This window comes from Actinokineospora sp. NPDC051303 (assembly GCF_055586285.1).
Window position 1 is genome coordinate 1 of the sequence record NZ_JBVJIN010000008.1, and the last position, 197011, is coordinate 197011.

Consider the following 197011-nt stretch of genomic DNA (forward strand, 5'->3'; position numbering starts at 1 on the left):
AAGTACAACACCGGTACGAGCGGCGCCGCGGCCGCACCGCCAGGAACCACCCCGATCACGACTGACACGCACCGGTACTTCGATACAGGCCCTAGACCGCGTCAGCGCGTGTAGATGGCGGCGATGTGGTCCGCGTGGGTCTTGAGGATGGCGTCGCGGCGGAGTTTGAGGCTGGGGGTGACCTCGCCCGCCGCTTCGGTGAAGTCGCGGGGGAGGACGACGAACTCACGGATGGCCTCGGCGCGGGAGACGGCGGAGTTGGCCGCGTCGACGGCGGTTTGGATTTCCGCGCGCAGGTCCGGGTCGGTCGTCAGGTCTTGGGCGGTCTTGCCGTGCTCGGCCGCCCAGGTGGGCAGGAAGTCCTGGTCCAGGGTGATCAGGGCGGCGACGAACGGCTGCCGGTCGCCGACCACGAGGCACTGGCTGACCAGCGGGTGTTTGCGGACCCGGTCCTCCAGCGCCGCGGGGACGACGTTCTTGCCGCCCGCGGTCACGATGATCTCCTTGCGGCGGCCGGTGATCCGCAGGAAGCCGTCCTCGTCCAGGGAACCGAGGTCGCCGGTGCGCAGCCAGCCGTCCCGCAGCGCCTCCTCGGTCGCGGCGGGGTCGCGCCAGTAGCCGCGAAAGACCATGTCGCCGCGCAGTTCGATCTCGCCATCGGCGCCGACGCGGACGGCGGCGCCCGCGACCGGGCGGCCGACCGTGCCGATCCGGAAGTCCTCCCGGGTGTTCACGCTGACCGCCGCCGAGGTCTCGGTCAGGCCGTAGCCCTCGTAAACCGGGATGCCGACGCCGCGGAAGAAGTGCGCCAGGTGCTCGCCCAGCGGAGCGCCGCCGGAAAGCGCCGCGACGCACCGGCCGCCCAGAACGTCGCGCAGCTTCGCGTAGACCAGTCTGCTCGCCACCGCCTGCTTGGCCCGCAGCGCCACCGACGGCCCCGACCCGGCCGCCGCCTCGCTGTACGCCACGGCCACCGCCTCGGCCGCGGCGAAGACCGAGCCGCGGCCCTCGCCGTGCGCGCGCTGCTTGGCGGCGTTGTAGACCTTCTCGAACACGCGCGGCACCGCGACCACGAACGTCGGCCGGAAGCCCGCCAGGTCCGCGACCAGGGTCCGCATGGTCGGCAGGTGGCCGAGCGTGGTGCGGGTGTAGACGCAGGTCAGGGCGATCGAACGGGCGAGGATGTGGGCCAGCGGCAGGAACACCAGCATCGAGTTGCCCGGCCGCATCAGGTGCGGGAACGCGGCGAGGTTGGCGCGGACTCCGGCGAGCAGGTTGCGGTGGGTCAGCTCGACGCCCTTGGGGCGGCCCGTGGTGCCGGAGGTGTAGACCAGCGTCGCCAGGTCCGACGAGCGCACCGCGAGCCTGCGCGTGTGCGCGGCCTCGTCGTCCAGCTCCGCGCCCAGGGCCGCCAGCTCATCGATCGCCGACGCCGTGTCGCTGGGCACGTCCAACTGCCACACCTTCACGACCTCGGCCAGCCGGTCGACCACGCTGTCCACGACGGCCCGCGACGCGGCGTCGGCGACCACGACGGCCTTCGCGCCGGAGTCGGCGAGAATCCACGCCACCTGCTCGGCCGAGGACGTCTCGTACACCGGCACGGTGACGCAGCCCGCCGCCCAGATCGCGAAGTCGACCAGCGTCCACTCGTAGCGGGTCGCGGCCAGCAGCGCGACCCGGTCGCCGGGTTCGAGGCCGCTGGCGATCAGGCCCTTGGCCACCGCGAGCACGTGCGCGGCGAAGTCCTTGGTGGTGACGTCGATCCACGAGCCGTCGACCTGGCGGCGGAACGCGATGGCGTCGGCGAACCGCTCCGCGTTGGCCCACACCATGTCGGTGAGGCTTTCCTGCTCGGCTACCGTCGCGCTTGCCGCGACACTGACCACGCGCACGCGAACCTCCGTGCTCTAAACCGCGTCTTACCCACCAGTTGACCAACGAAACTAGACCTGTGTCGACCCCGGGGCGGACACGGCCCCCGGCGGCCGTGTCATGCTGCTCGGGTGCCGGAAGTCGACGTCTTCGACGAGACCTTCATCGTCGTGCCGCCCGCGGTGGTCGCCGCCGCGTTCGCCGACCCGTCGGCCTGGCGGGAGTACTGGCCGGACCTGGTGCCCAAGGTCTACGCCGACCGCGGTGACGAGGGCCTGCGCTGGACCGTGCGCGGCGCCCTGGTCGGCACCATGGAGGTCTGGCTGGAGCCGGTGCTCGACGGCACGGTCGTGCACTACTTCCTGCGCGCCGACCCGCCGGAGCCGCTGCCCGCGAAGGCCATGGCCCGCGAGCGCACCCGCCGCCAGCTCGCGGCGAAGGCGCTGGCGCTGCGGCTCAAGGCCGTCTTGGAGGACGGGAGAGCGCCCGGCTGCACCCCTACCCGGGCGTAACCTGACAGCCGTGCGGGTTCATGTGGTCTCCGACGTGCACGGCAACTCCGAGGCGCTGGCACGGTCTGGCGAGGGGGCGGACGCGCTGGTCGTCCTCGGCGACCTGATCGACTTCGTGGACTACCACGACCACGGCGGCGGCATCATGGGCCAGGTGTTCGGCGCGGAGAAGGTGAGCGTGTTCGCCCGGCTGCGCCGCGAGCGGCTGCACACCGCGGCCGCCGAGTACGCCAAGCGGCTCTGGTCCGGCCTGGACAACGCCGCCGACGTGGTCGAAGACGCGGTGCGCGAGCAGTACAAGCGGCTGTTCGCGGCGATGACCGCGCCCACCTACGCCACGCCCGGCAACGTCGACGTGCCCCGCCTGTGGGCGGAGTTCGCGGGCGACGGAGTCCGCGTGCTCGACGGGGAGGCCGCCGAGATCGGCGGGCTGCGGTTCGGGTTCGTCGGCGGCGCGCTGCTGCCGCCGGGCGCCGGGCCGCGCCGGGGCGGGGTGTTCCGGCCGTACCTGCGCACCGCGGCGGACTTCGACGCCGCGACCGCGGCGCTGGGGCCAGTCGACGTGCTGTGCAGCCACATCCCGCCGGACGTGCCGGAGCTGACCTACGACGTGCTGGCCCGCCGTGTCGAGGTCGGGTCGGCCGGGCTGCTGCGCGCCATCCGCGAGCACGCGCCGCGGTGGTCGGTGTTCGGCCACGTGCACCAGCCGCTGGCGCCGCGCATGCGGGTCGGGCGCACCGAGTGCGCGAACGTGGGACATTTTCAGCGCACCGGGTGGCCCTACGTCCTGCGCTGGTGACACGGCCCGCGCTGGTGCCTGCTCCAGCCGGGCGAGCGGGTAGCCTCCGAGCATGGCCGACGAGTCCACCCAGTCCATCGTCGTCGACGCGCCCCCGGAACGGATCATGGCGGTGATCGCGGACTTCCCGGCGTACCCAGACTGGGCCAAGGCGTTCACCTCGGCCGAAGTGACCTCCCGCGACGCGCGCGGCCGCGGCGAAGAGGTGACCTTCAACCTCGACGCGGGACCGTTCAAGGACACCTACACGCTGCGCTACGAATGGGCCGACGACGGCCTCGCCGTCGACTGGACGCTGGTCAAGGGCCAGATGCAGCGCGCGCAGCAGGGTCGCTACGCGCTTACCCCGGAGGGCGGGGGCACCAAGGTGACCTACACGCTGTCCGTGCAGCTGGTGGTGCCGATGATTGGCCTGTTCCGGCGCAAGGCCGAGAAAGTGATCATGGACACCGCGCTCAAGGAGCTCAAGCGCCGCGTCGAGCAGGGCTGAGGCGGAGAGGTCCCGGACCGTGCGGATCCTCCTGTTCACCGGCAAGGGCGGGGTCGGCAAGACCACCCTCGCCGCGGCCACGGCCGCGCGCTTGGCCGCGTTCGGCCGCAAGGCGCTGGTGGTGTCTACCGATCCAGCGCACTCCCTGGCTGACGCGTTCGGCCTGCCCCTGGGCTCGGAGCCAGCCGAGGTCGACACCTCGCTGTACGCCGCGCACATCGACGCGCGCGGCCTGGTCGACCGGCACTGGCCGACCCTGCGCGAGCACCTGCGCAAGCTGGTGGCGGGCATCGGGCTCGACGCGCTCGACGCCGAGGAGCTGACCGTCCTGCCGGGCGTGGACGAACTGCTCGCGCTGACCGAGGTCGCGCGGCTGGCCGAGACCGGGCCCTGGGACGTCGTGGTCGTCGACTGCGGCCCCACTGCGGAAACCCTGCGCCTGCTCGCCCTGCCCGAGGCCGTCGCGAACTACCTCGACCGGATGCGCGCCGCCCGGCTGGTCGCCGAGGTGCGCGCCGCCGCCGACACCATGGGCGCCCTCGCCGCGCACCTGGCGGGCCTGCGCGCCCTGCTCACCGACGCCGACACGACCACCGTGCGGCTCGTGCTCACCCCCGAACGGCTCGCCGTCGCCGAGACCCGCCGCACCCTGGCCGCCCTCACGCTGCGCGGCGTGCACGTGGACGCCCTGGTGGCCAACCGCGTCGTGCCCCGCGCCCGCCGCTGGCAGGGACCCGCTGCGGCGTGGCTGCGGACCCGACGAGCCGAGCAGGACGCGGTGCTCGCCGAACTGGACGCGTCCACGCCGCTGACCGTCCACCGGATCGAGCACCGCGCCGCCGAGCCGGTCGGCTCCGCCGCGCTGCTCGCCGTCGCCGACGAGCTGTACGCCGACACCGACCCCGTCGACGTCGGCAGGCCGCCCGGCGCGCCGCTGCTGTCGGTCACCGAGGACGGGGCCGACTACCTGCTCGCCATCGCGCTCCCCCTGCCCGACGGCAGCGACCCCGATCTCGCCCGAGTGGGTGACGATCTGGCCGTCACGGTCGACGGGACGCGCAGACTGGTGGCCCTGCCGCTGATGCTGCGGCGCCACACCGTGACCGACGCCGAGGCCGACAGCGCGGGCCTGCTGCTGCGCTTCACCCCCGGCGAGGAGGACCGCCCGTGACCACCGCCCAGGACCCGGGGACCCGGCTCGCCGAGGAACTCGTGCTGCTGCTCGCCGCCGTCGCCGAGCGGGCCGGGCCGTGGCTGGACCGGGTCGCCGGAAGCAGCCACGCCGAGCACGAGCAGGCCGAGCCCGGCGCGTGCCAGTCCTGCGCGACGTGCGCGTTCCTCGCGCTGCTGCGCGGCGAGTCGAACGACCTGGCTGCCAAGAGCATCGACCGCCTCGCCGACATCGTCGCCCTCCTGCGCGCCGTCCTCGCCGACCGCTGGGAGCCCGGCGAACCGCACATGCCCGGATTCCGGCCCGAGCCGCCGCCCTCGGCCCGCGTGCAGCACATCACCGTCCGCCGCAGGGAAAGCCCGGTGACACCTCGGTGATCACGATCGGTGTCGACATCGGCGGCACCAGCGTTCGGGCGGGGGTGGTCGACGCCCACGGGTCCGTGCTGGACACCGCCCGCGGCTCGACCCCGCCCGGGGAGACCGAGCTGGAAGACGTCATCTGCGCGGTGGTCGGCGAGTTGCGGTCCCGGCACCGGGTGCGCGCTGTCGGCCTCGCCGTCGCCGGTTTCGTCGGCGCCGACCGCCAAACCGTCATGTTCGCCCCCCACCTGCCCTGGCGCGACGCCCGAGTCGCCGACCGGATCACCGCCCGGATCGGCCTGCCGGTGGTCCTGGAACACGACGCGAACGCCGCCGCCATCGCCGAACACCGCTTCGGCGCGCTGCGCGGCGCCCAGGTGGGTCTGCTGGTCGCCCTGGGCACCGGCATCGGCGCCGCCCTCCTGCGCGGCGGCGAAGTCTTCCGCGGCGCCCACGGCGTCGCCCTCGAACTCGGCCACGTGCGGCTGGTGCCCGGCGGCAGGCCCTGCGAATGCGGCAAATCCGGCTGCTGGGAGCGCTACTGCAGCGGCACCGCCCTCGGCGCCACCGCCATCGGCCTGCTGGCTAGGCACAAGGGCAGGTCGACCGTCCTCGCCCGCGAAGCCGAACGAGACCCCGGCGCCATCACCGGCCGCATGGTCGCCGCGGCCGCCCGCGACGGCGACCCGGTAGCCCGCCTGGCCATGTCCGAACTGGCCAAGTGGCTCGCTGAAGGCCTGGCCCTCATCGCCGACGCCTTCGACCCAGAACTGGTCGTCCTGGGCGGCGGCGTCTCCGAGTCCGCCCCGTTGTTCCTGGACGAGGCCCGAGAACGCTTCCAAACCCTCATCACCGGCGCGGGCCACCGCCCCCTGGCCCGCCTCCGCACCGCCCACCTCGGCGACGACGCCGGGATGGTCGGCGCCGCAACCCTGGCAGCCACCCTGACCTGACCCCGCTTGCCCGGGGAGCACCTCACCAGAGCCGTCGGCGCACGATTGTTTCCAGGCCAGCGGCCCTGATTTGTGGCGGGCCCGCTGCTTCGATCCATGCCAGGGCTGGCTGCTCTGGTCGGTGCCAGGCTGGTGGTTCTGATCGGTGTCAGGCCCGCTGCTTCGTTCCAGGCCAGGGCTGGCTGTTCTGATCGGTGCCAGGCTGGTGGTTCTGATCTGTGCCGGGCCCGCTGTTTTGACCCATGCCAGGGCTGGCTGCCCTGATCCGTGTCAAGCCCGCTGCTCGATCCATGCCAAGGTTGGCAGCCCTGATCGGTGCCAGGCTGGCGGCCCCGATTCATGCCTGGGTCAGCGGCTCCGACCCATGTCAGGGCCCGTGGCCTGATCCATGCTGTGTCCCTGCCGCGACTATCGCTCATGATCGCGAGTTATCCACAGGCAAGATCGTTCCAGCCCCGATTGTCGGCCTGGCCCGATAGACTGGAGCGGGGTCAGCCCCCAGGGTGGGTGGGGTTTGTTGGTGGGGGCTGGGGGGCGGCGAAAAGGGCTGTGGGTTGTGTTTGTGGGCACCGGGCTTGTCTGAGCGCCGCGACATGCCTGCCGAGTGCTCGATTGGGTGCGGTGGTTTCTTCGGGGAGTGAAGGAAGGTCCCTGAACTTGCCACGGTTGTGGAGCTGAAGGCGTCCCACTTCGTCATTTCGTGGCGGGGGACTTGCTTTGTGGGCCCCGAAGAAGCCGCCGCACCCAATCGGGCCAACCGGTGCGACTATCGCCTGGCAAAACGCCGTCACCCAGCCGGGGTGCCGAAATCCTGTGCCCAGTACGCCTGTTTCTTGCTGTTGAGCGACCGCCCGACTCCGATATCGGTCAGCGCGCAGTCGAGCATGTTGACTCGGTGCGCTGGGCTGTTCATCCACGCTGCGACCACGGCTCGTGGCGTGGTCTGCGCGTAGGCGATGTTCTCGGCCCACTTCTGCGCTGGGTATCCCGCCGCCGAAATGCGTTGGCCGGGGTCTTCGCCGTGCACGCCGTTGTGGCTAAAATGATCGTGCGCGGCCATCTGGTCGGCGTGCCATTTGGCCGCGCTCATCAGCGCCGGATTGGCGGTGAGCGCGCCGCAGCCGACCGCGGCGCGGTGCTTGTTCGTGAGGTTGATGACCTGCTGCTCGTAACTGGGCTGCGCCTGCGCGGCGCCCGCGCCGAGCACGATGCCAACCAGCGCGGAAGCCGCGACCGAGATCATTTTACGGGTAGGCTGTCGCATTGTTCCTCCATGGTCATGAATGGGGCAACAATGATGTACCCGGGTGTGGAGCGCCGTTTTCGCCGAATCTGAATCATCCGCTGATCGAGCGAAAGCCACTAATACCTAAAGTGACCATGTGCGGCCAGTGAGTGAACCGCGCTGGCAATGCGGTCAACGGGCCGCGCGGCCCGTCACTGCCGGTCAGACCTGCGCGCCGTCGTCGCCGTCCGGGTACTCGTGCGGATGCCTGCGGGCGCGCAGCAGGAGCAGGCCGATGCCCGAGGCCAGCGACAGCAGCGCGATCGGGGTGGCGATCCGCGCGCCGAGGCCGATGACGCTGGGCAGGATCAGCAGGACGACGCCCGCGACCAGCAGCGCGATCGCCACGATCGTCGCGGGCCGCAGGCGGGGCAGCGGCGGCGGCTCCGGGGGCTCGTAGTGCTCGTCGGAGTTGTCGTCGGCCCAGTCGATCTCGGTGTCGTGGCCGCGCCACGCCGTCGGCGGCGGGCCAGCGGGCTCGGCGGGCTGGTCGGCCTCGTCCGAGCGGGACGACTCGGTGCGGTCGCGTTTGACCTCGGCGTCGGACGGCAGGCTCCGGCCGACGCCCTCGCGTTCGAGGCCCGCGACGATCTGCGCGAAGGCGGCGTCCACATCCTCGGGACCGTCGCCGGGGCGGCCTTTCACACCCGATCACCTGCCCGTTCGGCACGCACCCGCCGTACGAACTCGACACTCCGGTCGAAGATGACCGGCGCGTCGTGGTCCAGGGTGGCCACGTGGTAGCTGTTCTCCAGCACGACCTCGGTGACGTCGGCGCTGGAGACCCCGGCCAGCACGATGGCCGAGTTCTCCGGCTCGACGACGTGGTCCACCGCCGAGTGCAGCACCAGCACCGGTTGCGTGACCTTCGCGAGGTCCCGGCGCACCGTCTCCCACAGCTTGGCCAGGCTCGCGAGCGCGCGCAACGGGGTCCGCGCGTACGCATGCTCACTCACCCCGGTCTTGGCGATGTCGTCGCTGATCGGGGCCACCGACGCCACCACCCGCGACAGCAGCGGGACGAACCTCACTTCCTTGCGCAGCGTCATCACCGACGGGTTCACCAGCACCAGACCCGCGATCTCGTCCCCGTGCTCCTGGGCGAGCCGCAGGCACAGCGCCCCGCCCATCGACAGGCCGAACACGAACACCGTCTCGCAGCGCTCCCGCAGCTCGGCCAGGCTCGCCTCGACCTGGCCGTACCACTGCGGCCAGGCTGTGCGGTTCATCTCCCGCCAGGTGGTCCCGTGGCCGGGCAGCAGCGGCACCCGCACGCTGAAACCCTGGTCGACCAGGTGGTCCGCCCAGGGGCGCATGCTGAACGGCGAGCCGGTGAAGCCGTGGCTGAGCAGCACACCGACCTCGGTGGACCCGTCGTGCGCGTAGCTTTCCGCGCCTGCGATTGCGGGCACCGGACGCCTCCTATGATCAGCACCGGCGAGCATGGGTTGTGGCCATCGTCGCACGAACTCAAGCCGTCGTGCGGCGGGTCTTCGCCCCTTGTTTCGTCGTTGTGTACCCGAATGACTTCGGCATCTCGCTACGGTCGCGCGGTGTTACGTGTCGCGCGTGGCGTTGTGCGCGGCCATCGCGGGTTCGTAGGCTCGGGTGCGGATCACGGACGAACGGGGAGCGCTGGTCGAGTGCTGTATTGGCTGATGAAGAGGGTCCTGCTTGGGCCGCTCCTGCACGTGTTCTTCCGGCCCAAGATCGAGGGCCTGGAGAACATCCCGGCCGAGGGCGGCGCGCTGCTCGCCAGCAACCACTTGGCGGTGTCCGACTCGTTCTTCCTGCCGCTGATGGTGCCGAGGCGGATGACGTTCCCGGCGAAGCTGGAGTACTTCACCGCGCCCGGCCTCAAGGGCAAGCTCAAGAAGTGGTTCTTCACCGGCGTCGGGCAGATCCCGATCGACCGCTCCAGCGGGTCCGCCGCGCAGGCCGCCCTCGACACCGGTGTGCGGCTGCTGAGCGAGGGGCGCCTGATGGGCATCTACCCCGAGGGCACCCGCTCTCCGGACGGGCGGCTCTACAAAGGCAAGACCGGCGTGGCCCGGCTCGCGCTGGAGGCGCGGGTCCCGGTGATCCCGGTCGCCATGTTCGGCACCGACAAGGCCAACCCCATCGGCTCGAAGATGTGGAAGCCGTACCCGATCCGGATCAAGGTCGGCAAGCCGCTGGACTTCTCCCGCTACGAGGGCCTGTCCGGCGACCGGTTCGTCGAGCGCTCCATCACCGACGAGATCATGTACGCCCTGATGGAACTGTCCGGACAGGAGTACGTCGACATCTACGCGGCCAAGGCCAAGGAGCAGGCCGACGAGCAGGGCGCGCTGTCGCTGGAGGAGCGGCGCTCGGCCCGGGAGATCGACCGCATCCCGGACTCCGAGGCGGGCTGACCTAGGCTTGCTCGGTGCGTTTCTTCTACGACACCGAGTTCATCGAGGACGGGCTGACCATCGACCTGGTGTCGATCGGTGTCGTCGACGAGGACGGCCGCGAGTTCTACGCCGTGTCCACCGAGTTCGACCCGGCCAAGGCCGGGCCGTGGGTCCGCGCCAACGTCCTGGGCAAGCTGCCGTCCCCGGCCGACAAAGCCTGGTGCGACCGCGCCGAGATGCGGCGGCGGCTGCTGGAGTTCCTGACCCCGCCGCACGCCCGCGACAAGATCGAGTTGTGGGCGTGGTTCGCGGCTTACGACCATGTGGCGCTTGGGCAGCTCTGGGGTGCGATGCCCGCCTTGCCTCGGGTGATTCCGCGGTTCACCCGGGAGTTGCGTCAGCGGTGGGAGGACGCGGGGAAGCCGGTTCTGCCGCCGCCGCCGGATGACGCCCATGATGCTCTGGCTGATGCTCGCCACAATCTTGTGCGGTGGCGGGTTATTGATGCTGAGTGGCGTAAGCGGGTTGCTCGCTGAGCCCGCTGGTTGTCTTTGGGGTCTGCTCGATGGGGTGGAGTGGTTTCTTCGGGGCCCCTACGAAGGAAGATCGCCGTGTGAAAGACGGGTGGGAAGCCTTCGGCCTCACACGTGCGGAGCCAGCTTAGCGATCTTCCTTCTCCCCCGAAGAAACCACTCCACCCCATCGAGCACCTGGCAGCGTTAGGTGCGGTTGGCAGGTGGGCGGGTTCGCTGGTCCGCTCTACGGGGGCTGGCAACTTTGGGTTTCTGCTGGTAGGTGCTCGGGTGCGTCGCCTTCGTTGGGGGCTTGGTGGGTCGGATTGGGCGATCTCTGGGGGTCCCCCTTGCTACACCGATTCAGTTGCTGGCACCCTGGCGGTGGGCGGTAGTGACGCCGCTCACGGTCGCGAGGTGTTGGAGGATCGTTCATGCGGGTCGGCGTACTCACCGGTGGCGGTGACTGTCCAGGTCTCAACGCGGTGATCCGGGCGGTGGTCCGCAAGGGCGTGGAGGGGCACGGTTGGGAGATCGTCGGGTTCCGCAATGGCTGGAAGGGGCCGTTGGAGGGGATTTCCCGGCCGGTTGGGCTTGACGACGTCGAGGACATCCTCACCCGGGGTGGCACCATCCTTGGCTCGTCGCGCACCAACCCCTACCAGGTCGAAGGCGGTGCGGAGCGGATCAAGGCCGTGCTCGCCGAGCAGGGGATCGACGCCCTCATCGCGATCGGTGGTGAGGACACGCTGGGGGTGGCCAAGCGGCTCACCGATGACGGTGTCGGGGTCGTGGGAGTGCCCAAGACGATCGACAACGACCTTGGCGCCACCGACTACACCTTCGGCTTCGACACCGCCGTGCACATCGCGACCGAGGCCATCGACCGGCTGCGCACCACGGCCGAGTCCCACCACCGCGCTCTTGTCGTGGAGGTGATGGGCAGGCATGCCGGGTGGATCGCGCTGCACTCCGGGCTCGCGGGCGGAGCCAACGTGATCCTGGTGCCCGAACGCGAGTTCAGCGTCGACAAGGTGATCGAATGGGTGCAGCGCCGCTTCGAGCGGCAGTACGCCCCGATCATCGTCGTCGCCGAGGGCGCGCTGCCCGAAGGTGGCGCCGAAGTCCTCGCCAGCGGCGAGAAGGACGCCTTCGGGCACGTCCGGCTCGGCGGCATCGGCACCTGGCTCGCGGAAGAGATCGCGGAGAAGACCGGCAAGGAGTCCCGCGCCGTCGTCCTGGGCCACACCCAACGCGGCGGCGTGCCCACCGCCTACGACCGCGTGCTCGCCACCCGCTTCGGCCTCCACGCGGTAGACGCGGTCGCCGACAGCGACTTCGGCGTCATGGTCGCCCTCCGCGGCACCGACATCGTCCGGGTGAAACTGGCCGAGGCCACCGCGGAACTCAAGACCGTCCCCCTGGAGCGCTACGCCGAGGCCGAGGTGTTCTTCGGCTGACACCGCCTGCCACGCGGATCACCGGCTTACAGTTCGCCGGTGATCCGCAGGCCGCCGGTCTCGGTGACTCTGGTCTCCTGATAGTCGCGGTGCTCCTTGGCCGCTGTCTCACCCCAGTCGACCTGCTTGTCCGGGTCCGTGCTCTCACTGGCCGTCGCGACGGTGTCGTTGGCCGCCCGCGGGCCCGCGTACTTGATGGTCTCCTTGACCACCTCCGTCGCAAGTCGGACACCCAACTTCTCGGCGATTTTCTTCGGTCCCAGGCCGAGTACCCTGGCCGCCTCCGGTCGCACTCCGCGCCGCCACGCGATGTCGACCGCGTGGATGCCGCGGTTGAGGTACTTGGTGGCCTTGGTCAGCAGTTCGCCGAGCTTGCCGAGGTGTTTGCCGAGTCGCCCGAACGCGTCGACCAGTGCGCGCACAAGTTTGGTGGCCGCCATGGTGTTCTTGATGATCAGTGGAAACCCTTCTGCGGCCATTGCCACGGGGTAGGCGGGCGGGGCGTATCGGCACAGGATGGAGACCAGCTTCGCGAGCACGTCAGCGATCAGCCCGCGAACAAAGCCGCGCACCGCGTTGAGAAGCGCCTTGCTCAGGTCGACCGCGAACGCCACGCCGGTCGCCGCGTCGGACAGCGCGACGTAGACGTTGAGCTGGTCCTGCGCCCACGCGCGGTACTGGTCGGCGGCAGGCCCTTCCCAACTCGCGCAGTTTCCGTTCAGACTGTCAGTGAGGTCCTCCGCTGTGGCTTGGACTTGCTTGCTGATCTGCTCCCAGGTCTTGACTGTCAGTTCGAGTTCGTTCTGGTTGCCCGCCAACTGGTCAAGAATCCAGGTGAGCGGTGGGATGTGCTCCATCAGCCAGCCGAAGCCCATGCTGAGCACGGAACCCAGCGGATCCTGCACCACACCCTTGATGTCGAACGAGCCCGCGGCGAAATCGGCGAGTCCGCCTGCCCAGTCGCCTGAGGCGATCGTCTCGACGCCGCCGACGACGTCTTGGAGCAGCCCCGCGCCCTCCAGAAATGCCTTGGCAGGCGTCTTCTCCGCCGTCGTTTCTGCCCTGGCCTCACGGACGATGTCGTTTTCCGTCATTGGTTTCCCTTGAACAGAGCGGTTATCGACTCTTCGGTGACCCGATGGCTCTTGGCCCAGTCCTTCACTGCCGCCGCGTGGCGGTCGCCTGCGGCCCTGGCTTCGGAAAGGGCATTGGTGGCGGACTCCATGACGTTGTTGCATACCCAACTAAGTGGAATTCCGAACAGGCCCCAGGATTCGCTGGCCATTCGGTTGTGCGCCGCGTCGAGCGCGGTTCCCAGAAGGTCGGCAGTGGCTTCGACCTTTGTCGCGTGCGCGTCGATCTCGTCCGGGCTGACATCAAAGCCTCCGCTGTCGGTCATTCTCGTCCCTTCTTTGATCAGCGGAAGAAATCGCCACTGGAGTAGTAGTCGTCGTCATCGGGTGCCTGGTCCGAGCGGGCTCGGGTGGGTCGAGGCCGTGGCGGCGGGGTGGGCGCGGGGTCGTCTGGAAGGAAACGGGACGCGAAGCTGTCCTGGTCTCCTAGCCGGTCGCCACCTCGCACGTACTCGTCCGGCGCGGGCTCGGGGAACATCTCGCGCATCTGCGCGACGATCGAGGACATGGTTTCCGGCGTCGCCTGGACGGACGGCACGCCTTCGCGCATCGCGTCGGCCAATTTGCTCTGCGCCGCCTGGACGGTGCGCAGGATGTCTTGTCCCAGCGACGGGTCCGAGCGTGCGGACGAGCCGATCTCCAGCGCGGTGAGGTTCCCCATGTGGTTCACGGTCACCGTGATCTGGCCGTCGCGGCTGCGCTCGGTGACCGACACCGCCGCCATCTCGTCCCGCACCGCCAGCGCCTGCCGGTGCATCGCGTTGACCCGCTCCTCGATACCGTCCAGCACCTCATACGGATCGACCATGCGTCCTCCTTCGGATCAGCGGTTCGCGGGGGAGACTGTCGCATAGGCTGTCCGTCGACGTGGGCGGTTCCGGGTGGATGCGGTGGGGGACATGCGGAAGTTGAAGGTGGCGAGCCATGTGGGCGTGTTCGCCTCGGGTGTGGTGATTCTCGGGTTGTGGGTGTTCAGCCCCTCGGATTCCTATGACAGTGGAATCCAGTTGGCTTTCGCCGGGCTAGTCATGGTCGTCGTGGGGCTCATCGGGCTCATGATGCGGCTCGCGGCGCGTGACGAGGACATTTTCGCCGGGCCGCTGCGGCTGTTTGCCACGATTTGCGGGGCAGTGGCAGGCGGTCTGATGCTCACCCACACCGACGAGGCGTGGGAGAGCACATCGACGGATCCGGTGCCGATGGCGCCGACCGACCAGATCGTCACCTATATCGAGGCGATCGCCATGCTGGTCTTCGCCACCTGGGGCGTCTACCACATGATCCGCGCTGCCCCCGCGCGTCGGGCGGCCGAGGCCCGGGACAAGGCATGGCCGGTGACGGCCGAGGTCGCCGATCGGGTGCGCCGGAGCCGGGGCACAGTGGTCTTCCTGCGATGGGTCATGCCCTTGCCACCGATCGTCGCCGCGCTAGTCGCCGGGTTCGCCGACGATGACCGGTTTGAGATCAAGTTGCTGTTCACGCCCGGTCTGTTGCTCCTGGTCTGCGCGGTCTATTTCACTCGCGTCCGTTTCGCCCCCGCCGGGTGGCCGATCGGCGCGGTATTGGCAGGCGCGATCGGGGGCCTGCACACGGGTGTGTACCTGGTTCTCTGGACAAAGTGGGACCCGAGGACCGAGGCTCTCGTCTTCTTGGGCTGTTCGGTAGTCGGTGGGTTCGGTTGTCGCCGGCTTGCCGCGCGCGGTCGGGATCGAGTGCTCAAGCCCTACACCCGCGACCTGGTGGACTCGCCGATCGAGGTGCCGTTCACGTCCTCGCAGGACCGGCGGGTCACGCTGAGCGTCAGCACCAAAGCGCTTTCGCTGAGTCGCGACCGCTTCGTCCCCGCCGATCGGTTCTGCTCGGTCTTCTCGCTCGCGGAAATCACCTCGGTCGAGACGATGACTGTCACCGCCACGCACACCCGCCCAGTTCCCGGAGTTTTCAACCAGAACATGACCATCCACAGTGGACCAGCTGTGCGGGTGGGGCTGCCGGACGGCGGTGAGTGGATCTTCCCTACCGAGCAGGGGCCGGACGTGGTCCACATCATCGAGACCAGGATGCGGGCTTTCGCTGCCACGTAAGGTGCCCGCATGGACGAACTGCTCTGGGCCGGGGCGGACGCCCAGGCGCGTGCCCTGCGGGCGGGTGAGGTCACCGCGCCTGATCTGACCGAGGCCGTGCTGGACCGTGCGGAACGGCTCAATCCGACGCTCAACGTGTTTCGGGTGCTCTACGCGGAGTCCGCGCGGGCGGCGGCGCGGGACGCGCAGCGGCGGATCGAGGCGGGGGAGCGCACCCCGGTGCTGGGGGTGCCGGTCGCGGTCAAGGACGACCTGGACGTGCGTGGTGACGTGACCACGCTCGGCGGCAGGCCGCAGTTTCCGCCCGCCGAGAACGACAGCGCGGCCATCGCCCGGTTGCGGGCGGCGGGTGCGGTGCTTGTCGGCCGCACGTTGACGCCTGAGCGGTGTCTGTGGCCGTTCACCGAGTCCCTCACCTATGGCGCGACGCGGAATCCGTGGAACCTCGACCGCACCCCGGCAGGCTCGTCCGGCGGGTCGGCCGCGGCGATCGCGGCGGGGGTGGTCGGGGCGGCCACCGGGTCCGATGGCGGCGGCTCGATCCGGATGCCCGCCAGCGCCACCGGTGTGTTCGGGCTCAAGACGACCCGGGCGCTGGTGTCCCTGGCTCCGGCGGCCGAGGGCTGGCACGGGTTGGGCGGCGTCGGCCCGCTGGGCAGGCGGGTCGCCGACGCGGCGGCCATGCTCGACGTCCTGGCTGAGGACGGTGGCGACTACCGCGAGGCCGTCGACGTGGACCCGGGGCCGCTGCGGATCGCGCTGTCCTGGGGAACACCGCTGGGGAAGCCGCCGATGAACGCCGTCTGGCGGCGCGCCGTGCTCGACACCGCGGACCGGCTGCGCGCCCTCGGCCACACCGTCGCCGTGGTCGACCCACCGTTGGGCGCCCGGCCGTCACCGCAGTTCGTGGTCCGCTACCTGCGCGGCGTCGCCGACGACGTCGCCGCCCTTCCGCACCCGGAATGGCTGGAGCCGCGCACCCGCCGAATCGCCGCCCTCGGCCGCCGCGTGCCCGACAGCGTGCTGCGCTGGGCGCGGGCGGCCGAGGCCGGGCTGCACGAGCGCATGGCAGGCTTCTTCACCGACCACGACGTGATCTTGCAGCCGTCGTGGACCCACACCCCCACCGCGATCGGCCGCTTCCACAACGCGGGCGCCGTCCGCACCCTCGCCGAGGTCTCCGCCCGCATCCCGTACTTCCCGACCTGGAACGTGCTCGGCCTCCCCGTCGCCGCCGTGCCGGTGGGCCGCGACCCCAAGGGAATGCCGATCGGCGTCCAACTCGTCGGCCCCGCCCACTCCGAACGACGCCTGGTGTCACTGTCGGCCCAATACGAACGCGCGCACCCGTGGGCCCACCACCGCCCCAGTCTCTGAACGGAAACGCCCCTTGATCGAGGACCGCCTCCGCCGCCGCTTCGGCGACGCCGTGCTGCCCTGGGTGGCGGCGCTGCCGAACCTGCTGAGCCGCCTGGCGGCGGCCTGGGACCTGGAGCTGGGCGAGGTGTTCCCCGAAGGAGCGTCAGCGGTGACCATGCGCGTCCGCCGCGCCGGGAAACCCGCGGTGCTGAAGGTGTCCCCGGACCCGGTCTTCGCCGAGGAACAGGCCGAGGTGCTGCGCGCGTTCGCCCCCAGCGGCCGGGTCCCGGAAGTCCTCGCCGCCGACACCGCCGCGGGCGCGCTGCTGCTGGAACTGATCCCCGGCACGGTCGGCTGGCCCACCCCCACCCGCTTCGGCGCCCTACTCCGCGACCTGCACGCAGCCGTCCCCGCCCCCCAACACCACCGCGACCTACGCGCCGCGACCGCCGAGTTCCTCCCCCGCTTCCCGCCCACCGGCCCAGTCACCGCCGACGACATGACCCGAGCAACCCACATCCTTGCCGACCTGCTCGACACCCAGGGCCCACCAGTCCTCCTCCACGGCGACCTGCACCGGGAGAACCTCCTCGACGCAGGCGCCCCCTGCGGCCTAGTCGTCCTAGACCCCAAAGCCTGCCTCGGCGAACCCGAGTTCGACGCCGTCGACTACGTCCTCTCCGCCCCCAACATCCCCACCCGCCGCGACGCCCTCCTGGCCACCACCACCCTCAACCCTGACCGCCTGGACGGCTGGTGCCGCGCCATGGCCCCCTTGGTAGCCGTCAGCTTCTTCCGCCGAGGCCTCCCACTGGCCCCTGTCCTCACCTACGCCCGCACTTGATCCCCGCGAAAATCCCCCACCCGTGATCGCAAGTTATCCACAGGCAAGATCGTTCTGGCCTGTTTTGTCGGCCTGGCTTGATAGACTGGAGCGGGGTCAGCCCCCAGGGTGGGTGGGGCTTTGTTGTGGGGCTGTGGGGCGGCAAAACAAGAGCAGTCGCGGGCGTGGTTGGGTGGCCTTTGTGTGTGGGCCAGCCCGCTAGCCCACCTGCTGGACCGGCCTTTCTGTAAGCCCCCTCTGCTGCCAGGCTGCCTTCCTGCCAGGCTGCTCTGCTGTCAGCCCGGCCTCCTGCCCAGGCCGTGTCAGGCCGCTCTGCGGCCAGCCCGGCTTTCTTGCCAGCCCCGCCTTCCTGCCACCCGTCCCCCACGAAGCCGCACCCGAGCCTGCCCAGTGCTCGATGGGGTGGAGTGGTTTCTTTGGGGGTGAAGGAAGATCCCTAAACTCGCCGTGGTCGTGGGGCCGAAGGCTCCCCACCCGTCTTTCCCACGACGGGATCTTCCTTCGTAGGGGCCCCAAAGAAACCACTCCACCCCATCGAGCAGCCCCCGAAGCCAGCCACCCACGGAACCCCACCAGCCCCGCCCCCGCAAAACCCAAAGCTGGCAGACAGTCGGAAGTGGACACTAGGTTGGGAGGCATGGCGGGTAAGACCCCAGCGGTAGAACTCGAAGTCGGAGACCACACCGTGCGGATCTCCAACCCGGACCGGGTCTACTTCCCGGCTCGCGGGGAGACCAAGCTCGACCTCGTCCAGTACTACCTCAGTGTCGGCGACGGCATAGTCCGTGCACTCCGGGACCGCCCGTGCATGCTGCACCGCTTCCCGGACGGCGTCAGCGGCGAGAAGGTGCACCAGAAGCGTGTCCCCCACGGCGCCCCTCCCTGGTTGGAGACAGTGCGCGTGCACTTTCCGCGTTATAACCGGCACGCCGACGAACTCGCGGTCACCAAGCTCGCCGATGTCGTCTGGGCGGTGCAGATGTCCACTGTGGAGTTTCATCCGTGGAACTCGCGGCGGGCGGACACCGAGCGGCCCGATGAGTGGCGGATCGATCTCGACCCGATGCCCGAGTGCGGTTACGGCACGGTGCGGCGGGTCGCGCGGGTGGCGCGTGAGGTGCTTGACGAGTTGGGCGCGATTGGGTGGCCGAAGACGTCGGGGGGCAAGGGGCTGCACATCTACGTTCGGATCAAGCCGGAGTGGGGGTTCGCCGACGTGCGGCGGGCCGCGCTGGCGTTCGCGCGGGAGGTCGAGCGGCGGGCGCCGGACGAGGTGACCACGACGTGGTGGCGCAAGGACCGTGATCCGCGGGCGCTGTTCGTGGACTACAACCAGAACGCGCGCGACCACACCATCGCCAGCGCCTACTCGGTGCGCGGGGTGCCGGAGGGGACTGTGTCCACGCCAATCACCTGGGCGGAGATAGACGATCTTGACCCGCGTGACCTCACCATCGCCACCGTGCCCGCCCGCTTCGCCGAGCTTGGCGACCTGCACGCGGGCATCGATGACGCCGTCTTCTCGCTGGAACCCTTGCTGGAGTGGGCTGACCGGGACGGCGCCGAGCCGCCTGAGCCGTAGCGTTCGGCCGCTGCGATGACGGTCAACGCGGGGGCGTGGTGCTGCTCCGGGAGGGGATCAAGCGCGGCGCGGGCGCTCACCCCACCGCGGGGTCCGCGGGCACGCGGGTTGCCGGAACCCGGCTTACCACCTGCTCGGCAAGCCGCAGCGCGCCGACGTCGAGGTAAGCGGCGAAGGTGCCCAGCCAGTGCTCCGCGGCGTAGCCGAAGCCGAACACGTACCGCCACCCGGCCGCGCGGTGCGCCGCTTCCGCTGAGCGGGCGGTGGGCACGTAGCGGTGGTCCTCGGGCAGCGCCTCCGCGATGCCCCGCCACGCCCACGTCCGGGACAGAGCCAGGCCCGCCAGGTGCGAGCCGTGCGGGTCGGTCGGGTCGTCCACCGGGACCGGGGCGCGCAGCACGGCCCAGCGGGGCGCGGCCAGGTCGGGGAGGAACGCGTCGAGCCAGTCGGCGAACTCGCGCCGGGACAGGACCCGGCGCAGCAGGTCCGCCTCGGCCAGGGCGGGGGACAGGAAGTCGGCCGCGCTGGGCTCGAAGCCGCCGTAGTCCTGGTCGGCGGAGTAGAAGCGCAGCGCCGCCGCCTCGCACGCGGCGGCCAGGTCGGTGTCGCCCACGGTCCGGGCGGCGTCGATGCCCAGCGACAGCGCGAACGCCGAGTTGGTGTGCGTGCCCACCCGCACCGGCCAGCGGGCCATGCCGAGCCAGGTCAGCCACCGGCCGCGCACGACCTTGACCAGCGGCCGCAGGGCGTGCGCCCAGCGCAGGCCCTGCGGCCACGCGCGCAACTCGGCGTCGAGCAGCAGCAGCCACGCCCAGCCGTACGGGCGCTCCCAGAAGGCGCCCTCCGGCCCGCAGAAGAACTCCGCCTCGACCTCGGCGGCCTCCGGCGTGATCAGCTCGTCCAGGCCCGCGCGCGCCGCCGGGGCGCCGTCGAGGTCCGGGAACAGGCGCAGCAGCCGCACGGCGAGCCACGTCTGGTGCACGCAGGAGTGCCAGTCGAACGAGCCCGCGAAGATCGGGTGGCGCACCCGCTGCGGCACCAGATCGTCCGGTGAGTCGATCAGGTGCATCCAGTGGATCGGGTAGTCGCGCTGGATGTTGTCCACGGCGGTCGCCAACAGCCGTTCGGCTATGTCGGGGGTCACAGTCGGCATCCTGCCGTCTGCAATTGCCGGCGCCCAAGCGCGTACCACCTGTCAGGCACTGGGTCCACGTCGTGGGACGGGTGTCCCGGGTGCCGGTGGACTAGCCGCATCTCTTACGCTATGGGGGTGAACTGGACTGTGGATGTGCCGGTGGACACGCTGCCCGAGCTTCCACCGTTGCCTCCTGCGCTGCGCGCCCGACTCGACGACGCCCTGTCCCGCCCCGCTGCCCAGCAGCCGGAGTGGCCGGACGGCGAGCAGGTGCGCAAGGTGCGCACCCTGCTCGAAAGCGTGCCGCCGATCACCGTGCCCGCCGAGATCGACCGCCTGGGGCAGCGGCTGGCCGAGGTCGCCCGCGGCGAGGCGTTCCTGCTGCAGGGCGGCGACTGCGCCGAGACCTTTGTCGACAACACCGAGCCGCACATCCGCGGCAACATCCGCACCCTGCTGCAGATGGCCGTCGTGCTCACCTACGGCGCGAGCCTTCCGGTCGTCAAGGTCGGCCGCATCGCGGGCCAATACGCCAAGCCCCGGTCGAACAAGACCGACGCGCTCGGCCTGCCCGTCTACCGGGGCGACATCGTCAACTCGCTGGTCGCCACCCCCGAGGCCCGCGTTCCCGACCCGGGCCGGATGCTGCGCGCCTACGCCAACGCGGGCGCGGCGATGAACCTGCTGCGCGCCCTCACCGGCGCGGGCATGGCCGACCTGACCAAGGTCCACGACTGGAACCGCGACTTCGTGCGCACCTCGCCCGCTGGCGAGCGGTACGAGGCGCTGGCCACCGAGATCGACCGCGGCCTGCGGTTCATGCAGGCGTGCGGCGTCGAGGACAGCTCCCTGCACACCGTCGAGGTCTTCGCCAGCCACGAGGCCCTGCTGCTCGACTACGAGCGGGCCCTGCTGCGGCTGGACTCCTCCGGCCCGGAGCCCAAGCTCTACGACCTGTCCGCGCACTTCCTGTGGATCGGCGAGCGCACCCGCCAGCTCGACGGCGCGCACATCGCCTTCGCCGAGCTGCTGTCGAACCCGATCGGCCTCAAGATCGGCCCGACGACCACGCCCGAGATGGCCGTGGAGTACGTCCACCGGCTCGACCCGCGCAACGAGGCGGGCAGGCTCACGCTGATCAGCCGGATGGGCAACAGCAAGGTCCGCGAGGTGCTGCCCGCGATCGTGGAGAAGGTGACCGCCTCCGGGCACCAGGTCATCTGGCAGTGCGACCCGATGCACGGCAACACCCACGAGTCCTCGACCGGCTACAAGACCCGTCACTTCGACCGCATCGTGGACGAGGTGCAGGGCTTCTTCGAGGTCCACCGCAGGCTCGGCACCCACCCGGGCGGCATCCACGTCGAGCTGACCGGCGAGGACGTCACCGAGTGCCTCGGCGGCGCCCAGGAGATCTCCGACGCCGACCTGGCTGGCCGCTACGAGACCGCGTGCGACCCGCGGCTGAACACCCAGCAGTCGCTGGAGCTCGCTTTCCTGGTCGCCGAGATGCTGCGCTCGTAGATCCCTCTTACGCGGAACCGGCGAGTCCCCTCGGGGGCTCGCCGGTTCTGTCTTATCCGGTGGTCCTTGTCTTTTCCGGTCAGAAGGAGAACAGGGAGGTGAACACCGAGACCTTGGTGCCCTTGGCGACCCGGGTGTTCGCGGCCGGGTTCTGGGTGAAGATCTTGCCGCTGGGGTTGGCGAACGGCTGCAACTCGATGGTCAGGCCCAGCGGCTGCAGCAGCGCCTGCGCCTCGGGGACGGTCTTGTCGTTGAGGTCCGGGACGGTGACGGCCGTGGACACCACGACGGCGACGCGCTTGCTCGCCTTCGCGTCGATCTTGGTGGTCCCCGGCGGGTCGGTGCGGATCACCCGGCCGCCGTCGAGGTCGGCGGAGAACTCGGGCGCGCCGTCGTAGGGCTCGAACCCGGCGTCGCGCAACGCCTGGAACGCCTCGTCACGGGTGCGGCCGCGCACGTCGGGCACGGTCTTGGGCCCGGGGCCCTTGCTCAGCACCACGACGACCCGTTGCCCGATGTCGAGCTTCGTGCCCGCGACCGGGTCGAGCCGGACGACCTTGCCCTCGGGGATCTTCTCGTCGTAGACGTCGTTGCCGTCGTCGAAGTGCGGCTGAAGCTGCGCGGCGATGATCGCGCGTTCCGCCTCGTCCTGGCTGGCGCCGGTCTGCACATCGGGCACGATCGGTTTGCCCGCCGAGACGACCACCTTGACCTGGTCGCCGCGCAGTGCCTTCGCGCCCATGCCCGGGTCGGTGCTGATCACCAGCCCGGCCTCGACCGAGTTGTCCCGCATGGTGGTGATCTGCGGGGCCAGGTCGGCCGCGCGCAGCAGTTCCTCCGCGGTCGTGGCGTCCTTGCCCGCCACCGCCGGGATCTCGGTGTAGCGGCCGCTGGAGAACCACCAGACCCCTGTGCCGAGCAGCCCGAGGACCAGCAGGCCGACGATGACCAGCACCAGTGGCCGCCACCCGCGGCGGCGCGGGCCTGGCGGCCCGGCCTGCGGTCCGGTCGGCGGCTGGTTGGGGGGCAGCGGGAAGTATCCCGATGGCAGCGGGCGCGGTCCGGTCGGCTGCTGCCGGGCGGCGGCGTCGGCAACGGAATCCAGGTCGGTGCGCAGCATCGCGCGGGTGCCCTGCGGGCCCGTCGCGCTGAACCCGGTGGGCGCGGGCCGCACCACGGTCGCGGACTGCGGTCCGGAGACCGCCGCCGCCGTGGGCAGGCCGGACATCCGCACCCGGATCGTCGCCTCCGGGTCCTCGGGCGGCGCGACCGGGCTCATGCCCGTCTCGGTCGGCTCGTCGCCGGGGCGGACCACGTCGGTCGGCTCCTCGGCGGACGCGGCCCGGGGGGCGGCGGGCGCGGTGACGGCCGCCGCGGGCGGAGCCGTGACGGGCGCGGGCGGCACGGCGGTGGGCGCGGGCGCGGCCGCGTGTGGCGGGGTGGCGGTGGGCGCGGCGGGCGGGTGGTGGGGAGCTGCCGCGGCGGGCGGGGGTGTGGGGGCGGAGGGCTGGGGCGCGGGCTCGTCCGGCGGCGCGGGCGTGGGCACCGGCACGCGCATCCGGGGCAGCGACAGCGTCGCCCGGACCCGCTGCAACTCGGCGAGGAACGCCGCGCCGTCCTCGGGCCGGACCGCAGGGTCGCGCCGGGTCGCGCGGACGACCAGCTCATCGAGCAGCGGCGGGATGCCCGCCACCTTCGAGCCGGGCGCGGGCACGTCGTCGTTGACGTGCCGGTAAGCGACCGAGAGAGCGCTGTCGCCGTAGTACGGCGGGGCTCCGGTCAGCGCCTCGTAGAGCACGATGCCCGCGGAGTAGACGTCGCCCTGCGAGGTGGCCGCGCCGGTGGTGACCTGCTCGGGCGAGAGGTAGGACACGGTGCCGAGGATGACGCTGCTTTTCGTGGTGCCCGGGCTCTCCACGGCCCGGACCAGCCCGAAGTCGGCGACCTTGACGATGCCGCCCGCGCCGATCAGCACGTTCTCCGGCTTGATGTCGCGGTGGATGAGGCCAGCGCGGTGCGCGGCGGCCAGCGCGGACAGCACCGGCTCCATGATCGCCACCGCCAGCGGCGCGGGCAGGGTGCCGCGCTCGGCCAGCAGGTCACGCAGCGTGCCGCCGCTGACCAGCTCCATCACCAGGTAGACGTGCGCGCCGTCGAGGCCCTGGTCGTGCACGGCCACCACGTTCGGGTGGTGGATCTTCGCCGCGGACCGCGCCTCCCGCTCGAAGCGCTCCACGAACGTCTTGTCGTCGGCGAACCGGGAGTCCATCACCTTGATCGCGACCGGCCGGTCGAGCCGGGTGTCGAGCCCGCGGTACACCGCTGACATGCCGCCCCGCGCGAGCGGCGCGTCCACGCGGTACCGCTGCTCAAGCAGCGCGCCGATGAGACTCGGACCCTTGTCCTCCACAGTGCTGGATCGTACGGAGGGTCACGGCCGCGTGTGGGTGCCCCCGGGAATCTGGGGGCAGAGGGGCTTGTGCGTGGCGGGCGGAGGACTGCTTCGCGCGCGCGGGTGTGGCATCGTTGTGTCCTGTGAGTTCCATTCCCGCGGCCGCCGACGTGCTCGACCCCGAGGTGCCGGTGCTGTCGCTGCCCGATGTGGCCGACCGTCTCAACCAGCCCATCACGCGCGTGCACCAGGCGCTGCGCGACCATCATCTGCTGGCCATCAGGCGCAAGGGCGTGCTGATGGTGCCCGCCGACTTCCTCGACGAGAACGGCATCGTCAAGGGCCTTTCCGGCACGATCACGGTGCTCAACGACTCCGGGTTCAGCCCGGACGAGATGATGCGCTGGCTGTTCACCGCCGACGAGACCCTGCCCGGCACGCCGGTCGACGCGCTGCGCGGCGACCGCGGCCGGGAGGTCAAGCGGCGGGCCCAGGCTCTCGCCTTCTGAGCCCGCCGAACCGGGCGGCCACGCACCGGGCGGCGCCCGGTAACGCCACCGACAGCCGTCGCGCGCCGGAGACCATGGCGCGGCGGTTCAGCACGTCGTAGTCGGCGGCGGCGATCTCGTCCAAGATGCCGCCGTAGAGCCGGGTAGCCGTGTCCACGCACGGCCGCGCCACCGGGTCCAGCAGGGCTATCCCCGGCTCGGCTAACCGGTAGACCGACCGCGCGTGCGCGACCAGGTGCGCGATGGCGCGTCGGACGGCTGGGTCGCGCGTGCCGGTCTCTCTTGCCCGCGCCAGCCGCTCGCGGTCGACCCCGAAGGCGGCCAGTTCGTCGGCGGGCAGGTAGACCCGGCCGCGGTCGAGGTCTTCGCCGACGTCGCGCAGGAAGTTCGTGAGCTGGTAAGCCGTGCCCAGCGCGCTCGCGTACGGGGCCGCCTCGGCGCGGGGGACGACGGTGCCGAGCACGGGCAGCAGCATCAGCCCGATGACGCCCGCGGAGCCGTGCGTGTAGCGGGCGAGGGCGGCGAAGTCCGGGTAGTCGGTGACGGTCAGATCCATCCGCATCGACGCCAGGAAGTCGGCGAACAGCGCCGGGTCCAGGTCGTGGCGGCGTACGGTGTCGGTGAGCGCGCGAAGCACCGGGTCGCTTACCGGTTCGCCGGTAAGCGCGCTCTTGAGCGCTATGTCCAACTCGGTTAGCGCTGTCGCGGGATCTGGGCCGGGGGTGTCCACGATCTCGTCCGCCACCCGCGCGAACGCGTAGAGGGCGTGGATCGAGGGGCGGCGGGTCGGCGGCAGCAGCCGCGTGGCCAGGAAGTAGGTGCGCCCGTACCGGGCGTTGATCCGTCGGCACTCCGCGTAGGCGGCGGCCAGGTGCGGGGTGGTCGAGTCGGCGCGCATCGGTCGCGATCGTCGCACGCGCCACCGCGGGCGCCCCGCTGGACGGGGCGGCGCTGTGTCAGCGCTTACAGCCCACCCACTGGCCCGCCGGGCAGTCGCCATCGGACGACCGGTAGCCCGCGACCAGCTCGTTGAGCAGGCCGTGCGCCGACACCGCGTCGCCAGCGGCGGTGACCAGGTCGACCCGGCACACCGACTGGGTGCTGCCCAGGCACGCCCGAAGCTGCCCGTCGGCGTGCTCGGCCCAGAACTTGCTGGACACCACGCCGTATTTCCACACCTTCGGCATGCCCCCGCCCCCGTAGCCGATCGAGTAGACGACGTGCGAGCCCTCGGTCGTGCGGTTCTTCGCGTCGGCGGGCTTGGCCCCGGCCCGCGCGCTGAGCTGGGCCAGGTCCGGGGCGTCGGCGAGGACCACGGTCGCCCACTCGACGCTGTAGGGGTGGTTGCCGGGCACGGAGTTCGCCCGCTCGAAGAACTGGACCCACTCCGGGGTGTTGACCGTGCAGGTCGCGTTGCCGGGCTGGCCCGGCGGGATCGGCCCGGCCTGGGTCTCGCACGCGCCCAGCGGCGCGCCGTCGCCCTGCCAGGTCCCGCGCACCGACACCTTCACCGCGACCTTGCTGGTGTTGGTGAACTGCACGACGATCGAGCAACTCGCCGCCCCGCAGCCCTCGAAGGTGTGCGTGCCTTCCTCGACGGTGGTCAGCACGTCGACCGGCGCGGTTAGCTCACCGGCCTGCCTGGTGACGTCCTGGTAGAACCTCGCCACCTCCGGCGACGCGTCGCCGACCGTCGCGATCAGGTTCTTCACCGCTGTCGGGCCGGTGGTGCCCGCGCGGTCCTGCTCGATCTTCACCACGCCGTGGGGAGCGTTCTCGGCCAGGTAAACCGCGCCGCTCTCCGTGGCTATCTTGATGGCTCGCGCGCCGTTGACGTCTACGCGCTCGGCATCGGACAGCGCCTGCTTACCGCCCTCGCTCAGGCTTTCTCGCAGGTCTTGGGACAGCGACTCGGGGGAGAACACCTCGGCGAAGTCGACGCCGATCAGGCCACCGGGAACCTTGACCCACCGGTCAGCCACCGCGGTGCCCTTGTCCTGGGGGCTGCCGACCCCCGACAGCGCGGCCCAGAAGTCGGCGCCCGCCTTGAGGTAGATGGACCGGTCGATGGCGACCACGGTCGCGGGCTTGCCGCCGAGGGTGACCGAGCCGGTGACCTCGCCGCTGGCCGCGGCCGCGACGTCAAAGGTGACCTCGTCGTCCGAGGCCGAGTCCATCGTGCCCTGGTAGCGGACCAAGCTTGCCTCGCCCAGGTCGAGCAGCGACTGGGCGACCGTCTCGGCGGCCGTGAGCGGCGGGATCGCGGCCGCGACCGGGCTGCCGCTGACCGCGGTGCTGCACGCGGTGGCCAGCAGCGCCACGCCCGCCACCATGGCCCCCGCTCGGCCGCGTTTCACGTCCGGCCGCCGTGCACGCCGCTGTCGCCGCATTCGCCGCTCCCCGCCTCGCCGTCGCCGCCCACCCGGTGCCGGGCTAGGAGGGAAACACTCCGCCTGTCCCCGGTCGGGTGAATTATCACCGTAAGGGTCACAGTCCCCCAGAGGTAACTCACAGTCCGCTGACGGATTCGCCCCGCCGCCGGACCTTGCCCTCACTCGGAAGACGGCCCACGATCCGCTGCGCGGCGAGCCTGCCCGAGATCACCACCGGCGGGATGCCCACCCCCGGCGTCGTCCCGCTGCCCGCCAGCACCACGTTGTCCACCCCCGGGACCAGGTTCCTCGGCCGGAACGGGCCGGTCTGGGCGAAGGTGTGCGCCACGGAGAACGGCGTGCCCTCGGCCAGCCCCGCCGCGGCCCAGTCGGCGGGCGTCACCAGCCGCTGCGTCTCGATCGACGCGTCGAACCCGGTCAGCCCGCGCGCCTCCAGCACGCGCACGATCTCGTCGCGGTAGATTGGCCCGATGCGCGCCCAGTCGACCGGGCCGGTGCGCAGGTTCGGGACCGGGGCCAGCACCGAGACTTGCTGGCGCCCAGCGGGAGCCAGCGTCGGGTCGGTCGCGGTCGGGCGGGTGACCAGCAGCGACGGGTCGCGCATGAGCACGCCCTCGCGGGTGAGTTCGTCGAACGTGGCGTCCCAGGCGTCGCCGAAGTAGATCGTGTGGTGGCCCAGGTCCGGCCAGGTTTCGCTGGTGCCGGTGTGCAGCACGACAGCGGACGGCGAGAAGCGCAAGGGAAGCAGCCTGCGCGGCGACACTCCGAGCAGCCGGTAAGCGGCCGGGAGGTCCGCGGTCAGCACTACCGCGTCGCACTCGACGCGTTCACCGGCGGTCGTGCGCACGGCCCGCGCCCGGGACCCGACGCGCTCCAGCCACGCCGCGCTCGTGCCGTACCGGAACCGCACCCCGGCCCGGCCCGCCGCGGCGGCCATCGCCTCGGCCACCGCGCCGACCCCGCCGCGCGGGAAGCTCACCCCGGCGACGGTGTCCATGTAGGCGATCACCGCGTAGGCGGCCAGCGCGCGGTTCGGCGCGACGCCCGCGTACAGCGACTGGAACGAGAACAGCCTGCGCAGCCGCTCGTCCGACAGCCGCCGGGCCACCGCTGGCCCGAGCCTACCGAACCCGCCGAGCGCGGCCAGCTTCGCCAGGTCCGCGCCGAGCAGGTCGAACGGCGAGTCGAAGTTCGCCCCGATGAACTGGTCGCGCTGCACCCGGTACAGCGCCGTCAGCCACTTCCGCAGTTTCCGGTACCCCGCCGCGTCCGCCGGACCCGCGACCCGGCGCACCTCGGCCTCCATCGCCTCGGCGTCGCTGTGCACCGCGATAGTGCTGCCGTCGGCGAAACGCGCCCGGTAGGCGGGGTGCAGATCGACCAACTCGACCTCGGCGGCCAGCGACGCGCCCACCGCGGCCATCGCCTCGTCGATCAGCTCCGGCATGGTCAGCACGGTCGCGCCCGTGTCGACCGAGTAGTCGCCCAGCTTCTCCCGCCGAGCCCGCCCACCCGGCCCGTCCGCGGACTCCAGCACGGTCACCGCGCGCCCAGCCCCCGCCAGGTGCAGCGCCGCGGACAGCCCGGACAGCCCGGCCCCGACGATCACCACGTGATCCGTGCGGCCGGGAATGGTTCGCCGCTCGCCCATCGCTAGCTGGCCCTCCGCCTCGCCTCGAACGTCCCGTTCGGGCCGTTGATTGTCCCGGAATCCGCCGCGCGGCCGGTGTCGGCTATCCACATAGGCCGAAGTTGTCCACAGGTTCCGCGCCCCTCTATACCCGCCTGACCTGCGCCGATAGACTGGAGCAGGGCTCGGCCCCCAGGGCGGGTGGGGTTTGTCGTGTGGGTGGCGGCGGGTGCTGAAAGTGCTGTGCCAGCGTTGTGTTTCGGGCTGTCTTGGGACCGCTTCGGGTGGGCTGGGAGGGCTGCCCGGGGTGGGGTTTCGGGGCGGGACAGGCGGGTGGCGGCTGCCGTTGAGGAGAGTGGCGACCGCTGTGGCCGGAAGCGGGCCTTGACCGACCGGGTTGGTCGGGCTCCTCCGTGGGCTTGGTGCCCGGCAGGGGTGGGGTCGGGTGCTCCTGAGTCAGCGCGGATCTTCTGCTCGGGCCGCGACGACGGCGTCCGGAAGCCGCCCTCGGCTGATCGGCTGGGCCGGGGGTGCGGGCGGCGCACTAGCTGGTCCTCCTGGTCGCGGTGACCGCGAGGCCGTCGAGCACCGCGCTTGCGGGGTCGGCCAAGTCGACCGACCGCAGGGCGCTCATCGCCGAGTCGGCCAGGTCCGCGATGCGGGTCTCCACCTCGGCGACCGCGCCCACCTCGACCAGCAGGCCGCGCACCCGCTCCACGGTGTCGACGTCGAGCGCGTCGTCGCCCAGCGCGGCGCGCATGACCTTCGCGTCCGCGTGCCTGCCCGCCGCGTCCGCGCGCCGCAGCCCGACCGACATGAGCAGGGTGCGCTTGCCTTCGCGCAGGTCGTCGCCAGCGGGCTTGCCGGTGACGTCGGTGTCGCCGAACATGCCCAGCAGGTCGTCGCGGAGCTGGAACGCGACCCCGATGTCCGCGCCGAAGCCGCGCAGCGCGGCGATCACGTGCTCGGGCGCGCCCGCCAGCGCCGCCCCCATGTGCAGCGGCCGCTCCACGGTGTACGCGGCGGTCTTCATCCTGGCCACGCTCAGCGCCGCCGCGGCGGACTCGTCTCCCTTGGCCTGGGTGAGCACGTCGAGGTACTGCCCGGCCAGCATCTCCGCGCGCATCGCCTGCCACGGCGCCAGCGCGCGGGCCTGCCGCGCCTGCTCAAGGCCAGCCCCGGAGAACATGTCGTCCGCCCAGGCCAGCGCCAGGTCGCCGAGCAGGATCGCGGCGGCGGCGCCGAAGCGCTCCGGCTCCCCGAGCCAGCGCAGCGCCCGGTGCCGCGCGGCGAACTCCACATGCACGGTCGGCTTGCCCCGGCGCATCGCGGAGGCGTCCATCAGGTCGTCGTGCACCAGCGCGCACGCCTGGATCAGCTCCAGCGCGCTCACCGCGCGCAGCACGGCGTGCGCCTGCTCGCCCGTGCCCGCGCCGCCCGCGCCCCGCCACGCCCACCAGGCGAAGGTGGGGCGCAGCCGTTTGCCGCCGCCGAGGACGAACGAGGCCAGCGACTCCACCGCGGACCCGAACGACGGCGCGGCCTCGGCCATCCCCGCGTGCCGTTCGGCGAGGTAGTCGGCGAGGGCGCGCTCGACGTGAGCGGCCAGGGCGTCATCGATCGAGCCGATGGGGTCGCTGGAGTTGTCGATCACCGGGGTTAACCGCGCTGCGTGCACCCCGCTATCGTCCGCTGTCAGACCCTCGTGCGCCGCGTCGGGGGGCGGCAATGTGACCAGGGCCTGCGGTTGCCCAGGGGCTGGGAGAGCTATCCCGGCAAGCGGACGCTTCGCTACCCTTTGGGCCATGAAGACCGTGGTGGAGCGGATCGGTACCGGCAGGCCCGTGTTCTCGGTCGAGTTCATGCCGCCCAGGGACGAGGCGGACGAGCAGCGGCTCTGGAACGCGATCCGGGAGCTGGAGGGCCTCGACCCGGCGTTCGTCTCGATCACCTACGGCGCGGGCGGCTCCAGCCGCGACCGCACGATCCGCACCACCGGCCGCGTCGCCCGCGAGACGACGCTGGTGTCCATGGCGCACCTCACCGCCGTCGACCACTCCGTCGCCGAGCTGCGCAACGTCATCGGCTGGTACGCGGCGCTGGGGGTGAAGAACATCCTCGCGCTGCGCGGCGACCCGCCCGGCGACCCCAACGGCGAGTGGGTGCCGCACCCGCAGGGCGTCAACTACGCCGACGAGCTGGTCCGCCTGGTGCGCGAGCTGGGCGACTTCTGCGTCGGCGTCGCCGCGTTCCCCTACGGTCACCCGCGCTCGCCCGACCTGGACTTCGACACCGACAACCTGATCCGCAAGCTCCGCGCGGGCGCGGACTTCGCCATCGCGCAGCTGTTCTTCGAGCCGGAGGACTTCCTGCGCCTGCGCGACCGGGTGGCCGCCCGGGGGCACGAGACGCACCTGCTGCCAGGTGTCATCCCGCTGACCACGCCGAAGATCCTGGCGAAGAAGGTGGAGTTGTCCGGATCCCAGGTGCCGCCGCGCATCGCCGCCCGGCTCGACCCGCTGGTCGACGACCCGGACGCGTTCCGCGCCGAGGGCATCGACCTGGTCACCGAGATGAGCCAGCGCCTGCTGGCCGAGGGCGTCCCGGGCGTGCACTTCTACACGTTCAACCGGTCGAAGGCGACCAAAGAGGTCGTCGGCAGGCTCGGTCTGGTTCCCAGCCGCGCCTGATCCGTCCGGCGGGGTGTGGCGCGTGCCGCACGCGCTTGTCTTTCGCCGAGTCGGCCCCTGAGTATCGGCGTTCATGCGGCTGCGCGCGGTGACGATGACGGCGGCGCTGCTCTGCGCCGTGCCCACGCTTACCGCCGACGCGGAAAGCGCACCCGTCGAGCCCACCGGCCACACGGTGACGCTCCTTACCGGCGACCGTGTGCTCGTGCCGGAGGGCGCTGAGCCCGCCGTTATGCCTGCCAGCGGCCGGGAAGACGTCACCTTCCGCGTCCACAAGACAGACGGCCACCTGCACGTCGTCCCCCTCGACGCGCTTTCCCTGCTCGCCGAGGGCAGGCTCGACTCGCGCCTGTTCGACGTCACCGGCCTGCTCGACGCCGGTTACGACGACCGCCGCGCCGACCTCCCGCTCATCCAGACCGGCCCGCCGACCCGCGCGGCGGGCGTCCGCGCGGGTCGCGACCTACCCGCCGCAGACGCCCGCGCGCTTTCCGCGGACAAGACAGCGCTGTCCGAGTCTTGGCGCTCTCTGATCGGCGAAAACGGCACTCTGTGGCTCGACGGTAAGCGGCAAGCGCTGCTGGACCGCAGCACGGCCCAGATCGGCGCCCCCGCAGCCTGGCAGGCCGGACTGGACGGCGCCGGGGTGACGGTCGCCGTCCTCGACACCGGCGTCGACCAAACCCACCCCGACCTGACGGGCCGAGAGGTCGGCGAACGCGACTTCACCGGCTCGCCAGACGCGGTGGACCGCTTCGGCCACGGCACCCACGTCGCCTCCACCATCGCGGGAACCGGCGCGAAGTACCGGGGAGTCGCCCCCGGCGCGGCGCTGCTCGACGCCAAGGTCCTTGACGACTTCGGCAGGGGCCAGGAGTCGTGGGTCATCGCCGGAATGCAGTGGGCGGTCGACCAGGGCGCCGACATCGTGAACCTGAGCCTCGGCGGCACCGACACCCCGGCGGTCGACCCGGTGGAGACAGCGGTGAACCGCCTGTCCGCCGAGAAGGGAACCCTGTTCGTCGTCGCGGCGGGCAACGCGGGACCGAGCACCCGGTCGGTGGCGTCACCGGGCAGCGCGGACGCCGCGCTTACCGTCGGCTCGGTAGGACGCGATGACTCACTGTCGTCGTTCTCTAGCCGCGGTCCACGCCTCGGCGATAGCGCGATCAAGCCGGATATCACCGCGCCCGGATCGGGCATCGTGGCGGCCAAGGCGGCCCAGGGCCAGATCGGCGACCCCGTCGAACCCGGATATGTCAGCCTGTCCGGCACTTCCATGGCCACCCCGCACGTCGCGGGCGCGGCGGCCCTGCTCGCCCAGCGACGCCCGGACGCGACCGGCGCGCAACTCAAGGCGGCGCTTACCGCGTCCGCGAAACCGACCCCGGGCCTCGACGCGTTCGCCCAGGGCTCCGGCCGCGTCGACGTGCCCCGGGCGCTGGCGCAGACGCTGACCACCGAGCCCACGTCAGTGAGTCTCGGCGCCCAACTCTGGCCGCACAACGACGACCAGCCCGTCACCAAGGACATCACTTACCGCAACGCGGCAGACCTACCGGTGACCCTCGACCTGACAACGGAAGTTCTAAGTCCGGACGGTAAGCCCGCTCCCACCGGCATGTTCACCCTGTCCGCGTCCCGGATAACGGTCCCCGCTAACGGCACCGCGACAGTCCAGGTCACCGTCGACACCCGCCAAGGCTCCCTCGACGGCGCCTACTCCGGCGCCGTAGTCGCGGACGGCGTCCGCACCGCACTCGCCGTTGAACGCGAGCCGGAAAGCTACGAACTGGAGATCACCCACCTCGGCCCGGACGGCGCGCCGACTCCCGAAGTCGCCACCCTGATCTTCGGACTGGACTTCGGCGGCGTGGTGTCCGGTCAGGACACTGACGGCGTGCGGACCCTGCGGCTGCGCAAGGGCCGCTACGGCATCGACAGCGTGTTCGCCCAGCGGGCCGCAGGCACGGTGCAGCATGTGCCCTACCCCGCGTTCGACCTGACCGAGAACACCTCGGTGACTGTGGACGCCCGCCAAGCCGAGCCGATCACCATCACCCCACCCGACCAGACGGCGCCCCTGACCCAGGCCGCCACCGGCTACCGCGTCGACCTCCCCGCCCACGCGTTCAGCGTCGCCCTGATCACCAACCGCCTGGAACGCGTGCGCACCGCCCATCTTGGTCCGGACGCGCCCGCTCTGACTTGGTCGGTCAACACTGTCTGGGACAACGAAACCGCCCACTACGCTCTTGCCTGGTTCCAGGAAAGCCGAATCCCCACCGGCTTCACCCGCGTCGTCCGCCAAGAGGACGTCGCCACCCTCCACACCTCCATCGGCGCCCACGCCCCCGGCACCACCCCCATGCGCCTGTCCAGCGCCGCGTCCCCCACGGGCCGCCGCGCGGACGTGTCCATCGGCCGTGTGGCCCGCCAAGGCGAACTCACGGAGTATCTGAGCACGGAAAACGTCCTCTGGTCCCCGGTCCTGCTCCTGGCAGCGGCCCCCGGCGGCCCCCGCCTGAACGCCACCTTCGCCGCCGAGCCCCTGCGCCCGCGCCCCGGCCGCACCTACGAGCACGTGGTCAACGTCGGCATCTTCGGCCCCGCCCTCCCCCGCAGCGAGGCCCCCTGGGTGGCCCGCACCCGAGACCACCTCAACGTCACCATCGGCCTCTTCGGCGACGGCGGCGGAAACGCTGGCTTCTCCTCGGTGACGACAGCCACCACGGTCTTGCACCGCAACGGCGCGTTGGTCGGCGAACGTCCCTTCGCGGGCAGCGGCCTGTTCAAGGTTCCCCCCGGCCCCGCCGACTACCACCTCACCACAGAAGCGACCCGAAACCCCCTGTTCGACGTCACCACCCACGTGAAGGCGGCTTGGACCTTTCACGCCGACCCAGCCCAAGAGCGGGTCCCGCTGTCGGTAGTCCGCTTCCACGCCCTCTTGGACGCGGAGAACACGGTCTCGGTAGACCGCTACCTCTTAGGCGTGACACTGGAACGCGAAGACGGCTTCCCCGGCGTAGCCCGGTCTTTGACGGTGGAGGTCTCTTACGACGAGGGCACTACCTGGCAGCCGACAGAGCTGATCGGCGGCTCCATCATCGTCCTCAACCACCCACCGGCCGCCGATTCGGTATCGCTGCGCGCCTCGGCGGAGGACACGCGGGGCGGAACGGTAGAGCAGACGATCATCCGGGCGTACAAACTCGGCAAACACTAGTCGCGGCGCACAATCTGCATATTTGGGCCGAGATTTTCTACGCCGCTGAGCTTCTGGCTGCGAGGAACAACAAACCGGATGGTGCGATCGGCTAGCGGGCTGAGATCGAGCGTGTGATAATTGTTGCTGAAAACAACAATCTCTCGGAGTCCTGGGAAGAAATTTGCGATCCGATCGAACGCTCGTGGGTCCAGATAGCCAATCCATAGCGACGTGATTTGGGGTAAGCATTTTCCGCTGGATGAAGAGAATTTTCCAATTTTCGGAAGGGTTAGTCTCCGGAGGTTGGGTAGATCATCCAGTGCTTGATAGTCGATGGTACCGGCAGGGCTGCCAAGGGAAAGTGATTCAATTTGATCAAGTTCTCGAACGAAACTTACCTCGTCCCAAGGCTGGTATTGATACAGGTCGAGATGGCGTAGCTCTGTCATGCTATGGAGAGTTTGCAGGTTGGTGTACTTTTCTGCGAACCCGAAGATGACGGCTGTGAGCTCTGGATGTTCGATAAGGGGAGTCAGGGGGATTACTTCCTTGCCGAAGCTGCTGTAGATACTTTTCAGGTGCGGAACTTGCGCAAGTGTCTTTAGATCTATTTGTCCATCGAGAATAGAAATGTGCAGTTTGGTCAAGTTTTGCAGATTTTTCACATGTGGGATCAGTCGAGGTGATGTGACTTCCAGTAGACCGTTTTCGAGCGGAGCATCGTGGAGCACCTCTGCTGCGTAGCGTTCTGGATCGAAGTACTCCCATGCCCGGATGAGTTCCTGTTGCACCACGCGTCGTGGGTCGCACGCGTAGTTGGCCAGTCGAGTGAGCGCTTCCGAGTTTCCGGTCAGCGCTGCGGCGCGGACCGTCGCCGCAGCGGACGCCTCCGAAAGTTCCTCCAGAGAGGTGGGCAAGTATCGCAAAACCCGGTGGCCTATCGAGGCGAGCGATGCCGTTTCCCTGAGTCCTCGTGGTGGAACCAGGTGGTCGTGGATCAACTGGTCGACTCGTTGATGCACCTCGGGATCGAGTTCGTCCACCGTCTCCAAGCATGCCGCTGCCAGCAGGCGCAACCGGCGGGAGTGGCGTGAGTCCCGCTCCGCGCGATCCAGGATCTCGGTGATGAGTTCGTCGGCCTGTCGCCGCTTGGCGTGGCCGCACGCCATCACAATGGTCTCCCGCCACGTGTCCAGATGCGCGTGGCTGACCAGCGTCTCGATATGCCCCTGCTCGGTCGCCTCGCTGCCCGCCAGGTATTCTTGGAACGTGCGGTGAACGAAGTCGACCTTTCCCGGCACTGGTTGGCGAAGTATTCCACTGCGTTCCAGCAAGTGCCGCAGGATATCCTCGGCCGACGCCTCCACATTAGGCATCGCGGGAATCTTCCTGGTTACGTGCTCCAGCGTCTTGGCCGCACTCATCTCGATGCGGTTGGCGAGCGTAAGACGCCAGGCAATATCCCGCAGCAAGACGCGTTTCTGCGACACGTCCAGCAGGCCCGAAATCCCGCGTTTGGCGTCCCGGATATCCAGCAGCATGGCCAGGGCGCGCTCGTAGAGTTCCATCCGGCTGCGCGGCAGTTCGGACGCGTGGTCAAGATTGAGCGCGCACAACATCGCGCACAGCAGGGGGTTCGCGGCTAGCGTCCGCAGGTGTGGGCGGTTCGCCAGTTGGTTGAGCAGCCTGCGCTGGGCTTCGGGGAGGTCGCCAGGGGACTGGGCCTGCTCGGCCGCGTCATGCCAGCGCTCGATGAACCGGCGGATATCCTCCGCGTTCATCGGGTCCAAGGTCACCGCGTCGAAATCCTCGGCTGCCAGCCACTTCTCGTCCGTCGCCGCCGGTCGAGCGGTCACCACCACCCGCACCTTGGGGAAGGCGGTCACCAGGTCCCGCAACCAGGTGTGCACCTCCCGCCGCCTGTTCGCGGGAACCTCGTCAACACCGTCGACCAGCACCAGGGCTTTGCCCTCGGCCAACCGCCGATGCGCCCAGCCCGCTGGCATCTCACTGCCGCGCATCGTCCACGCGTGCAGGACGAACTGCTCCGGCCGAGGCAGCGGCCCGCTGGCGAAACTCCGGAGCCGGATCGGGAACGGGACACACCCGTTCCACTCGACCAGGTGATCCGCGAACTCCGACCGGGCGGCCGTCACCGCCAGCCAGTCCAGCAGGGTTGTCTTCCCCGACCCCGCTTCCCCGCGCACCAGAGTCCGGCCACCCCGCCCGATCGCCGCTTCGGCCCGGACCGAACCGGTGATCTCGGTGCCGCGGAACCAGTGCTGATCGGGCAGGTCCAGAGCGAACCGCCGCCGGTTCACCGTCCCGGACACGCTCAGGCTCAGGTACGCCACGCTCAGCGCCAGCCTCGGCTGCTCATGCGCGCTCAACCCGAGCAGTTCGAGCCGGTCGAGGCTGACCGCGATGTGCCGCAAGTACGCGGCGGTGAACTCGGCATCGTGGCCGGTGCCGCGTGGGGCGTGCAGGGTGGTCTTCGGGGTTCGGGCGAGCAGTTCGTCCAACTGCCGTGACTGGCCGGACAACCGGCTCAGGGTTTCGGCGAGCGCACGAGACTGGAACGTGGGCAGGTACTGGACAACCTGCGTCAGATACCGGCACCCTTGGTCAAGAGCCACTTCGTAAAGCCGCGTCGCCGACTCGGAAAGGCCCGCTACCCGGGTCTGGTCAGGGCAAGACTCTCGAACCCACTTGGCCAGCTTCTCCGCGTCCGCGTCCACCGCGAACAACGCGTCGTCCGACAGGTCCACCGAGTCCAAAGCGTCGCTGGCCGCGTCGAGCGCCGCCGCCCGCTCGTTGTCCGGCAGGGACTTGAACCGCGTCGCCAGCAGGGGGTCGAGCTTCTCCGTCACCTGGAGCCCGATGTTCTCGACGAAGTGCTCCAGCTTGCGGATCTGCAGCGGGCTCCCCAACTCCGCTGCCGCGAGTTCGGACAGCGATGAGACCCTTTCCTTCTTGGCCCGGTGTTTGCGCAACCACGCCGTCGCCGCCTTGGTCGCGACCGTCTGACCGAACTTCACCGCTTCGAGACCGCTGATGGGCACTCCCGGACGCTCGTGGTGGGCGACCAGGGTACTGGGTACGGATCAGAAATGGCTGTTCGGGCGCGGCTCGTTCAGGGTGCGGAGGCTGCGTTTGTGGCTGTACAGGGCCAATGCCAGCACCAGCAGCGCGACCCCGACCGCGGACGCGCCGACGATCGTCACCCACTTCGTCCACGACACGCCCGACTGGTCGGAGTACTCGACGGTGGCGTTGAACTCGGTGACAGTGCCGGGCTTCGGTTTCCAGCTGATGGTGCCGTTGTCGTTGACGCCGTTGGTGCGCTTGACGGTGCCCGGCAGCGTCACCTTGATCTGCACGTCCGCGCGGTCCTTCGGCACCTCGCTCAGGTCGACCGAGCCCGCCATCGTCACCAGGTTGCCCGCGCGGCGGAAGCTCACCCGGTACTGCTTGCCGACGGTGATCGCGTCGCTGAGCAAGGTCACCTCGGGGAAGGTGAGACCCTGCAACGAGATCGTCTGCCCGACGTAGCCGTCCGCGGTGTAGACCTGGGTGCGCACCTTGCCGCGCAGCTCGGGCGGGATGGTCAGCGCCGGGCCGCTGTCCTCCTGCTTGATGGCGACCGTGGCGACGACGAGCTGGCCGGAGACCGTGTCGTTGTCCGACACCACGAGCGCGGCTTGCACCCGCACGCAGCCCGACAGGGTCAGCAGCGCGAGCGAACACAGTGCGAGAAACGCCGCCCACCTGCGGAAACGGTGGATCGGCTTGCGGGTGGCCTGGTGCACCGGGCCATCCTGCCGGCTGGGTCCGGATTTGCTTGCGTTCGGCGGCAATTCGCTTGCCGCGTCTGGGTGGACGTTCGGTAGCGTGCGGGGTATGGCGTCCTCCCCGCACGGCGGCGTGCACAAGATCAGCGATTCCTACGTCGACGATCTCGCTGCGGCGGACCCGCTGCTCGCGACGTATCTCGGCGTGCCGGGGCATGATCGGCGGCTGCCCGACTACTCACCCGATGGGGTGGCTGATCGCGGGGTGCTCGCCGCGGACGCGCTGGCCGCCGTCGAGCGCGTCGAGCCGGTGGACGTCGCGGAGGCCAACGCGAAGGCGGTGTTCGTCGAGCGCGTGGGGTTGCAGACCGAGCTGTACGACGCGGGCGTCTACCTCTCCCAGCTCAACGTGATCACCAGCCCGCCGCAGGACCTGCGGCAGGTGTTCGACCTGATGCCCACCGACACCCCGGGCGACTGGGCGACCATCGCCGCCCGCATGGCCGCCGTCCCGGACTGCCTCGCCGGGTACCAGGCGTCGCTGCGCGCCGCGGCCGACCGCGGCGACGTCGCCGCCCTGCGGCAGGTCACCAAGGTCGCCGAGCAGTGCCGCACCTGGGCGGGCGTCGACGGCGGCTCGTCGTTCTTCACCACCCTCGCCGATTCCGCCACCGCGGACGGCGGCCTCCGCGCCGACCTCGACGCGGGCGCCCGCGCCGCCGCCGAGGCGTACGCGGACCTGGCCAAGTTCCTCACCGAGGAACTGGCCGCCCAGGCGCCCACGGAAGACGCCGTCGGCGAGGCCCGCTACCGGCTCTGGTCGCGCGAGTTCACCGGAGCCCGCCTGGACCTACACGAGGCGTACGAGTGGGGCTGGGCCGAGTTCTCCCGCCTGGAAGCCGAGATGAAGGAGGTCGCGAACCGCATCTCGCCCGGGGCCACCATCGCCGAGGCCGCGGCGGTGCTGGACAACGACCCCCGGTACCGCGTCCAGGGCAAGAAGGCGCTGGAGGAGTGGATGCAGCGCCTGTCCGACCAGGCCCTCACCGACCTGCGCGGCGTCCACTTCGAGATCCCCGACCCGCTGATGCGCCTGGAATGCAAGATCGCCCCACCCGGCGGCGGCGTCGGCGCCTACTACACCGGCCCCACCGACGACTGGAGCAGGCCCGGCCGCATGTGGTGGTCCGTCCCCGCCGACCGCGAAGACTTCTCCACCTGGCGCGAGGTGAGCACGGTCTACCACGAGGGCGTCCCCGGCCATCACCTGCAGATCGCCACCGCCGTCCTGCAGGCCGCGAGCCTCAACAAGTTCCAGCGCCTCCTGGCCTGGGTCCCCGCCTACGGCGAAGGCTGGGCCCTCTACGCCGAACGCCTCATGCGCGAGTTCGGCTACCTCTCCGACGACGGCGACCTCCTGGGCATGCTCGACGCCCACCTCTTCCGCGCCGCCCGCGTGATCATCGACATCGGCATGCACCTCAAGCTGGAGATCCCCCGGGGCTCCGGTTTCCACGAGGGCGAGCACTGGACCCCCGACCTCGGCCTGGAGTTCCTCCTCACCCGCACCATCACCGACCCGGCCCACGTCCACGACGAGATCGACCGCTACCTGGGCTGGCCCGGCCAGGCCCCCACCTACAAACTGGGCGAACGCCTGTGGCTCGCGGCCCGGGAAGACGTGCGACTCCGTCAGGGCGCCGCTTTCGACCTCAAAACCTTCCACCAGCAGGCCCTGGAAATGGGTGCCATGGGCCTGGACACCTTGCGGGAGCGCCTGGCGACCTTCTGACCGGCGGCCCGACACAGGGGCCGAATCGCCAGAACGCCGCTACGACAGGGGAAGGTCGCGGCCCAATACGCCGAACGGACGGGGGTCGCCTGCGAAGCGGTAATCGCGGAGGACGTCGGTGAAACCGAGTCGCCGGTAGAGGCGCCAGGCGCGGGACGGGCCTTCCGGGGTGGACAGCAGGACCCGCGCGTTGCCCGCGCCCGCCAGCAGGCGTCGCACCAGTTCTTCGCCGATGCCCTGGCCCTGGGTGTCGGGGCGGACGTGGAGTTCGGTCAGCTCGAAGTAGTCCGCCATCCAGGAGTCGGCGACCGCGGGGCCGCTGTGCTCGGTCACCCCGCGCCGCACCTGCTCGTGCCACCACTGGCCGGGGGCGCCCTCGTAGCCGTAGGCGACGCCCGCCATCTGGTCTTCCTCGTCGAAGGCGATCACGCAGCGCCAGCCGGTGCGCAGCATGTGGGCCAGCCACATGGGGGCGCGCTGCTCGGCGGTGCCCTTGGGGTAGCGCATCGCGGTGACGTAGAGGGACAGGGCTTCGCGCAGCCGGATCCGCAACTCGTCGGCCGTCGGCTCGGCGAAGCGGGCGACCTGGGGTGAGGGAGCGGCGGTCACGAGGAGGGATCATCCTCCTCGCCGGAGACATCCGCAGCCACGCCCCCGGTCAGCGTCACCAGATCGGCGTAGGTCGTGGGGAACACCGACTTGGGGTGCCCGGCCGCGGCCCAGACCACCTCGTAGTGGCGCAGGCGCCGGTCGACCAGGGTGCGCAGCGGCGCGGGGTGGCCGACCGGACCGACGCCGCCGATGGCGTGGCCGGTGTGCCTGCGCACGAACGCCGGGTCGGCGCGGCGCACCTCGTCGGCGCCGACGAGGTCGGCCAGCCGCCGGGGGTCGGCGCGGTGCGCGCCGGAGGTGAGCGCGAGCAGGGGGCGGTCGTCGTCGCCGTGGCGGGCGGCGAAGACCAGGCTGTTGGCGATCGCGCCCACCGCGACGCCGAGCGCTTCGGCGGCCAGGGCCGCGGTGCGCACGTTGTCATCGAGGATGCGGATGCCGTCGGCGGACGCGTGCAGCCCGGCCGCGCGCAGAGCGGCCGCCGTCTCGGCCACGGCGGGGTGTTCGAGTGTGCTCATGCGGCCACCTCACAAGTTCGGCGGCCTTCTTCGCGGGCGCACTGTGCTGATGATTCGCTCGCAAGCTCGCTCATGCGGCCACCTCACAGGTTCGGCGGCTTTCCTCGCGGGCGGACTGTGCTGATGTTTCGCTCGCGACCTCACGAGATCGGTGGTCTCGGGCGCCTACGCCCTGTGTGGACTGTTCGCTCACCGCTCCATCCCACCACTGCCCGCGAGTTGTCCACAGGTCACCCCCTATCCCGCTTGAACCCCCGCTCACCACGGGTTACGCTGGCGAGAGTCGAACACCAGTTCGACAATGCCCGGTGGTGGGGCGGGGGAAGCGCCTCACCACCGGGTGCCGCCGGCTTCCCCACGGCGCGTGCGTCACCTGTGACGTCCCGATCGCGAGGAGGCCCCGATGACCAGCACCCTGGACTTCCCCGTCACCCCCGCCCCACCGGCGTCCGCCGTGTCCCTGCTCAACCAGGCCGAGCAGGGGCTCGTCGCCGCCGCCCGCGAGGCCGACCCGGCCCAGCGGTTCGCCGAGTCCTACCTGTGCGCGCTGCGGGCCGCGGCCGCGCTGCTGGCCCTGCGCGGGCGTCCGCACCGCGGGCGGGCCAAGCCCACGAGCGTGTGGACGCTGATGTCCACGGTGGCGCCCGAGATGCGCGAGTGGGCTGCGTTCTTCGCCTCCTGCTCGGCGACGCGCGCCGCCGTGCAGGCGGGCATCACCAACCGGGTGGGCCCGCGCGCCGCCGACGATCTGTGCAGGCAGACCGGGCAGTTCATCGGTCTGGTCCATCGCGCCGTCCACGGCAGCAGGCGATGACGCCTCTGATCGATGCCGACCGACTACTCGACGTGCTGGAAACGGAGGGCATGCTGCTTGCCGAGTCGGCGGAGAACGCCGACCACGGCCGTCCGGTCCCCGGCTGCCCGGGGCTGACGCTGGGGGAGACGGTGCGCCACGTGGGCAGCGTCTACCGGATGGTCGTGTCCTGGATTCGGGATGGAGACCGCTCGACCAGGTGGCAGCGCCAACCGGTCGACGGTGAGTCCGTGGAGGACTACCTGCGCGACGGTCTCCGCTCCCTGCTCGGCGAGCTGGCGGCGCACGGCCCCGACGAGCCGTGCGCCACCTGGCATCCGCTGGAGCAGCGCTACGGCTTCTGGCGTCGCCGCATGGCGCACGAGAGCACGGTGCACCGGGTCGACGTCCAGGCCGCGGCGGCCGGGTTCGTCGTCCCCGTGCCCGAGGACGTCGCGGTCGACGGCGTGGACGAGGTGCTGACCGCGTGGTTCACCCACCGGCTCGCCACCCTGGGCGTCTCGGGGACCCGCGAGGCGACGGTGGCCGTGCGCGCCGCGGGCCGCACCTGGCTCGCGGAGGTGACCACGGAGCGCACCTTCGCCGAGCAGGTGTCCGAGGCCCCCGTCACCGACGCCGTGGTCGGCGCGCCGCCGCAGGAGCTGTACCTGTGGCTGTGGGGGCGCAGGGCGGTGTTCGACGCGACCGTCACCCGTTCGGGCGATCTGGACGCGCTGGCCCAACTCTGGGCGCTGTTACGCCTGGCCACCCGCTGAGCCGACGGCGCACCCGGCCCGTCCGTCCGTTGTGGACGGTCGGGGTCGGGTGCGGCGATGGCGGGTTCACGCACGCGCGGAAGGTGGAGAGGCTGACCGCGGGCAAACAGGACTACGGTGTCTGGTATGCCCACCCGGCTGGCGAGCCTCGTGATCGACGCAAGCGACCCGGCGACCTCCGCCCAGTTCTGGTACATCATGCTGGGCGGCACGGCCACGCCGGAAAGAGACGGCAGCCACCGGCTCGTAGCCCCTGACGTGGGCGGATGCGGCATCGACCTGGTGTTCGTCCCGGCGGCCGGACGCAAGACGGGCAAGAACCGCATCCACATCGATCTCGCCACGGAGAGCCCGCACGAGTACCAGGTGCTCACCTCCCTGGCGGTCGACGTCGGCGCCCGCGAGGTCAACGTCGGCCAGGGCCCCGGCGTTCCCTGGACGGTTTTCCGCGACCCCGAGGGCAACGAGTTCTGCATCCTCGAACCCGGCGACCTCTACAACCACACCGGCCCGCTGGCCGCGCTGGTGGTCGACTCCGCCGACCCGCCCGCCATGGCCGAGTTCTGGACCGCGGCCACCGGCTGGCCCCGCCTGCACGCCGACGAGAACGCCGCCGCCCTCCGCTCGACCGAGACCAGCGGCCCGTGGATCGAGTTCCTGCGCGTCCCCGAACCCAAACGCGGCGTGAACCGCCTTCGTTTCGACATCGCCCCCGACCCGGACGACGCCGACAGCCCCGTCACCCGCCTCTTGGACCTCGGCGCGGCCCGACCGCACTCCTTTCCGTCGACCGGCCCCGGCACCGTCCTGCTGGACCCCGAGGGCAACGAGTTCCGCGTCCTCCCCGCCCGCGTCCGCACCTGACCGTTCCCGTCCAGCGGTTTGTCCGACCTTCGGCAGCCTGCCGCGCCTCGCCACCGTGCGTGGCGCCCCTCCCGACTGCCCGCACCCGCGTCAGTCGCGCACTCCCACGGCTGGGCGCCCCACTCATCGCGAACGGGTCGGTGTCGGGCTGAGTTTCCTCGATGCCCAGGGAAGAGGCTCGGTGAATGCCTTCGCGGCGCGCGCTGGGTGTACTAGCGTCCGGCCATGCCTACCCGCATGGTCAGCGTCGTGATCGATGCCATCGACCCGCCTGCCCTGGCCCAGTTCTGGGCTGATCTTCTCGGCTGGCGGATCAGCTTCGCCGACGCCGACGAGGTCGACGTCGCGGCGCCCGCCGAGGACGGGTGGGCCATGGACCTGGTGTTCGTGCCGGTGCCGGAGCCCAAGACGGTCAAGAACCGGCTGCACCTGGACTTGTCCAGCACCTCGCTCGCCGATCAAGACGCCCTGGTGAACCGCGCCCGCACCCTCGGCGCGACCCCCGTCGACCTCGGTCAGGGCGATGTCCCGTGGGCCGTGCTGGCCGACCCGGAGGGCAACGAGTTCTGCGTCCTCGAACCCAGACCGGAGTACGCGGACACCGGTTCCATCGCCGCCATCGTCGTCGACGCCCATGACCCCGCCGCCCTGGCGACGTTCTGGGCCGCCGCCACCGGCTGGCTCATCGTCCGCGACGACCTGTCCCTGGCGTCGCTGCGGTCCATGGACGGCCACGGCCCCTGGCTGGAGTTCCTCCGCCTGGACGACGAGAAGACCGTCAAGAACCGCATCCACCTCGACGTCGCCGCCCACCAGGGCGAGGACCAGGCCGCCGAGGTCGCCCGCCTGCGCGCGCTCGGCGCCGTCCCCCGGGACATCGGCCAAGGCGACGTCCCGTGGGCAGTCCTCGCCGACCCGGAGGGCAACGAGTTCTGCGTCCTCACCTCCCGCTGACACACCCAACCAGCCGGTCGAGTATTCGGCCCGCAAAGCTGCGCCCCGGCCCCATGGTCCTGGAGCCGCACACCGCCGCCGCGTCTCCGCGTTCACCGTCTCCGCCCGCACCGTCTCCGCGTTCATCGGGACGACGTGCAGGGGACCGCGTTCACCGGAACCGCGTTCACCAGGACCGCGTTCACCGGATCCCCTGCACCAGATCCCCCTGCACCGGGACCGTGCGCACCGGGACCGTGTGCACGGGACCGCGCACACCGAAACCGCGTTCGTTGGACGCGTGCACCGGGACCGCGTTTACCAGATCCCCGTTCACCAGGACCGCACACCGAAACCGCGCTCATCGGGACGGCGTGCAGGGGGACCGCGTTCACCGAGACCGCGTTCGCCGGAACCGCGCGCACCCGTCGCCGTGTTACCGCCGCGTTTGTCGCAAAGGCATCACGGGAATCGTGATCACGACGCGTTGTCGGGAACGGGGAAGGTTTCCCGTCTCGTGGCTGAGTCCCCCTTCCGGCGGCGGTGGCCGCTTTCGCTGCCGCACGACGTGGTGCGGCCAGACGTGGCAGTCTCACCGGCACATTGTCCATAATGGAGTGATTAGGCTCGTAGTCGTAGTCCTTTCGGTGTGGCGCGGAATCCGGCGTCGCGAAGAACGTCGGCGAGGGTTGAGGTCAGGGCTATCTCGCCGTCGGCTTTCTGCACGGACAACCCGCTCAGTCTGCCGTCGCGCACGGCTCGCGACAGCGCCTCGGCGGCCGAGCGCAGCACCTTGTCGTCGTCGGTGAACGACAGCAGGGTTCGCCCGCCCCGCTCGACGTACAGCGCGGGCACACCGTCGACCAGGACCGCCAGGGCGCCCGCCTTCCGCCCGGGGCGGTGCTTTCCCTCACCCACGGGCTCCGGCCAGTCCAGCGCCGCGCCGTAGGGCTGCGCCGGGTCGGCGGCGGCGAGCACCACGCCGGGTAAGTCCACAGTGGACATGTCTGGACTGTCCGAACGAGACAGCGCTCGCATCCGGTCGACGGCTCCCCGCGCGGCGAACTGGGACGCGCCGAGCCCTTCGACCACATACCCGCGGATAAGCTGCCCGGACTCCTCCATGGCCCGCAGCACCTTGTAGATCCCGCTGAACCCGCCCGTGACCCGCTCGGTGTCCAGCGCGCCCCGGGTCAGGACCCCGTGCCGCTCAAGGAAAGCCTCCGCCCGGGCGTGCGCCCGCCGGGTGAGGTCTTCCTCGCGCGGCACGACCAGCGACCACCGCCCGCCCACGGTCGGCGGCCCGGTGCGGCTCGGCATCGTGGGTCTGGCCGTCCGCAGCCGGGCGTAGCGACCGCGTGGCGCCGTTCGACGGGGCTTGTGCGCGGCTCCCTTCCCGGACACCAGGGCCCGCAGCGGCGCGATCGTGTCGTTGGTGACCAGCCCGCCCCACACCAGATCCCACAGCGCCGCGATCACATCCGGGTCGCTGGGCGATTCGGCCCCGCCGTCAAGCAGCACCGCGCCCGCGCGGTCGGCGACCTGCCGGAAGAACAGCGCCCCACCGTCCAACGCGGACAGCACGGCGCCGTGCAGCGGTGTGTCCGGCACGGCCTCCTCGACGTCCGGCAGCAGCAGATCCGCCACGTCCGACGGCGCCAGCGCGACCCAGCCGTCGCCGCCCGCCAGCGCGCCGGTGCCGCACCAGGTCACCTCGCCCGCCGCGGTCAGCTCATCGAGCAGCGCGGGCGAGTACCCCGGCAACCGCGACGGCAGCACCAACGACTCCAGCGCGCTCGCGGGCAGCGGCGCCCCCGCCAACTGCTCCACCACCGACAGCACGTCGTCGGCCGTCGGCGCCGTGCGCAACCGCCGCCCGATCCCGTGCCACGTCGGGAGAAAACGCCCCAACGCGGCGGGCTCGACCGGCTCGACCTCGGCCCGCAGCCGAGCCAGCGAGGTACGCCGCAGCCGCCGCAGCACTTCGGCGTCGCAGTACTCGGTGTGCGTGCCGCCTGGCCGCAACTCGCCGCGCACCAGCCGCCCGGTCCCGGCCAGCCGTTCGAGCACGCCCGTCACCACCGACACCCCCAACCCGAACCGCTTCGCCGCATCGACCGCGGGGAACGGCCCATGGGTGCGGGCATATCGCGCCAAGAGGTCGCCCACCGGGTCCGCCACTGGCTCGGTGAACGCTTCCGGCACCCCGACTGGCAGCGCCGTGCCCAACGCGTCGCGCACGCGCCCGGCGTCCTCGATCGCGATGTACCGCTCGTCGCCCGCGATCCGCACCCGCAGCGCCCGCCGCGCGGACTCCAGTTCCGCCAGCCACTCCGGCCGGACGCCACGCGCAGCGGCTTCCTCGGCGGACAGGTCGCCCAGGAAGCGCAACAGGTCGGCGGCGTCCTCGGCGTGCCGGGCGTGCCGCCGCGGATCAAGCCGTTGCAGCGACCGCTCGACCTCGTCAAGGACATCGGTGTCGAGCAGCTCGCGGATGGCCTCCGACCCCAGCAGTTCGGCGAGCAACGCGCTGTCCAGCGACAGCGCCGCCGCCCGCCGCTCGGCCAGCGGAACGTCGACCCCGTAAAGGAACATCCCGACGTAGCCGAACAGCAGGCTCCGCGCGAACGGTGACGCGGCGGGCGTCTCCACCTCGACCATCCGCACCCGCCGCGCCCGCACGTCCGACATCAGCTCACGCAGCCCCGCCACGTCGTAGACGTCCTGCAGGCACTCCCGCATCGCTTCCAGCACGACCGGGAACCGCTCGTACTTCGACGCCACCGACAGCAGTTGCGCCGACCGCTGCCGCTGCTGCCACAGCGGAGTCCGCCGCCGGGGATCGCGCCGGGGCAGCAGCAGCGACCGCGCGGCGCACTCGCGGAAGCGGGACGCGAACAGCGCCGACCCGCCCACTTCGGCGACGATGATCTGCTCCACCTCGTCCGGGTCGAGCAGCACGTCTTCTGCCCCGGCCACGACTTCCTGCCCGGCGTCGTCCACCGCGTCCGGCAGCCGGACGACGATCCCGTCGTCGGAGTGCGCGATCTGCGCGTCGACCCCGCGCCGCTCCCGCAGCCGGGCCCCGATCGCCAACGCCCAGGGCGCGTTCACCTGCGCGCCGAACGGCGAGTGCACCACCAGCCGCCAGTCGCCCAACTCGTCACGGAACCGCTCGACCACGATCGTGCGGTCGTCGGGCACGTGCCGGGTCGCTTCGCGTTGCTCGGCCAGGTAGGTCAGCAGATTGTCGCTCGCCCACTGGTCCAACCCGGCCCGCGCCGTCCGTTCGCGCGCGGCCACCGCGTCCACACTGGACAGTTCGCGCAGGAACTTGCCCAGTGCCCGGCCGAGTTCGAGCGGCCGCCCCGGCGCGTCGCCCTTCCAGAACGGCATCCGGGCAGGCTCACCCGGCGCGGGCGTGACGATCACCCGGTCGTGGGTGATGTCCTGCACGCGCCACGACGACGTGCCGAGCAGGAACGTGTCGCCGACCCGGGACTCGTAGACCATTTCCTCGTCCAGCTCGCCGACCCGTGACCCAGACCCCCGTTCGTCGGGCGGGGTCATCACGGTGAATAGCCCGCGGTCGGGAATCGTGCCGCCCGAGGTGACCGCCAGTCGCTGCGCTCCCGGCCGACCGCGGAGTTCGCCGCTTATTCGATCCCAGGTGATCCGCGGCCGCAGTTCGCCGAACTCCTCGCTGGGATACCGCCCGGCGAGCATGTCCAGCACCGAGTGCAGCGCGGAGTCCGGCAGCGACGCGTACGGGGCCGCCCGCCGCACCACCGCCGCCAACTCCTCGACCGTCCACGGTTCCAGCGCCACCATCGCCACGATGTGCTGGGCCAGCACGTCCAGCGGGTTGCGCGGATACCGCACCGCCTCGATCGCGCCCTGGGCCATCCGCTCGGCGACCACCGCGCAGGAGACGAGGTCGCCGCGGAACTTCGGGAACATCACCCCGCGTGAGACCGCGCCGACCTGGTGCCCGGCCCGGCCGACGCGTTGCAGCCCGGAGGCCACCGTCGGCGGCGCCTCGATCTGCACCACCAAGTCGACCGCGCCCATGTCGATGCCCAGTTCCAACGAGGACGTGGCCACCACACACGGCAGCCGACCGGATTTCAGGTCTTCCTCGACCAGCGTCCGCTGCTCGCGCGACATGGACCCGTGGTGCGCCCGCGCCACCACCGGCTCGGCCCCGGCGGCCAGCCCGGACTGCCCGATCGCCTCGGCGGGAAAGCGCGCGAGGACTTGGGCTTCCTCGCTCGCCAGCTCGTTGAGCCGCGAGGTCATCCGCTCGGCCAGCCGCCGTGAGTTGGCGAACACGATCGTGGACCGGTGCTCGCGCACCAGGTCCAGCACGCGCCGCTCCACCATCGGCCAGATCGACGGACGCATGGGCGCCTCCGGCGAATCCGGGTCGATCGGCTCGGCCGGGGCCTCGGTCAGGCTCGCCATGTCCTCGACCGGGACCTCGACGCGCACCTCCACCGTCTTGCCGATCTTCGGCTGCACCAGGGTCACCGGCCGACCGCCGCCGAGGAACGCGCTCACTTCTTCCACCGGCCGCACGGTCGCCGAGAGCCCGATGCGCTGCGCGGGCCGCTCCAGCACCGCGTCCAACCGCTCCAGCGACAGCGCCAGGTGCGACCCGCGCTTCACGGCCGCCACCGCGTGTACCTCGTCCACGATCACCGTCTCGACACCGCGCAGCGACTCGCGGGCTGCCGAAGTCAGCAGCAGGAACAACGACTCCGGGGTGGTGACCAGGACGTCCGGCGGGGTCCTGGCGAACGAGCGCCGCTCGTCGGCCGGGGTGTCGCCGGTGCGCATGCCCACCGTGATGCTCGGCTCGGGCAGGTCGAGCCGGTGGGCGGCTTGCCGGATGCCCGCCAGCGGGGCCCGCAGGTTGCGCTGGACGTCCACCGCGAGCGCCTTGAGCGGTGAGACATAGAGCACACGGCAGCGCCGCTTCGGATCGGCGGGCACGCCCTCCTTGGCCAACCGGTCGAGCGCCCAGAGGAACGCAGCGAGCGTCTTGCCCGAACCGGTGGGCGCGACTACGAGGGCGTGCTCGCCCGCCGCCGCGGCCCGCCACGCGCCTGCCTGGGCGCTGGTGGGCTCGGCGAACGCCCCGGCGAACCACTGCCTGGTTGCCGGGGTGAACAGGTCGAGCACGTCGGTGGACATACGGCCATGGTGGCCCACCCCGCCGACATTCGCCGGAAGTTATCCACAGGGCAAAAGTTATCCACAGGCGCGAGCGAGGTGGGTGGACGAGTGGCCTCCGTGTCCGTTTGACTACGAAAGGTCGCGGTCGATGAGAGAGGGGAGGCGGCCGGATGAGTCTGTGGGAGTTCATCGCGCAGCGCTGGGATCGGCTGCTGCCCGAAGCGGCCCTGCACGCCAGCGCGGTGATCCAGTGCACGCTCATCGCCGCGGTGGCGGGCGTGGCGCTGGGGGTCGCGGTCTATCGGAGCCCAGCCGGGTCCGCGCTGGCGACGGCGCTGACCAGCGCGATCCTGACCGTCCCGTCGTTCGCCCTGCTGGGCCTGCTGATTCCGGTGCTCGGGCTGGGCGTGCCGCCGACCGTCGTGGCGCTGGTGCTCTACGCGCTGCTTCCGATCGTGCGCAACACGATCGTCGGCCTCGCCGGGGTCGACCCCGCGATCACCGACGCGGCACGGGGAATCGGGATGAACCGGCTGCGGGTGCTGACCAGAGTGGAGCTTCGGCTGGCCTGGCCCGCGATCCTGGCGGGCATCCGGGTCAGCACGCAGATGCTGATGGGCATCGCGGCCATCGCGGCGTACGCGAAGGGGCCGGGCCTCGGCACGGAGATCTTCTCCGGACTGGCGCGCGCGGGCAGCGCCAACGCGACCAACCAGGCGCTCGCGGGGACGATCGGCATCGTGGTGCTCGCGCTCGTCGTGGACGGCCTCTACGTCCTCGTCGCCCGACTCACCGTCTCAAGGGGGATTCGTGACTGAGCACATCGGAGTCGAGATCCGGCTCGACCACGTCACCAAGCGCTATCCCGGCCAGGACGCCCCGGCGGTGGACGAGGTCAGCATGACCCTGCCCGCGGGGCAAATCACGGTCTTGGTCGGACCGTCCGGCTGCGGCAAGACGACGACCATGAAGATGATCAACCGGTTGATCGAGCCGTCTTCCGGGACCATCACCATGGGCGGCGAGGACGTGCTCTCGATGGACCCGGACAAGCTGCGCAGGCGCATCGGGTACGCGATCCAGCAGGCCGGTTTGTTCCCGCACCTGACCGTCGCGCAGAACATCGGCGTCGTGCCCGGCCTGCTCGGTTGGGACAAGAGCCGCGTCGCCGACCGCGTGCGGGAGATGCTGGACCTCGTCGGACTCGACGCCGACTTCGCGACCCGCTTTCCGCGCAGTCTTTCCGGCGGGCAGCAGCAGCGGGTCGGGGTGGCGCGCGCGCTCGCCGCCGATCCGCCGGTGCTGCTGATGGACGAGCCCTTCGGCGCGGTTGACCCGATCACCCGGGGCAACCTGCAGGACGAGTTGCTCAACCTCCAGTCCGAACTGGGCAAGACGATCGTGTTCGTCACCCACGACTTCGACGAGGCGGTCAAACTCGGCGACCGGATCGCCGTGCTCGGGCCGCGTTCGCGGGTGTTGCAGTACGACACACCCGAGGCGATCCTGGCCAATCCCGCCGACGACACGGTGGCGGGATTCGTCGGCGCGGGCGCCTCGCTCAAGCAGCTCACCCTGTTGCGGGTGCGCGATGTCGAGTTCGACCGGGACAGCGCGGTGACCGCGACCGCGGAGGATTCGGTCGCCGAGCTGCGCGGGCGGATGACGGCTCGGGGCGCCCAGTGGGCGCTGGTGCTCGACCGGCGCAACCGGCCGTCGCGGTGGGTGCACGCGCGCGATCTCGCCACCGCCGCTTCTCTTACCGCTGTCGGAAAGCCGGTAGGCGACTCGGTGTCCCTGAAGAGCACCTTGCAGGACGCGCTGGAGGCGATCCTGACCGAGGGCGGCAACGCGGCGGTCACCGGTTCGCGCGGCGAATACCTGGGCACGATCGGCCTGGAGACGGTGACCACGGTGATCGCGCGGCTGCGGGACGAGCACGCGGAGGTCGAGTCGTGACCGCCGCGGTGCGGGCCGGGGCGGGCCGGGCGGAGCGGCTGCGCCTGGTCGGGCAGCCGGTCGCCGTGCTGCTGCTCGTCGGCGGCGTGCTGCTGTGGGCGGCCACGCGCGATCTCGACTCCATCGAGAAGGTCAACCTGGCACCCGCGAAGATCGTCCGCGACACCTGGGACCACCTGGTGATCTCGGTCGTGGTGACTGCGCTGGTAGTCGTGGTGGCTGTGCCGCTGGGTATCGCGGTCACCCGGCGGTGGGCGCGGTGGGCGGCGCCGATCGTGCTCGGCGTGGCCACGATCGGGCAAGCCGCGCCCTCCGTGGGCGTTCTGGTGTTGTTCTTCCTGTGGACGGAATGGGAAGGGCTGTGGGCGGCGGTGCTGCCGATCGCGCTGTACTCGCTGCTTCCCGTGCTGCGCAACACTGTCGTCGGCATCCGCGGTGTCGATCCGGCCCTTGTCGAGGCGGGCCGGGGCATCGGGATGTCGGCGGGAGCGGTGCTGCGGCGGATCGAGTTGCCGCTCGCCGTGCCGCTCATCCTCGCGGGCCTGCGGACATCGCTGGTGCTCGCGGTCGGCACGGCCACGCTGGCCGCGTTCGTCAACGGCGGCGGGCTCGGCCTGCTGATCGACACCGGCTACAAGCTCAACCGGTCCACCGTCCTGATCACCGGCGCGGTCCTCGCGGTGGGCTTGGCCCTGCTGGTCGACTGGCTCGGCGCGCTCGCCGAACGCCGTCTCGGACCGAAGGGACTGCGATGAAAGGGGTGCGGACCCGGCTCGCCGCCCTGGCCGCCGTGTGCGGTCTGCTCGCGGGATGCGGGCTGGACAGCAGCATCGCGCTGCCGCTGGACGTCCTGCCCGGATCGATCGCGGCCCGGCCCGACCTGACCGACGTGCGGATCGTGGTGGGGTCGAAGGACTTCACCGAGCAGATCGTCCTGGGGCACATCACCGAGTTCGCTCTCGCCGCCGCGGGAGCGGACGTGGTCGACCTGACCAACATCCAGGGCTCCAACAGCGCCCGCCAGGCGCTGCTGACCGGCGACATCGACGTGCAGTGGGAGTACACCGGCACGGCCTGGGTCAGCTATCTCGGCCAGACCAAGCCGATCCCCGACGAGCGCCTGCAATTCGAGGCGGTCCGCGACCTCGACCGCGCCAACGGCCTGGAGTGGCTGGACTTCGCCGCGTTGAACAACACCTACGCGTTCGGGATGCGCCGCGAAGTCGCCGAGCGACTGGGCATCACCACGATCTCGCAGCTCGCCGAAGCGGTCACCCGGGACCCGGCGCTGGGAGTGTTCTGTGTGGAGACCGAGTTCGTCAGCCGCGACGACGGCTTTCCCGGAGTGCAGCAGGCGTACGGGTTCCGCGCCGCGCCCGCCAACATGAAAATCTTCGGCGCGGGCGCGATTTACCAGGCGCTGGCGAACGGGGCGTGCACCTTCGGTGAGATCACGTCCACGGACGGTCGCACGCTCGCGCTGGACCTGACCGTGCTGGCGGACGACCGCAAGTTTTTCCCGCAGTACAACGCGGCTCCGGTAGTGCGCACCGATTTCCTCGCCGCGCACCCCGGTGTGCGCGACGTGCTCGCGCCGCTCGCCGAGCGCCTGGACAACGGCACCATGCAGCGGCTGAGCGCCCAAGTGGACGTTTACGGCGCCGACCCGGTCGAGGTCGCGCGGGACTGGCTTGTCCAGGAGGGATTCATCAGACTGCCCTGATCTGCGACGATCGCCGCGCCCGGGAAACCGGCGCGGCGTGGTGACCTCGGCCATGCGCGGATCTGGGAGACCGGGCCCACCGCGCGTGCCGCGCATGGGAACATCTGGCACAGCAACCTGGGGGTCAAGCGCGTTCCGGGTCGGGGATGAGGGGAGAGCAGTGAACGTCCTGTCGGTCGATCTCGGCACGTCCAACACGGTCGCCGTGCTGTCCGCGCACGGCCGCCCGCCTCGGGTGGTGGACGTCGACGGATCGTCGATGATGCCGTCGGCGGTGTTCGCGGGGGAGGACGGCAACCTGGTCGTCGGCCGCGACGCCGAGCGGCGCGCCCGCCTGGACCCCGCCCGGTTCGAGCCCAATCCCAAGCGCCGCGTCGACGAGGGCACCCTGCTGCTCGGCGACACCGTTGTCCCGGTCACCGACGCCCTCGCGGGCGTGCTGCGCCGCGTCGCCGACGAGACCTCGCGCCAGCTCGGCAACAAGAAGCCGGACGAGGTGCGCCTCACCCACCCCGCCCAGTGGGGGCCGGTTCGCCGCAACGTGCTGCTCTCGGCCGCCCGGCAGGCGGGCATGGGCTCCAACCTGGTGCTCGTGCCCGAGCCGGTCGCCGCCGCCGCGCACTTCGCGTCCTTCCCCGGGCAGACCCTGGCCTCCGGCCAGGCGCTCGCCGTCTACGACCTGGGCGCGGGCACCTTCGACGTCGCGATCGTCGGGGCCACCCAGAAGGGCTTCGTGGTCCTGGCCGAGGCGGGCCTGCCCGACCTCGGCGGCCTCGACGTCGACCAGGCGCTGCTCGAACACGTCGGCCGCCAGATCTCGCACCGCGACCCGGCGGGCTGGCAGCGGCTGCTGCGCCCGGAGTCCACCGGCGACCGCCGCGCCCAGCGCGCGCTCCGCGAGGACGTCAAGGCGTCCAAGGAAGCCCTCTCCCGGCACCCGCAGACCGAGGTCCCCCTGCCGGAGCCGTTTGACGACGTCCTGGTCACCCGGGTCGAGCTGGAGGCGCTGATCCGCCCCGGCATGCTGCGCAGCGTCGAGCTGCTGGCCGCCACGATCCGCTCCACCGGCATGACCCCGGACCGGCTGGTGGGCATCTACCTGGTCGGCGGCTCCAGCCGGATCCCGCTGGTGGCGACGCTGATCGCCGAGCAGCTGCGGGTCGTGCCGACGAGCCTGGACCAGCCCGAGACCGCGGTCGCCCTGGGCGCGCACCACGTGCCGCAAGAGGGCATCACCATGCGCACGGGCGACATGAGCAGCACCATCGACGCCGTCCAGCGCACCCGCGCCATGGTGCCGCCCCGCACCGGCGGCTTCGCCCCGCAGGGCCCGCAGTCCGGGGCGATCCCGGCCCAGCAGGGTCCCCCCGGTCCGCCGTCCGGCGCGATCCCCGCGCAGCAGCAGTACCCCGCGGGCGGCCCCCAGCGGCAGGCGCCGGGCCCGCCGTCCCGGCCGACCCCCGCGCAGGCCGGTCCGCCGTCGGGCCCCACGCCCGCGCAGCGGCTGCCGCAGTTCCCGAACCAGGGTCCCGCCGCCCAGCCCCGGTCCACCTCGAACAAGGCCTGGTACATCGCCACCGCCGTGGTCGCCGTGCTGGTGATCGGCATCGTCAGCGTCATCATCGCCACCTCCGGCGACTCCGCCGCCGTGGCCGACTGCGACGGGCAGACTCCCGACCAGCAGGGCATGACGCAGTGCATGCGCGACATCGCGGGCGTGGTGGCCCAGGAGGGCGAGTGCAAGAAGGGCGCGAGCGTCGGTGGCTTCGACACCCCGTCCCTGCCTGGCATCCAGGCGTCCACCTGCACGAGCAAGGACGACTGGACCGTCATCTACTACCAGGTGGGCGCGGCCGACCAGGTTCCGCAGTTCATGGACGCGCTGACCTCCACCGTGAAGGAGCAGGAAAAGGCCACCTGGACCGGGGGAAGCCTCAGTGGCGAGTACCGACTGCTGGACATCGGCGGTGTCGGCCTGCTCGCCTTCAGCGTGGACGACAGCCCGCTCATCGGCTTCATGGTCAAGTTCGGCGGCTCCAACGCGGGCACGGACGAAGCCAAGAGCTACTTCGAGGACTACGTGAAGCCGAAGGCGACGTCCTGAGGACCGCGCTCACCACCCCCGTCGTCGGCGCGCGGCCCCGCGCGTGACCGCCATCAGCGGATAGGAAGATAAGGCGATGCGCGTCCTGTCGGTCGATCTCGGCACGTCCAACACCGTCGCGGTCCTGTCCGCCCACGGGCGCCCGCCCCGGGTCATCGAGGTCGACGGGTCCGCCACGATGCCCTCGGCGGTGTTCGCGGGCGAGGACGGCAAGCTCGTCGTCGGCCGGGACGCCGAGCGGCGGGCACGGCTGGACCCGTCGCGGTTCGAGCCGAATCCGAAGCGGCGGGTCGACGACGGCACGCTGCTGCTCGGCGACGCGGTCGTCCCGGTCACTGAAGCGTTTGCCGCGGTTTTGCGCCGGGTGGTCGAAGAGACCTCCCGCCAACTCAGCGGCTCTATGCCTGACGAGATCCGTCTTACCCACCCCGCCCAGTGGGGTCCTGTTCGCCGGAATGTCCTGCTGTCCGCGGCTCGGCTAGCGGGCATGAGCTCGAACCTGGTGCTCGTGCCCGAGCCGGTCGCCGCCGCCGCGCACTTCGCCTCGCTCGGCCACCCGCTCGGGCCCGGCCAGGCGCTCGCCGTCTACGACCTGGGCGCGGGCACCTTCGACGTCGCGATCGTCGCGGCCACCCAGGCCGGGTTCGCCGTGCTCGCCGAGGACGGCCTGCACGACCTCGGCGGCATGGACGTCGACCAGGCCCTGCTTGAGCACGTCGGCCGCTCGGTCTCGCACCGCGACCCGGCGGGCTGGCAGCGGCTGCTGCGCCCGGAGTCCACCGGCGACCGGCGGGCGCGCCGCGCGTTGCAGGAGGACGTGAAGGCCGCCAAGGAAGCGCTGTCGCGGCACCCGCAGACCGAGGTGCCGATGCCGGAGCCGTTTGACGACGTCCTGGTCACCCGCGCCGAGTTGGAGGCGCTGATCCGGCCGAGCATGCTGCGCAGCGTCGAACTGCTCGCGAGCACCATCCGGGCGACCGGCACGACCCCGGACCGGCTGGTGGGCATCTACCTGGTCGGTGGTTCGAGCCGGATTCCGCTGGTGGCGACGTTGATCGCGGAGCAGTTGCGGGTCGTGCCGATCAGCCTGGACCAGCCCGAGACCGCCGTCGCCCTCGGCGCGCACCAGGTGACCCAAGAGGGCATCAGCCTGCGCACGGCCACCGTCGCCTCGGCCCCCAACCAGGCTCAGGCCAGCGGCGGCGTCCCCAACCAGGCTCCGCCTACCGGCGGTTTCCCGAGCCAGGCTCCGCCCACCGGTGGTTTCCCCACCCCGCCGCCGGGCTTTTCGCCGTATCAGCAGCCCAGGCAGCAGCAACCGGCGCCGCAGACCAACTTCCCGACGCCGCCGCGCCCGGAGCAGGCGGCCAAGCCCGCACGGTCGAAGGCGCCGCTCGTGGTCGCCGCGATCGTGGTCGTGGCCCTGGCGGCGGTCGGCGGGTTCTTCCTGATCAAACCGGGCGACGATCTGCCGACGGCCGCCGACTGCCGGACCGAGGGAGCCAAGGACGGCCAGGGTTTCACCGCGTGCCTGCGCCAGCTCGCTGGCGACGTCGCGGACGGCCAGTGCGCGCCCGGCGACGGCCCGGCCGACGTCACCTGCTCGCTGCCGGAGTCCTACCGCGTCGACTACGCCCAGGTCGGCTCGCAGGACGAGGCCCGGGAGATCCTCGAAGCCGAGCTGGGCGCGATGACCGAAGGCGACCACGTCCTCGCCGACTGGCGGGGCAACGGGCTCGACGGCTCTTACCGGGCGGGCGTTAACGGCGACAGCGGCGTGCTGGTCTTCACGGTCAAGGACCGGCCGCTGGTCGGCTGGCTCTCGCGGACCCGCGACGGGGTCAGCCCCGACGCGCTGGCGGACTTCTTCGCCGCGAACGTCCAGCCGGGGACCTGAGCCAACCGGGGGGCCTGAGTCAGCGCTTCCGGTTCCGCAGCGCTCGCAGGCCGACGACGATCGCGGCGACGCAGGCCCCGATCGCGCCGATCGTCAGCCAGAGGTCTTCCGCGGGGGTGGGCGGGTCGATCGCGAGCAGCAGCACACCGTGATTCTGCCTGTCCGTAGACTCGGCGTCGATGCGCATCACCGCTTTCCGAGCCCTGCTCGCCGAGGAGTTCGGCGCCTCCCGCGCCGACACCATCGCCCGTGACCACGTCTTCGCCGCTCTGGGCGGCCGCACTGTCGACCAAGCGCTTGAGGCGGGCCTGCCCACGAAAGAGATCTGGCAGGCCGTCTGCGAGGCGTTCGAGATCCCGGCCGAGCGCCGCTGACCGCCGCCCCGACACGCCAGCGGGCCAGTATCCCAGATCGAACAGATGTTCGCTATTGTTCATCCCCAATGGCTCCGTTCATCCACAGACCGGCGGCGCCTACTGAGAATCGTCGGCCCTTGCCCGTAGCGTCGGCCCCGTGAGCACGAAGCAGACTAAAGTCAACCGAGGTGGATCGAAGATGGCACCAGCACCCGACCGGGACAAGGCGCTCGAACTCGCCCTGGCCCAGATCGACAAGAACTTCGGCAAAGGCTCGGTGATGCGGCTCGGCGACGAGGGCCGAGCCCCCATCGCCGTCATCCCCACCGGTGCGATCGCCCTCGATGTCGCGCTCGGCATCGGCGGCCTGCCGCGCGGGCGAGTGATCGAGATCTACGGCCCGGAGTCCTCCGGTAAGACGACCGTCGCCCTGCACGCCGTGGCCAACGCGCAGCGCGCGGGCGGGATCGCCGCGTTCATCGACGCGGAGCACGCGCTCGACCCCGACTACGCCAAGAACCTCGGGGTCGACACCGACGCCCTGCTGGTCTCCCAGCCGGACACCGGCGAGCAGGCGCTGGAGATCGCGGACATGCTGGTCCGCTCCGGCGCGCTGGACATCCTGGTCATCGACTCGGTGGCGGCGCTCGTGCCGCGCGCGGAGATCGAGGGCGAGATGGGCGACAGCCACGTCGGCCTCCAGGCCCGGCTGATGAGCCAGGCGCTGCGCAAGATGACCGGCGCGATGAGCAACTCGGGCACCACCGCGATCTTCATCAACCAGCTCCGCGAGAAGATCGGCGTGATGTTCGGCAGCCCGGAGACGACGACCGGCGGCAAGGCGCTGAAGTTCTACGCCTCGGTCCGCCTCGACGTCCGCCGCATCGAGACCCTCAAGGACGGCGGCGAGCCGGTCGGCAACCGCACCCGGGTCAAGGTCGTGAAGAACAAGGTCGCGCCGCCGTTCAAGCAGGCCGAGTTCGACATCCTCTACGGCAAGGGCATCAGCCGCGAGGGCTCGCTGATCGACATGGGCGTCGAGCAGGGCATCCTGCGCAAGTCCGGGGCCTGGTACACCTACGAGGGCGACCAGTTGGGCCAGGGCAAGGAGAACGCCCGCAAGTTCCTGCTGGAGAACCCGGACGTCGCCAACGAGATCGAGAAGCGGATCAAGGACAAGCTCGGCATCGGAGCCAAGCTCGACGCCGACGAGACCGCTCCGGCTCCCGTCGAGTTCTAATGTCCGACCGCAGGTACGCACGCAGAACCCGGGGGTCGGGCGACGATGCCGACTCGTCCCCCGGGGGATCGCCCGCGGCCCGCGCCGTCGACCCCGACGACCCGGCGGCCAAGGCCCGCGACATCTGCTACCGGCTGCTCGCCGCCCGCGACCGGACCCGGTTGGAGCTGGAGCAGGCTTTGCGCCGCAAGGAGATCCCCGACGACGTCGCCCAGTCGGTCCTCGCGAAGTTCGACAAGGCGGGGCTGGTCGATGACGAGGCGTTCGCCGAGACCTGGGTCCGGTCCCGGCACACCCACCGCGGCCTCGGCCGCCGCGCCATCGCCATGGAGTTACGCCGCAAGGGCGTGGACGACGCCGTCGTGGCCGAGGCCGTCGCGGCGGTCGACGCCGACGCCGAGGCCGACCGCGCCGCCGAGTTGGTCCGGGCCAAGCTCGGCGGCCTGCGCGGGGTGGACGACCAGGTGAAGATCCGCCGCTTGGTCGCCATGCTCGCCCGCCGCGGCTACTCGGAAGGTTTGGCCTTCCGCGTCGTCCGCACCGAACTGGCCGCGGCGGGGGCTGATACCGCCACCCTGGACGCCCTCCCCGACTGACCAGCCCGCACACGGGAGCGGGCGGTGCTGCCGGGGCGGTCGGCACGAGCGGCCGGCCGTGCCTCGTGGGAGGGCGAGGGGGCTGAAACCTGCGCAGGGCTCTGGAAGCCGGGTGCGGAAGCAGGGGGCCGAGCACGGACCCCGGGCTGGGCAGTGTGGCCCACCTACGCCCGGAAGAGGCTTGAGGACCGGGTGCCCGTCCGTGACGGTCGCGGCTGGCGGGCGGCGGTTCCGCCTGCGCTCGGGGAGTGGTTCGAGGACGCTCCGAGCCTCGTTGCGGGTCTGCCCGGCGCGCCCACACATCGCGCGGCGTTGAACGGAGGCAGCGCCATGGCCCCGGTCAGCGCCGCGTCGATGGTCTGCTGGAGGGCCGGGGCGCAGAAGCCCGCCGGGTCCCCGGCTCGGTCCGCGCGCGGCCGAACCGGGGGCAGGTGAGGGGCGGTCCAGTTCGCTGCCGAGAGTCGTGTTGGCGCGGCGGAACGGCGAGGCGCCCAGCGGAGTGCTTCCGCGCTGGGGCGGCGCGGGCGGCAGGCGACCGCCCAGGGCATCCGCTTGACCGCGCCCGGGCCTCACTTGATCGGTACCGGAGGGCGGTGGCGCCCGTTCCTGGCCGTCCGCCCCGGACTGAAGTGCCCCTCATTTTTGGTCGTCGCGTCACCCGGCATAGCGCGCTCCGCGACCGGTCGCAGTGGTGAGTGTCACAGTAGATCGAACACCGCTGTAATTGTTGCGGCGCAAGGGTTTTAACCAGATCCGATGTGCATGGACGCGGATCTTGTGTGGGTGAGATCACACGCCTTGGTGCTGATCTGTAGTGGGTCGATCACCCAGTGACGTACCACTTGTGGTACTTGTCACATCTGCCGTTGCAGGGCACAGTCGGCGACGAGCGGCGTCCGGTCCTTCACGAAGGCGTACGGACACGGCGCGGCGAACGGACCGGTGTAACGGAGGTGCGAGATGTCGGGTACGGAGATCAGCGAGCTGCGGCGGACCATCGGCCAGTTGCGGCACTGCGTCGGCGCGCTGCGCGCGCGGTATGGCGACATTCCGGCGGTGCGCAGGCTCGACAACGACATCGAACGGATCGACATCGACGCGGGGGACTTCTCCGCAGCCTCGGCCGCGCCGGTGCCGCGCGGGCCGAGGGAGTCCGAGGTCGTGGTCATTCCGGACACCCCGTACGACCCGGCGCTCTGGCAGGGGGCCGACGACGAGGGAGTCGGCGGCTACCAGCGTTAGCAGGCTCACCCACTTCTCAACGACGAGGACACGATGACCTCAGGTGTCAGCGCCCCCGACCGGGCCAAGATCGCCGCGCGCACCCTGCGGACCGACCGGTGGTGGCTCCCGCCCCTGCTCACCAACCTCGGGTTACTGGCCTTCGTGGTCTACGCGACCATCCGGTCGTTCATGGGGAAGTGGTACTGGGTCGCCGAGTACGGCTACCTGACGCCGTTCTACTCACCGTGTCTGAGTGACTCGTGCCTGCCGGGATCCAGCCACTTCGGCACTCCGCTGCCGGAGCTGCCGGGCTGGATCCCGCTGGGCTTCGTCGCCCTGCCGTTCCTGCTCGGCTTCCGCCTGACCTGCTACTACTACCGCAAGGCCTACTACCGCTCGGTCTGGCAGTCGCCGCCCGCGTGCGCGGTGGCCGAGCCGCACGGCAGCTACTCGGGAGAGACCCGGCTGCCGCTGATCGTGCAGAACGCGCACCGCTACTTCTTCTACGTCGCGCTGGTCGTCTCGGTGGTCAACACCTACGACGCGGTCGTGGCCTTCACCCACGGGCTCGGCCTGGGCAACCTCATCCTGCTCGGCAATGTGATCCTGCTCTGGGCCTACACGCTGTCCTGCCACTCGTGCAGGCACATCGCGGGCGGGCGGCTCAAGCACTTCTCCCAGCACCCGGTGCGCTACCGCGCCTGGACGCTGATCTCCAAGCTGAACGTCCGCCACATGCAGCTCGCCTGGACGACGCTGGGCACCCTGGTGCTCACCGACCTCTACGTGATGCTCGTCGCCAGCGACGCCATTTCCGACCTGCGGTTCTTCTAGACCGCCAGCCCTGAGAGCGAGAGGAAGAAATGACCGAGGTCGAGCGCCACTCCTACGACGTGGTGGTCATCGGAGCGGGCGGCGCGGGGCTGCGCGCGGTGATCGAGGCGCGCCAGCGCGGGCTGCGGGTAGCGGTGGTGTGCAAGTCGCTGTTCGGCAAGGCGCACACCGTGATGGCCGAGGGCGGGTGCGCCGCGTCGATGGGCAACGCCAACGCCAATGACAACTGGCAGGTCCACTTCCGCGACACCATGCGCGGCGGGAAGTTCCTCAACAACTGGCGCATGGCCGAGTTGCACGCCAAGGAGGCCCCGGACCGGGTCTGGGAGCTGGAGACCTACGGCGCGCTGTTCGACCGCACCGCCGACGGCCGGATCAGCCAGCGCAACTTCGGCGGCCACACCTACCCGCGCCTCGCGCACGTCGGCGACCGCACCGGGCTGGAACTGATCCGCACCATGCAGCAGAAGATCGTCTCGTTGCAGCAGGAGGACTTCGCCGAGACCGGCGACTACGAGGCGCGGATCAAGGTCTTCGCCGAGTGCGCGGTCACCGAGCTGATCAAGGACGGCGACCGGATCGCGGGCGCGTTCGGGTACTGGCGCGAGTCGGGCCGGTTCGTGCTGTTCGAGACCCCGGCCGTCGTCCTGGCGACCGGGGGCATCGGCAAGTCGTTCAAGGTGACCTCGAACTCGTGGGAGTACACCGGCGACGGGCACGCGCTGGCGCTGCGCGCGGGCGCGACGCTGATCAACATGGAGTTCGTCCAGTTCCACCCGACCGGCATGGTCTGGCCGCCCAGCGTGAAGGGAATCCTGGTCACCGAGGGCGTGCGGGGCGACGGCGGGGTGCTGAAGAACTCCGACGGCAAACGGTTCATGTTCGAGTACATCCCCGAGGTGTTCAAGGGCCAGTACGCCGACGGCGAGCAGGAAGCCGACCGCTGGTACGCCGACCAGGAGAACAATCGCCGCACGCCCGACCTGCTGCCCCGCGACGAGGTGGCGCGGGCGATCAACTCCGAGGTGAAGGCGGGTCGGGGGTCGCCGCACGGCGGGGTGTTCCTCGACATCGCGAGCAGGCTGCCCGCCGAGGAGATCCGCAGGCGGCTGCCGTCGATGTACCACCAGTTCAAGGAACTGGCCGACGTCGACATCACGGCCGAGCCGATGGAGGTCGGCCCGACCTGCCACTACGTCATGGGCGGCGTCGAGGTCGACCCGGACACCGCCTCGTCGGTCGTGCCCGGGTTGTTCGCCGCGGGCGAATGCTCGGGCGGGATGCACGGGTCGAACCGGCTCGGCGGCAACTCCCTGTCCGATCTGCTGGTCTTCGGCAGGCGGGCCGGGCTGGGCGCGGCGTCCTATGTGGAGTCCCTGTCGAGCAGGCCGACGGTCGACCAGTCCGCTGTGGACGCCGCGGCGGCGATGGCGCTGGCGCCGTTCGACCCCGCTGTCGGCGGCGTGGAGGAAAACCCGTACACGCTGCAGAACGAGTTGCAGCAGACCATGAACGACCTGGTCGGCATCATCCGCAAGGCCGACGAGGTGGAGCGGGCGCTGGAGACCCTCGCGCGGATCAAGGCGCGCATCCCCAATGTCGCCGTCGAAGGCCATCGCCAGTTCAATCCGGGCTGGCACCTGGCGATCGACCTGCGCAACATGGTGCTGGTCAGTGAATGCGTCGCCAAGGCGGCGCTGACCAGGACCGAGAGCCGCGGCGGCCACACCCGCGACGACTACCCGCAGATGGATTCCCAGTGGCGCAACACGTTGCTGGTGTGTTCGGCCACCGGCGAGCAGGTGGTGCCGGACGTGCTGATCGAGCGCAAGGAGCAGGAGCCAATGCGGCCGGACCTGCTGGAGCTGTTCGAGCTGCCCGAGTTGGCGAAGTACTACACCGACGGCGAACTTGCCGCGCACCCGGGAAGGACGGCCTGAGGTGGCCTACAAGGCGAAGTTCAAGGTCTGGCGCGGCGACGCGGAAGCCGGGGATTTGCAGGACTTCCTGGTCGAGGTGAACGAGGGCGAGGTCGTCCTTGACATCATCCACCGCCTCCAGGCCACCGAGGCGCCCGACTTGGCGGTCCGCTGGAACTGCAAGGCGGGCAAGTGCGGCTCGTGCTCCGCGGAGATCAACGGCAAGCCGAGGCTGCTGTGTATGACTCGGATGTCGACGTTTACCGAGGACGAGGTAGTCACGGTCACCCCGATGCGGACCTTCCCGGTAATCCGCGATCTGGTGACCGACGTGTCTTTCAACTACACCAAGGCGCGGGAGATCCCGTCGTTCACGCCGCCGCCCGGACTCGCCCCCGGCGAGTACCGGATGCAGCAGGTCGACGTGGAGCGCTCGCAGGAGTTCCGCAAGTGCATCGAGTGCTTCCTGTGCCAGAACACCTGCCATGTGGTGCGCGACCACGAGGACAACAAGGAAGCCTTCGCGGGCCCGCGCTACCTGATGCGGGTCGCGGAGTTGGAGATGCACCCGCTGGACGTGGCCGACCGGGTGCCCGCCGCCCAGGACGAGCACGGCTTGGGCTACTGCAACATCACCAAGTGCTGCACGGAGGTGTGCCCGGAGCACATCAAGATCACCGACAACGCGCTCATCCCGATGAAGGAACGCGTCGCCGACCGCAAATATGACCCGATCGTGTGGTTGGGCTCGAAGCTGTTCAAGCGCTCGAAAGCTTGACCCCGAAGATGACGGTGGCCGGTCCTCGCGAGGACCGGCCACCGTCATCTTCGGGGAAAACGGAGTCAGCCGCCGCCGGTTCCGGCGGTGGTGACGTCGTTGGCGGGCAGGGTCGCGGCCTCGCCGTCGACCACCGCGACCTTCTTGCCCTGGCTGAGCCTGCGCTCGACGTAGATCGCGAGCCTGCTGAGCGCGTAGTTGATCAGGATGAAGATGAGGGCGATGATCAGGTAGACCTGGATCGGGTTGTCCAGGTTCTGGATGATGATCGCGGCGGTCCGCACGGTTTCCTCGTAGCTGATGACGAAGCCCAGCGAGGTGTCCTTGAGGACCACGACCAACTGGCTGATCAGCGCGGGCAGCATCGCTCGGAACGCCTGGGGCAGCAGCACCAGCGCCAGCACCTGCGAGCGCCGCATGCCCAGCGACTCGGCCGCCTCGCGCTGGCCCCTGGGCAGCGAGTTCACGCCCGCGCGCACGATCTCGGCGATGATCACCGAGTTGTACGCGGTGAGGCCGATGACCAGGAACCACAGCACCGGCAGGTTCACGCCCAACTGAGGGAGCACCCGGGCCGCGAAGAAGATCATGATGACCACGGGGATGCCGCGGAACAGCTCGATGAACCCGACTATCAGCCACCGGTAGGACTTGCCCGCGGTGATCCGGATGACGGCCAGCAGCGTGCCGATGACCAACGAGAACGCCACCGCCAGCCCCGCCGCGACCAGGGTGTTGGCCAGCGCGTTGCCGAGCAGCGTCCACACCTGCTGGAACTGCTCGTCGGCGGGATTGATCAGCGGCGACCACTTGTCTTCCGCGAACTGGTCTTGCCGGTCCAGCCGCAGACCCACCAGGACGAGCACGGCGAGGACGAGGACTCCGGCGAACAGGCTGCTGATCAGCACCCGGCGCTTGCTGCGCGGCCCGGGAGCGTCGTAGAGGACGGACGTGGTCATCGAGCCACCTCACAAGATCGGTGGCTCCGCTTGCCCACGCACTGAGACAGTGATTCGCTCGCAAGCTCGCTCATCGAGCCACCTCACAAGATCGGTGGCTCCGCTTGCCCACACACTGAGACAGTGATTCGCTCCCAGGCTCGCTCATCGCGCGATCGCCACCTTCCGCTCCAGCCAGCCGAGCAGCAGCCCGCCCGGAATCGTGATCACCAGGTAGCCGAGCATCACGCCGATCAGCACCGGCAGCGCCGCCTCGCCCCGCGCCGAGCTGAGCGTGTCGCCGACCGCGAACAGGTCGCCGCCGACGCCGAAGGCGCCCGCGATGGCCGAGTTCTTGATCATGGCGATGATCACGCTGCCGAGCGGTGGGACGACGGTGCGCAGCGCTTGGGGGAGCACCACGGTGGACAGCGACTGGCCGAAGGTCAGCCCGACCGCGCGGGCGGCCTCCGCCTGACCCGGGGGCACCGAGTTGATGCCACTGCGAACAGCCTCACACACGAACGCCGAGGTGTAGAGCACCAAGCCCGTGATTCCGAACCAGAGATACGACCCGTTGATCCCGATCTCGGGCAACCCGAAGGCGCAGAAGAACAGCACCACCGTCAGCGGGCAGTTGCGGAACACGTTCACCCAGGAGGTGCCGATCCAGCGCAGCGGCGGGACCGGCGACACCCGGAAGCCCGCGATGACGGTGCCCAGGATGAGCGACCCGACCGCGGCGAGCGCGCAGATCCGCAGGGTTTGCAGGAATCCGTCGCGGTACAGCGAGAAGTTGTCGAAGATGACGTCCACGTGGTCTCCGAGCCCGGTTAGAGCGTGGGGCGCCTGCCGACTCGGCAAGCGCCCCAGGCTTGGATCACTCGATCAGCTGCAAGCGGCCGCTGTGGGAAGGGCCGGGGTGTCCTTCGCGACCTTGCCCGCGGTGTCCTTCCACGCCTTCTCGTAACTGCCGTCGGCGGCCGCGTCCTTGAGCGTCTGGTTGATGAACTCGCAGAACTTGACGTCGCCCTTCTTCACGCCGATGCCGTAGGGCTCCTTGGTGAAGGGCTTGCCGACCAGCTTGAACGCGCCCTTGGAGTCGTCGATCAGGCCGAGCAGGATCACGTTGTCGGTGGTGACGGCCTGCACCTGGCCGGTGCGCAGCGCGTCGGCGCACTTGGAGTACACGTCGAACAGGACCAGGTTGGTCGGGTCGACGTACTCCTTGATCTTCTCGGCGGGCGTGGAGCCGGTGACCGAGCAGACCTTGGCGTTAGCCGCCTTGAGCGCCTCCGGGCCGGTGATGGCCGAGTCGTCGCTCTTGACCATCAGGTCCTGGCCCGCCTCGTAGTACGGGCCCGCGAAGGAGATGCGCTCCTTGCGCTTGTCGTTGATCGTGTAGGTGGCGACGACGAAGTCGACCCTGCCCTGTTCGATGTACTCCTCGCGGAACTTCGACGGGGCTTCCTCCCACGTGATCTTGTCGGCGGGGATGCCCAGCTTCGCCGCGATGAGCTTCGCGATCTCGACGTCGAACCCGACCGGCTTGTTGTCCAGGCCCTTGAGGCCGAACAGCGGCTGGTCGAACTTGGTGCCGATCTTGACCGTGCCCGCGTCCTTGAGCTTGGCCATCGTCGTGCCTGCCTCGAAGTTCGCCTGGGTGTTGACCGGCGGGTTGCCCGCACCAGTGCTCGACTCACCGCACGCGGCCATCGAAAGGGCGAGCGCGGCGGTCACGGCGCCGACCATGAGGCCCCGGAGTCGCATGTGTGCTCCTTCATGTCGTCGGCTGCGGTTCAGCCGATCTGGTGTTTCCGATCTGATGTTTCTCAGTGCGTCAGGATCTTGCCAAGGAAGTCCTTCGCCCGCCCGGACTTGGGCGCGGTGAAGAACTCGTCCGGGGTGCTGTCCTCGACTATCTCGCCGTCGGACATGAAGACGACCCGGTTCGCGGCCCTGCGGGCGAAGCCCATCTCGTGGGTGACGACCAGCATGGTCATGCCCTCGCTGGCGAGGGTGGTCATGACGTCGAGGACCTCCTGGACCATCTCCGGGTCCAGCGCCGAGGTGGGCTCGTCGAACAGCATCACCTTGGGCCGCATGGCCAGCGCGCGGGCGATCGCGGCGCGCTGCTGCTGGCCGCCGGAGAGCTGCGCCGGGTACTTGTCCGCCTGGTTGGCGATGCCGACGCGCTCCAGCAGTTCCATCGCGGTCTTGCGCGCCTCCGCCACCGGCTGCTTGCGCACCTTCACCGGGGCCAGCAGCACGTTTTCCGCGATCGTCTTGTGCGCGAACAGGTTGAACGACTGGAAAACCATGCCGACCTCGGCGCGCAGCCGGGCCAGCTCCTTGCCCTCGGCGGGCAGCGGCTTCCCGTCGATCTCGATGACGCCGGAGTCGATCGGCTCCAGGCGGTTGATCGCCCGGCACAGCGTGGACTTGCCCGACCCCGACGGGCCGAGAACGACGACGACCTGCCCCTTCGGGACCTCAAGGTTGACATCCTTGAGGACGTGCAACTGGCCGAAGTACTTGTCCACCGCCTCCATCCGGATCATCGGCGGAGCGGTGTCAGAGGCGGTCATCGGGTCCTCCACGAGCGCTTGCGTCACAGGTTGGCGGCGATTCGGCTGGCACGCGATGGCGGAAACCTACTCCGGCTCACGCCGATGTCCATGCCGCTTGAGCAACACTTAGGGTCTCAACTCTGTCACACAGGCGCAGGTGAAGCGGAGGGACACGCGTGCGAGTGCTGCTCGTGGAAGACGACGACCGGGTCGCCGACGCGCTGACCCCGGCTCTGGTGCGCCGCGGTCTGGTCGTCAAACGGCTCGCCGGTGGCGCGGGCGTGCTCGACCTGGTCTCCGAGGTCGACGTGGTGCTGCTCGACCTCGGGTTGCCCGACGTGGACGGGATCGTCCTGTGTCGACAGATCCGGGCCGCCAGCGACGTCGCGGTCATCGTGGTCTCGGCGCGCGGGGAGGTGGACGACCGGATTCTGGGTCTGCGCGCGGGCGCGGACGACTACCTGGTGAAGCCGTACGACGTGGACGAGCTGGTGGCGCGCGTGCACGCGGTGCGCCGCCGCCGCGCGGACCGCGGCGGGCCGACCGGGGTGGCCGAGTTGGGCGGCGTGCGGGTCGACTTCGACCGGTACGAGGTCACTGTGGACGGTGCGCCGGTCGCGCTGTCGCGCAAGGAGTTCCAGGTGTTCGCGTTGATCGTCGGCGCGCGGGGGTCGGTGTGCGCGCGGGAGCAGATCCTCGCCGAGGTCTGGGGACGCGCCGGCGCGGCGGAGAACCGGTCGCTCGACGTTCACGTGGCCACGCTGCGCACCAAACTCGGCAGGCCCGCGCTCATCGAGACCGTGCGCGGGGTCGGCTACCGCTTGTCGGGGCAACCAGGCAGACTCGGCTGAGGGGCGGCACCGGGGGAGGGCGGCATGCGGGCACGGCTGTTGGGGATGGTCTGGTTCCTCGTCGCGCTGCTCGTGTTCGGCCTCGGCGTCCCGCTGGCGCTGTCGGTCGCGGGCACCGAGCAGCAGCGGCTGTTCCTCGACCGGCTCACCGACATGACCCGGTTCGCCTCCCTGGCGCAGCGCCCGCTGATCGACGGGCTGCCCGAGTCGCTGCGCGAGGAGTTGCGGGCCTACACGAGCCTCTATGGCGTGGACGTGCTGATCGTTGACCAAGAGCGGGTCCCTGCGGTGGGGTCGAGCCGCGCGGGCGAGCCAGCGGCGATCGACCTGAACCGCGAGGACGTCAGCGACCGGGTGCAGGCCGCCCTCGCCGGGCGCCGCCCCGAGCCGGGGCCGCTGCTGCTGCCCTGGAACGACCGCCCGCTGGTGCTCGCGGGTCCGGTGCTGGTCGACGGCGAGGTGCGGGGCGCGGTGGTGACCGTCTCGCCCACCGACCGCAGCCGCACCCGGATCCTGTGGTGGTGGCTGCTCATCGGCGCGGGCGGGGTGCTGGCGTTCGCGCTGGCGCTGATGCTGGCCGTGCCGGTGATCCAGTGGATTCTGCGCCCGGTGCGCAGGCTGGACGAGGCGACCGGCGCGCTCGTCACCGCCGTCGTCAGCGGCCGCGACGCCGAACCGGTCGGCGAGGAACGCGGGCCGCCGGAACTGCGCAAGCTCAGCCGCTCGTTCGACCGGATGGCCGCCAGCGTCGGCGACACCCTCGCCGCGCAGCGCGCCTTCGTCGCCGACGCGTCCCACCAGCTGCGCAACCCGCTGACCGCGCTCAAGCTCCGCCTGGTCAACCTGGAAGGCCACGTCGACAGCGAGGCCGAGGTCCACCGGGTCGCCGCCGCGGCAGAGGCTGACCGGCTCAACCGCATCCTGGACGAGCTGCTGTCCATGGCCCGCGCGGAGAACACGGGCGGCGACCTGGTCCCCATCGACGTGGACGACGTGGTCGCCGAACGCGTCACCGACTGGCGCGTGGTGGCCGACTCGCGGGAGATAGCGCTGAGCACCATCGGCGGCGCGGGTGAGACAAAGGCGCTCGTGCCCGCGCGTGGCCTGGACGGCATCCTCGACGCGCTGCTGGACAACGCCCTCAAGTTCACCGGCCGGGGCAGCGCCGTCGAGGTCTCGGTCTCGGCCGAGGACAAGCGGGTGCGGCTCTCGGTCCGCGATCACGGGCCGGGGCTGCGCGCGGACGAGCTGGAACGGGCCACCGACCGGTTCTGGCGCAGCCCCACCCACCAGAACGTCCCCGGCTCCGGCCTGGGCCTGGCCATCGTGAGCCGAATCGTGGCACGCGCGGGCGGCGACCTGCGGCTGGACCTGCCCGAGGGCGGCGGCCTACGCGTCACGGTAGAACTGCCTGCGGCTTCTTAGATCTTGTGGTCCTGGTAGTAGCGGGCCGCTCCTGGATGCAAGAGCACAGGGTCCGTCTCGATCGCGGAATGGACGTCGATCGATAGCGCTGCCGGGTTGGTCTTGGCCAACTCGGGGCGCGCGTCGAAGAGGCCCTGGACAAGCGCGTAAGCCAAGTCGTCGGACATCTTGTCGGTGACGAGCAGGAAGTTCGGCACAGCCAGCGTGTTCACCGGGCCGCCGGGAAGGCGGTAGGTGGACGCGGGAATGGACGCGGAGTTGTAGACCGGGTAGCGGCTGCGCAGCGGCGGCAGGTCGTCGGCCAGGTCGAGCAGCCGGATCGGCAGCACGTCGGCCAGATCGGTGATCCCCCGGGTCGGGAGGCCGCCGGACCAGAAGAACGCGTCGATCTTCGCCAGCTTGAACGCCTCGATCGACGCGGTGAGCCCCAGGTGCTCCAAGGTCAGCGTGCCCGGCTCCGACAGCCCGCTGATGGCGAGCACGCGCTTGGCGATGAACGCGACCCCAGACTCCGGCGACCCGATGCCCACCCGCATCCCGCGCAGATCGGCCAGGTTCCGGATCGGGCCGTCGCGGCGCACGACGACGTGCAGGTAGTCGTCGTAGATACGGGCGAGCGCGCGGGGCTGGCGCTCTCCGTTCGTCGGCTGCGCGGCCACGTCGGCCGCGCTGAACGCGATATCCGCGTCCCCGGTAAGCAGCTTGTTGACGTTGTCCGGCGAGCCGCCGGTCTCCAGCACCTCCGGCCGGTCGATGGCCAACTGCTCCTGCCACTTCGTGGCCAGCGACTGCGAGAGGTTGTTGTAGACGCCCGAGGCGACCCCGGCGGCGATGCGCAGCCGCACGCCTTCGAACTGGCTGTCGCAGCCCGTCAGCAGCCCGCTCACGGCGAGCAGCGCGAGCAGCACTCCGCCGAGCCGGTCGAACCGTCGGGTGCGCGCCATTCGCTGATGGTGCCAGACCACGGGGGACCGATTCAGGGGAAAACGATCGTTGGATGGTCACCGATGGGTATCGGGACTCCCCGCCGTGGGCGGGCGGGCCCGGCGTACCCTCGGTAACCGAGATGAGCGCGCGCACCTACCAAGTCCGCACCTACGGGTGCCAGATGAACGTCCACGACTCCGAGCGGCTGTCCGGCCTGCTGGAAGACGCGGGCTACGTCGCCGCGCCCTCGGGCGAGCAGGCCGACGTCGTCGTGTTCAACACCTGCGCCGTGCGGGAGAACGCGGACAACAAGCTCTACGGCAACCTGGGCCACCTCGCGCCTGCCAAGACCGCCAACCCGGACATGCAGATCGCCGTCGGCGGCTGCCTCGCGCAGAAGGACCGCGGCGAGATCGTCAAGCGCGCTCCCTGGGTCGACGTGGTCTTCGGCACGCACAACATCGGCTCGCTGCCCGCGCTGCTCGACCGCGCCCGGCACAACCGGCGCGCCGAGGTGGAGATCCTGGAGTCGCTGGAGGTCTTCCCCTCCACGCTGCCCGCCCGGCGCGACTCGGCGCACTCGGGCTGGGTGTCGATCTCGGTGGGCTGCAACAACACCTGCACGTTCTGCATCGTCCCCGCGCTGCGCGGCAAGGAGAAGGACCGCCGCCCCGGCGACGTGCTCGCCGAGGTCGCCGCGCTGGCCGCCGAGGGCGTGCTGGAGGTGACCCTGCTCGGCCAGAACGTCAACTCCTACGGCGTCGAGTTCGGCGACCGCTACGCCTTCGGCAAGCTGCTGCGCGCCTGCGGCGACATCGAGGGCCTGGAGCGGGTCCGGTTCACCTCCCCGCACCCCAAGGACTTCACCGACGACGTCATCGCCGCCATGGCCGAGACGCCCAACGTGTGCCACCAGCTGCACATGCCGTTGCAGTCGGGGTCCGACCGGCTGCTCAAGGAAATGCGCCGCTCGTACCGGTCCGCGCGGTACCTGTCGATCATCGACAGCGTGCGGGCCGCCATGCCCGACGCGGCGATCACCACCGACATCATCGTCGGCTTCCCCGGCGAGACCGAGGACGACTTCCAGGCCACCCTCGACGTCGTGCGGCAGGCCCGCTTCACCGGCGCGTTCACCTTCCAGTACTCCAAGCGCCCGGGCACCCCGGCGGCGGCCATGGACGGCCAGCTGCCCAAGGAGGTCGTCCAGGAGCGCTACGACCGGCTCGTGGAGCTGCAGAACAGCATCGCCTGGGAGCTGAACAAGGAGCAGGTCGGCCGCACCGTCGAGGTCGTCGTGGCCACCGGCGAGGGCCGCAAGGACGCCGACACCCACCGGATGAGCGGCCGCGCCCGCGACAACCGACTCGTCCACTTCGCCCCCGGCGACAACGACATCCGCCCCGGCGACGTGGTCGAAACGGTCGTCACCTACGCCGCCCCGCACCACCTGGTCGCCGACGGCCCCGTCCGCACCCACCGCCGCACCCGCGCGGGCGACCACTTCGCCGCGGGCATCCGCCCCAAGACCCCGGGCATCGGCCTCGGCCTGCCCGCCTTCGGCGCCCCACCCCCGCTGCCCGCCCCAACCGGAGGATGTGCGGTCGGATGAGCGACCCCGACGACAACCTCGCCATCCTCCGCGACGAGATCGACGCCGTCGAACGCGCCACCTCCCGCAAAGTGGAACTGGGCGGCCGGGCGGTGGTCCTGGCGGTCGCGGTGTTCGCCCTGATCGTGGGCTACCTGCTGCCCTGGATGGGCAGCGCCGCAGGTTGGCAGGTCCTCCTCGGCGCGGGCGAAGCCGCCGGAAAAGCGGGCGCGGTCCCCCGCCTGTTCGCCGCGACCGCCCTGCTGTTCGGCATCGCGGCCTCCACCCTCACCATCCTCACCCGCCGCTGGGCACTGGCCTGGATCTCCGCCCTGGGCGGCTGGTTCGCCACCGTCGACGGTCTGCTGGCCATCTGGTCCCGACAGTCCTCGGCAGGGTTGACCTCCCCGGGCCCCGGGATCGGCATGGTCCTGTCCGAGATCGCCATGGTCGTCCTAGCGGTCCTCTGGTTCCGCACAGCCTGGTCCCGCACCTGACCCATTCGGTGCCCTGGGCCTCCGGCTTGGTTCCGAATCTTTGCGGTAACGGACGTACTCGTTCTGCCGCCGGAACCCCACACTCTCGTATAGATCGTAGGACCGGTGCGGATTGCCGTGCCCGTGAACAGCCGCGCAGTCGTCGCACCCTGCTCGCGAAGGCTTCGCACCCCACCCAGCAGCAGGACCCGGCCGATTCCTAGGCGTCGTTGGTCCGTCCGGACACTCAACTCTTCGACCTCGCCCACAGTGTGGTGGTGACTGCGGATGGAGCAGAGGGCGACGCCGACCATGTCCTGCTCGTTCCATGCCGCTATCCAGCATGCCGGGTCAGCGGTGTCGGCGAAGTCCTGGAAAGTCCATTTTTGAGTGAAACTGGTATCCGCATACGAATCGGCGACCGTCCTCCAGGCGGCACGGTAGTGGCTTGCCTCGATCGGCCCCGTCCGTATCCCGGCCGGTGGTTCGCTGCTCGGCTCGGGCAACTGCTGGAGATCGCCCAGCTTCAGCTCGACCAGGCTGAAGACACGTCGGTAGTCGGCTGCGAGCAGGAGCGCCGTGGCATCCTGTTCGGAGGCCATGGCGTTCGCGCCGAGCACTGCCGTGCGGGCCGTTCCATGCTGTTTGACGAGCTGGCGGATCCGCTCTTCGGCCCAGCTCAGCAAACCCGAAGCCCACCGGAAGGACTTGTCCTTGCGCGTCACCCGACATGGTCGGATGATCTCGATCTTTGAGTAAGGTCCGCCACGCTATTCATGCCGCGGTCATCCGTGGCCGTTCAACGAGCCTGCCGCGTTCGAAGCCAGCATCCGCCGCGCACCCTCCCGGACGATCTCGTTGATCAAGCAGGAGCCGCTGGTCGTGCCTCATCGTTCACCGCGCCGAGCACGCACGTGCCTTCCCGACCGGTCGGTCTTGTCCGGTGACCTCATCGATCAATCACCCGGGAAGGCACGTCCTCCCGAGGCGATCCACAGGTCATGAGCATTGCACCCTCCCGGGAGAGTGGGGGGTGTGACGCGCGCGAGGGCGCGCTGACGCTTCGACGTGGTGGGTGCGGTTTGTGGGCGGGGTTGCCACGAGCTGATGGAGGTTATGACGTCACCGGACACGGCTGAGGCCACCTTCCCTGGGGAAGGTGGCCTCAGTGGAACCGGGTGGTCAGCGCGAGGCGACCGCCTGCTCGGCGGCGGCCAGCCACTCGCGCCACTGGGCGGCTTGGGCTTCGGCCTGTTCGGCGCGGCGCTTGTCGCCAGCGGCGCGGGCCTTGGCCGCTTGAGCCTCGAACTGGGCGACGCGCTCGCGGAACTGCGCGGCGCGGGCCTCGGCCTCGGGGTCGGTGCGGCGCCACTGGGCGTCGGCGGCGGTGCGGACCTTCTCCTCCACCGCGCGCAACCGGCCCTCAAGCTCGCGGATGCGCTCCCGCGGGACCTTGCCGATCTCTTCCCAGCGCTCCTGAATCCGGTGCAGGTGCGCTCGCGCGGCGTCCAGATCGCCCTGGGGGTTGATCTTCTCGGCCTCGGCGAGCAATTCTTCCTTCTTCTTCGCGTTCTCGGCGAACTCGGCGTCGCGCTCGTCGAACACCGCGGAGCGGCGGCTGAAGAACGCGTCCTGCGCGGCCCGGAACCGCTGCCACAGGGTGTCGTCGGCGTCCTTGGGCGCGCGCCCGGCCGACTTCCACTCCAGCATCAGCTCCTTGTAGCGGGCCGCGGTGGGACCCCAGTCGTCGGACTCGGAAAGCCGCTCGGCCTCCTCGACCAACTCCTGCTTGCGGCTCTTGGCCGTGGCCCGCTGCCGGTCCAGGTCCGCGAAGTGCGACCCACGCCTGCGGTTGAACGTGTCCCGCGCCTTGGAGAACCGCCGCCACAGCTGCTCGTCGGTCTTGCGGTCGACACCCTTGATCGTCTTCCACTCGTCCAGGATCGCGCGCAGCCGGTCACCGGCGACCTTCCACTGCGTCGACTCCTCGGCCAGCTTTTCCGCCTCATCGACCAGCTGCTGCTTGCGCGCCACCGACCCGGCCCTGGCCTCCTCGCGCGCGTGCTTGGCCTTGTCGAGCGCCACCGCGGCGTGCGCGAGCACGTAGTCGATGCGCGCCTCCAGCGCGGCCAGGTCGCCCACCACGTTGGCCTCGGCGAGGCTGTCCTTGATGTGCTTGGCGTTGGTCGCCGCCTGCTTGGGGTCGCCGGAGCCCGAGGTCAGCCGCGCCTCCAGCAGCTCGACCTCGGTGCGGATGTCGTCAAACCGGCGCGCGAAGTGGGCCAGTCCCTCGGCGGGCTCGCCTGCCTGCCACGACCCGACGACCCGCTCACCGTCGGCGGTCCGCACGTAGACCGCGCCATCGGCGTCGACCCGACCCCACCGGCCCGGGTCCGACAGCGCCACCGCCACCGGCGGCGGCGCCCCCTCCGGCGCGGCGGCGGGCGGCGCGACCGCGGCCGGGCTCACCGCGGCCGGACCGGGCGGCGGGACGCTCACCCGCGCGGTGTCCGCGGGCGTCGCGTCGGGAATGGCCGCCGGGCCCGCGTCATCACCCGATCCGATGGTGGGACTGTCGGTCGCGAGCGCCTCACCAGGCGACGGGGCGGCAGGCGCGGTGTCCGCCGCCAGGGTCTCGGTCGCCGCCGCGTCGGTGCGAGAGCGTGGCGCTTCGGCCTGGTCCACGGCGGGCTCAGCCACGCCGTCGCCGCTGTGCTCCGTCACTGCCTTGGCGCTCTCGTCCTTGTCCGTCATGGCCGGCTCCTCCTGCCTGCATGCCCGCGTCACCACGGGCGCCCCGCTCGCGCGGGGCCCAGCACTGTGCGTACAGCCCTCGGGCCGTGCGGCTTCTGGTACCCGCGCGCATTCAAACAGGTCAGAAGCCGCCTCGGTACTCCGAGGGCCGCGATGGTCATCATGGTGCCGTAAATAGCGCCATCCGTGGGTCGGGAAAACCAAGATTGTTCGACGGACAGTAATCTCGGCCCGGTGATCTCCCGTGTCGCGGTGCTGCCACACCCACCGCTGCTGGTGCCGGAACTCGTGGGCGGCGACGACCCGGATGCCGCCGAGGTGCGCGCCGCGTGCCTGGCCGCGGCGGCCTCGCTGACCGCGAGCGCCGACCACTGGTTCGTGGTCGGCGCGGGCGAGCGGGACGCCCTGATCGAGCCGCCCGCGGCGGGCACCTTCCTCGGCTTCGGCGTCGACGTGCGGGTGACCCTCGGCCCCGACACCGACACCGCCGCGGATCCGGCGCTGCCGCTGCCCGCGCTCGTCGCCGGGTGGCTGCGCGGCCGGACGGCCGCCCGGCACGCGACAGTCCATGTCGTCCCGGCGGACCTGCCGCAGCCGGACTGCGCCGCTCTGGGCGGGCGTATCGCGGCCGAGTTGGCGGGCGAAGCCCCTGTCGGCCTGCTCGTGCTCGGCGACGGCTCGCACCGGCACGGCGAGCGCTCGGTCGGCAGGCCCGACGACCGCGCCGCCGCGTTCGACGGCCGGGTCGCCGAAGCGCTGGCCGCCGCCGACCTCGACGGACTGCTCGGCCTCGACGCGCGACTCGCGGCCGAACTCGGCGCGGCGGGCCGCGCGCCGTGGCAGGTGCTGGCGGGAGCCGTCCGCGCGGACGGCCGCCGGTGGCGCTGCGCGGGGGCGCGGCTGCTCGTGCCGTTCGGCGTGGCGTACCACGTCGCCGAGTGGGAACCGGCGCCCGCGTGAGCCGCCCGGTCGCCGTGGTCGGGCCGACCGCCACCGGCAAATCCGACCTCGGCGTCGCCCTGGCCGAGCGGCTCGGCGGCGAGGTGGTCAACGCCGACGCCATGCAGCTCTACCGGGGGATGGACATCGGCACCGCGAAGATCACGGAGGCCGAGCGGCGCGGCGTGCCGCACCACCTGCTCGACGTCCTGGACGTCCGCGACACCGCCTCGGTCGCCGCCTACCAGCGGCACGCGCGCCAGGTCATCGAAGACCTCATCGCCCGAGGCCGGACGCCGGTCCTCGTCGGCGGATCGGGACTGTACGTCCAGGCCGTCGTGGACGAACTGGAGTTCCCCGGCACCGACCCGGCCGTGCGCGCCCGCTTGGAGGCCGAACTGGCCGAGGTCGGCGCGGGCCCGCTGCACGAGCGCCTGGCCAGGCTGGACCCGGTGGCCGCCGAGTCGGTCCTGGTCGGCAATGGCCGCCGCATCGTGCGGGCACTGGAGGTCATCGAGCTGACCGGCAGGCCGTTCTCGGCGACCATGCCCCGGCCCGGCCCGGCCCGCTACGGGATGACGCTGATCGGCCTCGACCGCGACCCCGCCGAGCTGGACGCCCGGGTCGACCTCCGGGTGGAGCGCATGTTCGCGGCAGGTCTGGTGGACGAGGTCCGGGTCCTGGCCGACCAGGGCCTGCGCGAGGGCCGGACCGCTTCCCGGGCGCTGGGCTACCAGCAGGTGCTCGCCGCCCTCGACGGCGACCACGACTTCGCCGCGGCCGCCGCCGAGACCGCCCGCGCCACCCGCCGCTTCGTCCGCAGGCAGCGCTCCTGGTTCCGCCGCGACCGCCGCGTGACCTGGCTCGACGCGGCCCGCGAGGATGTGGTCGACGCGGCTCTCGCTCTCGCTGGCTCGTAGGGCCTGCCCTCAAAGCCGGAGCAAGGCGGCGCGCTTCGACCGGGTGCCGCGCTGGGGCCGGAAGCAGGCGTTGGTGTTCGCGAGGTGCGACGCCGAATTGCCTTGTCCTCCGCACGGCATGGTCACCTGGCGCGCTGAGACCCCACCCCGGTCGGAGGGCACCCCGCCGGCCAGGCGCTCTCGGCGGCGCGCAGGAAGTCAGCCCTGGGGTGCTGGGAACGGCTGCCTGCAGCGTCGGGGCGGAGCGGCCGTAGCCTGGGGTTGTGGCGATCGCGTTTCTCAAGGGGCATGGCACGGAGAACGACTTCGTGGTGCTGCCCGACCCGGACGGTGACCTGGATCTGACCGACGGGCGGGTTCGCGCGCTGTGCGACCGGCGTCGGGGCCTCGGCGCGGACGGGGTGCTGCGGGTCGTGCGGAGCAAAGCGCTGCCCGACGCGCCCGCCGATCTCGACGGCGACGTGTGGTTCATGGACTACCGGAACGCTGACGGCTCCATCGCGGAGATGTGCGGCAACGGGGTCCGGGTCTTCGCCCGGTACCTGTCCGACACCGGATTGGTCGAGGCGACGGAGTTCCCGGTAGGCACCCGAGCCGGGGCGCGGCCCGTCACCGTGCGTCCGGACGGTTCGGTCACCGTGGACATGGGCCAGGTGCGCCGCACCGGCCGTTCCACGGCGACCGTGGCGGGCGCGGTGTTCGACGGCCTCGGCGTGGATGTCGGCAACCCGCACCTGGCCTGCGTCGTGGCCGGGGGATCGATCGACGCCATCGACCTGACCGAGCAGCCCGCCTACGACCCCGCCTTCTTCCCGCACGGCGTCAACATCGAGTTCATCGAACTCGTCGCTCCCGCCGAGATCCGCATGCGCGTCCACGAACGCGGCGTCGGCGAGACCCGCTCCTGCGGCACCGGCACCGTCGCCGCCGTCGCGGGCGCGCTCGACAGCCAGGGCGCGACTACCGGGGAAGCGATCGTCCACATCCCCGGCGGCAGCGTGCACGTCGCCATCGGCCCGGACACCAGCACCTTGACCGGCCCAGCCGTGTTCGTCGCACGCGGCGAACTCGACCAGGACTGGTGGCACGCCCACGCCTGACCGTCGCCGCGACTCACCGCGTTTCGCGAAGATCCACGGCCCCGAACAGGCGACAACCGATCGACGCCCCACAACAGCCTTGGGCGAGCAGCCCGCCACGGTCCCGCACCGGCGCTTCGGGCGGTTGTCCCCCTGTGATTGCCAAGCCGCGGTGCCGAACTGGGCGATCGTGTCGCCCGCCCAGAGCTTGCGGAAGCCGGGATGGGAGAGCAGTGCTGTGGTCACCTTTCGAGGATCACCCAGTGATTGGAATCTGTCAATCAGTTTGTCCACAGGCTTAGGCTGAAGGGGTGAGCGAAGCCCGAGGGGACGGTCGTCCTGCTACCCCGGTGGAGTTGGAGGCGCTGGGATCCGCGATCCGGCTGCGGATCATCCGATTGACGCACCAGAGACCCCTGACCAACAAGGAGATCGCCCAGCGCCTGGGGAAAGACCCCGCGACGACGCTGCATCACGTGCGCAAGCTGGTCGCGGCCGGATTCCTGGTCGCGGAACCGGAACGCCGGGGCAATCGGGGCGCGAAGGAGATCCCGTATCGCTCGACCGGGTTGTCCTGGGGACTGGACTACCGGCGCGGCGAACGGATCGAGTTCGCCGAGGCGATGCTGCAGGCCTACCTGAGCGACGTCTCCGCGGCGGGCCTGTCGAAGGTGAACCAGTCTCGCCTGGTCGTGCAGGTGGACGAGGCGAGCCGGGTGGAGCTGCTCGACCGCATGGGCGCGCTGCTCGACGAGTACGCCCGGCGGCCGCCGCGACCGGATGCCGAGCGCACCGCCATCTACCTCGCGTGGTATCCGGGGGAATAACTGGGTCGAATAGATCGCTGCAACGTGCGACGATGGCAGCACCGGACACCGAAGGGGTGCCGAGTATTTCGCAACGACACGAAGGACGGGTTCACCAGGTGACAGAGGAATACACTCAGCAGGTTTTCCACGGCGCGATGACCGATCCGGCTGAGCTCTCCCTCGGTGAACTTGAGCTGGAAGAGCGGTCGTACCTACGCCGCGTGGCGGGTCTGTCCACTGAACTCCAGGACATCACCGAGGTCGAGTACCGCCAGCTGCGGCTGGAGCGGGTCGTCCTGGTCGGGGTGTGGACCGAGGGAACGGCGCTGGAGTCCGAGGCGTCGCTCACCGAGCTGGCGCGGCTGGCCGAGACGGCGGGCTCCGAGGTCCTGGAGGGCCTCGTGCAGCGGCGGGACCGGCCCGATCCAGCGACCTACATCGGTTCCGGCAAGGTGAACGAGCTGCTGGACATCGTGCGCGCGACCGGCGCCGACACGGTCATCTGCGACGGCGAGCTGTCGCCTTCGCAGTTGCAGCAGCTGGAGGCGCGGCTCAAGGTCAAGGTCATCGACCGGACCGCGCTGATCCTGGACATCTTCGCCCAGCACGCGCGGTCAAGGGAGGGCAAGTCCCAGGTCGAGCTGGCGCAGTTGCAGTACCTGCTGCCCCGCCTGCGCGGTTGGGGCGAGACGCTTTCCCGGCAGGCCGGTGGCCGGGCGGGCGGCGGCAACGGCGGCGTGGGTCTGCGCGGTCCCGGTGAGACCAAGCTGGAGACCGACCGCAGGCGCATCCGCGCGAAGATCTCCAAGCTCCGCAAGGAGATCAAGGCGATGGGCACGGTCCGCGACACCAAGCGCGGCCGCCGGGTGACCAACGCGGTGCCCAGTGTCGCGATCGCTGGCTACACCAACGCCGGGAAGTCGAGCCTGCTCAACGCGCTGACGGGCGCGGGCGTGCTGGTCGAGGACGCGCTGTTCGCGACCTTGGACGCCACCACCCGCCGCAGCGAGACGCTGGAGGGCCACACCTACACCCTCACCGACACGGTCGGGTTCGTCCGGCACCTGCCGCACCAGCTGGTCGAGGCGTTCCGGTCCACCTTGGACGAGGTGGCCGACGCGGACCTGGTGGTGCACGTGGTGGACGGCGCAGATCCGATGCCGGAGTGGCAGGTCACGGCCGTGCGCGAGGTGCTCAACGAGATCGGCCACCGCCGCGACGTGCGGATGCCGCCCGAGCTGGTGGTGGTCAACAAGGTGGACGCGGCGAGCGAGCTCGCGCTGGCCCGGCTACGCCATCTGCTGCCGGGCGCGGTGTTCGTCTCCGCGCACACCGGAGCGGGCATCGAGGCGCTGCGCGAGCGGATCGGGGAGCTGCTGCCCCGGCCCGAGCAGGAGGTCGACGTGCTCGTGCCCTACGCGCGCGGCGAGCTGGTCGCCCGCGTGCACCGCGAGGGCGAGGTCCTGACCGAGGCGCACACCGAGGTGGGCACGCAGATGCGGGCGCGGGTCAACCCCGACCTGGCGGGCGTGCTGGAGGTCTTCGCCGTCAACGGCACCTCCGCCTGATCCGACGACGACGCACGGCCCCGGTGGGATCTCGGTCTCACCGGGGCCGTTGTCGCACTTGTGGGTGAACGCGCGGGGCTGGGACACGTCTGCCTTCATGACGGCCTTCGTGCGGCTACCGTGGGTGGAGAAGACGGAGGAAGGAAGGTGCCAGTGCGAGCGTTGGCGACCGCGGCGCTCGTCGTCGGGCTGAGTCTGGTCGGTGCGGCCGGGGCGGCGGCGCAGCCGCAAGCGCCTTCCGACGCGTGTGCGACGGCCGACAAGCGGCTCGGTGAGCTGTCCGGGCTGGTCGCGGACGGGGAGCGCTGGTACGCGGTCAACGACGGCGGCACCAAGTCCAGCGTCTACGTCCTGACCAAGGACTGCGCGGTCGAGAAGGTGATCAGCGGTCCCACCGACCCGTTCGACGTCGAAGACCTCGCGCGCGGCGCGGACGGCACGTTCTGGCTCGCCGACACTGGCGACAACGACAAGAAGCGTGCCACGGTCGCTCTTATCGCGCTCACGCCGTCCGGTAAGACGACTCTCTTCCGATTGACCTATCCGGACGGTCCGCACGACACCGAAGCGTTGCTGCTCGACAAGAACGGCACGCCGCACCTGGTGACCAAGAACCCGTTCGGCCGGGCCGACGTGTACCGGCCGGTCGCCGGTCTGGTGGCCCCGGGGCCGACCGCGTTGGAGAACGTCGCGTCGATCCAGTTCTCCAGCACGGACACGCAAGGCGGCCCGATCAGCTCGGCGATCGGGTCCGTTGTGGTCACCGGCGGCTCGGTAAGCGCGGACGGCAAAGTCGTCGCTCTGCGCACCTACACCGACGCCTACCTCTACTCGGCTCCCGACGGCGACATCGTCGCGGCGCTGAAGCGGGAGGCCGTGCGCGTGCCGCTGCCCAACGAGCCGCAGGGCGAGGCGGTCGCGCTGGAGCCGGACGGCACGCTGGTCTCCGCGTCCGAGGGGGCCGGGGCGCCGATTCGCGTGGTCAAGGGGGCTGCGGCGCTGCTGGCGCCCGCCGCGGCCGAAGAGGACACACGCGACGGCGGCGGGCGGCCCGGGGGTGCGGCCTCGCCTGCCGCCGCGGACGACGCTGGCGGCCTATCCACGCTCCCCGCGATCGGATTCACCGTCGCCGCGGTAGGTGTGGTGCTGCTGGTCATGCACCGCCGCGCGACCAGGAGATCCTGACCCGGCCGCGCGGCGCGCCCGCGGTCAGAGCCTGCGTAGGACCGCCACGACCTTGCCCAGGATGGTGGCCTCGTCGCCGGGGATCGGCTCGTAGGCGTCGTTGTGCGGCAGCAGCCACACGTGCCCGTCGCGGCGCTTGAACGTCTTCACCGTGGCCTCGCCATCGATCATCGCTGCGACGATCTCGCCGTTGTCCGCCGTAGGCTGCTGGCGCACGACGACCCAGTCGTCGTTGGCGATGGCCGCGTCGATCATCGAGTCGCCCGCGACCTTGAGCATGAACAGCGAGCCCTCGCCGACCAGCTCCTTGGGCAGCGGGAACACTTCCTCCACCGCCTGCTCGGCCAGGATCGGCCCACCGGCGGCGATCCGGCCGAGGACCGGGACGTAGGTCGGCTGGGGCCCCTGGTCGACCTGCTCGATGAGCACCGGGGCGATCTGCTCGCCGCGCAGCTGGGCGGGCGTGGCGTCGACCGGGAGCACGCCGATGGCGCGCGGGCGGTTCGGGTCGCGCCGCAGATAGCCCTTCTCCTCCAGCGCGCGCAGCTGGTAGGCGACCGACGACGTGGACGTCAGGCCGACCGCCTCGCCGATCTCCCGGACGCTGGGCGGGTAGCCGAAACGCTGCACCCAGGAGCGGATGACCTCCAGCACCTGGCGCTGGCGCAGCGGCAACTCGGCGCCGTCGGGCGTCTGGTCCAGGTCGGGGAAACTGCGCACGTTGCCGCTCGCCAAGGGCTTCCTCTTCGGCGCCCCCGGGGGCTTCCGACCACTCGTGCCTGCCACTGCACTGCCTCCCTGCGGTACCGGAGCGCGATCGCGCCCGGTGGTGGATCCACTTCGATCTTCTCCGACTTCGACGGTAGTCCGCCGACCTGCGCAGATCAAACACCTGTTCGAGCGACACGCCGATGGGGTATCGATTTTTGTCGCCGCCTAGTGGTACACATTCGCACGAGCGTTCGATCGAACGGGAGTTCGAGGAGGTTGCGATGGCGGCGGTGCTGGCATCCGAGTCGGCCGAGCGGGCCACGAGCCGGTCTTCGCACGTGGCCGCCCTCGTGCGGCCGATTCTTCGCCCGGCTCGGCGGGAGGGACAAGGGCGGCTCCGGCCGCCCACGCGCAGGCGGGCGCCGAACGCGGCGCACGTCGTCGCCGCGCCAGCCTGCGCGCCGCGGCTGGCGCCGCTCTCGGCCGCGGTGCTGGTCGCGATCGCCGCGGTCGTCGCGGTGGCCGTGTACGGGCTCGGGCTGTTCGCGGGGGCCATGACCGGCGGCGCGGAGGTCCCGCGAACCACGACGGTGGTCCGGGTCGGGCCGGGGGAGAGCCTGTCCGAGGTCGCCGAGCGGATGGCGCCGGGCAGCGATGTGGCCGCGGTGGTCGAGCGCATCCGCGAACTGAACTCGTTAGACGGCGGCGCCGTCCGGGTGGGACAGCCGCTGACGGTGCCGTTCTCCCGGTAGCGCGCCTCGTCGTCGGGTTGGTGCGGCTGGCGACTGGTGTGGCTTGGGCGTGCTCGGTGGCCGCCTTTGTGGATGGCGCGGCCAGAGCGCCTTCGGTTTGTCGCGGCGCGGTTGAGTCGGGTGGCGTCCTTGGCCGGGCAGGCGGGTCGGGTGTTCGTTCACGCTCGGGATGGAGTCGCGCTGGGCGGTGGGTGGCGTCCATGGCCGGTCGAGCGGGTGGTGGACGTCCGGGTGGCCTTCATGGGTGATGCGACAGCGGCGCTTGCCGGGGCAGATGGAGCCGGTGGGCGGCGCTTGGGTGAAGACGGCGGTGTGTCCACAGTGGCGAGCGTGTCTCGGGCGGTCTTAGGGCGAAAGTGACCCCTGGGGCGGGAGTGACACGTCAGGGGAGCGGTTGGGTCGCCTGCGGCGTTGGCGGCGGAGGGGGCTTCCGTGTGCTTGCCCTGTGTGGACTTCGCCGCTCTTGAGAGCTGTACGGCCTTCGGGATGCGGTCGCCAGGTGTCTCGGGATGGTCGTCGGTGGACGGGCGGGACTCGGCGGCTTGCCGGTGGACCGGTGTTGTTGATCACTGGTCCACGGGTGGCTCTCGGGCGTGGGCGGCTGGCGGGTGTGTGGCGGCGCCGCCGTGGGCATCCCTGGCCGGAGGAGAGTCTGAGCGGCGGTTAGGTCACCCGGGCGAGTGAAAGACGCCGTTCATCTGGCGGTCAGAATCGCTGCGTGCGGCGGTGACCACGAAGCGTTTTCAGGGTGTGTCGCGAGTCGTGTCGGCTTGCGTTCATGTGGGGTCCCGGCATACGGTCGACCCCAACATCTTGTGGTTACATCGCTGTAGTTACTCCACAGGTTGGGGTGGGTTGTCCACCTGTTGTCCACGCGTTATCCACATGTCGATCACCATGCGTGGTCGCGTGGGCTAGTGGGGCGATGTGCCGCCCAAGATGACGAGCAGAGAGAGGTGGAGTCGGTGCGCTGTCCGTTTTGTCGCAACTCCGACTCGCGGGTCGTGGACTCGCGGGAGGTCGACGACGGACAGGTGATTCGCCGCAGGCGCTCCTGCTCGCAATGCAGCCGCAGGTTCACCACGGTCGAGGAAGCGATCCTCGCCGTGGTCAAGCGCTCCGGGGTGACCGAGCCGTTCAGCCGGGACAAGGTCGTGCGCGGCGTCCAGCGGGCCTGTCAGGGGCGACCGGTCAACGAGGACCAGCTCCAGCAGCTGGCGCAGAAGGTCGAGGAGACCATTCGCGCCAGCGGGAGCGCCGAGGTGCCCAGCCACGAGGTCGGGCTGGCCATCCTCGGCCCGCTGCGGGAGCTCGACGGGGTCGCCTACCTGCGGTTCGCCAGTGTGTACCGGTCGTTCTCCTCGGTCGAGGACTTCGAGAAGGAGATCGCCGACCTGCGGGCCGCCATGGCGGACCAGGCGGCGCAACAGGATGAGCAGTAGACGGCAGACACGACGGCGCGCGGCGTCGTCCCATCCCCGCGGCGGGGATCGGAAACAGCAGCTTCGGCCGCATCGGACGGGGAGCCCGGACGTGGCCACACCAGGACAGGCCAGTGACGAGGGAGAGGGAACGGTCATGACGGAGACCGTCGGGATCCAGGCGGCGGAGCGCAACGGCTCGCCGAGGGGTCGGCTGCGGGTGCGGCGGATCTACACCACCGAGGGGGTGCACCCCTACGACGAGGTGACCTGGGAGCACCGCGACGTGGTGATGACCAACTGGCGCGACGGCTCGGTGAACTTCGAGCAGCGCGGTGTGGAGTTCCCCGATTTCTGGTCGGTCAACGCGACGAACATCGTGACCAGCAAGTACTTCCGGGGCGCTGTGGGCACCGCGGTGCGTGAGCACTCGCTGCGCCAGCTCATCGACCGGGTGGTGAAGTCCTATGTGGCCGCGGGCGTGGAGCACCAGTACTTCGCCACGCCCGGCGACGCGGAGATCTTCGAGCACGAGCTGACCTGGATGCTGCTGCACCAGGTGTTCAGCTTCAACTCGCCGGTGTGGTTCAACGTGGGCACGTCGTCGCCGCAGCAGGTGTCGGCGTGCTTCATCCTCGCGGTGGACGACACGATGGACTCGATCCTCAACTGGTACAAGGAAGAGGGGCTGATCTTCAAGGGCGGTTCCGGCGCGGGCCTGAACCTGTCGCGGATCCGTTCGTCGAAGGAGCTGCTGTCCTCGGGTGGCACGGCGTCGGGCCCGGTGTCGTTCATGCGCGGGGCGGACGCGTCGGCGGGGACGATCAAGTCCGGCGGGGCGACGCGCCGGGCGGCGAAGATGGTGGTCCTCGACGTCGACCACCCCGACGTGGAGGAGTTCATCGAGACGAAGGCCCGTGAGGAGGAGAAGATCCGGGTTCTGCGGGACGCGGGCTTCGACATGGACCTCGGCGGGTCGGACATCACGTCGGTGCAGTACCAGAACGCGAACAACTCGGTGCGGGTGTCGGACGAGTTCATGCGCGCGGTGGAGTCCGGCGAGCGGTTCGGGCTGCGGTCGCGCACGACCGGCGAGGTCATCGAGCAGGTCGAGGCCAAGGACCTGTTCCGCAAGCTGGCGAAGGCGGCGTGGGAGTGCGCCGACCCGGGCATCCAGTACGACGACACGATCAACGACTGGCACACGTGCCCGGAGTCGGGGCGGATCACCGCGTCCAACCCGTGCAGCGAGTACATGCACCTGGACAACTCCAGCTGCAACCTGGCGTCGTTGAACCTGATGAAGTTCCTGGGCGAGGACGGCAGGTTCGACGCGGAGACGTTCGCGAAGGCCGTCGAGATCATCATCACCGCGATGGACATCTCGATCTGCTTCGCCGACTTCCCGACCGAGCCGATCGCGGAGACCACGCGCAAGTTCCGCCAGCTGGGCATCGGGTACGCGAACCTGGGCGCGCTGCTGATGGCCACCGGCCACGCCTACGACTCCGAGGGCGGCCGGGCGCTGGCCGCGTCGATCACCTCGCTCATGACCGGCACCGCCTACCGCCGCTCCGCTGAGCTGGCGGGCGTCGTCGGCCCGTTCGAGGGCTACGCCCGCAACGCCGAGGCGCAGCAGCGCGTCATGCGCAAGCACGCCGCGGCGAACGACCTGGTCCGCACCTACCACGCCAACGACGCGGCCGTGCAGAAGGTGGCGACCCGCGAGTGGCAGGCCGCGCTGGCCATCGGCGCGCACAACGGCTGGCGCAACGCGCAGGCCAGCGTGCTCGCCCCCACCGGCACCATCGGCCTGATGATGGACTGCGACACGACCGGGATCGAGCCGGACCTGGCGCTGGTGAAGTTCAAGAAGCTGGTCGGCGGCGGTTCGATGCAGATCGTGAACCAGACCGTGCCGCGCGCGCTCAAGTCCCTGGGATACCAGGACGAGCAGGTCGAGGCGATCATCGAGCACATCGCCGAGCACGGGCACGTTGTCGACGCGCCGGGCCTGCGCCGGGAGCACTACGAGGTGTTCGACTGCGCCATGGGTGAGCGGTCGATCGCGCCGATGGGGCACGTGCGGATGATGGCGGCGGTGCAGCCGTTCCTGTCCGGGGCGATCTCCAAGACGGTGAACATGCCGGAGGCGGCCACCGTCGCGGAGGTCGAGGAGATCTACTTCCAGGGCTGGAAGCTCGGCCTGAAGGCGCTGGCGATCTACCGGGACAACTGCAAGGTCGGGCAGCCGCTGTCGGCGGGCAAGGGCGCCAACAACGGCGGCAAGGCCGAGCCGGAGAAGGTCGTGGAGTACCGGCCGGTGCGCAAGCGGCTGCCGAAGAAGCGCCCGTCGCAGACGGTGTCGTTCACCGTGGGCGGCGCCGAGGGCTACCTGCACGCGGGTTCCTACCCGGACGACGGTCTCGGCGAGATCTTCGTGAAGCTGGGCAAGCAGGGCTCGACCCTGGCCGGGGTGATGGACGCGTTCTCGATGTCGATCTCGGTCGGGTTGCAGTACGGCATCCCGCTGGAGTTCTACGTCTCGAAGTTCCAGAACCTGCGCTTCGAGCCCGCAGGCATGACCGACGACCCGGACGTGCGGATCGCCACCAGCGTGCTGGACTACCTGTTCCGCAGGCTGGCCCTGGACTACCTGCCCTACGACAAGCGCGCCCAACTGGGCATCTTCACCGCCGATGAGCGCTCCGCCCAGGTCGCGGCCGACTACGGCTCCGCCGAGGTCGACCTCGAAGCCCTGCGCACGACCATCGACACCGCCCCCCGCGCCACCACGACCGAGACCAAGCCCGAACCCAAGCCCAAGACCACCGAAGCCCACAGCTCCACCGAACTGCTCGAACTGCACCTCGGCAAAGCCGCCGACGCCCCGCTCTGCATGACCTGCGGCACCAAAATGCGCCCCGCGGGCTCCTGCTACCTCTGCGAGGGCTGCGGCTCCACCTCCGGGTGCAGCTGATATCTGAGCGCTTCAGCAGGTGAAGCACCTGCAAAGGGCAGGGGCGGCGATTGCCGCCCCTGCCCTTTGTCGTGCGGCCATAGTGGAGGGAACCTGTGCGGGAACAGTGAAGGCGTCCCTTTTCTTCGTAAGGCGCTGTCATTGTCAGGTTTATGACCTCTGTGGAGTGGCTGCGGGAGTTCACCGAGGAAGCCGAGCGGCGGGCGGGGCGGGCGGAGCCTGACTGGACCGCGCGGGTGCGGATGCATCCCGATGTGGTGCGGAGCGTGCAGCGGTTTCAGGTTGGTGAGGATGGGGACGGGCGGAATCTGATCGGTAAGGCCGAGGCCGCGGGGGATGGGGCTTACGCGGCGGCGGTAAGGCTGTTTGTGGAAGAGGAGCGCGAGCACGCGCGGTTGCTTGGCGAGCTGTTGCGCGCGGCGGGGGCGTCGACCATCGCAACGCATTGGAGTGATGTGGTGTTCATCTGGTTGCGGCGGGGGTTGGGGCTGCGGCTGGAGTTGATGGTCTTGGCGATCGCGGAGGTGGTGGCGTTGGTGTACTACCGGGTGCTGCGGGACGGTGTGGGTGATGTGTTGGCCAGTGAGGTCGCGGGGCGGATTCTGGCGGATGAGCGAAGACATGTGCCTTTTCACCGGGACCGTCTGCGGGCTGCGTCGGTGAGGTGGCCCGCGCGGGTGGTGTGGTGGGTGCTGTTTCTCGGGGCCGTCCTGGTCGTGGTCGGTGATCATGGGCGGGCGTTGCGGGTGCTGGGGGTGTCTCGGCGGGCCTTCGTGGCCGAGGCGGTGCGGGAGTTCGCGGGGGCCGCGGATCTGCGGGTGCGCGACTTACGCGGCTGAACCATGCTCGAAGGCGCATTGGTGCCAAGATGGCGCTGTTCATCCACCGGACAGGGGAGGCGACGTGATGACCGCGAGCCTGATGATGGTCAACATCGACTGCGACGACCCCCAGGGTCTCGCCACGTTCTACAGCGAGCTGCTGGGCTGGAAGATCACCTACAACGAGGGCGACTACGCCATGATCACCGGCGAGGGCACCTCGATCGGGTTCGGCCGGATCGAGAACTACACGCCGCCGCGGTGGCCGGACGAGGGCGCGCCCAAGCGGTTCCACTTGGACCTCTACGTGGACGACTTCGATGTGGCCGAGGCCCGCGGCGTGGAACTCGGCGCGACGAAGCCGGACTTCCAGCCCGGTGAGGGAAACTGGCGCGTCATGCTCGACCCGTCGGGGCAGCCGTTCTGCCTGTGCCCGCGGCCGTCGTGACCGCGGTCACGCGCCCTTGACCTCTACTTAACTGGAGGTTCAACGATGGTGGCATGAGCGACCAGATGACCGCGATGGCCATCATCGAACACGGCTCGGCCGACGTCCTGCGGCCGATGACCCTGCCGCGCCCGAACCCCGGACCCGGCGAGGTGCGCGTGCGGGTCCGGGCGGCGGGCGTGCAGCCCTTCGACGTGGCCGTGCGCACCGGCTGGTCTCCGCCGGGCGCGTCGGTGGTGTTCCCGCAGATTCTGGGCAACGAGTTCGCGGGTGTGGTCGACGCCGTGGGGGCGGGCGTCGACCACCTCGCGGCGGGCGACGAGGTGCTGGGGTTCGCCGTCCTGGGCAGCTATGCGGAGTACCGCGTCGCACCCGCCGACCAGGTCGTGCGCAAGCCCGCGGGGATGCCGTGGGAGGTCGCGGGCGGGTTCACCGCGGGCGCGCAGACGGCGAGCATCGCCCTGGACTTCCTGCGGGTCGGCGCGGGGGAGACGTTGCTCGTGCACGGGGGTGCGGGCGCTGTTGGCACGATGGCGGTGCAACTCGCCCGGCTGCGCGGGGTGACGGTAGTGGCTACCGCACGCGCGGAAAACCACGACTACCTGCGCTCGTTGGGCGCGATTCCGGTGACCTACGGCGACGGTCTGGCGGACCGGGTCCGGGCGGCGGCGCCCCAGGGCATCGACGCGTCGCTGGACGCGGCCGGGGGCGACGCGCCGCGCGTGTCGGCCGAGCTGGGGGTCAGCGGCGAGCGGAACGGGACCATCGTCGCCTTCGAGCTGGCCGAGAAGCTCGGCGCGCGGCGGATCGTGGGCGCCCGCTCGGCCGCTCGCCTGGCCGCTCTGGCCGACCTCTACGACCAGGGCCTCTTGCGCGCGCATATCCGCAGCACCTACCCGCTGACGGCGGCGGCGGACGCGCACCGCGAGGTGGAGACCGGTCACGGGCGCGGAAAGGTCGTCTTGATCGTCGGGTGAGCCCAGTATGCTGGCCGGGCGTGGGTTCGGGGGGACGATCGCCCTCGCGTGCGATGCGAGGGTGGGGGCATGAGCGAGCTCGCGAGCCAGTCCTGGGCGCAGTGCGCCCGAACTCGTGCGGTGGCCGCATGAGCGAGTCCCGGCCTGATCCGGTCGGGCTGTCGGAAGTCCCGGTCGTCCTGGTGGAGCCTGAGCGGCGGAACTCGCCGCTGGTCTTGGTCGCCGTGCTCGGCATCGTGCTGGTCGGGGTGCTCTGGATCGCGGTGCTCGGCCGGGTGCTGTCCGGCGGATCGGTGGTGACCGGCACGGCGCTCGCGGTCGGCGAGACGGCTGGCGAGTACTCCCGGCCCGGTTCGGTCTCCCTGTCCGACATCGCCGCGAACCGGCTGCTGGCTCCGGGCGCCCCGCTGGCCGAGGTCGACTGCGCGCTGCCCGCGCTGGGCACCGACCCCGGCGAGCTGGACGCCTACTACCGCATCGGCATCGGCTGCCTCGACCGCGCGTGGGAGCCGGTGCTGACCGGCGCCGGTCTGCGGTTCGCCAGCCCGCGGCTCAACATCGATGACCGGCCGCGCGCGAAGTGCGGCTTCACCCCGTCCGAGGACGAGGCCACCGCGTTCTACTGCGATCGCGACCGCACGATCTACCTGCCCCGCGAGCGCCTGCTGCGGGACGCGGGTGAGGACTCCGCGTACCACCTGGCGGTGCTGGCCCACGAGTACGGCCACCACGTGCAGGCGCTCAGCGGCATTCTGCGCGCTTCGGCGAACCGGGAAGCTGCCGCGGACGAGAACGAGTTCTTGGAGCTGTCGCGGCGCACGGAGCTGCAAGCGAACTGCTTCGCCGGGCTGTTTCTCGCCGCGGCGCAGGGGCGGGGTGGCGTGGACGCCGCGCTGGCTGAGGAGTCAGTGCGCAGCTTCGAGGACACCGACGGCGCCGACAGCCATGGCACGCCGGTCAACCAGGCCCGCTGGGCGCGCGCCGGGTTCGACGGCAAGTCCACCGCATCGTGTGACACGTGGTCTGTGCCCGCCAGTGAGGTCGGGTAGCGGTCAGGGCTGACGCCACTGGGTGAGGACGCGGTCGATCTCGTCGCGGATGCGTTCGCGGGCCTCCGCGCGCGGCACGCCCGCCATGAGCATGGCGTCGTAGTCGGTCTCCTCGTGGCGGATGGCGGCGACGACGGCGAGGGTGACCGCGTGCTCGTCCAGCGCGCGGCCCGCCGCCGACCGGCCGACGCGCCCGCTGCTGCGGGTGCCCGCGTGGTCGGCGATGGCTTTCGCCCGGTCCGCGGCCAGGCCGGGGAACAGTTCGCCGATGCGCGCGGCGAACGCGGCCTGGAACTCCACGTCCTGGGCGGCGCGGCGTTCGCGTTCGCGGACCCGGCGGCGCTCCCGGACGTCTTCGTCGGCTAGGCACTGGTCCTCGGCCGCTTCCAGTGCTTCGCGTTCCACGAGCAGGCCGCGCCGGTCGAAGCGTTTGCGGGACTTGTTCCACCGCACCACGATCGCCGCGAGGCCGCTCGCCTTGTGGGCCCGCCGGGTGAGCGCCGCGTTACCGGACGGCAGGAAGACGAGATGGCCCAGGTCGGCGCAGTCCAGACACAGGGGCAGGCCGTCTTCGAGGAAGTGGAAGTCCCCGGTGTCCCCGCACTGCGCGCAGAACCACTGCTTGTCGGGCAGGATCACGGCGAGATCCGGCGCTTTGGCCTGCCGTTCGGCCAGTTTCGCCTTACGGGCCGCGGACAGACCAGGATCGGTCCACTGTGTCCGGTAAGCGCGTTCGGCGACCGGGTCGCCCGACGCGGTGAACCGCAGGGCGCGGCGGTCCCGGGTGGCGGCCACATAGTCCACTTCGGATTCTGGAAGGCGTTGGCCACGCGCCCACTCGTGCAGACGCGCCACCGCTTCCGCGAGCCGTTCCGGCGGCACGGCGGCGAGCTGGTCGAGGTGTGGCGCGCCGCCCGACTCCCACTCCCGCACGGTTCGTGCGGTCAGCCAGCCCAGCCCGGCGAGCACGTCGAGGGGAACGACGACTTTCTTGCGGCGCAACAACTCTTCGGCGACCGAGGCCACCCGCCGGTCGAGGCGTCCACTCACGGTGATTCCTCTTCGCTTGCCATCGCGCGGTAAGCGGGCCGCAGCCACTCGGTCAGCGGGCGCCCGCGCAGGGTCACCGGCAGCGGGTCAAGCTCGTCGAGCAGGGCGTCCGGCGCGGTCATGGCGATTGGGGCGGGCGGTGTGCTCGACGGCGCGGTGGCACTGCCCCAGAACGTGTCCAGCAGCGCGGAAAGCGGCTCGCCGTCGTCGTCCGGCTCGGCGGCGGACGCGCGGTCCCGCAGCGCGCGCAGGTTGTCGAGCAGCTCCTGCCTACCGCGTCCGCGCCAGGCCAGGATCTGGAACGGGTCCGCGTCGAACGACTCCGCTAAGAGGTAACAGGCAGCGGCAAGATGTTTGCACGGCACTTCCCAGTCCGGACAAGAGCATTCCATCGACAGCTCGCGGAAGTTGTCCGGGAACAGCCGCAGCCCCACGTCGGCGAACACCGCCTCGATGTCCTGCGGCATGTCCCCGGCGAGCAGCTTCGCCAGGAACAGCGCCTGCCCGGCGAGCGCCTTCTCCACTTCGGCCCACTCCGCCGAGGTGAACGCCTTCACCCCGATCCGCACCCGGTAAGGGCTCGGCCGCGACCCCTGCACCTGCGCGACGGCGATGCTGGTCGACAGCGACAGGCTCAGCACCTGCCCGGCCCGCGCGTAGCGCTTGCCGCGCTCCAGCCGCCCGCCCATGCCCAGGGACTCCAGCACGTCGAGGAACCGCCGCGACCACCACGTCCGCGCGATGTCGCCGCGCTGGCTCCGCGCCCGCAGCCCGCCCTCGACCCGAATCGGCCTGGTCGACTTCTCGCGCCACCACTCACTCACCGACAGCCTCCGAGGACAGCGTTACCAGTTCCCGTAGCTCGGCTGTCGACAGCTCGGTAAGCCAGTTCTCGCCCGCGCCGACGACCAACTGCGCGAGCGCCTTCTTCTGCTCGATCATCTTGTCGATGCGCTCTTCCAGGGTGCCGACGCAGACGAACTTGCGCACCTGCACGTCCCGGCGCTGCCCGATCCGGAACGCGCGGTCGGTCGCCTGGTCCTCGACCGCCGGGTTCCACCACCGGTCCAGGTGGATGACGTGGTTGGCCGCGGTCAGCGTCAGGCCGGTGCCGCCAGCCTTGAGCGACAGCAGGAAGATCGACGGCCCCGCGCCGGACTGGAACCGCTCCACCAGCGCGTCGCGCTGCCGCTTCGGGGTACCGCCGTGCAGGAAAGCGACCTCGGTGTCGAACCGGGCGGCGAGATAGGGCACCAGCATGCCGCCGAACGCCGCGAACTGGGTGAAGCACAGCGCGCGGTCGCCGTCGGCCAGCACCTCCTCCAGCGTGTCCTCCAGCCGGGCGAGCTTGCCGGAGCGGCCCGCGATCCGGGAGCCGTCGCCGAGGAACTGCGCCGGGTGGTTGCAGACCTGCTTGAGCTTGGTCATGGTGGCGAGCACCAAGCCCTTGCGTCGCACGCCCTCACTCTCATCGATCTTGGCGAGCATGTCGTCCACCACCGCGCGGTAGAGCGACGCCTGTTCGGCGGTGAGGTTGCAGAGCTGCTTCATCTCCAGCTTGTCCGGCAGGTCGTCGATGATCGCCGGATCGGTCTTGACCCTGCGCAGCACAAACGGCCCGGTAATCCGGCGCAGCCGTGCGGCGGCGTCTTCGTCGTTGTGGCGCTCCACCGGCACCGCGAACCGCGCGCGGAACTTGGCCAGCGGGCCGAGCAGGCCAGGATTCGCGAAGTCCATGATCGACCACAGTTCGGCGAGCCGGTTCTCTACCGGGGTTCCGGTAAGCGCGACGCGGTGTCGGGCGCGCAGCGACCGCACGGCCTGCGACTGCCGGGCCGCGCTGTTCTTGATGTTCTGCGCCTCGTCCAGCACGATCCGATCCCAGGTCAGCGTGCCCAAAGCCGCCGCGTCGCGGGCGGCCAACGCGTACGTGGTGATCACCAGGTCCACGCCGGACACGGCCTTGGCCAACCGCGGGCCGGTAAGCCGGTCCGCGCCGTGGTGAACGTGCACCCGCAGCCCGGGGGTGAACCGCTCCGCCTCCCGCTGCCAGTTGCCCACCACCGACATGGGGCAGATCAGCAGCGTCGGTGGGCGCTCGGTGTCCGACCGGGCCAGCGCCTCCAACGCGAGCAGTTGGACGGTCTTGCCCAGCCCCATGTCGTCGGCCAGGCACGCCCCGAGGCCGAGCCGGTCCAGGAAGACCAGCCAGGCCAGACCGCGACGCTGGTAAGGGCGCAGGTCGGCGGTGAAGCCCTCGGGGGTGTCGACCGGCTCCAGAGTCGCCTCGACCGCGCCGCCGAGCAGGTCGGCCAGCCAGCCCGTGCCGCCGATGTCGACCACCGGCAGGGGGAACCCGTTGTCATCGGCGGGCATCCCGGCCAGCTCCAGCACCTCGCCGACCGACATCCGCCCGTTCCCGGCGCGTTCGAGGAACGCCAGGCCCGCCGCGAGCTGACGCTGGTCGACGTGCACCCACTGCCCGCGCATCCGCACCAGCGGCGCCTTCGCCGCCGCGAGCTCCCGCAGTTCGTTCTCGGTGAGCGTGAGGTCGCCCAGCGCGAGATCCCACCGGTAGTCGACCAGCTCGTCCTTGCCGAGAACGCTGTCGCGGGCGACCGTCCCCGCCGTTCCCCGGCTCGTGGTGCTCAGCTTCAACCCCACTCGCGACGACGCCTGCCACCACGACGGCAGCAGCACCCCGAACCCGGCCTGGTCCAGCGCGGCCGCGCGGGAGAGGAACCGGTGCGCGCCCGCGGTGTCCAGCCGCAGCCCGGCCGGGTGCGCTTCGCGCAGGGCGGCGTCGAGGTCCGGGTAGACGCGGCACGCGCGGCCGAGGTCGGCCAGCAGCAGCTCCTGCGGCCGGGTGACCCAGCGCCGCAGCACCTGGTCGCGGTCGCCGCTCCACACCTGCGCGGCCGACACCAGCACACTCGGGTCGTCTGCGGCCTGGAGCAGGAACTCCAGCGTCCAGTCGTCCGACCGGTGGTCCTCGGCCTGGTCCGGCGAGCGCAGCCGGAAGCACGTCCGCACCGGTTCGTCGCGCTCCGCCCCGGACCGCCAGGTGTCCACCGCGCCCGCCAGCCGCGCGGTCCGCTCCGGCGGCACGGCGAGCCGGGGAGCGTCGCCGACCAAACCTCGTAGTAGCGCGCTCGCCGCCGCCTCCGCCGCGGCGGACCGGCCGGGCGGGGCGAGCCGGACACCGGTCAGCCGCGCACGGGCGGCCGCGTCGACGAACGCGTCGAGCACGGGTCGCAAGACGTCGTCGGCAGACCTGCCGTCGAGCAGTTCAGGGTCGACCTGCACCGCCCGCAGCACCGGCGGCAGCGCGTCGCGCAGCCGGGCGTACCGGGCCGAGTCGACCCCGGACAGCGTGGGCCGCCAGCGCGCGGCCGGTCCGCCGCTCTCGCTCACGATCGAGGGCAGCACCCGGCCCCGCGTGACCAGGTCCTCGGCGAAGGCGGCCACCTGGGACAGGAACCGCACGCTCGCGCCCGCCCGCACGTCGTCCCGCTCGGCCATCCGGCTCGCGGTGAACACCGCGGGCGCCAGCCGCACGGTCGGCACCCGCCACGGCCGCAGCGCCACCGCGCCGCGCGGGGGCGCCGGGGCGGTCAGCGGGTCGCGCACCAGCTCGGGTGAGGCGACCGGCGCGGACGGCCGCGAGGGCAGCAGCACCCGGGACTCGTCCGCCGCGCCCGCCACGGCGACCCGCTCGGCCAGCACCCGCGCGGGCACGGCGAACGGGTGCCCTTCGACGGCGCGGCTCGCGCGTCCCGCACGGCGGGTGGGCAGGTCGGAGTCCTCCGCCCAGAGCGCTAACTCTCCGGCGGCAGTGACCAGACAGTGCAGCGCCAACACCGCGTAGACACTACCGACCGGCTATCCGCCGTCAGCCGAGAGTGCGCAAGAGGAACTCGTAGACGATCGCCGACATGTACGCCCGCTGCGCGTTGTCCGCCGCCGCCCCGTGCCCGCCTTCGATGTTCTCGTAGTACCGGGGCGCGAACCCGAGATCGATCATCTTGGCCGCCATCTTGCGCGCGTGGCCCGGATGCACCCGGTCGTCGCGGGTGGACGTCACGAAGAACACCGGCGGGTACTTCGCCGTGTCGCTGACGTTGTGGTACGGGGAGAACTCCTTGAGATAAGACCAGTCCGCGGGGTCGTCCGGGTTGCCCCACTCGGCCATCCAGGACGCGCCCGCGAGCAACAGGTGGTAGCGGCGCAGGTCCAACAGCGGCACCTGGCTCACCACCGCGCCGAACAGCTCCGGGTAGCGGGTCAGCATCACGCCCGCGAGCAGGCCGCCGTTGCTGCCGCCCTGCGCGCCCAGCCGCTCGGGCGTGGTGATCCCGCGGGCGACTAGGTCGCGGGCCACCGCGGCGAAGTCCTCGTAGGCGCGCGGCCGGTTCTCCCGCAGCGCCGCCCGGTGCCAGGCCGGGCCGTACTCGCCGCCGCCGCGGATGTTGGCGACCACGTAGGTGCCGCCGTGCTCCAGCCAGCCCCGGCCGAGCCCGCCGCTGTAACCGGGGGTGAGGGAGACCTCGAACCCGCCGTAGCCGTAGAGCAGGGTCGGGCCGCTGGTGTCCGGGCCCGAGACCACGAAGTAGGGCACCCGGGTGCCGTCGTCGGACACCGCGAAGTGCTGCTCGACGGTCATGCCCTCGGCGTCGAAGAACGCGGGAGCCTGCCGCAGCACTTCCAGCTCTCCGCCGACCTCTCCACGCAAGAGGGTCGAGGGCTGGAGGTAGCCGCTGACGTTGAGCAGGTACTCGTCGCTGTGGTCCGGGTCGGTGTCGATCACGTCGGCCGAGCCGACCTCGGGGGCGCCGGGCAGCTCGCCGCGCGTCCAGCCGCCGGGGCCGGGCGTCAGGACCGCCAGCCGGGTCTTGACGTCGGACAGCTCGTTGAGCAGCAGGTGGTTGCGGGTCCAGGAGTACCCGCTGAGCGAGGTGCGCTCGTCCGGCTCGAACAGCGCGACCAGGTCCCGCCCGCCCGCGAGGAAGTCGTCGAAGCGGGTCGCCAGCAGCGACCCCGACCGGAACGTGGACTCCTCGACCGTCCAGTCCGACCGGAGGCTGACCAGCAGCCACTCGCGGTGGATCTCGGCCGTCGCGTCGTCGGGCACGTCGACCCGGACGAGGTCGCCCGAAGGGGTGCGGAGGAACACTTCGGAGCTGAAGAAGTCCGGGAAGCGGCCGACGAAGTCGCGCTCGAAGCCCGGGGTGAAGTCGTGGTAGGCGTAGACGCTGACGTCTTCGGGCTTGCCCTCGAAGACCACCTCGGCCTCGGACAGCGGCGTTCCCCGCCGCCACTGCTTGACGACGCGCGGATAGCCGGACGTGGTCAGCGAGCCTTCGCCGAAGTCGGTGCCGACATACACCTGGTCGGCGTCGATCCAGTTGACCCGGGTCTTGGCCTCCGGCAGGACGAACCCGTCGGCGACGAACTCGCCGGTGCGCAGGTCGAACTCGCGGACCACCGTCGCGTCCGCGCCGCCGCGCGACAGCTCGACCAACGCCAGGTGGTAGTCCGGCTTGAGCACCGCGGCGCCCTTCCAGACCCAGTTCTCGTCCTCCCGCTCGGCCAGCGCGTCCACGTCGAGCAGGACAGTCCAGTCCGGAGCGCCGGTGCGGTACTCGGCCAGGGTCGTGCGCCGCCACAGGCCGCGCGGGTGGGCCGCGTCCTGCCAGAAGTTGTAGAGGAACTCCCCGCGCCGCCGCGGGTAGGGGATGCGGTCGTCGGCGTCGAGCACCTCGCGCAGGCGGGTCCGGATCGTGTCGAACCGCGCACCGCTGGTCAGCTCGGCCGCGGTCTCCGCGTTGCGGGCCCGGACCCAGTCGAGGGCGTCGTCTCCGGTGACGTCTTCCAGCCAGAGATACGGGTCGAGGGCAGCGGCGTCGGTCATGCGGCCAGTCTGCCATCGGGTGATCCCGGGGCGAGCGGTCCGTCCGTGGGTTAGCGTGGCGGCCGTGCAGCTCGGTTTCGCCGCTCCCGTGTCCGGATCGTGGGCCACAGTCGACAACCTGGTCCGGGTCGCGGCCAGGGCGGAGGCGCTGGGCTACCACTCGCTGTGGACGTTCCAGCGGCTGCTGTCGCCGCCGGACGCGAGCTGGGGCGAGGCGTACCGCGCCGTGCTCGACCCGGTCGCCACGCTGGGCTTCCTCGCCGCGCGCACCAGCCGGATCCGGATCGGCGTCGCGGTGCTGAACCTGCCGTTCTTCGCGCCGCCGCTGCTCGCCAAGCAACTCGCCACCGTGGACCTGCTGTCTGGCGGCAGGCTGGACGCGGGCCTGGGCATCGGCTGGTCCGATGAGGAGTACACCGCCGTTGGCGCGGATAAGAGGGATCGCGGTAAGCGCGCGGAGGAGTACCTTCCCCTGCTGCGCCGCTTCTGGACCGACGACGTGGTCGACCACGACGGCGAGTTCTACCGCGTCCCGCCGACCCGCCTGGACCCCAAGCCGGTCCAGGCGGGCGGGCCGCCGATCCTCGTCGGCGCGGGCGCCGAACCCGCTCTGCGACGGGCAGGACGCCTTGCCGACGGGTGGGTGAGCAGCAGCCGGGCAGAGCTGTCCGCCATCGGTAAGTCCGTGCGCCTCATCCGCGCGGCGGCGGAGGAGGCGGGTCGCGATCCGGCCGCGCTGCGCATGGTCTGCCGGGGCGCGGTGCGCGTGCGGTCCGCGCGCGCGAACCGGCAGCCGTTGACCGGCACGCCCGAGCAGATCCGCGCCGACTTCGCGGCCTTGGCCGAGCAGGGCGTCACCGAGCTGTTCGTCGACCTCAACTTCGACCCGGAGATCGGCACGCCGGACGCCGACCCGGCCGAATCGATGCGCCGCGCCGAAGACGCCCTGGAAGCGTTCGCCCCGTAGCGGGGGATAACCCGAGATGGAGACGGCGGCCCACCGGATAGTCCCGCCCACCGGCGGTGGGCAAGCTAACCGCATGCACATCATCCGCGCCCCGTTCACCCGGCAAGCCATGGGGGAACTGGCGTACGCGCTGGTCGGGCTGCCGCTCGCGCTCGCCGGATTCGCGCTGACCCTGGTGGCGCTCGTCGCGGGCACGGCGCTGTCGGTGACCTTCATCGGCCTGCCGCTGCTGGCCCTCGGCGTCATGGCGGCCAGGGCGTCCGGGGCGATCGATCGCGGTCTCGCCAACGCGCTTCTCGGCACCCGGCTGCGACCACCGCCGCGGTTCGCGCCCCGGGACGGCTTCTTCGGCTGGCTCGGCGACGCGCTGCGCGACGGCCCCGGCTGGCGCGCGGTCCTCTACCGGGTGATCCGACTGCCGTTGGCCGTGTTCACCGCCGCCGTGGCGGTCTTCGTCTGGGGCTACGCGGTGGCGCTGGTGACCCTGCCGGTGTGGGCGGCGCTGTTCACCGAGCGACTGCCCGTGTTCGACCTTCCCGCCGAGGTCGCCTTCGACGGGTGGGCCGCCGTGCGGTGGCTGATCGGCGTCGCGCTCCTGCTCGCCGCCCCCTGGCTGGTGCGCGGCCCCCTCGTCCTCGACCGGCTGCTCATGACCGCGCTGCTGACCAGCCCGCCGCTGGCCGACCGGGTGCGCGACCTAGAGCTGACCCGGGCCAGCGCCGTCGAGGACTCGGCCGCGCGCCTGCGCCGGATCGAGCGCGACCTGCACGACGGCGCGCAGGCCCAACTGGTCGCGCTCGCTATGAAGCTGGGCATCGCCAAGGAATCGATCGACAGCGGCGACACCGAGACCCTGCGCGCCCTGGTCACCTCGGCGCACACCACCGCCAAGGACGCCCTGGTCGAGCTGCGCGACCTGGCCAGGGGCATCCACCCGCCCGCGCTCGACAGCGGCCTCGGCCCCGCGCTGACCACCCTGACCGCGCGATCCGCCCTCCCGGTCGACCTCACCGTCGACATCGCGGAGCGGCCGAGCCCGGCCATCGAGTCCATCGCGTACTTCTGCGCCGCCGAACTGCTCACCAACGCCGCCAAGCACAGCGGTGCGACCCGGGCGGCGGTGTCGGTCCACGCGGACGGCGACGGTCTGCGGTTGTTGGTGCGCGACAACGGCTCCGGCGGGGCGGCCATCGGCGCGGGCACCGGCCTGGCGGGGCTGGCCGAGCGGGTCCGCACCGTGGACGGGCGGCTGGCCATCACCAGCCCAGTGGGCGGCCCCACCGAGATCCGCGTCGACCTGCCGAGGACCAGCGCATGAGGATCGTGATCGCCGAGGACTCCGTGCTGCTGCGCGACGGGCTCGTGGAGCTGCTGACCCTGCGCGGGCACGAGGTCGTCGCCGCCGTCGGCGCCGCCGAAGCGCTCACCGCCGCGGTCGCCGAGCACGCGCCGGACGTGTCCGTCGTGGACGTCCGGATGCCGCCGACGCACACCGACGAGGGCCTGCGCGCCGCCGTGGCGCTGCGGCGCGCGGACCCGTCCCGCCCGATCCTGCTGTTCTCCCAGTACGTGGAGACCAGCCACGCCGCCGACCTGCTGGCCGAGCGGCCCGAGGGTGTCGGCTACCTGCTCAAGGACCGCGTCGCCGACGTCGGCGACTTCGTGGCCGCGCTTACCCGCGTCGCGGCAGGGGAGACCGTGCTGGACCCCGAAGTCGTCACCCAGCTGTTCGGCAGGCGGTCGGACGCGCTCACCACGCTCACGTCTCGCGAACGCGAAGTCTTGGACCTCATGGCGCAAGGTCGGTCCAACAGCGGTATCGCCACCGCGCTGTCGCTGAGTCTGGGGTCGGTCGAGAAGCACGTCACCAACGTCTTCGCCAAACTCGGTCTACCGCCGTCGCAGGGCGACCACCGGCGTGTCCTTGCGGTGCTGCGCTACCTGCGACTGTGAGTCACTCACGCCAGCCGGACAGCTCCGCGCCCTTGGCGATATCCACCCGGAATCCGAACTGGATCTCCGTCGTCTGACCGGCGGGCACGTCCAGCTTCCAGGTCACCTCGCCCAGGTCGGTGCGCTCGGCGGGCTCCGGGGACAGGCTGACATCGCGGACCACCACCGACTCGCTGCGCGAGACCGGGACCTGGTCCACCACCGTGATCTTGGCCGCGCGCGGGCCGAAGTTGCCTATCTTGATCCGGTAGCTCGCCTCTTGGCGGCGGGTGCCGCCGAGCACGGCCTTGCCCGCCGAACGCCGCACCAGCTCGCGCTCCACTCGGACCCGGTCATCGATGCCCAGCGTCAGCTCGACCTCCTCGCCCGGCGCCCAGGCCGCCAGCTCGGTCACGCCGACGAACTCGCTGTCGTGGAAGATCGACGCCCGACCGGGCCGCAGCGTGTGCTCGGAGGTGTTGACCACGGTGGCCCGCAGGTACGCCTCCGGCCCGCGCAGCGGCACGGTCACGTGGTCGACTTCGGCGGGCAGCTCGACCACGGTGACGGTCGTGCGGTGCGAGGTCCCGTCCGCGGGCACGGCGACGGGCCGCGCGGGCCGGTAGGTCGCCGCGGCCACCCCGTGCTCGACCATGGCGGACGACTCGGTCATCGGGGCCGCCGCGGCGTAGGCGGCGGGCGCGGCGGCCCGGGCCAGGTCGGGCGCGCCGCCGTATCCGCCGCTGGGCATGGGCGGGCGCGGCCCGCGGACGTCGAGGTACCAGGGGCTCAGCTCCGGCACGTCGACGCTGGTCGCCGGACGGGCGGTCGACAGGCGCAGGTCGCACTCGGGCCAGTCTTCGCCGCTGTGCTGCGTGACCAGGCCGTACCAGGTAAGCGTTAACGCGGCGCCGGTAAGCCGCACGTCGTAGCGCGACTCCCAGCTCGCCGCGTCGACCAGGTAGGACACCTCCAGCTCGACCTCGCCCGGCTCGGAGACCGCCAGCTCGGCGGTGATCGCGGTGCGGTCGGGCGGGCCGCCGTCGCGGTCGTCCACGCGCCGCTGCGCCTCGTCGTGCTCCTCCTGCGTCCGTAGACGCGCCTCGGCCAGCACACGGCGTTCGGTGAGCACATCGGCGAGCTGGCCCGCTAGCGCGTCGCCCACCCCGGCCACCCGCGCCGGGTCGGCCTCGCCCTTGGCCAGCGCCTGGGCGAAAGCGCCGCCCGACCGGCGGGCCAGGGCCGTGATCAGCTCGGCGCGCGCCTCTAGCACTGTCTGCCGGTCGGTAAGCGCGTCGAGTTCGGCGCGTAGCGCGTCCCGTCGCTCGGCCAGGCCCGCCAGCGCGGCGTCCGGCGTGCGCGGGTTGCGCTCGGGCGCGACATCCACGCCCAGGACGGTGGCCGGGCCCCGACCGCTCACCCGCACCGAGTCGGCGCGCAGGTTCACCGGGAGCCCGCCGACCACGACCCGCTGCTCGCCAGCGGCCACCCGCAGCGCGCCGCGCCGGGTGACCCGGGCCTGCCCGGGATAGACGGTCACGGCGACGATCGGGGCGTCCACACGACTGGTCACGCCGCGAGGCTACTCACCGCCACGCGCCACGGCGTCGATTTCGGCCAGCAGCCCGGCCTTCACCTCCGGCGCGCAGAACGCCGCCCGCACCCCCGTTCGGGCGATTTCGGCCAGTTCCGCCCGGGTGAGCCCGAACAGCTCATGGCAGAGCAGGTACTCGCGGTTGAGGTCGGTGTGGAACATGCCGGGGTCGTCGGTCGCCAGCGTGACCGGCACCCCCGCCGCCAGCAGGCGCGGCAACGGGTGGTCGGCCAGGTCCGGCACGGCCCGGGTGCGCAGGTTCGACGTCGGGCAGACCTCCAGCGGGATGCCGTGCTCGGCGAGGTGGCGCAGCAGCGCCGGGTCGGTGACCGCGCTGACGCCGTGGCCGATCCGCTCCGCGCGCAGGTCCCGCAGCGCCGACCAGATCTCCGCCGGGCCGACCGTCTCGCCCGCGTGCGGCACCAGGTGCAGGCCCGCCGCGGCGGCCAGCTCGAACGACCGGCGGAACCGCGCCCTCGGCACGCCCACCTCCAGCCCGCCGACGCCGAACCCGACGCTGCCCTCGGGGGCGTGCCGCAGCACCCAGGTGATCGTTTCCTGGCCGTCGGTCTCCAGGCCGCCCGGGATGTCGTAGACCCAGGCAAGCGAGACGCCGTGCTCTGACAGCGCCCTCTTACGCCCCACGGTGAGGGCTTCGGCGAGTTCAGCCGGATCGATTCCGGTGACCAAGTGGCCGAGAGGGGTGACGGTCACCTCGGCGTAGCGCGCGTTTACCGCGGCCAAGTCAGCCGCGATACCCAAGACCAGCGTTGTCACGTCGGCGCCGGTCTTCACCAGCCCCGCTACCGAGCCGTAGACAGTGATGAAGTGGGTGAAATCGGTGAACTCGTAGAACCGGGCGAGTTCGGCGCGGTCGGTCGGCACGCCGTGCTCGGGGTGGCGGCGGGCCAGTTCCAGGACCGTGTCGAGGGACGCGGCGCCCACCAGGTGCAGGTGCAGTTCGACTTTGGGCAGGGCACTAACGAAGGAGCGCATGAACAGACCTCTCGGGTGTGGTGACGGGTGCGGACAGGCCGCGTGGTCACCAGGCGAGGTCGCCGCGCTCGTGGTCCTCCCCGTACAGGGGCAGCGGCACCAGCCAGCCGAGGATCACGGACACGCAGGGGAGTTTGGCTGAGGGGTAAACAACCCGTCAAGGGACACCGTCCGCGCCTACGATCGACGGCGGAGGTGTGCGATGTCCGATGTGCGGCGACGGTTGTTCGTCTTCGACATGGACGGCACGTTGCTGCCGGAGACCTCCGGCCTGCTCGCCGTCGCGGAGGTGCTGGGCACGGTCGACGAGCTGACCGCGCTGGAGGAACGGTTCGCGGTCGAGGAGATCAGCACTCTGGAGTTCGCCCGGGAGGTGCGGCGGCTGTGGGGCCCGGTGCCCGAGTCGGTTTTCCGGCAGGCGTACGACTCGTGCGCGAAGCTGGCCGGGATCCGCGAGGTCGTGCACGACATCCGCGCGGGCGGCGGTGTGTCGTGCCTGATCACCATGTCCCAGGACCTCTTCGCGAACCTCTTCGCCGAGCACGAGTTCGACCACATCTTCGCCACCCCCTACCCGTTGTCGCTGGAAGCGGCCGTCGCCGACGAGGACGTGCTCACCCCGGAGTCCAAGCCGCGCATCGCCGAGCGGCTGTGCCGCGAGCACGGGTTCGACTACGCGGACACCGTGGCGTTCGGCGACTCCGGCAGCGATATCCCGCTGTTCCAGACGCTGCGGCACACGGTGGCCGTCAACGCCACCGACCGGCTGCTCGCCCTCGCCGCCACCGACTACCGGGGCACCTCTTTGCCGGAGGCTTACCGCTTGGCGTTAGACATGATTGAGGCGTCCACAGTGGACAAGGTGGATTCCTGACGACCGCGCTGTCCGCGTTTAACGATCACTCGCAGTTGCGGATCTGTTCACTTCTCTAGGGGTTCGGAAGCCTTTCACTCCTCGGTTTTCCGTGGTCGGATCACTGGTGTTTCCGACGTTCGCGGAGGTGGCAGATGCGCAGATTCCGGACCCTCTTGTCGCTGGCAGGCACAACGGCGGTCGTGGCGGGTTTCCTCGTGCTCGGCGGGGGAGTGGCCGCGGCGGCGCCCGCGTTCCAACTGCCGTTTCCCTGCGGGCAGGTGTGGGACGGGCAGACCCGCACCAACCACAGCCCGGCGAACGCGGTCGACTTCAACCGCGCCAACGACGACGGCGACCCCGTGGTCGCCTCGGCGGCCGGCCGGGTCTCCCGCGTCGACAACGAGGGCAGCGTCAGCTACGGCCGGTGGATCGAGATCGACCACGGCTCCGGCTGGCGGACCCGGTACGCGCACCTTTCCGCCCAACGGGTGACGGTGGGGCAGACCGTGGCGCAGGGCCAGTTGATCGGCAACGTCGGCACCACCGGCGGCTCCAGCGGCCCGCACCTGCACTTCGAGGAAAACCTCAACGGCGTCACGCAGAAGGCCGTGTTCAACGGCGTGCAGGCGCTGTACTGGGGCACCAAGAGCTACACCAGCCGCAACAGTTGTTCGGGCAGCGCCAATCCGTACACGCCTCAAGAGGTCTGCGGCAGCGCGTTCAGCGTGATCGACTTGGCGGCGCTGAGCACCGCTGGCCGCACTTACCTGCTCTACGACAGCGCGACCGGCCGCAACTGCGTCACCACGATCAAGTCCGTCTCCATCGGGACGGCGTCCTCGGTCTCGGCGTTCCTGGAGGTCCAAGGCGGCACCCGGACGACCGACTCGGGATCGTTCGCCTACTACGCCGGACCGGTGATCAAGTCCGCCGCGAACCTGTGCGTCAAGTGGGGCGGCTCGGTGGGCTCGGCTAGCTACACCAGCCCGTTCGAGCATTGCGGCTGAGCCGCCCAACCTAGCGCACTGGCCCGACAGTTTTTCGCGCTGTCGGGCCGGTTTGTCCACAGTGGGCGGATCTATCCACAGGGGACGAGAAGACCTTTCCCCGGCCCGCCGCCCTGTGCACAGTGGACTCATGACTACTCCACTGACCACCAGCCTCACTCTCGAAGACGGCGGCGACCTCATCGCCGCCCTCCCGCACCTGCTGGGCTTCCACCCGGCCGACTCCCTCATCGTGGTGACGCTGGTCGAAGAAGACGGCGCGCGCCTGGGCCCGATCATCCGCGCCGACCTCCCGGCCGACGCCGACACCACAGCCCTGGCCGAGCGCCTGACCTCGGTCGTCACCGACCACGGGACCCGCTCGGTGTTCGTCGTGATCGTCGGCGGGGACACGGACGCGCCACCGGGCCAATCCTTTCCACCCCTAAGACACATGGTCGACGCGGTGACAGCGGCCTTCGCGACCAAGGGCGTCTCGGTCGTCCACGCCCTGTGGACGCCCGCGTCGGCGAAGGGCGAACCCTGGCACTGCTACACCCATCCGCGCTGCTCGGGCGCCGTCGCCGACCCGGAGGCCGCCCCCATCGCGGCTTTCCTGGCCGTCGCGGGGGTAGTCACCTACCCGACCCGCGAAGCCTTGGCCGACACGCTGGCTCCCGACCCCGAGGCCGACCTGAACCGCCGCTCCGCCCTCATCGACGCCATCGTGGACCGGGAACTCGCCGCGGCCGAGGAAGCCCCCACCGCCTTCGCCCGCGACCTGGCCCTGGTCGAGTCCACCCTCGCCGCGTTCCACCCGGCTTGGCCCCCGGACTCCGCTGGGGAATCACCCGCTTCGGGTTCCGGCTCCGTCGCCCACCGCGCGCACGACGGCCTAGTGATCACCAACCCCGCCGCCGATCCGGACTTGGACGACGACCAGCTCGCCGCGCTCGCGGTGGCCCTGAGCCACCACGACATCCGCGACGCGTGCCTCACCATCGTCCTGTCCGACCGTGCCCGCACGGCCGATCGGCTCTGGACCCGCCTGGTCCGGGCCATACCCGCCCCGGAACGCGCCGAACCCGCTTGTCTGCTCGCGGTCAGCGCTTACCTTCGCGGCGACGGTGCCTTGGCAGGCATGGCCCTCGACATCGCGATCGACGCGGATCCCGCCCACACCCTCGCCGCGCTGCTGCGCGCGTCGATCGACCACGCCATTCCGCCCGCCGAACTCCGCCACATCATCATGCAGACCGCCCGCGCCCGAACCCGCGCGCCCGACTAGGTGGCCGAACCGCTCGACGCTCCGGGCGGCTGGCGGTGGCTGGCCACGCACCAGGGACCGGGTTCTCGTGGACAAGGCACGCGGCTCGAAGGGCAACCGCGCCTGCCTACGTCGACCCAAGATCAAGCCCACCATCGACCAGCCCGTGCCCACACCGCCACCGCGAGGCCACAAGCTCGCACGGTGGACCGCCACCCACCGGCGGACCTACGAGCAACGCCACGGGCATCACCCTGCTCACACAACACCGGGCAGGGCCACCGCCACGACAAACTCGCCCTCCGACACCAGGCCACCAGCACCGTCGCCGCCATCATCCCCGCTGAGTCGACCGGCAGGGCGGGGCTGACTTGCTGTGCATGGTGGACGACCGCCACGCCAAGGCCGCTGGCGGTGCCAGGTCCGGCGTCCACCGCTGGACACGGGCGTCGCCCGCGACCGGCACGAGCGGCTGGTCCACACGGTCTGACCGGGGGCCTTGGCGCGGGCGCCGCCGGGATGTTCGTTGGTGGGCGAGGGTGCGTCGGGCGGGTGCTTGCCGGAGGGAATCACCGGCCGGTCGCCGTGGGTGGTCGCCGGTCGGAGTCGGGACAGACCGGCGACCACGGTTCCTTGGCAGGAGCCACGGCGAAAGCGGTGGCGTCAGGCTCGGGCGCGGGTGAACTCCCAGGCGTCGCTGATGATCGTGTGGAGGTCGGCGCGCTTTGGCTTCCAGCCGAGGTGTTCCGCGGCGGCGTCGGCGGAGGCGACCAGGACCGCCGGGTCGCCGGGGCGGCGGGCGGCGAACTCGGCGGGGATGGGGTGGCCGGTGACCTCACGGCAGGTCTGGACGACCTCGCGGTTGGAGAAGCCGGTGCCCGTGCCCAGGTTGTAGATCTGGTGCTCGCCCTTGGCGGTGTGGGCCAGCGCCAGCAGGTGGGCCTCGGCGAGGTCCGCGACGTGGATGTAGTCGCGGACGCAGGTGCCGTCCGCGGTCGGGTAGTCGTCGCCGTAGATGGAGATGGCGGGGCGGATGCCGAGGGCCACCTGCAGCACGATCGGGATCAGGTGGGTCTCGGTGGTGTGCCGCTCGCCGAAGCGGCCGTAGGCGCCCGCCACGTTGAAGTACCGCAGGCTGACCGCGGCGAGGCCGTGGGCCTTGGCATAGGAGGTGATCGCGTGATCGATGGCGAGTTTGGTGGCGCCGTAGGTGTTGGTGGGGCGGGTGGGGGCCGATTCGAGGATCGGCACCTGCTCCGGCTCGCCATAGGTGGCCGCCGTGGAGGAGAACACCAGGCGCGGGGTTCCGTTGTCGCGCATGGCGTCGAGCAGCCGCAGGGAGGTGAGGACGTTGCCGTTCCAGTACTTCGCCGGGTCCTGCATGGACTCGGCCACCAGTGACTTCGCCGCGAAGTGCAGCACGCCGTCGAAGCCCTCGGCGAGCAGCGAGCCAGCGGCCTCGGCGATGTCGGCCTGGACGAACCGGGCGCCGTCCGGCACCGCGTCCGCGTGGCCGGTGGACAGGTCGTCGACGACCACGACCTCATGGCCGCTCTCGACCAGCCGCGCCGCGCAGACGCTGCCGACATATCCCGCCCCGCCGGTCACGAGCAACTTCACCGTGGTCCTCGCCTTCGTCCTGGTTCTTGTGGTTGAGGTTCTTGCGGTCGTGGTTCGCGGGGTGCAGGCGTCAGAGGTCGCGGCCCGCGCCCGCGGACGGCGCGACCGTGAACAGCCGCGGCGCCGTCAGCGACCGTTCCGCGTACGCGGCGAGCACAGCGGCGCCCACCTCGTCCCTGCGGCCGGTGGGCGCCAGCGCGATCGCGGAGCCGCCGAAGCCGCCCCCGGTCATCCTGGCACCCAGCGCGCCCGCGTCGACAGCCGCGTCCACCGCGACGTCGAGTTCCAGGCAGGACACGCGGTACTCGTCGCGCAGGCTGGCGTGCGACGCGCGCAGGTGCCCGGCGATTCCCGCGATCGACCCCGCGCGCAGCGCGGCCACACCGCGCAGCACCCGGTCGTTCTCGGTGACCACGTGCCGCACCAGCGGCCGAAGGTCTTCCGGAAGCGCCGCCATCGCCGCCGCGAGGCCGTCGAGGGGCACATCGCGCAGCGCGGGCACGCCGAGCAGCCGCGCGGCCCGCTCGCAGCCGCGCCTGCGGTCGCCGTAGGCCGAGTTCGCCAGCGAGTGCCGGGCCCGGGTGTCGATCACGATCACCGCCAGGCCCGCCGCGGCCGCGTCGAAGGGCACCTGCTCACGGGAGCCGGAGCGGACGTCGAGGAACAGCGCGTGCGACTCGACGCAGCACAGCGACGCGGTCTGGTCGAGCAGTCCGGTGGGGGCGCCGACGAAGTCGTTCTCCGAGCGCTGCACCCACAGGGCGATCTCGGCGAGCGTGGGGGAGCCGTCCTCATCGGGGGTGACCCCGGCGAGGCCGAGCAGGGCCAGCGCCACAGCGCACTGCAACGCATGCGAGGACGACAGACCCGCGCCAGCGGGCACGTCGCCCACGACCACCAGATCGGCGCCCCCGGTGAAGCCCTGGCCGCGCAGCGCCCAGGCGACCCCGGCCGGGTACGCGGCCCAGCCGGTGACCGACCCGGGCGCCAGGTCCGCGATCGACACTGGCGCGGCGTGCTGCGGGGTGGCGTCGTCGCCGATGGTCGTCACGGCCAGCACGCCGTCGGCGCGGGTCGACGCGGCCACGGCGATGCGGAACGGCAGGGCGAACGGCAGGACGAAGCCGTCGTTGTAGTCCGTGTGCTCACCGAGGAGATTCACCCGTCCAGGGGCGGACCACACCCCATCGGGGACTCGGCCGTGGAGCTTCCGGAACTGGCTGGCGGCCCGGTCGGCCGACGTCACTGCCCTCGGGCCAGGACCGCGTGCAGGACCGTCGGCGCCAACTCGGCGGTGTTGCCCGCGCCGGTGATCTCGATCGTGTTGCCGTCGCCCTTGGACGGGCCGACGCTGATGACGTTGCCGGGGAGGATGCCGACGGCCTTGAGGTCGGCCATCAGGTCCGGGTCGAGCTGCACGTGCTCGGCGATGCGGCGGATCTCGACCTTGCCACCGCCGCGCCGGGCGACCTCGTCCACACGCACCAGGCCCGCCTCCACGGGCGGCGCGGGCTCGCCCTCGCCCAGCTTGTCGAGGCCGGGGATGGGGTTGCCGTACGGCGAGGTGGTCGGGTGGCCCAGGAGCTTGACCAGCTTGCGCTCCACGGCCTCGCTCATCACGTGCTCCCAGCGGCACGCCTCGCTGTGCACGTGCTCCCACTCCAGGCCGATGACGTCGACCAGCAGGCGCTCGGCGAGGCGGTGCTTGCGCATGACCGCGATGGCCAGGGACCGGCCGTGGTCGGTCAGCTCCAGGTGTCGGTCGCCCGCGACGACGAGCAGGCCGTCGCGCTCCATGCGGCCGACCGTCTGGCTCACCGTGGGGCCGCTCTGCCCCAGGCGCTCGGCGATGCGGGCACGCAGGGGGACGACGCCCTCCTCTTCGAGTTCGTAGATGGTGCGGAGGTACATCTCTGTGGTGTCAATGAGATCGTTCACGCCGGTTCCCCTTCGTCACCTCGTATGGTAGTCGCTCGCTTGGACGGAGCAGCGGGCCAGTAGCGGTGAGTGACCAGAGGCGCGTCCGGCAGGATGGCGGGGTGACGGTATTTCCCAAGCCTGTGGTGTCGGCGGCGGAGTTGGCGGCGTTAGCGGACGGGTCCCCGCGGCCGGTCGTGCTGGACGTGCGGTGGCGGCTGGGCGGTCCGCCGGGACGGGCGGATTACGCGGCCGGGCACATCCCCGGGGCGGTCTTCCTCGACCTGGACGCCGACTTGGCCGGTGAGCCGGGGGCGGGCGGCAGGCACCCGCTGCCCGACCCGGCCGACCTCCAGCGGGTGCTGCGGCGGGCGGGGGTCCGCGCGGACCGGCCGGTCGTGGCCTACGACGCCGACAACGGCTCGGTCGCGGCGCGGGCGTGGTGGCTGCTGCGCTGGGCTGGCCACCCCGACGTCGCCGTGCTCGACGGCGGGTACGCGGCCTGGGTGGCGGACGGTCACCCAGTCAGCACCGCCGCGCCGGAAGCCGAGCCCGCTCCCGGTGAAGCGGGTGGTGCCGGGTCGGGTGGCGGTGGGCTGGCGGGCGCTGGCGAGCCGGGCGACTTCGTGGTGCGGCCGGGAGGCATGCCGGTGCTCGACGCCGACGGGGCGGCCGCGATGGCCGATGTCGGGGTGTTGCTGGACGCGCGGGCGCCCGAGCGGTACCGGGGTGACGTTGAGCCGATCGACCCGAGGGCCGGGCACATTCCCCGGGCGGTGAACGCGCCGTTTTCCGGGCATGTGGGGGCGGACGGGCGCTGGCTGCCGCCCGCGCGGCTGGCGGAGCGGTTCGCCGGGCTGGGGGTGCGGGCGGGGGAGCCGGTGGGGGCCTACTGCGGCTCCGGTGTCACCGCCGCTTCGGTCGTGTTGGCGCTGGAGGTGGCGGGCGTCACCACCGCCGAGCGGCCCGCCGCGCTCTACGCGGGGTCTTGGTCACACTGGTGCGTCGATCCCGACCGTCCGGTCGAGACGGGGGAGCGGGCGGCCCACTAGGGTGCTGCCATGGGTGATCGCGCCGCGACCGCGAGCGTCGTGTGGGACTCCGCGTTGCTCGGCTACGACCTGGGCGGGGACCATCCGTTCAACCCGATCCGGCTTGAGCTGACCATGCGCCTGGCGCGGGCGCTGGGCGTGCTCGACGGGGTGGATCTGCTGGCGCCCGAGCAGGCGGGCGACGACGACCTGGCGCGGGTGCACGAGGTGTCCTACGTGGCCGCCGTCCGGGAGGCGCCGATGGCGTCCTGGGACGTCGGGCACGGGCTAGGCACGACGGACAACCCGATCTTCGACCAGATGCACGCCGCGTCGGCGTTGGTGGTGGGCGGGACGCTGGCGGCGGCGCGGCAGATCGCGTCGGGGGCGGTGGACCGGGCGGTGAGTATCGCCGGGGGGCTGCACCACGCGATGCGGGACCACGCGGCCGGGTTCTGCGTGTACAACGACTGCGCGGTGGCCATCTCGTGGCTGCTGGACAACGGGTTCGACCGGGTCGCCTACCTCGACGTCGACGTCCACCACGGCGACGGCGTGCAGGCCGCGTTCTACGACGACCCCCGGGTGCTGACCGTCTCGCTGCACCAGCACCCGGCGACGCTGTGGCCGGGCACCGGGTTCGTCACCGAGCTCGGCGGGCGCGGCGCGCAGGGCATGTCGGTCAACGTCCCGCTGCCGCCGGGCACCCGCGACCCCGCCTGGCTGCGCGCGTTCCACGCCACCGTGCCCGCGCTGCTGGCCGCGTTCCAGCCGCAGGTGCTGGTCACCCAGTGCGGGGTGGACACCCACGAGGAGGACCCGCTCGCCGACCTGTCGCTGTCGGTCGACGGGCACCGCGAGACCTACCGTGTGCTGCGCGACCTCGCGACCCGGTACGCGGGCGGGAAGTGGCTGGCCACCGGCGGCGGCGGGTACCAGCTGCTGCGCGTCGTCCCCCGCTCGTGGACGCACCTAATCGCGACCGTGCTCGACCGCGACGTCCCGGTCGAGACGCTGGTCCCGGCGGAGTGGACCGCGTCGGTGCGCGCGGTCGCGCCGAACGCGACGTTGCCGGTGGCCATGGGCGACGGGCGCGACACCGCGTTCGAGCAGTGGGGCGGCGGGCTGGACGAGGCGGTGGACACCGTGATCCGCGACGTGCGGCGCGCGGTGTTCCCGCTGCACGGCCTGGACCCGGACGATCCGAGAGACTGACGACATGGCCGCCCACGACCCGTTCGACTACCCGCGCCGGTGGGAGGCCGACGTCGTGCTGGCCGATGGCGGCACGGTCCACCTGCGGCCGATCGTGCCCAGCGACGGCGAGTCGCTGCGCGCCTTCCACAGCAGGCTTTCCTCGCGCACCCGCTACCTGCGCTACTTCGGCCCGTACCCGCGCATCCCCGACAAGGACCTGCGCCGCTTCAGCACCGTCGACCACCACAGCCGGGTCGCGTTCGTCGCGCTGCTCGGCGACGACATCGTCGCCGTCGGCCGCTACGAGCGGCTGGCCGAGTCCGACTCGGCCGAGGTCGCCTTCGTCGTGGAGGACGCCCACCAGGGCCGCGGCCTTGGCTCGATCCTGCTGGAGCACCTCGCCGCGGCGGCGCGCGAGTGCGGCCTGCGCCGGTTCGAGGCCGAGGTGCTTTCCGACAACGCGCAGATGGTCCGCGTCTTCCGCGACGCCGGTTACCAGGTCAGCCGGGCGTTCGACGAGGGCGTGCTGCACCTGGAGTTCGCCATCGACCCCACCGAGGCGTCGATGGCGGTCGTCTGGGCGCGTGAGCAGGCCGCGGAGGCGCGCAGCGTGCACAACCTGCTGCACCCGCGCTCGGTCGCGGTCATCGGCGCGTCCACCGATCACACCAAGATCGGCTACGCGGTGCTGGGGAACCTGCTCGCCGCCGACTTCGCCGGGCCGGTGTTCCCGGTCAACGCCGAGCACCGGTCGGTGCGCGGGGTGCGGGCCTACCCCACGGTGCTCGACATCCCCGACCCGGTCGACCTGGCCGTGGTCACCGTGCCCGCGGCGAGCGTGGACGAGGTCATGGACGCCTGCCTGGCCAAGGGCGTGAAGACGCTGATGGTCGTGACCTCCGGGTTCGGCGAGACCGGCCCGGACGGGCGGGGCGCGGAGCGGCGGCTGGTGGACGAGGCCCGCGCGCACGGAATGCGGGTGGTCGGGCCGAACGCGTTGGGCGTGGTGAACCTCGACCCGGCGGTGCGGCTCAACGCGACCCTCGCGCCGACCCTGCCCGGTCCGGGGCGCACCGGCTTCTTCTGCCAGTCCGGCGCGCTGGGCACCGCGATCCTCGCCGACGCCGCCGCGCGCGGCCTGGGGCTCTCGACGTTCGTCTCGGCGGGCAACCGCGCCGACGTCTCGGGCAACGACCTGTTGCAGTACTGGGAGACCGACCCGCACACCGATGTCGTGCTGCTGTACCTGGAGTCGTTCGGCAACCCGCGCAAGTTCGCCCGGCTGGCCCGGCGGCTGGGGCGGAACAAGCCGGTGGTGGCGGTGAAGTCCGGCCGCAACACGGTGCTGCCCGCGCTCGCCGCGACCGGGGTGGCGGTGGACGAGGCCAGTGTGCAGGCGCTGTTCGAGCAGGCGGGCGTCATCCGGGTCGAGTCGATCGCGCAGCTGTTCGACACCGCGCTGCTGCTGGCGCACCAGCCGCTGCCGCCCGGCGAGCGGGTCGCGGTGGTCGGCAACTCCTCGGCCATCGGGCTGCTCGCCGCGGACGCCGCGCTGGCCCAGGGGCTCGCGCTCGCGGGCGAGCCGGTCGACGTCGGCGCGCAGGCCGGGCCCGACCTGTTCGCCGCCGCCGTCGCCGACGCGCTGCGCCGCGACGACGTGGACTCGCTGATCGTGGTGTTCGTGCCGCCGCTGGCCATTCCGGGCACCGCCTACGCGCGGGCGCTGCGCGAGGCCGCCGCCGACTTGGCCGAGGCGGACACCAAGCCGATCGTGTCCACTTTTCTTGCCGCGGAAGGGATTCCGGCCGAGCTGGCGGTGACCGGCCCGGACGGCGCCCCTACTCGGGGGTCGATTCCGTCGTATCCGAGCCCGGAGCGGGCCGCGCTGGCCCTGGCCAGGGCCACCGGCTACGCCCGCTGGCGCTCGGCGCCGCTGGGCAGCTTCGTCCGCCCGGACGGTCTCGACCGGGCGGGCGCGGTCGCGGTCGTCGCCGCCGCGCTCGGTGAAGCCGAATTGTCGCAAAAGGACAGTGGTGAGCGCGGTGAGATCGATCTGACCGACGACCAAGTGGTGGACGTGCTGTCCTGCTACGGGATCGACGTCATGCCGTTCCGGGTGGTGTCCGATTCGGACAGTGCGGTCGCGGCGAGTCTGGAACTCGGGCTGCCGGTGGCGATGAAGACCGCGAGCAAGCAGTTCCGCCACCGCAGCGAGCTGATCGGCGTGCGCCTCGACCTGGCGGGCGAGGACGCGGTGCGGGCCGCCTACGCCGACCTGCGCGCGGTGTCCGGAATGGACGAAGTGTACGTGCAGCGCATGGCGCCCAAGGGAAACTCGTGCACGATCGGTCTGCAGGACGACCCGTCGTTCGGCACGCTGGTGTCCTTCGGCCTGTCCGGGCTGATCAGCGACCTGCTCGGCGACCGCGCCTACCGCGCCGTCCCGCTCACCGACGCCGACGCCGCGTCGCTGGTGCGGGCGCCGAAGGCCGCGCCGCTGCTAGTCGGCTACGGCGGGGGCGAACCGGCGGACCTGGCCGCCCTGGAGCAGTTGGTGCTGCGGGTGGCCGCGTTGGCCGAGGACGTGCCGGAGGTGCGGTCGCTGGCCGTCGCGCCCATCCTGGCTTCCGCCGAGGGCGCCTTCGTCACCGGTGGCCGGATCACGGTCGGCCCGCCCCCGTCGCGCCACGACAGCGGCCCGCGCCGCCTGCGGCCCATCCCCGACGGCGTCTGACACCGCTTGGCGGGCCGGAAAACGCGGTGATCCGCCGGGTGGGGCACGACGGCGTGTCCCACCCGGCGGATCACCCCAGGTCAGCCGACCTGGGTCTTGCCCAGGAGCGTGTCCTGCTCCGGCGGAGCCAGCGAGAGGTTCACGTCGAACTCGCCGAGCGAGCTGTCGGTCACCACGTGGGTCACCGCGTCTGGGTCGACCTTGGTGGTGGCCTCACCAGCAGGCACGCCTGCCGGAACGGTGAACTTGACCTCACCCTTGGCGGTGAACTTCAGATTGCCCTCAGTGGGGACCGCGGTTTCCGGAATGGGGAGCTCGACCGGGACCTTGACCGACTGGCCATCGCTGATGGTCAGGGTGACCGAGGCTTTGATTCCGCCCGAGAGCTTCTTGGCGCCCACCAGCTGCAGGCCCTGGGTGGTGGCCTGACCGGCGTCGACGTCAATGCTGAACGGCACCGACAGCGACTCGCCAGCGGTGGCCTTCTCGGGGATGTCGACGTGCACGACCGTGCTCACGGTCTGCTCGCCGATCAGCGGAAACGCGCCTTTGTAGGTGAGTTCCTTGTCCACGGCCGCGGCCGATCCCACACCGAACATGAGGGCGAACAATGCCGCGACCACCGCGACGACGCCGCCGCCAGCGAGATAGGGCAGCCGTTTTCCCGTTGTCCTTGTCGCCATTCGTTTTTTCCTCCTCGACACTGAAGCGGATAAAGCGGCTTTTCAGGTGGAGAACCGAGGCCCCGGATCAACCTAATTCGACGGTAGTGCGTTAATGTCCGACCCCGCAACTTGAGCTGTCACTGTTTCCGCGAATTTCTCGTTTTTTGTCATCTCGGCCGGAATGGCGCATCGGCATGACGCACCCCGGTGAGTGTTCACGCCGCCGGGTTCCGCACTGTGGGAGAGCGCGCGCCGTCGAGACCTGGCCTGGCCGGGTCGCTACTTGTACTCTCAATTTCCGGCTGTCGCACGGGGGCGCGCCTGGCGGTCCCGGCACGGCTGAGCAAGGGGGTCCTCGCCAGTGACGGCACGGTCCACACCGCGGCGTGCTCCCCGGCCGCGCCTCCCTCACCCGGATTTTCGCGACGCGAAACCCTTCTGCTGCAACGGATTCAGCAAAACCGGTAGCGACCCCGCGCACTCGGACCGACCACAGAGGAACGGCCGCGCCGATCTTGGCGGGAACTCGCTATGATCAACTCCCGGCTCGCTGGTCGCCCGAATCGGCACACCCATGCCGCCATCGGCGCGCCAGGCTGGTGTCTTTTCGACGGCGTCGTCACGCATGACCTGCTGACCGGCCGTGACGGGCGCCACCGCGACGGCGCCGGGGTGTTCGGCAGCGAGGACGACGGTTACCTGATGACCATGACCACCGACATGAACGCCGCCCGCCCCGCCGCGGCCGGGCCGCGCGCCTCATGATGCACCCGCCCGACCGGCCGAGCGTGCTCGGCGCGGGCGGCGACAACGCCATCGCGTTCGCCATCGGGGTCGCCGCGGACGAGTGGACGCTGCTCATCCTGCGCCACGCGCTGCAGAACGGCACCCGCCGGGTCCACGACTGGCAGGCGGTGCTGCCCGTCTCCACCGCCGTGCTCACCTCCCGGCTGCGCCGCATGACCGAGGTGGGCATCTTCGTCCCGGTCGGGCCGGGCGACGACCCGGCGGGCCTGGAGTACCACCTGAGCCGCCGGGGCACCGCGCTGTGGCCGATCATCGTCAGCATCTGGGCGTGGGAGGCGAAGTGGGCCGACGGGCAGGCCGAGCGGCTGCCCGCGATGCGGCACCGCGGCTGCGGTGAGCTGTTCACGCCGCTGCTGGGCTGCGGCACGTGCGGTCGGCCGGTGCCGCCACGGGAGGTGACCGGCGAGTTCGGCCCCAGCGGGTCGTGGCCCCGGACCGCCCCGAACACCACGATGCGCCGCCGCTCCAGCGGCTCGGCCAGCCTGGGCCCCGGGTTCTTCCCGCAGAGCCGGGCGCTGATCGGCAACCGCTGGTCGGCGGCCATGCTGGGCGCGGCCTACCTGGGCGCGCGCCGGTTCTCGGAGTTCCAGCGCCGCCTCAGCGCGCCAGCGACGGTGATCGCCGACCGGCTGCGCACCTTCCGCGACCTCGGCGTGCTGGAGGTCTCCGGCGACCCCGACCGGTCCGACCGGTCCACTTACCGGCTCACCGACAAGGGCCGCGCGTTCTTCCCGGTGGTCATGTCCGCGATCGAGTGGGGTCAGCGCTGGTTCCTGGCGCCCGAGGGACCGGCGCTCGTCTTCCACCACCGCGGCGCCGACCACCCGTTCTCCGTGCTGCTGCTGTGCTCGGCCTGCTCAGCGCCGCTCGCGGGCCGCGAGATCGAAGCCGTCTGAGCCCGCGCGGACTTTCCGGCCGGACGTGCAACCCCCCGGCCCACGCGGTCCGTCTCCAGGGCATGACACGTCGAGGAACCATCGCTGCCGCAGGCGTTCTGCTCGCCGTGTTGACCGCCTGCGCAGGCCAGGAGACCCCCAGTCCCCAGAATCCCGCGGCGCAACCCCCGCCGACCGCGGCCGGGCAGGCGCCGGACGGCCAGCCCGCTCGGACCCCGCCCGGCGACCACAAGCCTGTGCCGCCTGCGCAGATCGACGCGACCGCGTTGCCGGAGGGCTACCCGAAGACGGTGTGGACCGAGGGCGACGGCAAGGCCGTCGGCGTCGTCGCCCAGGAGGGCGGCTGCGGCAAGGCGAGCGCGGAAGTGGCCGAGCAGACCCCGCGGCGGATCGTGCTGCTGCTGGTCGAGACCACGCCGTCGACCCCGGAGATGTGCACCATGGACTTGCGCTACCCGACGCTGACCGTCGAGGTGGACCAGCCGCTGGGCGAGCGCACGGTCGTGCTCAAGAGCGAGCAACGCACCTCTTAGTTAGAGGTAGACCTCAAACGCGCGGCTCAGAGTTGTACTCCATATAAGAGGTATAAGAGGGCCCTTCCCTGAGCGCCCCGGGCGGTCGTGCTCCACCGCCCGGGGCGCCGCCCTGTCCGGGGCCGGTCGGATAGGCGGACAGGTTCGAGGCCGGGTGCAACCTGGACGGCCTCGACGCCGTCCTCTCACCATGAGGACCTCAGTGCTGACGGCAGGCGCGGCCCTGGCCATGCTCGCCCTCGCCGCGTGCGGTCAGGGCGCCGACCAGGTGACACCGGGCGATCTCGGCTCCACCTCAGCCGGGACGGCTCCGGTCACCTCTGGTTCCCCGGAGCCGCGAGACCTGCCTGGGGAGTCCCAGCCCACCAAGTCCCAGCCCGCCGAGTCGTCACCCGGCAAGCCGCTGCCGGGCGGGCCGCCGGTCCCGCCCGAGGCCGCCCCCGACTACCGCCCGCTGCCGCCCGCGCAGGTCGACGCGAAGGCGCTGCCGGACACCTACGCCGAGCGCCGGGTCTGGGTCGCCCCGGACGGCCGGTCTCTGCACCTGTTCGGCGTCGCCCGCGACAGCTGCACCGGGGTCGAGGGCCGGGTGATCGAGGAGAGCGCCACGTCGGTGACCGTCGCGCTCGCCCCGATGGCCCAGCCGCAGGGCGGCCCGGACGGCGGGCCGGTGTGCGCGCAGGTGCTCACCCAGCGGCCGGTGTCGGTTCCGCTGGCGGTCGAGTTGGGCGCGCGCACGGTCGTGCTGGTCGAAGATCCCTGATCAGCCCGTCCGCCACCAATCAAACAGTGATCTGCATCACTGCCGCCTCACGCTTCTGTTCGCCCTTGACGCCGCGAGGGGCGCGGAGGCCGGGTGGGCGGGCTGGGGAAATACCGGATGGTAATAGCCCAGGTCATCGGCGGTGAGGGGCCATGGATGACCATTGAGTCGATCTAGTCAGCAACGCTCTGTAGTCGATCTCCGTGCGCTTCGCCCGAAAGACCGGCTATTTTTGACCCAGATCACATCAGGTTTGCCTTCCTCGTCGCTGAGGGTAGCGTTCGCCGCGAACGTCACGGTTCGGTTACGAGGGCACGAGTCAGGTTTATCCCGCACTGGCTCACCCGGGATCCCCCGCCCGGCGCCCGACCGGATCTCCCCGAGACGGAAGGCAATTCCCCCATGTCAGCATCACCCCAGGGCGACTCAGCCCGCCCGACGCCGGTCACCGGCGTCGGGGGCAGGCACCGCAAACCGCGATCCCAGCGCAAGCGCCGGGTCGCCTCGGTCATGGCCGCGGGCGCCGTGGTGGCCATCGGCCACCCGCTCCTGACCGCCATGGCCGTCCCCGAGGCCGACAACGGCGTCGAGGGCGTCCTGCGGATGGCCCTCACCGCGGCCCCGAAGTCCGAGGCCGCCCTGTCGCTCATCGCTCCCCGCGCCACGCTCGGCGACTCGATCGCCGAGGCCAAGAAGCTCCAGCGGGCCGACGACGTGCGCGCCGAGCAGGCCCGCGCGGCCGAGGCCGCCCGGCAGCAGGTCATCGCCGCGGAGCAGAAAGCCGCGGCGGACAAGGCCGCCGCCGAGAAGGCCGCCGCGGACAAGCTCGCGGCCGAGAAGGCTGCCGCGGAGAAGGCCGCCGCGGACAAGGCGGCAGCCGAGAAGGCGGCGGCGGAGAAGGCGGCAGCCGAGAAGGCCGCCGCGCAGAAGGCGGCGGCGGACAAGGCCGCGGCCCAGAAGGCCGCCGCGGACAAGAAGCGGCAGGCCACCGTGGCCGCGGCCAAACCAGCGGCCTCGGGCTATTTCAAGCCCGCCCAAGGCCGGTTCACCTCCGGTTTCGGCGCCCGGTGGGGCAGCACCCACTACGGCGTCGACATCGCCAACAAGATCGGCACGCCGATCCTGGCCGTCACCTCCGGCGTGGTGATCGACGCGGGCCCGGCCAGCGGTTTCGGGCTGTGGGTCCGCATCCGCCACGACGACGGCACGGTGACCGTCTACGGCCACATGAACGAGATCCTCACCAGCAAGGGCGCCCGCGTCGCCGCCGGGCAGCAGATCGCCACCATCGGCAACCGCGGCCAGTCCACCGGCCCGCACCTGCACTTCGAGGTGTGGCAGGGCGGCAGCCGCAAGATCGACCCGGTGCCGTGGCTGCGGGCCCGCGGGATCACCCTCTAGGGAGTCAGGCTAGCGGTCAGGTCTTCGGCCAGCCGCCGTAGGGCACCGTGATGGCTTCCAGGAAATGGCCATTCGGATCGGTGAAATAGACGCCGCGGCCGCCGTCATTGGTGTTGATCTGGCCGGGCAGCTCTTTCCGGGGATCGGCCCAGTGGTCCAGGCCCCAGGCCTTGATCCGGTCGTAGACGCCGTCGAACTCCTCCTCGCTGACCAGGAAGGCCAGGTGCATCGGGGAGAAGTCCACCGGCGGCTCGGCGTAGTCGAGCGTCACGCCGTTGTCGAGTGCGACGGCGAGGAAGAATCCGGCCGGGACCGGCGCGGGCAAATCGAAGATCTCGGTGAGAAATGTGGCCGAGGCGTGCTTGTCCTTGGCCGGAACTATCGTGTGGTTGAACTGAATTGTCATGATGTGATTCCCCAGTGGTCGCGGCGCCTCCATGCGGCGGCGGAAACCGTCACCGCACGCGACGCCACGACGATCACATCACCAAGGGGCCGCGCCCGTCAAGGCGCGGCCCCTTGCGCTGTCCACTCGCGACGGTCTACCGGCGGAAAGTGACCTGCAGCGTCGGCGCCGATGTGCCCGCGAAGAAGTCGTTGCCCTTGTCGTCCACCACGACGAAGGCGGGGAAGTCCTCGACCTCGATCTTCCAGACCGCCTCCATGCCCAGCTCCGGGTATTCCAGAACCTCGACCTTCTTGATGCAGTCCTGCGCGAGCCGCGCGGCCGGGCCGCCGATGGAGCCGAGGTAGAAGCCGCCGTGCGCCTGGCAGGCGTCGGTGACCTGCTTGGAGCGGTTTCCCTTGGCCAGCATGACCATCGAGCCGCCCGCCGCCTGGAACTGCTCGACGTAGGAGTCCATCCGGCCCGCGGTCGTCGGGCCGAACGACCCGGACGCGTAGCCCTCCGGCGTCTTCGCCGGACCGGCGTAGTAGACCGGGTGGTTCTTGAGGTACTCCGGCATCGGCTCGCCAGCGTCCAGCCGCTCCTTGATCTTGGCGTGCGCGATGTCGCGGGCCACCACCAGCGGCCCGGTCAGAGACAGGCGGGTCTTCACCGGCAGCGCTGAGAGCGTCGCGCGGATCTCGGCCATCGGACGGGTCAGGTCGATCGAGACGACCTCGTCGGAGAGGTCTTCGCCGTGGATCTCGGGCAGGAAGCGAGCCGGGTCGCGTTCCAGCTGTTCGAGGAACACGCCGTCCGGGGTGATCTTCGCCTTGGCCTGCCGGTCGGCCGAGCAGGACACCGCGAGCCCGACCGGGCAGGACGCGCCGTGCCGGGGCAGCCGGATCACCCGGACGTCGTGGCAGAAGTACTTGCCGCCGAACTGGGCGCCGATGCCGAACTCGCGGGTCATCGCCAGCACCTGCTGCTCCAGGTCGACGTCGCGGAACGCGTGGCCGAGCGCGGAACCCTCGGTGGGCAGGGTGTCCAGGTAGCGCGCGGAGGCGAGCTTGGCGACCTTGAGGTTCTGCTCGGCCGACAGCCCGCCCACCACGATCGCGAGGTGGTACGGCGGGCACGCCGCCGTGCCCAGGCTCCGCAGCTTCTCGTCAAGGAACTTCGCCAGCCGCGTCGGGTTCAGAACGGCCTTGGTCTCCTGGTAGAGGAAGGTCTTGTTCGCCGAGCCGCCGCCCTTGGCCATGAACAGGAACTCGTAGCTCGGGTCGGCGCCCGGCTTGGTGTGGATGTCGATCTGCGCGGGCAGGTTCGTGCCGGTGTTCTTCTCGTCCCAGAAGGTCACCGGAGCCATCTGCGAGTACCGCAGATTCAGCTCCTGGTAGGCCTCGAACACCCCCCGCGAGATCGCCCGCTCGTCGGCCCCGCCGGTGAGCACGGTCTCGGTGCGCTTGCCCATGACGATGGCGGTGCCGGTGTCCTGGCACATCGGCAGCACCCCGCCCGCGGCGATGCAGGCGTTGCGCAACAGGTCCATGGCCACGAACCGGTCGTTGCCGCTGGCCTCGGGGTCGTCGACGATCGCGCGGAGCTGGGCCAGGTGGGAGGGACGCAGCAGGTGCTGGATGTCTTTGATCGCCTCTTTGGCCAGCAAGGTCAGCGCGTCCGGATCGATCTCCAGAAACCGCCGACCGGCGGCCTCCACGACGCGCACGCCGTCCGGACTCACCAGCCGGTACTCGGTGGTGTTGTCCGGCCCGAGCGGCAGGACGTCGGTGTAGTCGAAGTTCGTGGTGGCGGTCACGATGAGCGGGCTCCCTTGCGCGCGTCCGGGGTGGTGCAAAACGTACCCCTTACGCCTGCCGCGGATCTGCCGCTACCCGCGTGGTCCTGGCCACGCTCCCTCTCGCTGGGGCTCGTGGCTGGCTGGCGCGGGCGCTCAGGAACAGATGGTCAGTCCTTATCGCGGGCAGCGGCTCGCCGAGGATCGCCTTATGCCACCGGGTGAGCGGCCGAGGCTCGCCTGCCTCGATCAACGCAGCTTGCTTCCTCACCACCGGCAGCATCCGCTCACAGATCGCGCCCAGAGTCTCCATGGCGATATCGGACAGCTTGAGAGTCACCAGCACAGTCACCCCGGACGCCTCCCCGATGGTGATATCTAAGCAGTCCTCATTGACGGTAAACTCCACCTCTCCGCTTATCAGATCCAAATGCCCCATGAACGCATACCCGCGTTCGGTCATTATCCGAACTCCAATCTTATGGAGGGTGTGGGAGACCATCGTGTGTCGCGAGCGAACTCGTCGTGAACAGTTAATCGCTGGCTCGCCGCCGACCGCAGTTGGGATCAATTTGTTGTGAGCGGCTAGTTTGCTATGTGCTGACCGGGGATTAACCTCTTCCGCGCTAGTCTTAGAAGATTTGTCAGCCTCATGCGCGAGTTGGTGATCTGCGAGGCTCCCCGGTTGTTCGACACCCCGGTAGCGGTGTCGGTGCATGGAGACAGTCAACCGATTTCAGTGCCCGTTTACCACCGCAGGGAACCCGGTAAATCCTCGCGAGCACGTCGCAGGGATGTCACATGCAGATATGATGACCTGCTGAAACACTGCTGCCGCTGCTACGGTGTGCCGAGCGGACGCGAGGAGTGGTGACGGTGGCGCGACGGACGAAATTGGCGCTGGCTCGACGGGTGGCGGGCTATACGCAGGAAGAGTTGGCCCACACTCTGGATGTGAACCGCGCTTCGGTGATCCGGTGGGAGGCGGGGGAGACCGCTCCGTTGCCCTATATCTTGCCGAAGCTCGCAAAGGTGTTGCGGGTTTCCCCTGATGAGCTTCGGGAAATCATCGGCCAACCGCGGATTGTCGCGCGATCCTCGCCTGAGTTCGATGCGGCGTTCGGGTGGCTGGATGAGCGGGTGTAAGCGCGCGGAAGGTTGCTCAGCGGTTGGGCCGGAGGAACGAGATTCCCCGAAGTGTCGGTCGTAGCCGGGTGGTGGACGCGTTAGCGGGCTATTACGGCGGCGAGTGTGCGTATCGGTTCACGGTGAACGGTCAAGACGTGCGGACGTCGGTAATCACGCGGCCGGAATGGCTGGATCTCGGTTGTGTTCTGGCACCTGGTCGTGATCGGGCTGTGGTGCTCGACAAGGCGGGTGGGGTCGCGGTCGGCGATGTGGGGGCAAGGGCAGCGGTCGGGCGGTTGGCTGATGCGATGAGCCGGAATATTCGGATCAAGAACGCACCCGCCTACCGGCTGCTGAACGTCGAGTTCGCCGGAGGAATCGATGCGACCTACTCAGTTGTGCCGTTCATAGAGTACGCGCTGACGCTGGACCTACTGGAGCACGAGTTGATTGAGGCGGTGGCAGCCGGTAAGCCGGAGAAGTTGCCGCTCCGGGAATCCTATCTGCCGGATCTCGACAGCGTTTTCGATCTCGGTGGGCGGTTGTGCGCCGGTGGTGTTCCGGGGGTGTTCGCGGTCGCGCGGGCGGCCGATCGTGATCGCGGGCCAGCTGACTTTCTGTTCTTGGTACAGGAGCGGTCGGGGCAGGTCGTCAACGGGGTACGCCGGTTGGCGGTGATCCCGAAGGGGTTCCACGGTCCTCTTGTCGACTACCGAGCCGATGCCCGCGTCGGGGCGACGATGCGACGCGAGATGGAAGAGGAACTGTTCGGCCGGATCGACGTCGACGCCACCATCGACTCGCCTGCGGTGGCGGCTCCGATGCACCGGTCTCGGCTTTCCGAGCCGATGCGCTGGCTATCCGACGATCCCGAGCGTATGCGGCTTGAGTGCACGGCTTTTGGGTTGAATCTTGTGAGTGGGAACTACGAGTTCGCAAGCCTGGTTCTTATCCAGGATGAGGAGTTCTGGCCGCGCTTCGGCGGGCACATCGAAGCGAATTGGGAGACATCCGGATTGCGACAATATTCGACTCTAGATCGGGATACGCTTGCCGGGTTGCTGGCCGATGAGTCGTGGAGCAATGAAGGGCTTTTCGCCCTGGTTCAGGGGCTGCGACGGTTGCGCGAGATCGACCCGGCTCGGGTCGACTTGCCGTCAGGTTGCTGAGGGCCAGCGGACGGTCATGACCACGGAGTCCGCCAGCGCTTCCCACGAGTGGTCGATGCCGGGACCCCACATGATGTAGTCGCCCGGGCGGCTCATGGTGGTGCTTCCGCCGGTCACGTCGACGCGGAAGTGACCTTCGACTAGGAGAACGAGCGTTGTGCGCTGGTCGTCTGACGTCCATTCCGGGCGCTTGTCTCCTGCGGGGTGGATGCCCCATTTCACTTCGACGTCCTTGGAGGCCCGGACTCCTTCGGACGGGTCGATGAAGTGTCCGACAAGCCAGCCACGGGTTGGTTGTCCGTCCTCCGCTGCGTTGCCGCTCGTCCAGCCGTGACTCACTGTCGGATCTCCCATTTAATCGGTGGCAAGTTCACTCGCCGTCCGCCGATTTCGCGGCGTCATAGCGAACAGCCCTTCGTTGCTCCACGTTACATCACCGATCAGTTCGGTCACTAGCTCCGAGTCTAGCGACGAATAGCGGCGCAGGGACGAGGATGCCCAGTTCGCCTAGATGACACCGCTGGATTGCGTCCAGAAATCCTCTTTGTCAAGCACTAGGAGACTAGCGAACTCGTAATTCCCACTGACCAGGTTGAGCCCGAATCCGGTGCGTTCGAGCCGCAGACGGCCGGGGCTCTCGGTCGGCAGGCGCATCGGAGCCTGCTCGGGTGCATGGGGTCGGCGCCGCGCGCTCGATGATCTCGCGGTTGTCCCCGTGCTGAGTCTCGATCTTCGCCAACTCACCCGTCTCAGGCACCCGCGACAACCGCGCGTATGAATCGAACACCAGAACACCGGGCATACTCTGACCTGCTGAAACCTCGCCGCGTGGGGTCATGCCGACCACATTGGGTCACCAAACCACAATCAGCCCCGAAGAAACCACTCCACCCATCGAGCACCTGGCGGGCGTCGGTTCCACTTTGTGGGGGCAGGTCCGCTGCCTGTTCCGCGCTGTCGAGCACCTGGCGGCGTAGGTGCGGCTGCGTGGTGGTGCGCTCGTTCCGCACCGTCGGGCACCTGCGAGCGTAGGTGCGGCCCGGCAGGGAGCAGGCAGCTTGGTGCGGCAAGCCGCACCAAGCCCGCGAAAGACCTTCATTCGCCGCCTCGCAGCCCGCAGCCCCACCACGGCAACCCCCCCTCCCTGGGGGGCTGCCCTGCTCCAGTCTACCGGGGCAGGGTGACAATTTAGGTGGGAACGATCTTGCCTGTGGATAACTCGTGCGGGGTGTTCAGCAGGCTCCGTCGCTCGGTTTGGGGTTCGTTAGGCCGAACAGGGGGCGTAGGGCCAGGCCGATCCAGGTGCCGCCGAGGGCGAACACTCCCCACAGCCAGCCGTGCAGGCTGCCCACGGAGATGCCGCCGAGGTAGGCGCCGATGTTGCAGCCGTTGGCCAGGCGGGCGCCGATGCCCATCAGGATTCCGCCGAGGACCGCGGCGAGGGCGGTTTTCCACGGGATGTTTCGGTGCAGCCGCCACACGCCTGCCGCTGAGGCGGCGATGGCGGCGCCGATCATGATGCCGATGTTGGTGAGGCTGGTTTTGTCGGTCCAGATTGAGGCTGCCAGGGCCTTGGCGTTGGCTGGGGTTTGCCAGAAGTCCCACAGTTCGGGGTGTAGGCCGACCAGTTGCAGCAGCTTCGCGCCCCACAGGGCGAACGCGAAAGTGACGCCCCAGATGCCGCCGGAGACTAGGAACACCGCCGCGGCCAGGGTGCCGAGCACCGCGGCGCCGACGAGCACCGGCCACGAGCCGCGCACGATCCGGGCCAGGCCGCGCGCGGTGGGCACCGCGTCGACCGGGGGCGGGTTGCGTCGGGCCTGCACCGCGCGGGTGACCACGACGATCGCGAGCAGCGCGGCGACGGTGATCAGCCAGGAGCCCCACCAGCCGACCTGCTCGGACAGCACGACCGGGGCCAGCGCGGGCCAGCCGTCGAAGACCGGGAAGGCCCACGTGTAGATCACCGAACCGGCGATGAACCCGCCCAGCGTCAGCACGATCGCCGACTGGCCCGCGCCGACGGCGAACAGCGTGCCCGACGCGCACGCGCCGCCCAGTTGCATCCCGATGGCGAACAGCACCGCGCCGACGAACAGCGCCAGGCCGATCGGGCCGCCGGTCGCCTTGGGCACCGAGCCGAACAGGCCGGCGCCGGTGGAGATGATCAGCGCGATCAGCGTGGCCGCCGTGCCCAGCAGCAGGGTGTGCGCGCGCAGGCCGGTGCCGTTGCCCACCGCGATGAGCTGCCGCCAGGCCGAGGTGAAGCCGAACCGGGAGTGGAACAGCGCCAGGCCAAGGCCGAAGCCCAATGCCAGCAGGGTGCCGGACTTCGCGCCGAAGGAGGCCCACACGTACCAGGTGAGTCCCACGGCCAGCAGCGCCGCGACGGTCAGCGGGACCACGCGCACCGGCCCCTCGCTCGGGGCCGCGGGCGCGGGTCGGGAAGTGGGGAAGGTGAGTAATTTCGGCGGGGACGACGTGGACATGGGGGACTCCAAACGGGGAAGGGACGGAGCGCCGCCGGGGCGACGCTCCGTCCTTTATGAACTATCCTTTGTGGACCTGAAAATCAGTTCGGGATGATGCCGTTCGGCGCGCGCAGGATGACCGGGATGAGGCCGAACACGGGCACGCCCAGCGGCGCGAAGGTCCAGGTGTCGTTGAGGTCGCTGGTGTCCGGCTCATCGACGATCACCGGGTCGGCGAGCGCCGGGGCGGCCGCGCCGGTGAGCACCAGTCCGGCCATGGCCGCCGCGACGACCGCGCGGGCGAGGTTCTTGCTCATGATGGTTTCCTTTCGGGGGAGGGGTTTCACGCGCCGATCGCGTTGAGCAGGCCGAACACCGGGGCGAGCCCGCCGGGCAGGCCGGTGGTCGGGGCGAGCAGCGCGCCGAGGTCGACACCCGGCACCAGCCAGATCGGGGTGGCGGGGGCGGCTTCGGCGGCACTCGCCACGCCGCCCACGGCCACGGTCAGCGCCACCGCCGAGATCCCGGTGGCCACCGCCTTGACGAAGGTCTTCACGATTGTCTCCTGAAAGTGTTGTTATGTAAGGGTTTCAGCTGAGCAGAGGTGTGCTCACCGGCACGATGGTCGCCTTCGGCACCCACTGCCCGGCCAGTTCCTCGGTCATCGGCATCCCCGGCCCGTGCGCCTCGCCCGGCCCCATCGGCATGACCGTCACCTGGGCGGCGGCGAACACCTGCACCTCGCCCGCCGCCAACTGCTTCCGGTCGCCGAGCCAGGCATGGAAACCGGCCACGGTCGGGCTTTCCCCGCCGAACCCGTTGCCCACCGCCACGGCGTAGCTCACCGGGAGGTGCTCGCGGGGGTCGAACCGCAGCGGCACCGAGACGGTGGTCGCCGAGGTCACCAGCGGGGCGTTCAGCAGCCAGGGCGCCAGGTACAGGCCGAAGCTGTAGACCGGGCTGTCCGCCTGCTGGGCCGCGGCCGTGGTCACCGCGGATTGCGCCGCCGACCACCCGGACACCACGACGAGAGCGTTGTCCGGCAACGGGTCCGCGTCGACCCGCACGTTCGCCGCAGCCGCGGCGGTGCGGACCGTCTCGGCCGCCTGGGCGCTGCGCGGCGAGTCGTCGCCGCGCACCGTGATCCCCGCGACCCCGCGCGAAGCCAGGAAGCCGACCAGCTTGCGCAGCGCCTGGTCGTCTTCAGTGGACAGCGCGTCCGCCGGGCACGCGGTCAGGGTGTCGCGGCGGCCGGAGAGCAGGCCGCCCAGGGCGGCGCTGGCGCACTCCGCCCCGTCCGACCCGGCGGCGAGCGCCGGACCGGCCTCGCCGCCGTCACCGGTGTCGACGCGAACCTGGTCGCGCGCCTCGCCGAGACCCACGACCACGGAACCGCGGCCAGCGGGCAGGTCGACCTCGGCCCAGGTGCCCTCGGCCCCTGGCCTCGGCGTCGCGGTGACGGCCGGGCCGCCCGCCACGCTCACCTCGACGCGGTTGCCCGCGCTGGCCGGGAAGTGCACCAGGTTGCGGCCGGGCCGGTGCGGGCTGATCAGCACCGGAACCCGTTGCCCGGCAAGCGAAGCCTCCGCGAGCACCGGCACGCCGGGCGTCGGAAGCTCGGCGGGCGTCGGGATCGCCGCCAGCGCGCTCCAGCCGACGAACGCGGCCACCACGCCCACCGCGCCGAACCGGTACGCCCGGTCCGTGCCCTTGAGCACGGCCGCGAGCACCGTCACCACCAGCGGCAGGACGACCACCGCCAGCAGCACCAGCCCGAAGCCGGTCTCGTAGAGCCTGCGGTCGAACGCGACCCCGGAAGTGGCCAGCCGGGCCGCCGCGGCGACCACGAGCACGCCGCCCAGGGTCAGCGAGAGCGGACCCGGCCTGCTCACCGACGAGGTGGTGAGCACGGCGACACCGAACCAGGCGACCGCGGCGGCCACATAGACGGTGTCGGCCGCGAACTCCACCCCGGAGCGCCCCGCGGCGGTCTCGACCACCAGCAACAGCACCAGCGCCACCGACACCCAGCGAACCGGCGTCGGCTTGCCCAGCAACAACGGCACTGCGGCGACGAGCACCACGTGCGCCGCGGCGCCGAGCACGCTGACTTCGGCCACCGCCACCGACAGCGCGGCCAGCCCGGCGGAGGACGCCGCGAGCGCCGCCGTCAGGACCGTCACGTGCCGGGGCAGCGTGGCCACCCGTGGCCGCACCAGGCCGACACCGGCGACGAAAGCCGTCACCAGCAGCAGGGCCAGGCGCAGGATCAGCGGCCACGCCGAGACATCGGCCGCTTCGAGACCGCCGTGGGGATGCTCCATGGCTACTTCACGTCCGCGTCGGCCACGACGAACAGCTCGGAGTGCGGCTTGGCGTTGCCGAAGTCGCCGTGCGGCCAGCTGCGCCGGTTGAAGTTGATGCCGACCTGGCCGCTGAACTCGTCCTTGAACTCGGTGTCGAGGGTGACCTTGCCGTCCGGGCTCAGCTTGAGCATGTTCACCTTGTGGTCGCCGTCAAGGCCGGACCGGGCGACGAAGTAGTTCGACACCGCGATCCGCGTCGGGGACAGGGTCTCCTTGTAGAGCCCGTCGGAGTCCAGCACGAAGTTGTCGTACGCGCCCCAGTGCGGGCCCGCGGCGGGCTGGCCCGGGTTGATCGGAGCCGCGCCCGCGACCGTCGGGCAGTCGGACTCGGCGCCACCGCTGCGCGCCTCGGCCTTGGTGTCCACCCGGCAGTTGAAGTCCGTGCCCGCCGCGACCAGCTTCTGGATGTCGAGGACGTACACGCCGCCGGTCGTGCCCGGGTCGTTCGGCCCCAGCGCGCCCTTGCCCCGGCCGGAGATGGCCCGGTACAGGAACCTGTCGTCCGGGCTGGTCTGAATCCAGCCGCCGTTGGAGCCGCCGCCGTTGTCGTCGTTGGCGGCGTGGATCGCCTTGTTGGCCGAGCCGTCGTCGAAGACCTCCACCCACTTGGGCTCGGGGGCGGTGATGTCCGGGGTGTAGTGCACCGCGCCGCCCTGCATGGTCTGGGCGAAGGCGCCCTTGTGGCCGGGCAGGTTGGTCACGGTGACCTCCATGACCGCGCGGCTCTCCGCGTGCAGCGGGTCGGCCGGGTCAGCCCGGGGGCCGTCCTGCAGGTAGGACACCGCGCGCAGCTTCGGGTTGTCGCGGTCGGTGATGTCCCAGGTCCGCACAGTCGGCCTGCGCAGGTACGGCGAGGGCTGCTTCACCGGGTCGAGAATGATGTTGCGCGGCTCGGCGTAGTCACTGGTGACCAGCGTGTTCAGGTCCTCGCGGGCCTGGATGCCGTGCGGGTTGGCGCAGGTGGCCTGGCCCAGCCGGGGCAGGTTCGCGCACAGCTTCTCGTTGTCGCCCTGCGGCGTCGCCGCCGAGGTCTGCGAGAGCACCTTGCCGTCCCGGTCGAACCGGATCAGCGCGCCGGGGCTACCGGCGAAGCCGTTGCCCACGGCGACCTGGCCGTTGGGGTAGACGTACGGGCCGGGCAGCACCGGGCCGCCCATGTAGGTGCCGTACGCGGTGCCGTCCTTGAGCGTCCAGTACGCGTCCGGGACCGACCCGCCCAGCGTTTGCGTGGGCAGGCTGATGCCCTTGAGCTTCAACTCGGGCAGCGCGCTCACGTCGAAGGCGTAGGTCGCCGCGGCGAACAGCGCGCCCGCGTACACGGTGTCGCCCTTGTGCCACACGTACTGCATGTGGTGCGGCTCGTTCTCCACCAGCGGGCCGACCGTCGCGGTGTTGACGACCTTGCCGTAGGTCTCGGAGCCCTCGGTCGCGTCGATGACCGCGAGGAAGTCCGGGCCCGGCAGCGCGTTGGTCACCTTGCCCAGTCCGCCGGTGAGCGACCCGGGGAGGTTCTTGAGGTCCTTGACGAGGGTGTCGGCGATGTTCTCGTCCCCAGCCCACACCAGCAGCCACTTCTTGCGCTGCCCCGAGGCAGCCGCCCGGTTCGCGACCCCGGTGACCAGGTGGTTCTTGACCCAGTACTGCTTGCCGTCCGAGGCGGTCTTCGTGTCGGTGAAGGTCTTGACGTCGGCGTACGCGGCGTTGCTCTCACCGCTGTACGTCACCGCCCCGACGGCGAGGACCGCCGCCAGCACCCCTATCAGACTTTTTCGCCGATAAGGCGAATTCCACAGCATGAAACACTCCACTGTTGTGCGTGAATGCGCAGCCCAAAGAACGCCGCGGCGTCACACGCCGCGACGAATGGCCTCAGGCCACGCCGAATGCCCCGGAACCGGGGGAAGGGGAAGAGAAGGCCCGTGAAGGGCTGTGAAGAGACCTCAGCGGTCCGTACAGAGCGCGCTGGCCTGCTGACGCAGGTCCACATGCAGTCGTCCAACCAGGACGAATCCGGTGCTCATGGGCAGTAAGGATTACCAGGCCCCGCACTGGTGTCAACCGTGCGCCACAGTTTGGGACGCCATTCGCTCCAGTGCCCATACGGCCGTTCGGCCCCACGTCTTTACGAAGACTATATGTACCGTCGGTCGATTGTGTGGTATTTCGCCGCCGCGAGAGAAACGCCGGGACGCCGTGCGGCCGACACCCCTTGGTAATCTGTTGATCATGGGAAACGCGTCCGGCGCCGAGGGTTCGCGCAAGGAAGGCCGCGGCCTGCGGTGGGTCCTGGGGCTGCTGGGCTTCGGCCTCCCCCTGCTCGCCGTCCCAGCGATACTCGACAGCATTGACGACGGCCACCCCGCCTACGCGGCGGTGTTCGCCCTCACCGTCGCCCCCACCCTGTTCTTCGGCTTGGCCGCCCTCCCCCGAGGCGAGGGCGCCTGGCCCTGGTACGGCTGGCTCCCCGGCGCCGCCTGGCTCGTCGGCGGCCTGATCGCCGTGACCCGCCCGTCGACCATCCACCAGGGCTGGCTGGCCACCGACTACAGCAGCACCCGCACCTACTCGGTCACCACGATGACCGTGGGCGCGATCATCCTCATCCTCCTGGGCGCCGCGGCCTTGGCCTTCTACCTGCACGTCCTCCGCAAGCACATCCGCCTGTCGTCGTGACGTGATCAGGTCGGCGGTGCGACCTCGTATGCGCCGTCCTCGCTGACGACTGTGACAGTAACCGTCATCTGGTTTCCGCCCACCTCGACCGCGCACTCGCCCGCCGTGCCGACGACTACCCGGAGGTCTTCCGAGCACGTCACCCGCTCGACCTCTTCGATCGCGTACTTCTCTTCCAGGATTTTCTTGACGTCGCGCTCGACGGCATCCGCCTTGAGCACGCGGTCCGTCTCAGGGCTAGACATGCGCGGCGGATCCGTGGGGGACGTCGTGGTTCCCGCGCATCCGGACCCGACGATCAGCAACGCGGCTATCGCGGGGATAAGAGTCGCGGAGTGGGCGCGCATGCTCCCACGATAATCCACAAGATCGTCTCATCTTCGGGGCCCCTGCCGCCCCTTAGTGGCTCTTGGTCACCACTGGCTCGGGCTCGCTGAAGTTGTCGCCGCCGGGTGGTGACATGCGGGTGATGTTCAGGCGGATGACCTGGCCGTCGTCACAGGTGACTTCGATGTCGCTCACGCCACTGTCGATCTTGTACATGCCGACCTTGGCGATGCCGGGGTGGCCGCTGCTCGCCAGCAGATCCCGCACGTGGTCCACGAACCGGTCGCGGCGCACTCAGATCACTGACCTGGGAATGTCGTATGGCGCGTGCGGAGGGACCCCTGGTCCCTGGACCTCCCGGACCATGATCGTCGCCACCGCCCCGCTTGCGAAGCCGACGCGCACCCGGCGGTGTCCCTTGTCCAACGCCGTGACCTCGGTGATCTCTGGGTGGTCTTGGCTCAAGAGGTCGACTAGCAGCTTGTCCAGTTCGCCGATTCGCACGAGCGCATCATGCCTTCTCAGGAATCCGGCGACCGCTGCGGCATGCCGCTGGTACCACTTCTGACCTGCGGGAACCGTGATTCCAGGAGCTGGATTCCTACCGGCGTCTCGGTGGTTGGCGGGTATGCGGGGCCGGGCGCGTTTGTCCCGGAATGCCGGAAGGCCGGGGCGGCCCCCGGCCGCCCCGACCTCCCGTCGCGCGCGGTCACGGAGTGTGAAGTTCCTCCGTGCCGCGAAGTTCTGTGGGACCCCACGCTGCCGTGACTGCCGTCACATGTCAACTCCGCTATATGAGTGACGTTGAAAAGCGGCGAGAGGAAACCCTGGTGAGCTGGGTTCTCTCGCCGCTTTCCGGGGGTTCAGCTGGCGTACGCGCGGAGTTTTTCGGCCCGCTCGCCCTGGCGGAGCTTGGACATGACCTCGCGCTCGATCTGGCGGACGCGTTCGCGGGACAGGCCGAAGCGCTTGCCGATCTGGTCGAGGGTGCGGGGCTGGCCGTCGTCAAGGCCGTAGCGCAGGCGGATGACCGACTGCTCGCGGTCGTCCAGGGTGGCCAGCACGCGGCGCATGTCGTCCTGCAGGAGGCCGGAGATGACGGCGCTCTCGGCGTCGGTGGCCTCGCCGTCCTCGATGAAGTCGCCCAGCGGGGCGTCTTCCTCCGAGCCGACCGGCATGTCCAGGCTCACCGGGTCGCGGGCGTGGTCGAGCAGGTCGGCGACCTTCTGCGGGGACAGGCCCGACTCCTTGGCCAGCTCGTCCTTGGTCGCCTCGCGGCCGAGCTGCTGGTGCAGGTCGCGCTTGATCCGGGCCAGCTTGTTCACCTGCTCGACCAGGTGGACGGGCAGGCGGATGGTGCGGCCCTGGTCGGCCATGCCGCGGGTGATGGCCTGGCGGATCCACCACGTGGCGTACGTGGAGAACTTGAAACCCTTGGTGTAGTCGAACTTCTCGACCGCGCGGATCAGGCCGAGGTTGCCCTCCTGGATCAGGTCCAGCAGCGGCATGCCGCGCCCGGTGTAGCGCTTGGCCAGCGACACCACCAGCCGCAGGTTGGCCTCAAGCAGGTGGTTCTTCGCGGTGTGGCCGTCGGCGATGAGGGCGCGCAACTCGGCGCGGCGGGCGTTGGAGAGCTGGGGCGCGGTGTCGAGCATGTGCTGCGCGAAGACCCCCGCCTCGATGCGCTTGGCCAGCTCCACCTCCTGTGCCGCCGTCAGCAGCGCGGTGCGCCCGATGCCGTTGAGGTAGACGCGCACCAAGTCGGCCGCGGGCCCCTGTGCGTCGAGGTCGGCCTCGTAGGTGAGCTGCTCGGGCTCGCGCTGTTGCGGGACCGTCATGGTGCTCCCTCCCCCTGTCGCGGTGGTTCTGATTGTCAAAACGTGGCGGGCAGTGGATTCGTTCCCGCTTTCCCTCTGAATGACGTCACAGTCGGAGACGCGGTTGCTCAGCCTTACCTGAGCTTTCGCTGAGAACTCCGCTAGATCAACCAGGGAACGGGATCCGCTTCCGCCGAGTGGGTGAGAGGACCGTCCCACGGCGACAATGCGGCGCTGAGTAGCGCTCAGATATCCAGCAATACGGTGAAAGGACCGTCGTTGACGCTCTCCACGGCCATCATCGCGCCGAACCGGCCGGTCTCGACCCGCGCGCCGCGGGCGCGCAGCGCGGCCACGGTCGCCTCGACAAGCGGCTCGGCGTGCTCGGGCCGGGCGGCCGCCGTCCACGATGGCCGCCTGCCCTTGCGAGTTTCGCCGTAAAGTGTGAATTGACTCACTACGAGTAGCGGAGCGCCCGAGGTGGCGCACGACTGCTCGTCGCGCAAGATCCGCATTTCGTGCAACTTGCGCGCCATGACGGCGGCCTTCTCCTCGGTGTCGTCCACATGCACGCCGAGCAGCACCAACAGGCCGGGCTCGGCGATCTGACCCACGATCTCGCCGTCGACCACCACCGACGCGCGGGTGACCCGCGCCGCGACCGCCCTCACGACAGCTCCACGGGCAGCAGCATCCCGTGCGTGACCAGGTCGACCACGACCGGCAGCGCCGCGGCCACCAGCGCGTCGGCCGGGACGTCGTGGGCCGTGCCGAGCAGGGCCAGCAGGTCGGCCAGCGGGAGGTGCCCCCGGCAGCCCGCGAGCAGCGCGGCGACGAGCTCGTCAGTCTCCTGCTGCCAGCCGGGGCCGTCGGTGCGGTGCAGCCTGCGCACCACCTCGTGCCAGCCCGCCGCGCTCGGCTCGCTGACCTGCTCCAACACCACGGTCGGCGGCACCACGAACGTCGCCGACAGCAGCAGCTTCGGGTCGTGGTGCGCGCGCAGCCAGGCCACCCGGTCCAGCCAGGCGCCCGCCTCGGGGCCCAGCGGGTCGTCGTAGGCGTGCCGCAGGTCCTCGCAGGCGACCTCGGTGTCGGCTCCGGTCGCGCGCAGGGTGACGAACCCGAACCCGACGCCGACCACGTCGTGCTCGTCGAACCAGTCCAGCCAGGCCGACGCCTTGGCCGAGCCCTCCGCCGAGCGCGGGTCGATGCCCGCGTCGCGCAGCCAGGTGCCCACGTAGAGCGCGGGCTCGGCCACGTCGCGCTGCACGAACCAGGCGTCGACGCCCTCGTCCGGCAGCCACCCGGCCACCCGCTCCGCCCAGTCCTCGCCGCGGCGGTGCAGCCAGGAGGCGAGCAGCTGCCCCACGCCGCCGTCGGCGAGCACCCCGGGCAGGCCACGCACGACCAGCGCGCTCGCGTCGTCGCCCGCCAGACCGGAGTCGCGGTAGACGTAGTCGACCCTCGGCGGCCCCACCACGAACGGCGGGTTGCACACCACCTGGTCGAACCGCCTGCCCGCCACCGGCTCGAACCAGGACCCGCGCGCGGTCTCCACGGCGACCTCGTTGAGGCGGAACGTCGCCTCGGCCAGCGCCAGGCAGCGCGCGGACAGGTCGGTGGCCGTGATCGACCTGGCGTGCCTGCTGGCGTGCAGGGCCTGCACCCCGCACCCGGTGCCCAGGTCGAGCACCGACCCGACCGGCCTGCGGACCGTCGCCCGTGCCAGGCTCAGCGAGGCGTGCCCAATGCCCAGCACGTGGTCCTCGCCGACCGGCCGCCCGGTCTGCTCGGCGTCGAGGTCGGCCAGCACCCACCAGGACCCCTGGTCGTCGCCGTAGGGCCGCAGGTCGAGCCCCGCCCGCACGTCCCCACCGTCGACCCGCAGCAGCCCCGCCGCCGCGGCCTCGGCCACGTCGACCCCGCTCAACGCCCGCCGCACCCGCTCCACCGGCTGCGCGTCGCCGACAAGGAACAGCCGCACCAGCGTGGACAGCGGCGACCCGTCCCGGGTCGCCCGCCGCGCGGGCTCCGGCTCCCCGCGTCCCAACGCCGCGTGCGCCTGGTCGCCCAGCGCCGCGACCACCCCGTCGGCGTCGTACCCGACAGTCCGCAGGGCGTCGCGCAGCCGGTCACAGAACTCGTCCGAGAGTTGGGGAAGCACGCGAGCATGCTCGCACGCCCCCACGACACCGGTCGGATGACCCGACCCAAGATCAACTGCCCGGCTGGGCGCGCCTTCAGGCCGCGGGGAGGATCAACGAAGCCACCGCGGTGGGTTCCGGCACCGGCATCCCGTCTTCACGCAACCCCGCCACATGCATGGCGACGGCCTCCCGCATCAACGCGACGCACTCGTCGTAGTCGGCGGCGGCGGCGACACAGCCGGGCAGGTCCGGGCTCCACGTGCTGTAGCCGCCGGTCTCGTCTCGTTCGACGACCACCACATAGCCGTTCACCGCAGCCTCCATTCGATCCCAGCCTGCCTCAGAATGCTCTTCTCGGTGCGGGGGTGCAAGGTTTCGCTTGGCTTGCCCGCGACTGTCGTTCTGCCGGGTTTGACCGGGTGTTTGTATTGTCGGTGACTGCCAGAGGTCCGCACCAGGTACCAACCGTCAGACTCGATGAGCCGGATGACTTCTCCGACCTTGCGTGGCATCTCCACTCCTCCCCTTGGCAGGGAAAGAATTTCAGAACTCCGGCAAGGCCGTCGGAAGTTATCCACAGGCAAGATCATTCTCGCCGAATTGTCGGCTCGCCCCGGTAGACTGGACCAAGGGCGGCCCCCGGTGAGGGTGGGGTTTGTTGTCGCGGGGGTCGCGGTGCGGCGAGGGTGTGGTGGGGCTGGTCGCGGCGGCTTGTCCGGGGTGGTGAGTTATCCGCGGACTTCGGTGATCCGGGCGACGAGGTGGAAGTACCGGGCGGTCAGCAAGTACGGCAGCCGGGCGGAAAGCGCTAGCTCCAGGCGTTCCAAGTCCGGCAGCAGGGCGGGGTCGCTGGCGGCGTTCTCCGTCAGATAGTCGGCGACGCAGCGGATGCCGTAGTGGGCCAGGACGGTGGCGCCGATGGTGGCCAGGTCGGCGGTGACGGCGGCGGCTCCGCAGGTGGGGATCTCGACGCCCACGGGGGTCAGATGGGTGGTAGGGGTGTCCAAGGCGCGCAAGGCCTGGGCTAAGTCGAGGCGGCAGGCGGCGCGCAGGGGTTCCGCGGCGGGGTTGGGGGCCACCACCGACAACAGGCCGCCGGGGCGCAGCGCGGCGGTCACGGCGCGCAGCAGGGCTTCGCGGTCGTCGGTGAAGTGGAGCAGGTTGTGGCACAGCACGACGTCGAACTCGTGGGGGGCGAACAGGTGCGGGGTGTCCTCGGCGGTGGCTTGGACGACGTGCAGGCGGTCGGCGACGCCGTGGGCGTCGGCGAGGCGCATGGCGGTGGCCAGCATCGCGCCTGCCGGGTCGAGGAGGGTGACCTTGTGACCGCGTTCGGCGAATCGCACGCTGTCGCGGCCGCCGCCGCCCGCGACGTCGAGGACCCGCAGCCTGCCGCGGGGGAGGTGGCGGACGAGGTTGGCCTCGGCCAGGCTGTGCCGCAGCCGGGTCAGCGCGTCGGGGCGCGCGTCGATCCCCTCGACCGTCATAGGGGTCTTTCTACCGGCGGCCGGTGAATTCTTTACCGACTTCTACCCGTATGGCGCAGTTGGCCGGTGGGGGTGAGAGGATGGCCGGTGGAGGTGGTGTCGTGAAGGGCTCCGAGCGGGACGACACCCCGGTTCTGATCACCGAGGCCGCGCCGTCGTACGAAGAGCAGTTCGCCGCGCGCAAGCGCAAGTACATGATCATGATGGGGCTGCGGCTGCCGTGCCTGCTGCTCGCCGGGGTCTTCCATGAGACTTGGTGGCTGGCGCTTGGCTTCGTCGCCCTGTCGGTTCCGCTGCCGTGGATCGCGGTCCTCATCGCCAACGACCGGCCGCCGCGCAAGTCCGAGCGGGTCAACCGCTACCAGCGCGACCGGTCCGCGATCGAGCCAGCCGAACGCCACGTGATCGACGGCTGACCGGCTCACGGCTGGGCGCCGACCCGCCCGATCGCCGCGGCGCCCGCGGCCACGCCCGCGAGCAGCGCCTCGCGCGGCCCGGCGCCGGACAGCCACGCCACCAGCAGGCCCGCGTCGAACGCGTCCCCCGCGCCGGTCGAGTCGACGCAGCGCACCGCCCGCGCGGGCACGGCCGCCGTCTCCGTGCGGGACAGCCACCGCGCGCCACCGGGCCCATCGGTCACGGCTATCGCCCCGACCAGGTCCAATGGGTCTCCCGCGCCCGACAGCACGCGCAGTTCGTCGGCGTTGGGCAGCAACAGGTCCACCCCGCGCACCGCGTCGAGGAATCGGGCCGGGTCGTCGATCAACTCGGCGGACTGCGGGTCGACCGAGGTGGTGAGCCCCGCCGCCCGCGCCGCGGCCAGCACCTCCAGCCCGGCGGGCCGGGACGTCTCGTCCAGCAGCACATACCCCGACAGGTGCAGGTGCCGCGCCCCGGCGAGCAGCGCGGGGTCCACGTCCGTCCCGCGCAGCCGCGCGTTCGCCCCGCGGTCGGGCAGCATCGTGCGCTGGCCGGTCTCGTCCACGAGGACCACGACACAGCCGGTCGCGGCATCCGGGTCGACGGTGAACGCGCAGCGCACCCCGGCCGCGACCAGCCCGGCCCGCACCTGCGCGCTCGCCGCGTCGGCCCCGACCCTGGCCGCCAGCGCCACGTCCGCGCCGAGATGGGCCAGCCAGGCCGCGGTGTTGGCGGCCGCGCCGCCGGGGGTGAGGACGATCGCGGCCCGGGAGTCGCCGCCGTGCGCGATCGGGCCGGTGTGCCGGGCGACGACGTCGAGCGCGGTGTCGCCGACGACCACGACGGACGGCCGTGCGGCCATGGGGCTCCCTTCGCGCCTGACAGGTCGATCCATTATCCGCCAACTAGATCGCTGTCTGTGAAGCCGCTGCCTGGATACTGTGGTGAACAGCGGAGGTGGGGATGAAGCGGCAGTGGGTGCGCGCCTTGACGGCGACGCTGGGCGCCGCATCGATCGGCGCCGCCGCGCTGGTGTGGTGGGTCGCCGAGCAGGCGTTGCCGCCCGCCCCGCGGGTGCACTGGTCGAGTCGGGGCGGCATGTCGTGGTGTGCGGGGACCACCTGTGATCCACCGGAGATCGCCGGTTCGACAGTGGCGGTCATCGTGGTCTTGGCCGCGGCAGGTGTCGCCATGGTGGCAGCCGCTGTCGCGTCCTTCGCGGTAAACGGGTCGCGCGCCCGTCGCGGTTAGGGTAGAAACCTCCTTCGGCCGCCCTGTTCCCGGCCACGTCCCCCGAAGGAGAAGGCTGTGCCGCGTGTGCCCTGGGCGTTGACCGCGGCCGGTTTCCGGCGCTACGCCACCTATCGGCAGGCCACCTTCGCGGGCGCGTTCACCAACGTGATCTTCGGATTCCTGCGCTGCTACATCCTTCTGGCGGTCGCGGCCGAGGTCGGCGGCACGGTCGCCGGGTACGACGGGCCGAAGCTGGTCGCCTTTGTCTGGCTGGGCCAGGGTTTGCTGGCCGTGGTGAGCATGTGGACCATGCTCGACCTGGCCGAGCGGGTGCGCTCCGGCGACGTGGTGGCCGACCTGCTGCGGCCGATAAGTCCACTGTGGACTTATCTGTGCGCGGAGTTCGGCCGCGCCGGGTATGCGATGCTGACCCGATTCGTCGCCCCGCTGGTGGTCGGAATCGTGGCTTTCACCTTCTATATCCCGGAAAACTGGGTGACGTACCCGTTGTTCGCCCTCTCCATCGGGCTCGCCGTGCTCGTCGGGTTCGCCTGCCGCTACCTGATCGGGCTGACCGCGTTCTGGCTGCTCGACATCCGGGGCGTGTCCATGTTCTGGGGCTTCGCCACCAACGTCGGCAGCGGATTGGCTTTCCCGCTGGGGATTCTGCCGGACTGGCTGGCCACCGCGCTGTGGGTCGGGACCCCGCTGCCCGCGTTGCTGCAAGCGCCGGTGGACATCGCCGTCGAACGCGGCGGTGCCGGGCACTCGCTGCTGCTGTTGGCGGGCCAGGCGGCGTGGGGCGCGGGCCTGCTGCTGGTGTGCCGGTGGGTGCAGGCGCGCGCGGTGCGGCGGCTGGTGGTGCAGGGTGGGTAAGGCACGGGTCTACGCGCACCTGGTCCGGGCGCAGGTGCGTAGTCAGACGCAGTACCGGGCGTCCTTCGCGCTCGATGTGGTGGGCAGCACAGCCGTGTTCACGCTCGATATCGGCACGGTGTTCGTGCTGTTCTCCGTTTCCGGCAGCCTGGGCGGATTCCGGGGGACCGAGGTGCTGCTGATCGCCTCGTTGGCGGGCGCGGCGTTCGCGCTTGCCGATCTGGTCGTGGGCAACGCGGACCGGCTGCGGGAGTACGTGCGCACCGGGCTGTTCGACTCGCTTCTGTTGCGCCCCTTGTCCTCGCTGGCGCAACTGCTCGCGGTCAACTTCGCGTTGCGCCGCATCGGGCGGGTTGTGCAGGGTTTCCTGCTGTACCTGGTGGCCCTGCTCGTCGCCGACATCGACTGGGATCCGGCGCGGCTGCTGCTCGCGGCGACCGCGCCTCTGGTGGGCGCGGTGTTCTTCGGCAGCCTGTTTGTCATGGGCGCCACGGTCGCGTTCTGGTGGGTCGAGTCCGGCGAGATCGCCAACGGATTCACTTACGGCGGCCGGGATTTCGCCTCCTATCCGACCACCATGTACGGCGACTGGTTCCGCAAGCTGTTCGCGCTGGCGTTCGGCTTCGGGTTCATCTCCTACCTGCCCGCGCTGGCGCTGCTGGGCCGGTCCGACCCGCTGGGCGTGCCGGACTGGCTGCGCTGGTGCTCGCCGGTGGTCGCCGCCATCGCCGCCGGGCTCGCCGCGCTGTTCTGGCGCACCGGCGTCCGCCACTACCGGAGCACAGGGTCATGATCATCTCAGCATCGGGGCTGCGCAAGGACTTCACGGTCTCCCGCAAGGTCGGCCGGTTCCGCCGCGAGCGCGACACAGTGTCCGCTGTGGACGGTGTGGACCTGTCCGTCGAACGCGGCGAGCTGCTCGGCTACATCGGCCCCAACGGCGCGGGCAAGTCCACCACGCTCAAGATGCTCACCGGTGTGCTCACCCCCAGCGCGGGCGAGGTGCGGGTCTGCGGGCTGGAGCCGGTGGCGCGGCGCACCACGCTCGCCCGGCGCATCGGCGTCGTGTTCGGGCAGCGCTCGCAGCTGTGGTGGGACCTGCCGCTGTCGGAGTCCTTCGAGCTGCTGCGCCACATCTACCGGGTGCCAGCCGCCGACCACGCCGCCCGCCTCGCCCGCTGCGTCGACCTGCTGGGGGTGGACGAGTTCGCGGCCACCCCGGTCCGGCAGCTCTCGCTGGGGCAGCGGATGCGCGGCGAGCTGACCGCCGCCCTGTTGCACGGCCCGGAGGTGCTGTTCCTCGACGAGCCCACCATCGGCCTCGACGTGCTGAGCAAGCAGGCCGTGCGCGACTTCCTGGCCGAACTCGACGCGGCGGGCGACACCACGGTCGTGCTCACCACCCACGACCTCGCCGACATCGAGAAGCTGTGCCGCAGGCTGGTCGTCATCGACCACGGCCGCGTCGTGCACGACGGCAGCCTGGACGAGCTGCACGCCCGCTACGGCTCCCGCCGCGTCATCGTCGCCGACCTCGACGCCCCGTGGCCCGAGGACCTGGCGCTGCCGGGCGCCGCGGTGACCGCGGTCGAGGCCGACGGCCGCCGCGTCACCCTCGCCCTGGACGGGGTGGCCGCGGGCGAGGTCGTCGCCGCGCTCGCCCAGGCGGTGCCACTGCGCGACCTGTCCGTGCAGGAGCCCGGAATCGAGGACGTGATCGCCCGCCTCTACCGCCGCGAGGCGTGAGCCGGTTCAACGCGCCGCTGTCGCGTGACGTGCCGGGCGGGAGCCCGGGATCGGGGACGTGATCGCTCGTTTTTTTCGCTGGCGGCGTGAGCTCGTTCGACGCGCCACTGCGCGTGGCGGGTTGGTGCGGGTGTCCGGGTTGAGGACGTGATCGCTCGTTTTTATCGCCGCGAGGCGTGGGCCAGTTCGACGGCCACCGCCGCGCCGACCCGGGCGTTGTCGGCGACCAGCTCGGTGTTCGCGGTCAGGCTCGCGCCGCGGCTGCCGTCGTGGAAGTGCGCGAGCAACGCCGGGGTGACGTCCTTGCCGCGGATGCCCCGCTCCCGCAGCAGGTTCATGCCCTCGCGCAGCAGCCGGTCGTGCAGCTCGCGGTCCAGCTCGTGCTCGACGGGCACCGGGTTGACCAGCAGCACCCCCGCGTCGCCGGGCACCCGGTCGCGGTGCGCGGCGATGACCGCGGCGGCTTCGGCGGCGCTGTCCACCCGCCACGGCACCGGGTAGGGCGACGTCCGCAGGTAGAAGCCGGGGAACGAGTCCGTGCCGAAGCCGATGACCGGCACCGAGCGGGTCTCCAGCACCTCGACCGTCGCCCCGACGTCGAGAATGGACTTCACCCCCGAGCACACGACCGTCACCGGCGTGTGGGCCAGCACGTCGAGGTCGGCGGACACGTCCCAGGACGCGGCGCCCTCGGGCGCGGCCAGGTGCACCCCGCCGAGGCCGCCGGTGGCGAACACCCCGATCCCGGCCTGGTGGGCGAGCGCGGCGGTGGCCGCCACGGTCGTCGCGCCGTCCCGGCCCAGCGCGAACGCGGGCCCGAGGTCGCGGCGGGACAGCTTGGTCAGCCCCGGCGAGCACACCCGCTCCAGCTCGCCGCCGGTCAGCCCGATCCGCGCTTTCCCGTCGAGCACGGCGATCGTCGCGGGCGCCGCCCCCGCCGCCCGGACAACGCGCTCTAGACGCAACCCGACCTCGTGGTTGCGGCCGGGCGGCAGCCCGTGGGCCAGCAGGGTGCTCTCCAGCGCCACGACCCCGCGGCCCTCGGCCAGGGCGTCGGCGACTTCGTCGGTCAGAACCAGGTGTCCGCTCACCTCGGCATCATCGCGCGTCAGTCGAAGATGCCGCGCGGGGCGGCCACCTGCCGCAGCCAGCCCTCGATCTGCTGCTCCCAGTTGGTCCGCCCCATCGTGGCGTACTCCACGACAAACGCGCCCAGACAGGACTGTCCGCGCGCCCCCAGCCCGCCGCCCTTGGCGACCCGGACCTTCTTCACGACGTCCAGCACCACCTGCACCTCGTGCGGCCGGGCCAGGAACGTCACCGCCACCTCGGTGAACACCGGCGCGAACGCGGGCGGCGGCGCGAAGGTGATCTCTTGGAAGAAGGGAAGCTGCTGGTCCACGCCGTCGAGCCGGTTCTTCTCCAGGCTCGCCGACCGGAACTGGAACCCCAGCCTGCTCATCGCGTCGAGGATGCGGTGCTGCGCGGGCACCGGCTCGATCGGCACGGCGTCGACGTCCTGCGGGTCCACCACCGTGCCCGCCAGGTCGAGGTTCGTCTGCAACCCGACCGCCATCCCGGTCAGGTGCTTGCCGAACACCGCCGTGATCGGCGTCTCCCACGGCATCCGCACCTCGAACGGCACCGTGACCTGCGCCCCGGCCCGCACCAGCTCCCGCCCGGCCAGATGCACGCTCTGCAACGGCAGGTCGGCCGTGCGCTGCTCGTCGACGCGCACCCGCGCCAGCACCGTCACCCCGAGCGACTCCACCTCCTGGTCGACCTGGCCGCCCAACAGCAGCACCTCACCACGCAACACGCCACCCGGCCGCACCACCGGGTCGGTGATGCGCGCGTCGACCTTCGCGCCACCCGCGCCGAAGCTGGCCAAGACCTTCTGGAACATGGCGCGCATCCTGCCGGCCGCACCGGCTTGCGGAGTCGGATTCCCGGGGCATGTTGCACAATGGAACCGTGAGCGCACCGACCCAGACACTGCCCGAGGTCGACACCCGCCCGGAGGGCACAGACACCACCGGCGACGACACGCCGAAGATGTTCCACTACGTCCGGAAGAACAAGATCGCCGAAAGCGCCGTCATGGGCAACATGGTCGTCGCCCTCTGCGGCGAGGTCTTCCCGGTCACCAAGAGCCCCAAGCCCGGCTCCCCGGTCTGCCCGGAGTGCAAGAAAATCTTCGACTCGATGAACGACTGAGACAGGGCTGTCGCGTGCCGGGAGGGCAGCGAGCACCCGCTCACCGCCCTCCCGGAGAAGTGACGTCACACAGTCTGGAGTTCTGGCTCGTCCGACTGGGCTTCCTGTTTCGCGGCGCGCTTGGCCTGGCGCTTTTCCTTGCGGTTCTCGACCATGGTGTAGAGGGTGGGGACGAGGACCAGGGTGAGCAGCGTCGAGCTGATCAGGCCGCCGATGACCACCAGGGCCAGGGGTTTGCCGATGAACCCGCCCTGGCCGGTGAAGCCCAGCGCCATCGGCAGGAGCGCGAAAATCGTCGCCGACGCCGTCATCAGGACGGGGCGCAGCCGCCTGCGACCGCCTTCGATGACCGCGTCCCGGACGCTCATTCCGCTGGCCCGGTACTGATTCACCAGGTCGATCAGGACGATGGCGTTGGTGACCACGATGCCGACGAGCATCAGCATCCCGATCAGGGCGGGCAGGCCGAGCGGGGTGCCGGTGGCCAGCAGCAGGCCGATCGCTCCGGTGGCGGCGAAGGGGATGGACACCAGCAGGATCAGCGGCTGGATGAGGCTGCGGAAGGTCGCCACCATGATCAGGAAGACGATCGCGATGGCCGCCAGCATCGCCAGGCCCAGGTCCGCGAACGTCTCCGCCTGGTCCGCGCTGACGCCGCCGATCTCGTAGTCCGCGCCGCCGGTCAGGCGTAGCTCGTCGAGCCGGGTGGTGAGGGACTGGGTGACCGCGCCCAGGTCGGAACCGGTGGCTTTGGCCGACACCGTGGCGCTGCGTTCGCCGTCGGTGCGGCGGACCTGAACCGAGCCGTCCACAGTGGACACCGTGGCGACCTCGCCGAGAGGGACCAGGCCGGTGCGGGCGGGCAGTGGCAGCGCGCGCAGGGCGGCGACGTCGGCGGGGGCGGTTCCGGTGCGCAGCACGATTTCCTGGCTGGCGCCGCCGATCGGGAGTTCGGCGACCGGGGCGCCGCGGATCGCCTGCGCCGCAAGCTGGCCGATGGTCTGGGTGCTCAGGCCCCGGGCCGCGGCGGCCTGCTGGTCGACGACGACCTGCACCCGCGGGGAGCTTGTCGCCAGGTCGTTGGTCACCTCGGTCAGGCCGGACGTGCCCGCGACGGCGCCCTGCACCGCGTCCACCGCGACCCGCAGTGCCTCGGCGTCCGGCGCGGTCACGGCCACCCGCACGGTGTCGGAGGCGAACCCGGCCGCCTCGGCGCCGAACTTGACCACGCCCGGAACGCCGCCCAGCCGGTCGCCGATGGTCTTCTCCAGCGCCTTGAGGTCGGTGCCCTCACGGACGGTGGCGTTGACCGTGGTCGCCCCGTCAGAGCTGACGCCGAAGCCCGCGAACGTGTCGTCGGTGCCGATGGTGACCTGGTAGACCTCGATCTCGTCAGTGCCCGCGAGCACTGTCTCCAGCTTCTTCGCCGCGTCGTCGCGCGCCAGCAGGCTCGTGCCGGGCGGCAGTTCCTGCGACAGCCGCAGCGCGGTGCCGTTGGAGTTGTCGAGGAAGTTCGTCTCCAGCTTCCCGGCCAGGCCGAGGGTGCCGCCGAAGATCAGCACCGCGATCAGCAGCGTGACCCAGCGCCGGGTGGTGGCGAACCGCAGCACCGGCACATACGCGCGCTGCAACGGGCTGCGCCGCTCCGCGGCCAGCGCCGCCTCCCGCGCCTCCTCGGCCGCGACCGGGTCGCTGGGCGTCTGCCTGCTCTTAAGGAACCAGAACGCCAGCACCGGCACGATCGTCAGCGACACCAGCAGCGACGCCAGCAGCGCCACCGTCACGGTGATCGAGAACGGCCCGAACAGCTCGCCCGCGATGCCGCCGACGAACGCGATCGGCAGGAACACCGCGACCGTGGTCAGCGTGGACGCGGTCACCGCGCCCGCGACCTCCCTGGTCCCGTCGAGCACCGCCCGCTGCTTGTCCTCGCCGTACCCCAGGTGCCGTTTGATGTTCTCCAGCACCACGATCGAGTCGTCCACCACCCGGCCGATCGCGATGGTCAGCGCGCCGAGGGTGAGCAGGTTCAGCGACAGGTCGCCGGTCCACAGCGCCAGCAGCGCCACGAGCACCGACAGCGGAATCGACACCGCCGTGACCAGCGTCGAGCGCAGCGACAGCAGGAAAAGCAGGATGACCGCGACCGCGAACGCCAAGCCGAGCAGGCCCTCCGTGGTGAGGCCGCCGATGGCCTTCTCGACCTCCGGCCCCTGGTCGTAGACGACGGTCAGGTCGGTCGACGCGGCCCGCTCCAGGTCGGCGAGCTTGCCCGCGATCGCCTGGGAGATCTCCACGGCGTTGCCGTCGCGGGTCATGGTGACCAGCACGCCTAACGTCGGCTCCCCGTCGGTGCGGGTGATCGTGGTCGCCGGGGCCAGGCCGGGCTCGACGGCGGCCACGTCGCCGAGCCGGGCGCCGCCGGGCAGCACCAGCGCGCGCAGGTCGTCCACGCTGCCCAGCGGGCCGCCGACCTGCACGGTCAGCGACCGGTCGTTCTCGGTCACCCCGCCAACGGGTGTCGGCCTGCCCGCCGAGGACAGGGTCGTGGCCAGCGCGCTCGGGTCGACGCCCGCCGCCGCCAGCCGGGGGTAGTCGACCGTCACGGTCACCTGCTGCGCCCGGGTCCCGCTCAGCGCCGCGCCGCGCACGCCCGGGATCTCCTCGATGCCCGGGATCACCTCCGCGCGCAGCCGCCGCGCGGTGGCCGCCTCGTCGCCGCCCGCCGTCGCGGCGAGGATCACCACCGGGATGTCGTCGGTGCTGCCCTGGGCGACAGTCGGCTCCACACTCTGCGGAAGCTGGGGGCGCAAACGGTTGACCGCCTGCTGCATCTGGCTCACCGCGGCGTCGATGTCGGTGCCGTAGACGAACTGCACCTGCACCGTCGCCGAGCTTTCCGCGGACCGGGTGGTGATCTTCTCCACGCCCGCGATGCCGCGCAGGCTCGCCTGAATGGGCTCGGCCACCTGGCTGTCGACGATATCGGGCGACGCGCCGGGATACGGGGCGATGACCACCGCCCCCGGGAGTTGGATGGACGGGAATAACTGCTGCTTGAGCGACGGCAGCGCGATGGCGCCGAAGCCGAGGATGAGCAGGCTGAGCAGCCCCACCAGGCTTCGGTTGCCCAGGCTGAGTCGGGCCAGCACGGACATGGACGGTTCCCCTCGTGTGGACACCGAAGGCCCCCGGACGCCCCAGGACGTCACACCTTCGGTGGATTGCGGGAAGCCTGGCACATCGGACCTGAGAATCGACTCAGTCCGCGGACCTATTCGGAGTCAACCGAAAGTATGACCACGGTCAGCAGGCGGGCAGCAGATGCGACGTGCGGTCGCCATGCAAGATAGCGATCGCCTCGGCACGATTCCGCGCGCCGACTTTCGCCAGGACATTGGACACGTGGTACTTCACCGTCCGGGTGCTCAGCACCAGCCGCTCCGCGATGTCGTCGTTGCCGCAGCCGCCGCGCATCAGCTCGAAGACCTCGGATTCCCGTTTCGTCAGCCCGAATTGGGGCGCGCACGGCCCGCCGAACACGGCAGCGACCAGGTTTCGGTGCACGTGGACATCGCCCCGCGCCGCGGCGCGGACCGCGGCCCGAAGGTCGGCCGTGCCGCAGTCGACCGGCAGGACACCCAGCACGCCGAGCCGGAGCAGGGCAGGCACGGCCGGGGCCTGGTCCACGGTGGTCAGCAGGACGATGGCCATCTCGCTCGCCCGGCGCTCGCGATCGGCCAGCCGCCGGGCGAGTCTGCGATGGTGCGAGCGGCCGTCCACAATGAGCACGTCGGGAGTCGGGCATTCGCCGCCCACACCGAATATCGCGTGCAGCCCCGCCCTGGTTATCTCGTTGTCAGTCCACACTTCGACGCGCACTCGGCCGCCCCCCAGCGAAAGTTCCCCTGAACAACGAGCCTACCGGCGCTGGTCTTCCCGGTCGATACCGCGAACGAGTAACGCCGTACCCCCAAAGTGGACTGTCCGTGCACCTGTACTGGGGGACAGGGAAAAACCCAGAACCCGAGTACGGGGTGATTTCCTCGGCGAGGTGATGAGCTGATTGTCCAAGTCAGAGCAGTCCATATCGGACAATCGAAAGACGGGAGTCAACCGTGTCGTCACGCAACAGAACCGGTCGCCGGGTCGTCATGCTGGTCATCGCCATCTTCGGATTCCTCGCGGGCGTGGTCCAGCCCGCGGTCGCGGAAACGCCCACGGCGTGCGGAATCCAGCCATATGGCGCGATCGGCGAGAAGTGGCGGTCCATCGGCGGCGAGAGCAGTTTCTACGGCTGCGCGACCATGGCCGAGGCCCCGACCGGCGACGGCAGGAACGGCCGGTTCCAGTACTTCCACGGCGGCCTGATCATCTGGCACCCGTCGACCGGCGCGCACCTGATCTACGGGGCGATTCACAACGCCTTCGTCGAGGTGGGCCGGGAGGCCGCCATCGGCTACCCGCTCAACGACGAGTACGGCTGGGGTTCGCCAGGGTGCCGCAGGCAGGATTTCGAGTGGGCCGACATCTACTGGTGCCCATAGTCACCCGCTGCGGTCCTGGCGCGCCTGCACCGAGTCCGCGCTGTCCGGGGAGCCCGCCGGGCCCACCTGGTCGGCGGGCTCCGCCTCGCGCCAGGCGCGCTCGCTCTCGCTGGTGCGGATCTTCTCCGCCGCCCGCTCCATCTCCAGCCGCCGCCAGCGCCGCCGCTGCCGCCGGGTCATCCGGGCTGGCCACATCTCCTGGATGGCGGCGTTGAAGTACGCCCCGATGACCACCGCGAGGCCGATGAAGAACGCGAACAGCAGGAACGCGATCGGCGTCGCCAGCGCGCCGTAGGTGTAGCCGGTGGTGGTGATCCAGCCGATGTAGAGCCGCAGCCCGATGCTGGAGAGCAGGAAGAACACCATCGCCAGCAGCGCGCCCGGCAGTCCCCGGTGCCAGGGCAGCTTGCGCGGCAGCGCCAGCTTGTAGAGCGTCGCCAGCGCCAGCACGATCAGCAGGCCGATGATCGGGTAGTAGGCGATGTCCAGCCACGCGGTGATCGTCGGCCGCCACGCCGAGGGCAGCAGGTTCGGCAGCAGGTCCGGGCCCAGCGCCAGCACCGGCAGCCCGATGATCAGCAGGACCAGGCTGGCCACGTAGAGCAGCAGCGCGAAAAGCCGCTGCCACACCTCGTTGCGCACCCCGTACTGGTCGTGCGCGACGGTGATCGCGTCCACGAACGACGACATCGCCGAGGACCCCGCCCACAGCGAGATCAGGAAGCCCACCGACACGATCTCCCCGCGCCCCACGGTGAGCACGTCGTTCACGGTCGGCTCGATGATCTGCGTCACCACGTTCCCGCTGAACGCGGTCCGCGAGATGTCGATGATGTCGGCCTTGACCTTGTCGATCACGTCCTGGCCGAACCACTCGGCGACGTAGCCGAGGCTGCCGAGCAGGCCGAGCAGCAGCGGCGGCAGCGACAGCACCTGCCAGAACGCGGCCTCCGCCGCCTCGGAGAACAGGTTGCCGTCCCAGGCTTTCGACAGGGTGCGCGCGATCAGCCGTGACGGCCCCCGGCGCGGCGCGCGGCGCTCCGGTGTCCCGTCGCGGCCGGTCCGGTGGTCAGGCTGCGGGATCATCGCGGTCACAAGCATGGTCCATGGCAGGCGGTTCGGCGCGACCACGTGCTGATCGTTATCCAGGTGTCGCGACCGGCGGCGATCATGGACCCCTGGAAGGTATCCTCACGATCGCCCTCCACCGGGTCCGAACCGCCGCGCACCGACCGCCCGGCGGGAGCCGCTGGGGGCATCGGTCTGTTACGGGCCGGACAGGCAGTGCCGACAAGAGCGTTTCGACGTGCGGAAGGAGCTGGGGCATCCCGTGACCCGGGCCGAGGTGGAACCCGACTCCCAGGCGCAGGCCCCGGCGGCGCGCCCGCTGCGTGACTGGCAGCGCCGGGCGTTGACCAAGTACCTCACCCGCCGCCCGAAGGACTTCCTGGCGGTGGCGACCCCCGGTGCGGGCAAGACGGTCTTCGGGCTGCGCGTCGCCGCCGAGCTGCTGGCCGACCGCACCGTGGAGTCGCTGACGATCGTCGCGCCGACCGAGCACCTCAAGCACCAGTGGGCGGCGTCGGCGAGCCTGGCGGGCATCCCCATCGACCCGAACTTCACCAACTCCATGGGCGCCACCTCCCGCGACTACCGGGGCGTCGCCGTCACCTACGCCCAGGTCGCCGCGCACCCAAGCCTGCACCGGGTCCGCACCGAGCAGCGCAAGACGCTGGTGATCCTCGATGAGATCCACCACGGCGGCGACGCCAAGAGCTGGGGCGACGCCGTCCGCGAGGCGTTCACCCCGGCGACGCGGCGGCTCTCGCTCACCGGAACCCCGTTCCGCAGCGACGACTCGCCGATCCCGTTCATCGAGTACGAGCCAGACGGCGCCGGTTTCCTGCGCAGCAAGGCCGACCACACCTACGGCTACGCCGACGCCCTCCGCGACGGCGTGGTCCGCCCGGTGATCTTCCTGGCGTACTCCGGCGAGGCAAGCTGGCGCACGAGCGCGGGCGAAGAATTCACCGCCCGCCTGGGCGAGCCCCTTACCGCCGAACAGACAGCCCGCGCGTGGCGCACGGCCCTCGATCCGGCGGGGGAGTGGATTCCCGCTGTCCTCGGCGCGGCCGACACCCGCCTGACCCAGTTGCGCAACGGCGGCGTCCCTGACGCGGGCGGCCTGGTCATCGCCTCCGACCACACCACGGCCAAGGCCTACGCCAAGATCCTCGAACGCATGACCGGCGACGAGCCCACCGTCGTCCTCTCCGACGACCCGAAAGCCTCCGGCCGCATCCAGGAGTTCTCCGACTCCGACACCCGCTGGCTCGTCGCCGTCCGCATGGTCAGCGAGGGCGTCGACGTCCCCCGCCTCGCGGTCGGCGTCTACGCCACCAGCGCGTCCACCCCCTTGTTCTTCGCCCAGGCGATCGGCCGCTACGTCCGCGCCAGACGCCCCGGCGAAACCGCGAGCGTCTTCCTCCCCTCAGTCCCGGTCCTGCTTGACCTGGCCAGCCAACTGGAAGCAGAACGCGACCACGTCCTAGGCAAACCCCACCGAGAAAACAACGCCTGGGACGACCAACTCCTAGCCGACGCCAACCGCACCAAGGACGAGCCAGGCGAGGAAGAGAAGGCCTACACCTCCCTGGGCGCCTCAGCCGAACTCGACCAGGTCATCTTCGACGGCTCTTCCTTCGGCACAGCCGCGTTCGCAGGCTCGGCGGAGGAAGAGGAATACCTGGGACTGCCCGGCCTCCTGGAACCAGACCAGGTCCGCGCCCTGCTCCGCCAACGCCAAGCCCAACAACTGGACGACCGCACCAAAGCAGCCGCCGAGCGCAAACCCGAGCCCCCCAAACCCCCCCAACCCCAATCGGTCCAGGAACGCCTAGCCGCCCTCAGAAAAGAACTGAACGCCCTAGTCGGCATGGCCCACCACCGCACCGGCAAACCCCACGGCCTCATCCACGGCGAACTCCGCCGCACCTGCGGCGGACCACCCACCGCCATGGCCACAGTCGAACAACTAGAAGAGCGAATCGCCACCCTCCGCTCCTGGTAAACCCCGCGACATCCCAAGATCGCGAGTTATCCACAGGCAAGATCGTTCTGACCCCGATTGTCGGTCCATCCCGATAGACTGGAGCGGGGTCAGCCCCCAGGGTGGGTGGGGTTTTGTTGTGGGGCTGCGGGCGGCAATTCGGGGTTGTCGCGGTCGTGGCTGGGGCGGTTGAGTGGCCTTTGCGTGGGCCAGCCTGCCTACGAGCCCGGCCTTCCTGCTGGCCCGGCCTTCTGCCAGGCCGCGCTGCTGCTGGCCCGCTCTGCTGCCAGCCGGGCCTGCTGCCAGCCGGGCCTGCTGCCAGCCGGGCCTGCTGCCAGCCCGGCTTTCTGTCAGCCCGACCTTTGGCCAGCGCGGCCTGCTGCCAGCCCCGCCTTTGGTCAGCCCCGCGTTCTCGCCACCTGCGTTCCTGCCAGGCCGCACCCGAGCCTGCCAGGTGCTCGATGGGGTGGAGTGGTTTCTTTGGGGGTGAAGGAAGATCCCTAAACTGGCCGTGGTCGTGGGGCCGTAGGCTCCCCACCCGTCTTTCCCACGACGGGATCTTCCTTCGTAGGGGCCCCAAAGAAACCACTCCACCCCATCGAGCAACCCCACACAACCCGGAAACCACGAGAGCCCAGAACAGACCCCGACACCCACCCCACGAGCAATCTCGCGCGATGAGCAAGCACCCCCAGATGTCACCTCCGTTGCCAAAACGTGTCCTACAGCCGACATCTGAATCGAACCAGTGTGCTTCCAGTCACCCAACAAGGCCGCATATGTTGTGAGGCGCAACATATCGACCCGTCGCCCGGGCCCAGGCGGCGCGTCCCCCGGCCTTGGAAAGGGACGACTGATGCGCAGCAAGAAACTGGCCCTCATCGCCGCTGGATTAGGTGTTCTCACCGCCTGCGGCGCCAACCAAGCCGCCCCACCCGCGGGCAGTCAGGACACCGACGTGGCAGGTGGGGTGAAAGTCGGTGTCATCCTGCCCGAGACCGCGACCTCGGCCCGCTGGGAAGGCTTCGACAAGCCCATGATCGAGGCCGCGATGCGGGCGCAGGGGCTCGATCCGGATGTGCAGAACGCCCAGGGTGACGTGCAGAAGTTCGGCACCCTCGCGGACGGCATGATCAGTCAGGGCGTCAAGGTGCTGGTCATCGCCTCGATCAACAGCGAGGTTGGCGGCGCGGTCGCGGCCAAAGCCAAGGCGCGGGGCATCCCGACCATCGACTACGACCGGCTCAACCTCGGCGGCGGCTCCGACTACTACGTGTCCTTCGACAACGTGAAGGTCGGGGAGGTGCAGGGTAAGAGTCTCGCGGACGCGCTCAAGGACAAGCCGGGCGCGCAGGTGATCGAGATCGAGGGCGCGCCGACGGACAACAACGCGACCCTGTTCCACACCGGGCAGCGCAACGTCCTCCAGCCGCTCTACGACTCCGGCGCGCTCAGGCTGGTCCGGTCGCAGCCCATCGACGGCTGGGAGAACCAGAAGGGCGGCGTGACCTTCGAGCAGATCCTCACCGCCAACGGCGGCAAGGTCGACGGTGTCGTCGCCGCCAACGACGGGCTCGCGGGCGCGGTGATCACGGTGCTGCGCAAGAACGGCCTCGCGGGCAAGGTTCCGGTGACAGGGCAGGACGCCACGCCGGACGGCTTGATGGCCGTGCTGCGCGGCGAGCAGCACATGACCGTGTTCAAGCCGATCAAGCAGGAGGCCGAGGCCGCCGCCCGGCTCGCCGCGGCGCTCGCCAAGAACGACACCGCGACCGCGGACTCGATCGCGGACAAGACCAGTGATGACCCCAAGGGCAACCGCAAGGTCAAGTCGGTGCTGCTGGAACCGCAGCTCACGACGAAGGACACCGTCAAGAAGGTCGTCGAAGAGGGTTACGTCACCGCGGGCGACATCTGCGGCGGCGACCTGGCGCCGGTGTGCGCGCAGCTCGGCATCAGCTGACCCGTTCCGCCGGTCCGCGGTCGCGGGGTCCGCGGACCGGCCCAGTCTTTGGAGGCCACCATGAGCGAACTCGCGAACGAATCACCGACACCGGGCCAGGGCGCGCGGGCGGGGGTGGCGCGGTGAGCGAACCCGTTCTCGAACTCACCGGGCTCAACAAGAGCTTCGGCCCCGTGCACGTGCTGCACGACGTGGACTTCACCGTGCGCGCGGGCGAGGTGACCGCGCTCGTCGGCGACAACGGCGCGGGCAAGTCCACCCTGGTCAAGTGCGTCGCGGGCATCCACCCGATGGACTCGGGCCAGGTCCGCTTCGCGGGCGAGCCGGTGTCGATCGGCGGCCCCCGCGACGCGGCCCGCCTCGGCATCGAGGTCGTCTACCAGGACCTGGCGCTCGCCGACAACCTGGACATCGTCCAGAACATGTTCCTCGGCCGCGAACGCGGCAGCGACTGGCTCCTGGACGAGGCGGCCATGGAGAAAGCCGCCCGGGACACCCTGGCCTCGTTGTCGGTGCGGACGGTCAAGTCGGTCCGCACCCCGGTCTCGGCCCTGTCCGGCGGCCAGCGCCAGACCGTGGCCATCGCCAAGTCCGTGCTGTGGGAAAGCAAAGTCGTGTTGCTTGACGAGCCCACCGCCGCCCTCGGCGTCGCCCAGACCCGCCAAGTCCTCGACCTGGTCCGCCGCCTCGCCGAGCAGGGCCTCGGCGTGGTCCTGATCAGCCACAACATGGCAGATGTGTTCGAGGTCGCCGACCGGATAGCCACCCTCTACCTAGGCCGCATGGTCGCCGAAGTCGCCACCCGCGACGTCACCCACGGCCAAGTGGTCGAACTGATCACCGCAGGCCGCTCCGGCGCCCTCGGCCTAGCCCGCCCCGAATCCGCCACCGTCTGACCACCACGACCCCCACCACACCAGCCGCCCACCGCACCGTTCCACCCCCGCCCCCGCGCGCGACGGCAAACCCCCACCCTCCCTGGGGGGCTGCCCCGCTCCAGTCTATCGGGGCACACCGACAGTGGAGGTGGGAACGATCTTGCCTGTGGATAACTCAGGAAGCGCGTCGCCACCGAACAAGTCCGCCGCGATCAGCCGAGTTCACAAGCCTGCCGCACAGCAGGCCGCCACGGCCCCAACCGAAGCAAGCCGACCGAAGCGAGCCGATCCAATAGAGCAGCACTGCACGTCCGCCGCGAGGTAGCCGACTGAAGCAAGCCGACCCAGCAGAGCAGCACTGCACGTCCGCCGCGACCTAGCCGACTGAAGCAAGCCGACCCAGCAAAGCCGCATCGCACGTCCGCCGCGACCTAGGCGGCTCGCACGCCACTCGCATCGCGGGCACGCGAGGGCTCAGCCCGACCGCAAGCCCGCGACAACAAAGCCCACCCTCCCCGGGGGCCGCCCCCGCTCCAGTCTATCGGGGTGGGCCGACAAAACAGGCGGGAGTGATCTTGCCTGTGGATAACCGGGAAAGCCTGACCACTGACCCGCCGTCATCACGTGAGGGATCATGACCGACACGCCATCCGCCGCGTTGCCCAGGAGCGAACCCGGCGGCGCCATCTCCGATTTCGGTATCGACACCACCACTCAGTCCACCCGGGAAGCCGTCGGTGACTACCTCGCCCGGCTGCGGGGTGGCGATCTTGGCTCGCTGCCCGCCGTGTTGGGGCTCGGGGTGTTGGTGCTGGTGTTCTGGGGGCTGTCGGACAGCTTCCTGACCTTGGACAACACCGCCAACCTGCTCGCCCAGGGGGCGGGGAAGATGATCATCGCGATGGGGCTGGTGTTCGTCCTGTTGCTGGGGGAGATCGATCTGTCCGCGGGGACGGCGTCCGGTGTGTGCGCGGCGGTGATGGCCATGCACTACGTGCGGTCCGGCAACCTGCTCGGCGGCATGGGCAGCACGGTCTTCGCTGTCTTCGTTGGTGGTCTGGTGATTGCCGCCGGGGTGGCGCTGCTGATGCGGATCTGGGTGGGGGCGGCGCTGTCGCTGGTCGCGGTGGGGATCGCGCTGTCGGGGGTGGCGCCCAATCCGTGGGTGGAGATGCTGCTGGCCGTGTGCGTGGGGGCGGCGATCGGGGTGATCACAGGGTTTCTGGTGTCCAAGATCGGGATGCCGTCGTTCGTGGTGACGCTGGCGCTGTTCATCACCTGGCAGGGGGTGATCCTTCAGTTCATCGGCGAGGGCGGGGTGTTCGGCATCGGCACTCAGCCGGTGCTGTTCTCGGTCGCCAACGGGAACATGTCCGTGGCTGGAAGCTGGGCGCTGTTCGCCGTCGGGGCTGGCGGCTACGCCTTGGTGGTTCTCGGTGAGCATGTCAGCAGGCTCAACCGCGGGCTGGTCACGGCGCCGACGCCGGTCGTGGTGGCCAAGGTCGGGGCGGTCGCCGGGCTCGCCGCCCTCGCGACGTTCGCGCTCACGCTCAACCGGTCGCTCAACGACTTCGTCGTGATCCGGGGCGTGCCCTACGTCGTGCCGATCGTGTTGGCGCTGCTCGTCGTCGGCACCTACACGCTCAACCGGACCCGCTACGGCCGCCACATCTACGCCGTGGGCGGCAACGCCGAGGCGGCGCGGCGGGCGGGCATCAACGTCGGCAAGATCCGCGCCAGCGTGTTCGTGGTGTGCTCGTCGGTGGCCGCGCTGGGCGCGATCGTCTACTCGTCCAAGGTGGGGTCGGTCGACCCGCAGGCGGGTGGGCTCAATACGCTGCTGTTCGCCGTCGGCGCTGCCGTGATCGGCGGCACCTCGCTGTTCGGCGGCCGAGGCAAGGTCTTCCACGCCGTGGTCGGCGGGCTGGTGCTCGCCGTGGTCGAGAACGGGCTCGGCCTGCTGGAGCAGCCCGCCGCGGTGGTCAACATCGTCACCGGGCTCGTGCTGCTGCTCGCGGCGACCGTCGACGCCCTCTCGCGGCGAAGGGCGGCGGCGAGCAGGTAGGGAGTGACCGGAAAGGCGAGGCAGTGACCAGCTCACCCACGGCGGGCGCGCGGCCCGACGAGGTGCGCAGGCACAACCGCACCGCCCTGCTGCGCAGGCTGCACGTCGGCGGACCGTGCACCCGCGCGGCGCTGGCCACCGAACTCGGCCTCAACCGCAGCACCATCAAAGCCCTGGTCGACGGGCTGGCCACCTCCGGCGTGGTCGAGGAACGGGTGCCCCGGCTGCGCTCCGGCGCGGGCAGGCCGTCGCTGCTGGTGTTGCCGCGCCCGCACGCCGCGGTGGTGCTTGCGGTGGACATCCGGGTCGAGCAGGTGGCGATCGCGCTGGTCGGGCTCGGCGGCGAGATGCTGGGCCGCAACAGCTGGAACCTGCACGGCAAGGCCCGCGACCCCGACGAGCTGATCACCCACGTCATCGAGTCCACCCGCGTCCTGGTTGACGACCTGGGCGTGCGGATGATCGGCGTCGGGGTGTCGGTGCCCGGCGTGGTCCGCCGCCGCGACGGCTTCGTGCACGAGGCGCCGAACCTGCGCTGGAGCGGGATTCCGCTGGGCGACCGGCTGGGCGCGGCGCTGGCCGCCCCGGTCCGGGTCGCCAACGACGCCGAGATCGCCGCCCTCGCCGAGCACCTGCGCGGCGCGGCCCGCGGCTCCCTGGACGCGGTGTATGTCTCGGCGGACATCGGCGTCGGCGGCGGGGTCATCGCCGACGGCTCGACGCTGCGCGGCACGGCGGGCTACGTCGGCGAGCTGGGCCATATGGTGGTCAACCCGGCGGGCCGCGCCTGCTACTGCGGCAGCCGGGGCTGCTGGGAGACCGAGGTGGGGGAGCTGGCCCTGTGCCGGGCGCTGGACCTACCGGAGCACTCGCCGCGCGGCATGGTCGTCGCCGAGCTGCGGGCGCTGGCGGGGCGGCCGGAGCTGGTGGCCGCCCGGCTCGGTGAGTTCCGCGAGTGGCTGACCCTGGGCTTGGTCAACATCGTCAACGCGTTCGGCCCCGAGCTGGTGGTCCTGGGCGACCTGTTCACCGCGCTGCCTCCGGCCCTGGTGGCCGAGGTCGGCGCCGAGGTGGGCAGGCGCAGCCTGGTCAGCCGCGCGATCGGCGGCACCCGGGTGCTGGCCTCGGCGATGGGCTCGGACGTGAAGCTGGTCGGCGCGGCCGAACTCGCCTTCGAGCCGGTGTTGGACACGGTGTGAGCGCCTGGGACTAGTCCACGGGCACGAAGACACCGCCCAGGACAGTGGTGACCAGTCGCTCTACCGAGGCGCGGTAAGAGACCGGGTTGTCCCCACCGGTCCGCGGGTCCACGGCGCGTTCGTGCTCGGACGCGCTCAGAGTGGCCCGTTCCAGAGCCGAGAGTGTCCGCACGGGAGGCGGGGCGGGCAGGACCGGCGGCGGTGCGGGCGGGGCGGTGAGCTGGGCCGCGAGGTCGGCTGCGGCGCCGCGCAAGGCGGCGGCGGCCGACTCGGCCTCGGTGGCGAGCTGCCGCTGCCACTCGGCCAGGCGGGCCGCGCCAGCGTCGGGGGTGTACTTGGCCAGGGTTTGCAGGTGGGTCAGGGTCCGCTGGTAGCGCTCCAGCGCCCGCGCCGCCGCCTCGTGGCGGTCGCCGATGGCCGTCCACTGCTTGGCCAGCAGCAGCCGGAACTCGTCGTAGCCGTCGGCCGCAGCGCCGCGCCAGTCGTCGACGGCCAACGCGCGCAGGACGCTGCCCGCGCGCCAGAACCGCTCCTTGAGGTCGTCAAGCCGCTCGATCTCCCCCGCGATCGCGGCGCCGTTGCCGGGCAGGACGCCATCGGGGCTCACCGAGCGTCGGCCGATCCGTCGGCCAGCAGGCCCGCGTTGACCGCCTCGACGTCAGCGTAGGCGGCCGCGGTCTCGCTCAGCCTGCCCGCGCAGTCGGCGCCAGCGGACGCGACGCGCTCGGCCGAGCGGTACGACTGATCTTGGAACTCGGCCAGCGCCCCGGCCAAGATCGCGTCGCCGACCTCTGTCGCGGCCATGCTCCACTTGCGGCTTGTCGCGTCGGCGATGTCGCGGCTGAGCTGATCGATCGCCGCGGCCGTCGAGCGCAGCGCGGCCAGGTCGACCCGGTATTCGCTCATGATCCCCTCCCCGAGACCCGCGGCCAGGCTACCGGCTGTTCATCTCCGCGAGCACGTGGAAGGGCAGCGGCAGCGTGTCCTCGATTCGGGGGCCGGGGTCCACCAGCAGGCCGACCGCGAACGGGAGCGCGCAGATCCGGGCCACCAGGTCCGCGCCGCGCAGGCTCCGGTAATCGCCCCGCCACGGCGGCTGGGCCGACGGCCGGTGGTCGCGGACCCGGTCCAGCGCGGTGAACGCGCACATCCAGACCCCGGCGTCGGGCGTCGGCGCCACCAGGAACCGGCCGTCCTGGCTCACCGGCACGTGGACCAGGGCACGCGGGAACACCGCGGCCGGGTCGGAGCGGCCGTAGAGGCCCCGGGTGGCCTGCCGCAGCAACTCGGGATCGACCTCCTCCGGCGCGGGCACATCGGCCTGCTGGGCGGGGCCGGGCCGCGCGGGATCGGACTGGGAAGGGCCGAACCGGAGACGGTCGGGCTGGGCAGAGTCAGACTGGGGAGAGCTGGCGGGCTGGGGAGAGCTGGACTGGGCGGAGCCGGGCTGGGCGGCCAGCCACAGCGCCCGGATGCGCTCGACCTCAGCGGGCACATCGGCCGCGGGCATCGACTGCCGGGCGAGGACCAGCGCGAGCGTCTTGACGCTGCTCCACCGCGACGGCGCCCCCTTGAGGATGCGTCGGACGGTCTCGTGGCTCAGCGAGTCGGGCAGGTCGTGGTCGAGGCGGATCAGCTCGCTGAGCCGACGCAGGCCCAGGCCGTGGGAGCGGTCGCGCAGGCGTCCGATCGCCTCGGTGAGAGCGGCCTGCTCAGCGCTCGGCGGGTCGCCGTCAGCCACCACTGCCCCCTGCCACTGTCAAAGATCGTCACATCGCGTCAATGAGTGTGGCAGGACGCTGGCCGTGGCGGCGGCGGTCCGTCAAAGTCCGTCAGTTCACGCCACACCGCGCCAACCTGTCGGTCGCCCCGGGCAGGATTGGTGATGTGGCCGAGCGGGGGCAGCCAGTTCGGGGGCGGACGGGTGGGGGACTCGTCCGGGCATCGGCCACGGGGGAAAACGGAACGGGCGGGACCCCGCTGGGGGTCCCGCCCGCTTCCGTCGAGCAGCAGTGACAAGGGCAGAAGATCAGCCCTTCTGGAGCTCGGCCGCCAGCTCGCGCAGTCGGTCCTCGTGCGCACGGGCGTGGTGGCCGCAGAACAGCAGTTCTCCTCCGGAGGGAAGTACGGCGCGAACCTGTGCGGCGGCCCCGCACCGGTCGCAGCGGTCGGCAGCGGTCAGCTCGGGGCGGGTGAGCGTCGTCGTCGTCATGGGAGTTCTCCCTCCGTCCCGGCACCGGAATGGCCCGGTGCCCTCATCGGCTGCGGGTCACGGAGGCGGGAAGCTCCGCCGTGCTCGCACTTCCTACTCTTACAGACGCAGGGGCCTTTGGCAGTGTTCCCGCGCCTGCTGTGAAACTCCGTAACCCTTGATTAACCCGGTTGGCCCAGACAACCCGCTGGAAACCGCGTCTACGCAGGGAATACCCCGCCCGGAAACCGATCAGACACCTAGTGATCAGGTGACCGTGTTCACCACGGGCGAACACGGCTTTCGGCCGCGGCGGGACGCCGGAGCCCTCCTGTGACGCCAGACGCCGCCCGGCGGGAGTCCCGAGGGCGGCGTCTGGAGCACAATCATGAACCCTGTTCGCGTTATTCCAGGTAGTCGCGCAGCACCTGCGAGCGCGACGGGTGCCGCAGCTTCGACATGGTCTTGGACTCGATCTGCCGGATGCGCTCCCGGGTGACCCCGTAGACTTGGCCGATCTCGTCCAGGGTGCGCGGCTGGCCGTCGGTCAGGCCGAAGCGCAGCCGCACCACGCCCGCCTCCCGCTCGGACAGCGTCGCGAGGACCGACTGGAGCTGGTCCTGCAGCAGCGTGAACGACACCGCGTCCACGGCAACCACGGCCTCGGAGTCCTCGATGAAGTCGCCGAGCTGGCTGTCGCCCTCGTCGCCGATGGTCTGGTCGAGCGAGATGGGCTCCCGGGCGTACTGCTGGATCTCCAGCACCTTCTCCGGGGTGATGTCCATTTCCTTGGCCAGCTCCTCCGGGGTGGGCTCGCGGCCCAGGTCCTGGAGCAGCTCGCGCTGGATGCGCCCGAGCTTGTTGATGACCTCGACCATGTGCACCGGGATGCGGATGGTGCGGGCCTGGTCGGCCATCGCGCGGGTGATCGCCTGCCGGATCCACCAGGTGGCGTACGTGGAGAACTTGTAGCCCTTGGTGTAGTCGAACTTCTCGACCGCGCGGATCAGGCCGAGGTTGCCCTCCTGGATCAGGTCGAGGAACGCCATGCCGCGGCCGGTGTAGCGCTTGGCCAGCGACACCACCAGCCGCAGGTTCGCCTCAAGCAGGTGGTTCTTGGCGCGCTCGCCGTCGCGGACGATCCAGCGCAGGTCGCGGCGGAGCTGCGGCTGGAGCTTCTCGTTCTCGTCCTCGGACTTGCGCACCCGCTCGGCGGCGTAGAGGCCAGCCTCGATCCGCTTGGCGAGCTCGACCTCCTCCTCGGCGTTGAGGAGGGCGACCTTGCCGATCTGCTTGAGGTAGGCCCGGACGGAGTCGGCCGACGCGGTCAGCTCGGCGTCCTTGCGAGCCTGCCGCAGCGCCTCGGACTCCTCCTCGTCCCAGACGAAGTCGCCGTCCTTGCCCGGCTCCTTGGGGTCTTTCTCCTCGGGCTCCTCGACGGCCTCCTCGACCGGCTCGACCTCGACCTCTTCGAGGTCGGACAGGTCGGGGTTGTCCGGGTCGTCGGGCTCGTCGCCCTCGGGACCGTCGCCCGCCTTCTTGGCGCCGCCCTTCGGGGCGGCGGCCTTCTTCGGAGCGCGCGCGGCGGACTTGGCGCCGGGCGCCCTCTTCGCCGTCGTCTTGCTGGCGCCGGTCAGCTCGTCGTCCTCGGGCTGCGCGCTCTTGGTCGTCTTGGCGGCGCTCGCCGACGCCGTCGAGCGTCGGGTTGCGGTTCGTGCGGCTGCCACGTACGCCCTTTCACAACTGTCCATCACGACGGCGGCCCGGATAGGTGGAAAACGCCTGGTCGCTGCCGGAGTTCGGGGGAGTGCCCGGTGGCTTGTTCAGCCGCGGACCTGTTCCATTGTAGCGACGCGCGGCGTGGCCTGAGGAAACGCCAAGGTCGAAGTGTCGGCTGGCCGGTGTTTCCCCGGGCCAGGGCCGGATTGACCAGCCGAATCGACCCGGTCAGCGCTCGATGGTGGACTCGGCGGCCACGGCGGCGCCGACGATGCCCGCGTCGTTGCGCAACTCGGCGGCCACCACCCGGGTCCGCACGTCGAGCAGCGGCAGCCACTTGTCCGCCTTCTTGCTGACCCCGCCGCCCGCGATGATCAGATCCGGCCAGATCAGGTTCTCCAGGCCGCGGATGTAGCGGCTGACCCGGGGCGCCCACTCCTCCCAGGACAGGTCGTTCTCCTCCTTGACCGACGCCGCCGCCCGCGTCTCCGCGTCGTGGCCGTCGATCTCCAGGTGGCCGAACTCGGTGTTGGGCACCAGCTTGCCGTCGAGGAACAGGGCGCTGCCGATGCCGGTGCCGAAGGTCAGCAGCACCACGACGCCGTCCTGGTCGTCCGGCCTGCCGTAGCGGATTTCGGCCATCCCGGCGGCGTCGGCGTCGTTGAGCACCACGACCTCGCCCTCCTGCCTGCCCAGCCGCTTGGTGAACAGCGCGGCGGCGTCGGCGCCCAGCCAGGACTTGTCGATGTTGGCCGCGGAGTAGGCGACGCCGCGCTTGATGACCGCGGGCAGCGTCACGCCAACCGGGCCGGTCCAGCCGAACTGCTCCACGATCTCGGCCACGACGTCGGCCACCGCGTCAGGGGTGGACGGCGAGGGCGTCGGGATGCGCACGCGCTCCCCGACGAGCTTCCCCGCCTCCAGGTCCACCACGCATCCCTTGATGCCCGAACCACCGATGTCCACTCCGAAACCGCGGGCTGCACCCATCCCCGGGTCCTTTCCTACTCGATTCAGTAGCGTCCGCCGCAGACATTAGCCGCCGCCGCCCGCTTGTGGTCGTATGACCGGGTGAGCACCACCGAACAGACCCTGGCCGACATCGCCCTCGCCGTCGCCGCCGAGGCGGGCGACCTGGCCAGGACGAGCCGGAACACCGCCATCCACGACGTCGACACCAAGAGCACGGCCACCGACGTGGTCACCGCGGCCGACCGGGCGGCCGAGCGGCTGATCCGGGCCCGCCTGGCGCAAGCGCGCCCCGGCGACGCCGTGCTCGGCGAGGAGGACGGCGGCGCCACCGGCGCCGGGGTGACCTGGGTCGTCGACCCGATCGACGGCACCGTGAACTACCTCTACGGCTACCCCTGGTACGCGGTGTCGGTGGCCGCCCAGGTCGACGGCGTGTCGGTCGCGGGGGCCGTGGTCGAGCCGGTCTCGGGCAGGCGGTGGACGGCGGCGCTGGGCTACGGCGCCTGGCTCGACGGCGAGCGGCTGCGGGTGTCCGAGCCAGCCGGGCTCGACGTGACGCTGGTGGCCACCGGGTTCGCCTACTCGCCCGAGCGCAGGAAGGCCCAGGCGGCGGTGGTCGGCGCGCTGCTGGGGCAGGTGCGCGACGTGCGCCGCTGCGGCTCGGCCGCGCTGGACCTGTGCGCGGTCGCCGCTGGCTGGGTCGACGGCTACTGCGAGCGCGGGCTGTCCCGCTGGGACTGGGCGGCGGGCGCGCTGATCGCGGCCGAGGCAGGCGCGGTGGTCGCGCTGCCGGGCGAGGCGCCGGACCTGGGCGCGGACGCGGTGTTCGCCTGCGCGCCCTCGGTGTCCGACGCGCTGCGCGCCACCCTGGCCGACTGCGGCATGGGCGCGTTCTGAGCCCGACGCCCAGCGGCGTTCCACGCCGAACGGCAAGTCACGGGTGGCGGCGGGTGTCGACTGAGGTTCTGGGGCGGGTGCCGGGCGGTGTTCCGGGCCGAGGGTGACGTCGCGTTCCGAGGTCGGGCGGTGTTCGGCGTGGAGTGGCGAGTCGCGGGTGGCGGGTGTCGAGTGGGGTTTTGGTGCGGGGTGGTGGTTCGGGCAGAGGGCGAGGTCGCGTTCTGAGGTTGAGCGGTGTTTGGCGTCGGCTGGCGAGTCGCGTGTGGAGTGAGGTTTTGGGGCGGGCGCCGGGCGGTGTTTCGGGCCGAGGGTGAGGCCGCGTTCTGTGTCCGGGCGGGGGCCTGTGTGGAGAGGGGTGGCGCGTTTCCGGCCGCCGCGTTTCGGGGCGGGTTCTCGGATGGGTGCCGGTGCGCCCGCTAATCGGCCGGGTCGGGTCCTGGGCCTGTCCGGCCGGGGGCCGGGCGGCTGGTCGACGCGGCTGGCGGGCATGGGGCTCAGCAGCGGACGGCTCGGGCCGCCTGGAGCAGGGAGCTGTCGACCGGGGCGGCGGTGGAGCCGTCGGTCGCCAGGCCGCCCTGGTCGCCGGGATTGGTCATCGTCCACTCGTTGAGCTGCTCAAGGACGCGGCGGCCCTCCGGCCGGGGTTGCAGGTGGTCGAAGGTCCGCCCGATGGCGAGGTCGACCGTGGCGTCCTGCCGGTCGTCGCGGACCAGTTCCGCGCACGGCTCGACCAAGCTCAGCGTGCGCGCGGCGCTCATGCCCTGCTGGCCGAAGCGGATCTGCGCGCGGCAGTTGAGCGAGCCGTCGCGGTAGAGCACGTCGTTGTCCGGCGGGGCGATGCGGGTGAAGCCGAGCTCGCGCAGCGTCTCGGTGACCGCGCCCGCCTGGCGGTTCTGGCCGCTGGCGTTGACCACCCGCACCAGGGCGTCGGCCGCGGGCGTCGGCGCGGTGCGGTCGAGGGAGTCGCGGGTGAGGGCCTGGCCGAGGGTGGGCAGCGACTGGCCCTCGACCGGGACGATCGAGGGCGGCGGGTCGCACGCCAGCGCCTCGGTGCCGTCCTTCTCAGCCTGGATCACGTTGTACCAGACGGCCGCGGCCGCCACCCCGAGGACGATGACGAGGGCGATGGCGGGAAGCGGCCGCCGCTTGCGGTACCGCTGGGGTGACCTCGACGTGCCCCGGCTCAGACTTCCTGCCACCACGTGCGGGCCCTCCCTACGGACGCCATGCCCCACCCCCGTGGACATCACCGATCGGGTCTCCCCGACGTCGACTGTCGTTGCTGATCAGCCTATTCGTTTCCGCCCGACTCGCCGCACAAGGCCCGAGACCGGACGCCCCCTCTTAGGGAAGCGCACGGCGACAGCGCGATCGCTCACTGTCGTCGCCATCGGCATCGCACCATGTGGACGGGTGCGGAACAAGGAACGTCCTCCCCGCGCCGACCAGGCCATGTCACTCGAATGTCCGAGAGGGCACAGACCGAAACACACCCTCTCGGGTGATGCTCTGCACGGGCGGGTCGCGCATGGGCTACCCTCTGCCCGCTCCGGTCGCCGAAGACGCCCAGCCGAATCGATTCCGATGGGTCTGCAAACCTGACGCGGCCAGCGAGACCTCCGTCACGTGATTGGCGGGCACAAACCGGGGCCCTGGAACGTTGACCAGCGGCACGACCACATCCTGAAGGACCGCAGGGGTGAAAGAAGATGGCGACCGACTACGACGCACCACGACGCAGCGAGGCCGACGATCTCGCTGAGGACTCCCTAGAGGAGCTCAAGGCGCGGCGCAACGAGACTCAATCCGGCGTCGTCGACGTTGACGAGACCGACACCGCGGAGAGCTTCGAACTGCCCGGCGCAGACCTGTCCGCGCTGTCCGGTGAAGACCTCACCGTCCGCGTGGTGCCCAAGCAGGCCGACGAGTTCACCTGCTCGAAGTGCTTTCTGGTGCACCACCGCAGCAGGCTGGCCGAGGACAACGGCGGCGTTTTCGTCTGCCGCGACTGCGCCTGACCAGTCGGCGGCAGGCCGTGGGACCGGCAGGCCGCGCCCAGCGCGCACATGGGGGACAGCCGGGTGACCGAACAACGGGAGCCCGGCTGTTGCTTATGCCCGCTCGCCGCCGCGAGCGGGCTTGACCGGTTCGGGAACCCCTGTCGGTTCGCCGAGTCCTGGTCCGGCTTCCTTTTGGCGTCTTAGCCCGTCTCGGTCCTTGCCCGGCTCTGACGCTCCTCGCGCATCGCCGCGGCCAGCCGCTGCGGGTCCCGGACGCTGAACACCCAGTAGGGCGTCGGGTCGTCCGGGTCGGTCACCCGCACCCGCACGACCGGGCCGACCCAGCTCCGGTGCAGCACGAACGCCGCTGGGTCCAGCTGCGAGCCCAGCGCGTGGCGCTTGTCCTTGGCGGTGAACGCCGTCATCTCCCCCGCGAACTCCAGCGGCAGGTGCGCGTCGGCGACCCACAGCTCGCCGTTCTCCACCTTGACCGTGGTCTGGCCCGCCTTCCACAGCAGCAGCAGAGTCAGCGGCATGATCAGCGCGTACGGCAGCCACGCCCGCACACCCGGGTAGCCCATGTGGATCTCGGCGGCGAGCAGCCCGGCGGCCAGCAGCGGCAGCGGCCACCAGTACCAGGTCACCCGCAGCCGCTCGACGTAGCGCGGACCAGCCTTCGCGGTGGAAGCGGTGCGTGCGCCCGTCCCTGAGGTGTCGGTCACGGACCCAGGGTAGTCTCGCCGCTCGTGTCCAGCGTGGAGGTCCTGCTCACCCGGTTGGATCCGGACGTGCCCATCCCGACGTATGCCCGACCGGGTGACGCGGGGGCCGATCTGGTGACGACCGTGGACGTCGTGCTCGCCCCCGGGGAACGGGCGCTGGTCGGCACCGGCGTCGCGATCGCCCTGCCAGAAGGCTACGCGGGCTTCGTGCACCCCCGCTCCGGGCTCGCCGCCCGGCTCGGCCTCAGCGTGGTGAACACACCGGGCACGATCGACGCGGGCTACCGCGGCGAGATCAAAGTCTGTTTGATCAACCACGACCCGCGTGAGCCCATCGCGTTGCGCCGAGGCGACCGCGTCGCGCAGCTGGTGGTCCAGCGGGTCGAGCACGCGGTTTTCCGCGAGGTGGCCGAACTGGGGCAGACCCAGCGCGGCGCTGGCGGACACGGGTCGACCGGCGGGCACAATGCGCTCGCAGGGTCGGCGGGGTCGGGACACAGGACGGAGGACTAGTGGCACTGTTCGGGCGCGGGCGTCGCAAGCGTGAGGCCGCAGAGCCGGTGGGGGTGTCCGAGCACGCGGACGCCGACTTCGACGCCGAGGACGACCTGACGGCGGTCGAGGCCCCCGACGGCCCCTACGACGAGGCCGACGCCCCCGACGACGAGTTCCCCCGGCTCGACCTGGGCTCGGTCCGCATCCCCGTCCCCGACGGCGCCCAACTCCAAGTCGAGATGGACCCCTCTGGCCCGGTCCGCGCTGTGCACGTCCTCACTGGAGTCGGCCAGCTCACCCTTAACGCCTACGCCGCCCCTCGCTCCGGCGGCCTGTGGCGCGAAGTGTGCGGGGAACTGGCCGAGCAGCTTCGCGGTGACGGGGCCACTGTCCGCAGCGCGGTGGGTGACTGGGGGCAGGAGCTGATCGCGAGTCTCGGTGAGGTCTCCTTGCGCTTCGTCGGCGTTGACGGGCCGCGCTGGATGCTCCGCGGTGTCGTCGCGGGGCCCCCGGAGATCGCTGAAACCAGCGCGAGGGCGTTGCGGGAACTGGTGCGGAACACGGTTGTTGTGCGCGGCTCGGCTCCGATGCCGGTCCGTACTCCGCTTCAGATCGATTTGCCGCCTGCTATTGCTGAGCACATCGCTGCTCAGAATCAAGCTCAGTAGGTCGCTCGATCGGGTGGTGTTGGGCCGTCTATGACCTGATCGGGTTGCTTGACGGCGGAGTTATCCACAGGCGGGGTGGTCCCTCTTTCCCTGCGCTGACCTGCGGCGATAGACTGGGGCGGGGTCAGCCCCCAGGGTGGGTGGGGCTTTGTTGTGGGCCTGGTGTGTGGTGGGGCTGGATCGGGTGGAGTGGTTTCTTCGGGGCCCCTACGAAGAAGATCGCCCGTGTGAAAGAGGGTGGGAAGCCTGCGGCCTCACACGCGCTGCCAGCTTAGCGATCTTCCTTCTCCCCCGAAGAAACCACTCCACCCGATCCAGCACTTGGCGGGCGTGGGGCGCCAAGGGTGGGGGTTGGGTTTGCCTGCCGGGTTTGTGCTGTCACTGGGGTGCGTCGTAGGTGGTCAGTGGTGGCTTATCCGCGTGTGTGGGGCTGTTCGCTGTCAGGTGTGTCAGCGCGCGTGTGTGTCAGCGGGTTGCGCGAGGTGGTCGTCTTTACTTGCGCAGGTGGGGTGTTGGCCGCTGTCGTCGCTGGTGGGGTTTGGGGTGGGGTGGGTCAGTAGCGGAGGTGGGCGCGTAGCCAGCCGAGGACTGCGGCTCGGCCTAGGGCGGCGGGGTCGGCGCCGATGATTTCCAGGCGGGTGGAGCAGAGGGCCGCTGCGGGGAGGGCCGCGGCCCAAGTTTTGGCTACTTCGGCTGGGTGGACTGGGTCGTCGGTGCAGGCGGCTATGCCGGTGGGGATGTTGAGGTCCGCCAGTTGTTCCGAGGTGGGGGCGGGGCAGGCCGCGGCTGCTTCTAGGGAGTCGGCTAGGCCGTCGCCGTAGGCGGTCCAGGCTCGGGTTAGTTCCTCCGCCAGCCAGGGGGCTACGCCGTGCACTGCTGAGGCCAGGGCGGCGGTGGTGCCGCGGGCGCGGACGTCTGCCGCGCTGTAGGTGGCGGCCAGCGCGGCTGGGGCGCCGTTCGCGGGGCCGCACCAGCCGGGGAGGGCCAGCAGCAGGCCCGCGCACCGGGCCGGGTTGCGGGCCGCCCAGGAGGCCGCCAGGTGGGCGCCCAGGGAGATGCCGCCCGCGATGATCGGGCCCGCCGCTGCTGCCTCGTCCAGGGCCGCCAGATGGGCTCCCACCAGGTCCGGGCCGGGCACCGGGGCGGGGGTGACGACCGGCACTCCCACCACCGCCAGCGGCGCCTCGAAAACCGACCGGACGAACACATCATCCGACCCCGTTCCGGGTAAGAGGACGGCCGTGTGCCGGGTGTTCAGCGGCTGGGTCACACTCACGTTCCGATCCTTGTCCCGGTAGTGGGGCGCGCGGTTACGCTGATTGTGCATGGGTCGGTAGTCGGGGCCGGCCCCCACCACAGGAGACGACTGCGCATGGGCGGCACCAAGGGGGACGGATATTGGCACCGTCTCGTCAAGAAACTCACCACGGACGTGGAAGAGCTTGACGCGGACGACCTGTCCACGCGGGCCGAGGCGCAGGGCGCCCAGCGCGCGTGCGACTGCCGATCGGGTGAAGAAGTCACCGTGTTCGGCCGTTTACGCAGTGTTGAGTTGTGTCCGAGGGACGCCGCGGCCACCTTGGAGGCCGAGCTGTTCGACGGGACCGAGGGTGTGACACTAGTCTGGCTCGGTCGACGTCGGATACCGGGCATCGAGCCCGGCCGCACGGTCAAGGCCCACGGGCGGATCGCGGTCCGCGACGGCCGCAAGGTGCTCTACAACCCGTACTACGAGCTGCAGACGGCTCCATGACGAAACCGGTCTTATGACGAAACCGGCCGCTGAGGTCAACCAGTCCGGCGATCCCGCGGGCAGCGACGTCGCTGCCGCCGCGACCGCCCCCGCCCGCCCGGAAACCGCCGGACCCGGCTCCGGATCAGACGCTGTCGAATCGGACTCCGCCGGATCGGACACCGCCGGATCGGACACCGCCGAATCGGACGCTGGCGAGGCGCCGGAGAGCGCGCCGACGCTGCTGGAGCAGATGGGCGGCATCAGCGGCCTGGTCTACTCGTCGGTCCCGGTCGTGGTGTTCGTCCTGGCGAACGCGTTCTTCGGGCTCACGCCCGCCATCTGGAGCGCCCTGGGCGCGGCGATGGCGATCACCGTGCTGCGGGTCGTGCGCAAGGAGCCGCTGCAACCGGCGATCTCCGGGTTCTTCGGCGTGGGCATCGCCGCGTTCATCGCCTACCAGACCGGGTCGGCGAAGGGGTTCTTCCTCTTCGGGATCTGGACGAGCCTGGTCTACGGCGGCGTCTTCGCGCTGTCGGTGCTGGTGCGGTGGCCGCTGGTCGGCGTCATCTGGTCGGCGCTCAACGGCCACGGCCAGGGCTGGCGGCAGGACAAGGCCGCGCGCCTCGGGTACGACATCGCCACCCTGACCTTCGTGGCCGTGTTCGCCGCCCGCTACATCGTGCAGAAGTGGCTCTACGACGAAGACCTCACCGGCTGGCTCGCGTTCGCCCGCCTCGCCATGGGCTACCCGCTGTTCGCCGTCGCGCTGGCGGTGACCGTGTGGGCGGTCCGCAGGGCGCAGCGCCGGATGGCCGAACTGGAGCCGGACGAGTCCGACGAGGACAGCGACGAGGCCGTCGAGGCGGCGCTGCGCGCCAAGTACGGGGAGCCCAGCTGACGGGCCGCCGCGCCGCTTCTCGCCGCCTTGGTTTTCCTTCGCGGTCTTACCCGCACCACTTCCCTGAGGCCGTCGCCCAGCCGGGCGGCGGCCTCGGTGCTGTCCCGCCCCGTTCTCCGTCCGCTGCCTCGCCGGTCGCGGCGTCGTTTTGGGGCCGTCACTTTTCCGCCACCCGCGGGCCCGTCTGGTCGCGTAGACTTACGGTTACGTAACCGTAGGGACGTCTTGGGGGAGACGCCGGAGAAGTTGAGGTACCCAACCAGTGACGACCACTCTTGAGACTCCCCCCGCACCCACCCAGGGCCCGAAACCGCTGCTCGGCCGCCGTCGCGGCAACACGGAGCAGATCGGCGTCCAGCTGTTCGTGACCATCCCGCTGCTGGCCTTGGCCGCGGCCGTGCCGTTCGCCTGGGGCTGGGGCCTGGGCTGGGCGGACGTGGCCATCGGCGCCGCGTTCTTCGTGTTCACCGGCCTCGGGGTCACCATCGGCTACCACCGGTTCTTCACCCACGGCTCGTTCCGGGCGAAGCGGTGGCTCAAGGTGCTGCTCGCGGTCGCGGGCGGCATGTCCGCGCAGGGCTCGGTCACCGAGTGGGTCGCCGACCACCGCCGCCACCACGCCTTCTCCGACCGCGAGGGCGACCCGCACTCCCCGTGGCTGTTCGGCACCGGCCCGATCGCGGTCGCCAAGGGTTTCTGGCACGCGCACATGGGCTGGCTGTTCGACCGCGACCGCACCAACGTCGAGCGCTTCGCCCCTGACCTGCTCGCCGACCCCGACCTGCGCAAGGTCGACCAGCTTTTCCCGCTGCTGACCGTGGCATCGATGCTGCTCCCGGCGGCCATCGGCGGCCTGGTCACCTGGTCCTGGTGGGGCGCGCTGACCGCGTTCTTCTGGGCCGGGATCATCCGCGTCGCCCTGCTGCACCACGTGACCTGGTCGGTGAACTCGATCTGCCACATGATCGGCGAGCGCCCGTTCAAGTCCCGTGACAAGGCCGCCAACTTCTGGCCGCTGGCCCTGGTGAGCTTCGGCGAGTCCTGGCACAACTCCCACCACGCCGACCCGACCTCGGCCCGGCACGGCGTGCTGCGCGGCCAGCTCGACATCTCCGCCCGGATCATCTGGGCGTTCGAGAAGCTCGGCTGGGCGTGGAACGTCCGCTGGCCCACCCAGGAGCGCATCGCCAAGCTGCGCGTCGACTCCTGATCGACTCTTGATCGACTCCGCCTGACCCGCTGACGGTAAGGGCCGCTTTCCGCGATGTCGGAAAGCGGCCCTTACCGTCGTGCTGTTAGTGGCCCAGAGCCTTCCTGATCTCGCCCTCGACGTCCGCAGAGGCGACGAACAGCAGCTCGTCGCCGCCCTCCAGCGGGTCGTCGGACTGGGGGACGATCACCCGGCCGCCGCGCAGGATGGTCACCAGGGCCGCGTCGCGCGGGAGGTGGACCTCGCGCACGGGCCTGCCCGCCCACGGCGTGTCGGCGGGCAGGGTCATCTCGACCAGGTTGGCCTGGCCCTGGCGCAGGGTCAGCAGCTGCACCAGGCCGCCCACGCTCACCGCTTCCTCGACCATGGCCGCCAGGACCCGGGGGGTGGACACGGCCACGTCGACGCCCCACGCCCCGGTGAACAGCCACTCGTTGGCCGGGTCGTTCACCCGGGCGACGACGCGGCGGACGGCGAAGACGGTCTTGGCCAGCAGGGACACGACCAGGTTGACCTTGTCGTCGCCGGTGGCCGCGATGACGCAGTCGCACAGCTGCAAGCCCGCGTCCTCAAGGGAAGCCAGCTCGCAGGCGTCGGCGAGGACCCACTCGGCCTGCTCGACGGTGTGCGGCTCGAACTGCTTGGCCTCGCGCTCGATCAGCATGACCTGGTGGTCGCCGCTGACCAGCTCGGCGGCGATGGAGCGGCCGACGGCCCCGGCCCCGGCGATGGCGATCCGCATCAGTGTCCCTCCTCCGGCGCCTGCGCCGAGGCCGCCGTGACCTCGCTGACGGTGCCGGACAGCGCCGCGACGTAGAGCTGGTCGTCAGCCTGGATCACGGTCTTGGTCTCGGGCAGCACGCCCGTGCCGAAGCGCATCACGAACGCCACCCGGCAGCCGGTGGCGGCCTGGAACTCCTTCACCGTGCGCCCCACCCAGCCCTCGTGCAGCGGGACCTGCAGCAGCGCCACCTTGCCGGTCGGGTCGCGCCAGGCGGAGGCGACGCCGTCCGGGAGCAGGGTGCGCAGCAGGCGGTCGGTCGTCCACGGCACCGTCGCCACCGTGGGGATGCCCAGGCGCTCGTAGACCTCGGCGCGCTTGGGGTCGTAGATGCGGGCGACGACGTGCTCGACGCCGAAGGTCTCCCGGGCCACCCGGGCGGAGATGATGTTGGAGTTGTCGCCGCTGGAGACCGCGGCGAACGCCCCGGCGCGCTCGATGCCCGCCTCGATCATCACCTGCCGGTCGAACCCGGTTCCGACGACCTGCTGGCCGTGGAAGTCCGCGCCGAGTCTGCGGAAAGCCTGGGCGTCCTTGTCGATCACGGCCACAGAGTGGTCCAGCCGCTCCAGCGCGGCGGCCATGGAGGCCCCCACGCGGCCGCAGCCCATGATCACCACGTGCACGACCAGCCTCCTGTCCACTCTGTCCACTCATCGAGTGACAGTCCCATCGAGCGACAGTGAGGAACCTACCGGTGGCTGCTCCGAAACGGTGACGGGACCGCCTACGCTGTGGCTCCGTGTCCAAGTTCTCAACGGCGGCGAAACGGCTGCTCGTCGGACGGCCGTTTCGCAGCGACCGACTGGCGCACACGCTGCTGCCCAAACGCATCGCGCTGCCGGTGTTCGCCTCCGACGCGATGTCGTCGGTGGCCTACGCGCCGGAAGAGATTTTCCTGATGCTGTCGGTGGCGGGCCTGTCCGCGTACGCGTTCGCGCCGTGGGTCGGGGTGGTGGTCGTCGTCGTGATGCTCACCGTCGTCGCCAGCTACCGGCAGAACGTGCGCGCCTACCCCTCCGGCGGCGGTGACTACGAGGTCGCCACGGTCAACCTGGGCAGACGGGCCGGGCTCACCGTCGCCAGCGCCCTGCTGGTCGACTACGTGCTCACCGTGGCGGTGTCCATCGCCTCGGCCGCGGCCAACATCGGCTCGGCCGTCCCGTTCGTCGCCTCCCACAAGGTCGAGTTCTCCGTGGTCGCGATCGTGGTGCTCACCGCGATCAACCTGCGCGGCATCCGCGAGTCCGGCGCCGCGTTCGCGATCCCGACCTACGCCTTCATGGCCGGGATCATGGGCATGATCGGCTACGGCCTGTTCCGCGGCTTCGTCCTCGGCGAGGACATGCCCGCCGAGAGCGCCAACCTGGAGCTGCACGCGGAGAACGGCGACCTGATGGGCTTGGCCCTGGTCTTCCTGGTGCTGCGCGCGTTCTCCTCCGGCTGCGCCGCGCTCACCGGCGTCGAGGCCATCAGCAACGGTGTCCCCGCGTTCCGCAAGCCCAAGTCGAAGAACGCGGCGACGACGCTGCTGCTCATGGGCGGCATCGCGGTGGTCATGCTGATGGGCCTGATCGTGCTCGCCCAGCTCACCGGCGTGCGGGTCGCGGAGGACCCGGCCACCCAGCTAGTGAACGCGCCCCCCGGCTACGAGCAGAAGACGATGGTCGCCCAGATCGCGGGCGCGGTGTTCGAGGGCTTCCCGGTCGGGTTCTTCTTCATCACCATCGTGACCGCGCTGATCCTCGTGCTGGCCGCCAACACCGCGTTCAACGGCTTCCCAGTGCTCGGCTCGATCCTCGCCCAGGACCGCTACCTGCCCCGGCAGCTGCACACCCGGGGCGACCGGCTGGCGTTCTCCAACGGCATCATCGGCCTCGCCGGGTTCGCGATCGTGCTGGTCGTCGCGTTCGACGCCGAGGTCACCAAGCTCATCCAGCTCTACATCGTGGGCGTGTTCGTCTCGTTCACGATGAGCCAGACCGGCATGATCCGGCACTGGAACCGGCTGCTGGCCACCGAGACCGATCAGGAGGAGCGGCGCAGGATGCGGCGCGCGCAGGCGATCAACGCCTTCGGCCTGGCGATGACCGGCGCGGTCCTGGTGGTCGTGCTGATCACCAAGTTCCTGCTCGGCGCGTGGATCGCGATCGCGGCCATGGCCGCCATCTACGCGCTGATGACCGCGATCCGCAGGCACTACGACCGGGTCAACGACGAGCTGGCCCGCGCCGAGGGCGAGCGGGTGTTCGTGCTGCCCTCGCGCATCCACACCATCGTGCTGGTGTCCAAGCTGCACCTGCCGACCCGCCGCGCGCTGGCGTACGCCCGCGCCACCCGGCCGGACGTGATCGAGGCGATCACCGTCAACGTCGACGACGTCGACACCAAGCGCCTGGTCGCCGAGTGGGACAAGGAGAACTTCTCGGTGCCGCTCAAGGTGATCGAGTCGCCGTACCGCGAGATCACCAAGCCCGTGCTGGACTATGTGAAGCGGGTGCGCACCGACAATCCGCGCGACGTGGTCACCGTGTTCATCCCCGAGTACGTCGTGGGCCACTGGTGGGAGCAGTTCCTGCACAACCAGAGCGCGCTGCGGCTCAAGGGCAGGCTGCTGTTCCAGCCCGGCGTCATGGTGACCAGCGTGCCGTGGCAGCTCGCCTCATCGGAGAAGGTGAGCGACCGCGAGGTGATCGCCCCCGGCGCGATCCGCCGCGGGTTCACGGCGGCCAATAGCAAGGCCAATAGCAAGGCCAATAGCAAGGACAAGGACAAGCCCAAGTGACGGACTGGACCGGCAAGCGCTTCGAGGTCGAGGTGGGCGCGGTCGCCCACGGCGGGCACTGCGTCGCCCGCGCCGAGGGGCGGGTGGTGTTCGTCCGGCACGCGCTGCCCGGGGAACGGGTGGTGGTGGAGGTCACCGAGGACAAGGGCGGCTCGTTCTGCCGCGCGGACGCGGTGGAGGTGCTGACCGCGTCACCTGAGCGGGTGGTCCCGCCGTGCCCGGTCGCCGTGCCGGGCGGCTGCGGGGGCTGCGACTGGCAGCACGCCTCAGGGCCCGAGCAGCGCAGGCTCAAGGCCGCGGTCGTCGCCGAGCAGCTGCGGCGGCTCGCCGGGCTCGACTGGGACGTCGAGGTCGAGGAGCTCGCGGGCGGGCTGACGCACTGGCGCACCCGCACCCGGCTCGCGGTCGACCGCCGGGGCCGGGTCGGGTTCCGCGCGCACCGCGGCCACCGGATCGTGCCGGTGCTCGACTGCGTGATCGCCGCGCCGGGCACGGTCGACGTGCTGGCCAACCGCGAGTGGACCCCGGGCGCGGAACTGGAGGTCGTGGTCGACGCCACCGGCCGCACCCACGCCAGCGAGCTGCTGCCGGACAAGGGGCGGCTGCGCAGCGGCAAACCGGTGCTGACCCCGCACCGGGTGCTGGGCTCGGCCACCGTGGTCGAGCGGGCGGCGCGCCGGGAGTGGCGGCTGTCCGCGCACGGGTTCTGGCAGGTCCACCCGGACGCCGCCGACGTGCTGGCCGAGGTCGTCGGGGAGTGGTCCGGGGCGGGCGAGGCGGACACGGCGTGGGACCTCTACGCCGGGGTCGGCCTGTTCGCCTCGGTGTTGGCCGCCCAGGTGGGTCCGCGAGGGACGGTCGTGGCGGTCGAGTCGTCCCGCCAGGCCGCCGAGGACGGCGCGGACAACCTGGCCGACCTGCCGCAGACCCGGGTGTTCGCGGGCAAGGTCGAGGACGTGCTCGCCGCGGCCGACCTGCCCGCGCCCCGCGTGGTCGTGCTCGACCCGCCCCGCAAGGGCGCGGGCCGCGACGTGGTCGAGGCCATCGCCGCCCGCTCCCCGGACCGGGTCGTCTACGTCGCCTGCGACCCGGCGGCCCTGGCCCGCGACGTGGCGTTCTTCGCCGGGCACGGCTACGACCTGACCCGGCTGCGCGCGTTCGACACGTTCCCGATGACCCAGCACGTGGAATGCGTCGCCCTGCTGGAGCGGCGATGAGCGCGCGCGGCGAGCGGGCGGGCCGGGTCGCGGTGGTCACCGGGGCGAACCGGGGCATCGGCTTCGCGGTCGCCCACGCCCTCGCCGCGCGCGGGGACACCGTCGTCCTGGGCTCCCGCGACCTCGACCGCGGCCGGGCCGCGGCGGCGCGGATTCCGGGGCGGGTGCTGCCGCGCGCCCTCGACGTCACCGGCGATCTCCGGGGCCTGGCCGCGGAACTGGCCGAGGAAGTGGGCCGGGTGGACGTGCTGGTCAACAACGCCGCGATCCACTACGACTCCGGCCAGCGACCATCCACAGCGGACTTGGGAATCGTCGAGGAAGCCTGGCGCACCAACGCTTTGGGCGCCTGGGCGTGCACCCAGGCGTTCCTGCCCCTGCTGCGCCGCGCCCGCTCGGCCCGGGTGGTGATGGTCTCCAGCGAGGGCGGCTCCCTGGCGAGCATGGGCGCGTCGACCCCGGCCTACGCGGTGAGCAAGGCCGCCCTGAACGCCATCACCCGCTCCTTCGCCGCCGACCTGGCTGGCGAGGGCATCCTGGTCAACGCCGTCTGTCCCGGCTGGGTGGCCACCGACATGGGCGGCCCCGGCGGCGGCCCGGTCGAGTCCGGCGCCGCCAGCGTCCTGTGGGCGGCGGACCTGCCCGACAGCGGCCCCACCGGCGGCTTCTTCCGCCACGGCGCCCCACTGCCCTGGTAGACCGCCCGCCGGGGCAGGCGCTGTGGGCGGACTGATTGTGGGAATGGCCGAAGGTCGGCTTCGCGGAGCAGCCGCGCCGGTCGGGGCACCGCGGGCAGGTGCTTGCGGCGCCCCGATGACCCGGTAGGCGGCCTGTTCGCGGGCCCGGTGTGTGGACGCCTATGCCGGGCAGGTCATTCCGCGGGCGGCGGGGTGAACCGTTGGGGTGGGGCGTCCTGCGGCGAAAACCCTTGCGGAGGCGGGAAACCACGGCCGGGGGTCGGCGCGGGGCCCTGCGGCGGCCTGCCACCGGGGGGCGGCGGGCTCGCGTGCCTGCCGCCGCCGTCCGGGCGGGGCGGGACCGGGCCGGGGTTCTGCGGCCCCTGGGGCGGGCGCCCGCCCGAGTGCTGACCTGGCTGGCCCACCGGCGGGCGGCCGGGCGCAACGGGGCCGCCGGACCACGGCGCTCCCGCTTGCCCGGCGCCCGCGTGCTGTCCAGTCCGCTGGTGAGCCGGGCTCGGCTGGCCGGGACCGTGCTGGTCGCCGCCGCGGCGCTGGCCGCCGGTCGGCTGACCGGCAGGGGGCTGGCCGGGACCCGCGGGGCCGCCGCCTGCCTGGCCGGGGCCGGGGTGGGTGCCGGGCGCGCCGGTCGGCTGGCCCGAGGGGGCGCCGCCAGGCTGCTGGGGGGCGTCGGCGGCGTGCTTGCCCGCGGTGGGGAGCGGGATGCCGCCGGGCGGGGTGTGGGCGGCCTGGGTCTCGCTGGACACCGCGGGGGGCAGGCCCGCGCGGGCGCGGAACCAGTCCGGGATGAACTCCTCCGAGCGGGGGAAGGTCCGCAACTCGTCGGCGAAGCCGATCGGGGGCGGGACCCGGCGCCAGGCTGGCTCGACGTCCGGCTCGAACTCGCAGGCGAACGCGCCCGGGGGCTCGATCTCGTACACCGCGCTCAGCCAGGTGCCCCGGCCCGGCCGGTACATGCCCGCCCGCATCCGGCCCAGGCCCTCCACGACCTCCATCGGCGGACGCACCGGGTGCGGGGCGTCCTCGCCCGCGCCGGTGACGAACACATCGACCTCGATGTGCCTGCCCGCCGAGCGGTATTCGGCGCGGATGCGCTGCCAGTCCGGCCCGGCCGCGCGCACCAGCGCGCGGCCGACTTCCTTGGTGAGCTTGGCGAGTTCCGCCTGCTCCATCACCGGCCCTGGCTCGGTCATAGTCGTCCCCCCGTGCGCGGTTCGTCCCCCTGTGTCGCGGGGAAACCCTACCCGGTTGCGGCGGTGGAGATCGTCGGGTTGGGACCGAACGACAGTCCCAACTCGAACGGGTGAACTTCGGTCGCCGCGACCGCCGGGCGGGTCGAAGTCGATCAGCGGCCCGGCCGGGCTCGGGGAGATCGTGTGCGCGGATTGCGCCGATTGTGGGGATGTGGGCGACGCCTCCGAGTGGTCGCCCTGCGTCACTCGTAGACTGGATCGAGGTCTGGATCGAGCCGGTGGCGCGGCGAGAACTCGGCCCAGAGCAGGAGACCAGCCGTTTGACCACAGGACGAGGTGACGACGCGTGACCCTGCTGGAGTCTGTGCACGGACCGGCCGATCTGCGGCGGATGACCGCCGACGAGCTGGATCGGCTGGCCGTCGAGATCCGGTCGTTCCTGGTCGACAAGGTCACCAGGACCGGGGGGCACCTCGGCCCCAACCTCGGGGTGGTCGAGCTGACGATCGCGCTGCACCGGGTGTTCGACTCGCCGCACGACCCGCTGATCTACGACGTGGGCCACCAGGGGTACGTCCACAAGATCCTCACCGGCCGCCGCGACGCGTTCGACGACCTGCGCCAGCAGGGCGGCATCTCCGGGTACCCGTGCCGCGACGAGAGCGAGCACGACCTGGTGGAGAACAGCCACGCCTCCACCGCGCTGTCCTACGCGGACGGCCTGGCCAAGGCGTTCGAGCTGCGCGGCGAGCGGCGCAGCGTGGTCGCCGTGGTCGGCGACGGCGCGCTGACCGGCGGCATGTGCTGGGAGGCGTTGAACAACATCGCCGCGGGCACCGACCGGTCGGTCGTCATCGTGGTCAACGACAACGGCCGCTCCTACTCCCCGACGATCGGTGGCCTCGCCGACCACCTCGCCTCGCTGCGGCTGCGCCCCGGCTACGAGCGCGCGCTGGAGGGCGGCAAGCGCGTCCTGCAGGGCACCCCCGTGGTCGGCAAGCCGCTCTACGCCGCGCTGCACGCGGCCAAGCGCGGCATCAAGGACGCGCTGAGCCCGCAGGCGATGTTCGAGGATCTGGGCCTGAAGTACCTCGGCCCGGTCGACGGGCACGACTTCGACGTCCTCGACGGCGCGCTGCGCCGGGCCAAGGACTTCGGCGGGCCGGTGATCGTGCACGTGGTCACCCGCAAGGGCAACGGCTACCCGCTGGCCGAGAACGACGAGCTCGACCAGATGCACCAGACCGACCCGATCGACCCGGTCACCGGCAAGCCCCGCAAGTCCAAGGGCACCGTGTGGACCTCGGTGTTCGCCGACGAGCTGGCCAAGATCGGCGCCGAGCGCGAGGACGTGGTGGCGATCACCGCGGCGATGCTGCGCTCCACCGGCCTTGCCCCGTTCGCCGAGCGGTTCCCGGACCGCTGCTTCGACGTGGGCATCGCCGAGCAGCACGCCATCACCTCGGCCGCGGGCATGGCGATGGCGGGCCTGCACCCGGTGGTCGCGATCTACTCGACGTTCCTCAACCGCGCCTTCGACCAGCTCCTGATGGACGTGGCCCTGCACAAGCAGCCGGTCACCGTCGTGCTCGACCGGGCTGGCGTCACCGGCCCGGACGGCGCCAGCCACCACGGCATGTGGGACCTGTCGATTCTCGGGGTGATCCCCGGCATCCACATCGCCGCCCCGCGCGACGCCGCGACGCTGCGCGAGGAGCTGCGCGAGGCGGTCGCCATCGACGACGGCCCGTCGGTGCTGCGGTTCCCGAAGGCCACCGTGGGCGAGGACATCGCCGCGGTCGAGCGGGTCGGCTCGGTCGACGTGCTGCGCCGCCCGGCCGAGGGGGAGAGCTCCGACGTCCTGCTGGTCACGGTCGGCTCGTTCGCCGCGCTCGGGCTCGCCGCCGCCGAGCGGCTGGCCGACCAGGGCATCGGCGTGACCGTGGCCGACCCGCGCTGGGTGGCCCCGGTGCCGGGCGAGCTGGCCGGGCTGGCCGCTGGCCACCGGCTCGTCGTCACGGTCGAGGACAGCGGCAGGCACGGCGGGTTCGGCTGGGCGCTGGCTGCCCTGCTGCGTGACGCCAACGTCGACGTGCCGCTGCGTGACCTGGGCATCCCCAACGAGTTCCACGCCCACGGCACCCGCGACGAGGTCCTGGTCCGGCTCGGCCTGACCGCGCAGGACGTGGCGCTGCGGGTCACCGGGTGGGCCTCGGACCTGATCAGCCAGCCCACCGCGGGCGTGCTCGCCCAAGACCGCGATCTGAGCTAGCGGGACCCCTTCCGCCGCACGGTATGATTATGTGACTTGCTGAATAAGTATTCAGCTATTCATGCGTGCGGCGGAAGGAGCCTGCTGTGGCGTCACCGGGTCCGAAGGGCTTTCGCGGGTGGACGACGAACCTGGGCGTCAAGGACGACGCGGAAGACTTCGCGGTCGTGGTCTCCGAGACGCCCGCCGCGGTCTCCGCGGTGTTCACCCGGTCCCGGTTCGCGGGCCCGAGCGTCCTGCTCAGCCGGGAAGCCGCCGCCTCGGGAACCGCGCGCGGGATCGTGGTGATCTCCCGCAACGCCAACGTGGCCACCGGCGACGAGGGGCTGGCCAACGCGCGTGAGGTCCGCGCCCGGGTCGCCGAGGCGGGCGGGTTCGACCCCGACGACCTGCTGATCGCCTCCACCGGGGTGATCGGCCGCCAGTACCCGATGGACCGGGTCCGGGCCGGGCTCGCCCGGCTGCCGTGGCCGCTGCCCGAGGCCCACCTGCCCGCGGTCGCGAAGGCGATCATGACCACCGACACGGTGCCCAAGCACGCGGTCCGGCGCTGCGGCGCGGCCACCATCGCCGCGGTCGCCAAGGGCGTCGGCATGATCGAGCCGAACATGGCGACCCTGCTCACCTTCTTCTTCACCGACGCCGAACTCGACCAGCCGGTGCTCGACCAGGTGTTCCGGCGGGTCATGGACCGCACGTTCAACGCGCTGAGCATCGACACCGACACCTCCACCAGCGACAGCGCCGCCATCCTCGCCAACGGCGCCGCCGGGCCGGTCGACGTCGCCGAGTTCGAGGCCGCGCTGCACGAGGTGGCGCTGAGCCTGGTGCGGCTGATCGCCTCCGACGGCGAGGGCGCCAGCAAGCTCATCGAGGTCCGGGTGCTCGGCGCCCGCGACGACGCGCAGGCCAAGCGGGTCGGCAAGACCGTGGTCAACTCGCCGCTGGTCAAGACCGCGGTGCACGGCGCGGACCCGAACTGGGGCCGGGTGGCCATGGCCGTGGGCAAATGCGAGGACGACCTGGACATCGACCCGGAGAAGGTCGTGATCCGGTTCGGCGACGTGGAGACCTACCCGGCGCCCTCGACCGACGAGGTCCTGGCCGCCGCGGCCAAGCACCTCAGCGGCGACGAGGTCGTCATCACCGTCGACCTGGGCATCGCGGCCGGCGCGTTCACCGTCTACGGCTGCGACCTGACCGACGGCTACATCCGGATCAACGCCGACTACACGACCTGACCCGTCAGGGCTCGGGTCGTCAGGGGAGCCTGCGGACCGTGCCGTAGGACTTGGCCGCGACCTGGCGTTCGTAGTCGGCGCGCTGGGCGCGGTCGAGGGTGCGTGGCGGGCCGAGCGCGGCGGCCCGCCAGTACAGCTCGCAGCCCCACTCCAGCAGCAGCGTGCGGGACAGGGCGGTGTCCAGGTCCGGGCCGTGGGCGATGCCGCCGTGGTTGGCCATCAGCGCCGCGGTCCGCCCGTCCAGCGCGGCCAGCACCGCCTCGGCCAACTCGGTGGTCCCGAACGTTCGGTACGGGGCCACCGGGACCGTGCCGCCCAGCTCCATGAGCTGGTAGTGCACGCACGGCAGCTCGTCGAGGACCAGCGACAGCGCGGTGGCCATCGGCGCGTGCGTGTGCACCACGGCCCCGGCCCGGTAGCGCCGGTAGACGCCCAGGTGCAGGTCCAGCTCGGAGGTGGGCGCGAACGTGCCCTCCACCACCTCGCCGCCGGGGTCGATCACGGTGATGAGCTCCGCGCGCAGGTCGGCCAGGCGCGCGCCGGTCGGGGTGATCGCGATGAGGTCGCCCTGGCGGGCGCTGACGTTTCCCGCCGTGCCCAGGACCAGCCCCTCGGCCGCCAGCCGCCGGGACGCGGTGGCCACCTGTTCCCGCAACGCGCGCAGCATCATGGCTCGATCATGCCCAATTCGGACGCCCGCCCCGAGGGTGTGGCACCTTTGTGTGGTGCGGATTCTGATCGTGGAGGACGAGGAAGCCCTCGCCGAGGCCGTCGCGCGCGGCCTGCGGCGGGAGGGCATGGCCGTCGACGTCGCCCTGGACGGTGACGAAGGGCACGAGAAGGCCACCATCACCCGGTACGACGTCGTGGTGCTCGACCGGGACCTGCCCGGGATGCACGGCGACCAGCTCTGCCGCGAGATCGTCGCCTCCGGCGCGCTGACCAGGGTGCTGATGCTCACCGCCAGCGACGCGGTCGCCGACCGGGTGGAGGGGCTGTCGCTGGGCGCCGACGACTACCTGGCCAAGCCGTTCGCGTTCCCCGAGCTGGTCGCGCGGGTGCGCGCGCTGGCCCGGCGGGCCACGCCGGTGACCCCGCCGGTGCTGGTCGCGGGCGATGTGGAGCTGGACCCGGCGCGCCGCACGGTCTCCCGGGCGGGCAAGGCGGTGGAGCTGACCCGCAAGGAGTTCGGCGTCCTGGAGGTGCTGCTCGCCGCGCGCGGATCGGTGGTGAGCAGCGAGGAGCTGCTGGAGCGGGTCTGGGACGAGAACGCCGACCCGTTCACCACGACGGTGCGGGTCACGGTGATGACCCTGCGCAAGAAGCTCGGCGAGCCCGGCGTCATCGACACCGTGGTCGGCTCCGGCTATCGGGTCTCCCCGGCGGTCGGTGAGCGCGGCGGCTCCGGCGAGCAGGGCGGTGTCGGCCAGCAGGGCAGCGGCGCGGAGTGACCGACCGCAGGCGCGGCATCGGGTTGCGCGCGAAGGTCACGCTGCTGGCGACCGGGCTGGTGGCCGCGGTCAGCGTGCTGCTGCTGTGGCTGGCCTGGCTGCTGGCGGGCGGGGTGGCGGCGTCGGTGCCGTCGCTGCCCGAGGGCAGCACGGTCATGGTGGGCGGCGTGCGGGTGGCCGCGGAGCAGTTGGCCGAGGCGCTGGCGCGGGACGCGCGGGACCGGGTGCTGCTCGCGGGCTCGGTGGCCTTCGTCTGCGTGGTGCTGGCGACCGCGCTGCTGGCCTGGGCGATCACCGGCCGGGTGCTGCGCCCGCTGCGCGAGGTCACCGCGACCGCGCACCGGCTCTCGGTCGAGTCCCTGGGCGAGCGCATCGAGCACCAGGGCGCGCGCGACGAGGTCGCCGAGCTGGCCGACACCTTCGACGCGATGCTGGACCGGTTGCAGGCGGCGTTCTCCGCGCAGCGGCAGTTCGTCGCCAACGCCAGCCACGAGCTGCGCACCCCGCTCGCGGTGATCCGCACCGAGCTGGACGTGACCCTCGCCGACCCGGACGCCGACGTGGCCGAGCTGCGGCGGATGGCCGACGTGGTCCGCGCCGCCACGCTGCGCGCGGGCGAGCTGGTCGAGGCCCTGCTGGTGCTGGCCCGCACCGACGGCCTCGGCGTGGGCGCCACCGGCCCGGTCGACCTGCCCGCGGTGGTGGCGGGCGCGTGGCGCTCGGCCCGCGCGGAGGCGCGGCGCCGGGGCATCACGGCCCGCTTCGAGGACGGGCACGCCACCGTGATCGGCGACGCGGCTTTGCTCGAACGGGTGGCGGGCAACCTGCTGGAGAACGCCGTGCGGCACAACGTGGACGGCGGCTGGATCGAGGTCCGCACGTCCTGCGGACCACAGTGGACGACGCTGGAGGTCGCCTCGTCGGGCGCGGTCGTCCCGCCGGAACGGGTCGCGGAGCTGTTCGAGCCTTTCCGTCGCGGCGGTGTGGACCGCACATCGCATACCGGCACCGGGTTGGGCCTGTCTATCGTGCGCGCGGTAGCGAGGGCTCACGGCGGCACGGTAAGCGCGGAACCGGTGCCGGGCGGCGGGTTGCGCGTCACGGTCACTTTCCCGACTTCGTGACCCGGCGGGCGAGGGACTGGGCGTCGCCGGGGGCCTTCACCTTCATGTCGTTGTCGAAGTAGACGTACACGTCCCTACCGGACTCGCGGTAAGGGGCCGGTGGGGCGACGGTGTGCTCTGAGCGCACGTTCTTACCGCTGCGCCACGTCTTGACCTTCTTAGCCCAAGAGTCCAACGCGGAATCGGAGTAACCGCTGGCGTACAGCTCTTTGTCGCCGTGCAGGCGGACGTAGACGAAGTCCGCGGTCACGTCGTCCAGATAGGGCCACTTCCCTGCGGTGTCCGCGACGACAAGGGCGATGTCGTTGTCCCGCAAGAGGTCTACGAACTCACGGTTCGCGAAAGCGCGATTGCGCACCTCCAGCGCGTGCCGCAGCGGCCGGTCGGCGTCGGTCTCCGTCCACTGTCGACCGTCCATGCGCTCGTCGTGCCGCTTGGCGAGCGCTGCGGCTTCCTCGGTGGTGCGCGGAAGGGCGTGGAAGAACTCGGCGGGAACGTCCGGGGCGTAGGCGAAGTTCTCTGGAAGCTGCCACAGCACCGGCCCCAGCTTCGCGCCCAGCGCCAGCACCCCGGACGCGAAGAAGTTCGCCAGCGGGGTCTGCGAGTCCTTGAGGCGCTTCATGTGCGTGATGAACCGGGGGCCCTTGACCGAGAACACGAAGTCGTCCGGCGTCTCGTCCCGCCACTTCCGGTAGCTCTCCGGCCGTTGCAGCGAATAGAAGGAGCCGTTGATCTCGATCGACCCCACCTGCCGCGACAGGTACTCCAGCTCCCGCCGCTGCGGCAGGCCCTTCGGGTAGAACGTCCCCCGCCACGGCGGATAGAGCCACCCGGACGTTCCGATCCAGACCATGCCCGTTTTGCCCGTCCCGCCCGCCCTTCCTGTCACCTCTTAATCGTCGGTTACGCCGCCGCGACCCGCACGCGGCCCGCCAGCTTCTCGGCGTCGCGGGGCGCGTGGGCGGCCATGGTGTTGTCGAAGTAGACATAGACGTCCCGCTCCTGCCGCCACCGACGCACCCGGTCCGCCCAGAGGTCCAAAGCGGTGTCGCTGTAGGCGCTCTTATACAACTCGGTGTCGCCGTGCAGGCGCAGGTAAGCGAAGTCCGCCGTGTCGGTAAGCAGGCTCGGCCAGACTCCCGGACTGTCGGACACGACCAGGGCCACACCGTGCGCGGCGAGAAGGTCGGCGACCTCGTCGCAGGCGAAGCTGGGGTGGCGCACCTCCAGCGCGTGCCGCTGGTCGCGGGGGAGCAGCCGCAGGAACCCGCCCAGCACGTCGGGATCGAACCGCAGCGACGCCGGGACCTGCCACAGGATCGGGCCCAGCTTCTCGCCCAGCTCCAGCACGCCCGAGTCGAAGAACTCCGCCACCGGCTCCTCGACCGACCGCAGCCGCCGCACGTGCGTCACCAGCCGCGGCCCCTTCACCGCGAACACGAACCCGTTCGGCGTCAGGTCGCGCCAGCGCCGGTAGTCCCCGGGTCTGCGCGGGCCGTAGAAGGTCCCGTTGATCTCGATGGTGTCGACCCGGCGGGACAGATACGGCAGCTCTTGCCGCTGCGGCAGACCCGGCGGGTAGTAGACCTTCCGCCACTCCGGATAGACCCACCCCGACGTCCCGATCCGCACCCGCCCGGTCTTGATCATCACTCGATGGTGCAACAGCTGATCAAGTCCCGCACAACGGAAAGCCCCCGGCGCGCGTGCGCGCCGGGGGCCTCCTACGAAAAGCTCTTACACGGTCGGGACCGACGCCACGCCCGGAGCCAGGAACGGCTTGCCGTTGACCTTCTCCGAGATGCCCTCGCGGTCCAGGTACGGGGTGATGCCGCCCAGCCAGAACGGCCAGCCGCCGCCGAGGATCATGCACAGGTCGATGTCCTGCGCCTCGGCGACCACGCCCTCATCGAGCATGATCCGGATTTCCTCCGCGACGCCCTCCAGCACCCGGGCGCGGACCTGCTCGCCGGTCAACTCGACCGAGCCGAACTCCCACAGCGCCTGCACCTCGGGGTCGACGGTCTGGTTGCCCGCGTCGTCCCACGTCCACACCGCGGTCTTGCCCGCCTCGACAAAGCGCTTCATGTTCGCCGAGACGCCGAAGCGGTCGGGGAACGCGCCGTGCATCGTCTCGGCCACGTGCAGCGCCACCGGGGCGCCGACCAGCTGGAGCAGCACCAGCGGGCTCATCGGCAGGCCAAGCGGCTCCACCGCGCGGTCGGCCACCTCGAACGGGGTGCCCTCGTCGATCGCCTTGACGACCTCGCCCATGAACCGGGTCAGCAGCCGGTTGACCACGAACGCGGGCGCGTCCTTGACCAGCACCGACGACTTCTTCAGCGACTTGCCCACCGCGAACGCCGTCGCCAGGGTGGCGTCGTCGGTCTGCTCGGCGCGCACGATCTCCAGCAGCGGCATGACCGCGACCGGGTTGAAGAAGTGGAAGCCGACCACGCGCTCGGGGTGCTTGAGCTTCGCGGCCATGTCGGTGATCGACAGCGACGAGGTGTTGGTCGCCAGCACGCACTCCGCGCTGACGTGCTCCTCGACCTCGGCGAGGACGACCTGCTTGACGCCCAGCTCCTCGAACACGGCCTCGATGACGAAGTCCGCGTCGGCGAACGCCGCCTTGTCCAGCGACCCGCTCACCAGCGCCTTGAGCCGGTTCGCGCCGTCTGCGGAGACCCGGCCCTTGGCGGCGAGCTTGTCGACCTCGGCGTGCACGTAGGACACGCCCTTGTCGACCCGCGCCTGGTCGATGTCGGTGAGCACCACCGGCACCTTGAGCTGGCGGACGAACAGCAGCGCCATCTGGCTGGCCATCAGGCCCGCGCCGACGATGCCGACCTTGCCCACCTTGCGCGCCAGCGACTTGTCCGGCGCGCCGGCGGGGCGCTTGGCCCGCTTCTGCACCAGGTTGAACGAGTACAGCCCGGCCCGCAGCGGGTCGGTCATCAGCACGTCGGCCAGCGCCTCGGTCTCGGCCGCGTAGCCGCGGTCGAGGTCGTTCTCCCTGGCCAGCTCCAGCAGCTCCAGCGCCTTGAGCGCGCCGGGCGACGCGCCCTTGGTCTTGCCGTGCACGATGCCCTTGGCCCGCTCGACGGCGGCGTCCCACTCGGCGCCGCGGTCGATCTCGCGCCGCTCGACGGTGGCCTTGCCGTTGACGACGTCGGCCGCCCAGAGCAGCGACTGCTCCAGGAAGTCCGCCGACCCCAGCAGCCGGTCGAACATGCCCAGCTCGTGCGCCTGCTTGGGCTTGAGCATCCGGTTCTGGCTCAGCGCGTTCTCGAAGATCACCGTCACGGCCGCGTCCGGGCCGATCAGGTTCGGCAGCAGCTGCGTGCCGCCCCAGCCGGGGAACAGGCCGAGGAAGACCTCCGGCAGCGCGATCGCGGCCGTGTTGTCCGACAGGGTGCGGTAGTGGCACGACAGCGCCAGCTCGACGCCGCCGCCCATGACCGCGCCGTTGACGAAGGCGAAGGTCGGGATCTCCGACTCGGTGAACCGGCGGAACACGTCATGCCCGGTCTGCGCGATGTCCAGAGCGGTGGACCGGTCGGCGATCTGCTCGACGCCGGACAGGTCGGCGCCGACGGCGAAGATGAACGGCTTGCCGGTGACCGCGATCGCGGCGGGCTCGGCGGCGAACGCCTCGTCCAGCGCGTTGTTGAGGCTCACCAGGCTCTGCGGCCCGAAGGTCGATGGCCGGGTGTGGTCGTGGCCGTTGTCGATCGTGATCAGGGCGACCTGCTTGGCCAGGCCGGGAACCTTGATCAGCCGAGTCGTCGCCTTGGTGACGACCTCGTCCGGGAAGGCCTTCTCGGCCTGCTCCTGCGTCAGCATCAGTTGTCGCCCCCGTTCCAGTTGGGGTTCTCCCAGATCACGGTGCCGCCCATGCCGATGCCGATGCACATCGAGGTCAGGCCGTAGCGCACGTCCGGGCGCTCGGCGAACTGGCGGGACAGCTGCGTCATCAGCCGCACGCCCGAAGAGGCCAGCGGGTGCCCGCAGGCGATCGCGCCGCCCCACTGGTTGACCCGAGGGTCGTCGTCGGCGATGCCGAAGTGGTCGAGGAACGCGAGCACCTGCACCGCGAACGCCTCGTTCAGCTCGAACAGGCCGATGTCGTCGATGGTCAGCCCGGCGCGCTTGAGCGCCTTCTCCGTGGCCGGGACCGGGCCGATGCCCATGACCTCGGGCTCGACGCCGACGAAGGAGAAGCCGACCAGGCGCATCCCGACCGGCAGGCCCAGCTCGCGGGCGGTCTCCTCGTCGGCCAGGATGCAGCCGGTCGCGCCGTCGTTCAGACCGGCCGCGTTGCCCGCGGTGACCCGGCCGTGCGGGCGGAACGGAGTCTTGAGGGTGGCGAGCTGCTCCACGGTGGTGCCCGGGCGCGGCGGCTCGTCCTCGGTGGCCAGGCCCCAGCCCAGCTCCGCGGAGCGGGTCGAGACGGGGACCAGCTCGGGGCCGATCTTGCCCGCCTTCACCGCGTCGGCGTACTTCTCCTGGCTGCGCGCGGCGTAGGCGTCGCAGCGCTCCTTGGTGAGCTGCGGGTAGCGGTCGTGCACGTTCTCCGCGGTCTGGCCCATGACCAGCGCGGTCGGGTCGACCAGCTTGTCGGCCACGATGCGCGGGTTCGGGTCGACGCCCTCGCCCATCGGGTGGCGGCCCATGTGCTCGACCCCGCCCGCGATCACGATGTCGTACGCGCCGAACGCGATGCCGCTGGCGCTGGTGGTGACCGCGGTCATCGCGCCAGCGCACATGCGGTCGATGGCGTAGCCGGGCACCGACTTCGGCAGCCCGGAGAGCAGCGCGGCGGTGCGGCCGATGGTCAGCCCCTGGTCGCCGATCTGGGTCGTCGCGGCGATGGCGACCTCGTCCACGCGCTCCGGCGGCAGCTCGGGGTGCCTGCGCAGCAGTTCACGGATGACCTTCACGACGAGATCGTCGGCGCGCGTCTCCGCGTAGATGCCTTTCGGGCCTGCCTTGCCGAACGGCGTCCGCACGCCGTCGACGAAGACCACGTTCCGAACGGCGCGCGCGGCTGCGGAAGCAGCGGGTGCGGCCACGGGGTGCTCCTTAGACTCTTGGGCTACCAATCGGTAACAAGGCCTAGCCTACCGCTTGTTACCGGCGAGTAACTACCTCTGTGCCCCTATGGTGTGGCTCACATCCCCAGGTGTTCACTCGGGGAGCCCGACGAACTCGGCCATCCGCGCCACGGCGTAGTCGAAGAACTCGTCCGCTGGGTCGGCGGTGCCCACGAGCTGGCCGAACAGCTCGAAGTTGACCATGCCGAACAGCTGCGTCCAGGCCACCATCACCCGGGCGAGCGCGCCCGGGGCGACCTCGAACGAGACGAGTTCGCGGATGCGCGCCACCTGCTCGCGCAACGTGGGCGGCACCTCGCTGTCCGGGGCCGCTCGCGCGATCTCGACCAGCGTCAGCGGCGCCCGGCCAGCGGGCGCGACGGTGTCCTGCGGCGCCCGGTAGCCCGGAACCGGGGAGCCGTAGATGAGCGCGTACTCGTGCCGGTGCGCCAGCGCCCAGTTCCGGACCGCGTGGGCCGCCGCGCGCCACCGCGCCCGGGGTGAGCCGGTGCGCGCCGCCTCTTCGACGGCGGAGCCGAGGGCGTCGTAGGCGTCGATGATCAGCGCGGTCAGCAGGTCGTCGCGGCTGGGGAAGTAGCGGTAGAGAGCCGAGGAGACCATGCCCAGGCTGCGCGCGACGGCGCGCAGGGAGAGCCGGTGGGCGCCGTCGGTCGCGAGCTGGCGCCGGGCTTCCTCCTTGATCTCGCGGGTCAGCTCGGCCCGGGCGCGGTCGCGCGCGGTCCGGCCCGCGTTCCTGGACGGAGTGCTCATGGAGGCAGTGTGCCTCCGTTTGGAGCGCCGCACAAACACGAGAGCAGTGCTCTTGACGCGGGCTCGGCGGTGCGGTTCACTGACCCCGACCGAGAGCACTGCTCTCTCTTTTATCGGAGGATGTCATGACCAGTGCCCAGCCCCGCTACCTGCGTCCGGGGCGCTTCGTCCGCGCCATCCGCATGGACGCCTTCGTCGCCTTCCTGGTCCGCCGCGGCGTCAACGTCTGGGGCTCGCGCGTGCTGTCGGTGCGCGGCCGCAAGAGCGGCGAGATGCGCACCACCCCGGTCAACCTGCTCACCTTCGAGGGCGAGCAGTACCTGGTCGCCCCCCGCGGGCACACCCAGTGGGTCCGCAACCTCCGCGCCGCTGGCGAAGGCGAACTCCGCCTCGGCGACAAGACCCAGCGCTTCACCGCCGTCGAACTCGCCGACGAGGCCAAGCCCGCCCTGCTGCGCGCCTACCTCAAGCGCTGGGCCTGGGAAGTAGGCGCCTTCTTCGACGGCGTCGGCCCCAAATCCAGCGACGAGGAACTGCTGGCGGCCGCCCCCAACCACCCGATTTTCCGCCTGACGATCGAGTCCTGATCGGCCGCGCTCACGGTACGGAAGGCGCGCGGCCAGCCCCAACGCGTCTTCCGTCCGCGGCAAACCGCTTGAATCCGCGCCGCGTGCCCGCCGTCTCGCCAACACGCGGTTTGCGCCGCCTGTCGTCACCGCCAGCCTGAGGTCTCGCTGGCCGTGCCCGTTCGCCCCGTCGCTCCGACCGCATTCTTCGCGCTCACGCACACGCGCGCGACATAGCCCACCCATCCCGGGGGGCCGCCCCGCTCCAGTCTATCGGTTTTCGGGGCGCGGGGAAGGGGTGGGCGAAACCTGTGGACAACTTCGGCTATTGGGGATAGCCGACGCTGCCACCACGCCGTTTCCGGGACAATCGCGTGCCCGATGAGGCGGGCGGGGCGCGGTCAGCCAGCCGTTGTTTTGAGGGCCGCGCTTACCGCGTCGATGGTTAGGGTTATCTGCCATTCGCGGGCGCCGCCTGTGCGGAGGGTGTGGGCGACGGAGTCGGTGTCCAGGTCCGCCGGGGGCTGCCAGCAGGTGCGGCGCAGCAGGTCCGGCTGTAGCAGGTTCTCCACAGGGAGGCGGTTGTCCTCGGCGATCTTGGCCAGGGCGGTGCGGGCGGCGGCCAGGCGGGCCGCTGCCTCCGGGTCCTTGTCCGCCCAGCGGTTGGCGGGCGGCGGGCCGTCGGCGGGCGGGGAGGGGTCGGGAAGCTCGGCCTTGGGGAGTTGGGCGGCGGTGCGCAGGGCGCGCATCCAGGTGCCCGCGAGCCGCCGTTGGGCGCGGCCCTTGAAGACCGGGAGTTGCAGCAGGGCCTGCTCGTCGGTGGGGTTGACCGAGGCCGCCTGGATGATGGCGCTGTCGGGGAGCACGCGGCCGGGGGCGATGTCGCGTTCGCGGGCCATCGCGTCGCGGGTTTCCCATAGGGCGCGGATGGCGGCTAGGCCGCGCGGGGTGCGGACGCTGTGGATGCCGGAGGTGCGCCGCCACGGCTCCTTGCGCGGCGGGGCGGGGTCGGCGGTGCGCAGCGCCTCGAACTCCTCCAGCGCCCACTCCAGCTTCCCCTGGGCGCGCAGCTCGTCCTCCAGCGCGTCGCGGAGCTGGATCAGCAGCTCGACGTCGAGGGCGGCGTAGTTGAGCCAGTCGACCGGAAGCGGTCTGCGCGACCAGTCCGCGGCGCCGTGGCCCTTCTCCAGCCGGTAGCCGAGCAGCAGCTCGACCAGGGTGCCCAGGGCGACCCGCTCGAAGCCCGCGAGCCTGCCCGCCAGCTCGGTGTCGAACAGCCGGGCCGGGCGCAGGCCGAGGTCGGCCAGGCACGGAAGGTCCTGGGACGCGGCGTGCAGCACCCACTCGTCGGCGGTGAGCGCCTCGATCAGGGAGTCGACCCGGTCGTCCACTGCGACGGGATCGACAAGAAAGGTTCCGGCGCCTTCCCGGCGGACCTGGACCAGGTAAGCGCGCTGGGAGTACCGGTAACCGGAGGCCCGCTCAGTGTCCACGGCGATCGGCCCGCGACCTTCGGCGATGCGCCGGGACGCCCGGTCCAAAGCGCTCAGGTCGGTGACGACGTCAGGGGTGCCTTCCGCCGGTTCGGTGAGCAGCACCGGAGCAGGCGGATCTGTCGGTGTGGGTCCTGTTCCGGGGGTAGTCACGGCCGATGACCCTACGGCACGAGCGGTGACCTCCGTCGGAGATCAGCAGCAGTCGTGTGGCTGGGCCATGCCCAGCCCAGCCACACGACTGCTGTTGTCATCGGATGACGCCTGCCCGCATGGCCAGGGCGACCATCTGCGCCCGGTCGCCGGTGCCCAACTTGCGGCCGATCCGCGACAGGTGCGACTTCACCGTGAGCGCCGAAAGGTTCAGCGCCTCGCCGATCTCCTTGTTGGACTGGCCGTCCGCGACCAGTTGGAGCACCTCCACCTCGCGAGCCGACAGCTCACGCGGGGTGTTGTCGGTGCCCGGGACCCGGGTTCCCGTCGCGAGGACCGGCGCGACGCTCGGGTCGGCGTAGACGCCGCCTTCGAGCACTCGCCGAACCCCGTCGGTCACCACGACCGGCGACGCGGACTTCAGCAGGTACGCCTGGGCGCCCGCTTGGAAGGCCGATCGAACGGCGTACGGGTCGTCGGAAGAAGCCAGCACGACGATGCGCGGCCAACCGTGGCTGCGCAGCTCCGTGACCAGCTCGATCCCACTGCCGTCCGGCAGTCCGAGATCGAGGATCGCGAGATCGCACGGGCCGGTGGCCTGTGCGCGCGCCCTCGCCTCGGCCACCGTGGCGGCCTCATGCACTGTGCCCGCGCCCATCTGCGTGAGCCGAGCAGCTATCGCCTCCCTCAACAGTGGGTGGTCGTCGACCACCAGCACTGAGAACAGCTCCTCCCGCGGGTGCGGGACCATGTTCGCCGGCAAAGAGCCGGCTGGCGTGGTTCGAACGGCCTGACCTAAGCCGACGGCAGCCACGTCACTACCTCCCTGGAGTCGGTCGTTGCCCCCCGACCGGCACTGGGACTTTCGACCAAACAGCCGCGCCGCCGTTGGACCGAAAGTGGTGTCGACGGAGGAAGCCTAGCCGCCCAAGCGGGTTAGCGGGACGATCAATCGGGTAAGTATCCGATCGGGTTGTGACTCAGGGGGGTGTCGGTCACACGATCGGGTGAGTCACCGATCGGTGACGTAACGAGTCGGACTCGCTACGCGATGAAACAGAGTCGCGGGTTGCGCTGGACTAGGGGTTCCGCGGTGTCCGCCGCCACGCGCCCGATTCCGGTTGTCGGCAGGTGCGGCGGCCTTTCGGCCGCGCGGCGGCCCCGATGTCGGCCCAGCACCCCGCCTTGACACCGACCCGAATAGTGCTCTACGTCACTATTGGCCGCAAGGTGCCGCCCTCGAAGCTCTCCGCTCCGGAGACGACGCTCCCCGACGGGAACCGGGAGCCACGGAACTTTAACTGGCAAAAGGTAAAAATTTCCGCCCGTCCCACTGTCGGACAGGCTGGGTTAGCGCCCGGTTCATGGCCGAAAACCGTCGTGGGCTCTTCGAGTGAACCTGGCCGCGCGTGGCAACGGGTAATCGTTAACCGGCCCGCTCTTGCGCGCCGGTGGCTAGCGTCGCGCTGGTGGTCCGCCGCGGGACGGTGGTGTGGGGACGACGTGGGGAAGACGGAGTGGGAGGGGTGGCCGTGAGTTCAGCGGAGCGGGTAGGGAAGGCGCCTGGGGGGCGTCTACCGGCGTGGCGGATAGCCGCCGCGGTGGGACTCAGCGGGGCGGTTGTCCTCGGCCTCACCACGGCCACCGGAACCAACGCCGTGGCGGCGGACAACGTCCTCACCGCCAACCGGGACGTCGCCCGGCCGTGCTTCGGCGCGCTGCTGCCCCCGGGCAGCGCGGGCGTCGACCGGCGCGAGGTGACCGCGAGCGTGGACGGCATCGTCCAGGCGCGGCTGACCCCGCACGGCGCGGGCTCCGGCGACTGGGACGTCGCGGTGTTCGACCAGAATTCCGGGGCCGTGGTCGCCGCGTCCGCCGCGCTGCGCAGCGTGGAGCTGGCCGAGAGCTTCGTGGCCAAGGGTCAGCGGCTCGTCGTCCAGGCGTGCCGGTACTCCGGCTCCGCGCGGACGGTCAAGCTCGGCGTGGACTTCCTGGCCGTTGACACTTTGGACGCGCAGTCTGCGCAGTCCAAGCAGGCCGACATCGTGCGCGTGGAGACACCGACCAAGCAGCACAAAGACCGGCTGTTCGCCCTCGGCCTCGACGTGACCGAGAAAGCCGACGACACCGGGGTCGAGGTCGTGCTCTCCAGCGACGCCGACCGCAAGATCCTCGCCGACAGCGGGATGCGCTCGACGGTCGTGCAGGCCGACATCTCGGCCAAGTCCGTCGCCAACGCCAAGCGCGACCGGGAGTACGCGGCCGCGGTCAAGGCGTCCGCCCTGCCGTCCGGCCGCACCTCCTACCGGCACCTCTACGACTACGACTACGAGATGAAGGAGCTGGCCAGGGCGAACCCCGGCCTGGTCAAGGCGTTCACGCTGCCGAACCTCACGTGGGAGGGCCGCGACGTCGTCGGCGTGGAGATCGCCGCGAACGTCGGCAACACCGCGGACGGCAAGGCCGTCAACTTCACCATGGGCGTGCACCACGCCCGGGAGTGGCCCGCCGGTGAGCACGCCATGGAATGGGCGCACGAGCTGGTCAAGGGCTACAAGGCGGGCGGCGAGATCCGGTCGCTGGTCGGCAAGACCCGCAATATCGTGGTCCCGATCGTCAACCCGGATGGGTTCTCGATCTCCCGCGAAGCCGAGCCCAAGGGCGACTTCACCCGGTTCGACTACGAGATGAAGCGCAAGAACTGCAACCCGACGGACTCCCCGGAGGAGCTGCGGACCGGGGTCTGCGCGGCCAACCCGGCAGGCCGGGTGCGCGGCACCGACCCCAACCGCAACTACGCGGGCTTCTGGGGCGGCGCGGGCGCGTCGGCGACCTGGAGCAGCGACACCTTCCGCGGCTCCGGGCCGTTCTCCGAGCCCGAGACGCGCAACGTCCGCTCGGTGGTGTCGACCCGCCAGGTCACCAACCTGATCACCCTGCACACCTACTCCAACCTGGTGCTGCGCGTGCCCGGCGTCGCCGACGTCCGGCCGCCACTCGACGAGCCCGCGTACAAGGCGCTCGGCGACAAGATGGCCTCCCGCAACGGGTACGTCAGCAAGCCGTCGTGGCAGCTCTACGACACCACCGGGGGAACGGAGGACTGGTCGTACTTCGCGACCGGCGGCTACGGCTTCACCTTCGAGGTCGGCGCCAACGAGTTCCACCCGCCGTTCGAGACCGGGGTCGTCGCCGAGTACGCGGGCCTCGCGCCCGCCGCGGGCGCGGGCAAGGGCGGCAACCGGCAGGCGTTCATCGACATGCTGGCCAACGCGGCGGACCCGGCCGCGCACTCGACTCTGATCGGCTCCGCGCCCAAGGGATACCAGCTGCGGCTGCGGAAGTCGTTCCAGACGCCTACCTCGCCGGTTATCGCGCCGGACGGCTCGACCGGCGAGCCGATCTATGTGGCGGACACGCTGACGTCTGAGCTTGCTTCGACCGGCGGCCGGTTCGCCTGGGCGGTCAATCCGTCGACTCGGCCGTACGTGGCCGGGCGCTATGGGCGTGATCCGCAGGGACCGCCGCAGGGGCCGGTCGCTTTGGCGAACCCGGCTGGGGTTCCGGCGGTGAACGACGACTTCCCGAACAACCCGACCGCGGAGAGCATCCCGTTCCACGTGGATGGCCTGCCCGCTGTGGACAACGGGAGGATGACCGTCTCGGTGGGGTGGGGCTCGGAGGAGACGGACTGGGACCTGTACGTGTTCGACGCCGCGGGCAACATGGTGACGTCGTCGGCGGGGAGTGGGGCGAACTCTGAGCGGGCTGTTCTGCTGGACCCGCCTGCCGGGGATTACACGGCGGTGATGGTCAACTACTCGCAGGCTGATCCTGCGGCGACTGATGACTGGTCGAATATGCGGGTGGAGTTCGCGTCTCCGTTGCCTACGACTTATGGGCCTAAGGAGCCTTACACGCTGACGTGCAGTGATCGGCGCGGCAGGGTGGTGGGGTTGGCTGAGGTTTATGTGGATCGTGGGCAGACGGCTGATGTCGGGGATGTCTGCCTTCGGTCGGCTCGGGTCGCCAAGGAGCGGCGATGAGCTGAGGTTCTTTGGGGTGGCGTGGCTTTGGTGGGGTTGCTCGATGGGTGGTGCGGGTTCCTGGGCTGGGTTCCGGGGGTTTGCTCGATGGGGTGGAGTGGTTTCTTTGGGGCCCCTATGAAGGAAGATCCCGTCGTGGGAAAGACGGGTGGGGAGCCTTCGGCCCCACGACCAC

At 71.0% G+C, this 197011-nt stretch carries 178 protein-coding genes and 1 pseudogene; 98 read left to right on the forward strand and 81 right to left on the reverse strand.

The features are described from left to right. Positions 1–101: 101 nt before the first annotated feature. A complete protein-coding gene (locus ACZ6SD_RS08320; RefSeq protein ID WP_465316239.1) occupies positions 102–1895 on the reverse strand; it encodes an AMP-dependent synthetase/ligase in 1794 nt (597 codons plus the stop codon). A gap of 111 nt (positions 1896–2006) precedes the next feature. On the opposite strand from ACZ6SD_RS08320, the gene ACZ6SD_RS08325 reads away from it, so the two are divergent. Genes ACZ6SD_RS08325 through ACZ6SD_RS08350 form a run of 6 tightly spaced genes read left to right on the forward strand, consistent with a single transcriptional unit; the run spans position 2007 to position 6162 of the window. Next, positions 2007–2387 (forward strand): polyketide cyclase / dehydrase and lipid transport, encoded by a 381-nt coding sequence (locus ACZ6SD_RS08325; RefSeq protein ID WP_465316240.1) that lies wholly within the window; start codon positions 2007–2009, stop codon positions 2385–2387. Between the two features lie 10 nt (positions 2388–2397). After that, entirely contained in the window at positions 2398–3186 is a 789-nt protein-coding gene (locus tag ACZ6SD_RS08330) for a metallophosphoesterase family protein (RefSeq protein WP_465316241.1), read from the forward strand. 52 nt (positions 3187–3238) lie between these two features. Beyond that, positions 3239–3676 (forward strand): SRPBCC family protein, encoded by a 438-nt coding sequence (locus tag ACZ6SD_RS08335; RefSeq protein ID WP_465316242.1) that lies wholly within the window; start codon positions 3239–3241, stop codon positions 3674–3676. A 19-nt stretch (positions 3677–3695) separates the two neighbouring features. After that, the gene (locus ACZ6SD_RS08340) at positions 3696–4847 is read left to right on the forward strand and encodes an ArsA family ATPase (RefSeq protein ID WP_465316243.1); all 1152 of its coding nucleotides are present in this window, start codon (positions 3696–3698) and stop codon (positions 4845–4847) included. Continuing rightward, on the forward strand, positions 4844–5224 hold the full coding sequence (locus ACZ6SD_RS08345; RefSeq protein WP_465316244.1) for a hypothetical protein: 381 nt from the start codon (positions 4844–4846) through the stop codon (positions 5222–5224). Before ACZ6SD_RS08340 ends, ACZ6SD_RS08345 begins: the two co-directional genes overlap by 4 nt. Beyond that, positions 5221–6162: an ROK family protein gene (locus ACZ6SD_RS08350; RefSeq protein ID WP_465316245.1), complete on the forward strand. Its 942-nt coding sequence runs from the start codon at positions 5221–5223 to the stop codon at positions 6160–6162. Before ACZ6SD_RS08345 ends, ACZ6SD_RS08350 begins: the two co-directional genes overlap by 4 nt. 787 nt (positions 6163–6949) lie before the next feature. On the opposite strand, the gene ACZ6SD_RS08355 is transcribed toward ACZ6SD_RS08350, so the two are convergent. The 3 genes from ACZ6SD_RS08355 to ACZ6SD_RS08365 all read right to left on the reverse strand — a co-directional run bounded on the left by ACZ6SD_RS08355 (position 6950) and on the right by ACZ6SD_RS08365 (position 8859). After that, on the reverse strand, positions 6950–7426 hold the full coding sequence (locus ACZ6SD_RS08355) for a CAP domain-containing protein (RefSeq protein WP_465316246.1): 477 nt from the start codon (positions 7424–7426) through the stop codon (positions 6950–6952). Between the two features lie 183 nt (positions 7427–7609). Then, entirely contained in the window at positions 7610–8092 is a 483-nt protein-coding gene (locus ACZ6SD_RS08360; RefSeq protein ID WP_465316247.1) for a hypothetical protein, read from the reverse strand. Then, positions 8089–8859, reverse strand: a complete 771-nt coding sequence (locus tag ACZ6SD_RS08365; RefSeq protein WP_465316248.1) for an alpha/beta hydrolase — start codon at positions 8857–8859, stop codon at positions 8089–8091. Before ACZ6SD_RS08365 ends, ACZ6SD_RS08360 begins: the two co-directional genes overlap by 4 nt. 231 nt (positions 8860–9090) lie before the next feature. On the opposite strand from ACZ6SD_RS08365, the gene ACZ6SD_RS08370 reads away from it, so the two are divergent. The 3 genes from ACZ6SD_RS08370 (at position 9091) to ACZ6SD_RS08380 (ending at position 11797) form a co-directional block, all read left to right on the forward strand. Continuing rightward, entirely contained in the window at positions 9091–9843 is a 753-nt protein-coding gene (locus ACZ6SD_RS08370) for a lysophospholipid acyltransferase family protein (RefSeq protein WP_465316249.1), read from the forward strand. Positions 9844–9857: 14 nt separating this feature from the next. After that, complete coding sequence (locus ACZ6SD_RS08375) at positions 9858–10361, forward strand: polyadenylate-specific 3'-exoribonuclease AS (protein ID WP_465316250.1); 504 nt, start codon at positions 9858–9860, stop codon at positions 10359–10361. Between the two features lie 410 nt (positions 10362–10771). Further along, positions 10772–11797, forward strand: a complete 1026-nt coding sequence (locus ACZ6SD_RS08380; protein ID WP_465316251.1) for a 6-phosphofructokinase — start codon at positions 10772–10774, stop codon at positions 11795–11797. 26 nt (positions 11798–11823) lie between these two features. Here the strand turns inward: ACZ6SD_RS08380 and ACZ6SD_RS08385 are convergent, their stop codons facing one another. The 3 genes from ACZ6SD_RS08385 to ACZ6SD_RS08395 are packed head-to-tail and all read right to left on the reverse strand — an operon-like array spanning position 11824 to position 13738. Next, a complete protein-coding gene (locus ACZ6SD_RS08385; protein ID WP_465316252.1) occupies positions 11824–12891 on the reverse strand; it encodes a WXG100 family type VII secretion target in 1068 nt (355 codons plus the stop codon). Beyond that, positions 12888–13196, reverse strand: coding sequence for a hypothetical protein (locus tag ACZ6SD_RS08390; protein ID WP_465316253.1), 309 nt, complete (start codon positions 13194–13196; stop codon positions 12888–12890). Before ACZ6SD_RS08390 ends, ACZ6SD_RS08385 begins: the two co-directional genes overlap by 4 nt. A gap of 17 nt (positions 13197–13213) precedes the next feature. Beyond that, a complete protein-coding gene (locus ACZ6SD_RS08395; protein ID WP_465316254.1) occupies positions 13214–13738 on the reverse strand; it encodes a YbaB/EbfC family nucleoid-associated protein in 525 nt (174 codons plus the stop codon). A 91-nt stretch (positions 13739–13829) separates the two neighbouring features. Here ACZ6SD_RS08395 and ACZ6SD_RS08400 point away from each other — a divergent pair, with 91 nt between their 5' ends. From ACZ6SD_RS08400 to ligD, 4 genes are all read left to right on the forward strand, one after another. Continuing rightward, on the forward strand, positions 13830–15014 hold the full coding sequence (locus ACZ6SD_RS08400; protein ID WP_465316255.1) for a hypothetical protein: 1185 nt from the start codon (positions 13830–13832) through the stop codon (positions 15012–15014). A gap of 9 nt (positions 15015–15023) precedes the next feature. Next, positions 15024–16391: an amidase family protein gene (locus tag ACZ6SD_RS08405; protein ID WP_465316256.1), complete on the forward strand. Its 1368-nt coding sequence runs from the start codon at positions 15024–15026 to the stop codon at positions 16389–16391. A 13-nt stretch (positions 16392–16404) separates the two neighbouring features. Further along, the gene (locus tag ACZ6SD_RS08410) at positions 16405–17217 is read left to right on the forward strand and encodes a phosphotransferase (RefSeq protein WP_465316257.1); all 813 of its coding nucleotides are present in this window, start codon (positions 16405–16407) and stop codon (positions 17215–17217) included. 637 nt (positions 17218–17854) lie between these two features. Continuing rightward, entirely contained in the window at positions 17855–18799 is a 945-nt protein-coding gene (gene ligD, locus ACZ6SD_RS08415) for a non-homologous end-joining DNA ligase (RefSeq protein WP_465316258.1), read from the forward strand. Between the two features lie 76 nt (positions 18800–18875). On the opposite strand, the gene ACZ6SD_RS08420 is transcribed toward ligD, so the two are convergent. After that, complete coding sequence (locus ACZ6SD_RS08420) at positions 18876–19943, reverse strand: DUF2891 domain-containing protein (protein ID WP_465316259.1); 1068 nt, start codon at positions 19941–19943, stop codon at positions 18876–18878. A gap of 126 nt (positions 19944–20069) precedes the next feature. Between ACZ6SD_RS08420 and ACZ6SD_RS08425 the strand changes: the two genes are divergently transcribed. Then, on the forward strand, positions 20070–21458 hold the full coding sequence (locus ACZ6SD_RS08425) for a class II 3-deoxy-7-phosphoheptulonate synthase (protein WP_465316260.1): 1389 nt from the start codon (positions 20070–20072) through the stop codon (positions 21456–21458). A gap of 79 nt (positions 21459–21537) precedes the next feature. Here ACZ6SD_RS08425 and ACZ6SD_RS08430 read toward each other — a convergent pair whose 3' ends face one another. After that, positions 21538–23868 (reverse strand): protein kinase domain-containing protein, encoded by a 2331-nt coding sequence (locus tag ACZ6SD_RS08430; RefSeq protein WP_465316261.1) that lies wholly within the window; start codon positions 23866–23868, stop codon positions 21538–21540. Between the two features lie 125 nt (positions 23869–23993). Between ACZ6SD_RS08430 and ACZ6SD_RS08435 the strand changes: the two genes are divergently transcribed. Further along, positions 23994–24359 (forward strand): Rv2175c family DNA-binding protein, encoded by a 366-nt coding sequence (locus ACZ6SD_RS08435; protein ID WP_465316262.1) that lies wholly within the window; start codon positions 23994–23996, stop codon positions 24357–24359. Here ACZ6SD_RS08435 and ACZ6SD_RS08440 read toward each other — a convergent pair. The 4 genes from ACZ6SD_RS08440 to ACZ6SD_RS08455 all read right to left on the reverse strand — a co-directional run bounded on the left by ACZ6SD_RS08440 (position 24328) and on the right by ACZ6SD_RS08455 (position 30012). Then, on the reverse strand, positions 24328–25257 hold the full coding sequence (locus ACZ6SD_RS08440) for a phytoene/squalene synthase family protein (protein ID WP_465316263.1): 930 nt from the start codon (positions 25255–25257) through the stop codon (positions 24328–24330). The genes ACZ6SD_RS08435 and ACZ6SD_RS08440 overlap by 32 nt on opposite strands. A 58-nt stretch (positions 25258–25315) precedes the next feature. Next, positions 25316–26749 carry a hypothetical protein gene (locus ACZ6SD_RS08445; protein WP_465316264.1) on the reverse strand — a complete coding sequence of 478 codons (1434 nt, stop codon included), beginning with the start codon at positions 26747–26749 and terminating at the stop codon, positions 25316–25318. A 118-nt stretch (positions 26750–26867) separates the two neighbouring features. After that, on the reverse strand, positions 26868–28403 hold the full coding sequence (crtI, locus tag ACZ6SD_RS08450) for a phytoene desaturase family protein (protein WP_465316265.1): 1536 nt from the start codon (positions 28401–28403) through the stop codon (positions 26868–26870). A gap of 523 nt (positions 28404–28926) precedes the next feature. Further along, positions 28927–30012 (reverse strand): polyprenyl synthetase family protein, encoded by a 1086-nt coding sequence (locus ACZ6SD_RS08455; RefSeq protein WP_465316403.1) that lies wholly within the window; start codon positions 30010–30012, stop codon positions 28927–28929. A gap of 175 nt (positions 30013–30187) precedes the next feature. On the opposite strand from ACZ6SD_RS08455, the gene ACZ6SD_RS08460 reads away from it, so the two are divergent. Both ACZ6SD_RS08460 and ACZ6SD_RS08465 read left to right on the forward strand, forming a co-directional pair. After that, the gene (locus tag ACZ6SD_RS08460; RefSeq protein WP_465316266.1) at positions 30188–31072 is read left to right on the forward strand and encodes a methylenetetrahydrofolate reductase; all 885 of its coding nucleotides are present in this window, start codon (positions 30188–30190) and stop codon (positions 31070–31072) included. 73 nt (positions 31073–31145) lie between these two features. Continuing rightward, the gene (locus ACZ6SD_RS08465) at positions 31146–34301 is read left to right on the forward strand and encodes a S8 family serine peptidase (protein ID WP_465316267.1); all 3156 of its coding nucleotides are present in this window, start codon (positions 31146–31148) and stop codon (positions 34299–34301) included. Here the strand turns inward: ACZ6SD_RS08465 and ACZ6SD_RS08470 are convergent. Continuing rightward, on the reverse strand, positions 34298–37345 hold the full coding sequence (locus ACZ6SD_RS08470) for an NACHT domain-containing protein (RefSeq protein ID WP_465316268.1): 3048 nt from the start codon (positions 37343–37345) through the stop codon (positions 34298–34300). The two genes, ACZ6SD_RS08465 and ACZ6SD_RS08470, sit on opposite strands and share 4 nt — an antisense overlap. Positions 37346–37387: 42 nt before the next feature. Further along, positions 37388–38092, reverse strand: a complete 705-nt coding sequence (locus ACZ6SD_RS08475; protein ID WP_465316269.1) for an LppM family (lipo)protein — start codon at positions 38090–38092, stop codon at positions 37388–37390. A gap of 91 nt (positions 38093–38183) precedes the next feature. Here ACZ6SD_RS08475 and ACZ6SD_RS08480 point away from each other — a divergent pair, with 91 nt between their 5' ends. Then, a complete protein-coding gene (locus ACZ6SD_RS08480) occupies positions 38184–39866 on the forward strand; it encodes a DUF885 domain-containing protein (RefSeq protein ID WP_465316270.1) in 1683 nt (560 codons plus the stop codon). A gap of 39 nt (positions 39867–39905) precedes the next feature. Here the strand turns inward: ACZ6SD_RS08480 and ACZ6SD_RS08485 are convergent, their stop codons facing one another. Both ACZ6SD_RS08485 and ACZ6SD_RS08490 read right to left on the reverse strand, forming a co-directional pair. Beyond that, positions 39906–40475 carry a GNAT family N-acetyltransferase gene (locus ACZ6SD_RS08485; protein ID WP_465316271.1) on the reverse strand — a complete coding sequence of 190 codons (570 nt, stop codon included), beginning with the start codon at positions 40473–40475 and terminating at the stop codon, positions 39906–39908. Beyond that, positions 40472–40993: a YbaK/EbsC family protein gene (locus ACZ6SD_RS08490; RefSeq protein ID WP_465316272.1), complete on the reverse strand. Its 522-nt coding sequence runs from the start codon at positions 40991–40993 to the stop codon at positions 40472–40474. The genes ACZ6SD_RS08485 and ACZ6SD_RS08490 overlap by 4 nt, the downstream gene beginning before the upstream one ends. A gap of 403 nt (positions 40994–41396) precedes the next feature. Between ACZ6SD_RS08490 and ACZ6SD_RS08495 the strand changes: the two genes are divergently transcribed. The 4 genes from ACZ6SD_RS08495 (at position 41397) to ACZ6SD_RS08510 (ending at position 44380) form a co-directional block, all read left to right on the forward strand. After that, a complete protein-coding gene (locus ACZ6SD_RS08495; protein ID WP_465316273.1) occupies positions 41397–41807 on the forward strand; it encodes an SAV_6107 family HEPN domain-containing protein in 411 nt (136 codons plus the stop codon). Continuing rightward, positions 41804–42562, forward strand: a complete 759-nt coding sequence (locus tag ACZ6SD_RS08500; RefSeq protein WP_465316274.1) for a maleylpyruvate isomerase N-terminal domain-containing protein — start codon at positions 41804–41806, stop codon at positions 42560–42562. The genes ACZ6SD_RS08495 and ACZ6SD_RS08500 overlap by 4 nt, the downstream gene beginning before the upstream one ends. Before the next feature lie 126 nt (positions 42563–42688). After that, on the forward strand, positions 42689–43426 hold the full coding sequence (locus tag ACZ6SD_RS08505) for a VOC family protein (RefSeq protein ID WP_465316275.1): 738 nt from the start codon (positions 42689–42691) through the stop codon (positions 43424–43426). Positions 43427–43651: 225 nt separating this feature from the next. Then, a complete protein-coding gene (locus tag ACZ6SD_RS08510) occupies positions 43652–44380 on the forward strand; it encodes a VOC family protein (protein ID WP_465316276.1) in 729 nt (242 codons plus the stop codon). 600 nt (positions 44381–44980) lie between these two features. Here ACZ6SD_RS08510 and ACZ6SD_RS08515 read toward each other — a convergent pair. After that, positions 44981–49555, reverse strand: a complete 4575-nt coding sequence (locus tag ACZ6SD_RS08515; RefSeq protein WP_465316277.1) for an ATP-dependent helicase — start codon at positions 49553–49555, stop codon at positions 44981–44983. 152 nt (positions 49556–49707) lie between these two features. Here ACZ6SD_RS08515 and ACZ6SD_RS08520 point away from each other — a divergent pair, with 152 nt between their 5' ends. From ACZ6SD_RS08520 to ACZ6SD_RS08545, 6 genes are all read left to right on the forward strand, one after another. Then, entirely contained in the window at positions 49708–50355 is a 648-nt protein-coding gene (locus tag ACZ6SD_RS08520; RefSeq protein WP_465316278.1) for an ABC transporter permease, read from the forward strand. Beyond that, positions 50348–51496, forward strand: coding sequence for an ABC transporter ATP-binding protein (locus ACZ6SD_RS08525; RefSeq protein WP_465316279.1), 1149 nt, complete (start codon positions 50348–50350; stop codon positions 51494–51496). Before ACZ6SD_RS08520 ends, ACZ6SD_RS08525 begins: the two co-directional genes overlap by 8 nt. Then, complete coding sequence (locus ACZ6SD_RS08530) at positions 51493–52251, forward strand: ABC transporter permease (protein WP_465316280.1); 759 nt, start codon at positions 51493–51495, stop codon at positions 52249–52251. The genes ACZ6SD_RS08525 and ACZ6SD_RS08530 overlap by 4 nt, the downstream gene beginning before the upstream one ends. Continuing rightward, a complete protein-coding gene (locus tag ACZ6SD_RS08535) occupies positions 52248–53219 on the forward strand; it encodes a glycine betaine ABC transporter substrate-binding protein (RefSeq protein WP_465316281.1) in 972 nt (323 codons plus the stop codon). The genes ACZ6SD_RS08530 and ACZ6SD_RS08535 overlap by 4 nt, the downstream gene beginning before the upstream one ends. A gap of 160 nt (positions 53220–53379) precedes the next feature. Further along, positions 53380–55323 carry an Hsp70 family protein gene (locus tag ACZ6SD_RS08540; protein ID WP_465316282.1) on the forward strand — a complete coding sequence of 648 codons (1944 nt, stop codon included), beginning with the start codon at positions 53380–53382 and terminating at the stop codon, positions 55321–55323. A 76-nt stretch (positions 55324–55399) separates the two neighbouring features. Further along, the gene (locus ACZ6SD_RS08545) at positions 55400–57220 is read left to right on the forward strand and encodes an Hsp70 family protein (RefSeq protein ID WP_465316283.1); all 1821 of its coding nucleotides are present in this window, start codon (positions 55400–55402) and stop codon (positions 57218–57220) included. A gap of 19 nt (positions 57221–57239) precedes the next feature. On the opposite strand, the gene ACZ6SD_RS08550 is transcribed toward ACZ6SD_RS08545, so the two are convergent. Next, positions 57240–57407, reverse strand: coding sequence for a hypothetical protein (locus tag ACZ6SD_RS08550; protein WP_465316284.1), 168 nt, complete (start codon positions 57405–57407; stop codon positions 57240–57242). Between ACZ6SD_RS08550 and ACZ6SD_RS08555 the strand changes: the two genes are divergently transcribed. From ACZ6SD_RS08555 to ACZ6SD_RS08585, 7 genes are all read left to right on the forward strand, one after another. Next, on the forward strand, positions 57400–57594 hold the full coding sequence (locus ACZ6SD_RS08555) for a DUF3046 domain-containing protein (RefSeq protein WP_465316285.1): 195 nt from the start codon (positions 57400–57402) through the stop codon (positions 57592–57594). The two genes, ACZ6SD_RS08550 and ACZ6SD_RS08555, sit on opposite strands and share 8 nt — an antisense overlap. Positions 57595–57775: 181 nt before the next feature. After that, positions 57776–58816, forward strand: a complete 1041-nt coding sequence (gene recA / locus ACZ6SD_RS08560; protein ID WP_465316286.1) for a recombinase RecA — start codon at positions 57776–57778, stop codon at positions 58814–58816. Next, the gene (locus ACZ6SD_RS08565; protein WP_465316287.1) at positions 58816–59412 is read left to right on the forward strand and encodes a regulatory protein RecX; all 597 of its coding nucleotides are present in this window, start codon (positions 58816–58818) and stop codon (positions 59410–59412) included. Before recA ends, ACZ6SD_RS08565 begins: the two co-directional genes overlap by 1 nt. A 960-nt stretch (positions 59413–60372) precedes the next feature. Next, positions 60373–60654 carry a hypothetical protein gene (locus ACZ6SD_RS08570; RefSeq protein WP_465316288.1) on the forward strand — a complete coding sequence of 94 codons (282 nt, stop codon included), beginning with the start codon at positions 60373–60375 and terminating at the stop codon, positions 60652–60654. A gap of 33 nt (positions 60655–60687) precedes the next feature. After that, positions 60688–61470 carry a hypothetical protein gene (locus ACZ6SD_RS08575; RefSeq protein ID WP_465316289.1) on the forward strand — a complete coding sequence of 261 codons (783 nt, stop codon included), beginning with the start codon at positions 60688–60690 and terminating at the stop codon, positions 61468–61470. 29 nt (positions 61471–61499) lie between these two features. Then, entirely contained in the window at positions 61500–63410 is a 1911-nt protein-coding gene (locus ACZ6SD_RS08580; RefSeq protein ID WP_465316290.1) for a fumarate reductase/succinate dehydrogenase flavoprotein subunit, read from the forward strand. Position 63411: 1 nt separating this feature from the next. Next, complete coding sequence (locus tag ACZ6SD_RS08585) at positions 63412–64167, forward strand: succinate dehydrogenase/fumarate reductase iron-sulfur subunit (protein WP_465316291.1); 756 nt, start codon at positions 63412–63414, stop codon at positions 64165–64167. Between the two features lie 65 nt (positions 64168–64232). Here the strand turns inward: ACZ6SD_RS08585 and ACZ6SD_RS08590 are convergent, their stop codons facing one another. From ACZ6SD_RS08590 to ACZ6SD_RS08605, 4 genes are all read right to left on the reverse strand, one after another. Beyond that, positions 64233–65126 (reverse strand): amino acid ABC transporter permease, encoded by an 894-nt coding sequence (locus tag ACZ6SD_RS08590; protein ID WP_465316292.1) that lies wholly within the window; start codon positions 65124–65126, stop codon positions 64233–64235. A 144-nt stretch (positions 65127–65270) separates the two neighbouring features. Further along, positions 65271–65921: an amino acid ABC transporter permease gene (locus ACZ6SD_RS08595; protein WP_465316293.1), complete on the reverse strand. Its 651-nt coding sequence runs from the start codon at positions 65919–65921 to the stop codon at positions 65271–65273. Positions 65922–65993: 72 nt separating this feature from the next. Next, complete coding sequence (locus ACZ6SD_RS08600) at positions 65994–66875, reverse strand: glutamate ABC transporter substrate-binding protein (RefSeq protein ID WP_465316294.1); 882 nt, start codon at positions 66873–66875, stop codon at positions 65994–65996. Positions 66876–66937: 62 nt separating this feature from the next. Further along, positions 66938–67666, reverse strand: a complete 729-nt coding sequence (locus ACZ6SD_RS08605) for an amino acid ABC transporter ATP-binding protein (RefSeq protein ID WP_465316404.1) — start codon at positions 67664–67666, stop codon at positions 66938–66940. Positions 67667–67851: 185 nt separating this feature from the next. Here ACZ6SD_RS08605 and ACZ6SD_RS08610 point away from each other — a divergent pair, with 185 nt between their 5' ends. Next, positions 67852–68526 (forward strand): response regulator transcription factor, encoded by a 675-nt coding sequence (locus tag ACZ6SD_RS08610; protein WP_465316295.1) that lies wholly within the window; start codon positions 67852–67854, stop codon positions 68524–68526. 24 nt (positions 68527–68550) lie between these two features. After that, positions 68551–69951 (forward strand): sensor histidine kinase, encoded by a 1401-nt coding sequence (locus tag ACZ6SD_RS08615; RefSeq protein WP_465316296.1) that lies wholly within the window; start codon positions 68551–68553, stop codon positions 69949–69951. Here ACZ6SD_RS08615 and ACZ6SD_RS08620 read toward each other — a convergent pair. Then, positions 69948–70895 carry a TAXI family TRAP transporter solute-binding subunit gene (locus ACZ6SD_RS08620; protein WP_465316297.1) on the reverse strand — a complete coding sequence of 316 codons (948 nt, stop codon included), beginning with the start codon at positions 70893–70895 and terminating at the stop codon, positions 69948–69950. The genes ACZ6SD_RS08615 and ACZ6SD_RS08620 overlap by 4 nt on opposite strands. Before the next feature lie 122 nt (positions 70896–71017). On the opposite strand from ACZ6SD_RS08620, the gene miaB reads away from it, so the two are divergent. After that, positions 71018–72490 carry a tRNA (N6-isopentenyl adenosine(37)-C2)-methylthiotransferase MiaB gene (gene miaB / locus ACZ6SD_RS08625; protein WP_465316298.1) on the forward strand — a complete coding sequence of 491 codons (1473 nt, stop codon included), beginning with the start codon at positions 71018–71020 and terminating at the stop codon, positions 72488–72490. Beyond that, positions 72487–72966, forward strand: coding sequence for an Rv2732c family membrane protein (locus ACZ6SD_RS08630; protein WP_465316299.1), 480 nt, complete (start codon positions 72487–72489; stop codon positions 72964–72966). The genes miaB and ACZ6SD_RS08630 overlap by 4 nt, the downstream gene beginning before the upstream one ends. A gap of 188 nt (positions 72967–73154) precedes the next feature. Here the strand turns inward: ACZ6SD_RS08630 and ACZ6SD_RS08635 are convergent. Further along, positions 73155–73283, reverse strand: a pseudogene (locus tag ACZ6SD_RS08635) (GNAT family N-acetyltransferase); the annotation flags it as partial. Between ACZ6SD_RS08635 and ACZ6SD_RS08640 the strand changes: the two are divergent. After that, entirely contained in the window at positions 73224–73700 is a 477-nt protein-coding gene (locus ACZ6SD_RS08640) for a hypothetical protein (RefSeq protein ID WP_465316300.1), read from the forward strand. The pseudogene ACZ6SD_RS08635 and the gene ACZ6SD_RS08640 sit on opposite strands and share 60 nt — an antisense overlap. A 427-nt stretch (positions 73701–74127) precedes the next feature. On the opposite strand, the gene ACZ6SD_RS08645 is transcribed toward ACZ6SD_RS08640, so the two are convergent. Further along, on the reverse strand, positions 74128–75699 hold the full coding sequence (locus tag ACZ6SD_RS08645; RefSeq protein ID WP_465316301.1) for a DUF349 domain-containing protein: 1572 nt from the start codon (positions 75697–75699) through the stop codon (positions 74128–74130). Between the two features lie 234 nt (positions 75700–75933). Here ACZ6SD_RS08645 and ACZ6SD_RS08650 point away from each other — a divergent pair, with 234 nt between their 5' ends. From ACZ6SD_RS08650 to ACZ6SD_RS08675, 6 genes are all read left to right on the forward strand, one after another. Then, on the forward strand, positions 75934–76659 hold the full coding sequence (locus tag ACZ6SD_RS08650; protein WP_465316302.1) for a class III extradiol ring-cleavage dioxygenase family protein: 726 nt from the start codon (positions 75934–75936) through the stop codon (positions 76657–76659). Then, positions 76656–77558, forward strand: coding sequence for a tRNA (adenosine(37)-N6)-dimethylallyltransferase MiaA (miaA, locus tag ACZ6SD_RS08655; protein ID WP_465316303.1), 903 nt, complete (start codon positions 76656–76658; stop codon positions 77556–77558). Before ACZ6SD_RS08650 ends, miaA begins: the two co-directional genes overlap by 4 nt. A 263-nt stretch (positions 77559–77821) precedes the next feature. Continuing rightward, entirely contained in the window at positions 77822–78658 is an 837-nt protein-coding gene (dapF, locus tag ACZ6SD_RS08660; RefSeq protein ID WP_465316304.1) for a diaminopimelate epimerase, read from the forward strand. A gap of 290 nt (positions 78659–78948) precedes the next feature. Beyond that, positions 78949–79464, forward strand: coding sequence for an ArsR/SmtB family transcription factor (locus ACZ6SD_RS08665; RefSeq protein WP_465316305.1), 516 nt, complete (start codon positions 78949–78951; stop codon positions 79462–79464). Between the two features lie 137 nt (positions 79465–79601). Next, positions 79602–81014 carry a GTPase HflX gene (hflX, locus tag ACZ6SD_RS08670; RefSeq protein ID WP_465316405.1) on the forward strand — a complete coding sequence of 471 codons (1413 nt, stop codon included), beginning with the start codon at positions 79602–79604 and terminating at the stop codon, positions 81012–81014. A 153-nt stretch (positions 81015–81167) separates the two neighbouring features. Continuing rightward, on the forward strand, positions 81168–82199 hold the full coding sequence (locus ACZ6SD_RS08675) for a hypothetical protein (RefSeq protein ID WP_465316406.1): 1032 nt from the start codon (positions 81168–81170) through the stop codon (positions 82197–82199). A gap of 24 nt (positions 82200–82223) precedes the next feature. On the opposite strand, the gene lexA is transcribed toward ACZ6SD_RS08675, so the two are convergent. Then, positions 82224–82934, reverse strand: coding sequence for a transcriptional repressor LexA (gene lexA, locus ACZ6SD_RS08680; protein ID WP_465316306.1), 711 nt, complete (start codon positions 82932–82934; stop codon positions 82224–82226). 257 nt (positions 82935–83191) lie between these two features. Between lexA and ACZ6SD_RS08685 the strand changes: the two genes are divergently transcribed. The 7 genes from ACZ6SD_RS08685 to ACZ6SD_RS08715 all read left to right on the forward strand — a co-directional run bounded on the left by ACZ6SD_RS08685 (position 83192) and on the right by ACZ6SD_RS08715 (position 91358). After that, positions 83192–83662: a LysM peptidoglycan-binding domain-containing protein gene (locus ACZ6SD_RS08685; protein WP_465316307.1), complete on the forward strand. Its 471-nt coding sequence runs from the start codon at positions 83192–83194 to the stop codon at positions 83660–83662. A 965-nt stretch (positions 83663–84627) separates the two neighbouring features. Then, positions 84628–85104, forward strand: a complete 477-nt coding sequence (gene nrdR, locus ACZ6SD_RS08690) for a transcriptional regulator NrdR (RefSeq protein WP_465316308.1) — start codon at positions 84628–84630, stop codon at positions 85102–85104. Positions 85105–85240: 136 nt separating this feature from the next. Continuing rightward, positions 85241–88063 (forward strand): vitamin B12-dependent ribonucleotide reductase, encoded by a 2823-nt coding sequence (locus tag ACZ6SD_RS08695; protein ID WP_465316309.1) that lies wholly within the window; start codon positions 85241–85243, stop codon positions 88061–88063. A 152-nt stretch (positions 88064–88215) separates the two neighbouring features. Next, entirely contained in the window at positions 88216–88902 is a 687-nt protein-coding gene (locus tag ACZ6SD_RS08700; RefSeq protein ID WP_465316310.1) for a ferritin-like domain-containing protein, read from the forward strand. Positions 88903–88969: 67 nt separating this feature from the next. Continuing rightward, positions 88970–89332 carry a VOC family protein gene (locus ACZ6SD_RS08705; protein ID WP_465316311.1) on the forward strand — a complete coding sequence of 121 codons (363 nt, stop codon included), beginning with the start codon at positions 88970–88972 and terminating at the stop codon, positions 89330–89332. Between the two features lie 65 nt (positions 89333–89397). Next, entirely contained in the window at positions 89398–90309 is a 912-nt protein-coding gene (locus ACZ6SD_RS08710; protein WP_465316407.1) for an NADP-dependent oxidoreductase, read from the forward strand. A 128-nt stretch (positions 90310–90437) separates the two neighbouring features. Further along, positions 90438–91358 carry a neutral zinc metallopeptidase gene (locus ACZ6SD_RS08715; RefSeq protein WP_465316312.1) on the forward strand — a complete coding sequence of 307 codons (921 nt, stop codon included), beginning with the start codon at positions 90438–90440 and terminating at the stop codon, positions 91356–91358. Between the two features lie 3 nt (positions 91359–91361). On the opposite strand, the gene ACZ6SD_RS08720 is transcribed toward ACZ6SD_RS08715, so the two are convergent. Genes ACZ6SD_RS08720 through ACZ6SD_RS08735 form a run of 4 tightly spaced genes read right to left on the reverse strand, consistent with a single transcriptional unit; the run spans position 91362 to position 98319 of the window. Further along, the gene (locus tag ACZ6SD_RS08720) at positions 91362–92408 is read right to left on the reverse strand and encodes a DUF2293 domain-containing protein (protein WP_465316313.1); all 1047 of its coding nucleotides are present in this window, start codon (positions 92406–92408) and stop codon (positions 91362–91364) included. Continuing rightward, positions 92405–93232, reverse strand: a complete 828-nt coding sequence (locus ACZ6SD_RS08725; protein WP_465316314.1) for an SWIM zinc finger family protein — start codon at positions 93230–93232, stop codon at positions 92405–92407. Before ACZ6SD_RS08725 ends, ACZ6SD_RS08720 begins: the two co-directional genes overlap by 4 nt. Further along, positions 93225–96269 carry a DEAD/DEAH box helicase gene (locus ACZ6SD_RS08730; protein WP_465316315.1) on the reverse strand — a complete coding sequence of 1015 codons (3045 nt, stop codon included), beginning with the start codon at positions 96267–96269 and terminating at the stop codon, positions 93225–93227. Before ACZ6SD_RS08730 ends, ACZ6SD_RS08725 begins: the two co-directional genes overlap by 8 nt. 31 nt (positions 96270–96300) lie before the next feature. Then, positions 96301–98319: a prolyl oligopeptidase family serine peptidase gene (locus ACZ6SD_RS08735; RefSeq protein WP_465316316.1), complete on the reverse strand. Its 2019-nt coding sequence runs from the start codon at positions 98317–98319 to the stop codon at positions 96301–96303. A gap of 64 nt (positions 98320–98383) precedes the next feature. Between ACZ6SD_RS08735 and ACZ6SD_RS08740 the strand changes: the two genes are divergently transcribed. The 3 genes from ACZ6SD_RS08740 (at position 98384) to ACZ6SD_RS08750 (ending at position 101239) form a co-directional block, all read left to right on the forward strand. Further along, a complete protein-coding gene (locus ACZ6SD_RS08740; protein ID WP_465316317.1) occupies positions 98384–99286 on the forward strand; it encodes a TIGR03619 family F420-dependent LLM class oxidoreductase in 903 nt (300 codons plus the stop codon). A gap of 73 nt (positions 99287–99359) precedes the next feature. After that, positions 99360–100604 (forward strand): sensor histidine kinase, encoded by a 1245-nt coding sequence (locus ACZ6SD_RS08745; protein ID WP_465316318.1) that lies wholly within the window; start codon positions 99360–99362, stop codon positions 100602–100604. Further along, on the forward strand, positions 100601–101239 hold the full coding sequence (locus ACZ6SD_RS08750; RefSeq protein ID WP_465316319.1) for a LuxR C-terminal-related transcriptional regulator: 639 nt from the start codon (positions 100601–100603) through the stop codon (positions 101237–101239). The genes ACZ6SD_RS08745 and ACZ6SD_RS08750 overlap by 4 nt, the downstream gene beginning before the upstream one ends. Before the next feature lies 1 nt (position 101240). Here ACZ6SD_RS08750 and ACZ6SD_RS08755 read toward each other — a convergent pair whose 3' ends face one another. Together ACZ6SD_RS08755 and add are read right to left on the reverse strand one after the other, a co-directional pair. Further along, entirely contained in the window at positions 101241–102791 is a 1551-nt protein-coding gene (locus ACZ6SD_RS08755; protein WP_465316320.1) for a mucoidy inhibitor MuiA family protein, read from the reverse strand. 9 nt (positions 102792–102800) lie between these two features. Continuing rightward, positions 102801–103808: an adenosine deaminase gene (gene add, locus ACZ6SD_RS08760; RefSeq protein ID WP_465316321.1), complete on the reverse strand. Its 1008-nt coding sequence runs from the start codon at positions 103806–103808 to the stop codon at positions 102801–102803. A gap of 202 nt (positions 103809–104010) precedes the next feature. Here add and ACZ6SD_RS08765 point away from each other — a divergent pair, with 202 nt between their 5' ends. From ACZ6SD_RS08765 to ACZ6SD_RS08775, 3 genes are all read left to right on the forward strand, one after another. Next, the gene (locus ACZ6SD_RS08765) at positions 104011–104682 is read left to right on the forward strand and encodes an HAD family hydrolase (RefSeq protein ID WP_465316322.1); all 672 of its coding nucleotides are present in this window, start codon (positions 104011–104013) and stop codon (positions 104680–104682) included. A 134-nt stretch (positions 104683–104816) separates the two neighbouring features. Beyond that, the gene (locus tag ACZ6SD_RS08770) at positions 104817–105671 is read left to right on the forward strand and encodes a M23 family metallopeptidase (RefSeq protein ID WP_465316323.1); all 855 of its coding nucleotides are present in this window, start codon (positions 104817–104819) and stop codon (positions 105669–105671) included. Positions 105672–105801: 130 nt separating this feature from the next. Continuing rightward, a complete protein-coding gene (locus ACZ6SD_RS08775) occupies positions 105802–106938 on the forward strand; it encodes a DUF4192 domain-containing protein (protein ID WP_465316324.1) in 1137 nt (378 codons plus the stop codon). A gap of 642 nt (positions 106939–107580) precedes the next feature. Here ACZ6SD_RS08775 and galE read toward each other — a convergent pair. The 3 genes from galE to ACZ6SD_RS08790 all read right to left on the reverse strand — a co-directional run bounded on the left by galE (position 107581) and on the right by ACZ6SD_RS08790 (position 110475). After that, positions 107581–108537 carry a UDP-glucose 4-epimerase GalE gene (galE, locus tag ACZ6SD_RS08780; protein WP_465316325.1) on the reverse strand — a complete coding sequence of 319 codons (957 nt, stop codon included), beginning with the start codon at positions 108535–108537 and terminating at the stop codon, positions 107581–107583. 70 nt (positions 108538–108607) lie between these two features. After that, the gene (gene galK / locus ACZ6SD_RS08785) at positions 108608–109783 is read right to left on the reverse strand and encodes a galactokinase (protein WP_465316326.1); all 1176 of its coding nucleotides are present in this window, start codon (positions 109781–109783) and stop codon (positions 108608–108610) included. Continuing rightward, a complete protein-coding gene (locus ACZ6SD_RS08790) occupies positions 109780–110475 on the reverse strand; it encodes a metal-dependent transcriptional regulator (protein WP_091449001.1) in 696 nt (231 codons plus the stop codon). The genes galK and ACZ6SD_RS08790 overlap by 4 nt, the downstream gene beginning before the upstream one ends. A 101-nt stretch (positions 110476–110576) precedes the next feature. Here ACZ6SD_RS08790 and ACZ6SD_RS08795 point away from each other — a divergent pair, with 101 nt between their 5' ends. Genes ACZ6SD_RS08795 through ACZ6SD_RS08805 form a run of 3 tightly spaced genes read left to right on the forward strand, consistent with a single transcriptional unit; the run spans position 110577 to position 115416 of the window. After that, the gene (locus ACZ6SD_RS08795) at positions 110577–111506 is read left to right on the forward strand and encodes a sulfurtransferase (protein ID WP_465316327.1); all 930 of its coding nucleotides are present in this window, start codon (positions 110577–110579) and stop codon (positions 111504–111506) included. Positions 111507–111515: 9 nt separating this feature from the next. Next, positions 111516–112700 carry an acetoin utilization protein AcuC gene (locus ACZ6SD_RS08800; RefSeq protein ID WP_465316328.1) on the forward strand — a complete coding sequence of 395 codons (1185 nt, stop codon included), beginning with the start codon at positions 111516–111518 and terminating at the stop codon, positions 112698–112700. Positions 112701–112704: 4 nt separating this feature from the next. Beyond that, positions 112705–115416 (forward strand): bifunctional acetate--CoA ligase family protein/GNAT family N-acetyltransferase, encoded by a 2712-nt coding sequence (locus ACZ6SD_RS08805; RefSeq protein WP_465316329.1) that lies wholly within the window; start codon positions 112705–112707, stop codon positions 115414–115416. Positions 115417–115496: 80 nt separating this feature from the next. On the opposite strand, the gene ACZ6SD_RS08810 is transcribed toward ACZ6SD_RS08805, so the two are convergent. Beyond that, positions 115497–116099 carry a DUF6801 domain-containing protein gene (locus tag ACZ6SD_RS08810; protein WP_465316330.1) on the reverse strand — a complete coding sequence of 201 codons (603 nt, stop codon included), beginning with the start codon at positions 116097–116099 and terminating at the stop codon, positions 115497–115499. A 513-nt stretch (positions 116100–116612) separates the two neighbouring features. Between ACZ6SD_RS08810 and ACZ6SD_RS08815 the strand changes: the two genes are divergently transcribed. The 5 genes from ACZ6SD_RS08815 to ACZ6SD_RS08835 all read left to right on the forward strand — a co-directional run bounded on the left by ACZ6SD_RS08815 (position 116613) and on the right by ACZ6SD_RS08835 (position 120481). Then, positions 116613–116846, forward strand: a complete 234-nt coding sequence (locus ACZ6SD_RS08815; protein ID WP_465316331.1) for a hypothetical protein — start codon at positions 116613–116615, stop codon at positions 116844–116846. Next, positions 116843–117784: a winged helix-turn-helix transcriptional regulator gene (locus ACZ6SD_RS08820; RefSeq protein ID WP_465316332.1), complete on the forward strand. Its 942-nt coding sequence runs from the start codon at positions 116843–116845 to the stop codon at positions 117782–117784. Before ACZ6SD_RS08815 ends, ACZ6SD_RS08820 begins: the two co-directional genes overlap by 4 nt. 62 nt (positions 117785–117846) lie before the next feature. Next, a complete protein-coding gene (locus ACZ6SD_RS08825; RefSeq protein WP_465316333.1) occupies positions 117847–118317 on the forward strand; it encodes a hypothetical protein in 471 nt (156 codons plus the stop codon). 190 nt (positions 118318–118507) lie between these two features. Further along, the gene (locus ACZ6SD_RS08830; protein ID WP_465316334.1) at positions 118508–119080 is read left to right on the forward strand and encodes a hypothetical protein; all 573 of its coding nucleotides are present in this window, start codon (positions 118508–118510) and stop codon (positions 119078–119080) included. A gap of 402 nt (positions 119081–119482) precedes the next feature. Then, complete coding sequence (locus tag ACZ6SD_RS08835) at positions 119483–120481, forward strand: M23 family metallopeptidase (RefSeq protein ID WP_465316335.1); 999 nt, start codon at positions 119483–119485, stop codon at positions 120479–120481. Between the two features lie 16 nt (positions 120482–120497). Here the strand turns inward: ACZ6SD_RS08835 and ACZ6SD_RS08840 are convergent, their stop codons facing one another. The 3 genes from ACZ6SD_RS08840 to ACZ6SD_RS08850 all read right to left on the reverse strand — a co-directional run bounded on the left by ACZ6SD_RS08840 (position 120498) and on the right by ACZ6SD_RS08850 (position 123127). Further along, on the reverse strand, positions 120498–120887 hold the full coding sequence (locus ACZ6SD_RS08840; protein ID WP_465316336.1) for a VOC family protein: 390 nt from the start codon (positions 120885–120887) through the stop codon (positions 120498–120500). 136 nt (positions 120888–121023) lie between these two features. Further along, positions 121024–122685 (reverse strand): fumarate hydratase, encoded by a 1662-nt coding sequence (locus ACZ6SD_RS08845; RefSeq protein WP_465316337.1) that lies wholly within the window; start codon positions 122683–122685, stop codon positions 121024–121026. A gap of 49 nt (positions 122686–122734) precedes the next feature. Continuing rightward, positions 122735–123127, reverse strand: a complete 393-nt coding sequence (locus tag ACZ6SD_RS08850; RefSeq protein WP_465316338.1) for a hypothetical protein — start codon at positions 123125–123127, stop codon at positions 122735–122737. A gap of 413 nt (positions 123128–123540) precedes the next feature. Here ACZ6SD_RS08850 and ACZ6SD_RS08855 point away from each other — a divergent pair, with 413 nt between their 5' ends. Beyond that, complete coding sequence (locus ACZ6SD_RS08855) at positions 123541–123810, forward strand: helix-turn-helix transcriptional regulator (protein ID WP_465316339.1); 270 nt, start codon at positions 123541–123543, stop codon at positions 123808–123810. 68 nt (positions 123811–123878) lie between these two features. After that, the gene (locus tag ACZ6SD_RS08860) at positions 123879–124961 is read left to right on the forward strand and encodes a transcriptional regulator (RefSeq protein ID WP_465316340.1); all 1083 of its coding nucleotides are present in this window, start codon (positions 123879–123881) and stop codon (positions 124959–124961) included. Here ACZ6SD_RS08860 and ACZ6SD_RS08865 read toward each other — a convergent pair. The 6 genes from ACZ6SD_RS08865 to ACZ6SD_RS08890 all read right to left on the reverse strand — a co-directional run bounded on the left by ACZ6SD_RS08865 (position 124950) and on the right by ACZ6SD_RS08890 (position 131594). Continuing rightward, positions 124950–125315, reverse strand: a complete 366-nt coding sequence (locus tag ACZ6SD_RS08865; RefSeq protein ID WP_465316341.1) for a signal peptidase I — start codon at positions 125313–125315, stop codon at positions 124950–124952. The genes ACZ6SD_RS08860 and ACZ6SD_RS08865 overlap by 12 nt on opposite strands. Positions 125316–126193: 878 nt before the next feature. Beyond that, a complete protein-coding gene (locus tag ACZ6SD_RS08870) occupies positions 126194–127450 on the reverse strand; it encodes a YeeE/YedE family protein (protein WP_465316342.1) in 1257 nt (418 codons plus the stop codon). A gap of 83 nt (positions 127451–127533) precedes the next feature. Beyond that, complete coding sequence (locus ACZ6SD_RS08875) at positions 127534–127749, reverse strand: hypothetical protein (protein WP_465316343.1); 216 nt, start codon at positions 127747–127749, stop codon at positions 127534–127536. A 26-nt stretch (positions 127750–127775) separates the two neighbouring features. Continuing rightward, positions 127776–127988: a hypothetical protein gene (locus ACZ6SD_RS08880; RefSeq protein WP_465316344.1), complete on the reverse strand. Its 213-nt coding sequence runs from the start codon at positions 127986–127988 to the stop codon at positions 127776–127778. A gap of 34 nt (positions 127989–128022) precedes the next feature. Further along, positions 128023–129756 (reverse strand): hypothetical protein, encoded by a 1734-nt coding sequence (locus ACZ6SD_RS08885; protein WP_465316345.1) that lies wholly within the window; start codon positions 129754–129756, stop codon positions 128023–128025. Between the two features lie 2 nt (positions 129757–129758). Then, on the reverse strand, positions 129759–131594 hold the full coding sequence (locus ACZ6SD_RS08890) for a hypothetical protein (protein ID WP_465316346.1): 1836 nt from the start codon (positions 131592–131594) through the stop codon (positions 129759–129761). Positions 131595–132024: 430 nt separating this feature from the next. Between ACZ6SD_RS08890 and ACZ6SD_RS08895 the strand changes: the two genes are divergently transcribed. After that, positions 132025–132471: a hypothetical protein gene (locus ACZ6SD_RS08895; protein WP_465316347.1), complete on the forward strand. Its 447-nt coding sequence runs from the start codon at positions 132025–132027 to the stop codon at positions 132469–132471. Between the two features lie 5 nt (positions 132472–132476). Here ACZ6SD_RS08895 and ACZ6SD_RS08900 read toward each other — a convergent pair whose 3' ends face one another. From ACZ6SD_RS08900 to ACZ6SD_RS08940, 9 genes are all read right to left on the reverse strand, one after another. After that, complete coding sequence (locus ACZ6SD_RS08900) at positions 132477–132818, reverse strand: DUF4333 domain-containing protein (RefSeq protein ID WP_465316348.1); 342 nt, start codon at positions 132816–132818, stop codon at positions 132477–132479. Between the two features lie 52 nt (positions 132819–132870). Continuing rightward, on the reverse strand, positions 132871–133092 hold the full coding sequence (locus ACZ6SD_RS08905; protein WP_465316349.1) for a hypothetical protein: 222 nt from the start codon (positions 133090–133092) through the stop codon (positions 132871–132873). Next, entirely contained in the window at positions 133093–133302 is a 210-nt protein-coding gene (locus ACZ6SD_RS08910; RefSeq protein WP_465316350.1) for a hypothetical protein, read from the reverse strand. Positions 133303–133661: 359 nt separating this feature from the next. Then, positions 133662–134636, reverse strand: coding sequence for a sigma-70 family RNA polymerase sigma factor (locus ACZ6SD_RS08915; RefSeq protein ID WP_465316351.1), 975 nt, complete (start codon positions 134634–134636; stop codon positions 133662–133664). Positions 134637–134860: 224 nt separating this feature from the next. Further along, a complete protein-coding gene (gene dtd, locus ACZ6SD_RS08920; protein ID WP_465316352.1) occupies positions 134861–135286 on the reverse strand; it encodes a D-aminoacyl-tRNA deacylase in 426 nt (141 codons plus the stop codon). Continuing rightward, the gene (locus ACZ6SD_RS08925) at positions 135283–136779 is read right to left on the reverse strand and encodes a DUF7782 domain-containing protein (protein ID WP_465316353.1); all 1497 of its coding nucleotides are present in this window, start codon (positions 136777–136779) and stop codon (positions 135283–135285) included. The genes dtd and ACZ6SD_RS08925 overlap by 4 nt, the downstream gene beginning before the upstream one ends. 76 nt (positions 136780–136855) lie before the next feature. Then, entirely contained in the window at positions 136856–137074 is a 219-nt protein-coding gene (locus tag ACZ6SD_RS08930) for a type II toxin-antitoxin system HicB family antitoxin (RefSeq protein WP_465316354.1), read from the reverse strand. Next, entirely contained in the window at positions 137071–137352 is a 282-nt protein-coding gene (locus ACZ6SD_RS08935) for a type II toxin-antitoxin system HicA family toxin (protein ID WP_465316355.1), read from the reverse strand. The genes ACZ6SD_RS08930 and ACZ6SD_RS08935 overlap by 4 nt, the downstream gene beginning before the upstream one ends. Before the next feature lie 138 nt (positions 137353–137490). Further along, the gene (locus tag ACZ6SD_RS08940; protein WP_465316356.1) at positions 137491–138249 is read right to left on the reverse strand and encodes a class I SAM-dependent methyltransferase; all 759 of its coding nucleotides are present in this window, start codon (positions 138247–138249) and stop codon (positions 137491–137493) included. An 80-nt stretch (positions 138250–138329) separates the two neighbouring features. Here ACZ6SD_RS08940 and ACZ6SD_RS08945 point away from each other — a divergent pair, with 80 nt between their 5' ends. After that, entirely contained in the window at positions 138330–138665 is a 336-nt protein-coding gene (locus tag ACZ6SD_RS08945) for a DUF3099 domain-containing protein (protein WP_465316357.1), read from the forward strand. A 5-nt stretch (positions 138666–138670) separates the two neighbouring features. On the opposite strand, the gene ACZ6SD_RS08950 is transcribed toward ACZ6SD_RS08945, so the two are convergent. Then, positions 138671–139531 carry a carbohydrate kinase family protein gene (locus tag ACZ6SD_RS08950; protein ID WP_465316358.1) on the reverse strand — a complete coding sequence of 287 codons (861 nt, stop codon included), beginning with the start codon at positions 139529–139531 and terminating at the stop codon, positions 138671–138673. A 101-nt stretch (positions 139532–139632) separates the two neighbouring features. Here ACZ6SD_RS08950 and ACZ6SD_RS08955 point away from each other — a divergent pair, with 101 nt between their 5' ends. Genes ACZ6SD_RS08955 through ACZ6SD_RS08970 form a run of 4 tightly spaced genes read left to right on the forward strand, consistent with a single transcriptional unit; the run spans position 139633 to position 142524 of the window. Continuing rightward, positions 139633–139920, forward strand: coding sequence for a hypothetical protein (locus ACZ6SD_RS08955; protein WP_465316359.1), 288 nt, complete (start codon positions 139633–139635; stop codon positions 139918–139920). A 57-nt stretch (positions 139921–139977) separates the two neighbouring features. Further along, a complete protein-coding gene (locus ACZ6SD_RS08960; RefSeq protein WP_465316360.1) occupies positions 139978–140778 on the forward strand; it encodes an ABC transporter permease in 801 nt (266 codons plus the stop codon). After that, complete coding sequence (locus tag ACZ6SD_RS08965; protein WP_465316361.1) at positions 140771–141571, forward strand: ABC transporter permease; 801 nt, start codon at positions 140771–140773, stop codon at positions 141569–141571. The genes ACZ6SD_RS08960 and ACZ6SD_RS08965 overlap by 8 nt, the downstream gene beginning before the upstream one ends. Then, positions 141568–142524, forward strand: coding sequence for an ABC transporter ATP-binding protein (locus ACZ6SD_RS08970; protein ID WP_465316362.1), 957 nt, complete (start codon positions 141568–141570; stop codon positions 142522–142524). Before ACZ6SD_RS08965 ends, ACZ6SD_RS08970 begins: the two co-directional genes overlap by 4 nt. A gap of 161 nt (positions 142525–142685) precedes the next feature. On the opposite strand, the gene ACZ6SD_RS08975 is transcribed toward ACZ6SD_RS08970, so the two are convergent. Both ACZ6SD_RS08975 and ACZ6SD_RS08980 read right to left on the reverse strand, forming a co-directional pair. Then, positions 142686–143615, reverse strand: coding sequence for a pseudouridine-5'-phosphate glycosidase (locus tag ACZ6SD_RS08975; protein WP_465316363.1), 930 nt, complete (start codon positions 143613–143615; stop codon positions 142686–142688). 17 nt (positions 143616–143632) lie between these two features. Beyond that, on the reverse strand, positions 143633–144430 hold the full coding sequence (locus ACZ6SD_RS08980) for a sporulation protein (protein WP_465316364.1): 798 nt from the start codon (positions 144428–144430) through the stop codon (positions 143633–143635). A 68-nt stretch (positions 144431–144498) separates the two neighbouring features. On the opposite strand from ACZ6SD_RS08980, the gene ACZ6SD_RS08985 reads away from it, so the two are divergent. After that, positions 144499–144741: a DUF3039 domain-containing protein gene (locus ACZ6SD_RS08985; RefSeq protein WP_465316365.1), complete on the forward strand. Its 243-nt coding sequence runs from the start codon at positions 144499–144501 to the stop codon at positions 144739–144741. A gap of 65 nt (positions 144742–144806) precedes the next feature. Here ACZ6SD_RS08985 and ACZ6SD_RS08990 read toward each other — a convergent pair whose 3' ends face one another. Both ACZ6SD_RS08990 and ACZ6SD_RS08995 read right to left on the reverse strand, forming a co-directional pair. Next, positions 144807–147899, reverse strand: coding sequence for an efflux RND transporter permease subunit (locus ACZ6SD_RS08990; RefSeq protein WP_465316366.1), 3093 nt, complete (start codon positions 147897–147899; stop codon positions 144807–144809). Between the two features lie 148 nt (positions 147900–148047). Then, positions 148048–148623, reverse strand: coding sequence for a helix-turn-helix transcriptional regulator (locus tag ACZ6SD_RS08995; protein WP_465316367.1), 576 nt, complete (start codon positions 148621–148623; stop codon positions 148048–148050). Positions 148624–148859: 236 nt separating this feature from the next. On the opposite strand from ACZ6SD_RS08995, the gene ACZ6SD_RS09000 reads away from it, so the two are divergent. Continuing rightward, on the forward strand, positions 148860–149288 hold the full coding sequence (locus ACZ6SD_RS09000) for an LGFP repeat-containing protein (RefSeq protein WP_465316368.1): 429 nt from the start codon (positions 148860–148862) through the stop codon (positions 149286–149288). On the opposite strand, the gene ACZ6SD_RS09005 is transcribed toward ACZ6SD_RS09000, so the two are convergent. Beyond that, positions 149289–150374 carry a YihY/virulence factor BrkB family protein gene (locus tag ACZ6SD_RS09005; protein WP_465316408.1) on the reverse strand — a complete coding sequence of 362 codons (1086 nt, stop codon included), beginning with the start codon at positions 150372–150374 and terminating at the stop codon, positions 149289–149291. It abuts the gene before it with no gap. A gap of 244 nt (positions 150375–150618) precedes the next feature. On the opposite strand from ACZ6SD_RS09005, the gene ACZ6SD_RS09010 reads away from it, so the two are divergent. The 5 genes from ACZ6SD_RS09010 to ACZ6SD_RS09030 all read left to right on the forward strand — a co-directional run bounded on the left by ACZ6SD_RS09010 (position 150619) and on the right by ACZ6SD_RS09030 (position 158442). Further along, a complete protein-coding gene (locus ACZ6SD_RS09010; protein ID WP_465316409.1) occupies positions 150619–152358 on the forward strand; it encodes a DEAD/DEAH box helicase in 1740 nt (579 codons plus the stop codon). Positions 152359–153193: 835 nt separating this feature from the next. Next, complete coding sequence (locus ACZ6SD_RS09015; RefSeq protein ID WP_465316369.1) at positions 153194–154300, forward strand: sugar ABC transporter substrate-binding protein; 1107 nt, start codon at positions 153194–153196, stop codon at positions 154298–154300. Between the two features lie 122 nt (positions 154301–154422). Beyond that, entirely contained in the window at positions 154423–155196 is a 774-nt protein-coding gene (locus ACZ6SD_RS09020) for an ATP-binding cassette domain-containing protein (RefSeq protein ID WP_465316370.1), read from the forward strand. A gap of 616 nt (positions 155197–155812) precedes the next feature. Next, a complete protein-coding gene (locus ACZ6SD_RS09025) occupies positions 155813–157243 on the forward strand; it encodes a sugar ABC transporter permease (RefSeq protein WP_465316371.1) in 1431 nt (476 codons plus the stop codon). A gap of 23 nt (positions 157244–157266) precedes the next feature. Then, positions 157267–158442, forward strand: a complete 1176-nt coding sequence (locus tag ACZ6SD_RS09030; protein WP_465316372.1) for an ROK family protein — start codon at positions 157267–157269, stop codon at positions 158440–158442. Between the two features lie 10 nt (positions 158443–158452). On the opposite strand, the gene ACZ6SD_RS09035 is transcribed toward ACZ6SD_RS09030, so the two are convergent. The 6 genes from ACZ6SD_RS09035 to ppgK all read right to left on the reverse strand — a co-directional run bounded on the left by ACZ6SD_RS09035 (position 158453) and on the right by ppgK (position 163342). Next, positions 158453–159049, reverse strand: coding sequence for a putative T7SS-secreted protein (locus tag ACZ6SD_RS09035; RefSeq protein ID WP_465316373.1), 597 nt, complete (start codon positions 159047–159049; stop codon positions 158453–158455). Next, a complete protein-coding gene (locus ACZ6SD_RS09040; RefSeq protein WP_465316374.1) occupies positions 159046–159348 on the reverse strand; it encodes a hypothetical protein in 303 nt (100 codons plus the stop codon). Before ACZ6SD_RS09040 ends, ACZ6SD_RS09035 begins: the two co-directional genes overlap by 4 nt. 28 nt (positions 159349–159376) lie before the next feature. Further along, on the reverse strand, positions 159377–160183 hold the full coding sequence (locus tag ACZ6SD_RS09045) for a hypothetical protein (protein WP_465316375.1): 807 nt from the start codon (positions 160181–160183) through the stop codon (positions 159377–159379). 288 nt (positions 160184–160471) lie between these two features. Then, positions 160472–160654: a DUF7455 domain-containing protein gene (locus ACZ6SD_RS09050; RefSeq protein WP_091448963.1), complete on the reverse strand. Its 183-nt coding sequence runs from the start codon at positions 160652–160654 to the stop codon at positions 160472–160474. Positions 160655–161037: 383 nt separating this feature from the next. Further along, complete coding sequence (locus ACZ6SD_RS09055; protein WP_465316376.1) at positions 161038–162360, reverse strand: RNA polymerase sigma factor; 1323 nt, start codon at positions 162358–162360, stop codon at positions 161038–161040. 220 nt (positions 162361–162580) lie between these two features. After that, positions 162581–163342: a polyphosphate--glucose phosphotransferase gene (ppgK, locus tag ACZ6SD_RS09060; RefSeq protein WP_465316377.1), complete on the reverse strand. Its 762-nt coding sequence runs from the start codon at positions 163340–163342 to the stop codon at positions 162581–162583. Positions 163343–163423: 81 nt separating this feature from the next. On the opposite strand from ppgK, the gene ACZ6SD_RS09065 reads away from it, so the two are divergent. Further along, positions 163424–164221: an inositol monophosphatase family protein gene (locus ACZ6SD_RS09065; protein WP_465316378.1), complete on the forward strand. Its 798-nt coding sequence runs from the start codon at positions 163424–163426 to the stop codon at positions 164219–164221. 494 nt (positions 164222–164715) lie between these two features. Here ACZ6SD_RS09065 and cei read toward each other — a convergent pair whose 3' ends face one another. After that, entirely contained in the window at positions 164716–165420 is a 705-nt protein-coding gene (cei, locus tag ACZ6SD_RS09070) for an envelope integrity protein Cei (RefSeq protein ID WP_465316379.1), read from the reverse strand. Between the two features lie 510 nt (positions 165421–165930). On the opposite strand from cei, the gene ACZ6SD_RS09075 reads away from it, so the two are divergent. Beyond that, positions 165931–166239: a DUF4193 domain-containing protein gene (locus ACZ6SD_RS09075; protein ID WP_465316380.1), complete on the forward strand. Its 309-nt coding sequence runs from the start codon at positions 165931–165933 to the stop codon at positions 166237–166239. Positions 166240–166421: 182 nt separating this feature from the next. On the opposite strand, the gene ACZ6SD_RS09080 is transcribed toward ACZ6SD_RS09075, so the two are convergent. Further along, entirely contained in the window at positions 166422–166943 is a 522-nt protein-coding gene (locus ACZ6SD_RS09080; RefSeq protein ID WP_465316381.1) for a DUF3093 domain-containing protein, read from the reverse strand. A gap of 24 nt (positions 166944–166967) precedes the next feature. On the opposite strand from ACZ6SD_RS09080, the gene dut reads away from it, so the two are divergent. Continuing rightward, on the forward strand, positions 166968–167456 hold the full coding sequence (gene dut / locus ACZ6SD_RS09085; protein WP_465316382.1) for a dUTP diphosphatase: 489 nt from the start codon (positions 166968–166970) through the stop codon (positions 167454–167456). Beyond that, positions 167456–168106, forward strand: a complete 651-nt coding sequence (locus ACZ6SD_RS09090; RefSeq protein ID WP_465316383.1) for a DUF3710 domain-containing protein — start codon at positions 167456–167458, stop codon at positions 168104–168106. The genes dut and ACZ6SD_RS09090 overlap by 1 nt, the downstream gene beginning before the upstream one ends. Before the next feature lie 553 nt (positions 168107–168659). Here the strand turns inward: ACZ6SD_RS09090 and ACZ6SD_RS09095 are convergent. Continuing rightward, a complete protein-coding gene (locus ACZ6SD_RS09095; RefSeq protein ID WP_465316384.1) occupies positions 168660–169382 on the reverse strand; it encodes an alpha/beta hydrolase in 723 nt (240 codons plus the stop codon). 96 nt (positions 169383–169478) lie between these two features. On the opposite strand from ACZ6SD_RS09095, the gene ACZ6SD_RS09100 reads away from it, so the two are divergent. The 3 genes from ACZ6SD_RS09100 (at position 169479) to ACZ6SD_RS09110 (ending at position 171949) form a co-directional block, all read left to right on the forward strand. Continuing rightward, positions 169479–169859: an OB-fold nucleic acid binding domain-containing protein gene (locus tag ACZ6SD_RS09100; protein ID WP_091448954.1), complete on the forward strand. Its 381-nt coding sequence runs from the start codon at positions 169479–169481 to the stop codon at positions 169857–169859. A gap of 13 nt (positions 169860–169872) precedes the next feature. Next, complete coding sequence (locus ACZ6SD_RS09105) at positions 169873–170739, forward strand: DUF3159 domain-containing protein (protein ID WP_465316385.1); 867 nt, start codon at positions 169873–169875, stop codon at positions 170737–170739. Between the two features lie 262 nt (positions 170740–171001). Next, the gene (locus tag ACZ6SD_RS09110) at positions 171002–171949 is read left to right on the forward strand and encodes an acyl-CoA desaturase (RefSeq protein WP_465316386.1); all 948 of its coding nucleotides are present in this window, start codon (positions 171002–171004) and stop codon (positions 171947–171949) included. Positions 171950–172034: 85 nt separating this feature from the next. On the opposite strand, the gene ACZ6SD_RS09115 is transcribed toward ACZ6SD_RS09110, so the two are convergent. Both ACZ6SD_RS09115 and ACZ6SD_RS09120 read right to left on the reverse strand, forming a co-directional pair. Beyond that, positions 172035–172691, reverse strand: coding sequence for a potassium channel family protein (locus tag ACZ6SD_RS09115; protein ID WP_465316387.1), 657 nt, complete (start codon positions 172689–172691; stop codon positions 172035–172037). Next, positions 172691–173356 (reverse strand): potassium channel family protein, encoded by a 666-nt coding sequence (locus tag ACZ6SD_RS09120; RefSeq protein ID WP_465316410.1) that lies wholly within the window; start codon positions 173354–173356, stop codon positions 172691–172693. The genes ACZ6SD_RS09115 and ACZ6SD_RS09120 overlap by 1 nt, the downstream gene beginning before the upstream one ends. 116 nt (positions 173357–173472) lie before the next feature. On the opposite strand from ACZ6SD_RS09120, the gene ACZ6SD_RS09125 reads away from it, so the two are divergent. Genes ACZ6SD_RS09125 through ACZ6SD_RS09135 form a run of 3 tightly spaced genes read left to right on the forward strand, consistent with a single transcriptional unit; the run spans position 173473 to position 177430 of the window. Beyond that, on the forward strand, positions 173473–175515 hold the full coding sequence (locus ACZ6SD_RS09125; protein WP_465316388.1) for an APC family permease: 2043 nt from the start codon (positions 173473–173475) through the stop codon (positions 175513–175515). Next, the gene (locus ACZ6SD_RS09130; protein WP_465316389.1) at positions 175512–176732 is read left to right on the forward strand and encodes a class I SAM-dependent RNA methyltransferase; all 1221 of its coding nucleotides are present in this window, start codon (positions 175512–175514) and stop codon (positions 176730–176732) included. The genes ACZ6SD_RS09125 and ACZ6SD_RS09130 overlap by 4 nt, the downstream gene beginning before the upstream one ends. After that, positions 176729–177430, forward strand: a complete 702-nt coding sequence (locus ACZ6SD_RS09135) for an SDR family NAD(P)-dependent oxidoreductase (protein WP_465316390.1) — start codon at positions 176729–176731, stop codon at positions 177428–177430. The genes ACZ6SD_RS09130 and ACZ6SD_RS09135 overlap by 4 nt, the downstream gene beginning before the upstream one ends. 173 nt (positions 177431–177603) lie before the next feature. Here the strand turns inward: ACZ6SD_RS09135 and ACZ6SD_RS09140 are convergent, their stop codons facing one another. Then, entirely contained in the window at positions 177604–178623 is a 1020-nt protein-coding gene (locus ACZ6SD_RS09140; RefSeq protein WP_465316391.1) for a hypothetical protein, read from the reverse strand. 346 nt (positions 178624–178969) lie between these two features. On the opposite strand from ACZ6SD_RS09140, the gene dxs reads away from it, so the two are divergent. Both dxs and argJ read left to right on the forward strand, forming a co-directional pair. Beyond that, positions 178970–180895 (forward strand): 1-deoxy-D-xylulose-5-phosphate synthase, encoded by a 1926-nt coding sequence (gene dxs, locus ACZ6SD_RS09145; protein WP_465316392.1) that lies wholly within the window; start codon positions 178970–178972, stop codon positions 180893–180895. A gap of 86 nt (positions 180896–180981) precedes the next feature. Next, positions 180982–182136, forward strand: coding sequence for a bifunctional glutamate N-acetyltransferase/amino-acid acetyltransferase ArgJ (gene argJ, locus ACZ6SD_RS09150; RefSeq protein ID WP_465316393.1), 1155 nt, complete (start codon positions 180982–180984; stop codon positions 182134–182136). Positions 182137–182155: 19 nt separating this feature from the next. On the opposite strand, the gene ACZ6SD_RS09155 is transcribed toward argJ, so the two are convergent. Then, positions 182156–182806 (reverse strand): class II aldolase/adducin family protein, encoded by a 651-nt coding sequence (locus ACZ6SD_RS09155; protein ID WP_465316394.1) that lies wholly within the window; start codon positions 182804–182806, stop codon positions 182156–182158. A 55-nt stretch (positions 182807–182861) separates the two neighbouring features. Here ACZ6SD_RS09155 and ACZ6SD_RS09160 point away from each other — a divergent pair, with 55 nt between their 5' ends. Further along, positions 182862–183587: a response regulator transcription factor gene (locus tag ACZ6SD_RS09160; RefSeq protein ID WP_465316395.1), complete on the forward strand. Its 726-nt coding sequence runs from the start codon at positions 182862–182864 to the stop codon at positions 183585–183587. Then, positions 183584–184711, forward strand: coding sequence for a sensor histidine kinase (locus ACZ6SD_RS09165; protein WP_465316396.1), 1128 nt, complete (start codon positions 183584–183586; stop codon positions 184709–184711). The genes ACZ6SD_RS09160 and ACZ6SD_RS09165 overlap by 4 nt, the downstream gene beginning before the upstream one ends. Here ACZ6SD_RS09165 and ACZ6SD_RS09170 read toward each other — a convergent pair. From ACZ6SD_RS09170 to ACZ6SD_RS09190, 5 genes are all read right to left on the reverse strand, one after another. Next, complete coding sequence (locus ACZ6SD_RS09170) at positions 184692–185564, reverse strand: DUF72 domain-containing protein (RefSeq protein WP_465316411.1); 873 nt, start codon at positions 185562–185564, stop codon at positions 184692–184694. The genes ACZ6SD_RS09165 and ACZ6SD_RS09170 overlap by 20 nt on opposite strands. A 50-nt stretch (positions 185565–185614) precedes the next feature. Beyond that, the gene (locus tag ACZ6SD_RS09175) at positions 185615–186361 is read right to left on the reverse strand and encodes a DUF72 domain-containing protein (RefSeq protein WP_465316397.1); all 747 of its coding nucleotides are present in this window, start codon (positions 186359–186361) and stop codon (positions 185615–185617) included. Between the two features lie 87 nt (positions 186362–186448). Next, positions 186449–188557: a 3-hydroxyacyl-CoA dehydrogenase NAD-binding domain-containing protein gene (locus ACZ6SD_RS09180; RefSeq protein WP_465316398.1), complete on the reverse strand. Its 2109-nt coding sequence runs from the start codon at positions 188555–188557 to the stop codon at positions 186449–186451. Then, positions 188557–189786, reverse strand: coding sequence for a thiolase family protein (locus ACZ6SD_RS09185; protein WP_465316399.1), 1230 nt, complete (start codon positions 189784–189786; stop codon positions 188557–188559). The genes ACZ6SD_RS09180 and ACZ6SD_RS09185 overlap by 1 nt, the downstream gene beginning before the upstream one ends. 114 nt (positions 189787–189900) lie before the next feature. After that, positions 189901–190578: a TetR/AcrR family transcriptional regulator gene (locus tag ACZ6SD_RS09190; RefSeq protein ID WP_465316400.1), complete on the reverse strand. Its 678-nt coding sequence runs from the start codon at positions 190576–190578 to the stop codon at positions 189901–189903. A 125-nt stretch (positions 190579–190703) separates the two neighbouring features. On the opposite strand from ACZ6SD_RS09190, the gene ACZ6SD_RS09195 reads away from it, so the two are divergent. After that, a complete protein-coding gene (locus ACZ6SD_RS09195; protein ID WP_465316401.1) occupies positions 190704–191165 on the forward strand; it encodes a nitroreductase family deazaflavin-dependent oxidoreductase in 462 nt (153 codons plus the stop codon). A gap of 380 nt (positions 191166–191545) precedes the next feature. Here ACZ6SD_RS09195 and ACZ6SD_RS09200 read toward each other — a convergent pair whose 3' ends face one another. Continuing rightward, positions 191546–192790, reverse strand: coding sequence for an HRDC domain-containing protein (locus ACZ6SD_RS09200; protein WP_465316402.1), 1245 nt, complete (start codon positions 192788–192790; stop codon positions 191546–191548). A gap of 97 nt (positions 192791–192887) precedes the next feature. After that, positions 192888–193604 carry a response regulator gene (locus ACZ6SD_RS09205; RefSeq protein ID WP_035282988.1) on the reverse strand — a complete coding sequence of 239 codons (717 nt, stop codon included), beginning with the start codon at positions 193602–193604 and terminating at the stop codon, positions 192888–192890. A gap of 775 nt (positions 193605–194379) precedes the next feature. On the opposite strand from ACZ6SD_RS09205, the gene ACZ6SD_RS09210 reads away from it, so the two are divergent. After that, positions 194380–196836: a M14 family zinc carboxypeptidase gene (locus tag ACZ6SD_RS09210; RefSeq protein ID WP_465316412.1), complete on the forward strand. Its 2457-nt coding sequence runs from the start codon at positions 194380–194382 to the stop codon at positions 196834–196836. The last annotated feature ends 175 nt before the right edge of the window (positions 196837–197011 follow it).

What these genes read in the sequence shown, in the direction of transcription:
- ACZ6SD_RS08335 (WP_465316242.1), top strand. Translation starts at nt 3,239, where the DNA reads ATGGCCGACGAGTCCACCCAGTCCATCGTCGTCGACGCGCCCCCGGAA.
- ACZ6SD_RS08355 (WP_465316246.1), bottom strand. Translation starts at nt 7,426, where the DNA reads ATGCGACAGCCTACCCGTAAAATGATCTCGGTCGCGGCTTCCGCGCTG.
- ACZ6SD_RS08380 (WP_465316251.1), top strand. Translation starts at nt 10,772, where the DNA reads ATGCGGGTCGGCGTACTCACCGGTGGCGGTGACTGTCCAGGTCTCAAC.
- ACZ6SD_RS08385 (WP_465316252.1), bottom strand. Translation starts at nt 12,891, where the DNA reads ATGACGGAAAACGACATCGTCCGTGAGGCCAGGGCAGAAACGACGGCG.
- ACZ6SD_RS08390 (WP_465316253.1), bottom strand. Translation starts at nt 13,196, where the DNA reads ATGACCGACAGCGGAGGCTTTGATGTCAGCCCGGACGAGATCGACGCG.
- ACZ6SD_RS08395 (WP_465316254.1), bottom strand. Translation starts at nt 13,738, where the DNA reads ATGGTCGATCCGTATGAGGTGCTGGACGGTATCGAGGAGCGGGTCAAC.
- ACZ6SD_RS08400 (WP_465316255.1), top strand. Translation starts at nt 13,830, where the DNA reads ATGCGGAAGTTGAAGGTGGCGAGCCATGTGGGCGTGTTCGCCTCGGGT.
- ACZ6SD_RS08405 (WP_465316256.1), top strand. Translation starts at nt 15,024, where the DNA reads ATGGACGAACTGCTCTGGGCCGGGGCGGACGCCCAGGCGCGTGCCCTG.
- ligD (WP_465316258.1), top strand. Translation starts at nt 17,855, where the DNA reads ATGGCGGGTAAGACCCCAGCGGTAGAACTCGAAGTCGGAGACCACACC.
- ACZ6SD_RS08440 (WP_465316263.1), bottom strand. Translation starts at nt 25,257, where the DNA reads ATGCGCGCCGACTCGACCACCCCGCACCTGGCCGCCGCCTACGCGGAG.
- ACZ6SD_RS08445 (WP_465316264.1), bottom strand. Translation starts at nt 26,749, where the DNA reads ATGCGGCGACAGCGGCGTGCACGGCGGCCGGACGTGAAACGCGGCCGA.
- crtI (WP_465316265.1), bottom strand. Translation starts at nt 28,403, where the DNA reads ATGGGCGAGCGGCGAACCATTCCCGGCCGCACGGATCACGTGGTGATC.
- ACZ6SD_RS08460 (WP_465316266.1), top strand. Translation starts at nt 30,188, where the DNA reads ATGAAGACCGTGGTGGAGCGGATCGGTACCGGCAGGCCCGTGTTCTCG.
- ACZ6SD_RS08465 (WP_465316267.1), top strand. Translation starts at nt 31,146, where the DNA reads ATGCGGCTGCGCGCGGTGACGATGACGGCGGCGCTGCTCTGCGCCGTG.
- ACZ6SD_RS08480 (WP_465316270.1), top strand. Translation starts at nt 38,184, where the DNA reads ATGGCGTCCTCCCCGCACGGCGGCGTGCACAAGATCAGCGATTCCTAC.
- ACZ6SD_RS08490 (WP_465316272.1), bottom strand. Translation starts at nt 40,993, where the DNA reads ATGAGCACACTCGAACACCCCGCCGTGGCCGAGACGGCGGCCGCTCTG.
- ACZ6SD_RS08495 (WP_465316273.1), top strand. Translation starts at nt 41,397, where the DNA reads ATGACCAGCACCCTGGACTTCCCCGTCACCCCCGCCCCACCGGCGTCC.
- ACZ6SD_RS08500 (WP_465316274.1), top strand. Translation starts at nt 41,804, where the DNA reads ATGACGCCTCTGATCGATGCCGACCGACTACTCGACGTGCTGGAAACG.
- ACZ6SD_RS08505 (WP_465316275.1), top strand. Translation starts at nt 42,689, where the DNA reads ATGCCCACCCGGCTGGCGAGCCTCGTGATCGACGCAAGCGACCCGGCG.
- ACZ6SD_RS08510 (WP_465316276.1), top strand. Translation starts at nt 43,652, where the DNA reads ATGCCTACCCGCATGGTCAGCGTCGTGATCGATGCCATCGACCCGCCT.
- ACZ6SD_RS08515 (WP_465316277.1), bottom strand. Translation starts at nt 49,555, where the DNA reads ATGTCCACCGACGTGCTCGACCTGTTCACCCCGGCAACCAGGCAGTGG.
- ACZ6SD_RS08520 (WP_465316278.1), top strand. Translation starts at nt 49,708, where the DNA reads ATGAGTCTGTGGGAGTTCATCGCGCAGCGCTGGGATCGGCTGCTGCCC.
- ACZ6SD_RS08535 (WP_465316281.1), top strand. Translation starts at nt 52,248, where the DNA reads ATGAAAGGGGTGCGGACCCGGCTCGCCGCCCTGGCCGCCGTGTGCGGT.
- ACZ6SD_RS08545 (WP_465316283.1), top strand. Translation starts at nt 55,400, where the DNA reads ATGCGCGTCCTGTCGGTCGATCTCGGCACGTCCAACACCGTCGCGGTC.
- ACZ6SD_RS08555 (WP_465316285.1), top strand. Translation starts at nt 57,400, where the DNA reads ATGCGCATCACCGCTTTCCGAGCCCTGCTCGCCGAGGAGTTCGGCGCC.
- ACZ6SD_RS08550 (WP_465316284.1), bottom strand. Translation starts at nt 57,407, where the DNA reads ATGCGCATCGACGCCGAGTCTACGGACAGGCAGAATCACGGTGTGCTG.
- recA (WP_465316286.1), top strand. Translation starts at nt 57,776, where the DNA reads ATGGCACCAGCACCCGACCGGGACAAGGCGCTCGAACTCGCCCTGGCC.
- ACZ6SD_RS08565 (WP_465316287.1), top strand. Translation starts at nt 58,816, where the DNA reads ATGTCCGACCGCAGGTACGCACGCAGAACCCGGGGGTCGGGCGACGAT.
- ACZ6SD_RS08570 (WP_465316288.1), top strand. Translation starts at nt 60,373, where the DNA reads ATGTCGGGTACGGAGATCAGCGAGCTGCGGCGGACCATCGGCCAGTTG.
- ACZ6SD_RS08575 (WP_465316289.1), top strand. Translation starts at nt 60,688, where the DNA reads ATGACCTCAGGTGTCAGCGCCCCCGACCGGGCCAAGATCGCCGCGCGC.
- ACZ6SD_RS08580 (WP_465316290.1), top strand. Translation starts at nt 61,500, where the DNA reads ATGACCGAGGTCGAGCGCCACTCCTACGACGTGGTGGTCATCGGAGCG.
- ACZ6SD_RS08590 (WP_465316292.1), bottom strand. Translation starts at nt 65,126, where the DNA reads ATGACCACGTCCGTCCTCTACGACGCTCCCGGGCCGCGCAGCAAGCGC.
- ACZ6SD_RS08600 (WP_465316294.1), bottom strand. Translation starts at nt 66,875, where the DNA reads ATGCGACTCCGGGGCCTCATGGTCGGCGCCGTGACCGCCGCGCTCGCC.
- ACZ6SD_RS08605 (WP_465316404.1), bottom strand. Translation starts at nt 67,666, where the DNA reads ATGATCCGGATGGAGGCGGTGGACAAGTACTTCGGCCAGTTGCACGTC.
- ACZ6SD_RS08615 (WP_465316296.1), top strand. Translation starts at nt 68,551, where the DNA reads ATGCGGGCACGGCTGTTGGGGATGGTCTGGTTCCTCGTCGCGCTGCTC.
- ACZ6SD_RS08620 (WP_465316297.1), bottom strand. Translation starts at nt 70,895, where the DNA reads ATGGCGCGCACCCGACGGTTCGACCGGCTCGGCGGAGTGCTGCTCGCG.
- miaB (WP_465316298.1), top strand. Translation starts at nt 71,018, where the DNA reads ATGAGCGCGCGCACCTACCAAGTCCGCACCTACGGGTGCCAGATGAAC.
- ACZ6SD_RS08630 (WP_465316299.1), top strand. Translation starts at nt 72,487, where the DNA reads ATGAGCGACCCCGACGACAACCTCGCCATCCTCCGCGACGAGATCGAC.
- ACZ6SD_RS08645 (WP_465316301.1), bottom strand. Translation starts at nt 75,699, where the DNA reads ATGACGGACAAGGACGAGAGCGCCAAGGCAGTGACGGAGCACAGCGGC.
- hflX (WP_465316405.1), top strand. Translation starts at nt 79,602, where the DNA reads ATGACCGATCCGGCTGAGCTCTCCCTCGGTGAACTTGAGCTGGAAGAG.
- ACZ6SD_RS08685 (WP_465316307.1), top strand. Translation starts at nt 83,192, where the DNA reads ATGGCGGCGGTGCTGGCATCCGAGTCGGCCGAGCGGGCCACGAGCCGG.
- ACZ6SD_RS08695 (WP_465316309.1), top strand. Translation starts at nt 85,241, where the DNA reads ATGACGGAGACCGTCGGGATCCAGGCGGCGGAGCGCAACGGCTCGCCG.
- ACZ6SD_RS08700 (WP_465316310.1), top strand. Translation starts at nt 88,216, where the DNA reads ATGACCTCTGTGGAGTGGCTGCGGGAGTTCACCGAGGAAGCCGAGCGG.
- ACZ6SD_RS08705 (WP_465316311.1), top strand. Translation starts at nt 88,970, where the DNA reads ATGACCGCGAGCCTGATGATGGTCAACATCGACTGCGACGACCCCCAG.
- ACZ6SD_RS08710 (WP_465316407.1), top strand. Translation starts at nt 89,398, where the DNA reads ATGACCGCGATGGCCATCATCGAACACGGCTCGGCCGACGTCCTGCGG.
- ACZ6SD_RS08715 (WP_465316312.1), top strand. Translation starts at nt 90,438, where the DNA reads ATGAGCGAGTCCCGGCCTGATCCGGTCGGGCTGTCGGAAGTCCCGGTC.
- ACZ6SD_RS08735 (WP_465316316.1), bottom strand. Translation starts at nt 98,319, where the DNA reads ATGACCGACGCCGCTGCCCTCGACCCGTATCTCTGGCTGGAAGACGTC.
- ACZ6SD_RS08745 (WP_465316318.1), top strand. Translation starts at nt 99,360, where the DNA reads ATGCACATCATCCGCGCCCCGTTCACCCGGCAAGCCATGGGGGAACTG.
- ACZ6SD_RS08750 (WP_465316319.1), top strand. Translation starts at nt 100,601, where the DNA reads ATGAGGATCGTGATCGCCGAGGACTCCGTGCTGCTGCGCGACGGGCTC.
- add (WP_465316321.1), bottom strand. Translation starts at nt 103,808, where the DNA reads ATGCGCTCCTTCGTTAGTGCCCTGCCCAAAGTCGAACTGCACCTGCAC.
- ACZ6SD_RS08765 (WP_465316322.1), top strand. Translation starts at nt 104,011, where the DNA reads ATGTCCGATGTGCGGCGACGGTTGTTCGTCTTCGACATGGACGGCACG.
- ACZ6SD_RS08770 (WP_465316323.1), top strand. Translation starts at nt 104,817, where the DNA reads ATGCGCAGATTCCGGACCCTCTTGTCGCTGGCAGGCACAACGGCGGTC.
- ACZ6SD_RS08775 (WP_465316324.1), top strand. Translation starts at nt 105,802, where the DNA reads ATGACTACTCCACTGACCACCAGCCTCACTCTCGAAGACGGCGGCGAC.
- ACZ6SD_RS08800 (WP_465316328.1), top strand. Translation starts at nt 111,516, where the DNA reads ATGGGTGATCGCGCCGCGACCGCGAGCGTCGTGTGGGACTCCGCGTTG.
- ACZ6SD_RS08805 (WP_465316329.1), top strand. Translation starts at nt 112,705, where the DNA reads ATGGCCGCCCACGACCCGTTCGACTACCCGCGCCGGTGGGAGGCCGAC.
- ACZ6SD_RS08810 (WP_465316330.1), bottom strand. Translation starts at nt 116,099, where the DNA reads ATGGCGACAAGGACAACGGGAAAACGGCTGCCCTATCTCGCTGGCGGC.
- ACZ6SD_RS08815 (WP_465316331.1), top strand. Translation starts at nt 116,613, where the DNA reads ATGATCAACTCCCGGCTCGCTGGTCGCCCGAATCGGCACACCCATGCC.
- ACZ6SD_RS08820 (WP_465316332.1), top strand. Translation starts at nt 116,843, where the DNA reads ATGATGCACCCGCCCGACCGGCCGAGCGTGCTCGGCGCGGGCGGCGAC.
- ACZ6SD_RS08825 (WP_465316333.1), top strand. Translation starts at nt 117,847, where the DNA reads ATGACACGTCGAGGAACCATCGCTGCCGCAGGCGTTCTGCTCGCCGTG.
- ACZ6SD_RS08830 (WP_465316334.1), top strand. Translation starts at nt 118,508, where the DNA reads ATGAGGACCTCAGTGCTGACGGCAGGCGCGGCCCTGGCCATGCTCGCC.
- ACZ6SD_RS08835 (WP_465316335.1), top strand. Translation starts at nt 119,483, where the DNA reads ATGTCAGCATCACCCCAGGGCGACTCAGCCCGCCCGACGCCGGTCACC.
- ACZ6SD_RS08840 (WP_465316336.1), bottom strand. Translation starts at nt 120,887, where the DNA reads ATGACAATTCAGTTCAACCACACGATAGTTCCGGCCAAGGACAAGCAC.
- ACZ6SD_RS08850 (WP_465316338.1), bottom strand. Translation starts at nt 123,127, where the DNA reads ATGACCGAACGCGGGTATGCGTTCATGGGGCATTTGGATCTGATAAGC.
- ACZ6SD_RS08865 (WP_465316341.1), bottom strand. Translation starts at nt 125,315, where the DNA reads ATGGGAGATCCGACAGTGAGTCACGGCTGGACGAGCGGCAACGCAGCG.
- ACZ6SD_RS08870 (WP_465316342.1), bottom strand. Translation starts at nt 127,450, where the DNA reads ATGTCCACGTCGTCCCCGCCGAAATTACTCACCTTCCCCACTTCCCGA.
- ACZ6SD_RS08875 (WP_465316343.1), bottom strand. Translation starts at nt 127,749, where the DNA reads ATGAGCAAGAACCTCGCCCGCGCGGTCGTCGCGGCGGCCATGGCCGGA.
- ACZ6SD_RS08885 (WP_465316345.1), bottom strand. Translation starts at nt 129,756, where the DNA reads ATGGAGCATCCCCACGGCGGTCTCGAAGCGGCCGATGTCTCGGCGTGG.
- ACZ6SD_RS08890 (WP_465316346.1), bottom strand. Translation starts at nt 131,594, where the DNA reads ATGCTGTGGAATTCGCCTTATCGGCGAAAAAGTCTGATAGGGGTGCTG.
- ACZ6SD_RS08895 (WP_465316347.1), top strand. Translation starts at nt 132,025, where the DNA reads ATGGGAAACGCGTCCGGCGCCGAGGGTTCGCGCAAGGAAGGCCGCGGC.
- ACZ6SD_RS08900 (WP_465316348.1), bottom strand. Translation starts at nt 132,818, where the DNA reads ATGCGCGCCCACTCCGCGACTCTTATCCCCGCGATAGCCGCGTTGCTG.
- ACZ6SD_RS08915 (WP_465316351.1), bottom strand. Translation starts at nt 134,636, where the DNA reads ATGACGGTCCCGCAACAGCGCGAGCCCGAGCAGCTCACCTACGAGGCC.
- ACZ6SD_RS08935 (WP_465316355.1), bottom strand. Translation starts at nt 137,352, where the DNA reads ATGATCTTGCCTGTGGATAACTTCCGACGGCCTTGCCGGAGTTCTGAA.
- ACZ6SD_RS08940 (WP_465316356.1), bottom strand. Translation starts at nt 138,249, where the DNA reads ATGACGGTCGAGGGGATCGACGCGCGCCCCGACGCGCTGACCCGGCTG.
- ACZ6SD_RS08945 (WP_465316357.1), top strand. Translation starts at nt 138,330, where the DNA reads ATGGCCGGTGGAGGTGGTGTCGTGAAGGGCTCCGAGCGGGACGACACC.
- ACZ6SD_RS08950 (WP_465316358.1), bottom strand. Translation starts at nt 139,531, where the DNA reads ATGGCCGCACGGCCGTCCGTCGTGGTCGTCGGCGACACCGCGCTCGAC.
- ACZ6SD_RS08955 (WP_465316359.1), top strand. Translation starts at nt 139,633, where the DNA reads ATGAAGCGGCAGTGGGTGCGCGCCTTGACGGCGACGCTGGGCGCCGCA.
- ACZ6SD_RS08970 (WP_465316362.1), top strand. Translation starts at nt 141,568, where the DNA reads ATGATCATCTCAGCATCGGGGCTGCGCAAGGACTTCACGGTCTCCCGC.
- ACZ6SD_RS08980 (WP_465316364.1), bottom strand. Translation starts at nt 144,430, where the DNA reads ATGTTCCAGAAGGTCTTGGCCAGCTTCGGCGCGGGTGGCGCGAAGGTC.
- ACZ6SD_RS08990 (WP_465316366.1), bottom strand. Translation starts at nt 147,899, where the DNA reads ATGTCCGTGCTGGCCCGACTCAGCCTGGGCAACCGAAGCCTGGTGGGG.
- ACZ6SD_RS09005 (WP_465316408.1), bottom strand. Translation starts at nt 150,374, where the DNA reads ATGATCCCGCAGCCTGACCACCGGACCGGCCGCGACGGGACACCGGAG.
- ACZ6SD_RS09015 (WP_465316369.1), top strand. Translation starts at nt 153,194, where the DNA reads ATGCGCAGCAAGAAACTGGCCCTCATCGCCGCTGGATTAGGTGTTCTC.
- ACZ6SD_RS09025 (WP_465316371.1), top strand. Translation starts at nt 155,813, where the DNA reads ATGACCGACACGCCATCCGCCGCGTTGCCCAGGAGCGAACCCGGCGGC.
- ACZ6SD_RS09040 (WP_465316374.1), bottom strand. Translation starts at nt 159,348, where the DNA reads ATGAGCGAATACCGGGTCGACCTGGCCGCGCTGCGCTCGACGGCCGCG.
- ACZ6SD_RS09050 (WP_091448963.1), bottom strand. Translation starts at nt 160,654, where the DNA reads ATGACGACGACGACGCTCACCCGCCCCGAGCTGACCGCTGCCGACCGC.
- ppgK (WP_465316377.1), bottom strand. Translation starts at nt 163,342, where the DNA reads ATGGGTGCAGCCCGCGGTTTCGGAGTGGACATCGGTGGTTCGGGCATC.
- ACZ6SD_RS09075 (WP_465316380.1), top strand. Translation starts at nt 165,931, where the DNA reads ATGGCGACCGACTACGACGCACCACGACGCAGCGAGGCCGACGATCTC.
- ACZ6SD_RS09100 (WP_091448954.1), top strand. Translation starts at nt 169,479, where the DNA reads ATGGGCGGCACCAAGGGGGACGGATATTGGCACCGTCTCGTCAAGAAA.
- ACZ6SD_RS09105 (WP_465316385.1), top strand. Translation starts at nt 169,873, where the DNA reads ATGACGAAACCGGCCGCTGAGGTCAACCAGTCCGGCGATCCCGCGGGC.
- ACZ6SD_RS09115 (WP_465316387.1), bottom strand. Translation starts at nt 172,691, where the DNA reads ATGCGGATCGCCATCGCCGGGGCCGGGGCCGTCGGCCGCTCCATCGCC.
- ACZ6SD_RS09135 (WP_465316390.1), top strand. Translation starts at nt 176,729, where the DNA reads ATGAGCGCGCGCGGCGAGCGGGCGGGCCGGGTCGCGGTGGTCACCGGG.
- ACZ6SD_RS09140 (WP_465316391.1), bottom strand. Translation starts at nt 178,623, where the DNA reads ATGACCGAGCCAGGGCCGGTGATGGAGCAGGCGGAACTCGCCAAGCTC.
- ACZ6SD_RS09155 (WP_465316394.1), bottom strand. Translation starts at nt 182,806, where the DNA reads ATGATGCTGCGCGCGTTGCGGGAACAGGTGGCCACCGCGTCCCGGCGG.
- ACZ6SD_RS09170 (WP_465316411.1), bottom strand. Translation starts at nt 185,564, where the DNA reads ATGGTCTGGATCGGAACGTCCGGGTGGCTCTATCCGCCGTGGCGGGGG.
- ACZ6SD_RS09175 (WP_465316397.1), bottom strand. Translation starts at nt 186,361, where the DNA reads ATGATCAAGACCGGGCGGGTGCGGATCGGGACGTCGGGGTGGGTCTAT.
- ACZ6SD_RS09180 (WP_465316398.1), bottom strand. Translation starts at nt 188,557, where the DNA reads ATGCTGACGCAGGAGCAGGCCGAGAAGGCCTTCCCGGACGAGGTCGTC.
- ACZ6SD_RS09190 (WP_465316400.1), bottom strand. Translation starts at nt 190,578, where the DNA reads ATGAGCACTCCGTCCAGGAACGCGGGCCGGACCGCGCGCGACCGCGCC.
- ACZ6SD_RS09195 (WP_465316401.1), top strand. Translation starts at nt 190,704, where the DNA reads ATGACCAGTGCCCAGCCCCGCTACCTGCGTCCGGGGCGCTTCGTCCGC.